The organism is Streptomyces sp. NPDC024017 (assembly GCF_040638895.1).
Taxonomy (GTDB): domain Bacteria; phylum Actinomycetota; class Actinomycetes; order Streptomycetales; family Streptomycetaceae; genus Streptomyces.
Genome location: NZ_JBEZYZ010000004.1, coordinates 56,102 through 286,787 on the forward strand (window position 1 = coordinate 56,102; position 230,686 = coordinate 286,787).

Below are 230,686 nucleotides of genomic sequence, written 5' to 3' on the forward strand. Positions count from 1 at the left end.
GGTGATCGCCGGCCCGTGCTCCTTCAGATAGGCGCGTGCCCCCCGGTCCCCGGTCGCAGTCGCGGCGATGCCCGCCCAGTGGGCGGCACCGAAGAGCACCGGATGGCCGCGCACACCGTCGTACGCGGCCGAGGCGAGCGACTCCTCGCCCTCGTGCGCCGCGAGGACCCGGGCCACCGCCTCGGGTCCGATGCCGGGCTGGTCGACGAGTGACACCAGGGCGGCCCGGGCGCCCGTGCCGGCGAGTGAGTCGAGCCCGGCGCGCAGGGAGGTCCCCATGCCCTGCTCCCAGTCCGGGTTGTCGACCAGGACGCAGCCCGGCAGCGAGGCGCGTGCGCGCACCTCGTCGGCCTGCGCGCCCAGAACCACGTGGACCCTCGCGCAGCCGCCCTCCCGCAGCACCCGCACCGCGTGCTCCACAAGGGGCCGTCCCCGGTGGGGGAGCAGTGCTTTGGGCCGCCCGCCCAGCCGCCGCCCGCCACCGGCGGCGAGCAGCAGCCCCGCAACCGCTGGTGCTCCGCCCGTCGTCTCCCGTGTCGTCATGGCTCCTGCATACCGCACGCCCCGTACGGGGGTACGACGGCGCGGGGCGCGCGTCGGACAGACGTGCGCCTCGGGCCAGAAAGTCACTCAGTGAGACAAGTCGATGACGCAATGGACTGGCGCCCGGCGGCCCGCGTCGTTTACTGTCGCCCGCACCGACCGGCCGGGCGCCCGATCGCTGCCCGGTGTGGGGGACTTCGCGTCGGAAGGGCACGCGCACGACGAGGTGCGAGGGGGAGGACTGTGTTGCGGAGCGTGGAGCAGAAGCGGCAGGGGCCTGTGACCGGCGGCGAGGACCCGCGCGTGACGGAGCTGCGCTCCGCCGTGTCCCGGTTGCGCCGCCGACTGGCCGCCCATCCCGGCGAGTTCGCCGACCGGACCATCGCCGAGGAGGAACTGGCCGCCGTGGCCGCCATGGCCGCCGACGGCATCCCGGAGATCTCCCGCCTGCGCCGCTCCCTCCTGCTGCTCGCGGGCGCGATCGGCTCGGTGAGCGCGCTGTCCGCGGAGCTGACGGAGGTCCGGCGGGCGGTGGACCTCTTCGGGGGGCCGGTGCGGGGCCAGGGGTAGGAGGCCCCGGTCCGGCACGGTGAGGGTTCGTCAGGGACCGTACGTCGGGCAGGGGTTGCCTGCCCGACGCCGTCCTGTGTCCGTCATGCCGGGCTCTGGCTGGCGAGCGCCTCGGACAGCTCCCCGGCGACCTGCTGGAGCACCGGCACGATCTTCTCCGTCAACGCCTCCGTGACCCGGCCGGCCGGACCGGAGATGGAGATGGCCGCGGCGGTGGGGGAGTCGGGCACCGGAACCGCGAGGCAACGGACCCCGATCTCCTGCTCGTTGTCGTCGATGGCGTAGCCCTGCCGGCGTACGTCCTCCAGGGCCGCGAGGAACCCGTCGGCCGTCGTGATCGTCTTCTCCGTCGCGGCGGGCATGCCCGTCCGGGCGAGCAGCGCCCGCACCTCCTCCGGCGGGAAACCGGCGAGCAGGGCCTTGCCCACGCCCGTGGAGTGCGGCAGCACCCGCCGGCCGACCTCCGTGAACATGCGCATCGAGTGCTTCGAGGGCACCTGCGCCACGTAGACGATCTCGTCCCCGTCCAGCAGTGCCATGTTCGCCGTCTCGCCGGTCTCCTCGACCAGTCGCGCCAGGTACGGCCGCGCCCAGGTGCCCAGCAGCCGGGAGGCCGACTCGCCGAGGCGGATCAGGCGCGGGCCGAGTGCGTACCGCCGGTTGGGCTGCTGACGTACGTACCCGCAGGCCACCAGCGTGCGCATCAGGCGGTGGATGGTCGGCAGGGGCAGGCCGCTGCTCGCGGACAGCTCGCTCAGGCCGACCTCGCCGCCCGCGTCCGCCATCCGTTCGAGCAGGTCGAAGGCGCGCTCCAGGGACTGGACGCCGCCGTTGGCGGAGGACCGGGCGGAGTCGGTGGTGCTGGCGCTGGACGTCGGCACGGCGCGTTCCTTTCGGGGCGGGCGGGAAGGGCAGAAGCCTACCCGGCAGTCGGTTGACTCCCCGCTTGTACGTAGCTACGTTCTGCTTGCTGGAAGTTTAATTCCGCTTTGTGGAAACGTCCAGGGGTGTCCGCCTGAAGGGCGCCGCAGCCAAGTGTGCCCTTGACGGCGCGGAAGAGGGGGTGAAGACTCCTTCAACAGAAAGTTGAATTCCGTTAAGCGGAAGTAAGGGGTTCGGGTGTCCGACGCTGAACTGGTGCTGCGCTCGACGCGCGTCATCACTCCCGAGGGAACGCGTGCCGCATCCGTCGCGGTGACCGACGGCACGATCACGGCCGTCCTCCCGCACGACGCGCCCGTACCGGAGAGCGCCCGACTTGAGGACCTGGGCGACCACGTCCTGCTGCCCGGCCTGGTCGACACGCACGTGCACGTCAACGACCCCGGCCGCACCGAGTGGGAGGGCTTCTGGACCGCCACCCGCGCCGCGGCGGCCGGTGGCATCACGACCCTCGTCGACATGCCCCTCAACTCCCTCCCACCGACCACGACCGTCCCGCACCTGCGCACCAAGCAGCACGTCGCCGCCGACAAGGCGCACATCGACGTCGGCTTCTGGGGCGGCGCCCTGCCCGACAACACCAAGGAGCTCCGCCCGCTGCACGAGGCCGGCGTGTTCGGCTTCAAGGCGTTCCTGTCGCCGTCCGGCGTCGACGAGTTCCCGCACCTGGAGCGGGACTCCCTCTCCCGCACCATGGCCGAGATCGCCGCCTTCGACGGACTGCTCATCGTGCACGCCGAGGACCCCCACCTCCTCGCCTCCGCCCCGCAGCAGGCGGGCCCCCGGTACGCCGACTTCCTCGCCTCCCGCCCCCGGGACGCCGAGGACACCGCCATCGCCCAGCTCATCCGCGAGGCGAAGGCCCTCCACGCGCGCGTGCACGTCCTGCACCTCTCCTCCAGCGACGCCCTGCCGATGATCGCCGAGGCGCGGGCGGAGGGTGTCCGCATCACCGTGGAGACCTGCCCCCACTACCTGACCCTCACCGCCGAGGAAGTCCCCGACGGCGCCAGCGAGTTCAAGTGCTGCCCGCCCATCCGCGAGGCCGCCAACCAGGACCTCCTCTGGCAGGCGCTCGCCGACAGCACCATCGACTGCATCGTCACCGACCACTCCCCGTCCACGGCCGACCTGAAGACCGACGACTTCGCCACCGCCTGGGGCGGCATCTCCGGACTCCAGCTCAGCCTGGCCGCGGTGTGGACCGAGGCCCGCAAGCGCGGACACGGCCTGGAGGACGTGGTCCGCTGGATGTCCGCGCGCACCTCCGAACTGGTCGGGCTCGACGACCGCAAGGGCGCCATCGCGGTGGGCCGCGACGCCGACTTCGCCGTCCTCGCACCCGACGAGACCTTCACCGTCGACCCGGTGGCCCTCCAGCACCGCAACCGCGTCACGGCGTACGCGGGCAAGACCCTGCACGGTGTCGTGAAGTCCACCTGGCTGCGCGGGCAGCGCATCGTCGCGGACGGCGAGTTCACCGAACCGAAGGGGCAGCTCCTCACCCGCACCCACTGAAAACCATCCCGGACCTCGAAAGGCAGACCTGATCACCGTGACGGCGATTCCCAGTTTCACCGGCGACGCGAACCCCTACGGAGGCGGTGACCCGTACGCGGACTACCGCACCGCCGACTTCCCCTTCACCCAGTACGCCGACCTCGCCGACCGGCGTCTGGGGGCCGGTGTCATCGCCGCCAACGACGAGTTCTTCGCCCAGCGCGAGAACCTGCTGGTGCCCGAGCCCGCCGAGTTCGACCCCGAGCACTTCGGCCACAAGGGCAAGATCATGGACGGCTGGGAGACGCGCCGCCGCCGGGGCGCCTCCGCCGACCACCCCTGGCCGACCGCCGAGGACCACGACTGGGCGCTGGTCCGCCTCGGCGCCCCGGGCGTGATCCGCGGGATCGTCGTCGACACCGCCCACTTCCGCGGCAACTACCCGCAGGCCGTCTCCGTCGAGGGCACCCGCGTACCGGGCTCCCCGTCACCGGAGGAGCTCCTCGGGGACGACGTGAAGTGGACGACCCTCGTGCCGCGCACCGCGGTCGGCGGCCACGCGGCGAACGGTTTCGCCGTCGACGTCGAGCAGTGCTTCACCCACCTGCGGGTCAACCAGCACCCCGACGGCGGCATCGCCCGCCTGCGCGTCCACGGCGAGGTCGTCCCCGACCCCGCGTGGCTGGAGGCGCTGGGCACCTTCGACGTCGTCGCCCTGGAGAACGGCGGCCGGGCCGAGGACGCCTCCAACCTCTTCTACTCGCCCGCCTCCAACACCATCCAGCCGGGCCGCTCCCGCAAGATGGACGACGGCTGGGAGACCCGCCGCCGCCGCGACCAGGGCCACGACTGGATCCGCTACCGGCTGGCCGCCCAGGCCAGGATCCGCGCCCTGGAGATCGACACCGCCTACCTCAAGGGCAACAGCGCCGGCTGGGCGTCGGTCTCGGTCAGGGACGGCGAGGACGGCGACTGGCAGGAGATCCTGCCGCGCACCCGCCTCCAGCCCGACACCAACCACCGCTTCGTCCTCCCGGCCCCGGCCGTCGGCACGCACGCGCGCGTGGACATCTTCCCGGACGGCGGCATCTCCCGGCTCCGCCTGTTCGGCTCGCTGACCCCGGAGGGCACGAGCCGGCTGGCGGCACGCCACCAGGAGCTGGGTGGCTGAACCACCCCGTGACCGTGGGGCGCACCGGCCGGACAGCACCGGTGCGCCCCACGTGTCTCACGCCGCGTGGCCGCCGTCCACCGAGAACTCCGCCCCGGTCACATACGTCGCCCCCGCCAGGTAGGCGACCATCGACGCCACCTCGTCGGCCGTCCCGAAGCGTCCCAGCGCCGTCATCGCCGCCTGGCCGGCCGCGTACGGCCCGTCCGCCGGGTTCATGTCGGTGTCGATCGGGCCGGGAAGCACCAGGTTCGCAGTGATCCCGCGCCCGCCCAGCTCCCTGGCCAGCGCCTTCGTCAGACCGGCCAGGGCCGCCTTGCTCGTCGCGTAGAGCGTCCCGCCGGGTCCCGGCACCCGCTGGGCCATGCAACTGCCGATCGTGATGATCCGCCCGCCCTCGGGCATCCGCGCGGCGGCCGCCTGAGAGGCCAGGAAGACGCCCCGTACGTTGACGTCGAGCACCCGGTCCACGTCCGCGGGCGACAGGGTGTCCAGCGGCCCGAGCACCCCCACGCCGGCGTTGTTGACCAGGATGTCGAGCCCGCCCAGCGCCTCGGCCGCCGCGTCCACCACCCCGCCCGCCTCCGCGGCCTCCGCCGCGTCCGCGCGCAGCGCCACCGCCCGGCGCCCCAGCGCCTCCACGGCCCGCACGACGTCCTCGGCCGCCTCCTTGCCGTTCACATAGCCGACGGCCACGTCCGCGCCCTCCCGGGCCAGCCGCACAGCCGTCGCCGCGCCGATGCCACGGCTCCCGCCGGTCACGAGAGCCACCTTGCCGTCCAGAGTTCCTTGAGAAGTCATGGGTCCATCCCAGCGGCCGGGCGACGCCGGTGCTGGCGGTGAACGGACGTCGAGGTGTCCCCGGCCCGGAGCGGTGTTCCCGGGCCCGGAGCGGTGTTCGGCCCGGAGTACATCCGGAACCTTTCCCTCCGCCTCTTCCGTTCTCCCGTCGTGACACTTCAGCAAGAGATCGTCGGCAACGCCATGCAGATGGCGGTCGTCAGCCTGCAGCCCGGTCAGACGGTGTACTGCGAGGCCGGAAAGTTCCTGTTCAAGACCACGAACGTGACCATGGAGACCCGCATGGGCGGTCCGTCCGGCGGCGGTCGGCAACCGCAGAACCCGGGCGACACCGGCGGCATGGGCGGGCTGCTGCGCCAGGCCATGGGCACGGCCATGCAGGCCGGCCAGCGGGCCCTCGCGGGCGAGTCGCTGGCCTTCCAGTACTTCACCCCTCAGGGCGGCGAGGGCACCGTCGGCTTCGCGGGCGTGCTGCCGGGGGAGATGCGCGCGCTGGAGCTGGACGGCACGCGCGCGTGGTTCGCGGAGAAGGACGCCTTCGTGGCCGCCGAGTCCACCGTCGACTTCGGCATCGCCTTCCAGGGCGGCCGTACCGGCAGGAGCGGAGGCGAGGGCTTCGTGCTGGAGAAGTTCACCGGGCACGGCACCGTGATCATCGCCGGCGCCGGGAACTTCATCGACCTCAACCCGGCCGACTTCGGCGGCCGTGTCGAGGTCGACACCGGCTGTGTCGTCGCCTTCGAGGAGGGCATCCAGTACGGCATCCAGCGTGTCGGCGGCCTCAACCGCCAGGGCGTGATGAACGCCGTCTTCGGCGGCGAGGGCCTGTCCCTGGCCACCCTGGAGGGCAACGGCCGCGTCATCCTGCAGTCGCTCACGATCGAGAGCCTCGCGAACGCCCTGAAGAAGGCCCAGGGCGGCGACAAGCAGGGCCCGACGGGAGGGCTGTTCTCCACGAACGCCCAGTGAGCGGGCGTACGTCCCAGCGATGAGTTGCGGGTGCCGACGGGGTCTGAAGTGATGGCATCAGACCCCACACCAGGAAGCAGGCACCCGCCATGGGCAAGCTCGTCTCCACCCTCTTCGTCACCCTCGACGGCGTCTACCAGGCCCCCGGCGGGCCGCAGGAGGACACCCGCGGGGACTTCACCCACGGCGGCTGGAGCTTCCCGTACGCCGACGAGGACTTCGGCCGGTTCATGGGCGAGGTCTTCACCCGCCCGGGCGCCTTCCTGCTCGGCCGCCGTACGTACGACATCTTCGCCACCTACTGGCCCAAGGTGACCGACCCCGGCGACCCGGTCGCCTCCAGGCTCAACTCCCTGCCGAAGTACGTGCCTTCCTCGACCCTGACGGATCCGGGCTGGGCGGGCACCACGGTGCTCTCCGGCGACCTCGCCGAGGAGGTCACCGCCGTCAAGGAGCGCACCGAGGGCGAGGTCCAGGTGCACGGCAGCGGCGCCCTCGTGGGGTCCCTGCTGGCGCTGGACCTCGTCGACACCCTGCACCTGCTGACCTTCCCGGTCGTACTCGGCTCAGGGTTCCGGCTGTTCCGGGAGGGCGCCGTACCGACCGCGTTCGAGCACGCCGGCGGGAGCGTCACCGGGGCGGGCGTCTCGATCCAGACGTACGACCTGAAGGGCCGCCCGGAGTACGGCGAGTTCGGACTGCCCGAGGACGCGTAGGGCGCCGGAGGACGGGTTAACTTCCCGCGAACTCAGGGGACTTCACAGTAAATTCTCCGAGCTTGTCATTGACATGCCAGCATCTACGCGCGTCATCATGAGCGTCATGAATTTCCCCCCACGCGCCTCGCGGCTCGGCGCAGCAGCCGCCCTTCTGTCCGCCCTCCTCGTCGGCGGAACCGTCTCCGCGACCACGGCCGACGCGGCCCCCACCGCCGTCGGCGACATCTGCTACAGCGACCTGCCGTCCCAGGCCCACGACACGCTCGACCTGATCGAGCAGGGCGGCCCGTACCCGTACGACCAGGACGGCACCGTCTTCCAGAACCGGGAAGGCATCCTGCCCGGCAAGTCGTCCGGCTACTACCACGAGTACACGGTCATCACCCCGGGCTCCTCCACCCGCGGTGCCCGGCGCATCGTCACCGGTGAGCAGAACCAGGAGGACTACTACACGGCCGACCACTACGAGTCGTTCGACCTGGTCGACTACGGCTGCTGACCTGCCGGGACCGCGGGCCGGAAGTCCGTCCGCTGCTCAGACGGACTTCCGGCTCCCGGCCGCCGCGAACAGGGCGACGCCCAGCACGAGCAGCGCGCCGCTCGCGTAGATCTCGTAGCCGTCGAGGAACCCCAGGCGCTGCACCAGGCCCCAGTTCCAGTCGGTGAACTCGTGCACCAGGCCCGCCACGCCCTGGACCAGGGCGAGGAAGCCGAGAATCTCCAGTACCTGCTTCATGGCGGCAGCCTCGTCCCGTGGACCCCCCACGCACATCGGCCGCGGGACGGGCGCCCGGGGACGGAAGTCCCCGCTCCGGCGCCGCGGCGGCATCGAAAGTCTGCGACGTGGCGACTTTGGTCGACGATCCCGCCGGAGGGCGCGTGGAACGGGCCCCGGCTGCGTAGATTTGGCGCTCGTGAGTGGTGACGACGTGGGGCACGCCTTCCCGGTACCGGTGGGAGAGACACCCGCGCTGTTCACCGGGCGCAGATGGTTCTTTCCGTCCGCCCTCCTGCACGAACTCGACCCCGACGCCGTACGGGCGGGGCGGCGGCCCCGGCGCACCGCCCGCGACTGGGTCGTCGACTTCTCCTGCTTCCTGCTGGCCGTGGCGGTGGGCGCCCTGGCCGTCGACGCGCTCGTCGACAACCCCCATGTGCCGCACGCACTGGCCGTCGTCGACCAGGTGACCGGCGCGCTGGCCTGCGCGGCGGTCTGGCTGCGCCGTCGCTGGCCGCTGGGGCTGGCCGTGGCGATGACCGCCGTCACCTTCGTCTCGGACACCGCGGGCGGCGCGGGCCTCATCGCCCTGTTCACCCTGGCCGTGCACCGGCCCTTCCGGTACGTGGCCTGGGTGGGCGGCGTCAACGTGGCGCTGGTGCCCCTCTACTACTGGGTGCGCCCCGACGCGGAGATCCCCTACCTGGTGAGCGTCCCCTTCGTCGTGGTGCTCACCGTGGCGATCGTCGGCTGGGGCATGTTCGTACGGGCCAAGCGGCAGCTCATGGTGAGCCTCAGGGACCGTGCCCGGCGCGCCGAGACCGAGGCGCGGCTGCGGGCCGAGCAGGCGCAGCGGCTCGCCCGGGAGTCCATCGCACGGGAGATGCACGACGTGCTCGCCCACCGGCTGACGCTGCTGAGCGTGCACGCGGGCGCCCTGGAGTTCCGGCCCGACGCGCCCCCGGCACAGACGGCGCGGGCGGCGGGCGTGATCCGGGAGAGCGCGCACGAGGCGCTCCAGGACCTGCGGGAGATCATCGGGGTGCTGCGGGCGGGCGAGCCCGACGACACGGGCCGGCCGCAGCCGACGCTCGCGGCGCTGGACACACTGGTCGCCGAGTCCCGCGAGGCCGGCATGAAGGTCTCCCTCGACCAGCGGGTCGAGGATCCCGCCGCCGTGCCGTCCATCGTCGGACGCACCGCCTACCGGATCGCCCAGGAGGGCCTGACCAACGCGCGCAAGCACGCCCCCGGCGCGGAGGTCACGGTGACCGTCACCGGCGCGGCCGGCACCGGCCTCACCGTCCGCGTGCACAACCCGCCGCCCGAGGGCGAGGTGCCGCACGTACCCGGCTCCGGGCAGGGCCTGATCGGCCTGACGGAGCGCGCGACCCTCGCGGGCGGCCGGCTGGAGCACGGGCACACACCGGAGGGCGGGTTCGAGGTGCGGGCGTGGCTGCCGTGGGGGTGAGCACCCGCCGCCCGGCCGTCAACCTCGGGCTCCGGGACGGGCGTTGGCCCGGAGCATCGCCCGTCCGGGCCCGCCGCCCGGCCCGGCCGTGATTACGTAAGGCCCATGACTGCGATCAGACTGCTCCTCGTCGACGACGACCCGCTGGTGCGGGCCGGGCTGTCCTTCATGATGGGCGGCGCCGACGACATCGAGATCGTCGGCGAGGCCGCCGACGGCGCCGAGGTGGAGGCCCTCGTCGACCGCACCCGCCCGGACGTCGTGCTCATGGACATCCGGATGCCGACGGTGGACGGCCTCACGGCCACGGAGCGGCTGCGCGCCCGCAAGGACGCCCCGCAGGTGGTGGTGCTCACCACCTTCCACGCCGACGAGCAGGTGCTGCGCGCGCTGCGCGTGGGCGCCGCCGGGTTCGTCCTCAAGGACACCCCGCCCGCCGAGATCCTCGCGGCGGTGCGCCGGGTCGCGGCCGGCGACCCGGTCCTGTCTCCCGCGGTCACCCGCCAGCTCATGCGGCACGCCGTCGGCACCCCCGCCGACACGCGCCGCACCCGCGCGCGGGAACGCATGGCCGTCCTCAACGACCGCGAACGCGAGGTCGCCGTCGCGGTCGGCCGGGGCCTGGCCAACGCCGAGATCGCCACCGGCCTCTTCATGAGCGTCGCCACCGTGAAGACGCACGTCTCGCGCATCCTGGCCAAACTCGACCTCAACAACCGGGTGCAGATCGCGCTGCTCGCCTACGACGCGGGGTTCCTGGAGGAGGAACAGGAAGAGCACTGACCGCCGGGGCTCGCCGTCACGCGAGCGCGTGCGAGGCACCACCGGCGATCTCCGCGAGGTGCACCGGCCTGCGCTCCCGACGCGACAGCTCGCACGCCTCGGCGACCCGCAGCGCCTGCAGCGCCTCACGCCCGTCACAGGGGTTCGCCCGCTCGCCCCGGACGACCTCGACGAACGCGTTCAGCTCCGCCTCGTAGGCGGGGCCGAACCGTTCCAGGAAGCCCGTCCAGGGCTTGTCCGCAGCCGGCGGCCCGGTCGGCTCGGTGGACGCGATCGGCGTACGGTCGTCCAGGCCGACCACGATCTGGTCGCGCTCCCCGGCGAGCTCCATGCGCACGTCGTAGCCCGCCCCGTTCATCCGGGTCGCGGTGAGGGTGGCGAGCGTGCCGCCGTCCAGGGTGAGGAGCGCGGCGGCCGTGTCGACGTCGCCCGCCTCGCGGAACATCCGGGGGCCGGCGTCGGACCCGGCGGCGTAGACGTCCGCCACCTCCCGGTCGGTCACCCAGCGCAGCACGTCGAAGTCGTGGATCAGCGTGTCCCGGTACAGCCCGCCGGACAGCGGCAGCCATGCGGCGTCCGGCGGCGCCTGGTCGCTGGTCAGGGCCCGCACGGTGTGCAGCCGCCCCAGCCGGCCGGACCGCACCGCCTCGCGTGCACCCGTGTAGCCCGCGTCGAAGCGACGCTGGAAGCCCATCTGGAGAACCGTCCCGGCCGTCTCGACCTCGGCGATCGCGCTCAGGGTCCCCGGCAGGTCCAGCGCGATCGGCTTCTCGCAGAACACCGGCAGACCCGAGCGTGCTGCCCGACCGATCAGTTCGGCGTGGGCCGACGTCGCCGTCGTGATCACCACGGCGTCGACGCCCCAGCGGAAGATCTCCTCGACGCCGGGCGCAGCCGTCTCACCCAGCCGGTGCGCCAGTTCCTGGGCCCTGGCGGCGTCCGCGTCCGTGAGGATCAGGGAGCCGACGTCGCGATGCCGACTGAGCGTGTTCGCGTGGATGGTGCCGATGCGGCCCGTACCGATGACGCCGATGCGCATGGAAACAAAGTGCGTGCACAGCCCGCCGCTGTCAATTCGTATGTCCGGACAATCTGACTACACGACTTCCCGTCAACAACGCACAGAGCTACGCTCGGCCCGTGCCGAAACCAGAAGTGGACCCGACCGTGCAGCTCGAGCTGAGTGTGGACCGCAGCTCTCCCGTGCCGTTGTACTTCCAGTTGTCCCAGCAGCTGGAGGCCGCCATCGAGCACGGCACGCTGACCCCCGGCAGCCTGCTGGGCAACGAGATCGAGCTCGCCGCCCGGCTCGGCCTGTCCCGGCCGACCGTCCGCCAGGCGATCCAGTCGCTCGTCGACAAGGGCCTCCTCGTACGCCGCCGCGGCGTGGGCACCCAGGTCGTACACAGCCAGGTCAAACGCCCGCTGGAGCTCAGCAGCCTCTACGACGACCTGGAATCGGCGGGCCAGCGCCCGGCCACCAGGGTCCTCGTCAACAAGCTCGTCCCCGCCTCCGCGGAGGTCGCCGCCGCACTCGGCGTCGCCGAGGACAGCGACGTCCACCGCGTCGAACGCCTGCGCCTCGCCCACGGCGAGCCCATGGCCTATCTCTGCAACTTCCTGCCCCCCGGCCTCATCGACCTCGACACGGACCAGCTGGAGACGACCGGCCTCTACCGCCTGATGCGGGCGGCCGGCATCACCTTGCACAGCGCCCGCCAGTCGATCGGTGCCCGAGCCGCCACGACGGAGGAGGCGGACCGCCTGACGGAGGAGACGGGCGCGCCGCTGCTGACGATGCAACGCGTCACGTTCGACGACACGGGCCGAGCGGTGGAATACGGCACACACACGTACCGCCCGACGCGCTACAGCTTCGAATTCCAGTTGCTGGTGCGTTCTTGAGGGGCGCGGGGAACTGCGCGATCAGCCCCCACCGGCCCGCACTCGACGATGATCCGCACCACCCCGCTGCTCCGCACCCCGCCTCCCGGTGAGGCAGAATCGGCGGCGATGAGCACCTACCGCGACTTCACCGCCCCCATCGGCTCCCGCCGTGCCACCGTGCTCCGCACCGTCGGCACCCGGGAGCGCCGCTCGCACCTGACGGCCCCCCGCGTGCCCACGGTCGGCATCGACATCGGCGGTACGAAGGTGATGGCGGGTGTCGTCGACGCCGACGGCAACATCCTGGAGATGCTCCGCACGGAGACCCCGGACAAGTCCAAGAGCCCGAAGGTCGTCGAGGACACCATCGCCGAGCTGGTCCTCGATCTCTCCGACCGGCACGACGTGCACGCCGTCGGCATCGGTGCGGCCGGCTGGGTGGACGCCGACCGCAACCGCGTGCTGTTCGCCCCCCACCTGTCCTGGCGCAACGAACCGCTCCGCGACCGCCTCTCGGGCCGGCTCTCCGTCCCCGTCCTCGTGGACAACGACGCCAACACCGCCGCCTGGGCCGAGTGGCGCTTCGGCGCCGGCCGCGGCGAGGACCACCTCGTCATGATCACCCTCGGCACCGGCATCGGCGGCGCGATCCTGGAGGACGGCCAGGTCAAGCGCGGCAAGTACGGCGTAGCCGGTGAGTTCGGCCATATGCAGGTCGTGCCCGGCGGCCACCGCTGCCCGTGCGGCAACCGCGGCTGCTGGGAGCAGTACAGCTCCGGGAACGCCCTGGTCCGCGAGGCCCGCGAGCTGGCCGCCGCCGACTCGCCCGTCGCGTACGGGATCATCGAGCACGTCAAGGGCAACATCGGCGACATCACCGGCCCGATGATCACCGAGCTGGCCCGCGACGGCGACGCCATGTGCATCGAGCTGCTCCAGGACATCGGCCAGTGGCTCGGCGTCGGCATCGCCAACCTCGCCGCCGCGCTCGACCCCTCCTGCTTCGTGATCGGCGGCGGTGTCTCGGCCGCCGACGACCTGCTGATCGGCCCGGCCCGGGACGCCTTCAAGCGGCACCTCACCGGCCGCGGCTACCGTCCCGAGGCCCGCATCGTCCGTGCCCAGCTCGGCCCCGAGGCCGGCATGGTCGGAGCCGCCGACCTCGCCCGGCTGGTCGCCCGCCGCTTCCGCCGCGCCAAGCGCCGCCGCGTGGAGCGCTACGAGCGCTACGAGCGGTACACGCAGTCGCTCCGCAGCACCCAGGAGACGCTGTGACCGCATCCCTGCCCCACCAGGGACCCTGGCCCGACGAGCCGGACCGCCCGGTCGAGGACCGCCGCCACATGATCCGCCGCAGGGCGCTCACCCTGCTGATCATCGTGCTGCTCATCGGCATCCCGGCCGGCTACCTCGTCATCTCCGCGAACCAGAGCCGCGACAGCGGCAAGGACAAAGAGGCGAAGTACTCGGCGACCGGCCTGACCGCGGGCTGGCCCTCCAAGCTCCAGCGCAGGATCTACCAGGTGCCCGTCCCGCACCCGGCCTGGCACGTGGCGTACTACGAGACGAACAACTGGAAGACCAGCCGTCTCTACACGCAGTTCGAGACCAACGCGGCCGGCCTGGACGCCTACCTGACCGGCCTGGGCGTGACCCGCAAGGACTTGGAGAAGGGCCACATCACCATCGGCGCCCGCGACCGGAAGGTCACCGGCTGGAAGTTCGCCACGACCGACTCCTGGTACGGCTTCGTCCACCGGCAGAAGAACCCGGCCCCCACCCACGACGTGGTCGTGGACCTGTCCAACCCGGCGTACCCCTGGGTGTACGTCGTGTCCCGGACCGTGCCCTGAGCCGCCGCCGGAGCCGATTGTCAGACCCCGCCCGTAGAGTCGGAGACAACTGATCCGACACGCGGGGCGGGAGGTGGCAGGACGTATGGGAGAGGTGGCTCCGGTGGCCGAGCGGGCGGGGGACGCGACGGTCCCGGTCCGGCTCCCGGCCGTCTTCCTGCCCGCGCCCCTGCCGCGCGAGGGGCGCATCGCCTTCTGGGACCCCGAGGGCGAGCCCCTGCCCGCCGAGGACACCGAGCTGACCGTCGTACGACGGCACGGCGCCGGAGTCCGGCGGCGCACCACCCCCGCGCTGACCCTCCCGCTCGACGCGGCCCTGCCGCTCCTCGTGCGCGCCCGGCACGACCCCGCGGCCCACCCCGCCACGGCCTGCTGGGGCGCTGCCGCCCTGCACGCCCTGCGGCTGACCGCCCGCGGCCGGCTGCTGCCCGGCCTCACCGCCACGGGCCACGACGCCTGGCGCGCCGGCCCCCTCGACCCGGACGACATCGCGCACCTGCGCGCGGTGGCCGCCGCCCTGCCCCACGAGGGCCACGCCGTGCCGCTGCCCGGCCCCGGCCCGATCCTGCTGCCCGAACCGGAAGCGCTGGTGCGCGCCTTCCTCGACGCGGTCGCCGACACCCTGCCCCGCACCCCGGCCGCGCCCCACACCTCCGGCCGTCCCTTCGCGGCCCGCGAGGCCCAGCACCTGCCCACCGCCCACGACTGGGCCGCCGAGGTCGCCGCCGGCATGGACGCCGGCGTGCGGATCTCGCTCCGCCTGGACCTGTCGGCGTACGACCTCTTCGACGACGCCTCCGACGGCGGCGCCCGCAGCGCCGGCGCCGCGATCGTCCAGGTGCACAGCCTCGCCGACCCCACCCTCGTGGCCGACGCGGCGGCCCTGTGGGCGGGCGGGGCCGACGACGCGTTCGGTCCCCGCGCGCGCGTGGACGCGGCCCTCGCCGTCCGCCGCGCGGCCCGCGTCTGGCCCCCGCTCGACCGGCTCGCCGACCAGGACGTGCCCGACGTGCTGGCCCTGACCGAGGACGAGCTGAGCGACCTGCTCGGGGTCGCGGCGACCCGGCTCGCCGCGGCCGGGGTCGCCGTGCACTGGCCGCGGGACCTCGCGCAGGACCTGTCCGCCGCGGCGGTGGTCCGTCCGGCCCCCGGCTCGGCGACCGACGGCACCGGCTTCTTCGAGAGCGAGGACCTCCTCCAGTTCCGCTGGCAGCTGGCGCTCGGCGGCGACCCGCTCACGGACACCGAGATGGACGCCCTCGCCGAGGCCCACCGCCCGGTCGTCCGGCTGCGCGACCAGTGGGTGCTGGTCGACCCGGCGATCGTCCGCAAGGCCCGCAAACGGGACCTGGGCCTGCTCGACCCGGTCGACGCGCTGTCCGTCGCCCTCACCGGCACGGCCGACGTGGACGGAGAGACGGTCGAGGCCGTCCCCGTCGGTGCGCTGGCCGCCCTGCGCGACCGCCTGACCGCGGGGATCCGCCCGGCCGAACCGCCCCCGGGCCTGCAGGCCACCCTCCGGGACTACCAGCTCCGTGGCCTGGCGTGGCTCGACCTGATGACCACCCTCGGCCTCGGCGGCTGCCTCGCCGACGACATGGGCCTCGGCAAGACCGTCACCCTCATCGCCCTGCACCTGAAGCGGGCCCGCCGCGAACCGACCCTCGTCGTCTGCCCGGCCTCCCTGCTGGGCAACTGGCAGCGGGAGATCACCCGCTTCGCCCCCGGCGTCCCCGTCCGCCGCTTCCACGGCCCGGACCGCAGCCTCGACGGTCTGGACGGAGGTTTCGTCCTCACCACGTACGGCACCATGCGCTCGGCGGCCCCCGCCCTGGCCGAGCGCACCTGGGGCATGGTCGTCGCCGACGAGGCGCAGCACGTCAAGAACCCCTACTCGGCCACCGCCAAGGCGCTGCGCACGATCCCCGCCCCCGCGCGCGTGGCCCTGACGGGCACCCCCGTCGAGAACAACCTCTCGGAGCTGTGGGCCCTGCTCGACTGGACCACCCCGGGCCTCCTCGGCCCGCTGAAGTCCTTCCGCGCCCGGCACGCGCGTGCCGTGGAGAACGGCGAGGACGAGGAGGCGGTGGAGCGCCTCGCCCGCCTGGTCCGGCCCTTCCTGCTGCGCCGCAAGAAGTCCGACCCGGGCATCGTGCCCGAGCTGCCGCCCAAGACGGAGACCGACCACCCCGTCCCGCTCACCCGCGAACAGGCCGCGCTGTACGAGGCGGTGGTCCGCGAGTCGATGCTCGCCATCGAGACGGCCGAGGGCATGCCCCGCCGCGGCCTGGTGCTGAAGCTCCTCACCTCGCTGAAGCAGATCTGCAACCACCCCGCGCTGTTCCTGAAGGAGGAGCACGCCCGGGCCGCGGGCGACCGGCTCGCCGCCCGCTCCGGCAAACTCGCCCTGCTGGACGAGCTGCTGGACACCCTGCTGGCCGAGGACGGGTCCGCCCTCGTGTTCACCCAGTACGTCGGGATGGCCCGCCTGATCACCTCCCACCTGGCCACCCGAGCGGTCCCGGTCGACCTCCTCCACGGCGGCACCCCGGTCCCCGAGCGGGAGCGCATGGTGGACCGCTTCCAGGCCGGTTCGACGCCGGTCCTGGTGCTGTCGCTCAAGGCGGCCGGCACCGGCCTGAACCTCACCCGGGCGGGCCACGTCGTGCACTTCGACCGCTGGTGGAACCCGGCCGTCGAGGAGCAGGCCACCGACCGCGCCTACCGCATCGGCCAGACCCAGCCGGTGCAGGTCCACCGCCTCATCACCGAGGGCACCATCGAGGACCGCATCGCCGAGATGCTTCAGTCCAAGCGCGCCCTGGCCGACGCGATCCTCGGCTCCGGCGAGTCCTCCCTCACGGAACTGACGGACCGGGAGCTGTCCGACCTGGTGTCCCTGCGGAGGTCGTCATGACACCCAGCCCGGCCGACGAGGCCCGCCGGGCCCTGCGCGAGGCCCGGGAGCGGGCGGCCCAGGACCACCCCGACCCGCCACCGTCCGCCCGGCCGGAGCCGACCCCGGCCGGGGAAGCGGCCGACCAGGAGGCACCCAGGCCGGCCGACGTGGCCCGCGAGGCACTGACGAGTGCGGCGGCGGCCACCCCGGCTCGTGCGACCCCCGCGGGGCCCTCCGCCAAGACGGGTGCCGAGCCGCGCGCGGCGGACGTCGCGCGCGAAGCACTGCGCGCGGCTCGGGACGACGCGCGGCGGGCCCGGGAGGAGACCGAGCGGGAAGGCGCACGCCGCAGGCGCCGAGCTCGGCAGAGCGCCGTGGACGACAGGGCAGCCGCTGCGCGACGGGCGGGCGCAGACGTCCCCGCCAGGGGCGTGAGTGACGTACGGCAGTTGCTGTCCGACGCTTTCCGGATGCCGAGCACGCCGGACACGACCTCGGACGACCATGAGCGAACGACCGGGCAGGGGGGCCAGTCCGCTCGTATGACCGACCTGCTGCACGGTCCCGCCGGCCGAAGCCCGGAGACGCCGGACAGCGGGCACGGCCCGGCCGCGCCGGGCTCGGAGACGCGGGGCAGGGCCGAAAGCCCGGAGCCCTGGTCCGGGCCCTCGGCCGCCTCGACCGGGACCGGCGACCCGGCACCCCGGGAACCGGACCCCGCCCCGCACGCCGACGACCCGGCGACGCCTGCCCCGACCTCGGCCCCGACCCACGCCCGGCCCCGCCACCCCGCGCCGCCGAGCTCCACGACCGACGACCCCGCGCCGCCCCCGGCCACGGCGTCCCGCACCCCACGGTCCCCCCGCTCCATGGCCGCCCCCGCCCGCGACCACGAACTCCGCCGCACCTTCCCGCCCTTCCCACCCCGGGACGGCGACCGCTTCGCCGAGAGCTGGTGGGGAAACGCCTGGGTCGGCGCGCTGGAGCAGGGCGCGCTGGACGTGAAGCGGCTGGAGCGCGGGCGGGGATACGCAGGGCAGGGGAACGTCGACGCCATCACCGTGACACCCGGACTGGTGCTGGCCTACGTCCAGGGCAGCCGCCCCCGCCCGTACCGCGTCCAGGTACGCCTGCGCACGCTCGACGACACCGACTGGGACCGGTTCCTGGACGCGGCCGCCGACCGCCCCGGGCACATCGCTGCGCTGCTCGACAAGGAGATGCCCCAGTCCCTCGCGGAGTGCGGCGTGCCGCTGCTGCCCGGCCCCGGTGAGCTGGAGCCCCGGTGCAGCTGCCCCGACCGCGGCCACCCCTGCAAGCACGCGGCCGCCCTCTGCTACCAGACCGCCCGGCTGCTCGACGCCGATCCCTTCGTCCTGCTCCTGCTGCGCGGCCGGGGCGAGCGTGAAGTGCTCGACGCGCTGTCCCGGCTGAGTGCCACCCGTGCGGCGCGCGCAGCACGGGACAGGGGCCCGGCTCCCCTGCCCGGCGTCCGCGCCGCGGAGGTCCTCGCGTCGCGGACCCTGCCGCCTCTCCCCGCCCCCCTGCCCGCGCCTCCGCACCCCGAGCAGCCCCCGGCCTACCCGGCGGCCCCCGGCGGCCCGGACCCCTTCGCGCTGGACCAGCTGGCCACGGACGCCGCCGCCCGCGCCCACGCCCTGCTCAGCACCGGCCGAGACCCGGTCGGCCGGCTGACCTTCTGGCAGGACGCGGTCCGCCTGGCCGCAGCCCGCCCCGGGGCGGGACTCACCGCCGGCACCCGGGCGCTCTACTCGTCGCTCGCCTCCGCGGCGGACCGCACCCCGTCCGAGCTGGCCCGCGCGGTCGCCGCCTGGCGTCAGGGCGGGCTGGAGGGCCTCGCCGTACTGGAGGAGCCGTGGGATCCGCCGGCCGGGCGGTTCGACCGGGCCCGCCCCCTCCTGCTCGCAGCCGACCTGCCCGCCTTCCGCCCCTGGCGCAACCACCTCACCCACCCGCAGGGCCACGTCCAGCTCCGCCTCGGCCGCGACGGCCTCTGGTACGCCTACGAGTCCGAGCCGGGCCACGACGACTGGTGGCCCAGAGGCACCCCCGACCTGGACCCGGTCGGCGCCCTCACCGGCCTCGGCCTGCCGATCGACCTCTGAGGGCGCCCCGCGCCCCCCGGGGCAGGTGCGTGCAGGCGGCGTGAAACAACCTCACCCGACGAGGCAGCTCACCTCACGCGGCCTTCGTCCGGTCCGGTCTCCTCCTCGTCGCCGGGAAGGTGGACGTCGCCGACGGCGATGTTCACCTCGACGACCTCCAGGCCCGTCATCCGCTCCACCGCACTGATCACGTGGGAACGCGCGTCAGCGGCCACGTCGACGATGGGCACGCCGTACTCGACGACGATGTCCAGGTCCACGGCGGCCTGCCGCTCCCCGACCTCGACCTTCACGCCTCGGGTGACCCCGCCGCCTCCGCCCGCGACCCGGCCGCGCATGGCTCCCACGGCACGGGCCATGCCCGCGCCCAGGCTGTGGATGCCCGGCACCTCGCGGGCGGCCATGCCCGCGATCTTGGCCACCACGCCGTCGGCGATGCTGGTCTTCCCCCGGGTCTCCGCCGGGGCGGCGGCCCCGGTGCGTTCCTTCAGCGCGGTCACGCTCTGCGTCATGGCGATCACCTCGATCGGTCGGCGGACACCTGCGATGCCCGCCGAAGGACTCACGTCCTACTGCTGATTTTGCTGTTCGTCCTCCTCCTCCATCAGCCGGAGGCCCTCGTGCGTCAGGGAGACGGTGGCCGGGGTCCGGTGCGAGGTCCAGTCCACGCTGATCAGACCGTCGTCGGCCAGGTAGACGCAGGCCGCGGAGAGATCCTCGTCCGGCAGGTCCAGCTCGTCGTGGAGCGCCGATCCGCTCACCTCGGGGCGATTGCGTTCGACGGCCCCGTACAGGACTCGCAGGACCGCCTTCCGGTTGTTCTTGCGTTCACGGAGTTTCGTCATGGCGGTCGTTCTCCGGTCACGAACCGGTCGCAAGAGGCCGGTCCGTGGCGGTGTCGAGCAGGATCTGCCGGGCCTGCTTGGGGTTGTCGGTGTGGACCGCTTCGGCCATCGCGGACCGTGCCGCCGCCACGGGCGTCTCCGGCGGCACCACGAGCAGAGTGAAGAGGTCCTGGTCCCCGCGGGTCACGAGCGCGGTGTCGTCACCCGTGGAGAAGGAATCGATGCGTACCACCTGGTCGTTGACGGTGATCCGCGTCGGCAGCTCGTTCCAGGCCGTGCTGTCCAGGCCGATCCGGGTGATCGGTCCGAGGCGCTCGGTCAGTGCGGTGATCAGGCCGGGCAGTTCGGCGGCGACGTCCCTGGAGCGGGGCCACCATGCGCCGTCGAGGATGCCCTGGCGCTCGTGGGTGGTGGTGAGCCGCAGCAGCGCGGTTCCGGGGCGGATCGATTCGTGCAGGCCGTCCGGCAGCAGTCCTGCCCCGGTCGGGGGATGGGGGTCGGGCATCGCGCTCACCTGCCTGTTCGGACGGCGGCAGGCCGCTGGCCAAGGGTGGTGCCGGTGGGGTGGAGCAGCTGCCGCGGAGGGCGCCGCGACACCGCGCTCTCTTCGCCCTCCACGCTACTCCTGACTCCGCCGACGCGGCCGCCGCTGCCCGGCGCCCGAGCCGCCCCCCGGGTTCAGGGCGCCGGAACGCGCAGGGCGAGGAGGGCCACGTCGTCGGCGCTGCCGGGAGGCACGTGCGCGAGCACCTGATCGCACAGGAAGTCCAGGGGTTCGCGTACGAGCGTCAGGGCCTGACGGCGCAGCCGGCGCAGGCCGGTCTCCAGGTCGCTGCCGGGGGTCTCGATCAGGCCGTCGGTGTACAGCAGCAGCGTGGATCCGGGTGGCAGCGGCCGCGTGGCGTTCGGGCGGCTCCCGGCGGGGAGGGGACCCGCACCGAGGAGGAGTCCCTGCCCGTCTTCGAGGTACTGGGCCTGTCCGTCCTGGGTGAGGAGCAGAGGCGGCGGATGCCCGGCGCTGGTCCACTGCAGCGTCCAGGGGCCGGTGTGCGGGTCGCCCGTGACCCGGGCGAGCACGAGCGTGGCGAGCGGGACGGTGGTGATGACGGGCATGGCGTCGTCGAGACGGTCGGCGATGGCGCCTGGCGGTCCGGTGTGGTCCCAGGTCAGTGAGCGCAGGATGCCGTGCAGCTGGGCCATGCCGGCCGCCGCCGTCAGGTCGTGGCCCACGACATCGCCGATGACCAGCGCGAGCGTGCCGTCCTTCAGCGTGAAGGCGTCGTACCAGTCCCCGCCGACCTGGGAGCCGGCCGGGGCGGGCTGGTAGCGGGCGGCCAGCCGCAGCCGGCCGGGCTCGGGGAGCGGGGCGAGCAGGTTGTGCTGCATGGCCTCGGCGACGGCGCGCTGGCGGCCGAACCGGCGGGCGTTGTCGATGACGAGGCCGACCCGGCGGCCGATGTCGCCCACGACTTTCAGGTCGCCGGTGTCGAAGGGGTGGGCGGGGTCGGTGCGCACCACCGTCAGGGCCCCGGTGATCTGATGCTCGGCGCCGAGCGGCACCGTGATGACGGAGGTCGCGCCGACCGCGCGCAGGAAGCCGCGGTGGACGGCGGTCAGGGCGGAGTGGTCCTCGGCCGGGGCGGCCGTCTCCGCCTCGGCCTGGAGTACGGGATCCCCGCCGTTCAGCACCTGGACCAGAGGTGAGAGGGCGGCCTCACCGGCCTCGGGAAGGCGTTCGCGCCAGTCCTCCAGCCGCATGTCCCGGCCGATCGGTCCGGTCACGGCCACGCGGTGGATCTCGCCGGAGGCGAGCCGTAGATCCACCGCCGTCCAGTCGGCGAGGCGGGGGACCAGCAGATGGCCCAGGCGGGCGAGGGCGTCGTCGGTCTCCAGGGTCTGACCGAGTACGTCGGTGATCTCCGCGACCAGGGTCAGCCGCTCGTTCAGGTCTTCCAGGGCGCGTGTGCGGACGGCACGCTCCCGTCGCGCGCCGCGATCCACGGTGGCGTCCGCGAACAGCACGGCCGTGCCCGTGACGTGGCCGTCGTCCATCAGGGGAGAGGTCGACCAGGAGATCGCGACCCGGCGTCCGTCACCCCGCAGGTAGGTGTCTCCCTCCCCGTGTGCCGGGGTCCCCCCGGTCAGCGAACGCAGCAGCGGGCACTGGTCCCGCGGGATCCGTCCGCCGTCCGCCGGCCGGTGCAGCAGATCGTGGGCGTCCTCCCCGCGCATCGCCGCGGCGGTACGGCCCAGCAGCCGCTCGGCCGCCGCATTGACCGCGAGGATCTGCCCGGTCGGGTCCACCACCATCAGGGCTGTGCTCAGCTGCTCGACGACCTGCTGCCAGAAGTCCGGCTCGGCCGCGGACCACCGCAGCCCCTCACCACCCGCACTCAGCACCGCACCGCCCTCCTGTCGGGCAAACCCCAGGCAACCCTCGCCGACGACGGTGGACCTGTCGATGGACCGACGCACCAGCAGACCCATGGTCCCTCCGCGAAAGCGAAACCGCCCCCACGGCGCGGATCGGACGTGAGCTCGAGGCCCGCCGGGCGGCTGTGCGCTGCCCGGTCGAGGCGCAGCAGCGGCGGAGTACGGTGGACGCACCGGAGGTTCTTCGCGCACCGGCTCCGCTGCGGGTGCCGTTTCCGGGTGATCGGCAGCGCCGGGGACGCCCGCACGAGCCCCGGGGACAGGTCCGCGCCATGACCGTGAGCATCGACCGCACGACATCGGGCGGACGCGCCCCGTCGCCTCCGGCCCGCTTGTCCGTGATGTCCGCGCCGGGCGGACTCGACGGCCTGTGGTGGCCACGCTCTCGTGCCCTCGCGCGCGAGCTGCCGGACCTGACAGCCGCACTGGGCGACCTCTGGGGCCGCATCACGGGTGTCACGGTGAACCCGGCGTACTGGCCCGTCATTCCGCACGGGGTGTCCTTCGCCGGACGCACCGTGCCGGTGCACTCGACCACCGGGGAGCAGGATCCGCACCGGGTGACCCTCGTGTGCGCCGGTGGGAGCCGGGACGTGCTGGTGATTCCGCCGGAGACCGGCGCGACGGCAGCCGCACGGCTGATGTCGGACGACGGCAGGCGGGCCCCGGACGTTCCGACCGGCGAAGGACCGGCAAACGCATCACCGTCCGCATAGCCCTACCGGCGAGGTCGATGGCGCCGAAGATCAGCATGCGGGAGCTTCAGCGGCGTGACCTTCATGGACTCCAGCGGGTCAGGTCCATCGCGGGAGCCGACACCGGCAGGCCGTGCTCCGCCTTGATACGGGTGAGGAAGTCCACCGCACGGCCGGCAACTCTCCTGAGACGTCAAACTCAGAGTGAATCAATATCTGTTCCCGAGGGATCAGATTTTGGGGGGCGGCGCGGCGGGAGTTTTTGCCGCGAAGGGAAGAGTGCAATTATCCAACGCACACGGGCCGCTCCGGCGTGCTACTGTCTATCTCAGTTGCAGTTGTGGTTCCCAAAACTTCAAGTGCCCCCACCAGGATTCTGTCGGGCGGGAGCACTTTTGTATTTCCGGTCATTTCCGGGCGGGGTAATCATCGCGGCGACACGGCGTCCGCGTGGTGCGGACGCCGATGCACTGCCCCAAGGAGATATGACATGGCTGCTGGTACCGTGAAGTGGTTCAACGCGGAAAAGGGCTTCGGCTTCATCGAGCAGGACGGTGGCGGCGCCGACGTGTTCGCCCACTACTCGAACATTGCCGCGCAGGGCTTCCGTGAGCTTCTCGAAGGCCAGAAGGTGAACTTCGACATCGCGCAGGGCCAGAAGGGCCCGACGGCCGAGAACATCGTTCCGGCCTGACGCTCACGCGCAATCCGCAGCTGGGGCCCGCATCCTTCGGGGTGCGGGCCCCAGCTGCACGCGTATCCCGCAGCGGCTTTCACCCGCGGGACGCCCCGGAGGAATCCGCAGTACCACCACAAGCGGTTCCTCCCTCAGGACGCACACACATCCTGAAGTGCTGCACCGCAGCCGGCGCCCGGATCGCAAGGTCCCCATCGCGTCACCCCTTTCAGCACCTGTGCCCACGGATGTTTCCGCCGGTCAGATCTGCTTTCTTTTGTCACCGGTCCATACTTGTAATTCTCCGTGCCATTCGTCGCAGCGGGAATTCCTTGATATGTGCCACATCGAGGAAGGTTCCGCATGAACCGCACGTACACGAACGACCGTCCCGCCCGCTCCCGTGACGGCCGTGCCGACGCCGGAAGGGGCGGCGGCTACGGCTCGCAGGCGCCGCGTCGTACCGGCGGGCCCGTCCGCTCCGGCGGTTACGGCCGTCGGCCCGCCGCAGTGCAGGGTGAGTTCGCGCTGCCCAGGACGATCACCCCCGCACTGCCGGCAGTTGAGGGCTTCGCCGATCTCAACATGCCCGAGCAACTGCTGGCCGAACTCGGCAGGCAGGGTGTGACCGCACCGTTCCCGATCCAGGGCGCGACGCTGCCGAACTCCCTGGCGGGCCGTGACGTGCTGGGCCGCGGGCGCACCGGGTCCGGCAAGACCCTGGCCTTCGGCCTCGCCCTGCTCGCCCGCACCGCCGGACAGCGTGCCGAGCCCCGCCAGCCGCTGGGGCTGATCCTCGTACCCACGCGTGAGCTGGCACAGCAGGTAACCGACGCGCTGACCCCGTACGCCCGCTCCGTGCGGCTGCGGCTGGCCACCGTGGTGGGCGGTATGTCGATCGGCCGGCAGGCCAGTGCGCTGCGCGGCGGAGCCGAGGTCGTCGTCGCGACCCCGGGCCGGCTCAAGGACCTCATCGACCGCGGCGAATGCCGGCTGAACCACGTCGGCATCACCGTGCTGGACGAGGCCGACCAGATGGCCGACATGGGCTTCATGCCCCAGGTCACCGCGCTGCTCGACCAGGTGCGCCCCGAGGGACAGCGGATGCTGTTCTCCGCCACCCTGGACCGCAACGTCGACCTTCTGGTGCGCCGCTATCTGACCGACCCTGTCGTGCACTCCGTCGACCCGTCGGCCGGTGCGGTCACGACGATGGAGCACCACGTCCTGCACGTCCACGGCGCCGACAAGCACGCCGCCACGACCGAGATCGCCGCCCGCGACGGCCGCGTGATCATGTTCCTGGACACCAAGCACGCCGTCGACCGGCTGACCCAGGACCTGCTCAACAGCGGGGTGCGGGCCGCCGCGCTGCACGGCGGCAAGTCGCAGCCCCAGCGCACTCGCACGCTGGCGCAGTTCAAGACGGGGCACGTCACCGTACTGGTGGCGACCAACGTCGCGGCGCGCGGCATCCACGTCGACAACCTCGACCTGGTCGTCAACGTCGATCCGCCGACCGACCACAAGGACTACCTCCACCGCGGTGGCCGTACCGCCCGCGCCGGCGAGTCCGGCAGGGTCGTCACCCTGGTCACGCCGAACCAGCGCCGCGGCATGGTCCGTCTGATGTCGGACGCCGGAATCCGACCGCAGACCACCCAGATCCGCTCGGGCGACGAGGCCCTGAACCGGATCACCGGCGCCCAGGCCCCGTCCGGCATCCCGGTCGTCATCACCGCACCGGTGGTCGAACGCCCCAAGCGCAGTGCCGGCACCTCCCGAGGCCGACGCCGCCCCGGATCGGCGACCAGGCGCACCCCCGTACGCCAGTCCGGCCTCGGCGCCGTGGCCTAGAACCTTCGTGATCAGGAAGCCGGCCCATCTCTGCAGGAGGCACCCTTTGACGCTGGTCCAGACGCAGCCCCACCCGGCGGACACCGACCCCGCGCACAGGACGGCGGTGGAGGTCATGGACCCGGCCGGACCGCAGGTCTGTGACGACATGAGCGTCGAGGTGGCGCTGGCCGTCATGGCCGCCGCCCGCACGGTCCGACTGGTCGTCTGCGACCAGGACGGCCAGTGCACCGGCCTGGTCACCCGTACCGAACTCGCCGCCGTCCGTGACAGCTCCGACTACACGGACCGTGTCCGCCTGCGCGACATCCTCGGCGACCACGGTTCGTTCGCCTCACCCGTGACCACGATGGCCGAAGCCGAGCACGCGATGCGCGCCCGTCGGCTCGGTGTCCTGCCGGTGGTCGACGAGCAAGGCAGCGCCGTGGGCATCCTCGCCCTCTCCCGTTGAAGCACCTCGCCCCTGGGCGGACCGTTCTTCCCTTCTCTCTGTGAGGCCACATGCGCTGCGTCATCGCCCGCTTCCCCTTCGAGCTCACCAAAGGCGGGGTGCTGGAATCGATGAAGGGCATCAAGCCCGAACCGGTCACCGGCGAATCGGTGATCATCGGCCGCCGCCACTACCCCGTCAAGCAGGTCGGCCAGGTCATCACGCGACAGGACCGTCGGGACTTCAGCGCCGCCGAAGTCCTGCGGGCCATGGCTCAGCTCGGCTTCACCTGCCGCACCGTTCCCAAGACAGCGCCCCTGGGCATTCTCAGCCCGATGCAGCACGCCTCCGCGATGCTCGGCACCCCCGTCACGCTCTGACCGGGTAACCAGACACGAGCCGACATCTGACCAGCAGTGTGGGCCCGACCGGTACGCCGGTCGGGCCCACACCGCGTGCAGCGGGTTCCCGTCGCCGTCGCTCAGTGGCCGGAACAGCTGAAGTCGCCCACGGTCCAGGCGCTGACGGCCTCGATCGCAACCCGGTACCTCCATCCGTCTCCGGATCCTCAGGGTGCCCTGCGGGATCTGGGCGACATGGACGTGCAGACGCGTGGGCGGCCCGTCCTTCTTCGCGGGGTGCCGACGTCGGGCCGCGGAACCGGGGACAGTGCCGCCCTGCTGTGGCTCAGGCGTCGATGATGACGGGGATGATGAGGGGCTTGCGGCGGTGGGTGCGGAACGCCCAGTTCGCCACGGCGCGGGCGACGAGTTGTTCGAGTTGGTGCGCGTCCCCGACGCCTTCCTCGGCCGCGGTGGCCAGGGTCTTCTCGATGACGGGGATGACCGGCTCGAAGGTGGTGTCGTCGTGGACGAAGCCCCGGGCCAGGAAGTCGGGGGCCTCGGCGAGGGCGCCGGTGTCCGCGTCGACGATCGCCACGACCGTGACCACGCCTTCGGCGGCGAGGGTGAGGCGGTCCTTGAGGGACGCTTCGGTGGCGCCGCCGACCTCCATGCCGTCCACGTAGACGTTCCCGGCGGGGACCTTGCCGGTGATGGACGCGCGCCCGTCGACGAGGTCGACGACGACGCCGTCCTCGGCGATGACGACCCGGTCGGGGTCGACGCCGGTACGGATGGCGAGGTCGCCGTTGGCCCGCAGGTGGCGCCATTCGCCGTGCACCGGCATGACATTGCGGGGTTTGACGATGTTGTAGCAGTAGACGAGTTCGCCGGCGCTGGCGTGCCCGGAGACGTGCACCTTGGCGTTGCCCTTGTGGACCACGTGGGCGCCCCACCGGGTGAGTCCGTTGATCACCCGGTAGATGGCGTTCTCGTTGCCGGGGATGAGGGAGCTGGCGAGCAGGACGGTGTCGCCCTTGCCGATGCGGATCATGTGGTCGCGGTTGGCCATCCGCGACAGCGCGGCCATCGGTTCGCCCTGGGATCCGGTGCACACCAGAGTGATCTTGTGGTCGGGGAGCTTCTCCAGCTCCTTCGTGCTCACGACCAGACCGGAGGGGACCTTCAGATAGCCCAGGTCGCGGGCGATGCCCATGTTGCGCACCATCGACCGGCCGACGAAGGCGACCTTGCGGCCGTGCTGGTGAGCGGCGTCCAGGACCTGCTGGATGCGGTGCACATGGCTGGCGAAGCTGGAGACGATGACCCGGCGCGGCGCGGTGCGCATCACCTGCTCGATCGCCGGGTTCAGCTCACGCTCAGAAGTGGTGAAACCGGGTACTTCGGCGTTCGTGGAGTCGGTGAGGAACAGGTCGACGCCTTCCTCACCGAGGCGGGCGAAGGCGCGCAGGTCGGTGATGCGGTCGTCGAGGGGGAACTGGTCCATCTTGAAGTCGCCGGTGTGCAGCACCATCCCGGCTCCGGTGCGGATCGCGACCGCGAGGCTGTCCGGGATGGAGTGGTTGACCGCCACGAACTCGCAGTCGAAGGGCCCGAAGCCGCGCCGGTCGCCCTCCCGCACCCGCACCGTGCGCGGCCGGATGCCGTGTTCCTTGAGCTTGGCCTCCAGGAACGCCAGTGTCAGCTTGGAGCCGACGACGGGAATGTCGGACCGCTCGCGCAGCAGGTACGGCACGCCGCCGATGTGGTCCTCGTGGCCGTGGGTGAGGACGACGGCCACGATGTCGTCCAGCCGGTCCCGGATCGAGGTGAAGTCCGGCAGGATCACGTCCACGCCGGGCTGGGTCTCCTCGGGGAACAGCACGCCGCAGTCGACGATGAGCAGCTTGCCCTCGTGCTCGAAGACGGTCATGTTGCGGCCGATCTCACCCAGGCCGCCCAGGGCGGTGACCCGCAGCCCTCCTTCGGGAAGGGGTGGGGCGGCTTTCAGTTCGGGGTGCGGATGACTCATACCTCGACGGTACCGGAGAGCGGGACGGCATGATCCATTGCCTGTGTGATCTCTTCTTCCCGACGGAGCGGGGTCGTCCAGCAGCTGAACCGTGGAGGGGACTGGTTCCTTCCGGGCGGCCCTGTCTCGCTATCTGTGGGCTCGGGCGCGCGCTCTGGCCAACTCGCGTGATGGGCCGGTGGAGGTCGCCCGGATGTACGAAGGCACTGAGGCGTCCTTCGCCGCGCTGTGCGGGGTCAGCCCTGTCGAGCGTTCCTCGGGCACTCGGCAGTACCGGCGTCTCAACCGTGGCGGCGACCGGCAGGCCACGCCGCCCTGCACCGGAATGTGCAGACCCGCTTGCGCGTCGACCCGCGCACCCAGGACTATTCCTAGCGTTCGTTGCCTCAAACGCATGCGGCCCGAGAGGTCTTCCACCTGGTAAAACAGCTACAGCCAGCCCCCCGCTCATAGGGGCTGTCGTGACAGATGAGAGGCTCAGACGGGTGAGCGAGACACCACCGAACACCCTGCAATACCGCTTTGACGGGCCAGAAGACGCTCCCGTCCTGATCCTGGGTCCCTCACTGGGTACCACATGGCACATGTGGGACCGCCAGATCCCCGAGCTGACCAAGCAGTGGCGCGTGTTCCGGTTCGACCTGCCGGGCCACGGCGGTGCCCCCGCGTACCCGGCGGGCTCGGTGGGTGACCTCACGACACGGCTGCTGGCCACCCTCGAAGGGCTCGGCGTGCAGCGCTTCGGCTACGCGGGCTGCGCGCTCGGCGGTGCCGTCGGCATCGAGCTGGCCCTGCGCCACCCGGAGCGGCTCGCCTCACTCGCGCTGATCGCCGCCTCGCCCCGCTTCGGCACGGCCGACGAGTTCCGGCAGCGGGGCGTGATCGTCCGCACGAACGGCCTCGATCCCATCGCCCGTACCGCGCCCGAGCGCTGGTTCACCGGCGGGTTCGCCGCCGCGCAGCCCGCGATCACCGAGTGGGCCGTGCAGATGGTGCGCACCACCGACCCCGGCTGCTACATCGCCTCCTGCGAGGCGCTCGCCTCCTTCGACGTCCGCCCGGAGCTCGGGCGGGTCGGCGTCCCGACCCTGGTCCTGGTCGGCTCGGACGACCAGGTCACCGGCCCGGCGGAGGCCCGCACGCTGGTCGCCGGCATCCCGGACGCGCGCCTCGCCGTCGTCCCCGGCGCCTCCCACCTGGTCCCGGTGGAGCAGCCCGCGGCGGTCACCGACCTGCTGGTGCGGCACTTCTCCACCGCCTGGCAGCCCGTCTTCGAGACGTCCACCGGCCAGACGGCCCTGCCCGCCGCCGCCCTCAGGCCGGTCCTGTCTCCCGCCTCGCCGCAGCCCCTGCAGACCGGGCCCGTCGCCGAGATCGCCCCGGTCGCCGTACCGCCGCAGGTCCAGGGGCGGCCCGACCCGTACGACGCCGGGATCAAGGTCCGCCGCGAGGTGCTGGGCGACGCGCACGTGGACCGGGCGCTGGCCCAGGCCGACGAGTTCTCCGGGGACTTCCAGGAGTTCATCACCCGCTACGCCTGGGGCGAGATCTGGGACCGCCCCGGCCTCGACCGGCGCACCCGCAGCTGCGTCACCCTCACCGCCCTGGTCGCCGGCGGCCACCTGGACGAGCTGGCCTTCCACACCAGAGCCGCCCTGCGCAACGGCCTCACCCCGGGCGAGATCAAGGAAGTGCTGCTCCAGGCGGCCGTCTACTGCGGTGTCCCGGCCGCGAACAGCGCGTTCAAGGTGGCTCAGCAGGTCATCCGCGAGGAGACCACGCCCCAGGAGTGAGTCCGCGGGAGAGCGCGGAGGCAGGATGGAGCCATGAAGCTCACGAAGAAGTCGCACGCCTGCGTCCGCCTCGAGAAGGACGGCCGGACCCTCGTCCTCGACCCCGGCGGGTTCAGCGAGGAGGACGCCGCGCTCGGCGCGGACGCGATCCTCGTCACCCACGAGCACCCCGACCACTTCGACGAGTTCCGGCTGCGCGCCGCGATGGAGAACAACCCGGCGGCCGAGATCTGGACCCTGAAGGCGGTCGCGGAGAAGATCTCGTCCGCCTTCCCCGGCCGCGTCCACACCGTCGGCCACGGCGACACCTTCACGGCCGCCGGTTTCGACGTCCAGGTCCACGGCGAACTCCACGCGGTGATCCACCCGGACATCCCGCGGATCACCAACGTCGGCTACCTCGTGGACGGCGGCAGGGTCTTCCACCCCGGCGACGCCCTCACCGTCCCCGACCACCCGGTGGAGACGCTGATGCTCCCCGTCATGGCCCCCTGGAGCAAGATCTCCGAGGTCATCGACTACGTGCGCGAACTGAAGCCGCAGCGCGCCTACGACATCCACGACGCCCTCCTCACCGACCTGGCCCGTCCGATCTACGACCGGCAGATCGGGCAGCTCGGCGGCTCGGAGCACCTGCGGCTGACGCCGGGGGACTCCGCCGAGGTCTGAGCCCCCGACGGGGACCGGGCCGCGTTGTCAGACCCGCCGGGTAGGTTGTGGGGCATGCGCATCGCGACCTGGAACGTGAACTCGATCACCGCCCGCCTGCCGAGGCTCCTGGCCTGGCTGGAGAGCAGCGGCACGGACGTGCTGTGCCTCCAGGAGGCCAAGGTCAGCGAGGAGCAGTTCCCCGCGGAGCAGCTGCGCGAGCTGGGCTACGAGTCGGCGGTCCACGCGACCGGCCGGTGGAACGGCGTGGCGGTGCTCTCCCGCGTCGGCATCGAGGACGTCGTCAAGGGAGTCCCCGGCGACCCCGGGTTCGACGGCTCGGTGGAGCCCCGCGCCATCTCCGCGACCTGCGGCCCGCTCCGCGTCTGGTCGGTCTACGTGCCGAACGGCCGTGAGGTGGACCACCCGCACTACGCCTACAAGCTCCAGTGGTTCGAGGCGCTCAAGGCGGCCGTCGCCGGTGACGCGGCGGGCAGCCGCCCCTTCGCGGTGATGGGCGACTACAACGTGGCGCCGACGGACGACGACGTCTTCGACCCCGCCTTCTTCGAGGGCGCCACCCACGTCACCCCCGCCGAGCGCGCCGCCCTGGCCTCCCTGCGCGAGGCCGGCCTGTCCGACGTGGTCCCGAGGCCCCTCAAGTACGAGCACCCGTTCACGTACTGGGACTACCGCCAGCTGTCCTTCCCGAAGAACCGCGGCATGCGCATCGACCTGGTGTACGCCAACGCACCCTTCGCGAAGGCGGTCAGTGACGCGTATGTGGACCGCGAGGAGCGCAAGGGCAAGGGCGCCTCGGACCACGCACCGGTCGTGGTGGACCTCGACGTCTAGGGCCTGTCGCCCCAGGACCGGGGCGGCTGCGACGTGAGCAGCCGCAGGTCGACCGAGTCCGCCAGGGCCGCCAGTCCCGCGTCGCCGGGATGCAGATGGTCCCCGCTGTCGTACGCGGGGAGCATCCGGGAAGGCCGCTCGGGATCACGGACCGCCGCGTCGAAGTCGAGCACGCCGTCGAAGACCCCGCCGTCGCGGATCCACTCGTTCACCGCGACCCGCTCGGCGTCGACGGCGGCCGTGCACCGCGCCTCGCCCTCGCAGGGCAGGATCGTCGCCGCGAGCATCCTCAGCCCCCGGCCGTGCCCGCGTGCCGCGAGCTCGCGCAGCCCTGCGATCAGCTGCTCCGCCGACGTGCCCCACCGCAGGTCGTTGATCCCCTCGAAGACGACGGCCGTACGCGCCGACGGCTGGGCGAGGACGTCCCGGTCGAAGCGGTGCAGGGCGCTCACTCCGGCCGTGTCCGTGGAGACCCCGTCGCCGGGGTACCGGTCGGTGACCACGCGATTGCCCGAGACGCCCAGGTTCAGCACGCCGTAGCGCGGGACGGTGGTCTGCTCCAGGAGCCGGCCGGCCAGGACGTTCGGCCAGCGCCGGTTCGCGTCCACCGTGGACTTGTCTCCGTCGGTGATCGAGTCCCCGAGCAGCACCACGGACCCGGGACCGCCGCTCACGTCGACTCCCGCGAGCAGCGGCCAGCGGGTGATCACCGAGGTGTACGCCCCGGCGGCGCCGTCCGCCGCGTGATCTCCGGGCTCGCTGACGTAGGAGCGCTGCTGGGCCAGCCCGTGCACGGGTGCCGCAGCCACCGTCCCGGGCAGATGGAAGCTCACCAGCAGATTCGTGTCCGCCGGGACGGGGAAGCCGAGCGGATCGCTGTACGCCTGGCCCCCGGCCGGGACCGTCACGCCCGCCGTACCGCCGAAGGCCAGCGCCACCGGGGTGCCCCGCGAGGCCGCGCCCGACGCCTGCACCGCGACCGTCGCGCTCCCGATCCGTACCGGAGCCGCCGCGAAGGTGTTGTCGAACCGCACCCGCACCCGGGGCCCGCCGGCCGACGTGTGCACGACCAGCCGCAGCGTCCGGTCCGTCCAGGGGCCCACCGCAGCGTAACCGCCCGTGGCCGTCGTCCAGCTGCCCGTCCAGCCCTGCGTGGCGGTCCGTACCGACACCGCGAAGACGTGCAGCCCGGCCGCGCTCGGCAGCCGGACCGAGGTCACCGGACGACCCGGGACCAGCGGCACCGTCACGACGTACAGGCGGGCCGACTGGGCGAGTTGGCCGCCGGGCGTGTTGATGTGCGGCAGGGCCACCGCCTTGGTCGCGAGCGGCCCGGTGCGCCAGTCGGGCGCGGTCAGCCGGTACCCGGAGCGGGTGCCGTTCGCGTAGGTGACCGTGCCCCGGCCGCCCACCTGTGAGCCGGCGGTGCCCGCCACCAGGAAGGCCAGGGCGTCCCCGCGCCCCGTGACCCGGACGTCCTGGCCGGCGGCGCGGACGTTGTCCGGCTCGCCCGGCTGCCGCTTCGGCCAGGTCAGCCGGGCGCCCTGCACGGTGAGGGTCCGGCCGGGCGTCCAGCCCGCGGCGGTGAGGTCCCGCGCGGACAGCGAGGCGCCGGAGCCGTCGAAGTCGGCCTTCCCGGGCGATGCGTCGTCGCTGACGGCCACGTTGTCGAAGAGCCGCTCCAGTGGCACCGGCGCGGCCCGTCTCTCCTCGACGGCCCGCGCCGACGCCACCGAGACCAGCGACCCGCACAGGGTCAGGACGACCAGGATCCCCCGGACACATCGGCGCACGGCCGACTCCTCCCGCTCATCGACACACGACGCAACAGACGAAAACGCAGGGACGGAACAGAAGAGGTAACGACGGCCGAGACGCAAGACGCACGGTGAAAGTAGGGAGACATGTCAGACCCGTCAACGCGCGATGCGTGAACTCGGCCTGAACTCGACCGGGATCGGCGGGCCCGCGCGCCCTGTGGTGCGTATGGCCGTACGAATGACACGCTGGACGTATGAACATCCCTTTCCTGGGCAACCGGCGCCAGAAGGTCGGGGTCCCCGATCCGGCAGGCATCGCGGAACTCCTCGCCGAGTGCGAACTGCTCCGCTCCCAGGCGTCCCGCGAGGGGTTCCTGCTGGACGACTCGGCGGCCTCCCTGGAGGCGCTGGACCAGCTCGTTCCACGCTGGCGGGACGACGAGGAGACCCTGGCCTGGCTGGGCAACGACGCCGGGCTCTACCTGGGCACCGTCATCGTGCGCACCGTGCCGGGAGCCGCCTGGGAGATCCGCTCCGACGGACAACCGGTCGTGCGGCTGGCGTCCGGCCGGGAGTTCGACGTCGTGGACTCCGGGCACGAGTGGGCCGCGAACGGGGTGCCCGAGCTGTCGCAGTTGTACGCCGAAGTCGCGGAGTCGTGAGACCCATGGCCGCAACCTTTGGCCCAAAGTCCGACGTAAATACGGCTAATGATCGAAAAGTGCGTGTCGCCCGACAAGTCCGATCTTGCCTGGATACGTTGCGGCAACCACCACACAGCTGAGAGTGAGTAGGGCTGAGTATGGCCGTCGAGCCGCTGATCGAGCTGCGTGACGTCAACAAGCACTTCGGGGAGCTGCATGTCCTGCAGGACATCAACCTCACCGTCGGCCGGGGGGAGGTGGTCGTGGTCATCGGCCCGTCGGGGTCGGGAAAGTCCACCCTGTGCCGGGCGATCAACCGCCTGGAGACCATCGAGTCCGGGACGATCATCCTCGACGGGCAGCCGCTGCCGGAGGAGGGCAAGTCCCTCGCGCGGGTGCGCGCGGATGTCGGGATGGTCTTCCAGGCCTTCAACCTCTTCGCCCACAAGACCGTCCTGCAGAACCTCTCCCTGGGGCAGGTCAAGGTGCGCGGGCGCAAGAAGGAGGACGCCGACAAGCGCTCCCGTGAACTCCTCGACCGGGTCGGCGTCGCCGACCAGGCGGACAAGTACCCGGCGCAGCTCTCGGGCGGTCAGCAGCAGCGCGTGGCCATCGCCCGCGCCCTGGCCATGGAGCCGAAGGCGATGCTCTTCGACGAGCCGACCTCGGCCCTCGACCCGGAGATGATCAACGAGGTGCTGGAGGTCATGAGGCAACTCGCCCGCGAGGGCATGACCATGATCGTCGTCACGCACGAGATGGGCTTCGCCCGCTCGGCCGCCAACCGTGTCGTCTTCATGTCCGACGGCCGGATCGTCGAGGACCGCACCCCCGACGAGTTCTTCACCAACCCGAGCAGTGACCGCGCCAAGGACTTCCTCTCCAAGATCCTCAAGCACTGAACGAGCAGGCACCGGACGGCTCATCGCATCGGACCTCGACTACGATGTGCCCTTCATCCCTGTCGGAGAGGGGGACTTCGCCGAAGGCCGCCGCTCCCACCAGGGGTGAGCTGACCGCCCGCCCGGTCCGCGGGGCATTCCCACCGGGTGCGGCCCCCATGGCCCGAAGGCCACGGGGGCGGCGGATCACATCGGCCAGGCCCGTCCGGCAGCAGCCGGAGATCACTGCTCGCGCAGCGGAACCGACACGTACGACGGGTCGTTCGCCGGCGAGGAGAAGGTCAGCTGCGCGCCGGACGGGTTGTGCTCGATGTAGAGCGGGTCGACCGTGTCGACGACCAGGGCGAGGCGATGCCCGGCCGGGACGTCGTAGGCCGTGGAGTACAGCTCCAGGTCGACGTCGAACGGCTTTCCGGGGGTGCGCCCGTGGAAGGTGTACGGCGCGTGGGTGACCAGCTTGCCGAGGCCGAGCGGCCCCACGTCGTACAGGTAGGCGACGAGGGTGCCGCTCTCCTTGGTCGGGGTGAGGGTCGTGTGCAACGCCGTCGTCCCGCGCACCCGTTGGGCCATGGCGTACTTCTCCGACTGCCAGACGGCGGCCCAGCGGCGGGGGAGCAGCGGGATCGAGGCCATGGGCGGCAGCTTGGCCACCTGGTCGAGGATGCTGGACAGGAAGACGACGCCGCCGTCCGCCCCCGAGTTCACGTTCGCGCGGATCGTGGTCGTGCCCCCGAGGGCGATCTTCCGTTCGGTCGCGCCGGCGGACTTCCAGTCCGGGTATCCCTCGTAGCCGCCAAAGGAGCGGGACTTGAGCTGGACGGGCTGCTCACGGTCGATGCCGTTGTCCTCGCCCCTGAGGTGGTGGTCGAACCAGCGCCGGGTGTCCTTCCACACGTCGTTGGGCAGCCCGAACAGGCCGGTCAGCTCCGCGGTGGCGTGGTCTCCGGGCCGCATCTCCAGCCGCTTCGGACCGGTCAGCTTCTCGTAGAAGTCGGCGTACTGGTTGGGCGGGAAGACGCTGTCGCCCCAGGCGTTGGCGAGCATGATCGCCGCGCCGTTCTCGTTGATCCGGTCGACGTAGGTCGCAGCGGAACGTTTCTTCCCCCAGGCGATGAGCTCCGGCTCCTTCGCCAGGTTGGAGCTGTAGAAGTCGTCGAAGGTCTGGCGGAGTTCCGCGCTCTGGCGGCCCGTCACCACGCTCGCGCCGTCCAGCAGGGCGGCGGCCTGGAGGTGCTGGGTGCGCCCGGCGTAGATCGAGCCGGTCAGGTCGGCCCAGCCGCTGAGCGAGGCGACCGCCTTGATCCGCTTGTCGTGCGCGGCGGTGAGCAGGCTGATGCCCGCGCCGTAGGAGACACCCGCCATGCCGATGTGCCCGGCGTCCGCGGGGGTGTGGGCGAGCGCCCAGTCGATCACCTTCGAGGCGTCGGCGACGTCGGGTGGTCCCGCCACTTCTATCTCGCCGCCGGACTGCCAGAAGCCGCGCACGTTGTAGGTGACCACGACGTACCCGGAGTCGGCGAGCTTCTGCGCCTGGGCCAGGTACTCGACTTGGGGCAGACCCCAGCTCGTGGGCATGACGAGCAGCGGGAAGCGGTCGGTGCCGCGGGCACCGGCCGGGGTGACGACGTTGGCCTTGAGGACGGTGCCGCCGTCGCCGGCGATGTCGACGAAGCGGATGGGGTTCGGCGCCGCCTGGGCGGTGGGGGCGAATCCGAGGGCGGTGCCGGCGACCAGGGTCGCCGAGACGGCGCCTACGGCGGTGGTGCGCAGGGCCTTGCGGTGGGGCCCGCCCGTCTCCCGCCACCACCCTATTCGAAGGCGCTTCGCGCCCTTTGGATCCACGGGTCACTCCTCACTCGTGTAAGTGCAAAGTGACCGAACGGTAACCTCGACCCCTTACCGGAGGTAACCCGTCGGTAAGTTACGTGCCAGTAACGATTGTTGAGCAGTGGAGGAACTCAGGAGGCCCGGTGGGAATTGCGAGGAGCGGCCGGTGTCGCGGCGGGCAGCGGGGTCTGCGCCGCCCGCGTCACGTCCTCCACCAGCTCGACGACGTCCGGGCCGTACGCCTGAGAGTTGATCACCTTGAGCAGCAGCACGAAGGAACCGCTGCCGTACTTGCGGGCCAGCCGCTCCTCGTTGCGGGCGAGGTAGCGGGTGGCCGCCTGGTTGGTGATCGACGTCTGGCCGCAGAACAGGAAGACCGGACGGGTGTTCTGGCTGCGCTCGGCGGTGAGACGGGCGAGCAGGGCGTACTCCTCCTTGCCGTTGTCCACGCGGAGGCGCTCCGTGCCCACCAGGAACGAGCCGCGGTCCGGGCCCGGTTCGGCATCCACGTTCACCCGCACACCGGGGAGCAGGGAGGACAGATGGGCCGCCATGCGGCGGTTAGACGCCGGGCCACCCACACAGAACTCGGTGCGCTCGCCGAAGCCCTGACGCGCGGTGTCGTGCGGGAGGATCTGGGCGTGGGCGTTGCAGTCCTTGATCAGCGCGGCGAGTTCGAGGAGTGCGAAGACGTCGTAACGCATCACCGAGAACTCGGGTCCCGCGGCGCCCCGGTTCACCACCAGCAGGGACTCGGAGTTGTCGGGCAGCCCGAAGAAGGCCTGCTTGCGGCGGAGCTTGCGCCGGTACAGATAGGTGCGGGTCACCCAGCCCAGTGCGGCACTGATGCCCGCCGCTATCACGCCCAGGACGATGTTGCGCACGTCGTCGTTCATGGGCGCGCATGGTAGCGGGCCCGACGCACCGGTGTTCGACGCTTGCCTGACGCGGCCATGGCGATGAATTAAGCTGCGCGAACGGCCTTTGACTGGAGGTGCGGATGCGTCGCCCTGTCGCACGGAATCTGACGGTCCTGGCGGTTTCGGCCGCTGTGGTGGTGTCGGTAGGAGCGGCGGCGCCGCCACCCGTCGAGCAGAGCCCCGGCGGTGAGAAAACCCCGCTGGCCGTCGGCTACGGCGGCGCCGTCTCGAGCGTCGACCCCGACGCTTCCGCCGCCGGGATCGAGGTTCTGCGAAAGGGCGGCAACGCCGTCGACGCGGCCGTCGCCACGGCCGCCGCGCTCGGTGTCACCGAGCCCTACTCCGCCGGCATCGGCGGAGGCGGCTACTTCGTCTACTACGACGCCGAGTCCCGCACGGTGCGCACCATCGACGGCCGCGAGACCGCCCCCCTGAGCGCCGACAAGAACCTGTTCGTCGAGAACGGCAAGCCCCTCGCCTTCGCCGACGCCGTCAGCAGCGGCCTGAGCGTCGGCACCCCGGGCACGCCCGCCACCTGGCAGACGGCGCTGGACCGGTGGGGCAGCAAGAGGCTCTCCAGCGTGCTGAAGCCGGCCGAGCGGATCGCCCGCGAGGGCTTCACGGTCGACGAGACCTTCCGCTCGCAGACGGCGTCCAACGAGGCCCGCTTCCGCTACTTCCCGGACACCGCCGACCTGTTCCTGCCGGGCGGGCAGCTCCCGGTCGTCGGCTCCACCTTCAAGAACCCCGATCTCGCCCGTACGTACGCGGAGTTGGGGCGCAAGGGCGTCGACGCGATCTACCACGGCAGGCTCGGCCGGGACATCGTCGACACGGTCAACAAGCCGCCGGTGGATCCCGGCTCCGGCTGGAACGCCCGGCCCGGCGACCTGACCGCGAAGGATCTGGCCGCCTACCGCACCAAGCTCCAGGCGCCCACCAGGACCTCCTACCGCGGCCTCGGTGTCTACTCGATGGCACCGTCCTCCTCCGGAGGCACGACGGTCGGTGAGGCGCTCAACATCCTGGAGCGGACCGACCTGTCCAAGGCGAGCAAGGCGCGCTATCTGCACCGCTTCATCGAGGCCAGCCGGATCGCCTTCGCCGACCGGGGGCGGTGGGTGGGCGACCCCGCCTTCGAGGACGTGCCGACGAAGGAACTGCTGTCGCAGAAGTTCGCCGACTCGCGCGAGTGCCTCATCAAGGACGACGCGGTGCTGACCAGTCCCGTGGCGCCCGGAGATCCGCGTCATCCGCGGCGCTGCGACTCCGGCGGCACGGCGGCTCCCACGACGTACGAGGGGGACAGCACCACGCATCTGACGGTGGCCGACAAGTGGGGCAACGTCGTCGCCTACACCCTCACCATCGAGCAGACCGGCGGCAGCGGGATCACCGTCCCCGGGCGGGGTTTCATCCTCAACAACGAGCTGACGGACTTCTCCTTCACTCCGGCGAACCCGGCCGTGCACGACCCGAACCTGCCCGGGCCGGGCAAGCGGCCGCGGTCGTCGATGTCGCCGACGATCGTGCTGGACCAGCACGACAAGCCCGTGGTGGCGCTGGGCTCGCCGGGCGGTGCGACGATCATTACGACCGTTCTGCAGACGCTCACCGGCTTCGTCGACCGGGGGCTGCCGCTGGTCGACGCGATCGCCGCTCCGCGAGCCAGCCAGCGGAATGCCGCGCAGACCGAGCTGGAACCGGGTTTCGACAGTGACGTCAGGAAGCAGCTCGAAGCGATCGGGCACTCCTTCAAGGCGAACCCGGAGATCGGTGCGGCCACGGGCGTTCAACGGCTGCCGGGTGGAAAGTGGCTGGCAGCCGCTGAGACCGTGCGGCGGGGCGGTGGGTCGGCAATGGTGGTGCGGCCCGTGCGCTGAGTGCCGGGTGCGGGTGCGCGGGGGCTGGTCGCGCCCACGCGGCGGAGCCGCGTGCCAGGCCCCGCGTCTGCGGCCTGATGCAAACGACAGGCCCTAGCGGGGCGCTGCCGAACTCTGCGCTTCGAAGGTCAGGTGGCCGTCCTGCACGTCCACCGTCACCCGGCCGCCCTCGTCGACCCTGCCGTCCAGCAACAGCCGTGACAGCTCGTTGTCCACCTCGCGCTGGATCGTGCGGCGCAGCGGGCGGGCGCCGTACTCCGGCTGGTAGCCGCGGTCGGCCAGCCATTCCACCGCCCGGTCGGTGAAGGTCACCGTGACGCCCTTGCCCCGCACCAGGGAGCGGGTGCGGTCCAGCAGGAGGTTGGTGATCGTGCGCAGCTGCTCCGTGGTGAGCTGGCGGAAGACGACGATCTCGTCGATGCGGTTGAGGAACTCCGGGCGGAAGTGCTCACGCAGCGGGCGCAGGATCTGCTCGCGGCGGGCCTCCTCGTCCGCGTCGGCGCCGCCCGCGGCGAAGCCCGTCGTGGCGCCCCGGCGGGTGATCGCCTCGGAGCCGAGGTTGCTCGTCATCACGATGACCGTGTTGCTGAAGTCCACCGTGCGGCCCTGGGAGTCGGTCAGTCGGCCGTCGTCGAGGACCTGGAGCAGGATGTTGAAGACGTCCGGGTGGGCCTTCTCCACCTCGTCCAGCAGGAGCAGCGAGTACGGGTGCCGGCGCACGACCTCGGTGAGCTGGCCCGCCTCCTCGTGGCCGACATAGCCGGGCGGGGCGCCGATCAGGCGGCTGACGGTGTGGCGCTCCTGGTACTCGCTCATGTCGAGCCGGACCATGCGGTCCTCGCTGCCGAACAGGGCCTCGGCTAGCGCGCGGGCCAGTTCGGTCTTGCCGACACCCGTCGGGCCGAGGAACAGGAAGCTGCCAATCGGGCGGTCGGGGGCGGCGAGCCCGGCGCGGGAGCGCAGCACCGCGTCCGAGACGACCCGCACGGCCTCGTCCTGGCCGACCACCCGCTGGTGCAGATGCTCCTCCAGGCCCAGCAGACGGTCCTTCTCCTCCTGGGTGAGGCTGCTGACCGGGATGCCGGTCTGCCGGGACACCACCTCGGCGATCGCCTCGGCCCCGACCACCAGGTCCTGGCCCTCGTCGATCTCGCTGTCGCCGCCGGCCTCGGTGATCCGCTGCTTCACGTCCACGATGCGGTCGCGCAACTGGGTGGCCTGCTCGTACTGCTCGTCCGCGACGGCCTGGTCCTTGTCCCGGGTCAGCTGCTCCAGCTCCCGCTCCAGGGCCCGTACGTCCGTGCCCTTGGTCCGGGCCCGCAGGCGCACCCGGGCGCCGGCCTGGTCGATGAGGTCGATCGCCTTGTCGGGCAGGCGGCGGTCGGTGAGGTAGCGGTCCGACAGCTCCACGGCGCTCACCAGCGCCTCGTCGGTGTAGCGGACCTGGTGGTGGGCCTCGTAGCGGTCCTGGAGGCCGCGCAGGATCTCGATCGCGTCCGCGGGCGTCGGCTCCGGCACCATGATCGGCTGGAAGCGGCGGGCCAGCGCCGCGTCCTTCTCGATCCGGCGGTACTCCTCCAGCGTGGTGGCGCCCACGATGTGCAGCTCGCCGCGGGCGAGGGCCGGCTTGAGGATGTTGCCCGCGTCCATCGAACTGCCGTCGCCGCCGCCGGATCCGGCGCCCACGACCGTGTGCAGCTCGTCGATGAAGATGATCAGCTGGTCGGAGTGGGCGCGGATCTCGCCCACGATGTTGTTCATCCGCTCCTCGAAGTCACCCCGGTAGCGGGTGCCCGCGACCACGCCCGTGAGGTCCAGGGCGACCACCCGCCGCCCGATCAGGACATCGGGCACGTCCGCCTCGGAGATGCGCTGCGCGAGCCCCTCCACGATGGCCGTCTTGCCGACCCCCGCGTCACCGATCAGGACCGGGTTGTTCTTGCCGCGCCGGGAGAGGACCTCGACGGTCTGTTCGATCTCCTGGTCCCGGCCGATCACCGGGTCGATCCGGCCCTGCCGGGCCAGCTCGGTGAGGTCACGGCCGTACTTGTCGAGGGTGGGCGTGTTCGTCGGCCGGGGGCGCTCGGACTGGGGGACCTCCGGCGCCTCGGGCGGTTCGGAGGGGGCGAAGCGGGCCGCGTTCAGGATGTGCCCGGCGGCCGAGTCGGGGTTCGACGCCAGGGCGCTCAGCACGTGCTCCGGGCCGATGTAGCCGTAGCCGCGGGCCCGGGCCATGTCGTGCGCGTCCAGCAGGGCCCGCTTGGCGGCCGGGGTGAGGGAGAGCGCGGTCGGCGGCGGCGCGTCGTCCGGCGTGTGCTGGGCCGGGCCCGACCGGTCGTCGATCTGCGACGCCAGGGAGTCGGGATTCGCGCCCGCCTTGCTGAGCAGGGTGCGGGTGGGCTCGGTGGCGAGCGCCGCCCGCAGCAGATGCTCCGTATCGAGGTCCCGGCTGCCGTGCTCGGCGGCGTACTGGGCGGCGCCGCGGACGAGCTCCCGGGCCGGCTGGCTGAGCAGCCGCCCGAGATCGATCTGCCGGGGACCGGGACGCGGTCCGCCGAAGAAGCGTGCGAGGAATTCTCCGAAGGGATCCGAGCCGTAGCCCTCCGGGCTGGTGAAGCCGCTGCTCATGGGCCTTCCGTTCCCGGCGTCCCCGGCGCGCGGGCGGGGGACGCCCTCGCTGGTCGACGTGCCGGGGTCGGGTAACCCGGGTGGCAGCCGGTTACACCTGGGGCGCGTTCGTAGAACACCTTCGCACGATCGTCGGCGAGGGGCACCTTTGAGGCATACCAGGAGGTAAAGGGTGACCGGTGGGATTCAGCGGGCCGTCAGGATCCTCGGTCCGGACTTCGTGATCGCCACCGTGTGCTCCGCGTGAGCGGCGCGGGAGCCGTCGTTCGTCCGCAGGGTCCAGCCGTCGGCGGCCGCGTGGTACCCGTCCGTGCCGCCCCTGATGACCATGGGCTCGATCGCCAGCACCATGCCGTGCCGGAGTCGCATGCCGCGCCCCGGGCGGCCCTCGTTCGGCACCCCGGGGTCCTCGTGCATGCGGCGGCCGATGCCGTGGCCGCCGAAGCCGTCCGGGATGCCGTAACCGGCGCCCCGGCACACCGTGCCGATGGCGTGGGCGATGTCGCCGATGCGGTTGCCCACGACGGCGGCCTCGATGCCGGCCGCCAGGGCCCGCTCGACGGTCTCGATCAGGCGGAGGTCCGCCTCGCGCGGGGTGCCCACGACGAAGCTGAGCGCCGAGTCGCCGACCCAGCCGCCCAGTTCGGCGCCGAAGTCGATGGAGACGAGGTCGCCGTCGCGCAGGCGGTGGCGGTCAGGGATGCCGTGCACGATCGCGTCGTTGACCGAGACGCAGAGGACGGCGGGGAAGGGGGCCGGCGCGAAGGAGGGGTGGTACCCCAGGAAGGGTGAGGTCGCGCCCGCCTCGCGCAGCACGTCGTGCGCCACCTCGTCCAGTTCCAGCAGGGAAACGCCCACGTCGGCGGCCTTCTGTACGGCCGTCAGGGCCCGGGCGACGACCTGGCCCGCCTCGTACATCGCGTCGATAGAAGTGTCTGTCTTCAGCTCCACCATGCCAATTACTATACCGGTATTAGAATGGGGGCATGGTGCGCACCCCTCTCACTCCAGAAGAACGCGAACGCGGCGAGCGGCTCGGCCGGCTGCTGCGTGAGGCGCGTGGTGGCCGGAGCATGACGCAGGTCGCGGCGAGCGCCGGCATCTCCGCGGAGACCCTCCGGAAGATCGAGACCGGCCGGGCCCCGACCCCGGCCTTCTTCACGGTGGCCGCGCTGGCCGGGGCCCTCGGGCTGTCCATGGACGAACTGGCCGGGCAGTGCGTGCTGGTGCCCGTCTGAGGCTCCTGCGCCGCGCGTGAAAACTCCCCGTAGCACGTCCGTAACACGACTGGTGTTGCCTACGGGGCGGAGTGCTCCGGTCTCAGGGAGTTGAGCGATGGCGGCGGATCAACTCCCGGCTCAAGTCGGGGAGTTCGCGACCTACCTGGACGGGCTGCTGGCACGCCTCGATCCGTCCGGCGGCTGGTTCGCCGTGTTCTGGCAGCGCGACCCGGAGGGCATGCGGGCCTGTCTCGACGGGCGCGAGATGCCGCCCTGGGACGTGGTCGAGGCGCTGCTCCAGGACCTCGCAGGGCAGTACGGCCCGGCGGGAGCCGGCCCGGAGACGGAGCGCGCCCGCACCCTGCACGCCGCCGCGCTCGCCGCGTACGACACCCGGCCCGGGGGCCGTGACGCCCTCGGCGACCGCCTCGACGCCATGCTCCGCGAACAGAAGTACGCCGCCGAACGCCAGGCTGCCCTGGCCCGCCACCTCACCTCGGCCACGACCCGCGAACAGGCGGACGCACTGCGCCTGGACCTGGCCTGGGCGCGCGACGACCACGAACGGGCCGGCGCGCGATGCGCGGAACTCCGGGCACGGCTGGCCCACCTGGACCGGCGCGACCAGGAAGCCTTTCCGAGGGCGTGGAGTGATGGTGAGGCACCGCGCGGCGCCGGGGCGGGGTCGTCACCGGCCGACGATCTGTACGGGCCCGGGACGCCCTTGGCCGCGACCGGCGCCGCCGACCGGGAGGCCGGGCGTCGTGCTCCGCAGCATCCGGAGGGCCGGACCGTCCCCGGGGAGGCCGCCGCGGGCGTGGCGCCTGACGGGCTCCCCGCCTCGGCCGTGACCGGTGCCGCCGGTCGGTACGACACCCGGTACGGCGCCGCCGTCCCGGAGGCCGGGCGTCGTGCTCCGCAGCATCGGGAGGGCCGGACCGTCCCCGGGCAAGCCGCCGCGGGCGTAGCGCCTGACGGGCACCCCGCCCCGGCCCTGACCGGTGCCGCCGGTCGGTACGGTACCCGGTACGACGCCGCCGAACCGGAGGCCGGGCGTCATGCCCCGCAGCATCCGGAGGGCCGGACCGCTGCCGATGAAGCCGCCCCACGTGTCCCCGACGCGTTCACCGCTCCAGCCCCGTCGCCCGCCTCCCAGCCCCTCACCCCCAAGCAGCGCAAACGCCGTCGCGGGAGCGCCCGCTTCGCGGGGATGGCGGACGAGGAGGTCACCGCCGCCACCGCCGTGCCGCCCGCTGTCGTGCCGACCCTGCCCGCCCCCGCCCCCACGGCGACCCGCCGTACTCTCCGCGGCGCGCGGTTCGCCGGGGCCGCCGAGGAGGCGGGGGCGGAGCGCCGGGCACCGGAGGCCCACGTGCCCGGGACCGAGGACCGGGCCGAGGTCGGACGCACCGTGGAGGTGCTGGCCCGGTTGCGGAGCGAGGGGCGCAGCGGGGAGGCCCACGCGCTGCTGGCCGAGGTCGTCTCCTGGGAGCCCGGCCGGTTCCCGCTGCTCGCGGAGCGGCTGCACCTCGCCGGGCTGGACGCCGACTGGCAGACCCTGCTGTGGGAGGCCGCCTCGCTGCCCGCCGGGCGGCTGGTCGCCGCCGCAGACGCGCTGGCCGCGGCCGGACGGGCGGGGGACGGGCAGCAGATGCTGCGGCAGGGGGTCGCACGGCCGCCGGGAGAGATCGGGGAGGCCGTCCTCGGCCTGGCCGCCGAGGGACGCCACCGCGAGGTGCGCGTGCTGCTCGACGCGTACGTCAGGGTCCGCACCCCCGAGGAGGCCGCACGCAGCGCCGAACCCGATCCGCAGCGCCTCGTACCGCTCCTGCTGGAGGCCGCCCGGGACGTGTCGGAGGAACGCCGCTGGGATGTCGTCTACGCCCTGCGGGTCGCCGGATTCCCCGCCTGACCGGCGATGTCGCGCCCCGGGCGACTCACCCACAGGAGTGTGAATCGCGCAATGCCCCGCGGGTTGGTGACGATGGTCTTGGCAACCCCGTGCCAGAGGCTTACGTTCGTGGCTCTACGGCCCGCTTCTACGGGCGTAGAGGCGCAGACGTCGCGTCGAAGGAGCAGCTCATGGCCAACGTCGTACGTGCCGCCCTGGTCCAGGCCACCTGGACCGGCGACACCGAGTCCATGGTGGCGAAACACGAGGAGCACGCCCGCGAGGCGGCCCGCCGGGGCGCGAAGATCATCGGGTTCCAGGAAGTCTTCAACAGCCCCTACTTCTGTCAGGTCCAGGAGCCCGAGCACTACCGCTGGGCCGAGGCCGTCCCCGACGGCCCGACCGTGCGCCGGATGCAGGACCTCGCCCGCGAGACCGGCATGGTGATCGTCGTGCCGGTGTTCGAGGTCGAGCAGTCCGGCTTCTACTACAACACCGCGGCCGTGATCGACTCCGACGGCAGCTACCTCGGCAAGTACCGCAAGCACCACATCCCGCAGGTCAAGGGCTTCTGGGAGAAGTACTACTTCAAACCGGGCAACCTCGGCTGGCCCGTCTTCGACACGTCCGTCGGCCGCGTCGGGGTCTACATCTGCTACGACCGCCACTTCCCGGAGGGCTGGCGGCAGCTCGGCCTGGCCGGTGCCCAGCTGGTCTACAACCCCTCCGCCACCCATCGCGGCCTCTCCTCCCACCTGTGGCGGCTGGAGCAGCCCGCCGCGGCCGTCGCCAACGAGTACTTCGTCGCCGCGATCAACCGCGTCGGCCAGGAGGAGTACGGCGACAACGACTTCTACGGGACGTCGTACTTCGTCGACCCGCGCGGGCAGTTCGTCGGCGACGTCGCCAGCGACAGCACCGAGGAACTGGTCATCCGGGACCTCGACCTCGACCTCATCGAAGAAGTGCGGCAGCAGTGGGCGTTCTACCGCGACCGCCGCCCCGACGCCTACGAAGGGCTGGTGCAGCCGTGACCCACGACCTCCTGGGCCGCCACCGGGCCGTGCTCCCGGACTGGCTCGCCCTCTACTACGAGGAGCCCCTCGAGATCACCCACGGCGAGGGCCGCCACGTCTGGGACGCCCAGGGCAACCGGTACCTCGACTTCTTCGGCGGCATCCTCACCACCATGACGGCGCACGCGCTGCCCGAGGTGACGAAGGCGGTGAGCGAGCAGGCCGGCCGGATCATCCACTCCTCGACCTTGTACCTCAACCGCCCGATGGTCGAACTCGCCGAGCGCATCGCCCAGTTGAGCGGCATCCCGGACGCCCGCGTCTTCTTCACCACGTCCGGCACCGAGGCCAACGACACCGCCCTGCTGCTGGCCACGGCGTACCGGCGCAGCAACACCATCCTGGCGATGCGCAACAGCTACCACGGCCGTTCCTTCAGCGCCGTCGGCATCACCGGCAACAGCGGCTGGTCCCCGACCTCGCTCTCCCCGCTCCAGACGCTGTACGTCCACGGCGGCGTGCGCACCCGCGGACCGTTCGCCTCCCTCAGCGACGACGACTACATCGCGGCCTGCGTCGACGACCTGAGGGACCTGCTCGGCCACACCCGCCCGCCGGCCGCGCTGATCGCCGAACCCGTCCAGGGCGTCGGCGGCTTCACGGCGCCGCCGGACGGGCTGTACGCCGCCTTCCGCGAGGTGCTGCACGAACGCGGCATCCTGTGGATCGCCGACGAGGTGCAGACCGGCTGGGGCCGCACCGGCGAGCACTTCTGGGGCTGGCAGGCTCACGGCCGCAACGGGCCGCCCGACATCATGACCTTCGCCAAGGGCATCGGCAACGGCATGTCCATCGGCGGCGTCGTCGCCCGCTCCGAGATCATGAACTGCCTGGACTCCAACAGCATCTCCACCTTCGGCGGCACCCAGATCACCATGGCCGCCGGCCTCGCCAACCTCAACTACCTGCTGGAGCACGACCTCCAGGGCAACGCCCGGCGCGTCGGCGGCCTGCTCATCGAGCGGCTGCGGGCCGTCGCCGCGCACGTTCCGGCCGTACGGGAGGTACGCGGCCGCGGCCTGATGATCGGTATCGAGATCACGAAACCGGGGACCGACGAGGCCGATCCGCAGACCGCGGCGGCCGTCCTGGAGGCGGCCCGGGAGGGTGGCCTGCTGATCGGCAAGGGCGGCGGCCACAACACCAGTTCGCTGCGCGTCGCCCCGCCGCTGTCCCTCAACGTCGCGGAGGCCGAGGAGGGCGCCGCGATCCTCGAGAACGCTCTGAGGAGCATCCGGTAGCAATGCACTGAGCAAGGGACCCGCCACCATGACCATCACCCTGGATTCCCTGGAACCGGCCCTGTCCGTCCGGCAGGTCCTCACCCTGGAGCGGGTGCTCGCCGGGGAGCCCGAGGTGGTGGCCGGCGCGAGCCACCTCGACCGCCCGGTGCGCTGGGTGCACGTCGCCGAGGCCGCCGACGTCGGTGTGATGCTCAGCGGTGGCGAGATGGTCCTCACCACCGGTGTGCTGCTCGCCGGCGACGAGGACAAGCAGGCCGAGTACGTCCGGTCGCTGCACCGCGCGGAGGCCGCCGCCGTCGTCCTCGGACTCGGCCGCGCCTTCCCCGCGGCGCCGGACGTGATGCGCCGGGCCGCCGAGCGGTGCGGCCTGCCGATGGTCGTCCTGCACCGGCCCTTCCCCTTCGCCGAACTGACCGAGGAGGTCCAGTCCCGGCTCGTGCGGCGCAAGTTCGCCGCCGTCAGCCTCTCCGAGGCCGTCCGCACCGAACTCACCGCCCTCATCACCGCCGGCGCCCCGCTGCAACGCCTGCTCGACGAGGTCGCCCGGCACAGCGCCTGCCCGGTCGTCGTCACCAACCTCGCCCACCGCGTCCTCGGCACGGCGGGGGAGCGGCCCGCGGTGGACGACGTGCTGCGCGACTGGGAGCGCATCGCCCGGCAGGCAGGCGGCACCGAGGGCGACGGCTGGATCCGGGCCGAACTGGGCGGGCGCGGGGAACGGTGGGGCCGGATCGTGCTGTGCGGATACCGGGGCGACACCGCCACCGGACGGCTGCTGGCCGACCGCGCCGCCGAGGCCCTCGTCCTGCACCGCATGCTCGGCGGCGGCGCCGCGTGCTCCTGGGAGGAGCAGTCCGCGCAGAGCCTGCTGACCGACCTGGTCAGCGGCGTCGTACCGGCACGGCAACTGCTGCCCCGGGCCCGTGCGGCCGGGCTGCCGGTCAACCGGCGCACCTTCGTGCCGCTGGTGGTCCGCGACGGCGACCCCGCCCGGCTCGAACGCCTCCTGCGGCTGCTGGGCCTGCCCGGGCTGGTCGCCGAACTCGCCGACGGGGCCACCGCCGTGCTGCTCAGCCTCCCCCGGGACCAGGACGCGGGTGCCCTCGCCGCGCACTTCGCGACCCGGCTGCGCACCGAGTCCGGCCCGGACCACACGGTCGTGGCCGCGGCCGAACCGCGCGCCGCCTGGGACGACGTACCCACCGGACTGCGCGAGGCCCAGCACGTCGCGGACGCCGTGGCCGACTCCTCCGCCGTCCTCGACCTCCCGCCGGTCGTGCGCCTCAAGGACGTCCACCTGCGGGGCCTGATCCGCCTGCTGCGCGACGACCCGCATGTGCAGTCCTTCGCGGAGCGGGAGCTGGACGGGCTGCTGTGCGAGACCGAGGAGGACCTGCTGTCGGTGCTGCGCACCTACCTGGCCACCGGCCGCAACAAGTCCCGCACCGCACAGCTCCACCACGTCTCCCGGCCGGCCCTCTATCGCCGTCTGGAGGCCATACAGGTGCGCCTCGGGGTGGACCTCGACGACTTCGAGCAGGCCGCCTCGGTGCACATCGCACTCCTCGCGCACGACGCGCAACAGCAGTGAAACATGCGACCACCTGGGAAAACGGCGGTGAAACATGGGTCCCCAGCAGAGTGACACGGTGGCACGCCGCACGCCCTCAGACGTGACACGGTGCAACTCAAAGACCACGACGCGACTTCCTAGGCTCACGGCACACCGAGCGACCGGAGGTCCCGATGAGCCCAGTGATCCGTGCCGCCGTCTTCCAGACCGCCTGGACGGGCGACAAGGAATCGATGATCCAGGTCCACGAGCAGGCGGCCCGCGACGCGGCCGCGCAGGGCGCCCAAGTCCTGTGCTTCCAGGAGTTGTTCTACGGACCGTACTTCTGCCAGGTCCAGGACCCGGCCTTCTACGAGTACGCCGAGCAGATCCCCGAGGGCCCGATCGTCCGCCGCTTCCAGGCCCTCGCGAAGGAACTCGGCATCGTCCTGGTGCTGCCGATGTACGAGGAGGAGCAGCCCGGCGTCCTCTACAACACCGCCGCCGTGATCGACGCGGACGGCTCCTACCTCGGCAAGTACCGCAAGACACACATCCCCCAGGTCAGGGGCTTCTGGGAGAAGTTCTACTTCCGCCCGGGCAACAGCGGCTGGCCCGTCTTCGACACGAAGGTCGGCCGTGTCGGCGTGTACATCTGCTACGACCGTCACTTCCCGGAGGGCTGGCGCGCCCTCGGCCTCGCGGGTGCCGAGATCGTCTTCAACCCGTCGGCCACCTCCCGCGGGCTCTCCGCCTACCTCTGGCAGCTGGAGCAGCCGGCGGCGGCCGTCGCCAACGAGTACTTCGTCGGCGCGATCAACCGGGTCGGGGTCGAGGAGTACGGCGACAACGACTTCTACGGCACGTCGTACTTCGTGGACCCCGAGGCCCAGTTCGTCGGCGAGGTGGCGAGCGACAAGGAGCCCGAACTGGTCGTCCGCGACCTGGACATGGCCAAACTCCGAGAGGTCCGCGACCGCTGGCAGTTCTACCGGGACCGGGCTCCGGGCGCGTACGGGCCACTGACGGCACCGTAGAACGCCGTCGAGGGGCACGCCCTCAGGGGCGCGGGGAACTGCGCGAGCAACCACTGACAACCGGCACCTACCGACCGCGAGGAGCGATCACGACATGAGCAGCCGTACAGTCATCCGCGGCGGCCTCGTCATCACCGCGTCCGACGAGATCCACGCCGACGTCCTGATCGAGGACGGCCGCATCGCCGCCCTCGCCGCCTCCGGCACACCCGCCGCCGAATCCTTCACCGCCGACCGCGTCATCGACGCCACCGGAAAGTACGTCATCCCCGGCGGCGTCGACGCCCACACCCACATGGAGCTCCCCTTCGGCGGCACCTTCGCCTCCGACACCTTCGAGACCGGCACCCGCGCCGCCGCCTGGGGCGGCACGACGACGATCATCGACTTCGCCGTGCAGAGCGTCGGGCACAGCCTGCGCGAGGGCCTCGACGCCTGGCACGCCAAGGCCGACGGCAACTGCGCCATCGACTACGGCTTCCACATGATCGTCTCCGACGTCAACGAGCACACCCTCAAGGAGATGGACCACCTGGTCGAGGAGGGCATCACCTCCTTCAAGCAGTTCATGGCCTACCCGGGCGTCTTCTACAGCGACGACGGCCAGATCCTGCGCGCCATGCAGCGCTCCGCCGAGAACGGCGGCCTGATCATGATGCACGCCGAGAACGGCATCGCCATCGACGTCCTGGTCGAGCAGGCGCTGGCCCGGGGCGAGACCGACCCGCGCTACCACGGCGAGGTCCGCAAGGCCCTGCTGGAGGCCGAGGCCACCCATCGCGCCATCAAGCTCGCGCAGGTGGCCGGCGCGCCCCTGTACGTCGTGCACGTCTCGGCGACGGAGGCGGTCGCCGAGCTGGCCCGGGCCCGCGACGAGGGGCTGAACGTCTTCGGCGAGACCTGCCCGCAGTACCTGTTCCTGTCCACCGACAACCTCGCCGAGCCGGACTTCGAGGGCGCCAAGTACGTGTGCAGCACGCCGCTCAGGCCGAAGGAGCACCAGGCCGCACTGTGGCGGGGACTGCGCACGAACGACCTCCAGGTCGTCTCCACCGACCACTGCCCCTTCTGCTTCGTGGGCCAGAAGGAACTCGGCCGCGGCGACTTCTCCAAGATCCCCAACGGCCTGCCGGGCGTGGAGAACCGTATGGACCTGCTCCACCAGGCGGTCATCGACGGGCACATCTCGCGCCGCCGCTGGATCGAGATCGCCTGCGCGACCCCGGCCCGGATGTTCGGCCTCTACCCGAAGAAGGGCACCATCGCGCCGGGTGCCGACGCCGACGTCGTCATCTACGACCCGCACGCCGAGCAGGTCATGTCGGTGGAGACGCACCACATGAACGTCGACTACTCGGCGTACGAGGGCAAACGCACCACCGGCCGGGTCGAGACGGTCCTCTCGCGCGGCGAACCCGTCATCACCGAGCGGGAGTACACCGGGCACGCCGGGCACGGCGTGTTCACCCCGCGATCCACCTGTCAGTACCTCAACTAGGAGTGGCGCAGATGGACTTCGGACTCGTCCTGCAGGCCGACCCGCCGGCGTCGCGGGTGATCAGCCTGATGAAGCGGGCGGAACGGAACGGCTTCACCTACGGCTGGACCTTCGACTCCACCGTGCTGTGGCAGGAACCGTTCGTGATCTACAGCCAGATCCTGGCCAACACCACGACGCTGAAGGTCGGGCCGATGGTGACCAACCCGGGCACCCGCACCTGGGAGGTCACCGCCTCCACCTTCGCCACCCTCAACGACATGTTCGGCAACCGCACGGTCTGCGGCATCGGCCGCGGTGACTCCGCGATGCGCGTGGCCGGCCGCAAGCCCAACACCCTCGCCCGGATCAGCGAGGCCATGAAGGTCATCCGGGACCTCGGCAGCGGACGGGAGGCGGACCTCGGCGGCACCGTGGTCCGGTTCCCGTGGATCACAGAGGGCGCCGAACTGCCCGTGTGGATGGCCGCGTACGGTCCCAAGGCCCTGAAGATGGCCGGTGAGGAGGCGGACGGGTTCATCCTCCAGCTGGCCGACCTCTACCTCACCGAGTACATGGTGAAGGCCGTGAAGGACGCGGCCGTCGCCGCCGGCCGGGACCCCGCCGGGGTGACCATCTGCGTGGCCGCCCCCGCGTACGTCACCGAGGACGACTCGCCCGAGGCGCTCGCCCACGCGCGCGAGCAGTGCCGCTGGTTCGGCGGCATGGTCGGCAACCACGTCGCCGACCTCGTCTCCAAGTACGGCGAGCACTCCTCCCAGGTGCCCGACGACCTCACCGAGTACATCAAGGCCCGCGAGGGCTACGACTACTCCCACCACGGGCGCAGCGGGAACCCCGACGCCCAGTTCGTGCCCGACGAGATCGTCGACCGGTTCTGCCTGATCGGCCCGGTCGAGAAGCACATCGAGAAGCTGGAAGCGCTGCGCGCCCTCGGCGTGGACCAGTTCGCCGTCTACGACATGCACGACGCGCAGGAGGCCGTGATCGAGGCCTACGGATCGCGGGTGATCCCGGCCGTCAACGGCTGACCTCCTCCGCCGCACCACCCCCCTGTGAACTCCCCCTTCCCAGCGGCTCGGGAAGGGGGCCCAGGACGCTCCCCGCCGCACCCGGAGCGCACCCCCCATCGGCGTCACCGCACGGCCTTTCCCGTCCCACCTCCCCTGATTGGCCCGGCCCATGACCGATACCGCTCCCACGGCCCCACCGCCCACCACCCAAGTCACCCGCGACGACGGCCGGGTGGAGATCGCCCCGGGCGCCCCCGCACCCACCGGCCCGTACGCCAACGAGGACCTGCTGCCGGTCCCCGTCGAGAAGCGCACCTGGACCACGTACAACTTCTCCGCGCTGTGGGTCGGCATGGCCCACAACACGGCCTCCTGGACCCTGGCCTCCGGGCTCATCGCCGTCGGCATGGACTGGAAGCAGGCGGTGCTCACCATCGCCCTGGCCAACGTCATCGTGCTGATACCGATGCTGCTCACCGGGCACGCCGGGCCGAAGTACGGCATACCCTTCCCGGTCTTCGCCCGGGCCTCCTTCGGTATCCGCGGCGCCAACCTGCCCGCCGTCGTGCGGGCGTTGGTGGCGTGCGGCTGGTTCGGCATCCAGACCTGGATCGGCGGCGAGGCCATCTACTTCCTGGCCGGCAAGCTCATCGGCACCGGCTGGACGGACGCGGCGAAGGTCGGCGGCTACGCCTGGACGATGTGGCTGTCGTTCGCGATCTTCTGGGCGCTGCAGGTCGTCATCATCTACCGGGGCATGGAGACGATCCGCCGCTTCGAGAACTGGGCGGCGCCCTTCGTGCTCGTCGGCGCGTTCGTGATGCTGTGGTGGATGAGCGACAAGGCGGGCGGCTTCGGCCCGCTCTTCGACCAGCCCTCCAAGCTCGGCTGGGGCCCGGACTTCTGGAAGCTGTTCGCCCCCGCCCTCATGGGCATGATCGGTTTCTGGTCCACGCTGTCGCTGAACATCCCCGACTTCACCCGCTACGGCAAGAGCCAGAAGGCACAGACGTGGGGCCAGGCGCTCGGCCTGCCGACCACCATGACCCTCTTCGCGTTCCTGTCGGTGATGGTCACCTCTGGCTCCCAGGCCGTCTACGGCGAGGCCATCTGGGACCCGGTACAGCTCGCAGCCAAGACCGACAACACGGTGGGCCTGCTCTTCGCGCTGGTCACCGTCCTGGTGGCAACGCTCTCCGTCAACGTCGCGGCCAACCTGGTCTCACCGGCGTTCGACTTCTCCAACATCGCGCCCCGCAGGATCAGTTTCCGGGCCGGCGCCCTCGCCACCTGCGTCCTCGGTGTGCTGATCTTCCCGTGGAAGCTGTACTCCGACCCGCAGGGCTACATCTTCACCTGGCTGGGCCTGGTCGGCGGCCTGCTCGGCACCGTCGCGGGCATCCTCATCGCCGACTACTGGATCCTGCGCCGCGCCCGGCTCGACCTCGCCGACCTGTACCGGCCGGGCGGCCGCTACTGGTACGAGGGCGGCTGGAACTGGCGGGCCGTCGTCGCCTTCGCGGTCGGCGGTGTCCTCGCCGTCGGCGGCGCGAGCTTCAAGCCGCTGATCGACGGCCGTCCCATTCCCGCCCTGGCCGATCTGGCCGACTACGGCTGGGCGGTGGGCCTCGGCACGTCGATGGTGGTGTACCTGGTCCTGATGGCCACGCGGGGCCGGAGCACGGTCTGAGGAAGGCAGGCGCGCTGGAGGGCGCTCAGTCCTTGTCGCTCTCCAGCGCGGCCACCGCTTCCTTCGCGGCCTTGATGGCGCCCTTGTTGATCGTGTCCATGCTGGGCGCCTTCTTCGACTCGAAGTCACTGCCGTTGTAGGTGATCATCACCAGTGCGTTGGACGCGCGGGCGATCACGACGCCCTCGCGGGTCTCCTGCTTGTCCTCGGTGGTGAGGTTCACGACGGAGTACGCGCTGTCACCCAGACCGGGGACGGCCCCGCCGCCGCTCTTCTTCTCGGTGTGCGCCTCGTACGACTTCTGCGCCGCCTCGTCCGACTCCAGGACCTCGTAGGACACGTCGAGCCAGCGGTAGTCGTACCCCTTGAGCGCGTTCCAGGAGCAGGTGCGGCGCAGCTTCGTGTCGGTGGACGGGATCTCCTTGCCGGCCGACTTGGCGCCCGGCACCAGCGACTCGATCGTCTTCTTGGCGACACTCTCGCACGGGGCGGGCGCGGCCGAGTACGCCTTCGGCACCGTCGACGTCGACGGGGCGGACGCGGACTGGGTCTCGGTCTTCTCTTCGGCCTGCTTGTGCTCGGCGGCCTGCGGCGCGGCGAGCGGACCGGACGACAGCGCCCAGCCCGCCGCGGCGAGCACCACCACCGGGGACAGCCGGGCGGTCAGGGCGAGGGGCAGAGGTAGGGAACGCACGGCGCCCTTCTCGTGGGGGACGGCGGTGCGGAACGGGTCCGCACGGCGGACGGGACGACAGTGTCACACGAGTCCCTGTGGCGCGGAAGTGCGGTCCCGGCACACAAGCTGCGGGAATACCGTTTGCACCGGCATGGTCGCGCTGCGCAGCCTTGATCCATGACTTCGCCCACTTCATCCAGTGCAAGTCGGGACATACCCCAACTCTCCACCGTTCGCGACGACATCCTCGCCTACTACGCCCTCGGCAAGGAGGACGCCCGTCTCAGGCAGGGTTCGGGTCGGCTCGAACTCTGGCGGACGCGGGACGTGCTCCGGAGGCTCCTGCCCGCAGCCCCGGCGCGCGTGCTGGACGTCGGCGGCGGCAGCGGTGTGCACGCCGAGTGGCTGGCGCGGGACGGCTACCGGGTCGAACTCGTGGACCCCGTGCCGCTGCACCTGGAGCAGGCCGCGCGGCTGCCCGGTGTCACCGCCCGCGCAGGGGACGCCCGGGCCCTGCCCGCCGAGGACGCCGCGTACGACGTGGTACTGCTGCTCGGCCCCCTGTACCACCTGCCGGAACGGGCCGACCGGATCCGGGCATTGGCCGAGGCGCGCCGGACGGTGCGGCCCGGGGGACTGGTCGTCGCGGCCACCATCAACCGGTACGCGGCCCTGCACGACCTGCTGCGCGAGGAACGCTACTTCGACCCCGCCCACCGGGCCCGCACCGACTCCGTCTCCGAGCACGGCCGGCACCCCTCCCAGGACGAGGGCAGCCTCTTCACCACCGCCTACCTCGCCCGACCGGACGAACCTCCGGCGGAGTTCGCCGAGGCGGGCCTCACCGTCGGCGGCCAGTACGGCATCGAGGGCGTCGCCTGGCTCATGGACGGCGTCGAGGAGTGGCTGGACGACCCCGAGCGGCGCGAGGCCGTCCTCGCGGCGACCCGGCGTATCGAGTCCGAGCCGGCCCTGCTGGGCGCGAGCGGGCATCTGCTGACCGCCGGCAGGCGCCCCTGGCCGGGGCCGGTGAGCCCCTGACAGGTTTTGACGGGACCGCGACAGGGGGAGGGGACGGCGTACGACGACGAGAGATGAGAAGCCCGTATGTTCACGTCCCGCCCGACCCTCCAGGGCACCTTCGGCATGGTGTCCTCCACCCACTGGCTCGCCTCGCAGTCGGCGATGGCCGTCCTGGAGAACGGTGGCAACGCCTACGACGCGGCCGTGGCGGGCGCCTTCGTGCTGCACGTCGTCGAGCCGCACCTCAACGGCCCGGCCGGCGAGGTGCCGATCCTGCTCGCCCCGGCCGGCGGCGAGGTGCGGGTGCTGTGCGGGCAGGGCGTCGCACCGGCCGGGGCGACCGTCGCGCACTACCAGGGCGTCGGCCTGGACCTCGTCCCCGGCACCGGGCCGCTCGCCGCCGCCGTACCGGGCGCGTTCGACGCCTGGATGCTGCTGCTGCGCGACCACGGCACCAAGACCCTCGACGACGTCCTGACGTACGCCATCGGCTACGCCGAGCACGGGCACGCGCCCGTGGAGAGCGTCGGCGAGACCGTCGAGACCGTGCGCGAGCTGTTCGAGACGGAGTGGACCTCGTCGGCGGACGTCTACCTCCCCGGCGGCAAGGCGCCGCGCCCCGGTGAGCTCTTCGCCAACCCCGCACTCGCCGCCACCTGGAAACGCCTGCTCGCCGAGACCGCCGGCGCGGGTGGCAGGGAGGCGCGGATCGAGGCCGCCCGGCAGGTGTGGCGCACCGGGTTCATCGCCGACGCCCTCGTCCGCCAGGCGGGGCGCCCCACGAGGGACACCAGCGGGGAACGCCACACCGGCACCCTCACAGCCGCCGACCTCGCCGCCTGGTCCGCGACCTACGAGACACCGGCGACCTACGACTGGAACGGCTGGACCGTGTGCAAGCCGGGCCCCTGGAGCCAGGGCCCGGTCCTCCTCCAGCAGCTCGCCCTGCTCCCGCCCGAACTGCCCCCCTATGGTTCGGCCGACTACGTCCATCTCCTGGTCGAGAACTGCAAGCTCGCCATGGCCGACCGGGAGGCCTGGTACGGGGACGCCGCCGACGTGCCCCTCGACGACCTGCTGTCCGACGGGTACAACACGGCCCGCCGCGCCCTCGTCGGCGAGCGGGCCGACCACGACCTGCGGCCCGGCAGCCCCGGCGGGCGCACACCGCGGCTGTGTGCGCACGCGCGCGTGGCGGCGGCCGCCCAGGAGGGCTTCGACGCCCTGGGCGTCGGCGAACCGACCGTCGCCAAGAGCCCGGCGTCCCCCGTGCCGGGCGAACCGGAGATCCTCGCCGACGGGACCACCCGCGGCGACACCTGCCACCTCGACGTCGTCGACCGCTGGGGCAACATGGTCTCGGCCACGCCCAGCGGCGGCTGGCTCCAGTCCAACCCCGTCGTGCCCGAACTCGGCTTCCCGCTCGGCACCCGGCTCCAGATGACCTGGCTGGAGGAGGGACTGCCCAACTCCCTCACCCCCGGCCGCCGCCCCCGCACCACCCTCACGCCCTCGATCGCCCTGCGCGACGGCCTGCCCGTCATGGCGTTCGGCACGCCCGGCGGGGACCAGCAGGACCAGTGGCAGCTGCACTTCTTCCTCGCGGTCGCCCTGCGCGCCCAGGTGCGCGGCGGCCCCGACCTCCAGGGCGCGATCGACGCCCCGAACTGGCACAACGACAGTTTCCCCGGCTCCTTCTACCCGCGCGGCATGCGGCCGGGCAGCGTGACCGTGGAGTCCCGCACCGACTCCGCCGTCGTCGAGGAGCTGCGCCGCCGCGGCCACGACGTGACCGTGGGCGGCCCCTGGTCGGAGGGCCGGCTGTGCGCGGTCGCACGGGACCCGGAGACGGGCGTCCTGTCGGCGGCGGCGAACCCGCGCGGGATGCAGGGGTACGCGGTGGGCCGGTGAACCGGCGGGGACCCGCCGGCGTGCGAGCCTGCGGGACGCAGCGCCGTCCCGCGCGCCCGGACGCCCCGCTGTTCATCACGATGCCACCCTCATTCCACCGGGCGGGCGGGCCGTGTCAGTGGCACGTGTTGTCATGGAGGGGTGAACGACAGCAACGAAACCATCGAAGAGTTTCTCGCAGAGCAGGCCTCCGACGTCGAAGAGGCGATCCGCAAGGCGGCCGCCACCGAGATCATGCCGCGCTGGCGCCAGCTCGCCGCGCACGAGGTCGAGCAGAAGAGCGGCCCGCACGACCTGGTGACCGACGCCGACCGCATGGCCGAGCTGTACCTGACCGAGGCGCTGGCCGCCCTGCTGCCCGGCTCGGTCGTGGTCGGCGAGGAGGCCGTCCACGCCAACCCGGCGTCGTACGACGCGATACGCGGCGACGCCCCGGTCTGGATCGTCGACCCGGTCGACGGGACGCGCCAGTTCGTGCGCGGTGAAGCAGGGTTCTGCACCCTGGTCGCGCTGGCCCACCGCGGCACCCTGCTCGCGTCCTGGACGTACGCGCCGGCCCGCGACCGGCTCGCCACCGCCCAGCGGGGCAAGGGCGCCCACCTCGACGGGGAGCGGCTGTTCGCCGGAGTGCCGGAGCCCGGCCGGGACCTGCGCGTGGCCGCCTCCCACCCCGACTACACGACGGACGAGGAGAAGCACGCCCTGCTCGGCCTGCGTGCCGACGGGGTGGCACCGCGCCCGTGCGGCTCGGCCGGGCTGGAGTATCTCGCCATCGCCCGCGGCGAGTTGGACGCGGTGGCGTTCTCCTGGGAGGCCGCCTGGGATCACGCGGCCGGTCTGCTCCTGGTCGAGGAGGCGGGCGGCGCCCACCTGACCCTCGCGGGCGAGCCGTTCCGCATCTCCGGCGGCAACGCCCTGCCCTTCACCGCGGCCCGCGACGCGGCCACGGCCCGCCGGGTGCTGGGCCTGCTGTCGGGCGGGGCCTGAGCGGCGGAACCGTTGCATGCCGCACACAGCTGATGACCCAGCGTGCGCGTGTGCAGGTTCCAGCCACCGCAAAGCGGCCTTCCGCACCGGAAATCACCACCGGCCGGTGACTGTCAGTCTCCGGGCATATCCTGATCCCCAGTGGCCGTCGGCTGACGAAGGGGTCCGAGGTGCCGTCGATGCTCGATGCCGTCGTAGTGGGTGCGGGGCCGAACGGACTGACCGCGGCCGTGGAGCTGGCCCGCCGCGGTTTCTCCGTCGCCGTTTTCGAGGCCCGGAGCACCGTGGGCGGCGGAGCCCGCACCGAGGAGCTCACCCTCCCCGGCTTCCGGCACGACCCGTGCTCCGCGGCCCACCCGCTCGCCATCAACTCACCGGCGTTCCGCGCCCTGCCGCTCGAGCGGTACGGCCTGGAGTGGCTGCACGCCGAGCTGCCCATGGCGCATCCCTTCCTCGACGGCACAGCGGCCGTCCTGGCCCGGACGGTCGGCGAGACGGCCGCCTCCTTCGGCCCGCGCGACGCCGGGGCGTACCGCAGGCTCATCGAGCCCTTCCTGCCCAAGTGGGACACCCTCGCCCGGGACTTCATGTCCCTGCCGCTGACCGCGCTGCCCCGCGACCCGGTGACCCTCGCCCGCTTCGGCCTGGCCGGGCTGCCCCCGTCGACGCTGCTGATGCGCCGCTTCCGGGACGAACCGGCCAAGGCCCTGTTCTCCGGGCTCGTCGCCCACGTCATGGCACCGCTCGGCGGCTTCGCCACCGGAGCCATCGGCATGGTCTTCGCCCTCGCGGCGCACGCCCGCGGCTGGCCCGTCGCCCGCGGCGGCTCCCAGTCCCTCTCCGACGCCCTCACCGCCTACCTGCGGGACCTCGGCGGCAGCGTCCACACCGACTACGAGGTCAAACGCCTCGACGACCTGCCGCCGGCCCGGGCCTACGTCTTCGACACCTCGCCCACCGCCCTGGCCCGCATCGCCGGCTTCGGCGACCACTACGCCGGCTACCGCTACGGGCCGGGCGTCTTCAAGGTCGACTACGCGCTGGACGGCCCCGTGCCCTGGACCGCGAAGGAGGCCCGCGCCGCCGGCACGGTGCAGGTCGGCGCGAGCAGCGCGGAGATCGGCGCGGCCCTGCGCGCGGTGTCCCGGGAGGGCCGGGCCCCCGACAAGCCGTTCCTCATCACGGTCCAGCCGAGCGTCGTCGACCCCACCCGGGCCCCGGCGGGCAAGCACGTCTTCTGGGCCTACGGCCACGTCCCGAACGGCTGGACAGGCGACCTCACCGACACCATCGAGCGCCAGCTGGAGCGCTTCGCCCCGGGGTTCCGCGACCGCGTCCTGGCCCGCGCCACGGCCGGCCCGCCCGAACTCGCCGCCCGCAACGCCAACTACGTCGGCGGGGACATCGCCTCCGGCGCGGCATCCGGCCTCCAGCTCCTGCTGCGCCCCAAGCTCACCCTGTTCCCGTACCACACCCCGCATCCGGCCGTGTTCATCTGCTCGTCGGCGACCCCGCCGGGCCCCGGAGTGCACGGCATGTCGGGGCACAACGCGGCGAAGGCCGTCTGGAAGCGGCTGAGGCAGACATGACGGCCATCGAACTGGTCCAGGGCGACATCACCCGCGAGAGCGTCGACGCGATCGTCAACGCGGCCAACTCCTCACTGCTGGGCGGGGGAGGGGTCGACGGAGCGATCCACCGCCGCGGCGGCCCCGCGATCCTGGAGGACTGCCGCCGGCTCCGCGCGGCGCACCTGGGCAAGGGCCTGCCCACCGGCCAGGCCGTCGCCACCACCGCGGGCGACCTGGACGCCCGCTGGGTGATCCACACGGTCGGCCCGGTGTTCAGCGCGAGCGAGGACCGCTCCGGCCTCCTCGCCTCCTGCTACCGCGAGTCGCTGCGCGTCGCCGACGGTCTCGGCGCCCGTACCGTCGCGTTCCCCGCGATCTCCACAGGCGTCTACGGCTGGCCGCTGGACGACGGCGCCCGCATCGCGGTCGAGACCGTACGGGCGGCGGGCACGACGGTCGAGGAGGTCAGGTTCGTCCTCTTCGACGAGCGGGCGTACGAGGCGTTCGCCGCCCGGCTCGGCTGACGCGGCGGCCGGCTCAGACGGGCTCCGGCTCGAAATGCTGCAGCAGGTCCCGGCCGGGCTGGACGACGCCGTAGCTGCTCTCCGGTACGGCGTTCCACACGCCGGGGAGATCGCCCAGCGGCTCCGACACGACCAGCCGCGTCTCGTCCGAGACGTGGTTCAGGAACCCCAGGTCGGGGTGGAGGGCACGCACGTCCTCCACCCTGCTGCTGAAGTACAACGAGCGTGATTTTCCCGCGCTGGAGTAGCGGAAGAACCACACCCGCTCCCCGTCGGTCACCGCGACCGTCATCTGCAGCGGCTGCGGCACTCCGTGCTCGCGGCCCAGCCGTTCGATGAGCCCCGTCATCCGGGCCACCGCACCGGGCGGATCGCCGTCCAGCCCGAGGGTGAGCGCCACGTGGAACATCACCTCGGAGTCCGTCGTGCCCTCCATCGACGGGAACAGCCCCGGGTCCACGGCCAGCATGAGATCCCGGCGCAGTTCGCGGAACCCGTCGATCGCGCCGTTGTGCATCCACATCCACCGCCCGTGGCGGAACGGATGGCAGTTCGTCTGCTGCACGGCCGAGCCGGTGGAGGCGCGTACATGCGCGAAGAACAGCGGCGAGCGGACGTGGTCGGCGATCTCCCGCAGATTGCGGTTGCTCCAGGCCGGGCCGGTGTCGCGGATGACGGCCGGGGTGCGCAGGTGCCACGCGTACCAGCCGACGCCGAAGCCGTCGCCGTTGGTGGTCTCGACCCCCATCCGCGCGTGCAGGCTCTGGTCGATCAGCGAGTGCTCGGGGCGGTAGAGGACATCGTCGAGCAGCACGGGAGTGCCCGAGTAGGCGAGCCAGCGGCACATGGCCGATACCCCTGTTCCGAGCCGCCCGGGCCGGGCCCGCGCGGCTCCGTAGGTGGTGTGCGTGGACCTCAGGGAACCCCGTTCGCGCCGGGGACGCATCGCCCGCCGCGGGTGGTTGCGGGGCCCATGGCCGGGCGTGCGCGGGTGAGGGAACGCCGAGATCCTGATCGCGGCCCGGCACCCTCGTGCGCCGGGTGCGGGCCCTTTCGGCGCCGCTGACGATGGTCAACGGGTCGGCCGACGCCCCGCCGCTCAGCACCGCCCGGCTGCGGCACCGGGCCGGCGGCCGGCCCGCCCCCGGCCCCCGCCCGTTCCGTCGAGGCGCGCCCGCCGCGCGGGCCAGCCCCCCCGGGTCCTCACCGTGGAGGCGTTGAGCGCGCGAGCGGGACGTCTGGCCGGCTCGCCCCGGGCCCCCGCCCGTCCCGTCGACGGCGCGTCTGCCGCGCAGGCTGGCCCTCCGGTCCTCACCGTCGAGGCGCTGAGCGCGCGCGAGCGGGACGTCTGGCCGGCTCGCCCCGGCCCCCGCCCGCCCCGTCGACGGTGCGCCTGCCGCGCGGGCCAGCCCCCCGGTCCTCACCGTGGAGGCGCTGAGCGCGTGAGCGGGACGTCCGGCGGCGTCGTCCCCGGCCCTCGCCCGTTCCGTCGACGGTGCGCCTGCCGTGCAGGCCACCCCCCGGGTCCTCACCGTCGAGGCGCTGAGCGCGCGCGAGCGGGACATCCGGCGCGGCGGCGCGGTCCGGCGAGTCCGCGCGCTGAGGCTCCTGTGAGCCGCGCGGCGAGGTTCACCTGCGCCGGGTGAGGGCGGACGCCCCGCCGGAGCGGACCATGGCAGGACGAGGGCGCACCCCGCCCGCCCCAGGCCGCCCGGGGGAGCAGCACATGCGCTACGAGATCCGCGTCGCCGGACAGATGTCGGAGACACTGGCCAAGGTCTTCCCGGAGCTGGAGCACGTGGTGATGGCCGGTCAGACGGTCCTGTTCGGCCCGGTCACCGACGAGGCCCACCTGTACGGGCTGCTGACCCGGTTCCAGTCGCTGGGACTCAGGGTCGTGGAGATGCGCCGGCTGCCGGAGTGACCCGGGGACGCCCGCACCCAGCGGACAGGACCGGGCGGTCACTCCGTCGCCGCGTGGAGGCGGCCCGAGCGGACCGCAGCGCCCAGCGCCTCGAAGTCCCGCTCGTTCTGGTCGGCGTAGGCCTGGGCGAACACGGTGAGCGCGCGGTCGAAGCGGTCGCCGCCGCCCAGATAGGCCGCGATGGCGATGGGGTCGCCGGAGCGGGCGTGGGCCCGTGCCAGGCTCGCCCCGCACAGCCGCCCGAACAGCCGGAGCAGCCCGGGGTCCATGGTCTCCGGCCGGGCGATGCCCTTCCAGTCCCGCAACTGCCGTACGTAGAAGTCCCGCTCCTGCCCGTCGAGGCCCAGGGCGTGCGTCCAGCCCAGCAGGATGTCGCTGGTCGTCTGGATCAGCCGTTGTCCCGCCACCACGCGCCGGCCCTGGTTGTCGTAGCGGTCGCCGCCGGAGTGGGCGGCGAGCACCGACTCCTGTGCCTCCTTGGCCTGGAGCAGCAGCGGATCGTCGTCGTCCCGGCCGAGCAGCAGCACGATCCAGCAGCGGGTGCCGACACTGCCGACCCCCACCACCTTGCGTGCGATGTCCACCAGGCGGTAGCGGCGCAGCAGATGCCGGCGCTCGGACGACAGGGTCCGGGCGTACCCCTCCAGGACGGCGGCCAGCTCCCTCTCCCGCCCCTGCCGCGAGGAGTGGTCCATCAGGTCCCGCAGGGGGGTGATCAGCGGCGGGTCCGGTGTGATCCGCCGGCCCTCGGCCGTGGCCCGGGTGAGCTTCGTGTAGGCCTGCATGTGGGTACGGGTCCGGGCGCTCGCCGTGGCCTTCGCGGTGCGGCGCCGGGCCTCCTTGGACATCGACGCGGCCATCAGCTCCCGCAGGTGGTCGGCGTCGTCCTGGGCGTACCAGATGTCCAGGTTGCGCATCCCGGCGAACTCCCGCATCCGCCGCCGGTAGGCCCGGAGACACGTCTCCACCGCGCTGTTCTGCTCCGCCGCCGAGAAGTCGTTGGCGCGGCCCGCGATGGCGAAGCTGGCCGCGAGCCGCTTGACGTCCCACTCGAACGGCCCGGCCAGCGTCTCGTCGAAGTCGTTGATGTCGAAGACCAGATGGCGCTCCGGCGAGGCCAGCAGCCGGAAGTTCAGCAGATGGGCGTCCCCGCACAGCTGCACCCGCAGCCCGGTGTCCATGGTCGCCCCGAGGTCCGCCGCCATGATCGCCGCCGCGCCGCGGTAGAAGCGGAACGGGGACTCGAGCATGCGGCCGTAGCGCAGCGGCACCAACTCCGGTACGCGGGTGGCCGACTGGTGCTCCACCACCTCGACCGGGTCGAACCGGTCCGGTCCCGCCTCGAATCCGGCCTGGGACGACCGCGGCACCCGCCGCCGCGCGTCCCGGCCCGCGGCCGCCCGCTCGGCGGGTGACATGAAGGTCATGAAGGGGCTCGGTACGGTCATGGCTCAGCCCTCCGGCCGCGAGGAGAAGTCGTCCGAGGGCTCCCGGCCCTGCCGCCGCAGTCCCGCCTGCACCGCGCCGGTGAGGATCCGTGCCGCCACGCCCACCAGCAGCAGCCCGCCCGCCATCTGAAGCATCGTCAGCACCCGCCCGGTCTGGGAACGGGCCGTGATGTCGCCGTAGCCGACGGTGGTGAACGTCGTGAGCGTGAAGTACAGGGAGTCCGTCTTGGTGAGTGGCTCGCTGAACGAGCCCGGGGTCGTGTGCTCCAGCAGGAAGTAGGCGCCCGCGAAGAGCAGCAGGAACAGCGCAAGCGTCGTGGCCAGGGCCTCGACGGCCTTCAGCCGGGGGAAGGGCGAGGCCACGATGGCCCGCACCTCCCACCAGAAGACCACGACCACCAGCAGCAGACCGCAGGCCAGCAGCACCGAATCGCCGCTCGTGCCGCGTCCGTCGAGGGGCAGCACGTAGTAGACCGTGACGAGCCCGGCCGCGATGAGCGCGGCACGCGCGAGGGCCGCGACCGCCGCACGCCGGCGTCCCGGCCGCCGCCGGTACGGCACCTCCGCTGGATGGTCCATCGCGCGTCTCTCGGTCTCGGTCCTGCCTCCGGCACCGGGGCGCCCCACAAGGCTTGCCCTACCACCTCAGCGTCCCGGCGCCGCACGGGGATCACCCGCCACGGGTGAGGCAGCCCGGCTCGGCCCCCGGGCAGGCTGGGGTCGACGGGGACCGGGAGACGGAGCGGACCGGCAGCGCCCCGGCCTCCGGTCGCTGACCGCCCCGGACGCAGCAGAATCGAGGAGCAGGATGACCGCCACACACCCTACGCACGGGCACTCGCACTCGACGGCGAAGCGCGGCTGGGCCACCGGCATGATGGTCTTCGCGGCAGTCATGCTCATGATCACCGGGATCCTGGCCGTCATGCGCGGTATCGCGGCGATCGCCGAGGACGACGTCTTCGTCACGACCCGCAACTACGTCTTCGCGTTCGACCTCACCGGCTGGGGCTGGATCCACCTCATCCTGGGCGTGGTCGCCGTGCTCGTCAGCATGGGGCTGTTCCAGGGGTCGGGCTGGGCGCGCGTCGTCGGCGTGGGCGTCGCCGGGCTCGTCATCATCGCCAACTTCGCCTCCCTGCCTGCCTACCCGGTCTGGTCCGTGGTGATGATCGCGATGTCCGCGTTCATCATCTGGGCCCTGTGCACCCCACGCAAGGGTGACGCCTGAGCCGTCCGGCCGTGCTCGCCCTCGGGGCGTGCACGGCCGAGCCGTGCCCTCTTCCGCCGCAACTCGCCAGAAAAGGCCGGGAGTTGCGAATCGGGCACTCAGGCGCGTGTGCGGACCAGCAACAGGGCCACGTCGTCGTCGGGCTCGGGGCTGAGCGCGCTCAGGAGGCTGTCGCTGGCGCGTTGCAGGCTGGGCCCCGCGTTCTGGAGCAGGCGGGTCAGCGTGCTGAGGCCGGTGTCGATCGGCTCGGCGCGGTTCTCGACCAGCCCGTCCGTGTACAGGGCGAGCAGGGAGCCCGGGGTGAATTCCACCTCCACCGTGCCGAAGTCCACGCCGCCGACCCCGAGCGGGACACCGCCCGGCACGTCGACGAGCTTCGCGCCGCCGTCCGCCGTGGCGAGCACCGGCGGCAGATGCCCGGCGCTGGACAGCTCGCAGGTGCCGCGCCGCAGGTCGCACACCGCGTACACGCACGTGGCGATCGCGTCGCCGAGCGAGCCGGCGATGTCGTCGAGGTGCCGCAGCAGCTCGGCGGGCGGCAGGTCCAGCCGGGCCAGCGCCCGCGTGGCCGTGCTCAGCTGCCCCATGATCGCCGCGGCCTGGACGCCCTTGCCCATGACGTCCCCGACGACCAGCCCGGTGCGCCCCGGGCCCAGCGGCAGGACGTCGTACCAGTCGCCGCCGACCTCGCTGAGGGCCGGGCGGTAGCGGGCGGCGATGTCCAGCCCCTCCCGCTCGGCGGGCGTGCTCGGCAGCAGGCTGCGCTGCAGGGTCAGGGCGGTGCCGCGTTCACGGCCGTAGAGGCGGGCGTTGTCTATGCAGATGGCGGCTCGGGCGGCGAGTTCCGAGGCCAGCACCCGGTCCTGGTCGTCGAAGGGGCGCTCGTTGACCGTGCGGTACAGCGAGAGCGTGCCGAGCACCTTGCCCCGGGCCATCAGCGGCAGCGCCAGGTAGGAGTGGGCGCCGGCCTCGTGCAGGGCCTGGGCGGCCCGTGAGTCCCGGGCCAGACGCCGCATCATCTTGCCGTCCACGCGCTCGACCAGGACCGGGCGGGCGCTGCGCACGCACTGCGTGATGATCCGCGACGAGCCGTACGTGGCCAGTTCGCCCACCGGGTCGGCGGCGTGGATGGCGTCGGTGGGGTAGCCGGAAGCGACGGCCAGCGCCCGGAACTCGGCCGGGGCGCCGCCCGACACGGGCGCGATGGTGCCGCTGGCCACGACCGACTCCAGGACGTCCACGGCGGCCAGGTCCGCGAGATGCGGCACGACCACGTCGGCCAGCTCCCGGGCGGTCTGCTGGAGGTCCAGCGTGGTGCCGATCTTCATCCCCGCGTCGGCGATCACCGACAGGTGCTGGCGCGCCTGCGCCACCTCGGCCGCGGCCTGCTGGCGCTCGGTGACGTCCAGTACGGCCATCGCGAGCCCGAGCACCCGGCCGTCGGTGTCCTCGATGCGGTGGTACGACTCCGAGTAGGCGCGGTCGTGTGCGTCCGCCGCCGTACGCCCGACGGTCTGCTGGTCGAGCAGGGGTCTGCCGGTCTCCAGCACGTGCCGCATCCGGGCCTCGATGGCCTCCACGTCCAGGTCCGGCAGCACCTCCCCGACCCGGCGTCCCAGCACGGCCTCCTCGGGCACGCCGTTGATCCGCTCCAGTGCGGGGTTGACCCCGACCCAGCGCAGGTCGTTGTCGAAGATCGCGATGCCCAGCGGGGTCTGGTTGACGAGGCTGTGCGAGAGGGCGAGGTCGCGCTCCACCTTCCGTACGGTCGTCGCGTCCGTGGCGAGCCCCAGCAGGTGGGGCTGCCCCTCCGGGTCGAGGAGACGCATCGTACGGAACTCCACGGCCCGTTCCGTGCCGTCGCGGTGCCGCAGCGGGAAGACACCGGCCCAGCGGGCGCCCGTGCTGACCTGGGCGAACAGCTCCCTGCCGCGGGGCCGGTTCTCGGGGGAGACCAGGAGGGTGTCGGCACGCTGCCGCAGGGCCTCCTCCGCGGTCCAGCCGAGCAACTGCTCGATCTCGGGGCTCCACAGCGCGATGTGCCCGCCCGCGTCCAGGACCACGGCCGCGACCTTCAGCAGATCGAGCAGCCCACCGGGCGCGGCCGTGATGGCCTCGCGGTCCGAGGTCGCATACCCGTTCATGCGAGCCGCTCCTTCCGGCGCGGCAAAGGTACCGCCATGATCTGTTGCGCGGGCTGTCCGATGAGGTCACATTACGGTCGGAGCAGCGGCACTGTCGCGCCGAAATGACAAAAAATCGCGGGTCGGCGCCCGCGGTGGAAGGGAAGTGGCTTCGTGGGGGACTGGATACTGCGGGAGAGCCTGGCCACCGCGTCGGGGACCGTGCGCTGGGACCGGTTCGGAGACCCCGGCGGCGAGCCGGTCGTACTGCTGCACGGGACACCCTTCTCGTCGTACGTGTGGCACGAGATCGCACCCGCCCTCGCCGACGTCGGGCACCACGTGCACGTCTGGGACATGGCGGGCTACGGCACCTCTTCCATGCACCCCGACCAGGACGTCTCGCTGGGCGCCCAGGGGCGGATCCTCACCGAGCTGCTCGCGCACTGGGGGCTTCGGGAGCCGTCCGTGATCGCCCACGACTTCGGCGGGTGCGTGGCACTGCGCGCCCACCTCCTGCACGAGGCCCGCTACCGGCGCCTCGCGCTGGTCGACCCGGTGGCCCTGAAGCCCTGGGGGTCCCCCTTCTTCCGGCTGGTCGGCGAGCACAGCCAGGTCTTCGAGCAGCTCCCGGCCGCGCTGCACGAGGCCCTGGTGCGCGAGTACGTCTCCTCCGCCAGCCACCTCGGCCTGCGCCCCGCCACGCTCGACGCGCTGGTCGGGCCCTGGACGGGGGACGCGGGCCAGTCCGCCTTCTACCGGCAGATCGCTCAGGCCGACCAGCGCTACACCGACGAGATCCAGCCGCTCTACCCGACGATCGACCTGCCCGTCACGGTCTGCTGGGGCACCGAGGACACCTGGATCCCCTTCGCCAGGGGTCAGGAACTCGCCGCCCTGATCCCGGGCGCGCGGCTGGTGCCGGTCCCGGAGGCCGGTCATCTCGTCCCGCTGGACGCGCCGGCCCGGCTGACGAGCGCGTTGCTCGCCTTCCTCACGGCCTGAGCGCCGTCTGCACGGCCTGAACGCCGTCTGGCACCGGGGAACCATCAGGACCGCACAAAGTCCGACGGGGTCATTGCTTCGTTTGTGTTCGAGTCCTAGGGTGTGCCTGCTCAGCAGTTGCTCCGTCACCGTCAGTTGCGGGCGTCCCAACAGAAACACCCATCACAGATGGGCAGTTGGGCGTCCCATCTGACATGCCCTCAGTCCGTGCAGCACCCTGTCGAACCGAGGAAGGCCACGGTCATGCCGCACCCCCACTCACACCCTTCTCCCGCCGACCGGCCGGTCGTCAGCCGTCGCCGACTGCTGGAGGGAGGAGCCGCCGTGCTCGGCGCGCTCGCCCTGTCCGCGTCGCCCGCCGCGGCGCACGCGGCCGGCCGGCGTCCGGCGGCGGACGGACCTCCGGAGTGGAACGACGGCCTGAGCGTGTACCGGGTGGGCACCGAGCCACCGCACACCACCCTCATGCCCTACGCCGACCTCGGGCAGGCCCTGAAGGGCGACCGCGAGCGCTCGCCGTACCGCCTGAGCCTGGACGGCACCTGGAAGTTCGCCTACGTGGACCGCCCCGACGACCGGGACAAGGACTTCTACGGCACCGACGTCGACGACTCCGGCTGGGACACCATCCCCGTGCCCTCGGCCTGGCAGCTGCACGGCTACGACTTCCCGATCTACGTCAACATCACCTACCCCTGGTGGGGCCCCAACGGCCGCGGCGAGGAAGCCCAGCCGCCGGCCGCCCCGACCCGCTACAACCCCGTCGGCCAGTACCGCCGCACGTTCACCCTGCCCCGCAACTGGTCCGGCCGCCGCACCTTCCTGCACTTCGAGGGCGTCAAGTCCGCCCACTACGTGTGGATCAACGGCGAGCTGGTGGGCTACCACGAGGACTCCTACACCTCCGCCGAGTACGACATCACCCGCCACCTCAAGCCGGGCACCAACCAGATCGCCGTCGAGGTGTACCGCTACTCCGACGCGGAGTGGCTGGAGGACCAGGACATGATCCGGCTGAGCGGCATCTTCCGCTCGGTCCACCTGTACTCCACGCCGAACGTGCACCTGCGCGACTTCCGCCTGGACACCCCGCTCGGCGACGGCTACACCTCCGCCGAGCTCAAGGTCACCGCGCACGTCCGCGACTACGGCGGCAAGGGCGCGGGCCGCTACACCGTCGAGACCCAGCTCTACGACGCCCGCGGCCACGCGGTCTGGTCCCGGCCCCTGAACCGGTCCGTCGACGTCCCCGACGGCGACGAGGCCACGGCCGAGGCGTCCAGAGCCGTCCCCGCGCCGAAGCTGTGGTCGGCCGAGCACCCGAACCTCTACACCGCCGTGCTCCGCCTGCGCGATCCGGCCGGCAAGGTGGTCGAGACCCTCTCGCACCGGGTCGGCTTCCGCGAGTTCGCGCTGAAGGACGGCCTGATGCGCATCAACGGCAAGCCGGTCTCCTTCCGCGGCACCAACCGCCACGAGATGCACCCCGTCACCGGCTCGGCGCTCACCCGCGCGCAGATGGTCGAGGACATCGAGATCATCAAGCGGCTCAACATCAACAGCGTCCGCACCTCGCACTACCCCAACAACCCGCTGTGGCTCGAACTCGCCGACGAGTACGGCCTGTACCTCGTGGACGAGACCAACCTCGAGACCCACGGCATCCGCGACAAGTTCCCCGGCAGCGGCCACCCCGAGTGGACCGAGGCGTGCGTGGTCCGCGCCCAGAACATGGTCCACCGCGACAAGAACCACGCCTCGGTGGTCCTCTGGTCCCTCGGCAACGAGGCCGGCGGCGGCACCACCTTCAACGCCATGTACGACTGGATCCGCTCCTACGACCCCACCCGCGTCATCCAGTACGAGGGCGACGACCGCCCGGGCATCAGCGACATCCGCTCCGAGATGTACGACAGCCCGCAGCGGGTCGAGCAGCGCGCCAAGGACACGAGCGACACCCGGCCGTATGTGATGATCGAGTACTCCCACGGCATGGGCAACTCCAACGGCAACTTCAAGAAGTACTGGGACATCGTCCGCCGCTACGACGTCCTCCAGGGCGGCTGGATCTGGGACTTCGTCGACCAGGCCCTGAGCTGGCCCACCCCGACCCGCAAGCTGCTGACCGAGTCAGGGCCGGGCTCGCTGCGCGGCGAGGTCATCGCGCCCGCCGGCACCTTCGACCGCGCCAAGGGCATCTCCGGCGGCACCGTCTTCCCCCGCGACTCCCGCCTCGACCTCACCGGTTCACTGACCCTGGAGGCCTGGGTCACCCCGGACATCACCGGCGGTCATCAGCCCATCATCGCCAAGGGCGACACCCAGTACGCCCTCAAACAGAGCGACAAGAACCTGGAGTTCTTCATCCACGGCGGCGGCCAGTGGGTCACCGCGAGCTGGACCCTGCCCGACGGCTGGACCGGCAAGGAGCACCACATCGCCGGCGTCTTCGACGCGGACGCGGGCACGCTCACCCTGTACGTCGACGGCCAGATGCGCGGCACCCGGACCACCACCCGGCGCCCCGCCGACAACACCGCCTCCCTGTCGCTCGCCACCGACATCGACAACCCGACCCGGGAGTTCAGCGGCACCATCCGCCGGGCCCGCGTGTACGCCCGCGCCCTGAGCGCCGCGGAGCTGGCCTCGGACACCCGCAAGCCGGACGACGAGGGCGTGCGCTTCTGGTTCGACGCCGCCACCGCCGGCTTCACCGAGAAGCGCCCGCGCGACAAGACGTTCTACGCCTACGGCGGCGACTGGGGCGACAACCCCAACGACGGCGCCTTCGCCGGTGACGGCATCGTCCTGCCCGACCGCACCCTCACCGGCAAGTCCGCCGAGGTCAAGCAGATCTACCAGGCCGTCAACGCCACCCCGGCCTCCGGCGGCCCCGGCGCGGTCACGCTCACCAACGAGCACCTGTTCACCAACCTCCGTGAGTTCGACGGCCGTTGGTCCCTCGTCGCCGACGGCAAGGTCGTCCAGCGCGGCCGGCTGACCCGCGACCAGCTGAACGTCGCACCGCTGAGCAGCAAGGACATCAAGGTCCCGGTGCGGCTGCCCGCCAGGCCCGAACCCGGCACGGAGTACTTCCTCCAGCTCTCCTTCACCACCAGGGAACCCACCCGGTGGGCCGAGGCCGGCTTCGAGGTGGCCAAGCAGCAGCTCGCCCTCGACGCGGGCAGCCCGGCCGTGCAGCCCGCGCCGCTGCGAACCGTGCCCACCCTCAGCCACACCGACGGGGACAAGACCGTCACCGTGAAGGGCAAGGGCTTCGCGGTCACCGTCGACAAGGGCACCGGAACCATCACGTCCTACGAGGCGGGCGGCACCCGGCTCCTCACCTCCGGCCCGGTCCCGAACTTCTGGCGGGCGCCCACCGACAACGACCGGGGCAACGGCCACCACACCCGCAACCAGATCTGGCGCGACGCCGGAGCGAAGCGGAAGGTGGCGGACGTCCGGGTACGGCCCCTGGACGACCGGGCCGTCGAGATCACCTGCACCGGCACGCTGCCCACCGGCACCGAGTCCACGTACAGCACCACGTACACGGTCTTCGGCAACGGCGAGATCAAGGTCGACAACACCCTGCACCCGGGGGCGGCGAACCTGCCCTACATCCCCGAGGTCGGCACCCTGCTGTTCCTGCCGCGGAGCCTGGACCGGCTGCACTACTACGGCCGGGGCCCCGAGGAGAACATGTGGGACCGCAACAACGCCACCGACGTGGGCCTGTACTCCGGCACCGTCTCCGGGCAGTGGACCTCCTACCTGCGCCCCCAGGAGAACGGCAACAAGACCGACGTCCGGTGGGCCGCGCTGACCGACGGCAGGGGGCGTGGACTGCTCGTCTGCGGTGAGCCGCTGCTGGAGGTCAACGCCTCGCACTTCACCCCCGAGGACCTGTCCGTCGGGGCCCGCCACGACTACCAGCTCACCCCCCGGGACGCGGTGGTCCTGCGGCTCAACCACCGCCAGATGGGCGTGGGCGGCGACAACAGCTGGGGCGCGCACACGCACGACGAGTTCAAGCTGCTCGCCAACCGCGACTACGCGTACACCTACCGGCTGCGTCCGCTGACGCGCGTGAGCGAGGCGATGGACGCCTCGCGACGGCCCACGGCCACCGACTAGGACCCGTGGTGTGACAGCGGCGCCGCCTCAGTCGGCGGCGTCGCTGATGCCCAGGCGCAGATGCTCCACGTGGTACACGGCCTGGTCGAGCAGTTCGGCGACATGGTGGTCGTGCAGCGCGTAGACCACCGAACGGCCCCGCCGCTCACCCACGACCAGGCCCAGATTGCGCAGCAGCCGCAGCTGGTGCGAGCAGGCCGACTGCTCCATGCCCACCTCGGCGGCCAACTCCGTGGCCGGCAGTGGACCTTCGCGCAGCCGCGCCAGGATCAGCAGCCGGGAGGGCGTGGACAGGGCCTGGAGCGTGGTGGCGACCTTCGCGACGTTGTCGGCGTCCAGGCGTACGCGCTCGCCGGCGTCCTGCACGGGGGTGACGGCTCCATGACCCATGACGTCATCGTACCGGCCCCGCACGAACACATGAATGAATCTTCATCTGTCCCGGTGGGGCGACGGGACGCGGACACGTCGATGTCGGATTCTCGCCAGCCCCGCACCGCCCGGTGCCCGATCCTGGACGCATGCAGACGGGAATGCACACCGACACCGAGCGCTGCGTGCGCGCCGTCCGGTCCAAGGACGCACGGTTCGACGGCTGGTTCTTCACGGCCGTCCTGACCACCGGCATCTACTGCCGCCCCAGCTGCCCGGTGGTGCCGCCCAAGCCGGAGAACATGGTCTTCCACCCCAGCGCCGCGGCCTGTCAGCAGGCGGGGTTCCGGGCCTGCAAGCGCTGCCGGCCCGACACCAGCCCCGGCTCTCCGGAGTGGAACCAGCGCGCCGACCTCGTGGCCCGCGCCATGCGGCTGATCGCCGACGGCGTCGTGGACCGCGAGGGCGTCCCGGGCCTCGCCGGCCGGCTCGGCTACAGCACCCGGCAGGTCGAACGGCAGCTCCTCGCCGAACTGGGGGCGGGCCCCCTGGCGCTCGCCCGCGCCCAGCGCGCCCAGACGGCCCGGCTGCTCATCGAGACGACCACCCTGCCCATGGCGCAGATCGCCTTCGCCGCCGGCTTCGCCTCGATCCGCACCTTCAACGACACGGTCCGCGAAGTCTTCGCCCTGCCCCCGAGCGAGCTGCGCGCCCGTGCCCCGAAACGGCAGGGCGCGAGCACCCCCGGCGCCCTGACGCTGCGGCTGCCGTTCCGCGTTCCGCTCAACCCCGACAACCTCTTCGGCCACCTCGCCGCGACGGCCGTACCCGGCGTGGAGGAGTGGCGCGACGGTTCCTACCGCCGCACCCTGCGCCTGCCGTACGGCCACGGCATCGTGGCCCTCACCCCGAAACCGGACCACATCGCCTGCCGCCTCACCCTCAGCGACCTGCGCGATCTGACCGTCGCCATCAGCCGCTGCCGCCGCCTGCTCGACCTGGACGCCGACCCCGTCGCGATCGACGACCAGCTCCGCACGGACCCGGTCCTGGCGCCGCTGGTCGACAAGGCACCCGGCCGGCGTGTGCCACGCACGGTCGACGAGGCCGAGTTCGCCGTCCGGGCGGTGCTCGGCCAGCAGGTCTCCACCGCCGCCGCCCGCACCCACGCGGCCCGCCTGGTCACCGCGTACGGCGAACCGGTCGAGGACCCCGAGGGCGGCCTCACCCACCTCTTCCCGGCCCCCGGGGCCCTCGCGGCGCTCGACCCCGAGACGCTCGCGATGCCGCGCACCCGCCGCACGACCTTCACCACCCTGGTCCGCCGGCTCGCCGACGGCGACCTCCACCTGGGCGTGGAGAGCGACTGGCCCCAGGCCCGCGCCCAGCTCCTCGCCCTGCCCGGCTTCGGCCCCTGGACGGTGGACGTCATCGCCATGCGCGCCCTCGGCGACCCCGACGCCTTCCTCCCCACCGACCTCGGCATCCGCCGCGCCGCCCGGGAACTGGGCCTGCCGTCCACCCCCGCCGCGCTCACCGCGCGCGCCACGGCCTGGCGCCCCTGGCGGGCCTACGCGGTCCAGTACCTCTGGGCGACCGACAGCCACCCGATCAACTTCCTTCCGGTATAGGGACGTTCGATGAAGCAGCACACCGTGACCGACAGCCCGTACGGCCCCCTCACCCTCGTCGCCGACGACGGTGTCCTGTGCGGCCTCTACATGACCGAGCAGCGTCACCGCCCGCCGGAGGAGAGCTTCGGCCTCCGCGACGACACCCTCTTCGGGGAGGCACAGGAGCAGCTGAAGGCCTACTTCGCGGGCGAGCTCAAGGAGTTCACCGTCGCACTGCGCCTGACCGGCACCCCGTTCCAGCGCACCGTCTGGGACCAACTGCGCCGCATCCCCTACGGCGAGACCCGCACCTACGGCCAACTCGCCGGCATCCTCGGCGCCCCCGCCGCCTCCCGCGCGGTCGGCCTCGCCAACGGCCGCAACCCCATCGGCATCATCATCCCCTGCCATCGCGTCATCGGCGCGAACGGCGGCCTCACGGGCTACGGGGGCGGGCTGGAGCGCAAGCGGCGCCTGCTGGACTTCGAACGAGGAGCCTCCCTCTTCTGACTCCGCAACTCGTCAAATTTGACTAGACTCGGGTCATGCCGGAGAAGACGATCCCGATCCTGCCGTGCCGGACCCTCCAGCCCGTCCTCGACTTCTACACCGCCCTCGGATTCGAGGTGACGTACCAGCAGCGCAGCCCCAACCCCTACGCGGTCGTGGAACGCGGCGCCATCGAGCTGCAGTTCTTCGCGATGAAGCAGTACGAGCCGACCGTGTCGGTCAGCACCTGTTACGTCCTGACCGACGACGTCGACGGCCTCTACCAGGCGTTCCGGGCCGGGCTCAAGGAAACGTACGGCAGGATCCCCACCCGGGGGCTGCCGCGGGTCGGGCCGCTCAAGGACATGTCGTACGGAGTGCGGCAGTTCCTCATGACCGACCCCGGAGGCAACTGCGTCCGCATCGGGCAGCGCACCGGCGCGGAGCGGCACCACGGGCCCGCCCCCGAGGAGACGTTCGCACGGGCCCTGCACTTCGCGTCCCTCCTGGCGGACTCCAAGGGAGACACCGCGGGCGCCGCCAAGGTCATCGACCGGGTGCTGCGCCTGACGGACGAGACGCCGACGCCCGTCCAGCTGCTTCAGCTCCTCGTCCTGCGCGCGGACGTCGCGGGGCGGCTCGGCGACGAGGAGGAGAGCGCGACCGCCCTCGCCCGGGCGGCCGCGCTCGACCTCACCGAAGCCGAGCGCCACCAGGGCCGGGACGCGCTCACGCGCCTGGCGGACCTGCGGGGCTCGCCTCGGCAGTGAGGCCGCGCAGCAGCTGCGGCAGCGCCGTGCCGATGGGATCGCGGACGATCTCGTCGGCACGGTCGTCGTACGGGGTCGGCTCGGCGTTGACGATGATCAGGCGGGCGCCGTGGTCGGCGGCGACACCGGCGAGGCCGGCGGCGGGCTGGACCTGAAGGCTCGTGCCGACGGCGACGAAGATCTGGCAGCCCTTGCTGATGGCGACCGCCTCGCCGAGGACGACGGGGTCGAGCCGCTCGCCGAACATCACGGTCGCCGACTTCAGGATCCCGCCGCACTCCCGGCACGGCGGGTCCTCCTCACCGGCCTCGACCCGCGCGAGCGCGTCCGTCATCGGGCCGCGGGCGTGGCAGCCGGTGCACACGACACTCCGGGCCGTGCCGTGCAGTTCGAGCACCTTGCGGTCGGGCATCCCGGCGAGCTGGTGCAGACCGTCCACGTTCTGCGTGATCACCCGCACCGGCACCCCGGACCGTTCCAGCTCGGCCACCGCCCGGTGCGCGGCGTTGGGCTCCGCCTCCAGCGTCCGGTTCTCGCGCCGCATCTGCCAGGAGCGGCGGCGGATCTCCGCATCGCCCATGTAGTACTCGTACGTGACGAGCTTCTCGGCCTCGGGATCCCGCCGCCACAGACCGTTCGGCCCGCGGTAGTCCGGGATCCCGGAATCCGTGCTGATGCCGGCACCGGTGAGCAGGGCGACGAGGGGCTTGGCCATGCCACCGAGCGTAGGCCGGGCCGCGGCGCGGCGGCGAGCGGATATCGAACGGGGCGCCGAGGGGTGAGCGGCCGAACGGGTCAGTACACCCGGCGGCCGTTCTCCAGCTCCGCCGTGCCCGAACCGTCCGCCAGGACGTCGAGGGCGGCCAGGACGCGACCCCCGAGGGCGCCCGGCAGATACTCGGTCAGCTCCTCGCGCGGGACCAGCCGCCAGGACAGCAGCTCCTCCTCCTGGAGGCGGATCGCCTTGAACTCGTCCTCGCTCAGCACCCCGCCGTCGTAGAGGTACGCCACCAGCGGCGGACGGCCCGTGCCGTGCACCCAGTCCACCGCCAGCAGCCGGCCGAGTTCCCGGTCCAGGCCGATCTCCTCGGCCGTCTCGCGCCGCGCGCCCTGCCGCGGCGTCTCGCCGTCGTCGGACTCGACGGTGCCGCCGGGCAGCGCCCAGCCCTCCCGGTAGTTGGGTTCGACGAGCAGCACACGGCCCTCACCGTCCCGGAACAGCGCGGCGGCGCCGGCCAGGACGCGGGGCAGGGACGCGATGTAGGCGGCGAAGTCAGAAGAGGAGGTCATCGGTGCAGGGTAGCCAGCGGATCCCGGCTCATCCATCGGCGGTCAGGCTGCCGCCGGCTCCGCCAGCCGCACAGTCCGTTCCGCCAGCTCGCTGATCCGCACCCCGTCGTAGCCGAACACCGCGCTGCGGACCGTGTCCTCCAGCGGGGCCGTCCACTGGTCGGGGATGGCCGCCGCCCCGCCGAACACGCCGGCCACCGAGCCCGCGGTCGCGCCGTTGGAGTCGGTGTCCAGGCCGCCGCGCACGGTCAGGGTGATGGTGCGGGTGAAATCGCCGTCGCCGTAGAGCAGACCGGCGGTGAGTACGGCCGCGTTCGGGACGGTGTGGATCCAGCCCATCCCGGTGGTCTCCTCGGCGACCGTGGTGAGCGTGTCCTCCCAGGACATCCGGGTGTCGTGCAGGGAGACCACCCGGCGCACCGTGCGGGCGAGGCGGCTGCTCGCAGGGATCACGGCCAGCGCCTCGTCGACGGCGTGCCGCACGGTGGGCGCCGTGAACGCCGCCGCGATCAGCGCCGCCGCCCACATCGCCCCGTAGACCCCGTTGCCGGTGTGCGACAGCACCGCGTCCCGCCGGGCGAGCGAGGCGGCGCGGCTCGGGGCGCCCGGGCAGGTCCAGCCGAAGATGTCGGCGCGGATGAGGGCGCCGATCCACTCCTGGTACGGGTTGTCGTACGTCGCCGTCAGCGGCGGCTTCAGCCCGTTGGCGAGATTGCGGTACGCGGCCCGCTCGGCGGTGAACGTCTGGAGGAACGGCAGCCGCAGCAGCCACAGGTCGCCGACCTGCTCGGTGCTGAAGCCGAAGCCGTGGGTCTCCAGCAGGTCCAGGCCGAGGATCGCGTAGTCGACGTCGTCGTCACGGCAGCTGCCGTGGATGCGGCCGCGGACGCACTGGGGCCACTCGGGGCGCAGCGCGATCTCGAGGTCGCCGGTGGGCTCGGGCAGGTAGTCGGTCAGGGGCAGGGCGGCGGCTTGTCTGAGGTAGCGGTCGATGCGGTCGCGCGTCCACAGTTCGCCCTGTTCGACCGGCTTGCCGAGCATGTTTCCCGCGATGCGGCCCGTCCAGCCGCCGAGGATGCGGCCGGCCAGGTCTGTCTCGGTGTGCGCAGGGGCCATGGTTACGGTCTACCCACATCGGCGGCAGCGTGCCCTCGGGGCGACGGTCCAGGGGGTGGGCACGGGCTGACGGCGGCGGCGTCCTCCGGTTAAGGTCACAGCGGCGCGACTGGCCTTGACATGCGTGAGGGCCCGGAGAGCAAGGGGAGTGCAAGTGGCGGACGCTGCAGTGAGCGACACCCGGAAGGCACAGCGGGTGCTCGTCGCCGCGGACAAGTTCAAGGGGTCGCTGACGGCCGTGGAGGTCGCCGAGCGGGTCACGGCCGGGCTGCGCCGGGCCGTACCGGACCTCGAGGTCGAGGCACTGCCCGTGGCCGACGGCGGCGACGGGACCGTGGCCGCGGCGGTCGCGGCCGGCTTCGAGCGCCGGGAGGTACGGGTCGCCGGTCCCCTCGGCGACGAGGTGACGGCGGCGTTCGCGCTGCGCGACGGCACCGCGGTCGTGGAGATGGCCGAGGCGAGCGGGCTGCAGCGGCTGCCCGCCGGGGTCTTCGCCCCGCTCACGGCGTCCACGTACGGCTCCGGCGAGCTGCTGCGGGCCGCGCTGGACGCGGGCGCCCGCACGATCGTCTTCGGGGTCGGCGGCAGCGCCACCACCGACGGCGGCGCCGGGATGCTGTCGGCGCTGGGCGCCCGGTTCCTGGACGCCGACGGGGAGCCGGTGCCTCCGGGCGGCGGCGGACTCGCCGCGCTGGCCACCGCCGACCTGTCGGGACTCGACCCGCGCCTCGCCGGGGTCGAGCTGGTCCTCGCGAGCGACGTCGACAACCCGCTGACCGGCCCGAAGGGCGCCCCCGCGGTCTACGGCCCGCAGAAGGGCGCCGCACCCGACGACGTGGAGGCCCTGGACACCGCCCTCGCGCACTTCGCGAAGGTGCTGGAGGGCCCGGTGGGCCCGAAGGCCGCCGAGTACGCGGCATCGCCGGGTGCGGGCGCCGCGGGCGGCATCGGCTACGGCGCCCTGCTGCTGGGCGCCCGGTTCCGCCCCGGCATCGAGGTCATGCTCGACGTCCTGGGCTTCGCCCCCGCCCTGGACCGTGCCGACCTGGTCATCACCGGCGAGGGCTCCCTCGACGAGCAGACCCTCCACGGCAAGGCCCCGGCGGGCGTCGCCGCGGCGGCCCGTGCCGCGGACAAGGACGTCGTGGCGGTCTGCGGCCGCCTCGCCCTGCCGCCGCAGATCCTGGGCCGCGCCGGGATCCGCCGGGCCTACCCCCTGACGGACGCGGAACCGGACGTGGCGAAGTGCATCGCCGAGGCGGGCCCGATCCTGGAACGGGTCGCGGAACGCATCGCCAGGGACTTCCTGACCTGAGCCTCTTCAGGTGACCTGAGCTTCTACAGGTGACCTGAGCCTGCTCAGGACGTCTTCGGGACGTCTTCAGGACAAGCGAAGGGCCCCGGACCGAAATCGGTCCGGGGCCCCAGCCATGTCAGCGCCTCGGCGTCACGGCAGCTGCGCCGCCCGCGCCTCGCGCCGGTTGTCACGGAAGGTGTTCACCCGGCGGGCCGTGGCGAACAGCGGGATCGTCGCCGCCATCACGATCTGCAGCGCGCAGCCCATCTGCAGCAGCACTTGGCCGCCCGGCGCGTCGAACGCCCACGCCGCCAGCATGCCCATGGCCGACACGATCCAGCAGAGCATGGCCACCGCGAGGACGCCCCGCGGCTTCGGGTACTGGACCCGGCTCACCATCAGCCAGGCGGTACCGACGACCGCCAGCAGGGTCGCCTCGAACGGCAGCTCGAGCAGCACGATCGAGACGACCGTGAGTGCACCGAACGGCGAGGGCATGCCCTGGAACGTGCCGTCCTTCACCGTCACGCACGAGAACCGCGCGAGCCGCAGGACCACCGCCAGCAGTACGACGATCGCTCCGACCGCGGCCACTCGCTGGTGCGCGTCGTTCGCGACCATGCCGTACACGAGCACGAAGTACGCCGGCGCCAGACCGAAGCTGATCAGGTCGGAGAGGTTGTCCAGCTCGGCGCCCATGGGGGAGGAGCGCAGCTTGCGCGCCACCAGGCCGTCGAAGAGGTCGAAGACCGCCGCGCAGAGCATGAGGATGACCGCCGTCGCCGCGCTGTGGCGGGCCATGCCGGTCTCCTGGCTGCCCGTGAGGTGCGGGATCAGGATGCCGGTGGTGGTGAAGTACACCGCCATGAAGCCGCACGTGGCGTTGCCGAGGGTCAGGGTGTCCGCTATCGACAGGCGAAGAGAGAGGGGCATCTCCTCTTCTTCGTCCACCTCGTCGGCCTCCGGGACCCAGCCGGCCTTGGTATCAGGATCAATCACGGTCAATGCGAGTCACCCCAGCCACCGTCTTCTGACCGACCTCGACCGCGACCTCCACGCCTTCGGGCAGGTAGAGGTCGACACGCGAGCCGAAGCGGATCAGGCCGATCCGCTCGCCCTGCTCCACCTTCGTGCCCTGGGGCAGGTAGGGGACGATGCGGCGGGCGACCGCCCCGGCGATCTGGATCATCTCGATGTCGCCGAGCTCGGTGTCGAAGTGCCAGACGACCCGCTCGTTGTTCTCGCTCTCCTTGTTGAAGGCGGGAACGAAGCCACCGGGCACGTGCTCCACCGACGTCACCGTGCCGGCCAGCGGCGCGCGGTTGACGTGGACGTTGAGCGGGCTCATGAAGATCGCGACGCGCGTGCGGCCGTCCTTCCACGGCATGATGCTCTGCACCACACCGTCGGCGGGCGAGATGACCCGGCCCTGGGTGATCTCGCGCTCGGGGTCGCGGAAGAACCACAGCATTCCCGCTGCGAGCGCGGTGGCGGGAACGGCGACGGCCTTGGCGGCGCCGGAGCGGCGCGCCCGGGCCAGGCTGAGGGCTGCGGTGGCGACGGTCGGAAGGAGCCACGGCGATGCTCCGCGCGCGAGGCGTACGCCGGCCCGGCTGTCGCGAGATGCAGAGGTTTGGCTGTGGGGCATGGATGACCTTCGTAGCGGAGATGATGCCGCACTCTGACGGGGGACGGCGGCTTTCCGGCGATCGTAGCGGCTCGGGGCCGTAACTGGGTAAGCCAGGCAGCCGAGTCGGCGGCAGAAGAGTGCTGACGGGGTGTGATCTTCTTCTCCAAGAAAACACCCCGTATCCGGACATCTAGCCCTGGAATCGATACTCTTCGAGCAGCCGCCTGCCGATGATCATTTTCTGGATCTCGGCGGTACCTTCACCGATGAGCAGCATCGGAGCCTCACGGTAGAGGCGCTCGATCTCGTACTCCTTGGAGAAGCCGTAGCCGCCGTGGATCCGGAAGGCGTCCTCGACGACCTCCTTGCAGTACTCGGAGGCGAGGTATTTCGCCATCCCAGCCTCGAGGTCGTTTCGCTCCCCGGAGTCCTTTTTGCGTGCTGCGTTCACCATCATCGCATGAGCGGCCTCGACCTTGGTAGCCATCTCCGCCAGCTTGAACTGGATCGCCTGGTGCTGGGCGATCGGCTTCCCGAAGGTGTGACGCTGCTGCGCGTACGAGACGCCCAGTTCGAACGCACGCTGAGCGACGCCGCAGCCACGCGCCGCCACGTTGACGCGGCCGACCTCCACGCCGTCCATCATCTGGTAGAAACCACGGCCGGTGACCCCGCCGAGCACTCGATTCGCAGGAATCCGCAGGCCATCCATGATGAGCTCGGTGGTGTCGACCCCCTTGTAGCCCATCTTGTCGATCTTGCCGGGGATCGTGAGGCCGGGACGCACCTCGCCGAAACCGGGCTCCTTCTCGACCAGGAAGGTCGTCATCGACTTGTGGGGCGCGGTGCCCTCGGGGTGACCTTCGTCACTTTTTACCAGGACGGCCACCAGAGACGACGTTCCACCGTTCGTCAGCCACATCTTCTGGCCGTTCAGGACGTACTCCTCGCCGTCCTTCACCGCCTTCGACGTGATCGCCGACACGTCCGAGCCGAGGGCCGGCTCCGACATCGAGAACGCGCCCCGGATGTCACCGGCCGCCATCCTCGGCAGGAAGTGGTCCTTCTGCTCCTGCGTGCCGTGCTGCTTGAGCATGTACGCCACGATGAAGTGCGTGTTAATGATGCCGGACACCGACATCCACCCGCGGGCGATCTCCTCCACGCACAGCGCGTAGGTCAGGAGCGACTCGCCCAGACCCCCGTACTCCTCGGGGATCATCAGGCCGAACAGGCCCAACTCCTTCAGCCCGTCGACGATCTGCTGCGGGTACTCGTCGCGGTGCTCCAGCTCCGTGGCGACCGGAATGATCTCCTTGTCCACGAAGTCCCGGACGGTGGACAGGATCTCCTGCTGGATGTCCGTCAGACCGGCGGTCTGGGCGAGTCGCGCCATGGCTACTTCTCCTGCTCCTTGAGCTCGGGGCGGCCGGGCTGCTCGCCGCCGCGCTCCTTGATGTACGTCTCGGTCGGCACCATCACCTTGCGGCGGAACACGCAGACGAGCGTGCCGTCCTGCTTGTAGCCCTTGGTCTCGACGTACACGATGCCGCGGTCGTTCTTCGACTTCGACGGCCACTTGTCGAGCACGGTCGTCTGGCCGTAGATGGTGTCGCCGTGGAAGGTCGGCGCCACGTGCTTGAGCGACTCGATCTCCAGGTTGGCGATCGCCTTGCCGGAGATGTCCGGCACGGACATGCCGAGCAGCAGCGAGTAGATGTAGTTCCCGACGACGACGTTCTTGCCGAAGTCCGTCGTCTTCTCCGCATAGTTCGTGTCCATGTGGAGCGGGTGGTGGTTCATGGTGAGGAGGCAGAACAGGTGGTCGTCGTACTCCGTGACCGTCTTGCCCGGCCAGTGCTTGTACGTCGCCCCGACCTCGAACTCCTCGTAGGTGCGCCCGAACTGCATCGCGCTCAGCCCTCCGGAATCTCGAACTTGCTGGTGCGCTGCATACCGGCCGCGCGGCCCTTGCCGGAGATGACGAGCGCCATCTTGCGGCTGGCCTCGTCGATCATCTCGTCGCCGAGCATCGCGGAGCCCTTCTTGCCGCCGGCCTCGGACGTGTAGTAGTCGTACGCGTCCAGGATCAGCTCGGCGTGGTCGTAGTCCTCCTGCGACGGCGAGAAGATCTCGTTCGACGCCTCGACCTGGCCCGGGTGCAGTACCCACTTGCCGTCGAAACCGAGGGCCGCGGCACGCTGGGCGACCTCGCGGTAGCCGTCGATGTTGCGGATCTGCAGGTACGGGCCGTCGATCGCCTGGAGGTTGTTGGCGCGGGCGGCCATCAGGATCTTCATCAGGATGTAGTGGTAGGCGTCCGCCGGGTAGCCGGGCGGCTGCTCGCCCACGACCAGCGACTTCATGTTGATCGACGCCATGAAGTCGGCCGGGCCGAAGATGATCGTCTCGACGCGCTGGGAGGCCGTCGCGATCTCGTTGACGTTGTTCAGGCCCTGCGCGTTCTCGATCTGCGCCTCGATGCCGATCTTGCCGACCTCGAAGCCCATCGTCTTCTCGATCTGCGTCAGCAGCAGGTCCAGGGCGACGACCTGCTGGGCCGTCTGGACCTTCGGCAGCATGATGCAGTCGAGGTTCTGGCCGGCGCCCTCGACGACCGTGACGACGTCGCGGTACGTCCACTCGGTCGTCCAGTCGTTGACGCGCACGACCCGCGTCTTGCCCGTCCAGTCGCCCTCGTTGAGGAACTTGACGATGGTGTGCCGCGCCTCGGGCTTGGCGAGCGGGGCGCACGCGTCCTCCAGGTCGAGGAAGACCTGGTCGGCCGGGAGGCCCTGGGCCTTCTCCAGGAAGCGCGGGTTCGAGCCCGGTACCGCCAGGCAGGAACGCCGGGGGCGAAGGCGGTTGACCGTGGTCATGCGGGGACCTCCAGGGGGTCGAGCTTGTTCGCTTTCCGGATCTCGTCGACGATGCGGCCGATGATTCCGGTGATGTCGAAGTCCTTCGGGGTGAAGACCGCGGCCACTCCGGCTTCCCTGAGCTGCTCGGCATCACCGTTCGGGATGATGCCACCGGCGATCACCGGTATATCTGTGGCACCCGCCACACGGAGCCGTTCGAGCACGTCCGGCACGAGCTGGGCGTGCGAGCCGGACAGGATCGACAGGCCCACCGCGTGCACGTCCTCGGCGATGGCCGCGTCCACGATCTGCTCCGGCGTCAGCCGGATGCCCTGGTAGACCACCTCGAAGCCGGCGTCCCGCGCGCGCACGGCGATCTGCTCGGCGCCGTTGGAGTGGCCGTCCAGGCCCGGCTTGCCGACCAGGAAGCGGAGCTTGCCCACGTTCAGGTCCTTGGCCGTCAGCTCCACCTTGCGGCGGACCAGGGCGAGCGTGCTGCCCTCCTCGACGGGGACGGCCACCGGTGCCGAGGAGACGCCCGTCGGCGCCCGGAACTCGCCGAACACCTCGCGCAGGGCCCCGGCCCACTCGCCGGTCGTCGCCCCGGCGCGCGCGCACTCCAGGGTGGCCTCCATGAGGTTCTCGTTGCCGCGCGCGGCCTCCTTCAGCCGCTCCAGCGCCTTGCAGGGCCGCGGGTGGTTGAAGGGAGGCTGGTAGCGGCTGTCGCGCCACTGCTGGAGCGAGGCGATGACCCGGGCCTCGACCGCCGGGTCCACCGTCTGGATCGCGGTGTCCAGATCGGCGGTCAGCGGGTTCGGCTCGGTGCCCTCGAAGATGTTCACACCGATGATCTTCTCCTGGCCGGACTCGATCCGGCCCCGGCGCTCGGCGTGCGAGGCGACCAGCTGCGACTTGAGGTAGCCGGACTCGACGGCCGCCATCGCGCCGCCCATCTCCTGGATGCGGTCGATCTCGGCGAACGACGCCTCGACCAGCTGCTCCACCTTCGCCTCGATCACCTTCGAGCCCTCGAAGATGTCCTCGTACTCCAGCAGATCGCTCTCGTACGCCAGCACCTGCTGGATGCGCAGCGACCACTGCTGGTCCCAGGGACGGGGCAGGCCGAGGGCCTCGTTCCAGGCGGGGAGCTGCACGGCACGCGCGCGTGCGTCCTTGGAGAGGGTCACGGCCAGCATCTCCAGGACGATCCGCTGGACGTTGTTCTCCGGCTGCGCCTCCGTCAGGCCCAGGGAGTTGACCTGGACGCCGTAGCGGAAACGGCGCTGCTTGGGGTTCTCGATGCCGTACCGCTCACGGGTGACGCGGTCCCAGATGCGGCCGAACGCCCGCATCTTGCACATCTCCTCGACGAAGCGGACGCCCGCGTTCACGAAGAAGGAGATGCGGGCCACGACATCGCCCATGCGCTCCTGCGGCACCTGGCCGGAGTCGCGCACGGCGTCGAGGACGGCGATCGCGGTGGACATCGCGTACGCGATCTCCTGGACCGGCGTGGCGCCCGCCTCCTGCAGGTGGTAGCTGCAGATGTTGATCGGGTTCCACTTCGGGATGTGGGAGACCGTGTACGCGATCATGTCCGTCGTCAGACGGAGGCTCGGCCCCGGCGGGAAGACGTGCGTGCCCCGGGACAGGTACTCCTTGACGATGTCGTTCTGGGTCGTGCCCTGGAGCTTGGTGATGTCCGCGCCCTGCTCCTCGGCGACGACCTGGTAGAGCGCCAGCAGCCACATGGCGGTGGCGTTGATCGTCATCGAGGTGTTCATCTGCTCCAGGGGGATGTCCTGGAACAGCCGGCGCATGTCACCCACGTGCGCGATCGGCACGCCGACCCGGCCGACCTCGCCGCGGGCGAGGATGTGGTCGGAGTCGTAGCCGGTCTGCGTCGGCAGGTCGAACGCCACCGACAGACCTGTCTGGCCCTTGGCGAGGTTGCGCCGGTACAGCTCGTTGGACGCCTCGGCCGTGGAGTGACCGGCGTAGGTCCGCATGAGCCACGGCCGGTCCTTCTCCCGCTTGCCTTCGGCGGGCTGACGCTCAGTCATGCAGCGCTCCTCAGATGTTGCGGAAGCGGTTGATGGCGTCCACGTGCTTGGCCCGCTTCTCCTGGTCGCGCACGCCCAGGCCCTCCTCGGGGGCCATGCACAGCACGCCGACCTTGCCCTGGTGGAGGTTGCGGTGCACGTCGAAGGCGGCCTGGCCGGTGTCCTCCAGGGAGTACACCTTCGACAGGGTGGGGTGGATCTTGCCCTTCGCGATGAGCCGGTTGGCCTCCCAGGCCTCGCGGTAGTTGGCGAAGTGCGAGCCGATGATCCGCTTCAGCGACATCCACAGGTAGCGGTTGTCGTACTCGTGCATGTAGCCCGAGGTCGAGGCGCAGGTGGTGATGGTGCCGCCCTTGCGGGTGACGAACACCGAGGCGCCGAAGGTCTCGCGGCCGGGGTGCTCGAAGACGATGTCGATGTCCTCGCCGCCGGTGAGTTCGCGGATGCGCTTGCCGAAGCGCTTCCACTCCTTGGGGTCCTGGGTGTTCTCGTCCTTCCAGAACTTGTAGCCCTCGGCGTTGCGGTCGATGATCGCGTCGGCGCCCATCGAGCGGCAGATGTCCGCCTTCTGCTCACTGGAGACGACACAGATCGGGTTGGCACCGCCGGCCAGCGCGAACTGGGTGGCGTAGCTGCCGAGTCCGCCGCTCGCGCCCCAGATGAGGACGTTGTCGCCCTGCTTCATGCCGGCGCCGTTGCGGGAGACCAGCTGCCGGTAGGCGGTGGAGTTGACCAGACCGGGGGCGGCGGCCTCCTCCCACGACAGGTGGTCGGGCTTCGGCATCAGCTGGTTGGACTTGACCAGGGCGATCTCGGCGAGGCCGCCGAAGTTGGTCTCGAAGCCCCAGATGCGCTGCTCGGGGTCGAGCATCGTGTCGTTGTGGCCGTCGCTGGACTCCAGCTCGACGGACAGGCAGTGCGCGACGACCTCGTCACCGGGGCGCCAGGCGTTGACGCCGGGGCCGGTGCGCAGGACGACGCCCGCGAGGTCGGAGCCGATGATGTGGTACGGCAGGTCGTGGCGCTTGGCCAGCTCGTTGGTGCGGCCGTAGCGCTCCAGGAAGCCGAAGGTGGACAGCGGCTCGAAGATCGACGTCCACACCGAGTTGTAGTTGACCGACGAGGCCATGACGGCCACCAGGGCCTCGCCCGGGCCGAGCTCGGGCAGCGGCACCTCGTCCAGGTGGATCGACTTGCGGGGGTCCTTGTCGCGGGTCTCGAGGCCCGCGAACATCTCCGTCTCGTCCTTGTGCACGGTGATCGCGCGGTACGACTCGGGGAGCGGGAGGGCGGCGAAGTCCTCCGACGTGGAGTCGGGCGACTGGATCGCGGCCAGGATGTCCTTAACGGTCACGGTGTTGCCTCCGGCGGTGAGCGCCCTGAGGGAGGGGCGCCGATGGTTTCGTCGGTGCTGCTGAGGGTTGAGGGTGTGCCGTCGGTTCGGCGGTGGTGCTGTTCGGCAGCGCTGGGTGGCGCGGGAGGTTGCCTGTGACGCAGGCGCCCGGGCGAGCAGGCGGGTGAGCTTGCTGGGACGTCGCCCGGACCTCTTCAACGTATGACACCGCGTGTCACCCCGCAAGGCACTGAGTGCCAGAAGTTCGCCTCAGATGAAATCTTTACGTAACAAATGAGCGATGATCGATCGAATGGCGTTTCCAAGGGCCTGCAAAACGGCCTCTGACATGCCAAAACGGCCACCCCGCAGGGTGGCCGTCATCACAGCGGCGTGAGCCGCTCGGCGCCTCTCAGCGCTTCTCGGAGGCCCGCTCAACGCTCCTTGAGCGCCTGTTCGATCGTCCGCATGACCTCGTCCAGCGGGGCGTCGGTGCGGGCGACGGTCACCAGCACCTCGCCCTGCGCCGAAGCCGTGGCCACGGCCGGCTGCGGTTCCGTGGAGCGCCCGGCCCCGATGCCCGTGCCGAAGGTCTTGCGCACGATCGCGAAGGCGTGGTCCAGCTGCGCCTCCACGTCCCCCTGGCCGCCCGCTCGCAGCCAGCGCCGCAGCACGTGGTTGTGGGCGGTGACGACCGCGGACGCGGCGACCTCCGCCAGCAGCGGGTCGTCGTTGGCGTCGTCGGCGTGCGCGCGCTCGTCGAAGTGGCCGAGGAGGTAACGGGTGAAGAGGCGCTCGTAGCGGGCCACCGACGCGATCTCCGCCTCGCGCAGGGTGGGCACCTCGCGCGTCAGTTTGTAGCGGGCGACCGAGATCTCCGGCCGGGCCGCGTACATCCTCATGACTTCCTTGATGCCGCGGCACACCGTGTCGAGCGGATGCTCGTGCGCGGGCGCGGCGTTGAGCACCGCCTCGGCGCGGATCAGGGTGTCGTCGTGGTCGGGGAAGATCGCCTCTTCCTTGGAGCGGAAGTGGCGGAAGAAGGTGCGGCGGGCGACGCCGGCCTGGGCCGCGATCTCGTCGACGGTGGTCGCCTCGTACCCCTTGGTCGCGAACAGCTCCATCGCGGCTGCCGCCAGTTCCCGGCGCATCTTGAGCCGCTGGGCGGCGGCGCGAGAGCCGGCGGCACTCTCCGGCGCGTCGGCCGTAGCTGAGGTACGTGAGGACTTGGCGGGCTGGGGCATGCCCTGAACGTACTGCATGTGCGCAGCTCGGTGCGCATGACCTGGTTCTCCACCGGAGCCCGGGGGCGGGGGAGGGGCGGGCCGGTCGGCCGGGTGGAACCGGTCCGGGCCGAGCAGGCCACCCCACTCCGCGCCGGACCGGAACCAGTCGCCGGGACGCTCAGCGCTTGGCATATTCGCGGAAGCCACGGCCGGTCTTGCGGCCGAGGCAGCCCGCGGCCACCAGGTGCTCCAGCAGCGGCGCCGGAGCGAGCCCCGGGTCGCGGAACTCGCGGTGCAGGACCTTCTCGATGGCGAGCGAGACGTCCAGCCCGACGACGTCCAGCAGTTCGAACGGGCCCATCGGGTAACCGCCGCCCAGCTTCATCGCCGCGTCGATGTCGTCGAGCGTCGCGTAGTGCTCCTCCACCATCTTGATCGCGTTGTTGAGGTACGGGAACAGCAGTGCGTTCACGATGAAGCCCGCGCGGTCACCGCAGTCGACCGGGTGCTTCCTGATCCGGCCGCACACCTCGCGCACCGTCGCGTGGACGTCGTCGGCGGTCAGCACCGTACGGACGACCTCGACCAGCTTCATGGCCGGTGCCGGGTTGAAGAAGTGCATGCCGATCACGTCCTGCGGGCGCGAGGTGGCCCGGGCGCAGGCGACGACCGGCAGCGACGAGGTCGTGGTGGCCAGGATGGCGCCCGGCTTGCAGACCTTGTCCAGGGCCGCGAACAACTGCCGCTTGACCTCCAGGTCCTCGGCGATGGCCTCCACGGCCAGGTCGACGTCGGCGAAGTCGTCGTAGGTGCCCGTGGCGGTGATGCGGTCCAGGGTCGCGGCGGCGGCCTCGGCGGTCATCCGGCCCTTGTCGACCGAGCGGGTCAGGGACTTGCCGATCCGGGCCTTCGCGGTCTGCGCCTTCTCCGCGCTGCGGGCGGCGATGACCACGTCGTACCCGGCCTTGGCGAAGACCTCGGCGATACCGGAGGCCATGGTGCCCGACCCCGCGACACCGACCGAGCGCACCTCACGCCCGGGAACCAGTTCGCCGCCCTCCAGCGGGGTCAGCGCGTCCCGCACGACGACCGGGCTGCCCGGCTCCTCGTACGTGTAGAAGCCGCGCCCCGCCTTGCGGCCGGTCAGGCCCGCCTCGCTGAGCTGCTTGAGGATCGGGGCCGGGGCGTGCAGCCGGTCGCGGGAGGCGGCGTACATGGCCTCCAGGACCGTGCGCGCGGTGTCGACGCCGATCAGGTCGAGCAGCGCCAGCGGGCCCATGGGCAGCCCGCAGCCCAGCCGCATCGCGGCGTCGATGTCCTCGCGCGAGGCGTACTTCGCCTCGTACATCGCGGCCGCCTGGTTGAGGTAGCCGAACAGCAGGCCGTCCGCGACGAATCCGGGGCGGTCGCCGACCGCGACGGGCTCCTTGCCCAGGTCGAGCGTGAGGTCGGTGACCGCGGTGACGGCCGCCGGCGAGGTCAGCACCGAGGAGACGACCTCGACCAGCCGCATCGCCGGGGCCGGGTTGAAGAAGTGCAGGCCCAGCACCCGCTCGGGGCGGGACGAGTCGGCCGCCAGGCGGGTCACGGACAGGGCGTTGGTGCCCGTCGCCAGGATCGTCTCGGGGCGCACGATCCCGTCCAGCTCCCGGAAGATCTGCTGCTTGATCTCGTACGACTCCGGGGCCACCTCGATGACCAGGTCGGCGTCGGCCGCGGTGCGCAGGTCGGCGGAGGTGCGGACCCGGCCGAGGATCTCGGCGCGCTCCTGCTCGGTCAGCCGCCCGCGCTCGACGCCACGGGCGGTGGAGGCCTCCAGCGCGGCGACGCACTTCGCGGCCTGGGACTCGCTGATGTCGATGCCGACGACCGTGCGGCCGGCCTTGGCGAGGACCTCGGCGATGCCGGTGCCCATCGTGCCGAGGCCGACGACGGCGATGGTCTGCAGCGGGGACTGGGACGGGTCGGAAAGGGGAGTGGCCATCGCGGGACTCCAGGATGAGGGTGACGACGGGGAACGCGCTCCGGGTGCGCCGGATGCGGCCCGGCAGGGGCCGGACCACGGGCGCACCGGGTGCGTGATGAAGTGCGGGTGTTGGCCGGGCTGCGAAGCGCACACGCCCGGTGCCGCGCCGCGGGCGTGCACACGCCCGGGGTGAACGGCGGGTCCGACCGGCCCTGTCCCGGGGCCGAGCCGTACTGCGGTACCTGAGGCACCGAACCGACTGCTCTCGCGACAGCCGCGTCACCAGACCGCCGCGAGGAATGCGAGTGGGTAACTCGCTCGTCTGAGCTTAACTGGCGGGTAACGAGCGCGCCAGCCCTCGGGTTTGTGATGTACGTCCCGCGCAGCTCGCGCCGCCCCTAACCTCTGAGTCATGGACGAAGAGTTGCGATCACTCACGGAGCGCTTACGGCAGGAGTCGGGGGCGCCGCCCGCGTTCGAGCGGCTCGTGGCGACCGACGACCTCGACGCCCTGGCGGCGGTGCTGACCGAACCCGGGCAGCACCTGTGGGCGAGGGAGCTGGCCGCGTTCCGGCTGGGACTCGCGCGGGACCGGCGGGCCTTCGAGGCGCTGGTGCTGCTGCTCAACCACCGTGACCCGCCGCGCTGCGCCTCCGCCGCCCACGCCCTCGCCCGGCTCGGCGACCCGCGTACCGCCCGCGCGGCCGCCGCCCTCGCCACCAACGAACTGCGCGTCGCCTACGCCCTGCACCCGGTGCGGCTCCTGGTCGAGCTGCGCGCCCCGGAGGCGGTGCCCGCGCTGATCACCACGCTCCAGCGGCGCCTGCGCCCGCACGACCCGTACCGCCGGGTGGCCCTCGCCTGCGTGGACGGACTCGGCACGATGGGCGACGTCCGGGCCAGACCCGTCCTCAACGAGGCACTCGCGCATCCGGCCCTGGCCGAGGCGGCGGTGCGGGCGCTGGGGCGGATTCCGAAGCAGAGGTGACGTCAGCGGGGGAGCGTCCTGGCGTACCGCACCTCGGGGACCGCGACCCCGTCCACCTCGAAGGGCTCCTCGGCGCCGTCCGCCCGGAACCCTGCCCGTTCGTAGAAGCGGCGGGCCCGGTCGTTCTCCTTGAGCACCCACAGCAGGAGACGGCCGTGGCCCGCGGCGGTGCAGCGTGTGACGGACTCCGTGAGCAGCGCCCGCCCGACGCCTTGCCCCACCTGGTCCGGATGGACGTAGATGGCGTACAACTCGGCGTCCGCGGTGAGGACTTCGTCGTCCCGGTACGGTCCGTGACACGCCCAGCCGACGAGCTCGCCGCCGGCGTCCTCGGCGACCAGGTTCACCACACTCCCGTCGCCCTGCGAGAGGTACGTACGACGGCGCTCGGCGTCCTCCTCGACGCTGAGCCCGTCCAGGTACGACTGCGGGATCAGGCCCCGGTAGGCGCTCTGCCATCCGCGGGTGCGGATCTCCGCGACGCGGTCGCAGTCCGCGAGCGTCATCTCCCGGACGCGCAGGCCGCTCATTCCGGCACCACCGCGAACGCCTCGACCTCCAGCAGGAACTCCGGCCGGACCAGCGCGGCGACCTGCACCGCCGAGGCGGCCGGCAGCCGGTCGTCGGGTATGTGCTCGGCGCGGGCCGCGCGGATGGCCGGCATATGGGCCATGTCCGTGACGAAGTAGGTGAGCTTGACGACGTCGTCGAACGTCGCGCCGGCGGCCGCCAGGCAGCGGCGGAGATTCTCGAAGACCTGGCGCGCCTGCGTGGCGGGGTCGCCCTCGCCGGCCGGCCGCCCGCGCTCGTCGAGCGCGAGCTGGCCGGAGATCGCCACGAAACGGCCCGTGCCGATGACGACATGGCTGTACTGGGCCGCGGCGGCGACGCCGTCGGGGGCGGGGATCCTCGTCAGCTCACTCATGGGTCCATGGTGGACGATGGGACTGACAGCGCCCGCCCCCGACGGATCGTCAGCCGCTCAGTGACGGAAGCCGAGCAGGCCGTGCAGCGCCGAACCGTTCGAGGAGGCCGACGCCCCCCGTGTCGAAGCCGAAGCCGTGGCCGCCGCGGGCTTCGGGTCGGGCAGCGCCTCGCACACCGCGTCCGCCGTGCCGTAGCCGCGCGGCACCGTGCCGTCCGTCAGGTACGCCGCAAGGTGCTTGTCCAGGCAGGCGTTGCCGCTCAGCGTGATGCCGTGGTTGCCGCCGCCCTCCTCGACCACCAGGCTGGAACGGGCCAGCAGACGGTGCACGGTGACACCGCCCTCGTACGGGGTGGCCGCGTCACCGGTCGCCTGGAACAGCAGGGCCGGCGGCAGTTTGCCGTTGGCCACGTTCACCGGGCGCAGCGAGTCCGTCGGCCAGAACGCGCACGGCGCGTTGTACCAGGCGTTGTTCCAGGTCATGAACGGCGCCTTCTCGTACACCGCCCAGTTGTCCTTGCGCCACTGCCGCCAGTCGCGCGGCCAGTCGGCGTCCCGGCACTGCACCGAGGTGTAGACGCTGTAGCCGTTGTCGCCGGAGGCGTCGACCGCGCCGAAGTTCTCGTACGCCTCGACCAGCGGCTCGGGGTCCTTGTCGTTCACGTACGCCGCGAACGCCTCCGCCAAGCTGGGCCAGTAGCCGTTGTAGTAGCCGCCCGGGATGAAGGTGTCCTCCAGCTCCGAGGCGCCGACCGTGCCGTCCGCCGGCTTCTTGGCGAGGGCCGCGCGCATCGCGTACCACTTGGCCTCGATCTTCTCCGGATCGGTGCCGAGCTTGTAGGTCGCGTCGTAGCGGGCGACCCAGGCGAGGAAGGCGCGGTGGCGGTCGTTGAAGGCCACGTCCTGGTTGAGGTTGGCCTCGTACCAGACGTCCGTCGGGTCGACCACGGAGTCCAGGACCAGGCGCCGGACCCGCTCCGGGAAGAACCTGGCGTAGACCGCGCCCAGGTAGGTGCCGTACGAGTAGCCGAAGTAGTTGATCTTCTTCGCGCCCAGGGCCTGCCGGATCGCGTCCATGTCGCGTACGGCGCTGGTGGTGTTGATGTACGGCAGGAGATGCGCGTACTTCTTGCCGCACGCGGCGGCGAAGGACCTGGCGCGGTCGAGGTTGGCCTTCTCGATCGCGGGCGTAGCCGGCAGGGAGTTCGGGCGGACCGGGTCGAAGTGGCCCGGCTTGCAGTCCAGGGCGGGCTTGCTCGCTCCCACACCGCGCGGGTCGAAGCCGATGACGTCGTACTGGGCCGCGACCTTCGCGGGCAGCGAGGACGCGACGAACCCGGCGAGCGTGAGCCCGCTGCCGCCGGGGCCGCCGGGGTTGACCAGCAGCGGGCCCTGGTAGGTCCGGGCGGTGTGCGGGACGCGGGACAGGGCGAGGGTGATCTTCTCCCCGTGCGGCCTGCGGTGGTCGAGCGGCACCTTCAGGGAGGCGCACTGGAGCGTCGGATAGTCCTCGGTGGCGCAGCTCTTCCAGGTGAGCTTCGCGGTCTGCGTGGTGGTCGCGGTGCTGGGTGCGCTCGCCTCGGCGGGGACGGCCGTGAAGGTCCCGGCCATGACGACGGCGGCGCCGCACAGTGCGGCTGCGCGTTTTCTCATGGAGTCCTCCCAGGACGGCGGGATGTCGGACCGCGAGGGTCACCGTCCTCGCCGCATCGTCCCGGAAACCGGTCCTGGAAGAACTCATTCCGTCAAACTCATGACCCAATTGGATCTTCGGATGCGCTCGAATGCTCGCAAAGGAGCGTTGGTCTCGAATTCTCCTAGAGGAGCGAGAGTTGGGTCGGCCCCTCCACCGGGGGCTCCTCGGCCGGCTCGGCGGGCCGGATCCGCCGCGGCGTCTGCGCGCGCGTGGGCCCGATGCCGTACTCCTCGGCCAGTTCGTGCACCTGACGGGTGATCCGCCGCTGGTACCACTTCGGGGCGTAGGAGCCCTCCGCGTACAACCGCTCGTAGCGGGACACCAGGTACGGATGGTGCTGCCCCAGCCAGGCCATGAACCACTCGCGGGCGCCGGGCCGCAGATGCAGCACCAGCGGTGTCACGGACGTGGCACCACAGGCCGCGATCGCCCGCACGGTGGCGCGGAGTTGGGCGGGCGTGTCGCTGAGGAACGGGATCACCGGCGCCATCAGCACCCCGCAGCCGATGCCGTGCTCGCCCAGGGTGCGGACCACCTCCAGGCGCCGCTCCGGCGCGGGCGTGCCCGGCTCGACGGTGCGCCACAGCTCCTGCTCGGTGAAGCCGACCGACACGGAGATGCCGACGTCGGTCACCTGTGCCGCCTGCTTGATCAGCTCCAGGTCGCGCAGGATGAGCGTGCCCTTGGTGAGGATCGAGAAGGGGTTCGCGTGGTCGCGCAGCGCCGCGATGATGCCCGGCATCAGGCGGTAGCGGCCCTCGGCGCGCTGGTAGCAGTCGACGTTCGTGCCCATGGCGATGTGCTCGCCCTGCCAGCGGCGCGAGCCGAGCTGCCGGCGCAGCAGCTCCGGCGCGTTGATCTTGACGACGATCTGGCTGTCGAAGCCCAGGCCCGTGTCGAGGTCCAGATAACTGTGCGTCTTGCGTGCGAAGCAGTACACGCACGCGTGCGAGCAGCCTCGATAGGGGTTGACCGTCCACTGGAACGACATCCGCGAGACCGCCGGAACCCGGTTGATGATCGAGCGGGCACGGATCTCGTGGAAGGTGATCCCGCGGAACTCCGGCGTGTCGAAGGTCCGCGTGGTCACCGCGTCCGCGCCGAACAGCGCGGCATCGGCCCGGCTGTGTTCGGAGTCCACTGTGAGGTTCTCCCAGCGCATGACGCCTCCTCGGTAGCACTGGCCACAGAATAGAACACATGTTCCCTTGATCGTGCGAGGGTGTTTTCCGAACGTGTTCGACCGGGTTGTGCCACCCCGATTTGGGGGGCCGGGCGGCGGGGTGGTTGGCTTGCCCCGACCCCCGAGCAACCAGGTCCTGGAGGAAAGCGATGGCGCAGGTCGAGGCCACTACGGAGCGGATCGTCGCGGCGGACGCGGAGACGGTGTTCGACGCCCTCGCCGACTACAGCGGCACGCGCGCGAAGCTGCTGCCCGAGCAGTTCAGCGAGTACGAGGTCCGGGAGGGCGGCGACGGCGAGGGCACCCTCGTCCACTGGAAGCTCCAGGCCACCAGCAAGCGGGTGCGCGACTGCCTCCTGGAGGTCAGCGAGCCCACCGACGGCGAACTGGTCGAGAAGGACCGCAACTCCTCCATGGTCACCACCTGGCGGGTCACCCCGGCAGGCGAGGGCAAGTCCCGGGTCGTCGTGACCACCACCTGGACCGGCGCCGGCGGCATCGGCGGCTTCTTCGAGAAGACCTTCGCGCCCAAGGGTCTCGGCCGGATCTACGACGCGATGCTCGCCAAGCTCGCCGCCGAGGTCGAGAAGTAGCCGCCCCAAAACGCAGACCACCAGGGGGCGTTGCGCCCCTCACCGGTTCGAGTGATCTCCGTACGGCTCGCTCCTGTGCCGTAACTCGTCGCGCTTGCTCGTAGTTGTCGCTTTTACGCGGGAATTGTGCGGCAGCGCGACGAGGGGAGCGGTGAGTGGGCGGGATCACTCTGGCGCAGGACGAACCGGCGGTGGCGCCTCCCGACACCCCCGCACCACCGCCGGATCCGGACACCGGACCGAGCCCGCGCCGGGTGCGGCTGGTCTTCCTCGCTCTCATGCCGGCCCTGCTCCTGGCCGCCCTGGAGCAGATGATCGTCGCCACCGCGCTGCCGAAGATCGTCGGTGAACTGCACGGCCTGGACCGGATGTCCTGGGCGATCACCGCCTACCTGCTCACCGCCACCGTCGGACTGCCGATCTACGGCAAGCTCGGTGATCTGCTGGGCCGCAAGAGCGTCTTCCAGTTCGCGATCGTCGTCTTCGTCGTCGGCTCCGCGCTCGCGGGCCGGGCTCAGACCATGGACCAGCTGATCGCCTTCCGCGCCCTGCAGGGCGTCGGCGCGGGCGGCCTGATGATCGGCGTCCAGGCGATCATCGCGGACATCGTGCCGCCCCGGCAGCGCGGCCGCTACATGGGACTGATCGGCGCCGCCTTCGGCCTCGCCTCCGTGGCCGGACCGCTGCTCGGCGGCTACTTCACGGACCACCTCTCCTGGCGCTGGTGCTTCTACATCAACGTCCCCTTCGGCCTGGTCACCCTGGCCGTCGTCGCCGTCACGCTGAAGCTGCCCAAGCCGGCCGTCAGGGCCCGGCTGGACATCCTCGGGGCGCTGCTGCTGACCGCCGCCTCCACCTGCCTGGTCCTGCTGACCAGCTGGGGCGGCACCGAGTACGCCTGGGGCTCGCGCATGATCCTCGGCCTCGCCGCCGGAGCGGCGGCGGCGACCGTCCTCTTCCTCGTCACCGAGCACTTCGCCGCCGAACCCCTCATCCCGCTGCGGCTGTTCAGGGACTCCGTCTTCAACATCACCGGCCTGGCCGGCCTGGTGACCGGGGTCGGCCTGTTCGGCGCCGCCAGCTATCTGCCGACGTATCTGCAGATGGTCGACGGGGCCTCCGCCACCGAGTCGGGCCTGCTCATGCTGCCGATGATGGCCGGCATCGTCGGCGCCTCGATCATCGTCGGCCAGCTCATCAGCCACACCGGCCGCTACAAGGCCTACCCGATCCTCGGCGGCGCCCTCTCCGTCGCCGGCATGTGGCTGCTGTCGCGGCTGGAGGTCGGCACGCCCCGGCTGCACTACAGCATCTGGATGGCCGTCCTCGGCGCCGGCATCGGCATGGTGATGCCGGTGCTGATCCTCGCCGTGCAGAACTCCGTGCGCCCCGCCGACCTCGGCACTGCCACCAGCGCCAACAACTACTTCCGGCAGATCGGCGGCAGCGTCGGAGCCGCCGTCTTCGGCACCCTCCTCGCCGACCGGCTCACCGACGCCCTCGCCGAGCGCCTGCCCGCCCGTGCGGGCACCGGGCTGCCGGCCCCCGAGTCCATCACCCCGCAGCTGGTGCACTCACTGCCCCCGGCCCTGCGCGACGGCTACATCCGGGCGTACGCCGACGCCATGCCGCGGATCTTCCTCTACCTGGTGCCGGTGCTCGTCCTCGGACTGGTCATCGCCCTCTTCCTCAAGGAGAAACCCCTGGTGTCCCACAACGCCTCCGTCACCGACCCGGACACGGCGCCGGGGAACGCCCCGATCCCGCAGGCCCGCGCCGGGTACGCCGCCGGCGTACCCGTGTGCGGCTCGGTGCAGCACCACGACGGGACCGTCGTGCCCCGCGCGGCGATCACGCTCATCGATGTCACCGGGCAGCAGACCGGGCGCGGCGCGAGCGGCGAGGACGGGCGCTATGCGCTGGCCACCCCGGGCCCGGGCGCGTACGTGCTGATCGCCGCGGCCGGCGGCCACCAGCCGCAGGCGGTGTCGGTGACCGTCGGCGAACGCCCCGTCGAACTCGACATCGTCCTCGGCGGCGCCGGAAACCTGATCGGCACCGTGCTCACCGCCGACGGCACGCCCGTACGGGACGCCACCGTCACGCTCACCAACGTGCACGGCGAGGTCGTGGCCACCACCCGCAGCGGCCGGGAGGGCGGCTACGTCATCACCGAGCTGGTCGCCGGCGAGTACACGCTCGCCGCCAGTGCGCCCGCCTTCCGCCCGGCCGCGCTCCCCGTCACCGTCCAGGCCGCCCGCGAGACCCGCCGGGACATCGAACTGGCGGGCGGCGCCGTGCTGCGCGGCACCGTCCGGGCGGGTGGCGGCCGGCCTGTCGAGGACGCGCGCGTGACGCTGCTCGACGTGGGGGGCAATGTCGTCGACACCCTCACCACCGGCGCCGACGGCACCTTCCGCTTCGTCGACCTGTCCTCCGGCGAATACACCGTCATCGCCGCCGGATACCCGCCCGTCGCCACCGTGCTCCAGGTCGCCGGAGGAGGCCGTACCGAGCGGGATCTCCAGCTGAGCCACGAGGACTGAACGGGCGGCGGCGCGCGGGTCGCACGCCGGTGCGAACCTCGCGCGGGCAATTCCCGCATTGGCTCACATCGCCACCGGCGGGAGCCGTACGGTGGTGACGCCGGCACAGATCTTGCGTCCGTGGGGAGAGAGGGCCTGGGCCATGGACCGTGGCACCGACAGGGCTGGGCAGGGCACGGCGACGGAACCCGCCGAACCCGGCCGCGTTCCCCTGGCCGTCGTCGTGGTCGACCGCGACGGCCTCGTGTCCCACTGGAGCCGCGGCGCACGGCGCCTGTTCGGCGTCCCCAAGGAAGAGGCGATCGGCCGCACGGCCCTCGACCTGTTGCCCGTCTCCGGTGCCCTGCCCGAAGAGCAGGGCACCACCCCGTACGCCGCCGGCGACGGTCTCGGCCCCGGCCTCGAATCCTCCCTCGACGGAGGGCTCGCCTACCCGGCGGCGGGCCGCGCCCGGCTCACCGCGTCCGGGGACGGCCGCGTCGACGTCCTGTGGTGGGCCTACCCGCTGGTGGGCCCCGGGCCCGAGCGGCTGCTCGTGCTGGCCGCCGACGCGGAGGGGCTGCGTGCGGGCGACGGGGCGTTCGAGCGGATCGCGCCCGGCTTCGCGCTGCACACCGAGCTCCCCGGGTCCGAGGACCTCGCCCGCCGGCTCCCCGAGATCCTGCCCAGCATGAGCGTCGGCGAGAGCGCCCGGATCGTCGCGCAGGTCCTCGAACTCGGCTACCCGGTCCTGGAGTTCAGCCAGAGCGACCGGGTGCCCGTCACACCCGACTGGGGCGTGGCCCGGCGCGCCGAGCGCAAGGCACGCCGGGAACGGGCCGCACGCGCCCTGGCCGCCGGCGAACCCGTGCCGGAGGAACTGCGGGACGAGGTCGAGGACCTCGAGTACGCCGCCGTCCGTGAGCGCCTGGAGTTCCTCAACGAGGTCAGCGGCCGCATCGGCACCTCCCTCGACCTGTCCCGCACGATCATCGAGGTCAGCAGGGCCGTCGTGCCCCGCTTCACCGATGTCGCCGGGACGTATCTGCGTGAACAGGTCGTCGCCGGCGAGGCGTTCGAGGACGGAGTGCCCGACACGACCACGATGTGGCACCGCGTCGCCGTCGAGCACACCGACGAACCGGGCCGCTGGGACGACGTCGTGCCGGTCGGCGAGGCCATGCCGTTCCCGGCGCACACGCCGTTCTTCCAGTGCATGACGAGCGGCGAACCCGTCCTCGTGCCGCGTATCAGCGAGGAGATGGGGCACGCCATCGCCGCGCAGTTCGAGAAGCGCGACATCCGGCCCCTCATCACCGGCCGCTCGATGCTGGTCGTGCCCCTCAAGGCGCGCAACGTCGTCCTCGGGTTCATGATCCTGCTGCGGCACCCGGAGCGGCCCGTCTTCAACGACATGGACCGCGTCACCGGCGCCGAACTCGCCGCCCGCGCGGGCCTCGTGCTCGACAACGCGCGCATGTACACCTTCCAGGAGAACGTCGCCGAGACGCTCCAGGACAGCATGCTTCCGCACATCCCGCCCCGCATGGCGGGCTGCGACATCGCCACCCGCTATCTGCCGGGCACCCTGCTCGGGCGGGTCGGCGGCGACTGGTTCGACGCGGTGAAACTGCACGGCGGGCGCACGGCGTTCGTCGTCGGCGACGTCATGGGCCACGGCCTGAACTCGGCCGCGATGATGGGCCAGTTGCGGACGGCCGTGCAGACCATGGCGGGACTCGACCTGCCGCCCGCCCAGCTGCTGCGCAACCTCGACGACCTCGCCCAGCGCCTCGGTGACGGCTACCTCGCGACCTGCCTCTACGCCGTCTACGACCCGATCGCGAGCGAGCTCCACCTCGCCAACGCCGGTCACATCCCGCCCGTCCTGGTCCGTGCCGATGACGGCCGCAGCGAACTGCTGGACCTGCCCACGGGCGCGCCCATCGGCGTCGGGGGAGTGCCCTTCGAAGCGGTACGCGTGCGCGTCGAGCCCGGCGACCGGCTGGTGATGTGCACCGACGGGCTGGTCGAGGTGCGCGGCGAGGACCTCGGGGTGGGTCTCGCGACGCTCTGCGAGTCGGCCGCGCACCCGGCCGCGTCCATGGACGACGCCTGCGACACCATCATCCGCGCCCTGGCTGTGACATTTTCAGAAGCGGGCCGCGGCGGCCGCAAGGACGACGTGGCGCTGCTGATGGCCCGCCTCAACGGCATCGAGCCGGACGACGTGGCGGAATGGCGCCTCGCCCTCGACCCGGCCGAGGTGGGCCGGGCCCGCGCGGTGGTCCGCGAGCAACTGCACGAGTGGGGGCTGGCGAAGCTCGTCGCGCCCGCCGAGCTGCTGGCCGGCGAACTCGTCACCAACGCCGTACGGCACTCCCACGCCCGGCCCGTCGCACTGCGCCTGGTCCGCGGCGACACCCTGCTGTGCGAGGTGGACGACGACGACCACGAGCTGCCGACGCTGATCGACGCGGGCCCGCTCGACGACGCCGGACGCGGCCTGCGTGTCGTCAGCACGCTGTCCCGGGAGTGGGGGACCAGCAGGACCAAGGCCGGCAAGACGGTCTGGTTCGAGCTGACGCTGCCGCGCCGCTGAACACCCCCGGGTCGAACGCGCAGTGAAGGTACGTGCCCGCGTCCTTGTGGCCGCGACCGAGGCGCGATACACCGTACTCGCCCGCCGCACGGCGGGATTCGTTCGCACCCTGGGGAGTGGGCCATGAGCGTGACGAGTCGGTACCGGGAGGCCTGGGAGGGGTTCTGGCGCGAGGCGTCGGGCGAAGCCGGGGCGGTGTTCTGGGACGCGGAGCCGGTCCTGACCGTGGGCCCGCATCTCGCCCTGTTCGAACCGTATCTGGCCGATCCCGCACTGCCGCTGGTGGACCTCGGCTGCGGCAACGGCACCCAGACCCGCTACCTCGCCGACCGCTTCCCGCGGGTGCTGGGCGTCGACCTGTCCGCCGCGGCCCTCGATCACGCCCGGCGCAGCGACCCGGCGGGGCAGGCCGCCTACCGGCAGCTGGACGCCGCCGAGAAGGACGAGACCCAGGCCCTGCACGCGGAGCTCGGCGACACCAACGTCTACATGCGGGGCGTCCTGCACCAGTGCGAGCCGGACGACCGGCAGTCCCTGGTCGACGGGATCGCCACGCTCGTCGGCGACCGCGGCCGCGCCTGCCTGGTGGAGCTCTCGGGCGCCGCCAAGCCGGTGCTGATGGGCCTCGCGGGCGGCCCGGACGGTCCGCCGCCCAAGCTCGCGCCGGTGTTCCGGCACGGCCTCGCGCCCGGCGAGGTCCCGGACGAGGCGGTGCCCGAGTATCTGCGCTCGGCCGGTCTCACCGTGCTGGCGAGCGGTCGACTGCCCCTGAGGAGCACGGAGTACCGACCCGACGGCACGCGCATCGAGCTGCCCTCCACCTGGCTGGTGGCGGGGCGTACGGCCTGAGGTCCTGAGGCGTCGGTCAGAGGCCCGGACCCGGGGACGTGGTCTGGCGGGCGACGGATTTGTCGGTGTACGGTCACTCCGCCCGGTCCGTGCACCTGCCTCGCCCCCGCGGAGGACAGCCATGCCGATGCCCTGGTTACGGATGCTGGTCGCGTCGGCGGTGTCGACGGTGCTGGTCGGCACGTCCGCCGTCACGGCCGTCGCCGCACCGGACCCTCGCGCTCTACGGGACAGCGTGCACACCGCAGGGCGGGTCAAGGACGCCGGCGACGTGCTCCAGTACAGCTGGCCCGGCGTCTACTTCGAGGGCCGGATCCGGGGCACCGGCGTGGGCGTCGTGCTCGACGATCCAGCCGCCGACTACGACGTCCAGGTCGACGGAGCCACCGTCGCGACCCTCGTCACGCCGGGGAAGACCACGCACTGGGTCAGGGGCCTGCGCGACGGCGTGCACAGCGTCCGGCTCGTCAAGCGCAACGACACCCCGTGGAGCACCAGCTCCTTCGGCGGCTTCGTCGCCGCACCCGGCGGTGCCGTCCTGGCCCGGCCGGCCGCGCGCAGCCGCCAGATCGAGTTCATCGGCGACTCCCTCACTGCAGGCTACGGAAACCTCTCCACCTCCCGTGACTGCGACGGCGAGCAGCTGCGGCGCACCACCAACGCCGACGTGAGCTACGGCGCCCTCACCGCACGGGGGCTGCGCGCCGACTACCAGGTCAACGCCTACTCGGGCCAGGGCATGGTGCGCAACTACAACGGAAGCTCCCCGGAGGTGAACTACCGCAGCTTCTACGACCGCGCGCTGCTGAACGTGCCGGGCGACGTCTGGCGGAACCCAGGCACCTGGCGGCCGCAGCTCGTGGTGATCCACCTCGGCACGAACGACTTCTCGACCCCCCTCAACCCGGGCGAGCCATGGACGGACGAGAGCCTCGCCGCCTCCTACCGCAGCGCCTACAGCGGCTTCCTCGACAAGCTGCGGGGGCGCTACGGGGCCGCGACCACCATCCTGGCCGTGGGCAGTGGCCCGTTCGCCGGCCATGTCGAACACGTCGTGCGGGAACGCACCGGCGCGGGCGACCGCCGGGTCCGCTACTGGTCCCTCGACACCACCGGCCTGGACCACGCCGGCTGCCACTGGCACTACTCGGCCCGCGACCACCGCCTCCTGGCCGACCGCCTCACCGCGCTCCTCGCCGACCTGCCGATCCGTTGGTGACCACCTCGTAGCCGGTTCAGCCCGCAGCGCGTAACGTGACGAACCATGAAGATCTCCGCCCTGGACGGCTCGTCATGAGAATCCTCATCAGCGCCGACATGGAGGGCGCCACCGGCGTCACCTGGCCCGACGACGTGATGCCGGGCGCGTCCCAGTGGGAGCGCTGCCGCTCGCTGTTCACCTCCGACGTGAACGCCGCCGTACTCGGTTTCCACGACGGCGGCGCCGACGAGGTGATCATCAACGAGGCGCACTCCACGATGCGCAACCTGCTGCTGGAGCAACTCGACGAACGTGCCCAGATGCTCACCGGCCGGCACAAGGCGCTGTCCATGGTGGAGGGCGTGCAGCACGGCGACGTCGACGGCATCGCGTTCGTCGGCTACCACGCCGGCGCCGGCATGGAGGGCGTCCTCGCGCACACCTACCTCGCCAACTCGATCACGGGCGTGTGGCTGAACGACGTACGGGCGAGCGAGGGGCTGCTCAACGCCCATGTCGTCGCCGAGTACGGCGTGCCGGTCGTGCTGGTCACCGGGGACGACGTCGCCTGCGAGGACGCGCTGGGGTACGCGCCCGAGGCTCTCAAGGTCGCGGTGAAGGACCATGTGTCGCGCTACGCGGCGGTGTGCCGTACACCCGCCCGCACCGCGGCCGACATCCGGGCGGCGGCCAAGGAGGCGGCCGCGCTGGCGGTGCGCCACGAACCCGTGCACGGCGGCCCGTTCACCGTGGCCGTGGAGTTCGACGCGGAGCACCTGGCGATGGTCGCCACCGTCGTCCCGGGGGTGGACCGGATCGGGGAGCGGAAGGTGGCGTACACGAGCGAGACCATGTACGAGGGCATCCGCGCCTTCAAGGCGGTCACCACGATCGTCTCGGCCGCGGTGGAGGAGCAGTATGGCTGAGCAGGTGGACGGGACCGCGCTGGACGAGGTCGTGACGTTCACGTCCGACCTCATCCGGATCGACACCACCAACCGGGGCGGGGGCGACTGCCAGGAGCGGCCCGCCGCCGAGTACGCCGCCGCGCGGCTCGCCGGCGCCGGGATCGAGCCCACCCTGCTGGAGCGCACCAAGGGGCGGACCAACGTCGTCGCCCGTATCGAGGGCACCGACCCCGGAGCCGGCGCGCTGCTGCTCCACGGCCATCTGGACGTCGTGCCCGCCGCGGCCGCCGACTGGAGCGTGCACCCGTTCTCCGGGGAGATCCGCGACGGGGTCGTCTGGGGACGCGGCGCCGTCGACATGAAGAACATGGACGCGATGATCCTGGCCGTCGTGCGCGGCTGGGCACGGCAGGGCGTCAGGCCCCGCCGGGACATCGTCATCGCGTTCACCGCGGACGAGGAGGCCAGCGCCGAGGACGGCTCCGGATTCCTCGCCGACGAGCACCCCGCACTGTTCGAGGGCTGCACCGAAGGCATCAGCGAGGCGGGCGCCTTCACCTTCCACGACGGCAACGGGCGGCAGATCTACCCGATCGCGGCCGGGGAGCGCGGCACCGCCTGGCTGAAGCTCACCGCCCGCGGACGCGCCGGACACGGCTCCAGGGTCCACCGGGACAACGCGGTGACCCGCCTAGCGGGCGCGATCGCGCGGATCGGCGCGCACGAGTGGCCCCTGCGGCTGACCCCGACCGTACGGGCCGCACTCACCGAACTCGCTTCGCTCTACGGCATCGAGGCCGACCTCACCGACGTGGACGCACTGCTGGAGAAGCTCGGCCCGGCCGCCGGGCTCGTCGAGCCGACCCTCCGCAACAGTGCCAACCCGACCATGCTGGACGCCGGTTACAAGATCAATGTCATTCCCGGTGAGGCCGTGGCGTACGTGGACGGCCGGTACATGCCCGGCGGCGAGGAGGAGTTCCGCAGCACCCTCGACCGGCTCTCCGGGCCGGACGTGGACTGGGAGTTCCACCACCGCGAGGTCGCCCTGGAGTCGCCGGTGGACTCGGCGACGTTCGCGGGGATGCGGGCCGCCATCGAGGAGTTCGCACCCGAGGGGAAGGTGGTGCCGTTCTGCATGTCCGGCGGCACCGACGCCAAGCAGTTCTCCCGCCTGGGCATCACCGGTTACGGCTTCACCCCGCTGAAGCTGCCGGACGGCTACGACTACGCCGCCATGTTCCACGGCGTCGACGAGCGGGTACCGGTCGAGGCGCTGCACTTCGGCGTCCGCGTACTCGACCGGTTCCTGCGCACGGCCTAGGAGAGTGGGGGAGACGGTGCGGACGCTGGCCTACGGGGCGTGGCCCTCGCCCATCGACGCGGCCCTGACCGCCGCGCACGACGGGCATCCGGAGTATGTGGGCTTCGTCGGCGACGAGGTGTGGTGGACCGAGCCGCGCCCCGAAGAGGGCGGCCGGCGCACCCTCGTGCGGCGGCACGCCGACGGCCGGGAGGAGTCGCTGCTGCCCGCGCCGTGGAACGTGCGCAGCCGGGTCATCGAGTACGGCGGGCACCCGTGGGCCGCCCTCCCGGGCGACGCCGGACCGCTGGTGGTGTTCGTGAACTTCGCCGACCAGCGGCTGTACCGCTGCGCGCCGGGCGGCGAACCCCAGCCGCTCACCCCCGTGTCCCCCGTAGGCGCGGGCCTGCGCTGGGCCGAGCCGCTGCTGCGGCCCGAACGGGGGGAAGTGTGGTGCGTGCTGGAGGAGTTCACCGGCGACGGACCCACCGACCTGCGCCGCGTCCTGGCCGCCGTCCCGCTGGACGGATCCGCGGCCCGGGACCGGGACGCCGTACGCGAACTCGCCGACGGGCGGCACCGGTTCGTGACCGGCCCGAAGCTCTCGCCCGACGGGGAGCGGGCCGCCTGGCTCGCCTGGGACCATCCGCGCATGCCGTGGGACGGCACCGAACTGCTCCTCGCCGACGTCGCCCCTGACGGCACCCTGCGCGGCGCCCGGGCCGTGGCCGGCGGACCCGGCGAGTCGATCGCCCAGGCCGACTGGACCCACGACGGCCGCCTGCTGTACGCGAGCGACCGCACCGGCTGGTGGAACCTCTACCTCGACGGGGAGCCGCTGTGCCCGCGCGAGGAGGAGTTCGGCGGGGCGCTGTGGAAGCTGGGTTCGAGATGGTTCACGCCGCTGGACAGCGGTCTGATCGCCGTCGTGCACGGCCGGGGCGCCACCGCCCTCGGCATACTGGACCCCGAGACCGGCGAGGTCGTCGACGCGGCCGGACCCTGGACCGAGTTCGCCCCCACCCTCGCCGCCCACGGCGAACGGGTCGTCGCGGTCGGGGCCAGCCCGCGCAGCGCCTACGAGGTCGTCGAGCTGGACGCCCGCACCGGCCGGGCCCGTGTCATCGGTGCCGAGCACGACGACGCCGTGGATCCCGCGTACTACCCCGAGCCGCAGATCCGCACCTTCACCGGCCCCGACGGACGCGACATCCACGCCCACCTCTACCCGCCGCACCACCCCGGCTGCGTCGCGCCCGGCGACGAACTGCCGCCCTACGTCCTCTGGGCGCACGGCGGACCCACCGGCCGCGCGCCGCTCGTGCTCGACCTGGAGATCGCCTACTTCACCTCGCGCGGCATCGGCGTCGCCGAGGTCAACTACGGCGGCTCCACGGGATACGGCCGCCCGTACCGCGAGCGGCTGCGCGAGCAGTGGGGCGTGGTGGACGTCGAGGACTGCGCCGCCGTCGCCCTGGCCCTCGCCGACGAGGGCACCGCCGACCGCGGCCGGCTCGCCGTCCGGGGCGGCAGCGCGGGCGGCTGGACCGCCGCCGCCTCGCTCACCACCACCGACGTCTACGCCTGCGGCACCATCAAGTACCCGATCCTGGACCTGGCCGGCTGGGGCGCGGGGGAGACCCACGACTTCGAGTCGCAGTACCTGGAGAGCCTGATCGGGCCGCTCGCCGACGTGCCCGCCCGGTACGCGGAGCGCTCGCCCGCCGCCCACGCCGACCGCCTCGCCGTGCCGTTCCTGCTGCTCCAGGGCCTGGACGACGTGATCTGCCCGCCCGTGCAGTGCGAGCGGTTCCTGGCCCGGCTGGAGGGCCGGAAGGTGCCGCACGCGTATCTCGCCTTCGAGGGGGAGGGGCACGGGTTCCGGAGGGCGGAGACCATGGTGCGTGCCCTGGAGGCGGAACTCTCCCTCTACGCCCAGGTGTTCCGCCTGAACCCGCCCGGTATCCCCCTTCTGGAGCTCGCCAAGTGAATCCGTCGGTACGACCGCCCCGGCTCGCCCCCGGCGCCCGCGTCGCCGTCGTCGCGCCCAGCGGGCCGGTGCCCGAGGAGCGGCTCCAGGCCGGGCTCGACATCCTGCGCGGCTGGGACCTCGACCCCGTGGTGATGCCCCATGTGCTCGGCCGCCACGGGCAGTTGGACTACCTGGCCGGCACGGACGAGCAGCGGGCCGCCGACCTCCAGAACGCCTGGTGCGATCCGTCCGTCGCGGCCGTGCTGTGCGCCCGGGGCGGGTACGGGGCGCAACGCATGGTCGACCTGCTCGACTGGGAGGCGATGCGGGCGGCGGGCCCGAAGGTGTTCGCCGGGTTCAGCGACGTCACCGTCCTGCACCAGGCCTTCGCCACCCGCCTGGGCCTGGTCACCCTGTACGGGCCCGCGGCCGCCGGCGTCGACTTCCTCAAGAACGCCCGGGCCCAGCAGCACCTGCGGGCCACCCTCTTCGAGCCGGAGTCCGTACGAACCGTCACGGCCGTGCGCCCGGGCGGCACCGCACTGGTCCCGGGCCGCGCCCGGGGTGTCACCCTGGGCGGCTGCCTGAGCCTGCTCGCGAGCGACCTCGGCACTCCGCACGCCCACCCCGGGGCGCGGGGCGGGCTGTTGCTGATGGAGGACGTCGGCGAGAGCCCGTACCGCCTGGACCGGTACCTGACCCAACTCCTGCGCACCGGCTGGCTCGACGGGGTCGCCGGGATCGTCCTCGGGTCCTGGGCGGCGTGCGGCCCGTACGGGGAGCTGCGCGCGGTCCTCGTCGACCGGCTCGGCGGCCTGGGCGTCCCGGTCGTGGAGGAGTTCGGGTTCGGGCACGGCGAGGGCGCGCTCACCATGCCCCTCGGGGTCCGTGCCGAACTGGATGCCGTGGCAGGCACGTTGACGCTGGACGAACCGGCACTGGGCTGAGGGCGACCCCTGCTGAATTCCTGTCAAGAAACCCTCGTTTCGGTGATTGACGGCTCCTGACACGTGTCACACCATGACAACCGGCCAGTACCTACTGGTCGGTACCCCGGTTGCCCTCACCGTGGAGGTCCGTGTGTTCCGACGCGTGCCCAGATCCCGCGCGCCCCTCGCTCTCGCTCTGGGCGCCGCCCTGGCCGTGCCCCTCGCCCTCACACCGCCCGCGACCGCCGCCGACGCCTACACCGTCACGCCGCTGAAGTTCACCGTCCGGGCGGGCGGCCGCGCCTGCACGGTCGACGCCGACCTGTACCGTCCCGCGGGCGTGGACCACGACCACCCGGCGCCCGCCGTGCTCGCCACGAACGGCTTCGGCGGCAGCAAGACCGACGGCTCCACGGACACCATCGGCAAGGCCTTCGCCCAGCGCGGCTACGTCTCGCTCGTCTACTCCGGGCTCGGATTCGGCCGCAGCGGCTGCCTCATCTCCCTCGACGACCCGGACATCGACGGCGCCGCCGCCTCGCGGCTGGTCGACTTCCTGGGCGGCACCCGCGCCGCCGACGACGGCACCACCGCCGACTACGTCACCCGTGACGCACCGGGCGACCCGCGCGTCGGCATGATCGGCGGCTCCTACGGCGGCGCCGTCCAGCTCGCGACGGCCGCCGTCGACCACCGCCTCGACGCGCTCGTCCCGATGATCACCTGGAACGACCTGGCGTACTCACTCGATCCCAACAACGCCGTCGGCAGCGGAGGCGTCCCCGGGGCCTTCAAATGGCAGTGGACGAACGGCTTCTACCTCAGCGGCGAGGGTCAGCCGCTGCTCCAGCCGAGCCTCGACCCGTCCCGCATCAACTCCCTGGCCTGCCTGCACTTCGTCACCGAGGCCTGCCGGACCGTCCACACCCTCAACTCCGGGAGCTACCCGGCCGACCGGACCGCCGAGCTGCTCGCCTTCGCGCACCGCGTCTCGCCGGTGTCGTACCTCCACCGCGTCGACACACCGACCCTGCTGGTCCAGGGCCAGGCCGACACCCTGTTCAACCTCAACGAGGCCACGGCGACGTACCGGACGCTCAAGGCCCAGGGCACGCCGGTCAAGATGATCTGGCAGTCCTGGGGCCACAGCGGCGGCCTCACCGGCCCGGCCTCCGGTGAACTCGACCTGTCCAAGGGCAACCTGGAGACCAGCTACGTCGGCCGGCGCGTCCTTGCCTGGTTCGACCGCCATCTGCGCGAGCAGACCCACGTCGACACGGGCCCGGCCTTCGCCTACTACCGCGACTGGATCACCGACCCCGACCGCACCTACGCCACCGCCGGCGACCTTCCCGCCCTCAGCCGCACCCTGTACCTCTCCGGTGACGGCACACTCGTCGACCATCGCGGCCAGGTGGTCCGCGGCAGCCGCGGCTACACCAACTGGCTGATCCCCACGAGCCATTCGGAGAGCTCGCTCTCCGGCCTCATCGGACTGCGGGACTCACCGCCGCGCGACACCGAGGGCACCTACGTCGACTGGACGAGCGCGCCGCTGGAACGCCCCCTCGACGTCGTCGGCGCACCCCGGGCCACGCTCAAGGTCGTCTCCCCGAAGGCCGAGCGCACCCAGAACTCCGCCGACGCGGCCGACAAGCTCGTGCTGTTCGCCAAGCTCTACGACGTCGCCCCCGACGGCACCCGCACCCTGGTGCGCCGCCTGGTCGCGCCGGTGCGTGTCCCGGACGTCACCAAGAGCTTCACCGTCACCCTGCCCGGCATCGTGCACCGGTACGAGACCGGGCACCGGCTGCGGTTCGTGATCGCCGCGAGCGACGACGCCTACTTCGGCAACCGGGGGATCAAACCGGTGACCGTGGTCAGCGGGGAGCGCGACACCGGGGTGCTCCGGCTGCCGGTCGCCGGCTCCTGACGCCACGACTGGGGACACACAGGCAGCGCGGTTACTGTGGCGGGGTGCCGCACCACGCATCCCGCCACCTCGCCGAAGGCCCCCGGGTGGGCATTCGCCACTTCACCTACGAGGACGGTGCCGAGTTCACCGCCCGCGCCCGGGAGAGCAAGGACCTGCACCACCCGTGGCTCTTCCCGCCCACCACGACACAGGCGTACACCGCCTACGCGGGGCGGCTGATCGAGGACCCGTCCAAGGCCGGGTTCCTGGTCTGCGAGAAGAGCGACGGGGCCATCGGCGGGTTCATCAACATCAACAACATCGTCGAGGGCGGCTTCCAGTCCGGGGCGCTCGGCTACGGCGCCTTCGCGCACGCCGCCGGGCGGGGGCTGATGCGCGAAGGGCTGGACCTCGTCGTGCGGTACGCGTTCGGCCCGATGCGGCTGCACCGGCTGGAGATCAACGTCCAGCCGGGGAACGCCGCGTCGATCGCCCTGGCCCGCGGCTGCGGGTTCCGCCTGGAGGGCTTCTCGCCGAAGATGCTCTTCGTCGACGGGGCCTGGCGCGACCACGAACGCTGGGCGATCACCACCGAGATGATCACCCCGCCGACGCGGCACTGAGCCCCGGCGCCGCTCACGCGTGGCGGTCCACGTACTCGTAGACCGACCCGTCCGGATGCAGGGCGATCAGATTGCGGCCCGCCGGTGAGGCGATGGGGCCCGCGACGATGTGGGCGCCCAGCCCGGTCAGCACCTTGTGGGTCTCCTCGACGTCCGTCACGGCGATCGTCGCGGCGACCTTGCGCAGCACCTCCAGTTCGGCCGGAGGACCGCTCATCAGCAGGAAGCAGCCGATCGCCGCCACCTGGACACCTCCCCGCTCGAAGCGCTGGGCTCTGCCGCCCGCCAGCTGCTCGTAGAAGGGGATCGCGGTCTCGAGGTCGTCGACGCAGACGCGCAGTGTGGCACCCAGAATCTCCATGCTGCTGAGCCTAGTTACGCACCGGGGGGCGAGGGTACCCGGCCGGGCATGAAGCCGTTGGATCACCTGGAGCATCTGGACAAGCACCTGGTCGACGAACTGGCACAGGTGGCGCGCGAGACCGTACGGGAGGAACTGCGCGAGCAGACGCGCAAGCAGCGCCGCAAGGCCGCGCTGTACGCCGCGTCCGGCGCCCTCGCCCTGTACGCGGGCGCGGCCCTCGCACTCGCCGTGGGGCTGGCCCTCGCCCTCGGCCTGCCCGACTGGGCCGCCGCGCTGATCACCGCAGTGATCCTCGGAGCCCTGGCCTATGTGCTGCGCGGCATGGCCCGGCCGTCCCGGCCGGGCCCGGAGCACGCGGCCGGCATGGCGCCGGGCGGGGACAGCGCCCGCCAGACCGCCGCCGGGGCGGTCGGCGGCATGCCGTATCCGCCCGTTCCGCCGGCCCCGCCCGCCGGGACTGCCGCCCCGGGCACCGTGCCCCCGCGGCCGGCCGACGGCCCGGACGTACCCCACCGCGGGGCGTGATGCCGGGTGCGCAAGGCGGGAACATCGCACCAGCGCGGCCGCGTGGTCGTGGTGACCGGTGCCAGCGGCGGTGTCGGACGGGCGACGGTCCGGGCCTTCGCCGCCCGCGGCGACAAGGTCGCCCTGCTCGCCCGGGGGCGTGAGGGACTCGCCGCCGCGGCGGACGAGGTGGAGCGCGCCGGGGGCGAGGCGCTCGTCGTCGGCGTGGACGTCTCCGACGCCAAGGCCGTCGACGACGCCGCCCAGCAGGTCGTCGACGCGTACGGGCACATCGACGTCTGGGTCAACAACGCCTTCACCGGGGTGTTCGCGCCGTTCACGGAGGTCGCCCCGGACGAGTTCAGGCGCGTGACCGAAGTGACGTACCTGGGCTATGTGTTCGGCACGCGGGCCGCCCTGCGTCACATGCTGCCGCGCGACCGCGGCACGATCGTGCAGGTCGGCTCCGCGCTCGCCTACCGGGGCATCCCCCTGCAGTCGGCGTACTGCGGGGCCAAGCACGCGATCCAGGGGTTCAACGAGTCTTTGCGCTGCGAGCTGCTGCACGCGCGCAGCGGGGTGCGCACGACGATGGTGCAGCTGCCGGGCCTCAACACCCCGCAGTTCGACTGGGTGCTGAACCGGATGCCGGGCCGGGCCCGGCCCGTCGCGCCCGTGTACCAGCCGGAGGTCGCGGCCCGGGCGATCGTCCACGCGTCGTCGCACGCGCGGCGCCGGGAGTACTGGGTGGGCGGCTCCACGGCCGCCACGCTCCTCGCCAACGCGGTCGTCCCCGGGCTGCTGGAACGCTATCTGGCCCGCACCAACATCGACGCGCAGCAGGAGGAGGGCCGGCCCGAGGGGCCGGCGAACCTGTGGTCCCCGGCGGACGGCCCGCACGGACGGGACTTCGGCGCGCACGGACGCTTCGACGACGAAGCCACCGGCGGCGGCCCGCAGCAGTGGCTGTCGCGCAACCGCGGGTGGATGGGCGCGGCCCTCACCGCGGGAGCGGGCGCCCTGGCGGCCCGCAAGCTGGCCGGGATGGCGCGCCGGTAGGGACGGTCGTCCGCGTGCCGCCCGGCCGTCGAGGCCGTCCGGGCCGGGCGGGCGACGATGCGGGCGAGCTGCTCCACGTGCCGCGGGGCCGCGGGGCAGGTCCCTGACTGAGGTCCCGAGGGCGTCTTCCTCAGGTCCCGAGGGCGCCTTCGCCCGTTTCTCCGTCGAGGAACCGGAGCAGCACCGCCGCCTCCGCCCGGAGCCGCGCGGCCCGGTCGGCGTGTGCGGGCGCGGTCAACCCGTCCGCCGCCGCCAGTCGTTCCTCGGCCTCGGCGCGTACGACGTGCAGGACGTCCCGCTCGCTGAGCTCGCGCCGGGCCACCTCGGTGGCGCCGGCGCCGACCGGGGAGGCTTCCAGCGCCCCGGCGCGGGGCGCCGTGCCGGCCATGGGCACCGCCTCGGCGTTGTCCAGCGCGGCCAGGGTGCTGCGCAGGGCACTCACCGCGGCCTTGTCCCGGGCCCGCATCGCTTCCGGCAGGGCGTCACGCAGACGAAGACGTACAGACATGCGGGCGACTCTAGGCGACCAGGCATTCCTCCACCTCTTGATTTGTGCGCGCTCGGCCCCCGTCAGACGGCCTGCTGGAGCTGCGGCAGCACCTTCGTGCGGTAGAAGTCGAAGAAGCCGCGCAGGTCCGGGCCGATCTGGTTCACATAGACCCGGTCGAAGCCCGCGTCGGCGAACTGCTTCAGCTCCGCCACGTGCTCGTCCACGTCGTCGCCGCACACCCGGTTCCCGCGCACCATGTCCTCGGTGACGAGCTGCTGCGCCTGCTCGAAATGCTTGGGGGAGGGCAGCACCTGGCCCAGCTCGCCCGGCAGCTGCTCGTTCGCCCAGAGCCGGTGCACGGTCCGTACGGCCTCCTCCTTGTCGGTGTCGTAGCAGACCTTGGTGCCGCCGCTCACCAGCTTTCCGCCGCCTCCGCCCTTGCGGTACTGCTCCACCATCGCCTCGTCCGGCGTGACCGTGATGTAGCCGTCGCCGACGCGGGAGGCGAGCTGGGTCGCGGCGGGGCCGAAGCCGGAGATGTCGATCGGGATCGGCTCGTCCGGGACGGTGTACAGGCGGGCGTTCTCGACCGTGTAGTGCGGCCCGTGGTGGTTCACCTCCTCGCCGGTGAACAGCCGGCGCATCACCTGGATGGCCTCCTCCAGCATGTCGAGGCGGACGTGGGCCGGCGGCCAGTGGTCGCCCAGGATGTGCTCGTTGAGCGCCTCGCCGGAGCCGACACCGAGCCGGAAACCGTTGTTCGTCATCACCGCGCTGGTCGCCGCGGCGTGCGCCACCACCGCCGGGTGCATGCGCACCGTCGGGCAGGTCACCGCCGTCTCGACCGGCAGGGACACCGCCTCGGACAGCGCGCCGATCACCGACCACACGAACGGGCTCTGGCCCTGCTCGTCGTTCCACGGGTGGTAGTGGTCCGAGATCCACAGCGCCTGGAATCCGGCCTGCTCGGCCATCCGTGCCTGCTCGATCAGCTCGGCGGGTCCGTACTGCTCGCACGAGAGGAAGTAGCCGTACTCGGGCATGAGGGGAGCCTCCGCGACGTCGGCGGTCCGTATCCCGCACCGGGTACCCGGGCGCGGGGCCGGAAACCGGCGGCGTCCGGGCGAGCGGGACCCGGCCGACGTTTGGGTGCCCTGGCCAGGGGGACGCGGAAGGCTCCCGAGCTACGCGACAGCGCCGGAGGCGAGCGACCGTGAGTCGACCCCGCATCGTGATCGTCGGTGCCGGCTTCGCCGGGTACCGCACGGCCCGCACCCTGTCCCGGCTCACCCGGGGCCGGGCGCACATCACCCTGCTGAACCCCACCGATTACTTCCTGTACCTTCCCCTGCTGCCCCAGGTCGCCGCCGGCATCCTGGAGCCGCGCCGGGTCACGGTCTCCCTCTCGGACTCGCTGCCGGACGTACGGCTGGTGCTGGGCGAGGCCGACCGCATCGACCTCGACGACCGCACGCTGCACTACACCGGCCCCGAGGGCGAGGGCGGCACCCTCGCCTACGACCGGCTGGTGCTCGCCGCGGGCAGCGTCAACAAGCTGCTGCCCATCCCCGGTGTCGCCGAGCACGCGCACGGTTTCCGGGGGCTGCCCGAGGCGCTGTACCTGCGTGATCACGTGACCCGGCAGGTGGAGCTCGCGGCCTCCGCGGACGATCCCGAGACCTGTGCCGCGCGGTGCACCTTCGTGGTGGTCGGCGCCGGGTACACGGGCACCGAGGTCGCCGCGCACGGGCAGATGTTCACCGACGCGCAGGTGCGCAAGCATCCGCTGCGGCAGGGCATGCGACCGCGCTGGATGCTGCTGGACGTGGCGCCGCGGGTGCTGCCGGAGATGGACGAGAAGCTGTCCACCACCGCCGACCGGGTGCTGCGGCAGCGGGGCGTGGACGTGCGGATGGGGACCTCCGTGAAGGAGGCCACGCATGACGGCGTCGTGCTGACCGACGGCGAGTTCGTCGAGACCCGGACGCTGGTGTGGTGCGTGGGCGTACGTCCGGACCCGCTGGTCGAGTCCCTCGGGCTGCCGATGGAGAAGGGGCGGCTGCTCGTCGACCCGCACCTGCAGGTGCCGGGCAGGCCGGAGCTGTTCGCGTGCGGGGACGTGGCCGCGGTACCCGATCTGGAGAACCCGGGGAGCTATACGCCGATGACCGCGCAGCACGCCTGGCGGCACGGCAAGGTCGCGGCGGAGAACGTCGCCGCGTCGCTCGGTCTCGGCGGTGCGCGCAAGCCCTACCGCCATCGCGACCTGGGTTTCGTCGTCGACCTGGGCGGGGCGAAGGCCGCCGCCAACCCGCTCGGCGTGCCCCTGTCCGGCGTACCGGCGGGCGTGGTGACGCGGGGCTACCACCTCGCCGCGATGCCCGGCAACCGCGTCCGGGTCGCCGCCGACTGGCTGCTGGACGCCGTACTGCCGCGCCAGGCCGTGCAGTTGGGGCTCGTGCGGTCCTGGTCGGTGCCGCTGGACACGTCGTCGCCCGAGGTGGCCCGGGTGCCGGGTGGCCCCGGGCAGCGGCAGGAGGCGAGCGCCCGGTCCGGGCCGGGGGCGGCGCTCGCGGCCGACACGGACGACGGAGGCCCCGGCACCGGAGGGCAGGGCCCGGCCCGGCCCCACGAAGAGCCCGCGAAGGGGCAGCCCGGATCCGGGGCGACGCAGGTACGGCCCGGATCCGGGGCCGCGGTACCGCGGTCCGAGTCAGAGACGGCGAAGGGCCGCCCGGTCGAGGGCCGGCCCCCCTCCGGGCACGGGGAGCTGCGGTCCGAGTCCGAGACGGCGAAGGGGCGCCCGGCTGCGGGAGCTGCCGCGGAACCGGACAGAAACCAGCCGGGTGGCGAGCCTGCCCGGAGTCAGCCGGGCGGTGAAGCGGCGAGGAACCAGCCGGGTGGCGAGCCCGCCAGCGGTCAGCCGGGTGGCGAACCGGCCAGCGGTCAGCCGGGTGGCGAGCCTGCGCGGAGTCAGCCGGGCGGTGAAGCGGCGAGGAATCAGCCGAGTGGTGAGCCCGCCAGGAACCAGCCCGGTGGTGAGCCCGCCAGGAACCAGCCCGGTGGCGAGCCCGCCAGGAATCAGCCCGGTGGCGAGCCCGCGAAGAACCAGCCCGGTGGCGAGCCCGCGAAGAACCAGCCGGGCGGTGAACCCGCGAAGAACCAGCCCGCGTCCCGGCCCGGCCAATCACCCCCGACCCCTCATCCCGCCCCCGGCCCCGTCAAGCGAACCGACCTCCCGGACGACTCCGCGAAAGGAGACTCATGAACACCGGTGAACTCACCGACCTCGGACAGCAGCTGCGGGTGGACAGTGTCCGCGCCGCCGCCGCGGCGGGCTCCGGGCACCCGACGTCCTCGATGTCCGCGGCCGACCTGATGGCCGTCCTGCTGGCGAACCACCTCCACTACGACTTCGACCGCCCCGCCCACCCGGCCAACGACCGCTTCGTCCTCTCCAAGGGCCATGCCTCCCCGCTGCTGTACTCGGCGTACAAGGCGGCCGGCGCCATCGACGACGAGGAACTGCTCACCTTCCGCAAGCTGGGCAGCCGCCTCGAAGGGCACCCCACCCCGCAGCGCCTGCCGTGGGTCGAGACGGCCACCGGCTCGCTCGGGCAGGGCCTGCCCGTCGGGGTCGGCATCGCGCTGGCCGGCAAGCGGCTCGACCGCAGCGGCTACCGCACCTGGGTGCTGTGCGGTGACAGCGAGCTGGCCGAGGGATCCGTGTGGGAGGCCGCCGAGCACGCCGGGTACGAGCACCTGGACAACCTCACCGTGATCGTCGACGTCAACCGGCTCGGCCAGCGCGGCCCCACCCGGCACGGCCACGACCTGGACGCCTACGCCCGCCGTTTCCAGGCCTTCGACTGGCACACCATCGAGGTCGACGGCCACGACGTGGACGCCGTCGACCGCGCCTACGGAGAGGCCGCGTCCACCAAGGGCCAGCCCACCGCGATCCTCGCCCGCACCCTCAAGGGCAAGGGCGTCGAGGGCGTCCAGGACCGCGAGGGCCTGCACGGCAAGCCGCTGCCGGAGGCCGAGGAGGCGATCGCCGAACTCGGCGGCCCGCGTGACATCCGCGTCCGGGTGCAGGAGCCGCCCGCCGCCCGCATGCTGCACTCCGTCCACACCGGGAACTTCGAACTCCCCAGGTGGGACAAGGGCGAAGAGGTCGCCACCCGCAACGCCTTCGGTGAGGCGCTCGCCGCCCTCGGCACCGGCCGCGGCGACATCGTCGCCCTGGACGGCGAGGTCGGCGACTCCACCCGCGCCGAGTTCTTCGCCAAGGAGCACCCCGACCGCTACTTCGAGTGCTACATCGCCGAGCAGCAGCTGGTCGCCTCGGCCGTCGGCCTCGCGTCCCGCGGCTGGGTGCCGTACGCCGCCACGTTCGCGGCGTTCCTGACCCGGGCCTACGACTTCGTCCGGATGGCGTCCGTCAGCGGCTCCGGCATCAACCTCGTCGGCTCGCACGCGGGTGTCGCCATCGGCCAGGACGGGCCCAGCCAGATGGGTCTGGAGGACCTGGCGATGATGCGGGCGGTGCACGGCTCGACCGTGCTGTACCCGTGCGACGCCAACCAGACCGCTCGGCTCGTCGGCGCGATGGCCGGCCTGGAGGGCGTCCGCTACCTGCGCACCTCGCGCGGCGAGAGCCCGGTGATCTACGGCCCCGACGAGGAGTTCCCGGTCGGCGGCAGCAAGGTCCTGCGCTCCTCCGGCCAGGACCGGCTGACCCTCGTCGCGGCGGGAGTCACCGTGCACGAGGCGCTGGCCGCCGCCGAGGCCCTGGAGCAGGAGGGCATCCCGGTGCGGGTGATCGACCTGTACTCCGTGAAGCCCGTCGACCGGGCCACCCTGCACCGGGCCGCCGAGGAGACCGGCTGCCTGGTGACCGTGGAGGACCACCACCCCGAGGGCGGTATCGGGGACGCGGTCCTCGACGCCTTCACCGACGGGCGCCCCGTACCGCGTCTGGTGCGGCTCGGCGTACGGAGCATGCCGGGCTCCGCGTCCCCGGAGGAGCAGCTGCGCGCCTCGGGCATCGACGCGGAGTCCATCGCGGCGGCCGGGCGGCTGCTGGTAGAGGAGGCGGTCGTGCGGTGAGCGGCGGCGACGGCACGCGCAGGGTGCGGGCGGGCCGCCGCACGGTGGAGGTGCACCGGCCGGACAAGGTGCTCTTCCCCGGCGGCGGCGACGCCAAGGAGTACACCAAGGCCGATCTGGTGGACTTCTACCGGGCCGTCGCGCCCTTCATGCTGCCGCACCTGCGCGGCCGCCCGCTGATGCTGGAGCGGCACCCCGACGGCATCGACGGGCCGACGTTCATGCAGAAGAACACCCCGGACCACTACCCGGAGTGGATCAGGCGCGTCGAGCTGGCCAAGGAGGGCGGCACCGTCTGCCACGCCGTCTGTGACGACACGGCGACCCTCCTCTACCTGGCCGACCAGGCGAGCATCACCCTGCACCGCTGGCTGTCCCGTGCCGACAGCGTCGACCACCCCGACCGGCTGGTCTTCGACCTCGACCCGTCGGGAGACGACTTCGGGGCCGTGCGCGAGGCCGCCCGGCTGCTCGGGGAGCTGCTCGACGAACTGGAGCTGCCGTCGGCGCTGATGACCACCGGCTCGCGCGGGCTGCATGTGATCGTGCCGCTGAACGGCCGGCACGACTTCGACGAGGTACGTGCCTTCGCCCGGGACGTCGCCGACACCCTCGCCGAGGCGCACCCCGACCGTCTCACCACTGCCGCCCGCAAGAAGGAGCGCGGCGAGCGGCTCTACCTCGACATCCAGCGCAACGCCTACGCCCAGACCGCCGTCGCGCCCTACACGGTCCGGCCTCGCCCGGGTGCGCCGGTGGCCACCCCCATCACCTGGGCCCAGCTGGACGACCCGGAGCTCGGCGCCCGCCGCTGGACCATCGCCGACGCCGTCGAGCAGGCCCGCACGAACCCCTGGTCAGGCCTGCTGAACCGCGGCCGGGCGCTGGGTCCGGCGCGGCGGCGGCTGATCGCCCTGCGCGGCTGAAGCGGCCCGCCTTCGCCTGTCCGAGTGGCAGATGCATGCATCCGTAGAGGTTTGGCGAACACGCTTGCGGCCACACGGAGGGGGAGGTGGCCATGTCGAACACAAAAAACACGCAAGAGTCACAGAGTTCACAGAAGTCACAGGACTCTCAGAATTCGAGCAAATCGAACGACGACCGGACGGCCCGGAAGCGGCCGAGCCCGATGGAGGTGCTGCGTCAGGCGCGCGGACAGCTCGCGGAGCTCACCGGCATGGAAGCCGAGTCCGTGTCGTCCTTCGAGCAGACGGAGGAGGGCTGGGCGCTGGAGGTCGAAGTCCTCGAACTCGAGCGCGTACCCGACACGATGAGCCTGATGGCGAGCTACCAGGTGGAGCTCGACCCCGACGGGCAACTCACGGGATACCGGCGCGTCCGCCGCTATGAACGCGGTCGGTCCGACGCCCGCAGGGGCGGCCGCTGAGGCCCCCGGACCCGACCCGCACCCACACACGAGGAGGAACACCCGGCATGACAGTCGTACCGGCACAGCAGTCCGGCGGCGGAGGCGGCAGCAGCGGTCTCTACGACGTGCTTGAGCTCGTCCTGGACAGGGGGCTCGTCATCGACGCATTCGTGCGCGTCTCCCTGGTCGGCATCGAGATCCTCAAGATCGACGTACGCGTCGTCGTCGCCAGCGTCGACACCTATCTGCGCTTCGCCGAGGCGTGCAACCGGCTCGACCTGGAGGCCGGTCCGCGCAAGGACCCGGGCCTGCCCGACCTGGTCGGGGAGATGACCGAGTCCGGCGCCCGCGGCAAGTCGAAGGGGGCGCTGTCCGGCGCCGCCGAGACCATTTCCGACGCCTTCAAGCAGGCGCGGACCGAAGGCTCCGAGCGTGAGACCGAGTCGCGTCCGCGAGCCCGCAAGAGCACGTCGTCCCGCCGTAAGGAGGAGCAGGAGTGAGCACTTACGTCTACGGCATCGCCTCGAGTTCGCACCCTGGCCTCCCCGAGGGCATGAGCGGCGTCGGCGACCCGCCCCGCCCGGTGCGCATCCTGCGTGAGGGTGACCTGGCGGCCGTCGTCAGCGAGGCGCCCGACGGGCTGCGGCCCAAGCGCAAGGAGCTGCTCGCCCACCAGAACGTGCTCAGCGAGGCGGGTGCGGCCGGCTGCGTGCTGCCCATGCGGTTCGGCAGCGTCGCCCCGGACGACGACTCCATCACCGGAGTGCTCGCCGAGCGCGCCGAGCACTACAAGGAGCGGCTGCGGGCCCTGGACAACCGGGTCGAGTACAACGTCAAGGCCAACCACGTCGAAGAGGCCGTGCTGCATCAGGTGATGGCCGAGAGCCCCGACATCCGGAGCCTCGCGGAGGCCAACCGGCAGGCGGGTGGCGGCAGTTACGACGACAAGATCCGGCTCGGCGAGATGGTCGCGGCCGCGGTCAAGGCCAAGGAGGCCGACGACGGCGCCGCCGTGCATCGCGCCCTGGAGTCGGCCGCCGACGACGTGAGCGTGGGCCCGGAGTCCACCGGCTGGCTGGCCAACGTGTCGTTCCTGGTGGACCGGGATGCGGCCGAGTCGTTCCTCGCCGCGGTCGAGCAGGTCCGCAAGGACATGCCGCACCTGGAGGTGCGGGTCAACGGCCCGCTGCCGCCGTACAGCTTCGTCGAGCCCGGCCCGGCCGAGCCCGCGGGCACCGTGGCGAGCGGAACGGACACCGGAGCGGGGTGACGACGTGGGCCTGATCTCTGAGGTGCTGCTGCTGCCGTTCGCACCGGTACGCGGCAGCGCCTGGGCCATCAGACAGGTGGTCCAGGAGGCCGAGCGGATCTACTACGACCCTGCCACGATCCGGGCCGAACTGGCCCGCCTTGAGGAGCAGATGGAGGCCGGAGAGATCACGGAGGAGGAGTTCGACCGTCTTGAGGACGACCTCCTCGACCGGTTGGAGATCGCTTCGCGCGGGAGCGCGGGAACAGGCAACGGGACAACACCATGAACCGAACGGGACTGGGTCTCGCCATAGGAGCCGGATACCTCCTGGGCCGGACCAAGAAGCTGAAGATGGCGATGGCCGTCGGCGGCCTGGTCGCCGGGAAGAAGCTGAACCTGAGCCCGCGCATGGTCGCGGACCTGCTCCAGCAGCAGCTGCGGAACAACCCGCAGTTCAAGGAGATCGGCGACCAGCTGCGGCAGGACCTGCGCGGTGTCGGCAAGGCCGCTTCCGGCGCCATGGTCGAGCGGCAGATCGACGCCCTCGCCGACCGGCTGCACGGCCGGACCGCCCAGGTGCGCGACCAGCTGAACGGCGTGGTGCCCGGCGGTCAGGACGACGAGGCCGAGGACGAGGACGAGGAGCCCGAGGACTCCGGACTCGACGAGGACGAGGAGCCCGAGGAGGACGAGGAGCCCGAGGACTCCGGTGCCGACGAGGAGGAGGACGAGGAAGAAGAGGACGAGGAGCCGGAGGCGAAGAAGGCCCCCGCCAAGAAGGCCCCCGCCAAGAAGGCCCCCGCCAAGAAGGCGCCGGCGAAGAAGGCGGCGAAGAAGGCTCCCGCCAAGAAGGCCCCCGCGAAGAAGGCTCCCGCGAAGAAGACGGCGGGCCGCAAGGCGGCGGCGAAGAAGACCACGTCCGCCAAGAAGGCGACCTCCGGGGGCCGGGGCGGCAGCGCTCGGTCCCGGCTGCAGAAGGGAGGCGGTGAGGGATGAGTGACACTCTCGGCTCGGCGAAGTCCGCCGCCAACGGAGCGACGAAGAACCCGCTCACGGACCTGGCCCACAGCGAGGCCGCCGACCGGCTGAAGGCCGAACTGCAGGAGTACCTCGCCGCTCAGGCCACCCGCATGCTGACCGGCGTGGGCCACAAGCTCGGCGAGACCACCGGAAAGCTGAACGACATCGCCGAGGGCAACAGCCCCGGCTTCGCCAAGCTCGCCCTCGAAGGCGGCCGCAAGATCGCCGAGGGCAAGGGGCCGCTGCGCTCCGCGCTGGAGATGGGCGGCTCGCGCCTCAAGGACAAGGTCACAGGTGCCTTCAAGGGCCTGGGCGGCAAGGGCAAGGGCAAGGGCCGTTCCGGCAACAAGCCCACCGTCATCATCGAGCACATCGATGTCGGCGTACCGCTGCGCACGGCGTACGACCAGTGGACGAAGTACCAGGATTTCAGCACCTTTGCCAAGGGCGTCAAGAGCGCGAGCCGCGACGACGACACCCACTCCGACTGGCAGGCGAAGATCTGGTGGTCCAACCGCAGCTGGAAGGCCAAGACCACCGAGCAGGTCCCCGACGACCGCATCGCCTGGACCTCCGAGGGCGCCAAGGGCACCACAAAGGGCGTCGTCTCCTTCCACGAACTCACCGAAGGCCTGACCCGCGTCCTGCTGGTCATCGAGTACTACCCCTCCGGCTTCTTCGAGAAGACCGGCAACATCTGGCGCGCCCAGGGCCGCCGGGCCCGGCTCGACCTGAAGAACTTCGTCCGCTTCATCACGATCAAGGGTGAGGCGGAGGACGGCTGGCGCGGCGAGATCCGCGACGGCGAGGTCGTCCGCAGCCACGAGGACGCCGTCGCCGAGGAGGAGTCGGAGTCCGAGGAGGAGAGCCCCGAGGGCGAGGAGCCCGAGGACGAGTACGACGAGGAGGAGACGGAAGAGGAGGGTGAAGAGGAGCCCGAGGGCGAGTACGAGGATGACTCCGAGGCCGAGTACGACGAGGAGGCCGAGGACGAGGAGCCCGAGGACGAGGAGGAGCCCGAGGCTGAGTACGAGGACGAGGAAGAGGAAGTCGAGGCGGGGAGCCGGCGATGACGACGCCCAGCAGGATGCCCGAACCCTACGGCCAGGGGAGCGGCGCCAACCTCGCCGACATCCTCGAACGAGTGCTGGACAAGGGCATCGTGATCGCGGGCGACATCCGCATCAACCTGCTCGACATAGAACTCCTCACCATCAAACTGCGGTTGATCGTCGCGTCGGTCGACAAGGCGAAGGAGATGGGCATCGACTGGTGGGAGACCGACCCGGCCCTGTCCTCGCGCGCCCGGCGCGACGAACTGACCCGTGAGAACGCCGAGTTGCGCGAGAGGCTGGCCCGGCTGGAGGAACTGGAGCCCGGCCGCGCGGAGAAGAAGGAGGCACCGTGACCGGACTGCGGTACGTCTACGCCGTCTGCCGCCCCTTCGGTACACCGCTCCAGGCCCAACTGTCGGGCGTGGCGGGTGACCCGCCCAGAACGCTGACCCACCACGGCCTGGTCGCCGTGGTGAGCCACGTACCGGAGCGGGACTTCGCGGAGGAACCGCTCCACGCCCATCTGGAGGACCTGGACTGGCTCGCCGAGACCGCCCGAGCCCACCAGGGCGTGATCGACGCGCTCACCACCGTCACGACCCCGCTGCCGCTGCGGCTCGGCACCGTCTTCCACGACGACAGCGGCGTGCGGACCATGATGGAGGCGCGCGAGGAGAGCTTCCGGCAGACCCTCGAGCGGCTGGAGGGCCGCGTCGAGTGGGGCGTCAAGGTGTACGCCGAGTCCGAACCGCAGGAGAGCCCCCGGCCCGCGCAGAAGCCCGCGTCGGGCCGGGACTACCTGCGGCAGCGGCGGATGCAGACCCGGTCGCACGAGGAGACGTGGCAGAAGGCGGAGAGTTTCTCGACCAGGCTGCACGAGGAGCTTTCCGCCTTCGCGGAGGATTCCCGGCTGCACCCGCCGCAGAATCCCGCGCTTTCCAAGGCGACGGGGCGGAACGTCCTGAACGCCGCCTATCTCGTACCGCGGGCGCATTCCGAGGAATTCGTGGAACTGGTGGACCGCACCAAGGATGAGCTGCCCGGAATGCGCGTGGAACTCACCGGCCCCTGGGCGGCCTATTCGTTCGCCGGGGAGGCCACATGAAGGACGGGGAGAATACGTGACCGTAGTGGAACGCCGTGAGATCGCTCTCGTGGACCTGCTCGACCGGCTGCTCGCCGGCGGAGTCGTGATCACGGGGGACATCACGCTGCGGATCGCCGACGTCGACCTCGTCCGTATCGACCTCAACGCGCTCATCAGCTCGGTGAACGCCCAGGTGCCCTCACCGTTCGAGGAGTTGCTGTGACCACCCCCGACAATTCCCGGCCGCACCGCAACCGGATGGATCTGGAGCCCGACACCGTCGAGCGCGACCTGGTCAAACTCGTGTTGACGGTGGTGGAGCTGCTGCGCCAGCTCATGGAGCGCCAGGCGCTGCGCCGGTTCGACGTGGGGGATCTGAGCGAGGACCAGGAGGAGCGGATCGGGCTCACGCTCATGCTGCTCGACGAGCGGATGACGGAACTGCGCGAGCGCTACGGACTGCGGCCCGAGGACCTCAATCTGGACCTCGGGCCGCTCGGACCGCTGCTTCCGCGGGACTGACTCTCATTCGTTTCCCCGGGCCCTGACCCAGGCCCGGGGAAACGCGTGCGTTTTTACCACCTGTACCAACGGCCCCTGCCGCCGGATGCCGACGTGCCGCGGACGAAGAATCCCAGCAGCCACAGGACGAGAACCGCGAGTGCGATCCACCAGAGAATCTCTACTGCAAATCCGGCGCCGAACAGAATCAACACCAGAAGCAGCACCAGCAGGATGGGAACCATAATTCGAACCTCCTGCTTTTATAGTGTCCCGTAAATGGTGTTTCAGGCGTCCTTGCGGCAGAGAATTTCGCCGTGCAGCACGCTGAACCACCCGTCCTCCCGCGTGCCCCATTCCCGCCAGGCCTCGGCCACGCCGCGCAGTCGCGCCTCGTCGGCGTGGCCGCCCTCCAGGGCCCGGTCCGCGTAGGCGGACGCCAGGGTGCGGTCGGCCCACAGTCCGCTCCACCAGGCCCGCTCCTGCGGCGTGGCGAAGGTCCAGGTGCCGGAGCTCGCCGTGATGTCCCTGAGCCCGGCCTCCAGCGCCCAGGCCTTGAGCCGGCGCCCCGCGTCCGGCTCACCGCCGTTGGCCCGGGCGACCCGGCGGTAGAGGTCCAGCCAGGTGTCGAGTCCCTCGGACACCGGATACCAGGTCATGGCCGCGTAGTCCGCGTCCCGCACGGCGACGATCCCGCCGGGCTTGACGACCCGCTTCATCTCGCGCAGCGCCCGCACCGGGTCGCCCACGTGCTGGAGCACCTGGTGGGCGTGGACCACGCAGAAGGTGTCGTCCGGGTAGTCCAGGGCGTGCACGTCGGCGACCGCGAAGTCGATGTTGGCCAGCCCCCTGGCGGCCGCCGTGGCGCGAGCCTGTTCCAGGATGTCCGGCACCCGGTCGACGCCGGTGACCTGCCCGTCGGGCACGAGCTCCGCCAGGTCGGCGGTGATCGTGCCAGGTCCGCAGCCGATGTCCAGGATCCTCATGTGGGGCTTGAGCGAAGGCAGCAGGTACGCGGCCGAGTTGGCGGCGGTCCTCCAGGTGTGCGAGCGCAGTACGGACTCGTGGTGCCCGTGGGTGTAGACGGCGGTCTCCCGGGGTTCCGGCATGGCGGATCCCACCCCTTCCGGTCGGGTCGGCGTGAGATCACCGTACGCAGCAGCGCCGCATATTGAGACCCGTATCCTGCCATGTGGACTGACGGAGTGTCAGTAGCCCGCGATCGGCCGGTACACGGTCAGCGCTTCGGGGAGATCGTCAGGCGGGGCGGGTTACCCGGAGGGGGTGGACACACCGGCGGTCCGGGGGCAGGCTCGTGTCTGATCATCATCACCGAAACAGGGGGAACCGAGAGATGAGCGGGCACGTGACGGCGGTCAGCAGCAACGGGGAGTACTCGTTCATCAAGCCGAACCGGGACAGCATCACGCTGCTCACCGGGCTCGGGGTGGAGGGCGACGTGCACGCCGGGGTGACGGTCAAGCACCGCTCTCGCGTCGCGCAGGACCCCACCCAGCCGAACCTGCGCCAGGTCCATCTCATCCACGAGGAGCTCTTCGCCGAGGTCGGCGAGGACGGGTTCGAGGTGGCGCCCGGCGAACTCGGCGAGAACATCACCACCCGGGGCATCGACCTGCTCGGACTGCCGACCGGCACGCTGCTGCGCATCGGCGACAGCGCGGTCCTGGAGGTCACCGGGCTGCGCAACCCCTGCCTGCAGATCGACCTCTTCCAGGACGGGCTGCTGAAGCAGGTCGTCGGACGCGACGAGGCGGGGAACATCGTGCGCAAGGCCGGGATCATGAGCGTGGTGCGCGAGGGCGGCGTGGTGCGGCCCGGCGACGCGATCGAGGCGGAGCTCCCCAGCGAGCCCCACCGGCCGCTGGAACGGGTCTGACCGGCACCCGCAGATCCGAAACCCGTTTGCCCCGGACCCCCGCGCCCCCACAGAATCGCGCACATGGGACACCTCGAAGCCGCGCATCTGGAGTACTACCTGCCCGATGGAAGGGCGCTGCTGGGTGACGTCTCGTTCCGGGTGGGGGAGGGGGCCGTGGTGGCCCTCGTGGGGCCCAACGGCGCCGGGAAGACCACCCTGCTCCGGATGCTCGCCGGTGAGGTCAAGCCGCACGGCGGGTCCGTCGTCGTCGGTGGCGGGCTCGGGGTCATGCGGCAGTTCGTGGGATCCGTACGCGACGAGACGACCGTCCGGGACCTGCTCGTGTCCGTCGCGACGCCCCGCATCCGCGAGGCGGCCTGCGCGGTGGACGCCGCCGAGCACGCGATCATGACCGTCGACGACGAGGCCGCCCAGCTGGCGTACGCGCAGGCCCTCGCCGACTGGGCCGAGGCCCGCGGCTACGAGTCCGAGACGCTGTGGGACATGTGCACGACGGCCGCGCTCGGGGTGCCGTACGACAAGGCGCAGTTCCGGGAGGTCCGCACCCTCTCCGGCGGCGAGCAGAAGCGTCTCGTCCTGGAGGCCCTGCTGCGCGGCACCGACGAGGTGCTGCTTCTCGACGAGCCCGACAACTACCTCGACGTCCCCGGCAAACGCTGGCTGGAGGAACGGCTCAAGGAGACCCGCAAGACGGTCCTGTTCGTCTCCCACGACCGCGAACTCCTCGCCCGCGCCGCCGAGAAGATCGTCTCCCTGGAGCCCGGGCCCGCCGGTGCCGACGCCTGGGTGCACGGCGGCGGCTTCGCCACCTTCCACGACGCCCGGCGTGAACGCTTCGCCCGCTTCGAGGAGTTGCGCAAGCGGTGGGACGAGAAGCACGCGCAGCTGAAGAAGCTCGTCCTGAACCTGCGTCAGGCCGCGGCGGTCAGCCATGAGATGGCCTCCCGCTACCAGGCCGCCCAGACCCGCCTGCGCAAGTTCGAGGAGGTCGGCCCGCCCCCGGAGCCGCCGCGCGAGCAGGACATCAAGATGCGGATCAAGGGCGGCCGCACCGGCGTCCGGGCGGTCACCTGCGCGAACCTGGAGCTCACCGGTCTGATGAAGCCCTTCGACCTGGAGGTCTTCTACGGCGAGCGCGTCGCCGTCCTCGGCTCCAACGGCTCCGGCAAGTCCCACTTCCTGCGCCTCCTCGCCGGCGACGGCGTCGCGCACACGGGGGACTGGAAGCTGGGCGCCCGGGTCGTGCCCGGTCACTTCGCGCAGACGCACGCGCATCCGGAGCTGGAGGGCCGCACGCTCCTCGACATCCTGTGGAAGGAGCACGCACAGGACCGCGGCGCCGCGATGTCACGCCTGCGCCGCTACGAGCTGACCCAGCAGGCGGAGCAGACCTTCGAGCGTCTCTCCGGCGGCCAGCAGGCCCGCTTCCAGATCCTCCTGCTGGAGCTCCAAGGCGTGACGGCGCTGCTGCTGGACGAGCCGACCGACAACCTGGACCTGGAGTCCGCCGAGGCGCTCCAGGAGGGTCTGGAGGCCTTCGACGGGACCGTACTCGCGGTCACCCACGACCGCTGGTTCGCCCGCTCCTTCGACCGTTTCCTGGTCTTCGGCAGCGACGGCCGGGTCCGGGAGACCCCGGACCCGGTCTGGGACGAACGAAGGGTGGAGCGGGCCCGCTAGGGCCCGCTCCCGGTCACTTCCAGCGCAGCAGCGCCCCCAGGCCGCCGACGGGAACCTCCCGCTCGGAAACCGACAGCGCCGGCGCGTCCGTGGCCACCGCGGAACGGATGAGCGCGTCATCCGCCCGGGCCGGCCACGAGTGCTGCTCGCCCAGGACCTTCAGGTCCGTCCGGCGCACCGCGAGCTGGTCGGGGTCCTCCCCGATCCACACCTCACGGTGCGAGTCGGGCCCGTCCACCCTGATCAGCAGCTCGTCGATGCGGTGCTCCCGCGCCGCCTCGACCAGCGCGGGCACGCCTTCGACGGCCCCGGCCCGGCCCTCGTCGTCCGCGGTCCGGGCGGCACGGAACCGCTCCAGCTCCGCCTCGGCCTGCCGCCCCACGTGCTCGGCCCGGGCCCGCTCGACGTCCTCGTCGAGCAGCCGGCTGCCGGTGCCGTGCGGCGCCTCGACCACCATGCCGTGCAGCCGCTTGGGCAGCCGCTCGTGCACGGACCGCCGCTCCCGGTCGTCGCCGACGAGAATCAGCAGGTCCGCCTTGGTCTCCTCCTGGCACACGGCGAGCGCGTCGGCGATCTCCGCGGCGTTGTGCTCCCAGGTGTTCTCCACCCGCAGCTGGAAATGCCGCTCGGACCAGTCCGCGGAACTCGTCCGGTGCACCGGCCACTGCCGCCCGGTGACGCTCCCGGCGTCCTCCCGGCCCAGCGCGTTGCGCAGCTCGAAGTCCGCGCCCTTGCGGTCGACGTACGCCACCACGCACACCGGGTCCTCCCCGGCCAGCTCCAGCAGCGGCGCGACCCGCGGCAGCGGCGCCCATTCGGCCCAGTCACCGCCCTGCGGGGGACGGACCAGCGGCGGGTCGAGAACGACTTCGCCGGCCCGCGCGAACAGGGCCCGGCCGTGCGGCTCGGAGGAGTGCCGCAACTCCTCGATCGCGCTCTGCACGGCCCGGCAGGTCGCCTCGTCCGCCCCCTGCGCGGCCAGCTCCCTGGCCATCGCCTGGGCCGTCAGCTCCCGCTCGTGGGGAGTGCCCTCCGAGTGCCGTGAGGTGTCGACGTACACGGAGGCCCAAGGCCCGGGGTGTTCGTACAGTGGGTGCAGAAAGGCGAGATCCATGATTCCTCCCGGATGCCGCTCGGGGGTAGTGCTCAGTTGCTCCGGGGGCGGGTACCCGGACCGCATGAACGAACACGACGAGCGGGGCGACACGATGACCGGAGTGGACCCTGACCGGCTGGACGACCAGCAGCTCATGAAAGAGCTGGAGACCATCCACCGCACGCGCCACGACACGCTGCTCTACGGCTCGAACGACGCGCTGCGCGCCCACAACGAGCGCATGGCGCAGCTCGAGGGCGAGTACCTGCGCCGCAACCCGGGCCGCCTGGTGTCCGCGGGCCGCACACGCGAAGGGGCCCGGGAGCGGGGGAGCGGGGAGTCGGCGACTCCCACGGCCCCCGGCACCTGAGCCCCTCGAAGGACGCGACCCGAACAGCACCGACGCGCACCCGCGCCGCACGGACCGGACCGGCAGCGACCGGCCCGGCCCCGCAGCTCAGCGCCGTACCGCCGGCCGCCCCCAGTGGCGATGCCCGGCGACGGCCGTCACGAACGCGTCCAGAAACTCCTCGCTCGCCGGCCCCGGCGACGTGTCCGTCACGACGCCCTGGTCCGCGACCACCCGATGGAACTCCGTCGACAGCCCGAGCCCCTCGGGCTCCAGCGCCGCCAGGATCCCCACGCCCGAGCCGAGCGCGCCGACCGGCTTGCCGTGCCGGTAGGCGTCCCGCACGAACCGCAGCATGTCCGGGTCGGCCGCCGCCGGCGGGGTGCCGACGGGCCCGCCGGGCAGCAGCACGGCGTCGTACAGCACGGACGCCACGGTCGGCAGCGCACGGTCGACCGCGTAGGTCTCACCGTCGGCACCGGTGATCGTGCCGTCCGTCGCGGCCAGCGCCTCGACGATCGCCCCCTCGGCGGCCAGCCGCTCCCGCACGGAGGTGACCTGCCCGGCGTCCACCCCGTCGCTGACGAGCACCGCGATCTGCCGGGTCCGGATCGAACCGTCCCCGCGCAGCGACTCGAGACTGAGGGCGGGGGAGGCCTGCTTGTACGGGGCCCCAGCACCGGACGGCTCGGGGATCCCGATGCCCCGCGCCACCCGCGCGGCCAGCTCCCCGTCGACCTTGGCCAGGTGCTCCACCGTACGGGCCCGCACGGTCATCGCGCCGACCTTGCCGAGCTCGAACCGGAACGCCTCCACGATGTGCTGCCGCTCCCAGTCCGTCATGCTGTTCCAGAACATCGCGGTCTGGCTGTAGTGGTCCTGGAAGCTGGGGCTGCGGCGCCGGATCTTGTGCCCGTCCACCCGTTCGGCGTAATGGGTGTAGGCGCTGCCGCCGGCCCCGGCGTGGGCCGGGCAGCCGCCGCCGAGCGAGTTCGGGGAGTAGTTCGTCCCGGAGTGGATCGCGCTCTGGTGGTAGCCGTCCCGCTGGTTGTTGCGCACCGGCGCCACCGGCCGGTTCACCGGCAGCTGCGAGAAGTTGGGCCCGCCGAGCCGGATCAGCTGGGTGTCCAGGTAGGAGAAGTTCCGGGCCTGGAGCAGCGGGTCGTTGGTGAAGTCGATGCCGGGCACCACATTGGCCGTGTGGAAGGCGACCTGCTCGGTCTCCGCGAAGAAGTTCTCCGGGTTGCGGTCCAGCACCATCCGGCCGATCGGCCGCACCGGCACCTGCTCCTCCGGGATGATCTTCGTCGGGTCGAGCAGATCGAAGTCGAAGGCGAACTCGTCCTCCTCCGGCACGAGTTGCACACCCAGCTCCCACTCCGGGTACTCGCCCGCCTCGATCGCGTCCCACAGGTCACGCCGGTTGAAGTCCGGATCCCGGCCCTGGCACTCCTGGGCCTCGTCCCACACCAGCGAGTGCACGCCCAGCTTCGGCTTCCAGTGGAACTTCACGAACGTGCCGCGGCCCTCGGCGTTCACGAACCGGAAGGTGTGCACGCCGAAGCCCTGCATCATGCGGTAGCTGCGCGGGATCGCCCGGTCCGACATCAGCCACATGATCGCGTGCAGCGTCTCGGGCTGGAGCGACACGAAGTCCCACAGGCTGTCGTGCGCGGACGCGCCCGTCGGGATGTCGTTGTGCGGCTCGGGCTTCACCGCGTGCACGAAGTCCGGGAACTTGATGCCGTCCTGGATGAAGAAGACCGGGAAGTTGTTCCCGACCAGGTCGTAGTTGCCCTCCGACGTGTAGAACTTGGTCGCGAAGCCGCGCACGTCCCGCACGGTGTCCGCCGAACCCTTCGGGCCCTGCACGGTCGAGAACCGCACGAACACGGGTGTCCGCACGGACGGATCCTGGAGGAACGCCGCGCGGGTGAACTCCGCGCAGGACTCGTACGGTTCGAAATACCCGTACGCGCCCGCGCCCCGCGCGTGCACCACCCGCTCCGGGATCCGCTCGTGGTCGAAGCGGGTGAGCTTCTCCCGGAAGTGGAAGTCCTCCATCAGGGTCGGACCGCGCTCGCCCGCCGCCAGGGAGTCGTCGGTGTGGTCCACCTCGACGCCCTGGTCGGTGGTGAGCGGCCCGCCGGCCGGATCGTCCGCCTTGGACGCCTCGCGCTGTTCCTGCTTGCGGTCGGCGGGAGAGGCCATCAGGCGGCCTCCTCGGCGAAGACGTCGAGGAAGGTCTCGCAGAACGCCTTCAGGTCGTCCGGCTTGCGGCTGGTGATCAGCTTGTTCGCCCCGTGGTCGCAGACCTTGACCTGCTTGTCGACCCAGGTGCCGCCCGCGTTGCGGATGTCCGTCTGCAGGCTCGGCCAGGACGTGAGCTCCCGGCCGCGTACGACGTCCGCCTCGACCAGCGTCCACGGCGCGTGGCAGATCGCCGCCACGGGCCGGCCGTGCTCGAAGAAGTCCCGGACGAACGCGACGGCCTTGTCGTCCATCCGCAGGAAGTCCGGGTTGGCGACGCCGCCCGGCAGCACGAGAGCACCGAACGAGTCCGGCGAGGTGTCGCCCACGACCTCGTCCACGGGGAACGTGTCCGCCTTGTCGAGGTGGTTGAAGGCCTGGATCTCGCCCTGCTGCGTCGACACCAGCACGGGCTCATGGCCCGCGTCCTTCGCGGCCTGCCACGGATCGGTCAGCTCGACCTGCTCGACGCCCTCGGGAGCGACCAGAAACGCGATACGCATGATGTTCAACGTCCTTTCCCGGAGCGGGCGGCGCTCCAGTGCGCCGCGTCGCTCCTCGCGTCGTTCTCGTACTTCTCGTTCTTCTCGTTCTTCTCGTTCTTCCTGCGCCTGCGGCTCGCGCGTACGCACCGCAGCAGTTCCTCGCCGTACGGAAGCAGCACGCATGTGCCGATCGCGGCGGCGATGCCCGCCAGGTAGCCGCGCGACAGGGGCCGCCGGCGCGGCACCAGGCGCCACGCGTCGGGATCGCCCCCGCCGCCGCGCAGCAGCGACTTCACCTGGTCGGCGTGCAGGCACATCAGGGCGGCCAGCGCCCCGAACGGCAGCGATTCGAGAAAGCTGTGGATGTGCTGCTCGATCGGCTTGACGTCGCGCTCGCTGTCGACGGCCGTACGGACGTCCCACAGCGCCGTCGCCTCGTGCACCGCGGCTCCGCCCAGCTGCACGCTCAGCAGCAGCGGATTGACCTCGTAGCGCAGTGTCAGCGCGATCGGGATGCCGACCTCGGCCATCATCAACGAGTGGATCAAGGACTCCTTGGTGCCCGCGGTGTCCTCGATGCGGGTCCGCCGGTGCATCACCCAGTCGGCCACGCCGGGCACGAACCAGCTGGGCAGCAGCCCGTAGAGCAGGTACCGGGTCGTGGCGTCACCGACGTCCACGGTGGCGCCGGTGGCGCTGATCCGCTTCGCCTGGTCCGTGCTCATGCACCACCCCGGGCGTCGGGCTCGGCCCGGCTGATGTCGGCGAGCGCCGACGCGGGGTCCTCGGCCTCGGCCACGTCACCGAGGCTCACGACCCCGACCGGCAGTCCGTTCTCCACCACCGGCAGCCGGCGCACCGCGTGCTCGCGCATCAGCGTCACCGCGGTCGCCACCCGGTCGTCCGGCGTCACCGTCACCGGATTGCGGGTGCACACCGTCTGCGCGCTGACCGTCATCGGGTCGGCGCCGTCGGCGACGGCCCGCACGGTGATGTCACGGTCGGTGAGCACACCGATCACGTCCTGCCCCTCGGCCACCACCACATCGCCGATGTTCTGCGTACGCATCAACTGCGCCGCCTCGACGAGCGAGGCGTCCGGGCGCACGGCGACCACACCCGCTGTCATCACGTCCTTGACGTACTCGGCCACCACGGGAGCCTTCCCTCCGTTCCCAGGTCGGCGGGGGCACCGCGGTCTGCCGCGATGCCCCCGACGCGGTTCCTACGCGTACTCCTCCGGCCCGGTCTCTCGGGTCCGGGTCAGGGTCTCGGCCAGCTCCTGGACGGTGCCGTAGCGCTCCTGGCGCGGCCGTCCCTCCAGGGCCTCGACGAGTGCGTCGGGCGCCTGGTGGCCGCGCAGCTCGCGGGCCAGCTCACGCGCGGTCGCGGGGAACGCCCTGCGGCCCAGGATCCGGGCCAGCTCCAGTCGCACCGACTCCAGGGACGTCGGCGCACGGCTCGGCGTCACCGGCCCGTGAGCGACCTCGGGGTCGTCCTCGGCGGCCGGCTCCGGGTCGTGCCACTCCTCACTGCGCGTGGGGTGCCCTGACCTGAGCAGACCCTGCAGTTCGTGCTTCATCTCGTCGTCCCGGTGGACGCTCAGCCGGTTGCTGCCTCGCTGCATGTCTCCCTCCAGACGTTCGGGGGCCCGCACCGCGTACCCGAACACCGGAAGGCGACACAGGTTCCGCGAGCCCGATCGCCGCCGTCCCTACTGGTTTGCGCCATGCCCTGCGGGAGACCCGCACTGCACCCCCCCACACACTTCTGGGGAAGGACCCGTCATGGCGATGCTCGCTGTGCTCATCCCGCTGCTCATGCTCGGAGTGGTGCTGGTGCTTGGCCGCTACGAGGAACTGCTGCTGCCGCAGGAGGACGCCGACCGGCGCGAACCGGCCGGCGCACCCCCCGCTTCCGCGGCGGTCACTTCTTCTCCCGCCCCGGCAGGAACTCCTGCACCTTCGCCTTGAAGCCCCGCTTGACCATCGATCCCCGGTCCGCGTCGCCCTTCAGGATCGACGCGGCGGTCGCCTCCATCTGGTCCCAGGTCGCGTGCGGCGGGATCGGCGGGACGGCCGGATCGGTCAGGAACTCGACCACCGCCGGGCCGTCCGCCTCCAGCGCGGCCCGCCAGGCCGCCTCGACGTCCTCCGGCTTCTCCACCCGGATGCCGGTCAGACCGAGGGAACGGGCGAACGCGGCGTACTGCACGTCCGGAAGCTCCTGCGAGGGCAGGAACGACGGCGCGCCCTCCATGGCCCGCATCTCCCACGTGACCTGATTCAGATCGTGGTTGTTGAACACCGCGATCACCAGCCGCGGGTCCTCCCACAGATGCCGGTACTTGGCCGCCGTGATCAGCTCCGCCATTCCGTTCATCTGCATCGCCCCGTCCCCGACCAGCGCGATCGCGGGCCGGTCCGGGTGCGCGAACTTCGCGCCGATCACATACGGCACCCCGCAGCCCATCGTCGCCAGCGTGCCGGAGAGCGAGCCGCGCATGCCGGGCTTCATGGTCAGGTGCCGCGCGTACCAGTTCGCCGCGGAGCCCGAGTCGGACGTGACGATCGCGTCGTCCGGCAACACCCGGTCCAGCGCGTGGGCCACGTACTCCGGGTTGATCGGATCGGCGTCGAGCCCCGCCCGGCGCTCCATGACCTCACGCCAGCGCGTCACGTTGTCGCACACGGTGTCGTACCACTCGCGCCCGCGCCCCTCCTCGATCAGCGGGATCAGCCGCTCCAGGGTGGCCCTCGCGTCACCGACCAGGTTCACCTCGTACGGGTAGCGCATCCCGACCATGTGCGGATCGATGTCGATCTGCACACCCCGCGCCTTGCCGAACTCCGGCAGGAACTGGCTGTACGGGAACGACGACCCGATGGTCAGCAGCGTGTCGCAGTCCCGCATCAGCTCGTACGACGGGCGGGTGCCCAGCAGGCCGATCGAGCCGGTGACGTACGGCAGTTCGTCACTGAGGACGTCCTTGCCGAGCAGCGCCTTGGCGACGCCCGCGCCGAGCAGCTCGGCGATCCGCTCCACCTCGGCCCGCGCGCCGGCCGCGCCCTGGCCGACCAGGATCGCCACCTTGTCACCGGAGTTGAGGATCTCGGCGGCCCGCCGCACCGAGTCGTCGGACGGCACCGCCGTCCACGAGCTGCGGTCCAGGCTGGAGGGCACCATCTTGAACTCGTGCGTCGGCGGCGCGTAGTCGAGCTCCTGCACATCGCCGGGGATGATGACCGCGGTCGGGCAGCGGCGCGCGTACGCGGTGCGGATCGCCCGGTCCAGCACGTTCGGCAGCTGCTCCGGCACCGTCACCGTCTCCACGAACTCGGAGGCGACGTCCTTGTACAGCGTGTGCAGGTCGACTTCCTGCTGATAGGAGCCGCCCATCGCGGTGCGGTCCGTCTGGCCGACGATCGCCAGCACCGGCACATGGTCCAGCTTGGCGTCGTACAGGCCGTTCAGCAGATGGATCGCGCCCGGACCCGACGTCGCGGCGCACACCCCGATACGGCCGCTGAACTTTGCGTAGCCGACCGCTTGGAACGCGGACATCTCCTCATGCCGCGACTGCACGAAACGCGGCTCGTTCCCGGCCCTGCCCCACGCGGCGAGCAGGCCGTTGATGCCGTCGCCGGGATAGCCGAAGACCTGCTCCACTCCCCACTCGCGCAGCCTCTGCAGGACATGGTCGGCGACCTTGGTGCTCATGTACGACCTCCCGGACGTATGGGGACAGACCCAGCGGTACGAGTCACCCTGCGCGACGGCGGAAAACCTCTCCGGGTTTGCGGGTGGGGGCCCGGGGCAGGCGCACCTCAGTGCTTCGGACAGGAGGCACGTCCGTGGGAGCGGCCCAGCGAGCCGCCACCGGCGCCCTGTCCCGCAGCGGATGCGCTCCCGCGGAGACCCGTCCAACCCAAAGCACTTTCAAGGGAATTGCGACGCATCATGCAGACCCGATCCAGCACGAAACGGCACCCCCACGACGACGCCCCCGACACCGCCGAGGCCTTCCGCGGGCTCACCTCGATGCCCGCCGGTCCGGAGCGCGACGCGCTCCGCGACGAGATCGTCGAGGCCTGGCTGCCCATGGCGGACCGCCTCGCCGGACGCTTCCGCAGCCGCGGCGAGAGCTTCGACGACCTGCGCCAGGTCGCGGCCCTCGGCCTGGTCAAGGCCGTCGACCGGTACGACCCCGAGCGCGGCAACGCCTTCGAGAGCTACGCCGTGCCCACCATCACCGGCGAGATCAAGCGCCACTTCCGGGACCACATGTGGACCCTTCACGTACCCCGCCGCGTCCAGGACCTGCGCAACCGTGTGCGTTTCGCCAGCCAGGACCTGTCCCAGACCATCTCCGGGCGCCGGCCCACCGTGGCCGAGATCGCCGAGCACGCGAACATGAGCGAGGAGGACGTCCGGGCCGGCCTGGAGGCGCTGGAGAGCTTCACGGCGCTGTCCCTGGACGCGGAGCTGCCCGGCAGCGAGGACGGGTACTCCCTGAGCGACGCGCTGGGGTCCTACGACCCGGCGCTGGACGCGGTCGTCGACCGTGAGTCCGTGAAGGCCCGGCTGGCGGCGCTGCCCGAGCGGGAGCGGGCGATTCTGTACATGCGGTTCTTCGGGGACATGACGCAGAGCCGGATCGCCGAGGAGCTGGGGATCTCGCAGATGCACGTGTCCCGGCTGATCAGCAGGTGCTGCGGGCGGGTGCGGGAGCAGGTGATGCGGGACGTGGCCTGAGGCGGGCCGGCTCCGCCGTCACCCGGTTGGCGGGCGCTGTCCCGCTAATGGGGTCCGGTTTCGCGCGGGGCTGCCGGGGGCGGGCTGTCATGGCAGAGGGGTATGACTACCGAAGGAGTCCCCTCGATGCGCCGCAGCCTGCACGCCTTGTCCGTCGCCGTCCTGGCCGGCTCAGCCCTGGTGGGCTTCGCGCCGGCCGTCTTCGCCGAACCGGCCGCCGAGGTCAGTCCCGCCAGCGTCCAGCCCGGAGGCACGCTCACCGTCTCGGTCAGCTGTGATCCGACCGGCGGGTCGCCGCCCGACACCGTCGACGCCACCTCGCAGGCCTTCGACGAGGGCACGGTGCCGCTGCAACGGGTCACCGGCAACGACGACGAGGTGTCCGGACCCGCCTACCGCGGCACGGCCCTCATCGCCTCCGCGGAGAACTTCGAGGGCGATCCGGACGCCTCGGGGGAGGACTCGGCGTGGACCGTCGACGGCACCTGTCCGGCCGCACCCGGCGGCGAGGGCAAGCCGTGGAGCGCGACGTTCACCGTGACCCACGGCTCCGGGCCCCACAAGCCGTCGCACCAGCCCACGCACCAACCCACCCACAAGCCCACCCACAAGCCCTGCCCCGAGCCCTCGCACCACCGCGAACCGCACCACTCCGAGTGCGGCACGGCGACGGTCCAGCGCGGGGTGCGGGCCGGTGACGGCGGCGCCTTCACCGACTCCGTGCCGGCCCTGGTCGCGGGCGGGCTGCTGATCGCGGGCGCGTTCGGTGCCGCCGTGCACCGGCTGCGCAACCGGGAGAGCGACCCCTACCGCTGACCCGCCCCACCGACCCGGAAGGACCCGGTTTCCCCGGCCCGGCCCCGCTCATGCTGTGACCGTCACAACCCGGCCGGGCGCCCATGGGGCGGTGGCCCCCTGGGTACTCAGTGGCGTGGGTGGCACAGCACGGCGGCACCAGGCACTGGCACTGCGGAGGTACGGATGCGGCGGACGGCCCCGGAAGGTCACGGCCCCGTCCGGTTCGGGCCGCCGCTCCCCGAGGACGGGCTGCCCGTCCTGCCGGAGCTGTCCGCGGTGCTCGCCGCCGCGGCGTCCCGGGGCGACCACGAGCCGGTCGGCGGCGGCCGGGCACTGCGCGAAGCCGCCTGCGGCTACTGGGACCGGCGCGGACTGCACTGCGACCCGGACCGGGTGGCCGCCGCCCCCGGCTCACCCGCCCTGCTCCTGGCACTGACCGCCGCCCTCGGCGGCGACGTCCTCGTGCCGAGGCCCTGCGCCGCCTGGTGGGCGCCGTACGCACGCCTGCTGGGACGCCCCGCCTTCCATGTGCCCACCCCGCCGGAGAGCGGCGGTGTTCCCGACCCGTACGCCCTGCTGGAGACCGTGCGCCGGGTGCGTGCCGAGGGCGGCGACCCGCGCCTGCTCGTGCTGTCCGTCGCCGACGACCCCACGGCGACCGTCGCCCCTCCCGAACTGCTGCACGAGACCATCGAGGCCGCGCAGGGGGAGGGCCTGCAGCTGGTCAGCGATGAGACCTGGCGCGACACCCTGCACGAACCGCGTGACACCGTGCTGCTCAGCCCCGCCGAGATGGTGCCCGACCGGGTCACCGTCGTCACCGACCTGGCCGGGGCCCTGCTCCCGCCCGGCTGGCCGGCCGCCGTGGCCCGCTTCCCGGCCGGGGAGGACGGCGAGGACCTCCACGCGCGCGTGCTCGACGTCCTCACCGCCCTCGACGCCCGCGTCGCCGCTCCCATCGCCGCGGCGGCCGCGTACGCCCTGGGCGAGCCGGAAGCCGTCACGACGCGCACGGCGGCCGCCGTGCGCCTGCACGCGCTCCTGGCCGCCGAGGCGCACTCCGCCGTCATCGCCGCGGGCGCCCTCGCCCGGCCCCCACGGTCCGGCCGCCACCTGTACGTGGACCTGGCCCCGCTGGGCCCCGCGCTGGCCGCGCACGGAGTCGGCGACGCACAGGAACTGGAGGACTACCTCACCGCACGCCTCGGCATGCCCGCCCCGGGCGGGCACCGCTTCGGCGACGACCTCGAAGCCCCGCGCGTGCGGCTTTCCACCGGCGCACTGGTGGCCGGCTCCGACACGGAACGCGCGGAATGCCTCACCTCACCCACGCCGTTGGAACTGCCGCAGGTGCAACGCGCGTTGATCCGACTGAAGTCGGTCTTCGACGATCTCCGCGACGACGCTCAGCGATGGGAGCCTCCTCGATGACGCAGCAGTCCGAGTCGACCACCAGCACGACCACCCGGGACTCCGACGAGCCCGCGCTCCCGTCACCCCTCGCACCCCCGTATCCGCCCCTGGCCGAACCCCGGCCGCTGGCCGAGCGGCGGGTGTGGCCGCGCACCTTCCACGACCGGCTGACCGCGCCGCTCCCGGGCCTGAAGGCCATGGCCCGCTTCGCCCGCGAGGGGGCGGTGAGACCGGGCCCGGAAGGCCTCGCGGACATCTCCCGGCTGCCCTACGCCCCGGCCCCGCTGCCCCGCGTCGACGCCCGCACCGTCGCGGTCACGTGGGCGGGACACGCCAGTTGGGTGCTGCGCATCGGCGGACTGACCGTCCTCACCGACCCGGTGTGGTCCCGCCGCATCCTCGGCACCCCGGCCCGCATCACCCCCGTGGGCGTCCCCTGGGAGGACCTGCCGCGCGTCGACGCCGTCGTCATCAGCCACAACCACTACGACCACCTGGACGCGCCCACGCTCCGCCGCCTCCCGCGCGACACCCCGGTGTTCGTCCCGGCCGGGCTCGCCCGCTGGTTCCACCGCCGCCGCTTCACGCGCGTGACGGAACTCGACTGGTGGGAGGCGGCCGAACTGGACGGCGTCCGCTTCGACTTCGTCCCGTCCCACCACTGGTCCAAGCGCAGCCTCACCGACACCTGCCACAGCCTGTGGGGCGGCTGGGTCCTCACCGACCAGGACGGCCAACGCGTCTACTTCGCCGGCGACACGGGCTACGGCCACTGGTTCTCCCGCATCGGCCGTCGCTACCCCGGCATCGACCTGGCCCTGCTGCCCATCGGCGCCTACGACCCGCGCTGGTGGCTCCGTGACGTCCACTGCGACCCGGAGGAAGCGGTCCGTGCGGCCCAGGACCTGGGCGCGAGCCGGATGGCCCCCATGCACTGGGCGACGTTCGTCCTGTCGGCGGAACCGGTCATGGAGCCCCTGACGCGCGTGCGAGCGGCATGGCAGAAGGCGGGCCTGCCCCGCGAGAACCTCTGGGACATGCCGGTGGGCGCCTCACGCGTGCTGTCCGGGGACTGACCTCAGGAGCGCGCGGAGCGCGCGGAACTGCGCACCCGGCGCACCACGGCCGGCACCGCGCTGATCAGCACGGTCAGCGCGATCGCCGCCACCACGCCCTCCCACGGCTCGGCGAACAGCGACCCCCCGAGGATGCCGATCAACTGATACGTCACGGCCCAGGCCAGACACGCCGGCAGGTTCCCCCGGGAGAACCTCCGCATCGGCCATTCCGCCAGCAGACAGGCCAGCATCACCGGAATGCGCCCCGCCGGCACCAGCCGGGACAGCACCAGCACCGCGACTCCGTGTGCGGCGAGCTTCTCCTGCGCCTGTTCCAGCCGGTCCTCCGGTGCCCGCGACCGGAGCGCCTCCAGCCACCGCGACCCGTTCTTCGACTTCAGCCCGCGCCGCCCGAGCCAGTACAGCGCCGCATCGCCCAGGAACGCCGCCAGTGACGCCGTCACGAACACCATCGCCAGCGCGAACGGCGCCGTCTGGTGCACGGCGACCACCGCCGCCGAACTCACCAGCGCCCCCGTCGGAATCACCGGCACCAGCGCCCCGGCCAGCACCAGCAGAAAGAGCGTCGGATACCCGATCGCCTGCTGCGTGGACTCCGGAACCAGCGACACCGGCGTGACGGCCGACGCCGCGAGCAGGTGCACACCGTTCGGCGCCACGAGCGCGGACCAGCTCACCGAGCCACCTCCAGGCGCACGCTCTCCCCGTGCCCGAGCCGGTGCACCGTCACGGCCGGAGCGTGCCGGGCCGCCAGTCGGGCGAACTCGTCCCCCGGCGCGTGGAACTCGTGGGGGCGCACGGCGTCCATGCCGATCGGCCAGTACGTGCCGTAGTGCACCGGCACCGCACTGCGCGGCGCCAGCCGTGCCAGCGCCTGCGCCGCCCGGCCCGCGTCCAGGTGCCCCTCGCCCAGGTACGGCCCCCAGCCGCCCACCGGCAGCAGCGCCACCTCGACCGGCCCGACCTCCTCGGCCATGTCGTCGAACAGCCCCGTGTCCCCGGCGAAGTACGTCCGGGCCTCGCCGGCTATGACGTAGCCGAGAGCGGGGGAGCGGTGCGGTCCGAACGGCATCCGCCGCCCGTCGTGCCGCGCGGGCACGGCCCGTACGACGATGTCGCCGACCGGGATCTCGTCCCCGGGGGCCACCTCGCTCACCCGCAGGTGCGCGAGCCGGCGCAGACTCGGCACGGCCCGGCGCGCGCCCCGGGGCACGAGCAGGCGCGTGCCCGGAGCGAGCCGCATCAGCGACGGCACGTGCAGATGGTCGGCGTGCAGATGCGACACCAGGGCCACGTCCGCGTGCGGGGCGCCCGGGGGCGGCAGCGCTCCGCGCCGGCGCCGCAGGTGCGCGAGCCGGCGTGCGAACAGGGGATCCGTGAGCACGCGCACGTTCGAGTCCTCGACGGTGCAAGTGGCGTGACCCCACCAGGTGATCTCCACCGGCACTTCTTTGCCTCCTTCGCGCGACTCCCCCGAAGCCTACGTGCAGGAGTAGGGTCGGCGGCGAAACCGGAGGTGAGGGGGGACGCCATGGTGCCGGTGCGGGTCACGGCGATCGCGAGTCTGACGCCGCTCGAGGAACTGGACGACGACCCGTTCCTGGTCGATTCCCGCAGTCAGCACGCGATGTGCGCCCGCTGGGCCGCCGAGCGGGGCTACGTGGTCAGCCGCGAGTTACTGGTCCGGGGGCTGCGGCCGGACCACGGCGCGCTGTGGGACGGCGTCCGGCCCGGACTCGACCTGTTCGTCGCGCCCAGCCGGCGGGTCCTGGAGAGCGCGCTCGCCTCCGTCGAGGAGTTCACCGCCGAGTGCGCCCGGCGCGGTGTACGCGTCGAGACGGCGGGGCATGCGGAGCCTGCGTACGACGCGGCGATGAAGGCCTGCGTACACCGGCGGCTGTCGATGCCGACGGCCGGCTACGACGGTCGCTGACAGTCGTCGCTCACGGGTGTGACCTGGGGACGAACACGGGTGTGACCTGGGGACGAAAAGGCCCGACCGGGCGTTGAGACACTGTGGGGGAGGGCCCGCGACGGCTGCGGGCCAGGGACGTGAGGTGGCGGGGCGTGCGGGGCGTGCGGTGGCGGCGGGTCGCCAGTCAGGTGGGACGGAGCGTCGCCGTGTGGGCGGTCTCCACCGTCACCATGCTCGTGCTCGCCGGGATCCTCCCGGACTTCCGGCTCCGCTCGGAGAACGGCGACAGCGCGACCGACATCGCCGTCACGGCCGCCTTCGGTGCCGGCGCCTTCGGTCTGCTGTCGGCCGTGGTGTGGCCGCTGCTCGTCCGGCTGCTGCTCCTCGTCCCGGCGCTCGTGCTGGGGCTGCTGGTGTTCTTCCTCAACGGCGCCCTGCTGCTGCTCGCCCTGCACCTCAACCCGGCCGAGCGCGGCACCGCCGCGCCGGAGACCGCCGTCGTGGTCGCCGCCGTGATGTCCGCCGTGGCGTCCGCGACCGGCGCCGCCCTGGCCGTGCGGGACGACGACGCCTACCGCCGCAGGCTGTACCGCCTCTCCGACCGCCGCCGCCGCCGGTCCGGACCGTCCTGCCCCGCCGCCCCCGGCACGGTCTTCGTGCAGCTCGACGGCGTCGGCCACGACACCCTGCTCGACGCGGTCGGCAAGGGCCTGATGCCCACCGTCGCCCGCTGGCTCGACATAGGCGACGGCGGCCGCCCCAGTCACCGGCTCACCCCCTGGCGCACCGACTGGTCCAGCCAGACCGGCGCCAGCCAGCTCGGCATCCTGCACGGCAGCAACCACGACGTCCCCGCCTTCCGCTGGTACGAGAAGGACACCGGCGAGGTGGTCGTCTGCAACCGCCCCACCAGCGCTGTCGAACTCCAGCGCCGCGCCGTCGAGTACGCGGGGCACGGCGGGCTGCTCACCGTCGACGGCGCCAGCCGCGGCAACCTGTTCAGCGGCGGCGCCGACCAGCAGGCCCTCGTGCTGTCCATCGCCGCCCGCCGCCGCAGCCGCGAGAACCGCTCCCGCGACGGCTACTTCGCCTACTTCTCCGACCCGGCCAACGCCGTACGGACCGCGCTCTCCTTCATCGCCGAGGTGGGCCGGGAGATCGGCCAGTCCACCCGGGCGCGCCTGCGCAAGCAACGCCCCCGTGTCGCCCGCGGCGGCCTCTATCCCCTCATCCGGGCCTTCGCGACGGTCGTCGAGCGGGACGTCGTCGTCGCCGCGGTGACGGGCGACATGCTCGTCGGCCGCACGGCCGTCTTCGCCGACCTGGTGGCCTACGACGAGGTCGCCCACCACTCCGGCCCGGCGAGCCGCGACGCGCAGAAGGTCCTCGAACGCCTCGACCGCTCGCTCGCCCTGATCGAGAACGTCGCCGAGCACGCCCCGCGCCCGTACCGGATCGTCGTGCTGTCCGACCACGGCCAGAGCCCGGGCGAGACCTTCCGCTCCCGCTACGGCCTCACCCTCGAAGACCTGGTGCGGGCCGGCTGCGGCATGCCCGTACCGCGCAGGGCGGAGCGCACCCGCAGCGGGGCGGAGGCCCGCGCCGCCGTGCGCGCCGCGCTGCGCTTCCCGGTCGAGGAGGGCGGCGAGCAGCACCGCCCCGCGCGTGACTCGGAACCGATCGTGCTGGCCTCCGGCAACCTCGGTCTGGTCTCCTTCCCCCACATCACGCACCGGATGAGCAAGGAGGAGATCGACGCCAGCCACCCCGCGCTGCTGCCGACCCTCGCCAACCACCCCGGCATAGGCTTCCTGCTGGTCCGCAGCGACGAGCACGGCGGTGTCGTCCTCGGCGCGTACGGCGCCGAGATCCCACTGGCCGACCTCGACGACAACCCGGGCCCGCTCGCCCCGTTCGGGCCGGGCGCCGCCGACGCGGTACGCCGTACGCACTCCTTCCCGCACACCGCCGACATCATGGTCAACTCCTTCCACGACCCGGCCGACGGCGAAGTCCTCGCCTTCGAGGAGCAGATCGGCTCCCACGGGGGCCTCGGCGGTGCCCAGGGCAGACCCTTCCTGCTGTCCCCGCTCGGCGTCTCCGCACCGGTCGGCGAGGGCGAGGAACTCGTCGGCGCCGAGCACGTGCACCGGGTGCTGCGGCGCTGGCTGCGCGAGTCGAACGGACCGCAGGTGCCGCTGGAGGCCACCGAGGAGGAGCGCGCCGCCTGAAAATCGGCTGCGCCCGCAGGGCCGTACGCCCACACTGTTCGTGCCGGACACCGCACACCTGCGCGTCCCTCTCGAACACCCCTTGAGGAGTTGCTGCTTTGCAGGCAGCCGTCACCGTCACGCCCGCCCGCATTCCCGACCTGCTGCTCGGCCTGGCCACCGTCCGGCCGGTCTTCATCTGGGGCGCTCCCGGCATCGGAAAGTCCTCCCTGGTACGGAACTTCGCCGAGTCGCTGGGCCTGGAGTGCGTGAGCCTGCTGGGCACCCAGCTCGCCCCCGAGGACCTCATCGGCGTCCCGCAGATCCGCGACGGCCGCTCGGTGTTCTGCCCGCCGGAGACGATCGCCCGGGACGAGCCGTACTGCCTCTTCCTGGACGAGCTCAACGCGGCCACACCGGATGTGCAGAAGGCGTTCTACTCGCTGATCCTGGACCGCCGGATCGGCAACTACGAGCTGCCGAAGGGCTCGATCGTCATCGGCGCCGGGAACCGCGCCACCGACAACGCCCTCGCCCGGCCCATCGCCTCCGCGCTCGTCAACCGCCTCGCGCACGTGCACCTGGAGGCCTCCGCGAAGGACTGGCTGACCTGGGCCGGGAGCAACGGCATCCACCCCTGGATCGTGGACCACCTCACCGACCGGCCCGACCACCTGTGGTCCAAGCCGCCGAAGAGCGAGGAGCCGTTCTCCACGCCCCGCTCCTGGCACATGCTCTCCGACGCCCTGCACTCCTTCGGCCGGGACCTCGACGAGGAGACCCTGAAGGTCCTCGCGCACGGCACGCTGACCCCGGCTCACGCGACCGCCTTCTGCGGCTACGTCAAGGTCGTCCGCAGCCGGTACGGCATCGAGGCCATCGTCAGGGGCGACGCCCGCTGGCCGAACCGGCCGGAGGACCGCGACCTGCTCTACTACCTCGCCGAGTCCTTCCGCGGCCGCCTGGTCAAGGAACTGCCCGTGAGCAAGGACCACATGTCCGCGAACGGCCGGCAGACCGCCTACCGCGCCAAGTCCCTGCTGGTGCAGCTCGCCGAGATCTCCGTCGAGGTCGCCCAGACCGTCATCGCCTCCGACAGCGACGGCAACCCCGTGCTGCCCTCCTGGTTCCTCGTCGAGGCGGCGCGGGACATGCCCCGGCTGGTGGAGGCCCGCCGGTGAGCCGGAGCCCCGCCAAGAAGAAGAAGCGGGACCTCGCGGGCGAGGCCTTCGCCGAGGGGATGCGGCTGATGAGGGCCAACCCCGCCCTCGCAGCGGTGGAGTTCGACGTCTGCCGCCACGAGGAGTGCCGCTTCGCGCCCCGCGACGGGCTCGTGACCGTCGACTCCGACGGCGATCTGCACGTCCACCCCCTGCGCCTCGCCGAGCCCGCCGCCTGGGCCTGGGCGCTCGCCCACGCCGTCCTCCACCTCGGTTTCGGGCACGTCCCGGCGGTCAAGGGCGAACGCGTCCAGCCCGACCGCTACGACCTCGCCGCCCGCTGCGTCGTCGTCAACCGCTTCCTGCTCGGATTCAGCATCGGCGAGACCCCCGAGCATCTGCCCGCCTCCTACCCGGACGGCGACGAGGAGCAGCTCGCCGCCCGCTGGCGCCGCGACGGACTGCCCGCCGTGTACGGGCGCTGCGGCACGGCCGGTGACGAGCCCGACCAGCTGCTGGTGAGCTGGGTGGGCTGGTCCCAGCCGCCCGACTGGCAGCTGGCCTTCGCCACCGCCCTGACCCGGACCGTGTCCGCCGCGATGGACATGGCGGGCGGCCGCCGCGACAGCCTGGACGGCGAGGCGCCCCGGCTGCGCCCCTGGCAGCGGGCCCTGAGCTGGTTCATCTCCTCCTACCCGCTGCTCGGCGGCATCGCGTCCGGCATCAAGCTCGTCGCCGACGCCGAACTCGCCCGCGCCCACGGCATCGCCATCGCGGCGGTCGATGCCGCGGCGGCCGAGATCTACATCAACCCGCTGCGCGGGTTCGACGACGAGGAGTGGCGGTTCGTCCTCGCCCACGAGATGCTGCACGCCGCCCTGCGCCACGGCGACCGCTGCGGCACCCGCGATCCGTACCTCTTCAACGTGGCCTGCGACTACGTCATCAATGGCTGGCTGAGGGAGATGCAGGTCGGCGCCATGCCCGACGGGCTGCTGTACGACCCTGAGCTCGCGGGCCTGTCCGCCGAGGAGGTCTACGACCGCATCGCCGGCGACCTGCGCCGCAAACGCCGGCTGGCCACCCTGCGCGGCAAGGGGGTCGGGGACATCCTCGGCGGCCCGCTGGGCTCGCCCCGCGACTACGTCGACCTCGACGCCTTCTACCGCCGCGGCCTCGCCCAGGGCCTCGACCTGCACCAGCGGCAGGAGCGCGGTTTCCTGCCCGGCGGTCTGGTCGAGGAGATCCGCGCGCTCAGCCATCCGCCGCTGCCCTGGGACGCCCGACTGGCCCGCTGGTTCGACGAGTTCGTGCCCCGCCCCGAGCCCGTCCGCTCCTACGCCCGCCCCTCGCGGCGCCAGGCGGCCACCCCCGATATTCCGCGTGCCGGACGGTACTTCCCGCCCGAGGAGATCGCCCGCTGCACCTTCGGAGTCGTCCTGGACACCTCCGGTTCCATGAACCGCGTCCTGCTCGGCAAGGCCCTGGGCGCCATCGCCTCCTACGCCGGGGCGCGGGACGTGCCGGCGGCCCGGGTCGTGTTCTGCGACGCCGCCCCGCACGACGCCGGCTACCTGCCCGTGACCGAGATCGCCGACCGGGTCCGCGTCCACGGCCGCGGCGGCACCGTCCTGCAACCCGGCATCGACCTGCTGCACCGCGCCGACGACTTCCCGCCCGGCGCGCCCGTCCTGATCATCACCGACGGCTGGTGCGACGTCCTGCGCGTGCGGCGCGAGCACGCGTACCTGATTCCGCAGGGAGCGCGGCTGCCGTTCACCGCGAGAGGGGAGGTCTTTCGCGTGAGTTGAGCCGTAGTGTGATCGGATGGGGGACACGGGGCCCGGCGACGGGCCCGCACGCGAGTCCGTACGCGAAAGGAAGAACTCGTGGCTACCACGCGCTCCGCACACACCGTCTGGGAAGGCAACCTGCTCGAGGGCAACGGTGTCGTCACCTTCGACTCCTCCGGTGCCATCGGCGAGCAGCCGGTCACGTGGGCCTCGCGCGCCCAGGAGGCGAACGGCAAGACCAGCCCCGAGGAGCTGATCGCGGCCGCCCACTCCAGCTGCTTCTCCATGGCCTTCTCCAACATCCTGAACAAGGCCGGGACGCCGCCCACCAAGCTCATCACCTCGGCCGACGTCACCTTCCAGCCCGGCGAGGGCATCACCGGCATCCACCTCACCGTCGAGGGCACCGTCCCCGGCATCGACGAGGAGGCCTTCCAGGCCGCCGCCGACGAGGCCAAGGTCGGCTGCCCGGTCAGCCAGGCCCTCAAGGCCACGCCCATCACGCTGACCGCCAAGCTCGCCTGACCTGCCGCATCACCCCGTCGCGCGGGCCCGCCCACCACGGGCGGCCCGCGCGTCGTCGTCGGTTCACCACCCCCGGCCGGGGTAGGAACCAGACGCCTCGAACCGCCGGGCCGGAGGGAACGCGATGCTGCCGGGAACGTCCCCGAACGCGACGGTGCTCGACTCCGCCACCCGTGACCGGACCCGCGTCCTGTTGCTGTCCAGCCTCTCCGGACGGCTCCGCCCCCGGAACACCGCCCTCGGCGCCCTCGTCGACCGCCGCTCCATCCTCGACGTGCGCGCCTACGGCACGGCCTGCGCGCCGGCCTGGCTGCCCTTCGTCCTCCTCGTGGCGATCAACTGGTTCCTGCTCAGACGGGTCAGCACCCGCTCCGGCTCGCCGTTGCCCGCGTCCGACGACGACTTCGTACCCGTCCCGCCTCCCCGCTCGCCCTCAGGGAACCGACGACCATGACGCCACACCCCGCCGTCTCCGCGCACCGGGGCGGCTCCGAGCGCGCCGGCCCCGCCACCTGGGAGGCGTACGAGGACGCGATCGAGTCCGGCGCGGAGTACGTCGAGTTCGACATCCGCCGCACCGGGGACGGGGTGCTCGTCGTCTACCACGACCCCCGGGTCGGCCCCGCCGGGCCGCCGCTGTCGGCGCTCACGCATGCCGAGCTGTGCGAGCGGGCCGGATACGCCGTGCCCGTGGTGGACGAGGTCATGGCGCTGATCGCCGGGAAACTCGTGGCGCACCTCGACCTCAAGGAGGGCGGCTACGAGCAGGAGGTGATCGATCGGGCGGTCGCCCTGCTCGGCGCGGACGGGCTCGTGGTGACCACACTGGAGGACTGTTCCGTCGCCGCGGTCACCCGGGGCTTTCCCGGCGTGCGCACCGCCTTGTCCCTCGGGCGCGACCGCAGGGAGCTGGCCCTGGCCCGGCTGCCCGGGACCCGGCTGAGCGAGCTGTTCCCGGCCCGCCGGATCCGGGCCTGCGGGGCGCACGGCGTCGCCGTGCACCAGCGGCTGGCCAGGACCAACGTGCTGCGCGAGGCGACCCGGCACGGCCTGTTCACCATGGTCTGGACCGTCAACAACGACACCCTCATGCGGGCCTTCCTCGCCCACCCGCGCGTCGACGTGCTCGTCACCGACCGGCCCCGGCGCGCCGTGGCGCTGCGCGGGCCGATCACCCCATCGCGGCATTGACAACGGCGCACTCAAGTTTTGTGCTGGATTGTGGAGAGTCGTCGCCCTGGCGGAAGGGGACAGCGATGGGACGTGCGGTCGGAATCGACCTCGGAACCACGAACTCGGTGGTCGCCGTACTGGAAGGCGGTGAGCCCACCGTCATCGCCAACGCCGAGGGGGCCAGAACCACCCCCTCGGTCGTGGCGTTCGCCAAGAACGGCGAGGTGCTGGTCGGGGAGGTGGCCAAACGGCAGGCCGTGACGAACGTGGAGCGCACCGCCCGCTCGGTCAAGCGGTACATGGGCGACGCGCACTGGCGCTTCCCCGGCGAGGGCGACGTGGACGGCACCCGCTACCGGGCGCAGGAGCTGTCCGCGCGGGTGCTGCAGAAGCTGAAGCGGGACGCGGAGTCCTACCTCGGCGAGGACGTCACCGACGCGGTGATCACCGTCCCCGCCTATTTCGACGACTCCCAGCGCCAGGCGACCAAGGAGGCCGGTGAGGTCGCGGGCCTGAAGGTCCTGCGGATCATCAACGAGCCGACGGCCGCGGCCCTCGCCTACGGCCTGGACAAGGAGAACGACCAGACGGTGCTCGTCTTCGACCTCGGCGGCGGCACCTTCGACGTGTCGCTGCTGGAGATGGGCGAGGGCGTCATCGAGGTGAAGGCCACCAACGGCGACACGCACCTCGGCGGCGACGACTGGGACCAGCGGATCGTCGAGTACCTGATCAAGCGCTTCAAGGGCCAGAACGGCGTCGACCTCGGCACCGACAAGATGGCGGTGCAGCGGCTGCGCGAGGGCGCCGAGAGGGCCAAGATCGAGCTGTCCAGCTCGACCGAGACGACGATCAACCTGCCCTACATCACGGCCTCCGCCGAAGGGCCCCTGCATCTCGACGAGAAGCTGACCCGGGCCCAGTTCCAGGAGCTCACCGCCGATCTGCTGGACCGCTGCAAGGCGCCCTTCCACCAGGCGGTCCAGGACGCCGGTGTGCAGCTCTCGGTGATCGACCACGTGATCCTCGTCGGCGGCTCGACCCGGATGCCCGCCGTGACCGACCTGGTCAAGGAGCTCACCGGCAAGGAGCCGCACAAGGGCGTCAACCCCGACGAGGTCGTGGCCGTGGGCGCGGCGCTCCAGGCGGGCGTCATCCGCGGCGACGTCAAGGACGTGCTGCTGCTCGACGTCACCCCGCTGTCCCTGGGCATCGAGACCAAGGGCGGCATCATGACGAAGCTCATCGAGCGCAACACCACCATCCCGACCCGGCGTTCGGAGATCTTCACGACGGCGGCCGACAATCAGCCCTCGGTCGGCATCCAGGTCTACCAGGGAGAACGGGAGATCGCCGCGTACAACAAGAAGCTCGGCGTCTTCGACCTGACGGGCCTGCCGCCGGCGCCGCGCGGTGTGCCGCAGATCGAGGTGGCGTTCGACATCGACGCCAACGGCATCATGCACGTCTCCGCCAAGGACATGGCGACCGGCCGCGAGCAGAAGATGACCGTCACCGGCGGCTCCGCCCTGCCCAAGGACGACATCGACCGCATGATGCGCGAGGCCGAGCAGTACGCCGAGGAGGACCGGGGCCGCCGCGAGGCCGCCGAGACCCGCAACCAGGCCGAACAACTCGTCTACCAGACCGAGAACTTCCTCCGCGAGAACGGCGACCGGATCCCGGCCGACACGAAGACCGAGGTCGAGTCGGCCGCCGCCGAGGTGAAGGAGCAACTGCAACAGCAGGCGGACACCGCCGCCCTGCGCGCCGGCGTCGAGAAACTCGCCTCCGTCAGCCAGAAGATGGGCCAGGCGATGTACGCCCAGGCCCAGCAGACCCCCACCGAGGAACCCTCCGGCACCCCCCAGGACGAGGAGGGCGTGGTCGACGCGGAGATCGTGGACGAGGAGAAGAACGGGCGGGACGAGAAGGGCGGCGCCGCCTAGCCCAACTCCCCGCGAGGGAAAGGGAAAACCCTTACTGCGAAGTCAGTGCCCCCTGTTAACCTCCAGCGGCTCGTGTGACCAGCGGGCCGAGGGAAGTTCACAGGGGAGGGACAGTTGGACGCACTGAAGAGATCCGGCGGACACAGACTGCTGGCGGTGGGGTGTGCGGTGGCGGCCGTGATGACGACCGGCACCGGCGTGGCACAGGCCGCGGACAACCTGCCGCCGAAGCAGCCGCTCGTCCAGGATCTGGAGACGGGGCACAAGGAGTGCGCGGCGGGCGACGAGAGGACGTACGTCTCGGGGCCGCCCGTCCTGAGCGCGGTCCTGTACGACCCGGAGGAGGACAACCACCCTGCCGAGGCCAACCTGGTCAAGGGCGAGTTCGAGGCGTGGTGGACGGACCCCGACGGGGTGGAACAGCGCCTCACGCGCACGACGCTCGAAGGACACTCCGGCGATCCGCAGCGGTGGCACATGCCGGAGGGCTCCGTCCCGCCGAACACCGTCGTCTCCTGGCGGGTCCGCGCGAACGACGGCAAGGCGACCTCCCCCTGGAGCTCCGAGGGGGACGGCTCCGTCTGCGAGTTCGTCTACGACGACGAGAACCCGGAGAAGGCGGCCATCTCCTCGCCCGAGTACCCGGAGAACGTCTTCTGGGTCGACGGAGTGGGCGTCTACGGCCACTTCACCATGGACTCGCCCTCCGACGACGTAGTGTCCTACACCTACGGCTTCATCGGCGGCCCCTACGGAACCGTCCGCCCCGAGCGGCCCGGCGGGCCGGTGACCATCCCGTTCCTGCCCCTCGACTCGGGCCCCGAGAGCCTGACCGTCCGGGCCATCGACCGTGCCGGACGCAGCAGCGGCCAGTCGTCGTACGACTTCATGGTGAAGTCCGGCCGCGCGCCCGTGGCCCACTGGCCCCTGGCCGACGCGAAGGGGGCCACGTCCGCCGACGCCGAGGCGGGCACCGACGCGGCCGCCGGCTCCGGCGTCACCTTCGGCGCCCCCGCCCCCGCGCGCACGAAGCTCACCGCGACGGCGACACTGGACGGCAGCAGCCACGGCTACCTCACCCCGGACGCCCCGGCCGTCGCCGACCCCCGCAAGAGCTTCGCGGTCAGCGCCTGGGCACGCCCGGCCGAGACCGACCGGAACATGACCGTCACCGGCCAGGACGCGGGGGAGTCGGCCGCGTTCGCCCTCGGTCTGAACGCCCGGGGCGAGACTCCGCACTGGTCGTTCACCGTCGGCGGCGCAACCGTGTCGGGCGGTGCTCCGGAGACCGGCGAATGGGCCCACCTGCTGGGCGTGTACGACGCCGAGACGGGCGAGGCGCAGCTGTACGTCAACGGCCATGAGGTCGGCACCAGGGCCGAGGCCACGCCCACCGCCACCGCCGGCGCCTTCCAGATCGGCCGGGTCCGCGACGGAAACGGCTACCACGACCGCTGGCACGGCGAACTGGGCGGCGTCAGGGTCCACGACCGGGTGGTCGTGCCCGACGAGGCTGCCGAACTGGCGCACCGCGAGCCGTCCATGCGCGGGCACTGGTCCCTGGAGACGGCCCCGGACGGCGCCAGCCCCGACCTGAACGGTGGCGCGCCCCTGAAGCTGGGACCCGGTGCGACGATCTACCGCGTCCCGGACGGCTCGTGCGAGTGGTGGCTGGACCCGGACTGCACGCCCGCGCCGCAGCCTCTTGTCGGCGACGGCCACCTGGCACTCGACGGCAAGACCGGTCACGCGATCGCCGAGGGGCCCGTGGTCGACACCTCGGACAGCTTCACCGTCGGCGTGGTCGTGCAACTGGCGGACAGGGAGCCCGAGCTCCCCATGACCGTGCTGTCGCTGCCCGGCGAGCACACCGACGCCTTCAAGGTGCGGTACCAGCCCGAGCAGCACGCCTGGCAGCTGGTGATGCCGCACAAGGACGAGCGGGGCGCCCCCGAGACCGTGGTGGCCCGGTTCGCGAGGTCGGACGGCCGCGACGGCATCGGCCACCGCGTCGCCGTGGTCTACGACGACGCGACCGACAAGGTGAAGCTCTACGTCGACGGCCAGACCGGCGCCGACGCGACAGCGGACCTCCCGAACGGCTGGCGCGCCTCCGGCCCCCTCCAGATCGGCCGGGCCCGGACGGGCGACGGCTGGGGCGAGCACCTGCACGGCGACGTGGACGAGGTGCGCGCCTTCGCCGGCGCTCTGCCCGACGGCCGCATCCCGTAACCGGGCCAGGTCAGGAACCGGTGTGCGCGGGCGGCAGCGTCGCGCACACCGCGTCCAGAACCGTCGCGTACGGGGTGCCGAAGTCGGTGAGCTTGGACCGTAGCTGGTCCAGGCCGTCCCGGTGCTCCGCCAGCAGCCCGTCGCTGCCGGTGCGGGACGCGAACTCCAGGACCGCGGGCAGGAAGTCCGGAGGCTCCTCGCCGGTGGTCTCCAGGCCGTGCGCGCGGTAGAGCTCCTCGGAGGGCGCCGGGGCGGCCTCGCGCCAGGCGCTCAGATACAGGCTGTGCTCCGGCCCGGCCTCGAACACCTCGACGTAGTGCGCGGCCAGCTCCATCGGCGGGGTGACGGCCGCGTGGTCGGCGAACTCCCGTAGCTGCGGGGCGGCTTCGCGCAGCAGCGGCAGCCGGGCGCGGAAGTCGTCGTCGGGGTACATCAGGCAGAGCGCGGCCGCCTGGTACAGCACCTCGAATCCGGGCATCGGACCTCCTTCGCGTGCGCTCCCTTGCCTGCCCCGTCATCCCGACGCTAGGGGCGCGCCGGGGAGCACACCTGCCGACGGGGCCCGTACGGGTCAGAACCCGTGCCATGACGTCAGGGCGGGGCGAGGGGCTCAGTACCGCTCCCGGTACTCCCGCAGCAGCTCGTCCGTGCGCTGCGCGGAGCCCGCCCCGGCCGTCATGTGGTCCAGCACCTCCAGATGCGTCGAGACCTCCTTGCGGGAGTCCAGGTACAGCGCTCCGGTCAGATACTCGGTGAAGACCATGTCGGGCAGTTCCGGCTCGGCGAAGCGGAACAGCGAGAACGGCGCGTACGTCCCCGGATGGGGGCCGTCCGCGAACTCGGCGATCTGGAGTGTGACCCGGTCGCGTGCGGCGTACTCCAGCAGCTTGTCCAGCTGGTCGCGCATCACCCGGCCGTCGACGCTCACCGGGCGGCGCAGCACCGTCTCGTCCATGATCACCCACAGGTGCGGCGGGTTCGGGCGGTCCAGGAGGCGCTGCCGCTCCATGCGCAGCGACACATGCCGGTCCACGGCCTTGGGCCCGGCGTTCGCGATGGTGCCGGCCTGCAGCACGGCCCGCGCGTACCCCTCGGTCTGCAGCAGCCCCGGCACGAAGTGCGGCTCGTACGACCGGATGATACGGGCGGCGCCCTCCAGGCTCACGTACAGGCTGAACCACTCCGGCAGCACGTCGTGGAACCGCTGCCACCAGCCCGGCCGGTTCGCCTCCTCGGCCAGGTCGACGAACGTGGTCACCTCGTCCTCGGCCACCCCGTACGCCGTCAGCAGGAGCTGCACATAGGGGATCTTCAGCGCGACGTCGGCGGTCTCCATCCGCCGGACCGTCGCGGGGGCGACGCGCAGCACCTTGGCGGCCTCGTCACGACTGAGGCCCGCGGCCTCGCGCAGCTCCTGCAACCGCTTGCCCAGGACCACCTGGCCCACGGTGGGTGCGGCCCGCCGTTCACTCACGCCACGCCTCCCCAACGCGCCCAAGCCTGCGATCAGTCTGTCACGTCCGGTCGGCGGCATCACAGGGTTCGCACCGAGAAGATCGCCGGAAACGGAGGAGCGGCTCCGGCATTACCCCGCGGGTAATCGACCGGACGCCGCCGGAACGGGATCGTGAACGCACCGGGTCCCGGGCCGGCGCACTCCGGCCCGGGACCCGGCCCCAGCCGCCGCACCACGACCTGACGGAGGGTGATCCCCCATGTCCGCGATCCAGCTCGCCGCACTCGCCCGGACCTCCGAGCCGCAGTCGATGCTGCGCCGCTTCCTCGCCCTGGACGCCGTCGTGACCGGCGGCAACGCGCTCGCCTACCTGGCGTTCTCCGGCCCGCTCGGACGGTTCCTCGGCGTCGGTTCGACCCTGTTGCAGGCCCTGGGGGCGTTCCTCGCCGTCTACGCGGTCGGCGTGGGTCTGCTGGCCGCCCGCAGGCAGCCGCCCGCGCTCGGCGTGCGGGCCGTCGTCGAAGGCAACCTCGCCTGGGCGGCGGTGAGCCTCGCGGCCCTGGCGCTGTGGCTCACGCCGAGCGCGCCGGGCGCCGTGTGGACGGTGCTCCAGGCCCTGGTCGTGGCCGGGTTCGCCGTCCTCCAGCACACGGCCCTGAGGGCCCGTCAGGACATGAGCGTCTGAAGGTACTTGGCCGTCGCCGGGTCGGCCGGGAGCAGTGTCTCGATGGCCAGCTCGGCGACCGTCACGTCCATCGGCGTGTTGAACGTGGAGATCGACGAGATGAACGACAGGGTCCGCCCCTCGTGCTCGATCCGCAGCGGCAGCGCGAAGTACGGCACCGGCTCCGACGGCTCGTCCGCCGGATCCGCGTCGGGCGCCGGATAGGCCGCCACCTCCTCGTACAGCGCCCGCAGCGGCTCCGAGCGGTGCAGCGCGATCTGCCGCTCCATCTGCTCCAGCAGATGACCCCGCCAGGCGTGCAGATTGCGGATGCGGGGCGCGAGGCCCTGAGGGTGCAGGGCCAGCCGCATCGCGTTCAGCGGCGGTTCCAGCAGCGCCTCGGAGACGCCGTCGACCAGCGTCATGATCCCCCGGTTGGCCGCCACCACGTTGTACAGCGCGTCCACCACCAGCGCCGGATACGGCTCGTAACCGCTGATCAGCCGCTCGATGCCCTCCCGCAGCGCGCCCAGCGCCGGGTCGTCCAGCGGGGTCTCCGGGTAGCGGGGGGCGTATCCGGCCGCCAGCAGCAGCGCGTTGCGCTCCCGCACGGGGACGTCCAGGTGCTCGGCCAGCCGCAGCACCATCTCCTCGCTGGGCCGGGAGCGGCCGGTCTCGATGAAGCTGATGTGCCGGGATGAGGAGTCCGCGCGCAGGGCCAGCTCCAGCTGGCTGACCCGCCGCTGCTCCCGCCAGGCCCGCAGCAGCGGGCCTACGCCCCGCTCGGTGGTGGAGGGGTGAGTGGTCATGCCGGGACCGTAGTCGAGAACCGGCCGTGCCGGACAGACGCACCCTCCTGACCAGGGCCTCGGCCGCCCCGCTGTGGCAGGCTGGGAGGACACAGCAGCCAGGGAAGGAGCGCGGCCCATGCCCGTCGAACCGCTGTCGCAGAAGGAGGTCGAGGACCGGCTGGCCGAGCTGCCGGGCTGGTCGCTCGACAGGGACCGCCTCATCCGCTCCTACCGGCTCGGCTCGCACTTCGCGGCGACGGCGATGGTCGTGCACATCGCCCAGGTCCAGGAGGAACTGAACCACCACTCCGACCTGACACTCGGCTACAACACCGTCTCCCTGGCCGTGCACACGCACAGCGCGGGCGGCGCCGTCACCGAGAAGGACTTCGAGCTCGCCCGCAGGGTGGAGGACCTCGCCCCCGGGCACGGGGCACACTGACCGGGTGCTCGACTACGACAAGGAAGCGGAGCGGTACGACGCCTCGCGCGGCGGCGAGCCCCGGGCGGCCGCCGCCGCACAAGCCGTGCTGAGCCTCCTGCCGCCGGACCCGCGCAGTCTGCTCGACGTCGCGTGCGGCACCGGCATCGTGACCCGCCGGCTCGCGGCCGCGGTCGACGGCATGCGGGTGACCGGCGTCGACCTCGCCCCCGCGATGGCCCGGCAGGCCTCCACCCGGCTCCCCGGCGCCGTCGTGCGCGCCGACAGCCGCCGGCTGCCCTTCCGGGACGGACAGTTCGACGCCGTGTGCAGCGTGTGGCTGCTGCACCTGGCCGCCGGACCCGCCGAGGTGCGGACCATCGTCGGCGAGTGCGCCCGGGTGCTGCGGCCCGGCGGGGTCTACGTCACCACGGTCGACAAGGCCGCCTCCCACAACGTGGGAAGTGACATCGATGTCGTGCTGTCCTCCCGGCCGCCCAGCCCGGTCCGGGACGCGGCGGCGGACGTCGAGTCCTGCGCCGCCGCCCACGGCCTGGTCCGGACCGGGCAGGCCCGTTTCACCGGTCACGGCCAAGGCCGCAGCCCTCGCCGCACCATCGCCGACCTGCGCCGGGGCTGGTTCGTCACCCTGCCGCCGGGCCACCCGCTCGCCGACGGGTTCGCCACCCGGCTGGCGCGGCTCCCCGACCAGGACCGGCCGCGCCCCGACCCCGTGTTCAGCCTGCTGGCGTTCCGGAAGGCCGGGTGAACTCCATGATCCAGTTGGTCAGCCAGGTGTCCCCGCCGTCGACGGAGAACGCCTGCTCCCAGCGGGCCGACGTGGCGGAGATGCCCGACCAGACGAACCGGACCCGCACCTCCTTGCCGTCGTGCGTGTCGTCGCCGTAGAACGCGCCGCGTCCGTCCTCGAACCGGCCGAAGACCGGCGGGAACAGGGTGCCGCTGATGCTGGAGGCCCAGTTCAGTGACCACCGCTCGGTCGCCGGGTCGAAGAGCCGCAGGGTCGCGCCCTTGGCCGACAGCCGCGGCATGTCGACCTCGTCGAGGTTCGCGGTGCCGTCGAACAACGGCAGGCACCGGCTGGTCCCCGGGAACTCCGTCCAGTCGCTGTCAGGGTCGAGGAAGTCGGTGCGGCGCCGGTGGCGCACGTCCCACGCGCCGTGGAAGAAGTCGAAGTCGTGCGGGCTGCTCATGTGCGGTCTCCTGTGGTTCCTTCGGGCAGGGAGTCGGCCAAGTAGGCCTTCAGGTCCGGGACTTCGGGGGCGAGCAGGTGCCGTACCCAGGCGTCCCGCTCGTGCAGGATCGGCGGCAGCTCCCAGACACAGCCGATCCACGGCCGCTCGGGAGTGATGAAGTGGGCCGGGTCGCGGTCCGGGCAGCCCAGTACCGGCTGGCCCGCCGCCGCGCCCTTGAAGTGCAGGACGTTGTTCCACACCCAGCTGTACGCGTTCAGATAGGCCCCGTCGTCGCCTCCCCGGTGCAGGACGACGAAGGTCGCCGGGGGAGTGCCGTCCGGCTCCGGCAGCAGCTCCGGCAGGATCGCGTACGCCGCCTGCTCGACGCCGGGCTCGATGCCCGCCGGGTCGGTGGTGACGTGGTAGCGCTTGACGTGCCGCCCGGCCACCTCGACGGGCGGGAGCACGGTCAGCAGTTTCTCGGTGAAGCCCATGCCGGGACGCTAGGCCCGCTTCACTGACATCCTGTGTCAGTGAAGTCCAGCCGACTCGTCTCCATCCTCCTGCTGCTCCAGACCCGCGGCCGGATGACCGCCGCCCGGCTCGCCGAGGAGCTGGAGGTGTCGGTGCGCACGGTGTACCGTGACATCGAGGCCCTGAGCGCGGCCGGCGTCCCGCTGTACGGCGACGCGGGCCACGCCGGCGGCTACCGCCTGCTCGACGGCTACCGCACCCGCCTCACCGGCCTCACCGCCGACGAGGCCGAGGCCCTCTTCCTCGCCGGCGCCCCCGGTCCGGCCGCCCAACTGGGCCTCGGCTCCGTCCTCGCCGCCGCGCAGCTCAAGGTCCGGGCCGCCCTGCCGTCCGAACTGCGCCCGCACGCCGACCGGATCAGCGGCCGCTTCCACCTCGACGCGCCCGGCTGGTACGCCGACGCCGACGAGACGCCGCACCTCCCGGCAGTGGCCGACGCCGTCTGGAACTGCCGCGCCCTGCACGTCCGGTACCGCCGCTGGCGTGAGCCCACCGACGTGGAGCGCCGCCTGGAACCGTACGGACTCGTCCTCAAGGCGGGCCGCTGGTACGTCGTCGCCGGCCCGGGCCCCCGCACCTACCGGGTCGACCAGATCCTCCGACTCGCCGCCACCGACGAGGAGTTCACCCGACCCGACGACTTCGACCTGGCCGGGTACTGGGCGGCGTACCAGCGCGACTTCCACCACCGCCTGCGAGCCGACCGGGCCGTGGTCCGGCTGGCTCCGGGCGTGACACTCACCGGGTCGGCGCCGACCGACGCACACGTGGAGGAGGACGGCTGGACACGGGTCACCGTCTCCATCGAGTCCGTCGACCACGCCCACGCCGAGTTCCTGCGCATGGGCAGCGGTGTCGAGGTGCTGGAACCCCTCGAACTGCGCGACAGGATCGCCCGGACGGCGGCCGAACTGGTCGAGCGGTACGGCGACCCGCGCGCCTCCGGCTGAGCCCGAGGGCGCACACCGTTTCCGGTACACGCCCTCGAACCGCCCGGTCAGGCAGCCGTGCAGGTCTGCTCACCCAGCTTGAACACGGCCGGTTTCGTGTTCGTGTCCGACCGGTTCGCCGTGAAGCCGAAGCTCACCGACGAACCCGCCGCCACGTTCGCGTTCCAGCCGACGTTCTTCGCCGTCACCGCCGAACCCGACTGTGTCGCCTCGGCGTTCCACGCCTGGGTCAGCTTCTGGCCGTCGGGGAAGGTCCAGCCCAGTGACCAGCCGTTCCAGGCGGTCGTGCCGGTGTTGGTGAGCTGGACGTCCGCCTGGAAGCCGCCCGACCACTGGCTGGTCACCTTGTACGCCACCTTGCAGGCGCCCGTCGGCGACGGGTCGGGGCCCGGCCCCGGATCCGTGGTGCCGCCGCCGGAGCTGTCGCCGTAGATGACGCCGCGGCCGTTCGTGGAGACGTAGACACGGCCGTACACCCGCGGGTCGCCGGTGATCGCCGCGCCCGTCCAGCCCCACTGGTGTGTTCCGTCGTTGACGCGGGTCCAGTTCGCGCCCTTGTCCGTGGAGCGGAAGATGCCGCGGACGCCGCCGATCTTCGCACTGGTGTAGAGGGTCTGGTAGGAGGAGCCGGGTGCCGCCTTGCCGAAGCCGATGGTGTCGGCCTGCTCCACGTTCGGGAGTTTGGTGAAGCTCGCCCCGCCGTCCGTGGAGTGCCACAGCCCGTACGCGCCGTCCGACGCGCCGCCCGCCAGCCACACATCGCCCTTCCCGCCGGGCAGCGCCTTGAAGCGGACGCTGTCACCGCTCGGCAGTTCGCCGGCCGGGGACTTGGCGAAGGTCGCCCCGCCGTCCGTACTGACGTAGAACGCGCCGGACTTGAAGCCGTAGAAGGTCTTCGGGTCGACCCGGTCCGACTCGACGATCGCCCCCGCGGGAATCCCGGAGGAGGCCTGCCACGACGTGCCGAAGCCGGTCGCGTGGTGCACGCCCGCCCCCTCGGGGCTCCACACGAACCGGCTGCCGTCGGCCGCCGACGCGACCGTGCCGCCGCCGCTCACACCCGAGGGGTCGGTCCCGGCGAACCAGTTGGCGCCGTTGTCCGTCGAGAACGCGATGTGCGGCCCCGAGTCGAGGTTGCCCACCCGTACCACCGTGTTCGGGTTCGACTCGGCGAAGTCCAGGCTCGTGGTCGTCGTGAAGTTCGGCTGGGTGAACATCATCGACGGCACCTTCGTCAGGTCCGTGTGCCGGAAGCCGCCGATGTCACCGAGCGCGCTCAGCAGCGGGGCGCCGGACGGGGGAGAGGCGAGGTCGTTGACCGCCGTCTCCTCCAGGCCCTGCACCATCGGTTTGATGGCGAACTTGCTTCCGCTGTCCCAGTTCGTGAGGTTCTCGGTGCCGTAGATCGTCGCACCCGTCCCGTACATCATGCGGTTGGAGTTGAACGGGTCGATCTCCAGGGCTTCCGTCATCCACCCCAGCTTCGGCGTCTGCTCGGGCGGCCGCGGGTTGGCGCCCCAGGTCAGCCACGGCGAGGACGAGACGTCCATCGTGTAGCGGTTCTCGCGGTTGGGGTACGACGTGGAGTCCCACGCCCTGGTCCAGGTCCCACCGCTGTCCGTGGAGCGGAAGATCTGCGTGTCCGGCCACCAGGCGCTGTACGCGGTCGCCATGACCGTGCCCGGCTTCTGCCGGTCCACCGTCAGCCCGCTGAAGCCGTAGAAGGTGTCCGCCTCCGCCACCGGGCTGATGTTCGTCCACGCCCCGGTCCCGGTCGCGTACCGCCACAACTGGCCCTTCCCGCCGTCGTACGGGCCGCCCTTGTCGCTGTAGGCGAGGTAGAGGTAGCCGTTCTTCGCGTCCAGGACGCCCTTGTGGGCCAGGTAGCCGGTGGGCTGCCCGGCCAGCCGCTGCCAGGTCGCGCCCGCGTCCGTCGACCGGTACACCGCGTTGTCCTTGTCGGCGACCCCGACGTAGATCGTCTTCGTGGCGTTGCCGGCCGCACCCGTGGACTCGTCGAAGGTCACCCAGACGATGCCCTGGTTGTCGCTCGAGTAGCCGGACGTGTCGCTCGGATCCGCCACGTAGTTGCCCACGTTGGGGAAGTTCGCGACCTGCGACCAGGTCACGCCCGAGTCCGTCGACCGCCACAGCCCCTTGCCGCTGGGCGCGCCCAGGTACAGCACGCTGTTCCGGTTCGGGTCGACGGCCAGCCGCTCGCCCATGCCCCGCCCCGGCATGTTCCCGCCCAGCTTGAACGGCAGGTCGGCCTTCCGCCAGCTCGCGCCCCGGTCGGAGGAGCGCATGACCGCACCGTTCTTCGGATCCCAGCTGTTCGTGTACGTCCCGACCGCCGCGTACACCCGGTTCGGATCGACGGAGTCGGACGCCATGCTGACCACGCCCGTGTGCCCCCAGTCCTCCCACCCGACCGAGTCCAGCAGCGGCGTCCAGGTCTTGGAGGACTCCTGCCAGCGGTAGGCACCGCCGATGTCCGTGCGGGCGTAGGCCAGGTTCTTCTCGGAGCGGTTGAAGACGATGCCGGGTACGAACCCGCCCCCGTCGATCCGGGCGTTCTTCCAGGTGTACGTGTCCGCGGCGAGCTTCGTCCCCGCGGGATCGGCGGCCAGGGCGGTGGGGGCGCCCGACAGCAGGCCGGCCGCGAGCGCCAGCACGGCCGTGAGGATACGGGTTCTTCGCACGGTGGGGTCCTTCCGTGAGGGGAACGTGCGAGGGCCGGGCGGCTCCCGTGCGGGTGGAGCCGCCCGACCGTGGCCCCGCGTCAGGTGCAGGGCCGGGTACGCGGAGCTTCGGACGCACCTACTTCTCGGCGGAGCGCCCGGCGGGGGCTATTCGAGAAGCTCCGCGTACGAGCCCATGGCCAAGGCGATGTCCGCCTGAGCCCAGAACCGGTGGTACGTGAAGGACGGCACCGCACCGCCCGCGAGGTAACTCTCGATCTTCGACCAGGCGGGATCGTCCTCGTAGAAGGACCGGATCGAGTCGAACGTCGACGACGAGTTGATCGCGTCACCGTTCGGCATCGTGCCCGTCCAGCCACTCGGGATCGACACGGGGTCGTCGAACCGGTTGTAGTCCGCGCGGTTCTCCGGGACGGAAACCCCGATGTCGTCCTGGTGGTTCGCCCACATACCGTCCAGCAGCTTCTTCGCCGCCGCCGCGGCCTCCGTGTCACCGGAGCGGTCGGCGTAGTACGTCAGGGTCTTGGCGTACGCGGCCGCCACACCGACGTCGTTGGTGTAGTCGGCGACGGTGACGTGCAGCCCGCTGTTGGAGCCGGGGCTGGAGGCGTTCCAGGTGTCGGGCTGGCCCGACCACTGGAGCGTCGACGGGATGCGGTACGTGCCGTCCGGGTTGAACGTGGTCTTGGACAGCGCCCAGTCGACCCACTTGTCGAGGACCGTCTTGGCCTGCGCGTTCCCCGTCTGCTGGTACAGCTCGGCGACCCGCTCCATGGACCACGCCTGGAAGCCGAACCACTGGTTGGACGGCGGGTCGTGGTAGACCGGCTTCTCGTCGTAGTACATGCCGTAGAACGTCGACTTCCCGGCGGGCGGGGTCGCGTACCGGCCCGCCCAGCTGTTGGTCGCGCCGCCGGCGATGGCACCCTCGTCGGACTGCAGCCAGCGGTAGAACTCCAGCTGCCGGTCCATGGACTTGGCCCAGTCCGCCGCGCCCGTCGCCGACTTGGGCTTCAGCGGGGCGTAGCTGCTCAGCGCGTAAGCGGCGAGCGGGTTCTGGTAGCCGCCGTGGGCGTGGCTGGAGCCGATGCGCCAGGACCAGCCGGCCGAGGTGTCGGTGGCGCCGCCCCAGGCGTAGTACCAGGACATCAGGTAGAACGAGGCGTCCTTGCCGGTGCCCGCGGGGCAGGTCGAGGGCCCGACGCAGTTGCCGACCTTCTTGAAGTACTTGTCGAACATCGAGTAGCGCAGGTAGTCGCCCATCTTGGCGGCCTTGCCGACCGTCGCGGAGACGTCGGAGCCCTTGCCCTGCTCCTTCGCCCACAGATCCGCCCAGTAGGCGGCCTGCACGGCCCGTGCGTCGGCGTCCGGCGCGTTGGTGAACTTCCACTGCTTGGCGTAGGAGGCGTCACCGGTGAACAGGTCCAGATAGCCGTTCTTGCCGCCGTACTTGAAGGCGTCGCAGGTCGGCTGCGGCACCGTCTCCCACACCGACTCCTGCGGGCCGCGCTGGAAGGTGTTGATGTACGACGGGCCGGTGTCCGACGGTCCCGCCTCGCACTTGCCGGGCGAGTTGCCGTAGCCGTAGACGTTGTCGACGTCCTGGAGCCAGTGCATGCCGTAGACGTCGTCCGTGCCGTACGCGCTCTTCAGCTCGGCCGCGATCGGGTCCCGGCCGACCGAGACACCGGTGTCGAGCTTGGCCGGGTACTCGCCGGGTGTGTCCAGCTCGGGCGCGTAGGTCGCCGGCTTGGAGGCGTTGTAGAAGGAGTTGGTCGGCTGGTCGGCCTTGGTGGGGATCATGTACTTCTCCATGAGATCCCACGCGCCGTTGAACTTGGACCAGTCACCGGTCACCTTGCCGTACATGGCCTGGAGCCACAGGAGGTAGCTGTACGCCTCCGAGGTGGTCTCGTGACCGTGGTCCGGCGCCTCGACGATCAGCGTCTCGACCGAGTGGTAGGGAATGCCCTCGGGGGAGAAGTAGCCGTTCGCCGGGTTGGTGATCTTCCCGTAGAGCTCCAGGAAGCGGGCGTCGTACACCTTCGCCGCCGCCAGCTGGGTGACGGTGACCGAGGCCTTCGCGTGGCCCGCGGCCGTCGACTCGAACACGGCGGAACCGGTACCGGAGCCCGCGGCCGTGACGGTCACCTTCTGTGCGGTGTTCCAGTTCTGCGGGGTGAAGGTCAGCGAGGCGCCGGCCGAGACCGACAGCCCCGAGTTGCCGCTCGCGCGGGCCGAGGTCACCGTCACGTTCGCGGACGGCTGCTTGGACAGCTTCACCTCGTAGGTGCCCGACTTGCCCGACTGGACGCCCAGTTGGAGCGGCGAGGCGACGACGGTGGGACCGGAGGCGACGGTGATGCCGACCGGGGTGGAGTCGGCGGAGGCGCCCATGCTGTCGTGCGCCTTCGCCACCAGCGAATGACTGCCCACGGCCAAGTCGGAGCCGGAGAGCGTGTAGGGCGCGCTCGTGTCCGTGCCCAGCAGCTTGGTGTCGTCGTAGAACTCCACCTTGCTGATCGTGGCGTTGTCCGCGGCGGCGGCGGTGGCCGCCAGCGGCACCGCCTGGCCCTGGGTGTAGACGGCGCCGGCGGTCGGGCTGGTCAGCACGGTGATCGGCGGCTGGTGCGCGCCGGTGCACGGTGTGCCGTTGACCGAGAAGGACGTCGGTGCGGTGTTGCCGCCGCTGTAGGAGAACTGGGCGCCGGTGGAGACGGCGGCCCCCGCGGCGACCCGTGCGTTGTGGGCGGCGTTCTTCACGGTGATGTTCTGGCCGGACTGCGACCAGGTGCCGTTCCAGCCGTTGCCCAGCTTCTGGTTGCCGGAGTAGGCGTAGGTCAGCGTCCAGCCGTCGATGGCGTCCGTGCCGCGGTTGGTGAGGGTCAGGTCCACCGTGAAACCGGAGCCCCAGTCGTTCGTCTTGTAGTCGACACTGCACTGAAGTGGCGCTGCCTGCGCGGGAGTCGACCCCGAGGAGAGCATCGTCAACGGAAGCGCGAGAGCTGCGAGGGCGGCGGTCCACAACCGCCGTACCGCTCCGCGTCTCCGGGGTGGGGGATGCATGGTGCTGGTTCCTCCTTGCGGCTCGGAGAAGTCAAGGCTTGAACCAGTGGGAGCGCTCCCATAGTGCGGACACGTCAGGTACCGGTCAAGGTCCTTGAAGAGTCGAAAAGATTCGACGCCCCGCGTTGAGCAAAAGTCAGCAACTCCCCTGTTCTTTACCGTCACTTGGCGCTACCTTCCTTGACACCAGTGGGAGCGGTTCCATCAGTCGACGCGTCCGTCACGGCACGCCCGACCTGCAAGGAGTCGCTCATGCGACACCCCCCGCGTTCAGTACTTTGAGCCGCCGCCGGCGCGAGACGCCGCGTGCGGCGGACGGTTGCTGCCCCGCGTCGGCCCCGTACGGCGCCGCACCGGCTCCGGCATGCCCGCGAAAGCCTCACGGCACCCGAAGAACCCCCCACGCTCCGCGGAAATCGCAAGGAACCCAACGGAAGAGGGACCCCCACTCATGAGCCGTACGAGAACCGCGTTACTGGCCGCCATGGCCCTGGTAGCCGGCGCGACCGGCACCGCGTTCGCCGTCGACCCGGGCGGCGCCGGCATCGCCGCCGTCCCCTGCACCGTCGACTACAAGATCCAGAACGAGTGGAGCACCGGCTTCACCGCCGCCGTGACCGTCACCAACAACAGCGCCGCCAAGTCGTCGTGGTCGCTGAAGTGGTCGTACGCCGGGAACCAGAAGGTCACCAGCGGCTGGAACGCCAAGCTGAGCCAGAGCGGTGCCGCCGTCACCGCGGCCAACGAGAGCTACAACGCCCAGCTGGCGACCGGCGGTTCGGTCAGCTTCGGCTTCCAGGGCAGCTACAGCGGCAGCAACGCGATCCCGGCCACCTTCACCCTCGACGGCGTGACCTGCAACGTCGACGGCGGCGGCCCCGGCGGCCCCACGGATCCGCCGGACCCGGGCGGCCCGTCCAACCGGGTGAACAACCCCTACGAGGGCGCGAAGGTGTACGTGAACCCGGAGTGGTCCGCCAAGGCCGCCGCCGAGCCGGGCGGCAGCCGCGTCGCCAACCAGCCCACGGGTGTCTGGCTGGACCGGACCGCGGCCATCAACGGCGCGGGCGGCAAGATGGGCCTGCGTGCCCACCTCGACGAGGCACTGCGCCAGAAGGGCTCCGGCGAACTCGTCGTCCAGCTCGTCATCTACAACCTGCCCGGCCGGGACTGCTCCGCCCTCGCCTCCAACGGCGAGCTCGGCCCGACGGAGATCGACCGGTACAAGACGGAGTACATCGACCCGATCAAGGCGATCCTCGCCGATTCGAAGTACTCCTCGCTGCGGATCGTCACCACGGTCGAGATCGACTCGCTGCCGAATCTCGTCACCAACACCGGCAGCCGCCCGACGGCCGTCCCGCAGTGCGACGTGATGAAGGCCAACGGCAACTACGTCAAGGGTGTCGGCTACGCGCTGAACAAGCTCGGCGACGTGCCCAACGTCTACAACTACGTCGACGCCGGGCACCACGGCTGGATCGGCTGGGACGACAACTTCGGCCCCACCGCCACCATCATGAAGGAGGCGGCGACCGCCGAGGGCGCCACGGTGAACGACGTCCACGGCTTCATCACCAACACGGCGAACTACAGCGCCCTGAAGGAGAACAACTTCACCATCAACGACACCGTGGCCGGGAAGTCCGTCCGCGAGTCGAAGTGGGTCGACTGGAACCGCTACGTCGACGAGCTGTCCTATGCCCAGGCCTTCCGCAACCAGCTGGTCTCGACGGGCTTCAACTCGGGCATCGGCATGCTGATCGACACCTCCCGCAATGGTTGGGGCGGCACCGCACGGCCCACCGGACCGGGCGCGACGACCAGCGTCGACACATACGTCGACGGCGGGCGCTACGACCGCCGTTTCAACACCGGCAACTGGTGCAACCAGTCCGGAGCCGGTCTCGGCGAGCGCCCGCAGGCCGCCCCGGCGGCGGGGATCGACGCGTACGTGTGGATGAAGCCGCCGGGCGAGTCCGACGGGGCGAGCAAGGCCATCCCGAACGACGAGGGCAAGGGCTTCGACCGCATGTGCGACCCGACCTACACGGGCAACCCGCGCAACAACAACAACATGTCCGGTGCCCTGCCGGACGCGCCGCTGTCCGGTCACTGGTTCTCCGCCCAGTTCCGGCAGCTGATGCAGAACGCGTACCCGCCGCTGTCGTGACCCGCTCCTGCTGAACCGCTGATCCGCCGGGGCCCCGGGCCCCGGCGGATTTTGCGGGACCGGCAACAGCAGTGGCCTCCGCCCGGTGCGTCGGCGCACGCTGACCGCATCCGAGCGAGAGGCTGACCACCATGGCGCACGACCACGACCACGACCCCGTTCACCGGCAGGGCCACGCCCACCACGACCACACCGACATCGACTGGGCGGCGATGGCCCCGATGCTGGAGTCCGAGGCGGAGCTGTTCACGTCGCTGTACGAGCGGGCCCTGGCCTGGCTGGCGAAGGAGGTGACCGAACCGGGCCTGATCGTCGACGCGGGCAGCGGACCCGGCGTCGTGTCGTGCCTGTTCGCCGAGACGTTCCCGGGCGCGCGGATCGTCGCCGTGGACGGCTCCGAGCCGCTGCTGGAACGGGCCCGGGCACGGGCACAGCGGCAGGGGGTGGCCGACCGTTTCGGCACGATCGCCGGTGAACTCCCGGACGTCCTGAGCGAGTTGGACTACCCGGCCGATCTGCTGTGGGCGAGCCGCACCCTGCATCACCTCGGCGACCAGCGGGCCGGGCTCGCCGCGTTCGCGGACCGGCTGGCGCCCGGCGGCACCCTGGCCCTCATGGAGGGCGGGCTGCCCGCACGGTTCCTGCCCCGCGACATCGGCATCGGCCGCCCCGGGCTCCAGGCGCGCATGGACGCGCTGCAGGAGGAGTGGTTCACGAAGATGCGGCAGGACCTCCAGGGCCATGTCGCAGAGCCGGAGAACTGGCCCGCCCTGCTGTCCGCCGCGGGCCTGAAGCACACCCGGACGCACAGCTTCCTCCTGGACCTTCCCGCCCCGGCCCCGGACCGCGCCCGTGCCCACGTCGTCGACTCCCTCACCCGCTTCCGCGACACCCTCGCGGAGGGCCTCGACCACGACGACCGCACCACTCTCGACCGCCTCCTCGACCCCGGCGACCGGGCGAGCGTGCACCACCGCCAGGACGTGTTCGTGCTGGCGGCCCACACCGTGCACACGGCGGTCCGGCCCGCCTAGCTCCAAGCCCCTTGACTTCGAGAGCGCTTCAACTGATGGACTCCCCGGCATCGCACACCGGCCCACATCACAGGGGGAATCCATGTCCGACTCTCAGGTCGCGCTCATCACCGGCGGGGGCAGCGGGATCGGCGCCGCGGTCGCCCGGCAACTGCTGGACGCCGGGCACCGGGTGGCCGTTACCGGGCGGGGGGAGGAGCGGCTGCGCGCCTTCGCCGAGGAACTCGGACGTCCCGAAGGGCTGCTGACGCTCGTCGGTGACACCGCCGTGTACGACGACGTCCGCTCGGCGGTGGACAGCACCCTCAAGGCGTTCGGACGGCTGGACACCGTCGTGGCCAACGCCGGTTCCGCCACCCACGACACGGTCGCCGAGGGGGACCCGGACGGCTGGCGGGACATGGTGCTGACCAACGTCCTCGGGCCCGCACTGCTGATCCGGGCGTCCATCGACGCGCTGAAGGAGACCCGCGGCCGGATCGTGCTGGTCGGCAGCGTCGCCGGGTTCGTGCACGGACCGGGCAACCTCTATGGGGCGACGAAGTGGGCCGTGACCGGGCTCGCCGAGAACACCCGGCGGCAGGTGACCGAGTGGGGCGTGGGCGTCACCCTGGTCGCGCCGGGCCGGACGGAGACCCCCTTCTGGGACTCCTACGGCAGCCTGCCGCCCGGCCATCTCCTCACGGCCGGGCAGATCGCCGACTCGGTGGTCTGGGCGATTCGCCAGCCGGCCGGTGTCGATGTCAACACCGTCGTCATACGGCCGGTGGGCCAGCCGGTCTGAGACGGCGGAAACGACAGCGCCCCGGCCCGGGCCCCACGAAGGGGCTCCGGGCCGGGGCGCTGTCGGTGCTCCGGCCCTGTGAGGGAGTCCGGACCCGGGCGCCGCCGGTACGGCTCAGGCTCCGTTGAACTCCGCCGGGTCCGGGCCGAGGCGCCGGTCCTCGTTCAGGGCGCTGATCGCCGCGAGGTCCTCGTCGTCGAGGCTGAAGTCGAACACCTCGATGTTCTCCTTGATCCGCGACGGCGTCACGGACTTCGGGATCACCACGTTGCCCAGCTGGAGGTGCCAGCGCAGCACGACCTGGGCCGGGGTGCGGTCGTGCTTCCGGGCGATGGCCACGATCGCCGGGACCTCCAGCAGACCCTTGCCCTGGCCGAGCGGCGACCAGGCCTCCGTGGCGATGCCCTGCTCCGCGTGGTACTCGCGGGCGGCGCTCTGCTGGAGGTGCGGGTGCAACTCGATCTGGTTCACCGCCGGGACGACCGACGTCTCACCGATCAGCTTCTGAAGGTGCTCGGGAAGGAAGTTGGAGACACCGATGGCCCGGATCCGGCCGTCGGCGTGCAGCTTCTCGAACGCCTTGTAGGTGTCGACGTACAGACCCCGCTCCGGCGTCGGCCAGTGGATCAGGTACAGGTCGACGTAGTCCAGGCCGAGCTTCTCCAGCGACGTGTCGAAGGCGCGCAGCGTGGAGTCGTACCCCTGGTCGGCGTTCCAGAGCTTCGTGGTGACGAAGAGCTCCTCGCGGGGCAGACCGGCGGCGGCGATGGCCTTGCCGGTGCCCTCCTCGTTGCCGTAGATCGCCGCTGTGTCGATGCTGCGGTACCCGGCCTCCAGCGCCGCCGCGACGGCCGTCTCGGCCTCGTCGTCCGGCACCTGCCAGACGCCGAAGCCCAGCTGGGGCATCTCGACGCCGTTGTTCAGGATGATCGGGGGGACCTTGCTCACGAGCTCTCGATCCTTCGGTAAGTGGTCAGGTGTACTCCCATCGTCAACGATCACGGGCGGTGATGCATTCCTGACGGGAGAATTCCGAAGCCACACCTGCCCCGTGAGGCGCACGTCACGCCCGGTAGAGCGCCTCGACCTCGTTCTCGTAGGCCTTCTCGATGGCCTTCCGCTTCAGCTTCAGCGACGGGGTCAGCAACCCGTGCTCCTCCGTGAACGGCTGGGCCAGTATGCGGAAGGTGCGGATCGACTCGGCCTGCGATACGAGGGTGTTGGCGGCGACCACCGCGCGGCGCACCTCCGTCTCCAGATCCGCGTCGCGCACCAGCTCCGCCGGGGTCATCTGCGGCTTGGCCCGCATGGCCAGCCAGTGCTCCACGGCCTCCTGGTCGAGGGTGACCAGGGCGGCGATGTACGGGCGGTCGTTGCCCACGAGGATGCACTGGTTGACCAGCGGATGGTCCCGGACGCGTTCCTCCAGTACCCCGGGCGAAACGCTCTTGCCGCCCGAAGTGACCAGGATCTCCTTCTTGCGGCCGGTGATGGTGAGGAAGCCGTCCTCGTCCAGCGCGCCGAGGTCGCCGGTGGCGAGCCAGCCGTCGTGCAGGGTCGCGTCGGTGGCCTTCTGGTTGTTGAGGTACCCCTGGAACACGTTCTCGCCGTGCAGCCAGATCTCGCCGTCGTCCGCGATGTGCACGGTCATGCCGGGGATGGGCTGCCCGACCGTGCCGAACCGGGTGCGCCCGGGCGGGTTGGCGGTCGCGGCGGCCGTGGACTCCGTCAGGCCGTAGCCCTCGTAGATGTGCACGCCCGCCCCGGCGAAGAACAGCCCGAGCCGGCGGTCCATCGCCGAGCCGCCGGACATGGCGTGCTTGATGCGGCCGCCCATCGCGGCGCGGATCTTGCCGTAGACGAGTTTGTCGAACAGCTGGTGCTGCATGCGCAGGCCCGCCGACGGGCCGGGGCCGATGCCCCAGGCCTTGGCCTCCATCGCGTCCGCGTACTTGATCGCGATGTCGACGGCCTTCTCGAAGGGGCCGGAGCGGCCCTCCTTCTCGGCCTTGCGGCGGGCCGCGTTGAACACCTTCTCGAAGATGTACGGCACGGCCAGGAAGAACGTCGGCTTGAACGCGGCCAGATCCGGCAGCAGGGCCGCCGCGTTCAGCTGCGGCTGATGGCCGAACTTCACCTTGCCGCGGATCCCGGCGACCTGGACCATGCGCCCGAACACGTGCGCGAGCGGCAGGAACAGCAGGGTCGCCGCCTCGTCGCCGCGCTTGGAGTGGAACACCGGCTCCCAGCGCTCGATGACGGTGTCCGCCTCGTACATGAAGTTGCCGTGCGTGAGGACACAGCCCTTGGGGCGGCCGGTGGTGCCCGAGGTGTAGATGATCGTGGCGACCGAGTCGGGTGTGACGGCCTGCCGGTGGCGGTGCACCATCTCGTCGTCGAGGTGCGCGCCCGCGTCGTACAGCTCGTGCACGGCGCCGGAGTCGAGCTGCCACAGCCGGCGCAGCTGGGGCAGCCGGTCGATGACGGTGGCGATCGTCATCGCGTGGTCCTCGTGCTCCACGACCGCGGCCGTCACCTCGGCGTCGTACAGCATCCAGAAGCACTGCTCGGCCGAGGACGTCGGATAGACCGGAACGACCTGGGCGCCGATCGTCCACAGCGCGTAGTCGAACAGGGTCCACTCGTAGCGCGTACGGGACATGATCGCGACCCGGTCGCCGAACCGGATGCCGCTCGCCAGCAGGCCTTTGGCCAGGGCGAGCACCTCGTCACGGAACTCGGCGCTGGTGACGTCCCGCCACTGGCCGGACTCGTCCTTGCGGCCCAGCGCGATGTGCAGCGGGTCTTCCTGGGCATGCTCGAAGACCACGTCGGCCAGACCGCCCACCGGAGGTGCCAACGCCAACGGAGGGTTGGTGAACTCGCGCAAACCCCGCTCCCCGCTCCTCAGCGCTCCTGTCGAGTGACGCCCCGCACAGCGCCGTGAAAGCTACCCCACCCGGCCAGGGGGCGGGAGGGGGTACGAAGGCGAGCACCGCTCTTGTATGCGCTGGTCAGCGAGGGAAAAAGCGCTCACATGGGGAAGGGTCGGACACAATCCTGACGGTTGAGTAAGTTTCGGTGCCGTAATCTCCACCGAATCTGTACGAGTCCAGCTGCGGTGCGATGCGCCTTCGAACGGGGTCACTTCTGTCAGCGGGGCGGCGGCGGATTCTGTCACTCCGCTTCCGTCGAACGCGACCGATCGGGCAGGTCACAGCCCCTTGCGCGCGCTGCGGTGCAGCCGGTCCCCGCCCGCCAGGATCGCTGCCGCCAGGGCGTCCGCCGCGCCCTGGGCGGACGGCCGGCGCCGGCCGTGCACCAGGACGAAGTCGACCTGCCCCAGTTCCGGCAGCCCCGCCCGGTCCGGGACCCGGACCAGTCCCGGCGGGATGAGGCCGCGGGAGTGGGCCATCACGCCGAGGCCGGCCCGGGCCGCCGCGACGAGGCCGTTGAGACTGCCGCTGGTGCACACCACGCGCCACTCGCGGCCCTGCCGCTCCAGGGCCTCCAGGGCGAGCGCGCGGGTGATGCCCGGCGGCGGGTAGACGATGAGCGGCACCGGTCGGTCCGGGTCGAGCCGCAGGCGTTCCGCGCCGATCCACACCAGCCGGTCGTGCCGGACCAGCTCGCCCCGCGGGTCCTCGGGCCGGCGCTTGGCCAGGACGAGGTCCAGCTTCCCGGCGGCCAGCTGCTCGTGCAGCGTGCCCGACAGCTCGACCGTCAGCTCCAGGTCGACCTCCGGGTGCTCGTGCCGGAAGCCCTCGAGGATCTCGGGCAGCCGGGTCAGCACGAAGTCCTCCGAGGCGCCGAAGCGCAGCCGGCCGCGCAACCGCGTGCCCGCGAAGAAGGCCGCCGCCTGCTCGTGCACCTCCAGGATCCGGCGCGCGAAGCCGAGCATGGCCTCGCCGTCCTCGGTCAGCTCCACCGAGTGCGTGTCCCGGGTGAACAGCGTCCGCCCGGCGGCGTCCTCCAGTCGTCGCACGTGCTGGCTGACCGTCGACTGCCGCAGCCCGAGCCGCCGCGCGGCCTGCGTGAAGCTCAGCGTCTGCGCCACCGACAGGAACGTGCGCAGATGGGACGGGTCGTACATGGCTCCACGTTATCGCGGATCGCGATGACAGTGAGAGCCGTATACGGGATTCCCGATCGCCGAGCCGGGGAGCAGGATGGAAGGGGGCCGTTGCGGCCCCGGACCGACCGAAGTACAAGCAAGTGGAGCACCGTGAAACGCCTGCACTGGCCGAGTTGGATGCCGATCGACCCCTACATCCTGCTGCTTCTCGGGACGGTGGGCCTCGCCGCACTGTTCCCGGCGCGCGGGTCGGCCGCCGATGTCGCCTCCGGTGCCTCCACGGCCGCGGTCGCTCTCCTCTTCTTCCTGTACGGCGCCAGGCTGTCCACCCGTGAGGCGCTCGACGGCCTGCGGCACTGGAGGCTCCACGTCACGGTCCTGGCCTGCACCTTCCTCGTCTTCCCGCTGCTCGGGCTCGCGGCCCGCGGGCTGGTGCCGGTGATCCTGACGCACCCGCTCTACCAGGGCCTGCTCTTCCTCACGCTCGTCCCGTCGACCGTCCAGTCGTCGATCGCCTTCACCTCGATGGCCCGCGGCAACGTGCCCGCCGCGATCTGCGCGGGCTCCTTCTCCTCCCTCGTCGGCATCATCGCCACCCCGCTGCTCGCGGCCTCGCTGCTCGGCAGCAGCGGCGGCTTCTCCGCCGACTCGCTGCTGAAGATCGTGCTGCAACTGCTCGTGCCGTTCCTCGCCGGGCAGTTGCTGCGCCGCTGGATCGGCGGCTTCGTCGCACGCCACAAGAAGGTCCTCGGACTCGTGGACCGCGGGTCGATCCTGCTCGTCGTCTACACCGCGTTCAGCGCGGGCATGGTGCAGGGCATCTGGCACCAGGTCAGCCCCGCCCGGCTGGGCGGGCTGTTCGCCGTGGAGGCGGTGATCCTCGCCGTGATGCTCCTGCTGACCTGGTACGGCGGCAAGGCGCTTCGCTTCGGCCGCGCGGACCGGATCGCGATCCAGTTCGCGGGCTCGAAGAAGTCCCTGGCCGCCGGGCTGCCCATGGCCAGTGTCCTGTTCGGCGCGCAGGCGGCGCTCGCCGTGCTGCCGCTGATGCTCTTCCACCAGATGCAGCTGATCGTGTGCGCCGTGATCGCCAAGCGGCGCGCGCAGGACCCGGCGCCGGAGGTCAGCGCGCCGGAGCGAGCCGCAGCGTCACGAACCGCGGTCGGTACAGGGACACGTTCCGGCTGAGCTGGGCGGCGGCGCCCGTGGTCTCCAGCCAGTTGACGTCGTAGCTCAGGACGAGCCGCCCGTCGCCGCTCAGCACCGGATGCGCCTGCGGGTTGTAGGCGGCCACCTGCCCCTGCGGCAGCGGCGGGCTGAACTCCTTGGCCGGCCCGTGCCACGGCCCGGCGGGTGAGCAGGCCCAGTAGGACGCCACGGTGGTCAGCCCCTTCGGGCCGGCGGCCATCGTGAACAGCGCGTACGTGCCGCCGGTCCGGACGACCGAGAACGCGCTGCCCACGCCCTTGCGCCGCCCGTCCCCGAGCACCGGCCGGGGACGGGCCCCGGGCACCCATGCCGAGCCGCTCCAGTACTGCCAGGCCGCCGGATCCGCGAGCCTGCCCTCCGGTACGCGGGCCGCGTACGCGTGCGAGGCGGGGCGGGAGGCCGCCCGGCCGTCGTCGCCGCCGTACACATAGGTCCAGCCGTCCTCCTCGACCAGCGTCGTGCCGAACAGCACACGCCGGGACGGGTCGGGGACCAACTGCTGGTCGAGCACCTTGACGATCGACTCCAGGCGCAGGCCGGGCAGCGACAGGGTGGCGACCTCGGTGGCGGTGGGCACGCCGTAGATCCAGGGGGCCTGCCCCGCCGTGCGCACCCACAGCAGGACCCGGACGACCTGCTCCGAGGAGCCGGGGGAGCGGGGTTCGACGCGGGCGGCGACCGGCCAGCGCCACTGGTTCGGTGCCGGGTCGGCGAACAGCGGGGCGGGCAGGGTGGTGTCGAGCCGGCCGTCGCGCATCAGCACGGCCGAGTTGCGCACCAGCGGCGTGGTGGCGTCCCGCCAGGCGTAGGACTCGCCGTGCGGATTGGGCGGACCGTACACCCGGCCCAGGTAGGTGTCCGAGAACAGCCACAGCACCCGGCCGTCCGGCAGCCGCACCGAGTGGGTGCCGTCGCCGCCGGTCCAGTCGTCCGTGCGGCTCGCGTCGTCGCCGTAGCGGGCGAACTCGGCGGTGAGGCCCTCGTCCGCCTTCCAGGAGCCGACCGTGAGCGCCTGACAGGTCCGGTCGTCGTCCGAACCGTCGTCGTCCGGCAGGGCGATGAGCAGCGCGGCGCCGAGAACCAGGGCCAGCAGCAGGCCGATCCCGGTTCCCGTGCGCTGTCGTGCTCGTGCTGCTCCTGAGTCGTCGGGCACGTTCCGTGACGTTAGTTGCTGCCGCGCACCTGGTCCATGGGCAGCCACAGCACCGTGCCCCGGGAGGCCGCGCCCGAGGCGCCGGAGGTCAACTCCTCGTCGCTCAGGGCCCGGTTCCACACGCGGACGTCGTCGATCGCGCCGGTGAGGAACGCCCGGCTGTCCATGCGCTGGCCGATGTGCACGCCGAACGGGGAGTTGCGGCTGACCGAGCCCGGCACATCGTCGGTGCTGAGCGCCTTGCCGTCGAGGAAGAGCGTCAGCTGCCCGCCGCCGCGGCGCAGGGCCAAGTGGTGCCAGCGGCCGTCGTTGTGGGCACCGTCGGTCCAGACCGAGGCCGACCTGACGGTCGTCGCGCCCGACCTGGTGGTGATCAGTCCCCGGACCCGGTCGCTCGCCGGTTCCCCGCGCAGCCAGATCTGCGGCTGGGTGCTGCCGATGCCGCCCATCCACAGCAAGGGCTGCTCGCCGGTCGTGGCCGTGTAGCGGAAGTGCAGCGAGGCCGTGAAGTCCCCTTCGCCGAGCGGCAGCCGGGACCGGTAGGGCAGCCGTACGGCGTCGTCGGTGCCGTCGAAGGACAGCGCGCCGCCGCGGACACCGGCCGTCCGCACGGCGCCGCCGAGCACGGCCGCCGGCCTGGCGCCCACCGCCGCGTCGCGAGTGGTCGGGTCGGCGCCCCGGCGCGGCTTCAGCCAGTCCTCGGTGAAGCGGGCGAAGCGGATCTCGTCGCGCGCGTCGACCGCGCCGCCCTCGTACAGCAGGCCCACCGTCGTGCCGTTGACGGCCACCATGTCGGAGTAGCCGGACCAGTCCGTGGTGACGACCGTGCCCCGGTCCACGCTCTCCCAGGTGTGCCCGCCGTCGTAGGAGGAGCGGACCATCATCGTCCGGCGGCGGTCGGGGTCGGCCGGAGCGGACAGCAGCATCCGGCCGCCGAGGCGCAGGGTCGCGCCCTGGACCTGCGGGGTGTACAGGTCCGGCAGGTCGCGGAAGGGCGTGGCGAAGCTGTCGCCGCCGTCCCGGCTGAGGGTCTGGGAGCGGTGGCCCAGGTCGGTGCCGTCCTGCTCACGGCCGCTGACGAGGAGGGCGCCGTCCGCGCGTTCGGTGAGCGTCACCTCGGAGGGCTTCTGCCGGAACGTGCCGTCCTGCGCTATGGGCCAGGTGTCCGTGGCGCCGACCCGCCAGGAGTCGCCGCCGTCGTCGCTGACGACGAGCGCGGCGTGGTTGGCGGAGACCCGGCTGCCGTTCCACGTCTCGGTGTTGACGCCGAACACGAGCCGCCCGGCGTGCTTGCCGCGGGTCAGCTGGATGCCGTGCACGGGGCCGGTCGCGTACCAGGAGTTCCAGTGCTCGGGCAGGATCTCGTCGCTCAGATCGCGCGGCTTCGACCAGGTGCGGCCGTCGTCGTCGCTGTACTGCAGGTGCGGGGTGCGGTCGCAGGGGACGGTGCAGTTGCCGGCGTCCGTACGACCGGTGTTGTACGTCTCGGCCAGCAGGATCCGGCCGGTCCTGCGGTCGACGACGGGCGCCGGGTTGCCGTGCGTGTCGCCGGCGCCCTCGGTGACGACCTGGAGCGGCCCCCAGGTGCGGCCGCCGTCGGTGGAGCGCTTGAGGACGATGTCGATGTCGGCCGCGTCACCGCAGTTGAGGACGCGGCCCTCGGCGAAGGCGAGCAGTGTGCCGCCGGCGGTGCGCACGATCGCCGGGATCCGGAAGCAGGCGTAGCCCGGGTCCTGGGACGCCTTGAAGAGCACCTGCTGTTCGAACTCCGGTAAGGCCGTGCCGGGTTGGCTGTACGCCGCGGCGGTGGGCGCGAGCAGCGCCCCGGCGGCGGCAGCGGCTGTCAGGGTGGATCTCAGACGTGCGCGAAGACTTGACGGCATGGTGCGACCTGCCCTTCATGCGTCTGTCGGCTGGACCACCGGGGCGTGGAGCGGACATCCGGTCATTCGGACATTCCACGTCCAATGTGTGGGCCACAGACGGTACTTGGGTTTTCAGACCCCCCACAAGAAGCGTGCGTCAGGGGATCAGTACGACCTTGCCCAGGTTGGACCGCCCCTCGATCTCCCCGTGCGCCTTGGCCGCGTCCTCCAGGGCGAACTCCCCGTGGACGACGGGCCTGAGCTCGCCCGCCGCGAACAGCCGCCACAGTTCCTCGCGCCACTGCTCGTACAACTCCGGCTTCCCGCGGGCGATACGGGCCATCTGGAACCCGATCACCGACTTGGCGCCCACGAGCAGGTCGTACGCCTGGACGGTGCCGCCGCCCGAGCTGTACGCCACCAGCCGTCCCCCCGGGGCGAGTGCGGCGAGGGCCGGGGTGAGCAGTTCGCCGCCGACCGCGTCCAGGGCGTAGTCGACCGGGGTGCCCCAGCTGTCGTCGCCGTAGGTGATGACGTGGTGGTCGGCGCCGAGGCCCCGGACGAAATCGGCTTTGGCCGGGTCGGAGACGGCTCCCACGACCCGTCCGGCGCCGCGCGTCCTGGCCAGCTGCACGGCCAGATGGCCGACCCCGCTCGCGGCCGCGGTCACCAGGGCCGACTCGCCCGGCTCGGGACGGGCCGCCTCCAGGGCGCCGAGGGCGACCAGGCCGCTGCGGACCAGGGCGACCGCGTCGACGGCGCTCGCGTCCGCCGGGACCGGGGAGGCCATGGCCTCGTGCAGCAGCGCGAAGTCGGCGTAGCCGTGGCCGAAGCAGAGTCCGGTCACCCGGTCGCCGGAGCCGAAGCGGGTGACGCCCTCGCCGACCGCCACGACCTCACCGGCGATCTCACCACCGAGCGGGCCGGGCTCGGCCGCCTCGGTGACCTTGCGCACGGCCGGGAGCGTGACGCCGATCGCCTCCGCGCGCACGAGCAGCTCTCCCGGGCCGGGCTCGGGGAGCGGTGTCTCCTCCACGAACAGGGGGCCGCCTCGGGATTCGTAGCGGACGCGGCGCATCGCACCTCCGGGGTCGTTGGTGATCCCAACGAACTCGTTGGGGAGCCCAACGGTATAGGAGGATCATAGGAAGGACCAATGATTTCTTGGTTAGGCTGCGGCCATGTCGGAAGCCCCCCTCCCCGCGATCCGCTCCCTGCCCAGCTGGCTGCTCGGCCGCGCCGCCGCCCGTGGCCGGGCCCTGGTGGCCGAGGCGCTGGCCGAGGAGGACATGCGGATGTGGCATCACGTGGTGCTGTCCGCCGTCCGCGACCTCGGTCCCGTCGCCCAGGCCGACCTCGGCCGCGGGGTCGGCCTGGACCCGAAGGACCTGGTCGGCGTCCTCAACGACCTCCAGTCGGCCGGCCTGGTGGTACGCGAGCCGGACCCGAGGGACCGCCGCAAGAACGCGGTGTCCCTCACCGAGCGGGGAGCCCGGCTGCTGAAGCGCTGCGAGAAGGCGGCCCGCGCGGCCAACGACGAACTGCTCGCGCCGCTCTCGGCGGCCGAGCGGGAACAGTTCACCGGGATGCTGCGACGGATATCCGGCACGGCCGGCTGAACCCGCCGAGTATCCGGCACGGCCGGCTGAAGCCGCGGAAGAGGGCCGAGACGGGGCCCCGGCGGCGCAGGGGGCGCTCCCCGCCGGTCGGGGCCCCGCCGCCGTGTCGCGGAGGAACCTGCTCAGCCCTGGGCGGCCGCGGCCCGCAGGGCGATGCGGTCCTCACCCGCGTACACGTTCATGGAGCTGCCCCGCAGGAAGCCCACCAGCGTCAGGCCCGTCTCGGCGGCCAGGTCCACCGCCAGCGAGGACGGCGCCGACACGGCCGCCAGGACGGGGATGCCGGCCATCACGGCCTTCTGCGCCAGCTCGAAGGAGGCCCGGCCCGAGACGAGCAGGATCGCCCGGGACAGCGGCAGCTCCCCGTTCTGCAGGGCGCGGCCGACCAGCTTGTCGACCGCGTTGTGCCGGCCCACGTCCTCCCGGACGTCCAGCAGCTCGCCGCCTTCCGAGAACAGGGCCGCCGCGTGCAGGCCCCCGGTCCGGTCGAAGACCCGCTGGGCCGCGCGCAGCCGGTCGGGCAGGCTCGCGAGCAGCTCGGGGCCGATCCGGACCGGGGGAGTGTCGGCGATGGGCCACCGGGCCGTGGTGCGCACCGCGTCCAGCGACGCCTTGCCGCACAGGCCGCAGGAGGACGTGGTGTAGACGTTGCGCTCCAGCGTGATGTCGGGGATCACCACGCCCGGGGCCGTCTTCACGTCGACCACGTTGTACGTGTTCGAGCCGTCGGCCGTCGCCCCGGCGCAGTAGACGATGTTCTGCAGGTCCTGCTGCCCGGCCAGCACCCCCTCGCTCACCAGGAAGCCCGCCGCCAGCGCGAAGTCGTCGCCCGGGGTGCGCATGGTGATCGCCAGGGGCTTGCCGTTGAGCCGGATCTCCAGGGGTTCCTCCGCGACGAGCGTGTCCGGGCGGCTGGAGACCACCCCGTCCCGGATGCGGATCACCTTGCGTCGTTCCGTGACTCGTCCCATGTCCTGATCAGTCCCGGTTCTGTACGTGCTGGTAGCCGAAACGGCCCTTGATGCAGAGGTTGCCGTGGGTCACCGGGTTGTCGTGCGGCGAGGTGACCTTCACGATCTCATTGTCCTGCACGTGCAGCGTCAGGTTGCAGCCCACTCCGCAGTACGCGCACACCGTGGTCGTCTCCGTCTGCCGCTCCTCGTCCCACGTACCGGCCGCGCGCATGTCGAACTCGGACTTGAAGGACAGCGCGCCCGTGGGGCACACCTCGATGCAGTTCCCGCAGTACACGCACGCCGAGTCGGTCAGCGGCGCGTCGTGCTCCACGGCGATCCGGGCGTCGAAGCCGCGCCCGGCGACCGAGATCGCGAAGGTGTTCTGCCACTGGTCGCCGCAGGCGTCGACGCACTTGTAGCAGAGGATGCACTTGTCGTAGTCGCGCACGTACAGGTCGTTGTCGACCCTCGGCTCCTCGTTCAGCCGCGCCGCGTCCGGGCCGAAGCGGTCCGGCTTCGCCTCGTACTCCTTCAGCCACCCGGCGACCTTCGGCGTCGTCGACAGGTCGACCGAGGAGGTGAGCAGTTCGAGGACGACCTTGCGGCTGTGCCGGGCGCGCTCGGTGTCCGTGCGGACCTCCATGCCCGGCTCGGCCTTGCGGGAGCAGGCCGGGACGAGCGTCCTGGCCCCCTCGACCTCGACGACACAGACCCGGCAGGCGTTCTTGGGGCGCAGGGTGTCGCCCTCGCACAGGGTCGGGATGTCCTTCCCGGCCGCCCGGCAGGCGTCGAGGATCGTCGAGCCCTCGGGGACCCGGGCCTCCTCGCCGTCGATGGTGAACTCCAGCATGCGGCGCGGGATCCCCAGCGGTGTGACGGTCATTCGTACGCCCCCAGACGGTCGATGGCGGATTCCACGGCGTTCCACGCGGTCTGCCCGAGACCGCAGATCGAGGCGTCCCGCATGGCCCGGCCGACCTCCCGCAGCAGCGCGATGTCGCCGGCGGCGTCGGCACCGGTGCGCTCCACGATCCGGTGCAGCGCCTCCTCCTGCCGCACCGTCCCGACGCGGCAGGGCACGCACTGCCCGCACGACTCGTCCCGGAAGAACTCCGCGATGCGCAGCAGCAGCCGGGGCAGGGGCACGCTGTGGTCGAAGGCCATGACGACCCCCGAGCCGAGTGTCGTGCCCGCCTCCCGCGTCCCCTCGAAGGTGAGCGGCACGTCCAGCTCGTCGGCCCGTACGAAACCGCCTGCCGCCCCGCCGAGCAGCACCGCCCGCAGTCCTTCGCGCACCCCGGCCAGCGTGAGCACGTCGCCCAGCGTCGCGCCGAACGGCACCTCGTAGACGCCGGGCCGCTCCACACTCCCGGACACGCAGAACAGTTTCGGCCCGGTGGAGCGCCCGGTGCCGATCGCCGCGTACGCCGGGGCGCCCATGGTCAGGATCGGCAGGACGTTGACCAGCGTCTCGACGTTGTTCTCGACCGTCGGCTTGCCGAACAGGCCCTTCTCCACGGGGAACGGCGGCTTCGAGCGGGGCTCGCCGCGGTAGCCCTCGATGGAGTTGAACAGGGCCGTCTCCTCACCGCAGATGTAGGCACCCGCGCCGCGCCGGATCTCGATGTCGAAGGCGTAGCCCTGCCCGAGGACGTCGTCGCCGAGCAGTCCGCGCGCACGGGCCTGCGCGATCGCCTGCTCCAGCAGGCGCAGGGCGCGCGGGTACTCGCCGCGCAGGTACAGGTAACCCTTGTGGGCGCCGGTCGCGTACCCGGCGATCGTCATGGCCTCGATCAGCGCGTACGGGTCGCCCTCCATGAGCACCCGGTCCTTGAAGGTGCCCGGCTCCGACTCGTCGGCGTTGCAGACGAGGTAGTGCGGCTGGTCGGGCTGGGACGCCGTGGCCTGCCACTTGCGGCCGGTGGGGAAGGCGGCGCCGCCGCGCCCGACCAGGCCCGAGTCGGTGACCTCGCGGATCACCCCGGCGGGACCCAGCTCGAAGGCCCGGCGCAGGGCGGTGTAGCCCCCGTGGGCGCGGTAGTCGTCGAGGGACGACGGGTCGACCACGCCGACGCGGTGCAGCAGCATCAGCCCGTCCTGCCCCGCCTGGGGCACCGCCAGCGCGGCCGGTGGCTCCTCGGGCGCGGAGCCGGGCGAGCTCGCCGCGAGCACGGCGCCCTGGACGGTCGCCGGCGCCGAGATCGCCGTACGGACGGGATCCCCGGCCTTGATCGCGAGCGCGGCCGGGGCCCGTTCGCACAGGCCCAGGCACGGGCTGCGCTCGACGCTCACGCCGCTGCCGAGGCCCAGCCGCTCCTCGATCCCGGCGCACAGCTGAGGCGCCCCGGCCGCCGCGCACGCCAGGTCCGTGCACACGTGGAGCACGGTCGCCGGCCGCGGCTCGACCGAGAACATGGCGTAGAAGGTGGCGACCCCGTACGCCTCCGCCGGCGGCACCGTCAGCCGCCGGCACAGGTAGTCGAGGGCGCCGTCGCTGATCCAGCCGACCCGGTCGTTGATCGCGTGCAGCCCCGGCAGCAGCAGGTCGCGGCGGTCCCTGGCCTCGCGCCCGCCACGCGCCCACCGCAGATCCGCATCGGAGCGGTCGGCGCCCTCCCAGGAGGACTCGGGAGGCCCGAGGAGGGCGTCGACGGCCGCCCGTTCCTCGTCCGTCGGTTTGCTGTCACCGAAGTGCAGGTCCACTTGCGTTCACCCCACGATGGTCGCGATGGGCAGCTTCTCGACCCGGATCGCCGACGCCTTGAACTCCGCCGTCCCCGCGATCGGGCAGTTCGCCTCGATCGTCAGCTGGTTGGTGTCCACCTCGTCCGGGAAGTGCATGGTCATGAAGGCGAGCCCCGGCCGCAGCGCGGTGTCCACCCACACGGGCGCGGTCACCGACCCGCGCCGCGAGGTCACCTGGACGTGCTCGCCGACCACGACCCCGTAGCGCTCGGCGTCCTCCGGGCTCAGCTCGATGAACTCCCCGCGCCGCAGCGGCGAGGCGTAACTGCCGCTCTGTACGCCGGTGTTGTACGAGTCGAGCCGCCGACCGGTGGTGAGCCGGATCGGGTACCGCTCGTCGGTGAGGTCCACGGGCGGGTCGTGCTGCACGATCCCGAACGGAGCGAGCGGGCCGCGCCTTTCGGGGTCGGTCTCCCACAACCGGCCGTGCAGATAGGTGGGTTCGATCCCGTCCGCGCTCGGGCAGGGCCACTGGATGCCCTGGTGCTCCTCCAGGCGCTCGTACGTCATGCCGTAGTGGTCGGGCGAGACGGAACGGAGCTCGTTCCAGACGGTCTCGGCGTCGGCGTACTTCCAGTCGTGGCCGAGGCGGGCCGCGAGGTCGCAGATGATGTCGATGTCCTCGCGGGCCTCGCCGGGCGGGGTGACGGCCTTGCGGACGCGCTGGACCCGCCGCTCGCTGTTCGTGGTCGTGCCGTCGGTCTCCGCCCAGCCGGCCGTGGCGGGCAGGACGACGTCCGCGAGTTCGGCGGTCTTCGTGAGGAAGATGTCCTGCACGACCAGGAAGTCCAGGGCCTTCAGCCGCCGTACGGCCTGCTCGCTGTCGGCCTCGGACTGCGCGGGGTTCTCGCCGATGCAGTAGACGGCCTTGAGCGAGCCGTCCTCCATGGCCTCGAACATCTCCGTGAGGTTCAGGCCATAGTGCGGCTGGATCACGGTGTCCCAGGCCGACTCGAACTTCAGCCGGGTGTCCGGGTCGAGGATGTCCTGAAACCCGGGCAGCCGGTTGGGGATCGCGCCCATGTCGCCGCCGCCCTGCACGTTGTTCTGCCCGCGCAGGGGTTGCAGGCCGGAGCCGTAGCGGCCGACGTGCCCGGTGAGCAGGGACAGGTTGATCAGGGCGCGGACGTTGTCGGTGCCGTTGTGGTGCTCGGTGATGCCCAGCGTCCAGCACAACTGGGCCCGCTCGGCACGGGCGTAGGCGTGCGCCAGCTCGCGGATCGCCGCCGCCGGTACGCCCGTCACCTTCTCGGCGAGCGACAGCGTCCACGGCTCGACCAGGGCCTTGTACTCCTCGAAGCCGCTGGTCGCCCGCTCGATGAACGCCTCGTTCGCGAGCCCCGCGTGGATGATCTCGCGGCCGATCGCGTGCGCCATCGGGATGTCCGTGCCGACGTTCAGCCCCATCCAGCTCTCCGCCCACTCGGCGGTCGAGGTCCGGCGCGGATCGACCGCGTACATCCGGGCGCCGTTCCTGATCCCCTTCAGCACGTGCTGGAAGAAGATCGGGTGCGCGAACCGGGCGTTGGAGCCCCACATCACGATGACGTCGGTGTGCTCGATCTCCTCGTACGACGACGTCCCGCCACCCGAGCCGAACGCCGCCGACAGGCCCGCCACGCTCGGGGCGTGACAGGTGCGGTTGCAGGAGTCGACGTTGTTGGTGCCCATGACGACCCGGGCGAACTTCTGGGCCACGTAGTTCATCTCGTTGGTGGCGCGGGCGCAGCTGAACATGCCGAAGGCGTCGCGGTTGCGCCCGAGGCCCCGGGCGGCCCGGTCCAGGGCCTCCTCCCAGGTGGCCTGCCGGAACGGCTCGTCGCGGGAGTCACGGACGAACGGGTGGGTGAGCCGGGTGTAGGTCTTGGGGGTCCGGTCGCGTTTCCTCATGCGGCGCTCCTCAGCGCGAGCAGGTCCGAGATGGCGTGCACGGTGCGCAGGGTGGGCACCTCCACGCCGGTGATCTCCGCCAGCTCGACCACGGCCGCGAGCAGCACGTCGAGTTCGAGCGGCTTGCCGCGCTCCAGATCCTGGAGCGTGGAGGTGCGGTGGTCGCCGACCCGCTCGGCACCGGCGAGCCGGCGCTCGATGGAGACGCCGACCTCGCAGCCGAGGGCCTCGGCGACCGCCAGCGTCTCGGTCATCATGATCTCGATGACCTTGCGGGTGCCGCCGTGCAGGCACATCTGCCGCATGGTCGCGCGGGCCAGCGCGCTGATCGGGTTGAAGGAGATGTTGCCGAGCAGCTTGACCCAGATGTCGCTGCGCAGGTCCGGTTCGACCGGGCACTTCAGACCGCCGGCCTGCATGGCCTCGCTGAAGTCGAGACAGCGGGCGGAGCGGCTGCGGTCGGGCTCGCCGATGGAGAACCTCGTGCCCTCCAAGTGCCTTACGACTCCCGGACCTTCGAGTTCGGTCGCCGCGTAGACGACACAGCCGATGGCCCGTTCGGGCGCGAGCACCGCACTGACCGCGCCGTCCGGGTCGACACTCTCGACGCGATGGCCGTCGTACGGGCCGCCGTGCCGGTGGAAGTACCACCAGGGGATGCCGTTCTGGGCCGCGACGACCGAGGTCGTCCCGTGCAGCAGGGGCGCGATGAGCGGCCCGCACGCCGCGTACGCGTTGGCCTTCAGGCCCAGGAAGACATGGTCGACCGGGCCCACTTCGGCCGGGTCGTCGGTGGCGTGGGGGTGCGCGGTGAAGTCGCCGCGGGGGCTGCGCACCCGTACTCCGTGCTGCCTCATGGCCGCCAGATGCGGTCCACGGGCGATGAGATGCACCTCGGCGCCCGCGCGGTGGAGCGCGGCGCCGACGTAGGCGCCGATGGCACCGGCGCCGAGAACTGCGACTTTCACGGGAACACTCCGTTCGGTTTGAGGGATACCGCGGAGGTGGCTGCCGTCCGGCCGCCCACGGGTCGCGTATGGCTCGCGGGCGGCTTGTGTCGACGAAATATTGTCTACAGTATGGAGGTTGGGGCGGCAAGGGTCCGTGCGCCGACCGTTCGGCGCATGCCGGATACCGTTCACCGCATACGGTCGACGCGCCGCCTTCTCAACTCCCGTGCGGATCCCTACCGTCCGGGGTTCATGAGTCCCCCAGTCGCGCCCCCGGGCTGGAGCCGCTGGCTCGTTCCGCCCGCCGCTCTCTCCGTACATCTCTCCATCGGCCAGGCCTACGCCTGGAGCGTGTTCAAGCCGCCCCTGGAGTCCGCGCTCGGACTCAGTGGCACGCAGAGCGCGCTGCCCTTCCAGCTGGGCATCGTCATGCTGGGCCTGTCCGCCGCGTTCGGCGGCACGCTCGTGGAACGCAACGGCCCGCGCTGGGCGATGACCGTCGCCCTGATCTGCTTCTCCTCCGGCTTCCTGCTCTCCGCGCTGGGCGCGTCCCTGGAGCAGTACTGGCTGATCGTGTTCGGCTACGGCTTCGTCGGCGGCATCGGCCTCGGCATCGGCTACATCTCGCCCGTCTCCACGCTGATCAAGTGGTTCCCGGACCGGCCCGGCATGGCCACCGGAATCGCCATCATGGGCTTCGGCGGTGGCGCGCTCATCGCCTCGCCGTGGTCGGCCCAGATGCTGGAGTCGTTCGGCGGCGACAGCTCCGGCATCGCCCTCGCCTTCCTCGTGCACGGCCTGTCGTACGCCGTCTTCATGCTGCTGGGTGTGCTGCTGGTCCGGGTTCCGCGTCATGCCTCAGGGGCGCCGGGAACTGCGCGACAAGCCCCCACCGGCCCGCAGGTCTCCGCGAACCAGGCCGTCCGCACCCCGCAGTTCTGGCTCCTGTGGGTCGTGCTCTGCATGAACGTCACCGCCGGCATCGGCATCCTGGAGAAGGCCGCGCCGATGATCACGGACTTCTTCGCCGACACCTCCACCCCGGTGTCGGTGACGGCCGCCGCGGGCTTCGTCGCGCTGCTGTCGGCGGCGAACATGGCCGGGCGCATCGGCTGGTCGTCGACGTCCGACCTCATCGGCCGCAAGAACATCTACCGCGTCTACCTGGGTGCAGGCGCGCTGATGTACGCGCTCATCGCCCTGTTCGGAGACTCCTCCAAACCGCTGTTCATCCTGTGCGCGCTGGTCATCCTCTCCTTCTACGGCGGCGGTTTCGCCACGGTTCCGGCCTATTTGAAGGATTTGTTCGGTACGTACCAGGTCGGCGCCATCCATGGACGGCTGCTCACCGCCTGGTCCACCGCCGGGGTGCTCGGCCCGCTGATCGTGAACTGGATCGCCGACCGGCAGGAGGAGGCGGGCCGGCACGGCGCGTCCCTGTACGGGCTGTCGTTCGTCATCATGATCGGGCTGCTCGTCGTCGGGTTCGTCGCCAACGAACTGGTCCGGCCCGTCGACCCCCGCCACCACATCCCCGCACCGAAGGAGGCCGCCCATGGCCGGCGACAGCAGTCAGAGTCCGCCTAGCCCGGACCGGCGGTGGCTGATCGCCCTCGCCTGGGTATGGGTGGGCGTACCGCTCGCCTACGGGCTGTACGAGCTCGTCCGGAAGGCGACGCAGCTGTTCACCGGGTAGGGCCGCCCGCGCGCCGGGGGTGGGCGTTCGACAGGTGCCCGGGCGTCCAGGCTGCTGACCGAAGCTGACAACCCCGGCGCCGGTTTCCTGTCGCCTTGGCTGCCGTCGTACCCGTGAGTCACTGATCAGACTGGTGGATCCGCTACCCAAGGCAACGAGGGGGACCCACCCAATGAACGGCTCGCGCATCGCCGCCGTCGGCCACTACCAGCCCGCCAAGGTACTCACCAACGAGGACCTGGCGGGCCTGGTGGACACCAGTGACGAGTGGATCAGGAGCCGGGTGGGCATCCGCACGCGCCACATCGCCGGGCCCGACGAGCCGGTCGACGAGCTGGCCGCCCACGCCGCCGCCAAGGCCCTCGCGGCGGCCGGGCTGACCCCGGCGGACATCGATCTGGTGCTGGTCGCCACCTCCACCGCGGTCGACCGCTCGCCCAACACGGCCGCTCGGGTCGCGGCCCGCCTGGGCATCCCGCAGGCCGCCACCATGGACCTCAACGTCGTGTGCGCCGGCTTCACCCACGCCCTGGCCACCGCCGACCACGCCGTCCGCGCGGGGGGCGCGAGCCGGGTGCTGGTCATCGGGGCCGACAAGATGTCCGAGGTGACCGACTGGAGCGACCGCAGCACCTGCGTGCTCGTCGGTGACGGGGCGGGGGCCGCGGTGGTGGAGGCCGCGGGCGAGCCGGCCATCGGGCCGGTGCTGTGGGGCTCGGTGCCCGAGATGGGCAACGCGGTGCGCATCGAGGGCACCCCGCCGCGCTTCGCCCAGGAGGGGCAGAGCGTCTACCGCTGGGCCACCACGCAGCTGCCGCCCATCGCGCGCCGGGCCTGCGAGCGGGCCGGTCTCGAGCCCGCCGATCTCGCCGGAGTCGTGCTGCACCAGGCGAACCTGCGCATCATCGAACCCCTCGCGGAGAAGATCGGCGCCGTCAACGCGGTCGTCGCGCGCGATGTCACCGAGTCCGGCAACACCTCGGCCGCGAGCATCCCGCTGGCCTTCTCGAAGCTGGTCGAGAAGGGGGCGGTCGTCACGGGCGACCCGGTGCTGCTGTTCGGCTTCGGCGGGAACCTGTCGTACGCGGGGCAGGTCGTGCGCTGCCCGTGAGCGGCAGGGCGGTGTGACGCGGTCAACTCCCCGAAAGCCTGGCTCTTGTGCGCCGTAGACTGTAGACGAAAGACAATCAATACTGACTCTGCGGCGATACCGGCTCGCGCCGCGCTCTGCACGGCCCTGCCGAGGAGGGGGACCGCGATGCTGTCGACAGGCCTGCCCCAAGGGGCGGTACCCAAGCTGGAACGCCCGGGTCCGCTGCGCGACCGTGTCTACGAGGCGCTGCTCGAACTCATCACCACCCGTGCGCTGCAGCCCGGCCAGCATCTCGTCGAGAGCGAACTCGCCGGGCATCTCGGGGTCTCCCGGCAGCCCGTGCGCGAGGCGTTGCAGCGGCTCAACACCGAGGGGTGGGTCGATCTGCGGCCCGCCCAGGGCGCGTTCGTGCACGAGCCGACGGAGGAGGAGGCCGACCAGCTCCTCACGGTCCGCACGCTCCTGGAGGCCGAGGCGGCCCGGCTCGCGGCGGCCAACGCGAACAGCGCGGGCATCGCCGACCTGGAAGCGCTGTGCGCGGAGGGCGAGAAGGCCGTCGAGGCCGACGACGTGGACGGGGCCGTCGCCATGAACGCCCGGTTCCACGCCAAGATCATGGAGCTCGCCGGCAACGCGGTCCTCGCCGAACTCGCCGCCCAGGTCGACCGGCGCGTGCGCTGGTACTACACGCCCGTGGCCCGCCGGCGCGGCCACCAGTCCTGGATCGAGCACCGCGAACTGATCGCCGCGGTCGCCGACCGGGACGAACAGCGCGCCACGCAGCTGATGCGCGCACACACGGAGCACACGCGCCGCTCGTACCACGCGCGGGCGCGTTCCTAGGTCCGGACACGACCCACGGCCTCAGTCGGCCGTCAGTACCGCCTGGGTCTGCGTCGTCCGGCCCACCAGGATGCCGGCCTCGTCGCGCGGGTCCGTGGGCGCGGCGGCTATGCGCGCAGGTCTGTGGGCGCGGCGATGTGCGCAGGTCCGTGGGCGCGGCGTTGAGGGAGCGGCCCGGGGTTCGTCGAAGATGCTCGTCTTCGACTCGATCGTCGAAGTGCTCGCGCTGGGTGGCAGGTTGAGGAACGCGCAGACCGCGCCCGGCCGTGTCGCCGTGGACTGAGGCCAGCCTGCCTCAGCCCCTTCCCGCAGTCGATCACCTGTCAGGTAGGGCCGGGCCCTCGCCTTTGTCCTGTGAGTGGAAAAAGTCGAGGGCAATTCCTGCGCGACTTCTTCCCACTCCCGGCAGCCGCTGCTACGTTCCCTCCGAAAGCAAGCCACCGAGGTGGCGGAAAACCGGCGCGCACAGGCCGATCGAGGCGGGGAGGGGCTCGTGAGACGCATGACCGCACGACCCGGAAACGCCCACCAGGCCCGACTGCTCAAGCTGTTGCGCGACGGCGGACCCAACTCCCGTGCCCAGCTGGGCGACCAGGTCGACCTCTCGCGGTCCAAGCTCGCCGTGGAGGTGGACCGGCTGCTGGAGACGGGGCTGGTCGTGGCCGACGGACTCGCCGCCTCGCGCGGTGGCCGCCGCTCCCACAACATCCGGCTCAACCCCGAGCTGCGCTTCCTCGGCGTCGACATCGGCGCGACCTCGGTCGACGTCGCCGTCACGAACGCCGAGCTGGAGACCCTCGGGCACCTCAACCAGCCCATGGACGTGCGCGAAGGCCCGGTCGCGGTCTTCGAGCAGGTCCTCGCCATGGCCGCGAAACTGAGGGCCTCCGGGCTCGCGGAAGGGTTCGACGGTGCCGGCATCGGCGTCCCGGGCCCGGTCCGCTTCCCCGAGGGCATCCCGGTGGCACCGCCGATCATGCCCGGCTGGGACGGCTTCCCCGTGCGGGAGGCGCTCAGCCAGGAACTCGGCTGCCCGGTCATGGTCGACAACGACGTGAACCTCATGGCGATGGGGGAGCAGCACGCGGGCGTCGCCCGCACCGTCGCCGACTTCCTCTGCGTCAAGATCGGCACCGGCATCGGCTGCGGCATCGTCGTCGGCGGTGAGGTCTACCGCGGTACGACGGGCAGCGCCGGCGACATCGGGCACATCCAGGCCGTCCCCGACGGTCGCCCCTGCGCCTGCGGCAATCGGGGCTGCCTGGAGGCCCACTTCAGCGGGGCGGCCCTCGCCCGCGACGCCGTGGAAGCCGCCCAGCAGGGGCTTTCCGTCGAACTGGCCTCGCGGCTGGAGACGAACGGCGGCCTCACCGCCGTCGACGTCGCCGCCGCGGCCTCCGCGGGTGACGCCACCGCCCTCGATCTGATCCGCGAGGGCGGCAACCGCACCGGCCAGGTCATCGCCGGCCTGGTCAGCTTCTTCAATCCGGGCCTGGTGGTGATCGGCGGCGGGGTGACCGGCCTCGGCCACACCCTGCTCGCCGCGATCCGCACCCAGGTCTACCGTCAGTCGCTGCCGCTGGCGACCGGCAATCTGCCGATCGTCCTCGGGGAGTTGGGACCCACCGCCGGAGTCATCGGCGCGGCCCGGCTCATCAGCGACCACCTGTTCTCACCCGCGTAAGCGCACTTCAGCCCTTCGCCACTCCAGCACGTCAGCACGTCAGCGCCACGCTCCGCGTACCGAGCCCTGCTCTGCCCTGCCCTGAACACGCCTGCCCGACAAGCGCCCTGACACCGGCCCGCCCGCCAAGGGGAATCGCATGGCACCAGAACCACCGCTGCTCAGCATGTCCGGCATCACCAAGTCCTTCCCCGGAGTCCGGGCCCTCGACGGCGTGGACCTCGACGTCCAGGCCGGTGAGGTGCACTGCCTGCTCGGCCAGAACGGGGCCGGCAAGTCCACCCTCATCAAGGTGCTGGCCGGCGCCCACCAGCCCGACACCGGCCGCCTCCGCTGGCGTGGCGAGGAAGTGACGCTCCGCTCGCCGATCGCCGCCATGCGCCTCGGCATCGCCACCATCTACCAGGAACTCGACCTGGTGGAGCACCTGTCGGTCGCCGAGAACGTCCACCTGGGGCATGAGCCGACCGCCGCCGGGTTCGTCGTACGCGGAAAGGCGGCCAAGGCGTCAACAGCCGCTCTGCTCAAGCGACTTGGGCATGCAGAGGTCGATCCGGCCCGGCTCGTGGGGGAGCTGTCGGCGGCGCAGCAGCAGATCGTGTCCATGGCGCGGGCGCTCTCCCACGACGTGCGGCTCATCGTGATGGACGAGCCGTCCGCCGCCCTCGACCCGGACGAGGTCGACAACCTCTTCCGTATCGTCGGCGACCTCACCGCCGCCGGAGTCGCCGTCGTCTACATCTCGCACCGCCTGGAGGAGATCCGCCGCATCGGCGACCGGGTGACGGTGCTGAAGGACGGACGCGCCGTGGCGAACGGGCTCCCGGCGAAGTCGACGCCGACCCGCGAGGTCGTCGCCCTGATGACGGGCCGCAACGTCGAGTACGTCTTCCCCGACCGGCCTCTCTCCCCTCCGCCCGGCGAACCCGTCCTGAAGGTCCAAGGCCTCTCCCGGCAAGGCGAGTTCGAGCCCTTCGATCTGGAGGTCGGGCCGGGCGAGATCGTCGGCCTCGCGGGTCTCGTCGGCTCGGGCCGCTCCGAGATCCTGGAAACCGTCTACGGGGCACGCAAACCGACGACCGGTCAGGTGCTGGTCGAGGGGCGGGCCTTGAAGCCGGGAAGTGTCCGGGCGGCCGTCCGGGCCGGGCTCGGGCTCGCCCCCGAGGAACGCAAGGCGCAGGCCCTGTTGATGCTGGAGTCCGTCACCCGCAATGTGTCGGTCTCCTCCATGTCCCGCTTCTCGCGCGGCGGCTGGATCGACCGGCGCGCCGAACTCGGTGCCGCCCGGGCCGCGACCCGCGAACTGTCACTCCGGCCGGACAACCCGTCCGTGCCTGTGCGCACCCTGTCCGGCGGCAACCAGCAGAAGGCCGTCCTCGCCCGCTGGCTGCTGCGCGGCTGCCGGGTGCTGCTGCTCGACGAACCCACCCGCGGCGTCGACGTCGGCGCCCGCGCCGAGCTCTACGCGGTCATCCGCCGGCTGGCGGACGAGGGCCTCGCCGTCCTGCTGGTCTCCAGCGAGGTGCCCGAGGTGCTCGGCCTCGCCGACCGCGTGCTGGTGCTGCGCGAGGGCCGTGTCGTCCACACGGCACCCGCGCGCGAGCTCGACGAACACCGCGTACTCGACCTGGTCATGGAAGGAAGCCCGGCGTCATGACGCAGCCCGTCTCCCCGCCGCGGGACAGCAGCACCGACAAGGTGCCCCAGGCCCAGCCCCCCGCCTGGCGCGGCCTGCTGTTCCGCGCCGACGTCCGCACCCTGTCCCTGCTCGGCGTGCTCGCCGTGCTGATCCTCATCGGCGGCGTCACCAAGCCCGACGAGTTCCTCGACACCCGCAACCTGCAACTCGTCCTCACCCAGGCGTCCGTGATCGGTGTCGTCACCGTGGGGATGACCTTCGTCATCGTCTCGGGCGGCATCGACCTGTCGGTCGGCGCGATCGTCGCCCTCGCCTCCGTGTGGGCCACCACCGTCGCCACCCAGGAGTACGGCTTCGCCGGCATCCTCTTCACGGCGGTCCTCGTCGGAGTCGGCTGCGGCCTGGTCAACGGGGTGCTCATCGCCTACGGCGCCATGGTGCCGTTCATCGCCACCCTCGCCATGCTGGCCTCCGCCCGCGGCCTCGCCCTGCAGATCACCGACGGCCGGACACAGATCGTCACCGTGCCCTCCGTCCTGGACCTGGGTGAGCGCGACGCCTACGTCCTCGGCATCCCGCCCCTGGTCATGGTGTTCGCCGTCGTCACGGTCATCGGCTGGCTGGTGCTCAACCGCACCACCTTCGGACGCCGCACGGTCGCCGTCGGCGGCAACCCGGAGGCCGCCCGGCTCGCCGGCATCGACGTCCGCCGCCAGCGGCTCTACCTCTACCTGCTGTCCGGGCTGTGCTGCGGCATCGCCGCCTTCCTGCTGATCGTCCTGGCCGGCTCCGGCCAGAACACCAACGGCAACCTCTACGAACTCGACGCCATCGCCGCCGCGATCATCGGCGGCACCCTCCTCACCGGCGGCCGCGGCACCATCACCGGCTCCGTCCTCGGCGTCCTGATCTTCACCACGATCACCAACATCTTCGCCCTGAACAACCTGCAGAGCGACGTCCAGCAGATCGCCAAGGGCGCGATCATCGTCGCCGCCGTGCTGGTCCAGCGCCGTACCGCGAGCACGACCTGAGGAAAGGGTTCACCCGCCATGACCGAGATCACGAGCCGCAGAGGACTGCTCTTCGGGGCCGCCGCCGTCTCCGCCGGTGCCCTCCTCACGGGGTGCACGAGCAACGAGCCGTCCGACTCCAAGGACGAACCGGCCGGCAACGACCAGCCGGCCGCCGACGACAAGCCCGGCAAGCAGGTCACCATCGGCTTCGCCGGACCGCAGGCCGACCACGGCTGGCTCAACGCCATCAACGACAACGCCAAGAGCCGCGCCGAGAAGTACTCCGACGTCACCCTGGAGATCACCGAGGGCTCCAACGACACCGCCCAGCAGATCGGCCAGATCGAGACCCTCATCAACAAGAAGGTCGACGTCCTGGTCGTGCTGCCCGCCGACGGCAAGGCCCTCACCCAGGTCGGCCTGAAGGCGATGCGCGCCGGCATCCCGGTCGTCAACCTCGACCGGATCTTCAACACACCGCAGGCCTACCGCTGCTGGATCGGCGGTGACAACTACGGCATGGGCCTCAACGCCGGGCACTACATCGGCGAGAAGCTCAAGGGCAAGTCCGGCGCCCGCGTCATCGAACTGGCGGGCCTGGACAACCTGGAGCTCACCAAGCAGCGCACCCAGGGCTTCGACGACGCCCTGAAGAACTACCCCAACATCAAGAAGGTCGCCCGGCAGGCCGCCGAGTTCACCGTCGAGTCCGGGCAGGCCAAGATGGCCCAACTGCTCCAGGCCCAGTCGAAGTTCGACGCCCTGTGGAACCACGACGACGACCAGGGCGTGGGCGCGCTGCGCGCCATTGAGCAGGCCGGACGCGACGACTTCCTGATGGTCGGCGGGGCCGGCGCGCTCTCCGCGTTCCAGGCCATCAAGCAGGACGACGGCGTACTCAAGGCGACCGTGCTGTACCCGCCGACCATGGCCGCCTCCGCGATCGACCTCGCCCGCGCCCTCGGCCAGAGCAAGGGCATCGGCGGCCTGGCCGAGTTCGAGATCCCGTCGTCGCTCACGCTCTACTCGGCCGTCGTCGACAAGACCAACGTCGACCAGTACATGTCCACCGGCTTCAAGTGATCCACCCCGCACCCCCCACGTGCGCCACCCCGACCAGGACGAGGAGGACACCCGAATGGGACAGCCGCAGCAGCCGTCGGAAGGGACCGAGAAAGGCAAGCCACCCCTGCGCGTGGGGATGGTGGGCTACGCCTTCATGGGCGCCGCCCACTCCCAGGGCTGGCGCACCGCGGGCCGCGTCTTCGACCTGCCGCTGAACCCCGTGCAGGCCGTGATCTGCGGCCGGAACGCCGCCGCCGCCCGCGCGGCGGCCGACCGGCACGGCTGGGCCGACACCGAGACCGACTGGCGGGCCCTCGTCGAACGGGACGACGTCGACCTCGTCGACATCTGCACCCCCGGCGACAGCCACGCCGAGATCGCCCTGGCCGCCCTGGCCGCCGGCAAGCACGTCCTGTGCGAGAAACCCCTCGCCAACACCGTCGAGGAAGCCACCTCGATGGCGCTGGCGGCCGAAGAGGCCCACGCACGGGGCCAGGTGGCGATGGTCGGCTTCAACTACCGCCGGGTGCCCGCCACCGCCCTGGCCCGCCGCATGGTCGCCGAGGGCCGCCTGGGCAGGCTGCGGCACGTGCGCGTGACGTACCTCCAGGACTGGCTGGTCGACCCCCAGTTCCCGCTGACCTGGCGGCTGCGCAGGGAGCAGGCCGGCTCGGGCTCGCTCGGCGACCTGGGCGCGCACATAGTCGACCTCGCGCAGTACCTGGTGGGGGAGACGCTGGCGGGCGTCTCCGCGCTGACGGAGACCTTCGTACGGGAACGGCCCCTGCCCACCGGCGCGACGAGCGGACTGTCCGCCGTCACGTCCGCCGGCTCCGGCCAGGTCACCGTCGACGACGCCGCCCTGTTCACGGCCCGCTTCCCCTCCGGCGCCCTCGCCTCCTTCGAGGCGACCCGCTACGCCACCGGCCGCAAGAACGCCCTGCGCATCGAACTCAACGGGGAGCGCGGCTCCCTCGCCTTCGACCTGGAACGGCTCAACGAGCTGTCCTTCCACGACGGTACGGAGCCCGGCGCCGAAGCGGGCTTCCGCCGCATCCTCGTCACCGAACCCGACCACCCCTACCTGGACGCCTGGTGGCCGCCGGGCCACGGCCTCGGCTACGAGCACACCTTCGTCCACCAGGCCCGCGACCTCGTCCACGCCATCGCCGAGGGCCGCCGCCCCGAACCCTCCTTCGCCGACGGGCTGCAGGTGCAGCGCGTGCTCGCGGCGGTCGAGGAGAGCGCCGAGAAGAACTCCGTCTACACGCCGATCGCGGTCTGAGGAGGCCACGAGGATGCCGCGCACCTTCACCCTGTTCACCGGCCAGTGGGCGGACCTGCCCCTGGAGGAGGTCTGCCGCCTGGCCCGCGACTTCGGCTACGACGGCCTGGAACTCGCCTGCTGGGGCGACCACTTCGAAGTCGACAAGGCGCTCTCCGACCCCGGGTACCTCGACGGCCGCCGGGCGCTGCTCGACAAGTACGGCCTGAAGTGCTGGGCCATCTCCAACCACCTGGCCGGCCAGGCCGTCTGCGACGCCATCATCGACGAACGCCACCAGGCGATCCTGCCCGACCGGATCTGGGGCGACGGCGACGCGGAAGGCGTACGGCAGCGGGCCGCCGCCGAGATCAAGGACACCGCGCGGGCCGCGGCCGCCTTCGGCGTCGACACCGTCATCGGGTTCACCGGCTCCGCCATCTGGCACCTGGTCGCCATGTTCCCGCCCGTCCCCGACGCGATGATCGAGCGCGGCTACCAGGACTTCGCCGACCGCTGGAACCCGATCCTGGACGTCTTCGACGCCGAGGGCGTGCGGTTCGCGCACGAGGTCCACCCCAGCGAGATCGCCTACGACTACTGGACCACCCAGAGGGCCCTCGACGCCGTCGGCAGGCGCCCCGCCTTCGGCCTCAACTTCGACCCCAGCCACTTCGTGTGGCAGGACCTCGACCCGGTCGGCTTCCTCTGGGACTTCCGCGACAGGATCTACCACGTCGACTGCAAGGAGGCCCGCAAGCGCCTCGACGGACGCAACGGCCGGCTCGGCTCCCATCTGCCCTGGGGCGACCCGCGGCGCGGCTGGGACTTCGTCTCCGCCGGGCACGGCGACGTCCCCTGGGAGGACGTCTTCCGGATGCTGCGCTCCATCGACTACCAGGGGCCGATCTCGGTCGAGTGGGAGGACGCCGGCATGGACCGGCTCCAGGGGGCCCCCGAGGCCCTGACCCGGCTGAAGGCCTTCGATTTCGAGCCGCCCAGCGCGTCCTTCGACGCCGCGTTCAACAGCTGAATCACGTACCCGGCGCAGGTCGGGGACGGGGACCGGCACCACCGCCGGTCCCCCCTCCGACCTGCTCGGATCCTGCTTTGTCCTGAAGTAGGAGAAAGCCCTGCCGATCCTGACGCAAGGGGTGTTCGCCCCGCACGGACACGGTTACCGTCCTTGATGTGTTCAGGACACATGCACCTCCGGGGTGACGGCGCACCCCGGCGCCCGCACCGCACGCTTCGCACCCACCCCGTACGGCCCACCCCGTTCCCGGAGGGACTTCGTGCACAGAACCAGACTCAGAAGCATTCGCACCCCCAGGCGGCCCAGGCTTCGCACCACCGTCGCCCTGTTCACCGGCCTGCTCCTCGCCGTCGGCACCCCGGCCACCGTCGCCGGAGCCCACCCCGGCCACCCGGAGCACGACGAACCGGCAGCCGCCGAGGGCCAGTTCCAGCAGGTGCCGCTCGCCAAGGGAGAGCCCGAGACGGGCGAGCCGATGTCGCTCGCCGTGCTCCCGGACCGCAGCGTCCTGCACACCGCGCGCGACGGCACGCTGCGCCTCACCGACCAAGGCGGCGTCACCAAGGTCGCCGGCAAGATCCCCGTCTACACCCACGACGAGGAAGGCCTCCAGGGCGTCGGTATCGACCCGGACTTCAAGAACAACCGGGCGATCTACCTCTACTACGCCCCGCCGCTCGACACCCCCGCGGGCGACGCCCCGGAGACCGGGACCGCCGAGGACTTCAAGAAGTTCGACGGCGTCAACCGCCTCTCCCGCTTCGTGCTGAACGCCAACGGCACGCTGAACATGTCCAGTGAGAAGAAGGTCCTGGACGTCGCGGCCTCCCGGGGCATCTGCTGCCACGTCGGCGGCGACATCGACTTCGACGCGGACGGCAACCTCTACCTGTCGACCGGGGACGACACCAACCCCTTCGCCTCCGACGGCTACACCCCGATCGACGAACGCGAGGGCCGCAACCCGGCCTTCGACGCCCGCCGCAGCGCCGGCAACACCAACGACCTGCGCGGCAAGATCCTGCGCATCAAGGTCGCCGAGGACGGCTCGTACACCGTCCCGCAGGGCAACCTCTTCGCCCCGGGCACCGAGAAGACCCGCCCCGAGATCTACGCGATGGGCTTCCGCAACCCGTTCCGGATGAGCGTCGACGACAAGACCGGCACCGTCTACGTCGGCGACTACGGCCCCGACGCCGGCGCCGCCGACCCCAAGCGCGGCCCGGGCGGACAGGTCGAGTTCGCCAAGGTGACCAAGCCGGCCAACTTCGGCTGGCCCTTCTGCACCGGCGACAACGACGCCTACGTCGACTACGACTTCGCCACCAAGGAGTCCGGCGAGCCCTTCGACTGCAACGCCCCGAAGAACACCTCGCCGTACAACACGGGCCTGGTCGACCTGCCGCCCGCGCAGGCCGCCTGGATCCCGTACGACAACGGCTCCGTCCCCGAGTTCGGCTACGGCTCCGAGTCCCCGATGGCCGGCCCGGTCTACCGCTACGACCCCGAGCTCGACTCCAGCGTGAAGTTCCCCGAGGCGTACGACGGAGACTTCTTCGCCGGTGAGTTCGGCCGCCGCTGGATCAAGCGCATCGAGCAGAACGCGGACGGCTCCGTAGCGAAGATCAACGACTTCCCGTGGACCGGCACCCAGATCATGGACATGGAGTTCGGCCCCGACGGAGCGCTGTACGTCCTCGACTACGGCGTGTCCTGGTTCCAGGGCGACGAGAACTCCGCGCTGTACCGGATCGAGAACGCCGAGGACGGCTTCTCGCCGATCGCCGAGGTGAGCGCCGACAAGACGTCCGGCGCGGCCGGCCTGAAGGTCACGTTCACCGGCTCCGCCAAGGACGCCGACTCCCCGAACCTCACCTACAGCTGGGACTTCGGCGACGGCACCAAGGGCGAGGGCCTCAACCCCACCCACCGGTACAAGAAGATCGGCACCTACAGCGCCACCCTCACCGCCAAGGACCCCGAGGGCAACACCGGCAACGCCAGCGTCCGGATCGTGGTCGGCAACACCGAGCCCAAGGTGAAGATCGACATCCCGGGCAACGGCGCCCTGGCCGAATTCGGCAAGCCCGTCCCGTTCAAGGTGACCGTCACGGACCCCGAGGAGACGGTCGACTGCTCCAAGGTCAAGGTCGTCTACAGCCTCGGCCACGACTCCCACGCCCACGAGCTGACCAGCGAGATGGGCTGCGAGGGCACCCTGACACCGCCCCCCGGCGACGGCGGCCACGACCCCAACGCCAACATCTACGGCGTCGTCGGCGCCGGCTACACCGACGGCGGCGCCAACGGTCAGGAGGCCCTGACCGGCACCGCCCGCACCGTGCTCCAGCCGCTGCACCGCCAGGGCGAGCACTTCACCACCCAGTCGGGCGTGGCGGTCATCGACAAGACCGGCGCCAACGGCGGCAAGACCGTCGGTGACATCAACGACGGCGACTGGATCTCCTTCACCCCCTACCGGTTCGACGGGCAGAAGAAGATGACCGTGCGGGCCTCCTCCGGCGGCGCCGGCGGCTTCATCGAGCTGCGCACCGGCTCGCCCGACGGACCGCTGCACGGCTCCGCCTACATCCCGCCGACCGGCAGCTGGGAGACGTTCCAGAACGTCGACGTGCCCCTGCGGTCACTGCCGAAGAAGACCACGGACATCTACCTGGTCTTCAAGGGCGGCGAGGGCGCGCTGTTCGACGCGGACGACTTCGAGTTCTCCAAGGAGCCGTTCAAGGGCGGCAAGAAGGTCCTGGTCTTCTCCAAGACCGCCGGCTTCCGGCACGACTCCATCCCGGCGGGCATCACCGCCCTGAAGGAGCTCGGCGGCCCGGCCGGCATCACCGTCGACGCGACCGAGGAGACCAAGCAGTTCACCACGGCCAACCTCGCCAAGTACGACGCGGTGGCCTTCCTGTCCACCACGGGTGACGTCCTCAACGCCGAGCAGCAGAAGGCGTTCGAGAACTACGTGGCGGGCGGCGGTGGATACATGGGCATCCACGCGGCTGCCGACACCGAGTACGACTGGGCGTTCTACGGCGGCCTCGTCGGCGCGTACTTCGACTCGCACCCGGCCATCCAGAAGGCCACCGTCCGCGTCGAGGACCACGACCACCCGTCGACCGCGCACCTGGACGACGCCTGGGAGCGCACCGACGAGTGGTACAACTACCGCACCAACCCGCGCGAGCAGGCCAAGGTCCTCGCCACCCTGGACGAGACCACCTACCAGGGCGGCACCATGAAGGGCGACCACCCGATCGCCTGGTGCCAGAGCTACGGCGGCGGCCGCTCCTTCTACACCGGCGGCGGCCACACCAAGGAGTCCTACGCCGACGAGGCCTTCCGCGCCCATCTGCTCGGCGGCCTGCAGTACGCCACCGGCCAGGTGAAGGCGGACTGCAAGCCGAGCAAGGACTACCGGAAGATCTTCAACGGCCAGACCCTGGACGGCTGGAAGCAGGCCGGCCCCGGCAAGTTCGCCGTCAAGGACGGCGTGATGGAGTCCGAGGGCGGCATGGGCCTGCTCTGGTACCAGGCCAAGGAGCTGAAGTCGTACTCCCTCAAGCTCGACTGGAAGATGCAGGGCGACGACAACTCCGGGATCTTCGTGGGCTTCCCCGCCTCCGACGACCCCTGGTCCGCGGTGAACAAGGGCTACGAGATCCAGATCGACGCCACGGACGCACCCGACCGCACCACGGGCTCCGTCTACTCGTTCAAGTCGGCCGACATCAAGGCCCGTGACCAGGTTCTGCGGCCGCCCGGCCAGTGGAACTCCTACGAGATCAAGGTCCAGGGCGAACGCCTCCAGGTGTTCCTCAACGGAGTCAAGATCAACGACTTCACCAACAAGGACCCCCAGCGGAGCCTGACCGACGGCTACATCGGCCTCCAGAACCATGGCGCCGACGACCAGGTCTCCTTCCGCAACATCCAGTTGAAGGAACTGCCCGTCAAGGGCGACTGAACGGCGGCGGGCGGGGGACGCCGGACCCCCGCCCGCCGTCTCCGTACCCCCCCAGGGCTCGCGCACGATCAGGAGGCTGCCCATGTCCGCGTCCCTCTCCCGACCGCGTGTGGGGGTGTGGCTGATCGGAGCCCGAGGCTCCGTCGCCACCACCGTCGTCACGGGGTGCGCCGCCGTCACCGCGGGACTGCACCCGCCCACCGGCATGGTGTCCGAAACGCCGGCGTTCACCGACAGCGGCCTGCCCGCCCTGTCCGACCTCGTCTTCGGCGGCCACGACACCCTCGACTGCCCCCTGCCCAAACGCGCCGAGACCCTGACCGCCGGCGGGGTCCTCCCACCCGGCGTCGCCCCCGCCGTCGCCGCCGAACTCGCCGCCGCGGACCGTGAGATCAGGCCCGGCGGCCCCGCTCCCGGGGACACCAGAAGCGAGGCCGAGCTGATCACGGCCTTCGCCGACGACATACGCGACTTCGTCCGACGCCACGAACTGGAGCGAGCCGTAGTGGTGAACGTCGCCTCCACCGAGCCCGCCTCCCAGGGCCCCGGCGCCCCGCTGCCGGCCAGCACCCTGTACGCACTGGCGGCCCTGCGCGCGGGCTGCCCCTACGTCAACTTCACCCCGTCCGAGGGCATGCACCACCCCGTCGCCGCCCGCGAGGCCGAACGGAGCGGCCTGCCCCACGCCGGCCGGGACGGCAAGACCGGACAGACCCTGCTGCGTGCCGTGCTGGGCCCGATGTTCGCGCAGCGGGCGCTGAGGGTCCGGGCCTGGTCCGGCACGAACCTGCTGGGCGGCGGCGACGGCGCGGCCCTCGCCGACCCGGCCGCAGCGGCGGCGAAGAACGCCGGCAAGGAACGCGTCCTCGCCGACACCCTCGGCACCGTCCCCGAGGGCGAGGTGCACATCGACGACGTCCCGGCCCTCGGCGACTGGAAGACCGCCTGGGACCACATCGCCTTCGACGGTTTCCTCGGCACCCGCATGATCCTCCAGACCATCTGGCAGGGCTGCGACTCGGCGCTCGCGGCACCCCTCGTGCTGGACCTGGCCCGGCTGACCGCCCGCGCCCACGAGGCAGGGCTGTCCGGCCCGCTCGGCGCACTCGGCTTCTACTTCAAGGATCCGGTGGGGGACGGGCCCCCGGGGCTGTCCGAGCAGTACGAGGAACTGGTCCGGTTCGGGCGGAGCCTTGCGCGGGCCGACGGAACGGGCCGTGGCCCGCGGCCGGTGAGGGACTCCGAGGAGACGGGGGAAGCCCCGTGACGCTGCGCAACAGCCCTTGCGGAGGCCCCGGCGGCACGCCCGCAGCCGACGCGGACACCGCCGGCGACCCGGTCCCCGGCCCCTGCACCGACCGCCCTCACCGGAGCCGCGCCTGGGCCGAACTCCTGCGCCTGCCCGCCCTGTTCAGTGTCCCGGGGGACGCCCTGGCCGGTACTGCCGCGACCGGCTCGTCACCCAACTCCCGCACCCTGCTCGCCATCGGCTCCTCCCTCTGCCTGTACGAGGCCGGCATGGCCCTCAACGACTGGGCGGACCGCGACGTGGACGCCGTCGAACGCCCGCACCGCCCCCTGCCCTCCGGCCGCATCCGGCCGGCCGCCGCACTCACGGCGGCCTGCGCCCTCACCGGCGCCGGACTGGCCCTGGCCGTGGGTGCGGGCCGCCCGGCCCTGGCCGTCGCCGCACCCCTGGCGGCCACCGTCTGGGCGTACGACCTCGGCCTGAAGCGCACGCCCGCCGGACCCGTGGCCATGGGCGCGGCCCGGGGCCTCGACCTGCTCCTGGGAGCCGCTGCCACCACCGGCCGTATGCGCGAGGCCCTGCCCTCCGCCGCCCTCCTCGGCACCCACACCCTGGCCGTCACGACGGTCTCCCGCCAGGAGGCCCAGGGCGGCTCACCCCTGCCACCCCTGGCGGCCCTCGCGACGACGGCCCTGCTGGCCCGACTGGTGACGCGCCCCTCCGCGGGGCCGATGAGAGGCCACCGGCAGACGACCGCCCTCGGGCGGACGGTCCCCCGAGCTGCCCGGCGCCCCGAGCAGGAGTCCGGCGCCCTGCTCACCACCGCCCTCGCGGCCGCCTACGCCGTGACGACCACCCGCCCCTACTTCCACGCCACCCTGAACCCCTCACCCCCTCTCACCCAACGTGCCGTCGGCGCCGGCATCCGCGCCACCATCCCCCTCCAGGCCACCCTCGCCGCCCGCTCCCGGGGCACGGCCACCGCACTCCTCATCGCCGCCCTCGCGCCGCTCGGAGCCCGGTCCGCGAAGAAGGTGAGCGTCACATGAGCCCCGAAGCCCGGACCCCCGAGAACGGTGCGGCGGCGTCACGAACACCTGGCACCCAGGTGGCTGCCTCGCCGGACGGCACCGGCGCCCGGCCCGCGAGCGGTGCGGCGGTCTCACGAGCGCCCGGTGCTCGGGTGGCCACCGCGTCTGCCGGCACCGGTGCCCGGCCTGCGAGCGGTGCGGCGGTCTCACGAGCGCCTGGTGCCCGGGTGGCCACCGCGTCTGCCGGCACCGGTGCCCGGCCTGCGAGCGGTGCGGCGGTCTCACGAGCGCCCGGTGCCCGGGTGGCCACCGCGTCTGCCGGCACCGGCGCCCGGCCCGCGAGCGGTGCCGTGGTCTCACGAGTCCCCGGCTCCCAGGTCGCCGCCTCGCCCCACCCCAACAGGGCCCAGCCCGGCGCCCTCCCTTCCCTCCGCTTCGGCTACGGCACCAACGGTCTCGCCGATCTCCGGCTCGACGACGCCCTCTCCCTCCTCACCGACCTCGGCTACGACGGCGTCGGACTGACCCTCGACCACATGCATCTCGACCCGCTCGCCCCCGACCTCGCCGCCCGCACCCGCCGGGTCGCGCACCGGCTGGACGCGCTCGGGCTGGGCGTCACCATCGAGACAGGGGCCCGCTATGTGCTCGACCCGCGCCGCAAGCACGGCCCGTCCCTGCTGGACCCCGACCCCGACGACCGAGCCCGCCGCGCCGACCTCCTCGTCCGGGCCGTCCGGGTGGCCGCCGACCTCGGCGCCCACGCGGTCCACTGCTTCAGCGGTGTCGTCCCGGAGGGCACCGACACGGACACCGCGTGGAAACGCCTCGCCGAGACCCTGGCCCCCGTCCTGGAGGCCGCTGACTCCGCGGGCATCCCGCTCGCCGTCGAGCCCGAGCCGGGGCATCTCCTCGCCACCCTGGCCGACTTCCACCGCCTCCGCAGCGCCCTCGGCGACCCCGAACCCCTCGGCCTCACCCTGGACATCGGCCACTGCCAGTGCCTCGAACCCCTTTCTCCGGCCGACTGCGTACGGGCCGCCGCCCCCTGGCTGCGGCACGTCCAGATCGAGGACATGCGGCGCGGCGTCCACGAGCACCTCCCCTTCGGGGACGGGGAGATCGACTTCCCGCCGGTCCTGGCGGCCCTCGCCGCCACCGGCTACCAGGGCCTGACCGTCGTCGAACTGCCCCGCCACTCCCACGCCGGCCCTCACTTCGCCGCGCACTCCCTCCCGTTCCTCCGCCACGCCGAGCGGACCGCGGCCACCATGCCGCCCGGCCCCGCTCCGGCCCTCCAGCAGGCCGCGCCACCCCACGGCGCTCCCTCCGCCACCCCTGAAGGGAGCAGCAGATGACCCACCCCCGCGCCACGCCCGCGGCGAGAACCGAGAGCGCCCAGGACGCCCCGAGCACCAGAACCCACACCGGCCGACCCACCCCGGGCACCGCCACCACCACCCACCCCTCCCTCACAGACCTGCGCCACCACCTCTCCACCCACCTCGAACCAGCCGCCCGCACCTGGCTCGACCACGCCCTCGACGAGGCCGCCGCCCACCCCGGCCTCCACGGGCCGATCTCCGTATGGGAGCTGCGCCTCGCCGAAGCCGGCCGACGCTGCGGTCCCGCGCACGCCGACGCCGCACGTGTCCTCATCCTCGACGCGGCCCGCGCCGGCATCGACGCCCTCACCCGGGTGTACTTCCAGGGCACGGCCGACGAGCGCCGAGCCGTTCTGCACGCCCTGCCCCACCTCGTGTCCGGCCCGGGCGCCCTCCCGCTGATCGAGGACGCCCTGCGCACCAACGACACCCGGCTCCTCAGCGCCGCCGTCGGCCCCTACGCCGCCCGGCACCTGACCGCCCACCACTGGCGCCACGCCGTGCTGAAGTGCCTGTTCACCGGCGTCCCCGTCGACCACGTGGCGGACCTGCCCCGGCGCGCAGCCGGCGACGGCGAACTCGCCCGGATGCTGGGCGACTACGCCGCCGAACGCACCGCCGCCGGCCGCGCCGTCCCCGAGGACCTGTACCGCGTCCTGGACCTGACCGAGTCCGTCACCCCGGCCCCCGGCACGGACCACCCCCACGGCAAGGAGTCCTGATGCGCATCTTCGATCCCCACATCCACATGACGTCCCGGACCACCGACGACTACGAGGCCATGTATGCCGCCGGTGTCCGCGCCGTCGTCGAGCCGTCCTTCTGGCTCGGCCAGCCGCGCACCTCGCCCGCCTCCTTCCGTGACTACTTCGACTCCCTCCTCGGCTGGGAGCCCTTCCGCGCCGCCCAGTACGGCATCGCCCACCACTGCACGATCGCCCTCAACCCCAAGGAGGCGAACGACCCGCGCTGCCTGCCCGTCCTCGACGAGCTGCCGCGGTATCTCGTCAAGGACAACGTCGTGGCGGTCGGGGAGATCGGCTACGACTCGATGACCCCCGCCGAGGACACCGCCCTCGCCGCGCAGCTCCAGCTGGCCGCCGACCACGGCCTGCCCGCCCTCGTGCACACCCCGCACCGCGACAAGCTCGCCGGGCTGCACCGCACCCTCGACGTCGTCCGGGAGTCCGCACTGGCCCCGGACCGGGTCCTGGTCGACCACCTCAACGAGACCACCGTCAAGGAGGCCAGGGACAGCGGCTGCTGGCTGGGCTTCTCCGTCTATCCGGACACCAAGATGGACGAGGAGCGCATGATCGCGATCCTGCGCGCCTACGGGACCGAGCAGGTCCTGGTGAACTCCGCCGCGGACTGGGGAAAGAGCGACCCCCTCAAGACCCGCAAGGTCGGCGACCTGATGCTGGCCGAGGGCTTCGACGCGGACGACGTCGACCAGGTGCTGTGGCGCAACCCCGTCGCCTTCTACGGGCTCAGCGGCCGCCTGAACCTCGACGTCACCGGCACGGAGACCACTCACGAGGGCAACTCCATCCTCCGCGGCGCCCCGAAGGACCCGCACGAGCCGGACAACGGCCCCGGCAGGCCGGCCCGCGTCCCCGCCGCGGAGGCGTGAACCATGCGCTTCCGCCACCCCGACGGCTCCACCGTCCACCTCGCCTACTGCACCAACGTCCACCCCGCCGAAACCCTCGACGGCGTCCTCGCCCAGCTCCGCGACCACTGCGAACCCGTCCGACGCCGCCTGGGCCGCGACCGCCTCGGCATCGGGCTGTGGCTGGCCAAGGACGCCGCCCACGCCCTCGTCACCGACCCCTCCGCGCTGCGCAAGCTGCGCACCGAGCTCGACCGGCGCGGCCTCGAGGTCGTCACCCTCAACGGCTTCCCCTATGAGGGCTTCGGCGCCGAGGAGGTCAAGTACCGCGTATACAAGCCGGACTGGGCCGACCCGGAGCGTCTCGACCACACCACCGCCCTGGCCCGCGTCCTCGCCGGGCTCCTCCCCGACGACGTCACCGGCGGGACCATCTCCACCCTGCCCCTCGCCTGGCGCACCGCCTACGACGACGAACGCGCGGAGACCGCACGCACCGCGCTGCGCGCCCTCGCCGAACGCCTCGACGCCCTCGAGGAACTGACCGGCCGCTCCATCCGCATCGGACTGGAACCTGAACCCGGCTGCGTCGTCGAGACCACCCGCGACGCCATCGCCCCGCTCACCGCGATCGGCCACGACCGCATCGGCATCTGCGTCGACACCTGCCATCTCGCCACCTCCTTCGAAGATCCGCACACCGCCCTGGACGCGCTCGCCGCGGCCCGCGTCCCCGTCGTCAAATCGCAGCTCTCCGCCGCCCTGCATGCCGAGCACCCCCATCTCCCCGAGGTACGCGAAGCCCTCGCCGCCTTCGCCGAACCCCGCTTCCTGCACCAGACCCGTACGGCGACCGCCGCCGGCCTGCGCGCCACCGACGACCTCGACGAGGCCCTCGCCGGACACGCCCTGCCGGACGCCTCACCCTGGCGCGCCCACTTCCACGTCCCCCTGCACGCGGCCCCCGCCGCACCCCTCACCTCCACCCTCCCGGTCCTGCAATCCGCACTGACCCGGCTCGTCGGCGGCCCGGCCCCGCTCACCCGCCACCTGGAGGTCGAGACCTACACCTGGCAGGCCCTCCCGCCCGACCTGCGCCCCAAGGGCCGCACCCAGCTCGCCGAGGGCATCGCCGCCGAACTCACCCTCGCCCGCGACCTGCTGACGGACCTCGGCCTGAAGGAGCTGCCATGAGCACCGGCACCCCCGAGCACCCCGACCCGGCCGCCACGGACCGCCCCACCCCGCTCCTCGTCCTCGACGTCGTCGGCCTCACCCCCCGTCTCCTCGACCACATGCCCCACCTCAAGGCGCTCGGCCAGTCCGGCTCCCGCGCACCGCTGGGCACCGTGCTGCCCGCCGTCACCTGCGCCGCCCAGTCCACGTTCCTCACCGGCACCATGCCCTCGGAGCACGGCATCGTCGGCAACGGCTGGTACTTCCGTGAACTCGGCGACGTCCTCCTGTGGCGCCAGCACAACGGGCTCGTGGCCGGTGACAAGCTCTGGGACGCCGCCCGCCGCGCCCACCCCGGCTACACCGTCGCGAACATCTGCTGGTGGTACGCCATGGGCGCCGACACCGACATCACCGTCACCCCCCGCCCGGTCTACTACGCCGACGGCCGCAAGGAACCCGACTGCTACACCCGGCCGGCCGCCCTGCACGACGAACTCACCGACAGACTCGGCACGTTCCCCCTGTTCCACTTCTGGGGCCCCGGAGCCGACCTCGTCTCCAGCCGGTGGATCATCGACGCGACCCGCCACATCATCCGCACCCGGCACCCCGACCTGACGCTCTGCTACCTCCCCCATCTCGACTACGACCTGCAGCGCTTCGGCCCCGACGACCCGCGCTCCCTCAAGGCGGCCGCCGACCTGGACACCGCCCTCGCCCCGCTGCTGGACGACGCCCGCGCCGAGGGCCGTACCGTCGTCGCCCTGTCCGAGTACGGCATCACCCGGGTGAACCGGCATGTCGACATCAACCGCGCCCTGCGCCGGGCCGGCCTGCTGGAGGTGCACACACAGGACGGCATGGAGTACCTCGACCCGATGGCGTCCCGTGCCTTCGCGGTGGCCGACCACCAGATCGCCCACGTCTATGTGCGCCGCCCCGAGGACCTCGATGCCACCCGGGCCGCCCTCGACGGCCTGCCCGGCATCGCCCAACTCCTGGACGACGAGGGCAAGAAGACCCACCATCTCGACCATCCGCGCGCGGGCGAACTCGTCGCCGTGGCGGAACCGGACGCCTGGTTCACGTACTACTACTGGCTCGACGACGACCGCGCGCCCGACTTCGCGCAACTCGTCGAGATCCACCGCAAACCCGGCTACGACCCGGTCGAACTCTTCATGGATCCCCTCGACCCGTACGTCAAGGTCAAGGCGGCCACCGCACTGGCGCGCAAGAAACTCGGCATGCGCTACCGCATGGCGGTCGTGCCCCTGGACCCCTCGCCTATTCGCGGCAGCCACGGCCGCCTTCCGGCGAGCGACGACGACGGTCCGCTCCTCATCTGCTCCACCCCCCGCGCTGTCGGCGACCGCGTCGCGGCCACCGATGTGAAGTCACTGCTGCTCCGACTCGCCGGTCTCACCTGAGGTCATGACCCTCAGTACCCGACTGGTCACAAGTGAAGCACTCACCACTGACAACGCCCCGCGATCACGAGGAGTTCCACGCATGAGCCGCTTCTCCCAGCCCGACCCCGAACTCACCCACCGCCTCAGCAGACGAGGCATGCTGGGCGTGGCCGCCGGTGCCACCGCAGCCGCCCTGCTCGGCGCCGCGGCCCCCGCCACCGCCGCCACCGGCAACGCCGCGGCCGCCACCGCGTCCGGCGCCAAGGGCCGCGGCCGCCCCGTCCTGCCGCCCGGCCGCCTCGGCATCCAGCTCTACAGCCTGCGCGACAAGGTCTCCACCCTCGGCTTCGGCCCCGTCTTCGCCGAGCTGGAGAGGTACGGCTACGACGAGGTCGAGTTCGCCGGATACACCCAGGGCTCGGCCGGCCCCATCACGCTCGCCCAGCTCAAGCGGCTGGCCCGCAACCACGGCCTCAACCCGATCGGCAGCCACGTCGGCTACTACTCCGACGACCCGAACGCCTACACCTTCGCCCAGAACCTCACCAAGGTCCTCGACGACGCCCAGGCCCTCGGCCTCAAGCACATCGGCACGGCCGCCGGCCCGTTCCGCTACGGCTCGACCGTCGACGCCTGGAAACGCGCCGCCGAGGACTTCAACACATACGGAGCGGCGGCGAAGGCCCGGGGCATGAAGTTCTACCAGCACAACCACTCCGAGGAGTTCTCCTTCGCCACCGACAACCCCAAGGTCCGCCTCTACGACATCCTGCTCAAGGAGACCGACCCCGACCTCGTGTACCTGGAGATGGACATCTACTGGGCGTACGTCGGCCAGTTCCGCTTCTCCAAGCGGCCCGACGGCACGCCCGCGCCGTTCGAGCCGCTGAACTACGTCCTGCGGCAGCCCGACCGGTACCCGCTCTTCCACGTGAAGGACGGCGAGAGCGACCCGTCGAACCCGTACGGCTACCGCATGACCGACGTCGGCGACGGCGACATCGACTACCAGCGGTTCATCTCCGCGGTGACCCGGCTGCGCGGCCACCGCATGGCCCACCACTGGCAGGCCGAGCACGACAACCCCGCCGAGTCCTTCACGTTCGCGCGCCGCTCCAGCGCGCACCTGCACTCCTTGCGGGAGAAGTGCTGACGATCCCGGAAACGTGAGGAGGCCCTTCCCCAGTTGGGGGAAGGGCCTCCTCACGTGGGGACGGTCAGCCCACGGGCCGCGTCCGGCCCGGGACGTCCCAGCCCGTCCCGCCGAGGCGGTGGACGCGGGGGTGGCGGTCGGTCGTTCGACGATGGGGACGGTGCACGGCGGACGGTGCTAACGGTCCGCGTGCCGCGGTCGGATCCGACGTCATGTCAGGTCGTGTCCTCGCCGAGCGGTTGCGGGTTGGGGGAGATGCGGCCCGTCTTCCTGTCACGTCCCGGCGGGGTCAGGAACACCGCCACGCAGCCGGCGAAGAGGGAGATGGAGCCGGCCAGGATGAAGGCACCGGAGTGCCCCCAGGCACCGACGACCACGGCACCCATGCCGGCGCCCAGGCCGGAGACGAGCTTGGCGCTATAGACCATGCCGTAGTTGGACGCGTTGTTGTTCTCACCGAAGTAGTCGGCGGTGAGTGCCGCGAACATCGGGAAGATGGCGCCGCCGCCGAAGCCGGAGATCGAGGAGAAGACCAGGAACAGCGGAAGGTTCTCGGCGTTCGCCGACCAGAGGATGCCGTACTGGGACAGGCCGAGGATCACGCACACGACGAGCAGGCACCGCTTGCGGCCGTACAGGTCGGAGAGCCAGCCGATGACACCGCGGCCGGTGCCGTTGACGATGGCCTTCAGCGACATGGCCGTGGCGACGATCCCGCCCGCGAATCCGGCCTCCTCGCCGATCTCCACCTGGAAGGCGATACCGAAGATGTTCACGCCGGACGTACAGGCCAGGCAGAACCACATCACGGCCACCCGGCCGGTCTTCCACGCCTCCTTGGGGGAGTACTGGCGCACCGCCGGCGGGTTCATCCGCAGCGAGCGGGCCGCGCGCGGGTCGTCCGGCGGGTTCAGCGGGTCGATCGTGGAGGGCCACCAGTTCTTCGGCGGGTCTTTGAAGAAGTAGCCGGAGCAGGCGACCATTCCGGCCAGGAACACACCCACCGAGACCAGCACCCAGCGGAAGTTCGTCAGGTCCATGTAGCCGTTGAAGAGGAAGACGAAGGGCACCGATCCGTAGGCGAAACCGCCGTTGACGAAGCCGGTCTTGCCGCCCTTGCGCTCCGGGTACCACTTGCCGACCATGTTGACGCAAGTGGCGTACACCATGCCCGCGCCCATGCCGCTGAACATGCTGAAGCCGATGTAGGCGAAGACCACGTGCGGCGCGAAGGCGAGGGACAGGTAGCCCAGCAGCGTGCCGGTGGCGCCGAGCATCATGGCCCAGCGGGCCGGCAGTTTCCCGCTCTCACGCAGCTTGCCCGCGGGGAAGGCCACCGCGGCCTGGAAGAAGACCCAGACGGTCATCATCCAGAAGATGTGCATGCTGTTCCAGCTGTGTGCCGTGTGCAGGGTGTCCTCGGCGGACGCGAACGCGTACTCGGCGGAGGAGATGCCCATCATGCCGATCCAGGGCAGGATCACCATCCATTTGCGCTTGCGCCCCATGATGTCGATGTCGGTCTCACCGAGGCGGTAGACGCGACCGTTCGCGTCGGTGACCTCCCGGTAGGGAACCGTGGTGGGCAGATCGGTCGTTGTCATGTCGTGTCGCACCCCTTGCGTCGAAAGATCTGGCCAGCGCCCCCTGTCCCATGCCTTTCGTGCGCGTGCGGGTCCCGGGGCCGGCCGACGCGCACCGTCGGCCGACCCCCCGCTCACTCACCTCATGTCCCGCCCCCCAGCCGTCCCGCCTCCCGTGCCCAGCGGTACTTCGCGCCGAGCACGGCCACCGGCTTCTCGGTCGTGTACGGGTACGCCACGACCCCGCGCTCGAAGAGGTACTGGCAGGCCTCCTCGACCTCCACGTCCCCCGCGAGCGACGCCACCACGGGCTTCTCGATCCCGCGCTCCCGGAACTCGGCCACCACACGCGCGGTGAGCTCCGCGAAGACCATGGGAGGAGTGACGATGGTGTGCCAGTAGCCGAGGACCAGCGCGTGGATGCGCTCGTCCTCCAGACCCAGCCGGATCGTCGCCTCGTACGTCGACGGCGGCTCGCCCCCTGTGATGTCCACCGGGTTGCCCGCGGCCCCGAAGGGCGGGATGAACTTCCGGAACGCCTCGTCCAGGTCCGGCGGGATCTCCATCAGCGACAGGCCGTTGTCCGTCACCGCGTCGGAGAGCAGCACACCACTGCCGCCGGCGCCCGTGATGATCACGACGTTGTCGCCCTTGGGTGCGGGCAGCACCGGCAACGCGCGCGCGTACTCCAGCATGTCGTTCAGTCCCGGCGCCCGGATCACCCCGGCCTGCCGCAGGATGTCGTCGTACACGGCGTCGTCACCGGCCAGGGCACCGGTGTGCGAACCGGCCGCCTTGGCACCCGCCGCCGTCCGCCCGGCCTTCAGCACGACCACCGGCTTCTTCGGCACGGTCGCCCGCGCCGCCTCCACGAAGGCGCGGCCGTCCTTGAGGTCCTCCAGGTGCATCGCGATGCAGTCGGTGTGCGGGTCCTCACCGAACCAGGTCAGCAGGTCGTCCTCGTCCAGGTCCGACTTGTTGCCGAGTCCGACGATCGCCGACACACCCGTCTTGGTGGTGCGCGCGAAGCCCAGGATGGCCATCCCGATGCCGCCCGACTGCGAGGTCAGCGCCACCCCGCCCTTGACGTCGTACGGCGTGCAGAACGTGGCACACAGGTCCTGCCAGGTCGAGTAGTAGCCGTAGATGTTCGGCCCCAGCAGCCGTACGCCGTGGCGTTCGGCGATCGCCACGATCTCCGCCTGGAGTTCGTGCTCGCCGGTCTCCGCGAACCCGGAGGGGATCAGCACGGCGTTGGGGATCTTCTTGCGTCCCACCTCCTCCAGGGCCGAGGCCACGAACTTTGCGGGGATCGCGAAGACCGCCACATCCACCTCACCGGGAACGTCCGTGACACTCTTGTACGCCTTGCGGCCCAGAATGTCATCGGCCTTGGGATTCACCGGATGGATCTCCCCGGCGAACCCTCCGTCGACGAGGTTGCGCATCACCGAATTGCCGATCTTGCCCTGCTCGTTGGAGGCGCCGATCACGGCGACCGAGCTCGGCTGCATCAGCCGGCGCATCGAGGTGAGGATCTCGTCGCGCGAGTACTTCCGGCGCGGCGCCGGTTGCGACTCGGCGAGGATCACCCGGATGTCGGCCGCGACGGCCCCCTCCGCCGTCGCGATCACCGGGTTGAGGTCCACCTCGGCGATCTCGGGGAAGTCCGCGACGAGTTGGGACACCCGGCGGATCTGCTCGGCGACGGCCCACCGGTCCACGCCCGCCTGGCCGCGCACCCCGCGCAGGATCTCCGCCGAGCGGATCGAGTCCAGCATCGACAGCGCCTCGTCGGCGTCCACCGGCGCGAGCCGGAAGGTGACGTCCTTCAGGACCTCGACCAGCACCCCGCCGAGACCGAAGGCGACCACCTTCCCGAACGTCGGGTCCGTGACCGCGCCGACGATGACCTCCTGCCCCTTGGGCAGCAGCTCCTGCACCTGCACGCCCGAGATGCGGGCATCGGCGTCGTACGCACGCGCGTTGTCGATGATGGTGTGGAACGCGGCCCGCACGTCGGTCGCGCCCTCGACCCCGACGATCACTCCGCCGGCGTCGGTCTTGTGCAGGATGTCGGGCGAGACGATCTTCATCACGACGGGCCCGCCGAAACGCGCCGCGAACGCCACGGCCTCGTCGACGTCCGTCGCCAGTTCCTCGCCCGGTACGGCGATCCCGTACGCGTCGGCGATCACCTTGCCCTCGGGCGCGGTCAGCGCGGTCCGTCCCTCGGCCCGCACGGACTCCAGGAGGGACCGCACCCGCAGGACCCGGTCTTCCGCCATCACGTCAGATCACTCCGTTCGACTTGAGCAGGCGCACTTCCTCGTCGCCGAGGCCGAGTTCGCCGACGTAGACCTCTTCGTTGTGCTGGCCGAGCAGGGGTGAACTGGTCACCTCGACGGGGGAGTCGGACAGCTTGAGGGGGCTGCCGACGGTCACGAAGTCGCCGCGCTCGGGGTGCGGGACGGTGACGACCATCTCGTTGGCGACGAGCGAACGGTCCTCGATGATCTCCCGGGTGGACAGGATCGGCCCGCACGGGATGTTGTGCGCGTTGAGCCGCTCCAGCACCTCCCACTTGGGCAGCGTCGAGGACCACTCCTCGATCAGCTGGAACATCTTGCCGAGCTTGGGCAGCCGCGCCTCGGGCGTCGCCCACTCGGGGTCGGCGGCCAGCTCGGGCCGGCCGATGAGCTCGCTGATGGGCTGCCAGCCGACGGGCTGCACGATGACGTACACGTAGTCGTTCGGGCCGCCCGGCGCGCACTTGACCGCCCATCCGGGCTGGCCGCCGCCGGACGCGTTCCCGGACCTGGGAACCTCGTCGCCGAAGTCGTCGTTGGGATATTCAGCGAGCGGCCCGTGTGCCAGACGCTGCTGATCCCGCAGCTTCACCCGGCACAGGTTGAGTACGGCGTGCTGCATGGCCACGTTGACCCGCTGCCCGCGCCCGGTGCGCTCCCGTTGGTAGAGCGCGGCGAGGATGCCCGCCACGGCGTGCACACCCGTCCCCGAGTCCCCGATCTGGGCCCCCGTCGCCAGCGGCGGCCCGTCCTCGAAGCCGGTGGTCGACATCGACCCGCCCATGGCCTGCGCGACGACCTCGTACGCCTTGAAGTTGGTGTACGGGCCCTCGCCGAACCCCTTGATGGAGGCATAGACGATCCGTGGATTGATCTCCTGGATGCGGTCCCAGGTGAAGCCCATCCGGTCCACCGCGCCCGGGCCGAAGTTCTCGACCATGACGTCGGAGCGCCGGATCAGCTCGGTGAGGATCTCCTTGCCGCGCTCGGTCTTGGTGTTGAGGGTGATGCTCCGCTTGTTGCAGTTGAGCATCGTGAAGTAAAGGGAGTCGACGTCCGGCAGGTCACGCAGCTGCTTGCGCGTGATGTCGCCGGTCGGCGCCTCCAGCTTGACGACGTCCGCGCCGAGCCAGGCGAGCAACTGGGTCGCCGACGGCCCGGACTGGACGTGGGTCATGTCCAGGACGCGGATGCCTTCGAGGGCCTTGGTGGAGGTAGCTGTCATCGGGGGGCACCTCACTTGTACATGGTCTGGTTCATGGTTCCGGGGGCGTATGCGTCGGGGTCGACCCAGACGTTGATCAGCGACGGCTTGCCGGACTCGCGGGCTCGCCTGAGGGCCGGGCCGATGTCGGCGGGGTCGCGGACCTCCTCGCCGTAACCGCCCAGCATCTGGGCGAACTTGTCGTAGTGGACGTCGCCGAGGGTGTTGCCGACCCGGTCCCGGTCCTTGCCGTACTTGGCGGCCTGGCCGTAGCGGATCTGGTTCATGGAGGAGTTGTTGCCGACGATGCCGACGAAGGGGAGGTCGTAGCGGACGAGCGTCTCGAAGTCCCAGCCGGTGAGGGAGAACGCGCCGTCGCCGAAGAGCGCGACGACCTCCTTGTCGGGCCGCGCCTGCTTGGCCGCGAGCACGAAGGGGACGCCGACGCCGAGCGTGCCGAGCGGGCCCGGGTCCATCCAGTGCCCGGGTGACTTGGGCTGTACGACCTGCCCGGAGAAGGTGACGATGTCGCCGCCGTCGCCGATGTAGACGGAGTCCTCGGTGAGGAAGTCGTTGATCTCGCTGACCAGGCGGTAGGGGTGGATGGGTGAGGCGTCGGACCTCAGGTTGGGCAGCCGCTTCTCCAGAGCGGTCTGCTCGGCCGCCCGCAGCTCGTCCAGCCACTCCTTGCGCCTGGACGCACCGCCGTTGCTGTATCCATTAGAAGCGTGCCCGGAGGCCGCCTCCGTCACCGACTTCAGCACCAGGCCGGCGTCGCCCACGATGCCGAGGTCGATGTCGCGGTTCTTGCCGACGGTGCGGTAGTCGAGGTCGATCTGCACGACGGTCGCGTCCGGAGACAGCCGCTTGCCGTAGCCCATGCGGAAGTCGAAGGGCGTCCCGACGATGACGATGACGTCGGCGTTGGAGAAGGCGTACCGCCGGGAGAGCTGGAAGTGGTGTGGGTCGCCGGGCGGGAGGGTGCCGCGGCCGGCGCCGTTCATGTACGCCGGGATGTTCAGCGTGCGCACCAGCTCGATGGCCGATTCCGTGCCCCGGGTCGTCCACACCTGACTGCCGAGCAGGATCGCCGGCTTCTCGGCGTGCACCAGCAGGTCGGCGAGCTTCTCGATGGCCTCCGGGTCTCCGGCCGAGCGGGTCGAGGCGCGGTAGGCGCCTTCCTGCGGCACACGTGCCTTGTCCGCAGGCACCTTGGCGTCCAGCACGTCGCGCGGGATCTCCAGGAAGGAGGGGCCGGGGGCGCCGTGGAAGCACTCGCGGAACGCCATCGACACCATGTCCGCGGCGCGGCCCGTGTCGGGCACGGTCGCCGCGAATTTGGTGATGGGGTTCATCATGTCGACGTGCGGAAGGTCCTGGAGGGACCCCATCTTGTGCTGGGTGAGGGCTCCCTGACCGCCGATCAGCAGCATCGGGGACTCCGCGCGGAAGGCGTTGGCGACACCGGTGACGGCGTCGGTCGTCCCCGGTCCCGCGGTGACCACCGCGCAGCCGGGTTTGCCGGTGATGCGCGCGTAACCGTCGGCGGCGTGGGCGGCGACCTGCTCGTGGCGTACGTCGACGACCTCGATGCCCTCGTCGACGCAGCCGTCGTAGATGTCGATGATGTGGCCGCCGCACAACGTGTAGATGCGGTCGACCCCCTCGGCCTTCAGCGCCTTGGCTACGAGATGACCACCGGAGATCAAGTCCTGGGTGTCGTCGGGCATGGCGAAGTCCTGTCCCTTCGTAGGGGGTTGGAGCGGCTCGCAGTACATTGCATACAGTCGACGAATACTGTATGAAGCTTGTTATCCCGCATCCGGTGGGTGGTGTCCAGGGGGCGTGCGGCACTTTCGGGGGACTGGGGGTCGCTCCCCAGAAGACACGGCAGTCAGGAGCCGAAATGGACCTGTACGAACACCAGGCAAGGGAACTCTTCGAAGAACACGGCATCTTGGTGCCGCGGGCCGAGGTGACGGACTCACCCAAGGAGGCCCGTGAAATCGCACGCCGGCTCGGTGGCCGTGTCGTGGTGAAGGCCCAGGTGAAGACCGGTGGCCGCGGCAAGGCAGGCGGGGTGAAGCTCGCCGCCGACCCGGCCGCGGCCGAGCTCACCGCCCGTCAGATCCTGGGCATGGACATCAAGGGCCACCGGGTCGGCAAGGTGATGCTGGCCCAGCCCGTGGACATCGACACGGAGTTCTACGTGTCCTACGTGCTCGACCGCGCGGCGGGCCGCTTCCTCGCGATCGCCTCGGCCGAAGGCGGCATGGAGATCGAGGAAGTCGCCGCCACCCGTCCCGAGGCCGTGGCCCGCATCCCGATCGATCCCGCCGAAGGCGTCACCTCGGCGAAGGCCGGCGAGATCGCCGAGGCGGCCGGGCTGCCGCCGCAGACCGTCGACGTCCTCGTACGGCTGTGGGAGGTCCTGGTCCGCGAGGACGCCCTCCTCGTCGAGGTGAATCCGCTCGTCCGCACCGGGCAGGGGCGGATCCTCGCCCTCGACGGCAAGGTCACCCTCGACGACAACGCCCGCTTCCGGCAGGCGCGGTGGGGCGCGGACGACACGGAACACGACGACCCGCTGGAGGCGGCGGCTGCCGCCAAGGGCCTCAACTACGTCAAGCTCGACGGCGAGGTCGGCATCATCGGCAACGGCGCCGGCCTCGTCATGTCGACGCTCGACGTGGTCGCGGGATGCGGCGCGCGACCGGCCAACTTCCTCGACATCGGCGGCGGTGCGAGCGCCCAGGTGATGGCGGACGGACTGTCGGTCATCCTCTCCGACCCGGCCGTGACATCCGTCTTCGTCAACGTCTTCGGCGGCATCACCGCCTGCGACGCGGTCGCCGACGGCATCGTGCAGGCCCTGGAGGCCGTCCGGTTGACCAAGCCGCTCGTCGTGCGCCTGGACGGCAACAACGCGGCCCGGGGCCGAGCCATCCTCGACGAGCACGCGCATCCGCTGGTCCAGCAGGTCACCACCATGGACGGCGCCGCCGCCCGTGCCGCCGAACTCGCCACCACGGCCTGAGGAGAGGGAACGCCATGGCCATCTACCTCACCAAGGAGAGCAAGGTCCTCGTCCAGGGCATGACCGGCGGCGAGGGCATGAAGCACACGCGGCGGATGCTCGCGGCCGGCACGAACGTCGTCGGCGGCGTCAACCCGCGCAAGGCCGGCCGCACCGTCGACTTCGACGTCCCCCAGTGCCTCAAGGGCCTGGGAGGTGCCCCCATGGCCGTGCCCGTCTTCGGCTCGGTCGCCGACGGGATGCGCGCCACCGGAGCGGACGTCACCGTCGTCTTCGTGCCGCCCGCCTTCGCCAAGGCGGCCGTCGTCGAGGCCGCCGACGCCGGCATCGGCCTCGCCGTCGTCATCACCGAGGGCATCCCCGTCCACGACTCCGTCGCCTTCACCGCGTACGCCCAGGACAAGGGCACCCGCGTCGTCGGCCCCAACTGCCCGGGCCTCATCACCCCCGGCCAGTCCAACGCGGGCATCATCCCGGCCGACATCACCAAGCCGGGCCGCATCGGCCTGGTCTCCAAGTCCGGCACGCTGACGTACCAGCTCATGTACGAGCTGCGCGACATCGGCTTCTCGACCTGTGTCGGCATCGGCGGCGACCCCGTCGTCGGCACCACGCACATCGACTGCCTCGCCGCCTTCCAGGACGACCCCGACACCGAACTGATCGTCCTCATCGGCGAGATCGGCGGCGACGCGGAGGAACGCGCGGCGGCGTACGTCCGCGAGCACGTCACCAAGCCGGTCGTCGGCTACATCGCCGGATTCACCGCACCCGAGGGCAAGACCATGGGGCACGCCGGCGCGATCGTGTCCGGCTCCTCCGGAACGGCCGCCGCGAAGAAGGAGGCCCTGGAAGCGGCCGGGGTGAGCGTGGGCAGCACACCGACCGAGACGGCCAGGCTGGTGCTCGCGCGACTCGAAGGCCGATAGCCGGCCACTCACGCCGATCACCGGGCCGACTGCCGGGCCGTCGACGCCGACTACCCGGCTGGGCCGACCGCCGGGCCACCCCACGCTGCATTTCCCCGCCCCCGACTGTGCACCGAGAGCGGAGCAACCCCATGGCACCCACCCTCACCCTCAAGACCGGCACGTCCTGGCCCGATGCGTGGCAGCGCTGTCTCGCCGTCGCCCCCGAGGCCTTCCGCGACGACCGGGTCCTCAACCTCTGGAACGGCGCCTGGCAGGAGGACGGCCGGGTCCTGCCCGCCGTCAGCCCGGTCGACGGCAGCCCGATCGCCGGCCCGCCCCGCCTGGACGGGGCCACCGCCCACCGGGCCGTGTGCGCCGCACTCGACCGGCACCGCGCCTGGCGGCACCTTCCCCTGGAGGAGCGCCGGGCCCGGATCGCGGCCACCCTCGACGCCCTCACCGAACACCGCAGCCTGCTCGCACTCCTGCTCGTCTGGGAGATCGGCAAGCCCTGGCGGCTCGCCCTGGCGGACGTCGACCGGGCCATCGACGGGGTCCGCTGGTACGTCGACGGCATCGAACCGATGCTCGCCGGCCGGACCCCGCTGGACGGCCCCGTGTCCAACATCGCCAGCTGGAACTACCCGATGAGCGTGCTCGTTCACGCATTGCTGGTCCAGGCACTGGCAGGCAACGCGGTCATCGCCAAGACCCCGACCGACGGCGGTGTCGCCTGCCTGACCCTGGCCTGTGCCCTCGCCGCCCGCGAGGGAGTTCCCGTGACCCTCGTCAGCGGCAGCGGAGGCGAGCTGTCCGAGGCGCTGGTGCGGGCGCCCGAGATCGGCTGCGTCTCCTTCGTCGGCGGCCGCGACACCGGCGCCGCCGTGGCCACGGCCGTCGCCGACCTCGGCAAACGACACGTCCTCGAACAGGAAGGACTCAACACCTGGGGCATCTGGAACCACTCGGACTGGGACACGCTCACCGCGGTGATCCCCAAGCTCTTCGACTACGGCAAGCAGCGCTGCACGGCGTACCCGCGCTTCGTCGTCCAGCGGCACCTGTTCGACGCGTTCCTGGCGGCGTACCTCCCGGCGGTGCGCACGCTCAGGGTCGGGCATCCGCTCGCCGTGGAGCAGCGGGACGACCCGTACCCGGAGCTGGACTTCGGGCCGGTGATCAACGCGGCCAAGGCGAAGGAGCTGCAGGACCAGGTCGCCGAGGCGATCGAGCGCGGCGCCGTACCACTGCACCGCGGCAGGCCCGACGAGGCCCGCTTCCTGCCCGGCCAGGACACCTCCGCCTACGTCCAGCCGGTCACGCTCCTCAATCCGCCCCCGTCCTCTCCGCTGCACCACGCGGAGCCGTTCGGCCCGGTCGACACGATCGTCCTGGTCGACACGGAGGCGGAGCTGCTGGCCGCGATGAACGCCTCCAACGGCGCACTGGTCGCCACGCTGTCCACGGACGACCGGGCGACGTACGACCGGCTCGCCCCGCACATCCGCGCGTTCAAGGTCGGTCACGGCACCCCACGCTCCCGGGGCGACCGCCACGAGCTGTTCGGCGGGCTCGGCGCGTCCTGGCGCGGCGCGTTCGTCGGCGGCGACCTGCTGGTGCGTTCGGTGACGCGGGGACCACAGGGGGAGCGGCTGCCGGGCAACTTCCCGGAGTACCAGCTGCTGCCCTGACGAGGGGGGCGCGTCCGACGCCGGTTCGCCACGCGGTCCCGCCCGTGGGTGCCGGCGTCGGACGCCTACGTTGTCCGCCCGCCCGGTAGGGCGGGCCGGGCGCTCCCCGGACCGGCCCCGGGCGCGGCAAGACATCGCTCAGCCGATGCCCTGCCGGTCCGGGCGCAGGGCGAACTCCCGGTCCGCCGAGGTCGGCGCGGCCAGGCCGACAGCCTGCCGGAGCAGTTCGCGATGGCGCAGCAGCGGCTCGCGGCGTTCCGGCGGCGCGAGCAGGAGGAGGTCGTCCAGGCCGGCCAGCATGCGCCGGGAGACCTGCGGGCTCCCGGCGGCGCATCCCCGTGTCTCGGCGAACCCGAGGTCCACCAGCTCGGTCCAGCCGGGCACGGGCTGCACCAACCGCACCGCACCGGCCCGGTCCCGGTGCAGGGCGGCGTCCAGCGGCCGACGGCTCATCGCGGCCAGGAACTGGACGACACGGTCCAGCGCCTGCACGGCGGTCGTCGGATCGTTGATCGCGGACGACAGGGCGCGCAACGCGATGTCGGACAACTGCCGCAGCCCGAAACCGAGATCCTGGTGGTAGGTCCGCTCCACCCCCACCGAGATCGCGTAGCGCAGCACCCGGCGCGGCGGGACCGGACCACCGTGCACCGCCAGCACGGGCATCCCGGGTACGACGAAGTCCCCGATCCGAGGGATCAGCCGCAGCACGACCCCGTGCGCGCGCGCCACCCGCACCAGCCGCGCGATGTGCACGTCCCGCAGTACCCCCGCCCGGCCCTCGTGCGGCACCCACGCCGTCTCGGTGCCGAGGACGGGAGCCTCCTGCCCGCCCGCCGGTACGGGCATCGAGGCGGCGACCCGGAACGACTCCGTGGCGATCCGCGCGATCACATGACTGATCCGCATCAGCCGCAGGGTGGCGTTCACGTACAGCACGAAGAGGAGCAGGCTCAGCGCGACCATGCAGAGGGTGAGGACCGACTGCACCAGAGGCACCGAGGTGACGGCCCGGGGGTCGTCGACACTGTCGAAGCTCGTCAGGACCAGCAGGGTCAGCACGAAGGTCGCCAGGAAGACCGCGAAGGTCGCCTTGGTGATCCGGCTCCGGACGAAGAGCCGCACCACGCGCGGGGTGAACTGCCCGCTCGCCATCTGCACGGCCACCAGCGAGATGCTGAAGACCACACCGATGAAGGTCATCATCGCCGAGCCGACCGCGCTCACCACCGCCTTGGCGTCCTCCGCGAACCGCAGCAGCTCGTCGAGCGTCTCGTAGTCCCGGTCCTTCTGGAGCGCGTCGACGATGGCCGCGTCGAGCAGCTGCGCCCCCACCCAGACCACGAAGACACTCACCATCGCGGCCATGGGGGCGAACCAGAACGTGTCCCGCAGATGCTCCCTGAGCGGCGACAGCGCACGCGGGCGACGCCTCGCCGAGGAGCTCTGCGTAACCATCCAGTCACTCATGGTGCGACCCTAGAGGTATCGGGGCGCGAGGTCCCGGACCCCCGCCAGGCGGACGGAAACGCAGGTGAAAGGCACTCCGAAAGCTTGGTATTGTTGTCCGTGTCGCCGCGGGGAGCACCCCTGGCACGGCGGCAGACACCTGGTCCGGGTGGCGGAATGGCAGACGCGCTAGCTTGAGGTGCTAGTGCCCTTTATCGGGCGTGGGGGTTCAAGTCCCCCCTCGGACACAGACCAGCTCGGGCGGGTCGAGATCTTCTCGACCCGCCCGAGCTGCTGTGCGTTCCCGGGGTTCATGACCGGGGTTCATCACCGGGGCTCAGTGCCGGTAGCCCCGCAGCTTGCGGTACAGCGTCGCCCGGCCGATCCCCAGCGCGGCCGCCGCGCGTGCCTTGTTGCCGCCGTGGCGGCGCAGCGCCTCCAGGATCGCGGCGCGCTCGGCACGCTCCATCGGGCTGAGCGGGCGCGCGGCCGGTCCTTCCCGGACGGCGTCCGGCAGTTCCGCCCGGCGGACCGGCCCGGACACCCGCCGGTGCTCCGCGAGGGCCCGGACGACATGGGCCAGCTCGGTGACGTTCCCGGGCCACGGGTACAGCTCGAGCGCGCGCAGGGCGTCCAGGGTCCAGGTCAGCGGCGGCTGCCCGGGCGCAGGGCGGGGGGTGAGGGCCGGCAGGAGGTCCCGGATGTCGTCGGTGCGTTCCCGCAGCGGCGGCAGGGTCACCGAGCGGGCGGACAGTTTGTCCAGCAGGCGCTGGAGGCAGGGGCCGGCCGGCGCGCCGGGCGTGTAGGTGACCAGCAGCCGGGCGTCCGGGTGCCGGTCGAGCAGGGAGTTGAGCGCGGCCACGCCGGGCTGCGCGAGGCGCTCGGCGTGGCGGAGCAGGAGCGGACGGTCGGGCTGCCACGCGGGCAGGGCATCGTCGAGCCCGGCGTCCTGGGCCGCGTCCGCGACCTGGACGGGGCCCGTGCCGGACAACTCCCGTGCCAGCGCGGACTTGCCCGTGCCGCGCTCACCGGTGAGCAGCAGGGGCTCCCGGGAGCGGGCCAGTTCGACGGCCCGCCCGACGGCGTGCCGCCAGGGGACCGAGGAGCCGGTCAGAGCGACCGGCGGGGACGGGGCCGGCACCGGGAGCGCGGAAGCGTCGAGGGCTTCCAGGGTGGCCACGATCCCGATGGCCCTGCCGTCCAGACGCACCGGTGTGATGCGCGCGGTGCACCCGGCTCCCTCCGGCAGCTCCGCGAAGCCCGTTTCCCGCGCGCCGGCCGCCGTGCGCTCCAGCGCCCCGAGCACCTCGGGCGTCAGCAACCGCTGTGCCGCGTCGCTGACCAGCCGGTTGCGGCCGTCGAGTGCCGCCACGGCCCGGTCCGGCCCCTGCGCCGCCCGCACGTAGGCATCCAGCAACACCCGCTCACCCCGCCCGGCCCGCGCCCGCAGCTCCGTCTCGACCGCCGCGGCGGTCGCCTCGGCGAAGGCCGCCTGCGGATGCGGCGGTCCGGCGGCGCACAGCCGGGACGCGACCGTCAGGGTGCCCAGCACCTGCCCGCTCTCCGGCCCGAGCACCGGGACACTGACCGCGGACACGTCCTGCCACCGGTCGAGGAAGTGCTCGGGCCCGTGCACCTCGGCCCGGCTCCGGGTGCGCAGGGCGAGGGCCGCGCTGTTGTGGCCGACCTCCTGCTCCGACAGGACGGTGCACGCGCCGAACCCGGGTACGTTCCCCGCCGACCACACCACGCGCAGCCGCTCGTCGGTCAGGAGGAGCAGCGACCGGCCCACGCCCAGCGCGGGGACGATCCGGTCGAGGACCGGCCGGGCGGCACCGAGCAGCGTCGACTCCCGGGAGATCGGGGGGCCCGCCGGCGACTCCTCCAGGTCGTGCGGCACGCCGTAGAACCGTGCCCGCCGCCATGCCGCGACGACCTCCTCCGGCACGCCCTGCGGCAGCGGGCACCCCGACAGGAACCGCTCGCGGGCGACACGCAGCGAGGGCCGGGCGGTGGCTGCGGGGGAGGGGTCTGTGGTGGTCACGGCACCGCCCACCGTAACGGGTTCGGTTGAACGGCAAACAACTGCGGGTGCCGGTGCCGCCCTTCGCCCGGCACTCCGGTGTCTCGTAATGAGACACCCGCGCCCGTCCGAAGCCCCCCATGATCATGCACGTCCCGCATCCCGCCGCCCCAACCCCTTCCGCAGGAGCGCCCCGTGTCCACCGTCGTCGAGACCGACGTCCTGATCGTGGGCAGCGGCCCGGCCGGTGCCTCGGCCGCGCTCGCCCTGAGCACCTACGGCGTGCCCAACATCGTGGTGACCCGCTACGCGAGCCTCGCCGACACGCCCCGCGCGCACATCACCAACCAGCGCACCATGGAGGTGCTGCGCGACCTCGGCGTGGAAGTGGACGTCGTCGCCCAGGCCACCCCGCAGCACCTGATGGGCAACACGACCTTCTGCACCAGCCTGGCGGGCGAGGAACTGGGCCGGGTGCGCTCCTGGGGCAACGACCCGCTGGTGCAGGCCGAGCACGAACTCGCCAGCCCCACCCGCATGTGCGACATGCCGCAGCACCTCATGGAACCGGTCCTCGTGAACGCCGCCGTCGCCCGCGGCACCCGGCTCCGCTTCCAGAACGAGTACCTCTCCCACACCCAGGACGCCGACGGCGTCACCGCGACCGTCCGCGACCGGCTGCGCGGGGACACCTACGAGATCCGCGCCAGGTACCTGATCGGCGCCGACGGCGGACGGTCGAAGGTCGCCGCGGACGCCGGGCTGCCGATGGGCGGCCAGATGGGCGTGGCCGGCAGCATCAACATCGTCTTCGAGGCGGACCTGAGCAAGTACACCGCCCACCGCCCGTCCACCCTCTACTGGGTGCTCGCCCCGGGCGCGACGGTCGGCGGCATCGGCGCGGGCCTGGTGCGTTGCGTGCGCCCCTGGAACGAGTGGCTCATCGTCTGGGGCTACGACGTGAACGCCGGCGCGCCCGACCTGACCACCGAGTACGCCGAGTCGGTCGTCCGGCAGCTCGTCGGCGACGACGACATCCCCGTGACCGTCAAGTCGTCCTCGGCGTGGACCGTCAACGAGATGTACGCGGAGTCGTACGCGAACGGCCGTGTCCTCTGCGCCGGCGACGCCGTGCACCGGCACCCGCCGTCCAACGGCCTCGGCTCCAACACCTCGATCCAGGACGCCTACAACCTCGCCTGGAAGCTCAAGCTGGTCCTCGACGGCACCGCCCACCCCAGGCTGCTCGACAGTTACACCGCCGAACGCGCCCCGGTGGGGCGGCAGATCGTCACCCGCGCCAACCGGTCCATCCGCGAGACCGCCCCGGTCTTCGAGGCCCTCGACGGGCTCTCCCCGCAGACCCCCGAGCAACTGTGGGCCAACATCGCCGCCCGCAAGGACGCCACCGAGGCCGCCGAGAAGCAGCGGGCCAGGCTGCGCGAGGCGATCGCCTTCAAGGTCTACGAGTTCAACGCGCACGGCGTCGACCTCAACCAGCGCTACACCTCCGGTGCCATCGTCCCGGACGGCACGCCCGACCCCGGCTTCGCCCGCGACCCCGAGCTGCACCACCAGCCGTCCTCCCGCCCCGGCGCCCGGCTCCCGCACGCCTGGATCACCTCCGGCACCCGCACGCTCTCCACCCTCGACACGATCGGCCGGGGCCGCTTCACCCTGCTGACCGGCATCGGGGGAGAGGACTGGGTGCGGGCCGCCTCGGCTCAGGACATCCCGGTCGCCACCGTGGTGATCGGCCCCGGCCAGGAGTACGAGGACCCCTACGGCGACTGGGCGCGCCTGCGCGAGATCTCCGACGCGGGCGCCCTCCTCGTCCGTCCGGACGGGTTCGTCGCCTTCCGGCACGCGTCCGCCGCACCGGACGCCGGAGAACTGCTGGCGGACGCGCTGCGGCGGATCCTCGGCCACGCCTGAGCGCGCCATCATGGAAGAAGCGGACGTCGACGACGAGGAGCCGGGATGACCACCGACGCGACCGGGACCAGCGTCACCGAGCAGGCCCTCGCCAGTCTGCGCGGGACCGCCGACCCGCGGCTGCGCGAACTGCTCACCGGCCTCGTCCGCCATCTGCACGACTTCGCGCGCGAGACCCGTCTCACCCAGGAGGAGTGGGAGCGGGCGATCGCCTTCCTGACGGCGACCGGCCAGTCCTGCACCGACACCCGGCAGGAGTTCATCCTGCTGTCGGACGTGCTGGGCCTGTCCATGCTGGTGGAGACGCTGAGCGGCGATCGCACGCCCGGGACCACCGAGTCGACCGTGCTCGGCCCCTTCCACATGACCGAGTCACCGGTCCGCGCGCTCGGCGACGACATCGACCTGGTGGGCGGCGGCGAGAGGTGCGTGGTCAGCGGCCGGGTGCGGTCCGCGGACGGGACCCCGCTGCCCGGCGCCGTCGTGGATGTCTGGCAGGCCGACGACAAGGGCTACTACGACGTCCAGCAGCCCGGACTCCAGCCCGCGGGCAACGGACGCGGGCTGTTCACCGCCGACGCCGAGGGCCGCTTCTGGTTCCGCACCTGCGTCCCGGCGGCGTATCCGATCCCCACCGACGGCCCCGTGGGCGGGTTGCTGCGGGCGACCGGACGGCACCCCTACCGCCCCGCGCACATCCACTTCATCGCAGCGGCCGAGGGCCACACCCCCGTCACCACGCACATCTTCGTGGCCGGCGGCGACTACCTCGACTCCGACGCGGTGTTCGCCGTGAAGCAGAGCCTGGTCCAGGACTTCGCGGACACGGACGACCCCTCGCTGGCCCGGGAGTTCGGCGTCGAGAACCCCTTCCGGCACGCCCGCTTCGACCTCGTCCTGGAGCGGACCGCATGACGTTCCAGGAGGAGTTCACGTACGAGACCCGGCCCGTGCGGGTCGTCTTCCGGCCCGGCGGGGCCGTCACCGCGACCCCGGACGAGGCCGCCCGCCTGGGCCTTCGGCGGCTGCTCGTGGTGTGCGGCAGCCGGGGCGGGCCCGTCGCCCGGGCGGTCGCGGACGCGCTCGGCGACCGCTGCGCCGGGCTGCACGCCGGGGCGCGGATGCACGTGCCCGTCGAGGACGCCGACCGGGCCGTCGAGGCGGTCCGGGCGGCCGGGGCGGACGGCTGCGTCGCGGTCGGCGGCGGTTCCGCGATCGGGCTCGGCAAGGCGATCGCCCTGCGCACCGGACTGCCGCTGATCGCCGTGCCGTCGACCTACTCGGGTTCCGAGATGACCCCGGTGTGGGGCCTGACCGAGCACGGCAGCAAGCGCACCGGCCGCGACCCGGCCGTGCAGCCCCGCAGCGTCGTCTACGACCCCCGGCTCACCCTCTCCCTGCCCCTACCGCTGACCGTCACCAGCGGGATCAACGCGCTCGCGCACGCCGTCGAGGCGCTGTACGCCCCGGACGCCTCCCCGCTGGTCTCGGTCATGGCCGAGGAGGGCGTCCGGGCGATGGCCGAGGCACTGCCGCTCCTCGCCGCCGACCCGGAGGACCTCGACGCGCGCAGCCGGGCGCTGTACGCGGCGTGGCTGTGCGGCGCGTGCCTCGGCGCGACCACGATGGGCCTGCACCACAAGCTGTGCCACGTCCTCGGCGGCACCTACGGCCTGCCCCACGCCGAGACCCACACCGTCGTCCTGCCCTACGTCCTCGCCCACAACGCCCCCGCCGCCCCGCAGGCGTTGACCGTCCTGCGCCGTGCCCTCGGGGCCGACGACGCGCCCCGCGCCCTGTGGGACCTGGCCGGCCGCCTCGGAGCACCGCGCTCCCTCGCCGAACTCGGCCTGACGGAGGCCGACGTGACGCCCGCGGCGACCCGGGCCGCGGGCGAGCCGTACGCCAACCCGCGCGAGGTGACGGCGGAGGGGGCCCGGGGCGTACTGCTCGCGGCGTACGAGGGAAGGCCGCCCTCGACGGCATAGGCGGCTACGTCAGCCGACCCGCCCGCACCTGCCGTGACCACGACCTCACGGCCCGTGCTGATGCGGTGTCAGCGCGCCGCCGGAGCCCCGCGCCAGTGGGTTCCTCAGGACGAGATCCGGAGGATTCGCTGGCGTCCTGGACGCGGTCGGACCGCAGGCGCCGGCACGGACCGGCCGTGCGGTTGCAGCGGCCGTGACCAGGGCGGATGATGAAGACAGGCCCTCCGGCCGCTGTCACCGTCTCCCACCGCCTTGCGCAGGGCCGCATGCACGCGCACCGGGAGTCCACATGGACCGAGCCGACCTCTCAGCGGTGTTCTACGGGGATGGCCCCGTCCCCGTCCTGTGGGCCACCCACTGCCCCGTTCACTTCGACGTGTGGCTGGCGTTCGCCCAGCCGCCGGCCTCGCGGCGTGACGCCCACGGTTCGGGGGCCGTGGCCCGGACGGGAGAGTGGGGACGGCAGGACCTGATTCTCGCGATCCGCGAGGAGTACGGCGTAGAGCAGGTGCTGGAGCGTTTCCAGAACCGCGGGCTGATGGAGAAGTGCCGTCCGATCGCCGCCGGCAGCTTCGTAGCGGCACAGCTGACCCTGAAGGAGCTCGTCGGCGACGTCCTGCCCCTGACCAGCCTGGCCGGCGCGGTGCGCGTCGCCCACGAACTCGCTCGGCACAGCGGGACCGAAGGCATCGAAGCAGCCCTCGCCGGACACGTCAGGACCCCGGCCACCAGCGAGATCCACGACAGCATGGAGCGCAGGCAGGAGCGCGGCCGCCACGTCACCTGGCTGTTGAGGCTGCTGCACCGCATCGTGCGGCACGCGAGGCCCGATCTGGGCCGGGGCGAGACGCGGGAACAGGCGGTGACCGGCGTGCTCGTCGACATGCTGGACGCCGTCGTCGTGGACAACGGCCCCGCGCGCCGGCCGCACGCACCCACCGGGCGGGTGGCCGACCGAAGGCAGAAGTATCCGGTCGTGTCCGTGACGACGAACCGGCCCGCGACGGGAGCGGTCGTACGGTCCCGCCGGACCATCAAAGCCGACGCGGCGGAGCAGGTCTTCTCGGTCGACACCGCCTCCATCGGCTGGGCCGTGGTCGACAGCGGCATCGATCCGCGGCACCCCGCCTTCCACGACTGGGACACCACCGGCTCGACGCCGCAGCAACTCGATTCGCGTATCGCCCGCTCCTTCGACTTCACCGGCGTACGGGAGAAGCTCTCCGCCGACGTGCTCGTGGGCGGCCTCGTCAACTGGGCGGCGGCCCTGCCGTCCGTCGAGACCACCCCGTCCCCGAAGCAGCCCACACGGCCGCCGCCCGGCGACCAGCACGGCACCCACATCGCCGGCATCATCGGCGGCTGGTGGCCGGAGCTGGACTTCCGCGGCGTCTGCCCACGCATCCGGCTCTACGACTTCCGGGTCCTCGACGACGACGGAGGGGGCGACGAGTTCTCCATCGTCACCGCGCTGCAGGCGATCCGTCACATCAATGAGAAGGCCGGGCGGTTCATCGTCGCCGGGGTCAACATCAGCTTGTCGGTCCCGCACGACGTCGCCAGCCACGCCACCGGGTGGACACCCGTGTGCGTCGAGTGCGACCGCCTGACACGGTCGGGCGTCGTGGTCGTCACCGCGGCCGGCAACGCGGGGTTCGCCGGCACCGCGCGGACCACGGGCGCCGACTACCGGGACATCAGCATCTCCGACCCCGGAAACGCGGAGTCCGTCATCACCGTCGGCTCCACCCACCGCAGCAACCCGCACCGCCACGGCGTCAGCTACTTCTCCAGCCGGGGGCCCACCGGCGACGGGCGGCCCAAGCCCGACCTGGTGGCGCCGGGGGAGGACATCGACGGCCCCATCCCCGGCGAGGGCATCGCCGCCATGCACGGCACCAGCCAGGCGGCGGCCCATGTCAGCGGAGCCGCGGCCATGCTGCTGGCCCGCAACCGGGAGTTGCTCGGCCGCCCGGAACGCGTGAAGGAGATCCTGTGCGCCACGGCGACCGACCTGGCACGCGAACGCCACTTCCAGGGCCATGGGCTGGTCGACGTGCTGCGTGCCATTCAGTCCGTCTGACGGAACGGTCCACCACCCAGGAGCCGACATGCTCACCTTCGATTTCCTCAACGCCCGCCACGGCGACTGCTTCCTGGTCCACTGGGGCTCACCTCACCGGCGGGTCATGCTCGTCGACGGCGGTCCCGGCGGCGTCTACCGGGCCACGCTCCGGGACCGGCTGCACCAACTCGGCGGACCGGA

The 230,686-nt window shown here is 71.8% G+C and carries 200 protein-coding genes, 1 tRNA gene and 1 pseudogene (2 of these 202 cut by a window edge); 127 read left to right on the plus strand and 75 right to left on the minus strand.

From position 1 onward, the window contains the following. Positions 1–543: the 5' portion of a nucleotidyltransferase family protein gene (locus AB0G20_RS11625; RefSeq protein WP_361299546.1), read on the minus strand. The gene continues 72 nt to the left of window position 1, outside the view; the window shows 543 of its 615 coding nt (coding positions 1–543); its start codon is at positions 541–543; its stop codon lies off the left edge, out of view. 243 nt (positions 544–786) lie between these two features. Here AB0G20_RS11625 and AB0G20_RS11630 point away from each other — a divergent pair, with 243 nt between their 5' ends. Next, positions 787–1,113, plus strand: coding sequence for a DUF5955 family protein (locus tag AB0G20_RS11630; protein WP_361299549.1), 327 nt, complete (start codon positions 787–789; stop codon positions 1,111–1,113). 83 nt (positions 1,114–1,196) lie between these two features. Here AB0G20_RS11630 and AB0G20_RS11635 read toward each other — a convergent pair whose 3' ends face one another. Then, positions 1,197–1,994 carry an IclR family transcriptional regulator gene (locus AB0G20_RS11635; RefSeq protein ID WP_361299552.1) on the minus strand — a complete coding sequence of 266 codons (798 nt, stop codon included), beginning with the start codon at positions 1,992–1,994 and terminating at the stop codon, positions 1,197–1,199. A 238-nt stretch (positions 1,995–2,232) separates the two neighbouring features. Between AB0G20_RS11635 and allB the strand changes: the two genes are divergently transcribed. Continuing rightward, the gene (gene allB, locus AB0G20_RS11640) at positions 2,233–3,573 is read left to right on the plus strand and encodes an allantoinase AllB (protein ID WP_361299555.1); all 1,341 of its coding nucleotides are present in this window, start codon (positions 2,233–2,235) and stop codon (positions 3,571–3,573) included. 37 nt (positions 3,574–3,610) lie between these two features. Then, positions 3,611–4,726 (plus strand): allantoicase, encoded by a 1,116-nt coding sequence (gene alc, locus AB0G20_RS11645; protein WP_361299558.1) that lies wholly within the window; start codon positions 3,611–3,613, stop codon positions 4,724–4,726. A gap of 57 nt (positions 4,727–4,783) precedes the next feature. Here the strand turns inward: alc and AB0G20_RS11650 are convergent, their stop codons facing one another. Beyond that, positions 4,784–5,527, minus strand: a complete 744-nt coding sequence (locus AB0G20_RS11650) for an SDR family oxidoreductase (RefSeq protein WP_361299561.1) — start codon at positions 5,525–5,527, stop codon at positions 4,784–4,786. Positions 5,528–5,677: 150 nt separating this feature from the next. On the opposite strand from AB0G20_RS11650, the gene AB0G20_RS11655 reads away from it, so the two are divergent. The 3 genes from AB0G20_RS11655 to AB0G20_RS11665 all read left to right on the plus strand — a co-directional run bounded on the left by AB0G20_RS11655 (position 5,678) and on the right by AB0G20_RS11665 (position 7,714). After that, positions 5,678–6,496, plus strand: coding sequence for an AIM24 family protein (locus tag AB0G20_RS11655; RefSeq protein ID WP_361299564.1), 819 nt, complete (start codon positions 5,678–5,680; stop codon positions 6,494–6,496). Positions 6,497–6,585: 89 nt separating this feature from the next. Beyond that, entirely contained in the window at positions 6,586–7,212 is a 627-nt protein-coding gene (locus AB0G20_RS11660; RefSeq protein WP_361299567.1) for a dihydrofolate reductase family protein, read from the plus strand. Between the two features lie 106 nt (positions 7,213–7,318). Then, positions 7,319–7,714 carry a ribonuclease gene (locus AB0G20_RS11665; RefSeq protein WP_361299570.1) on the plus strand — a complete coding sequence of 132 codons (396 nt, stop codon included), beginning with the start codon at positions 7,319–7,321 and terminating at the stop codon, positions 7,712–7,714. 36 nt (positions 7,715–7,750) lie between these two features. On the opposite strand, the gene AB0G20_RS11670 is transcribed toward AB0G20_RS11665, so the two are convergent. After that, positions 7,751–7,951: a hypothetical protein gene (locus AB0G20_RS11670; protein WP_361299573.1), complete on the minus strand. Its 201-nt coding sequence runs from the start codon at positions 7,949–7,951 to the stop codon at positions 7,751–7,753. A 235-nt stretch (positions 7,952–8,186) separates the two neighbouring features. Here AB0G20_RS11670 and AB0G20_RS11675 point away from each other — a divergent pair, with 235 nt between their 5' ends. Together AB0G20_RS11675 and AB0G20_RS11680 are read left to right on the plus strand one after the other, a co-directional pair. Further along, positions 8,187–9,404 carry a histidine kinase gene (locus AB0G20_RS11675; RefSeq protein WP_361300884.1) on the plus strand — a complete coding sequence of 406 codons (1,218 nt, stop codon included), beginning with the start codon at positions 8,187–8,189 and terminating at the stop codon, positions 9,402–9,404. Between the two features lie 105 nt (positions 9,405–9,509). Further along, entirely contained in the window at positions 9,510–10,187 is a 678-nt protein-coding gene (locus AB0G20_RS11680) for a response regulator transcription factor (RefSeq protein ID WP_361299576.1), read from the plus strand. Positions 10,188–10,203: 16 nt separating this feature from the next. Here AB0G20_RS11680 and AB0G20_RS11685 read toward each other — a convergent pair whose 3' ends face one another. Beyond that, positions 10,204–11,226, minus strand: coding sequence for a Gfo/Idh/MocA family oxidoreductase (locus AB0G20_RS11685; protein ID WP_361299579.1), 1,023 nt, complete (start codon positions 11,224–11,226; stop codon positions 10,204–10,206). A 128-nt stretch (positions 11,227–11,354) separates the two neighbouring features. Here AB0G20_RS11685 and AB0G20_RS11690 point away from each other — a divergent pair, with 128 nt between their 5' ends. The 5 genes from AB0G20_RS11690 (at position 11,355) to AB0G20_RS11710 (ending at position 18,952) form a co-directional block, all read left to right on the plus strand. Continuing rightward, positions 11,355–12,092, plus strand: a complete 738-nt coding sequence (locus AB0G20_RS11690) for a GntR family transcriptional regulator (RefSeq protein ID WP_361300887.1) — start codon at positions 11,355–11,357, stop codon at positions 12,090–12,092. 108 nt (positions 12,093–12,200) lie between these two features. Next, entirely contained in the window at positions 12,201–13,349 is a 1,149-nt protein-coding gene (locus AB0G20_RS11695) for an ROK family glucokinase (RefSeq protein ID WP_361299582.1), read from the plus strand. Then, the gene (locus AB0G20_RS11700) at positions 13,346–13,927 is read left to right on the plus strand and encodes a sugar kinase (protein ID WP_361299585.1); all 582 of its coding nucleotides are present in this window, start codon (positions 13,346–13,348) and stop codon (positions 13,925–13,927) included. Before AB0G20_RS11695 ends, AB0G20_RS11700 begins: the two co-directional genes overlap by 4 nt. 85 nt (positions 13,928–14,012) lie before the next feature. Next, the gene (locus AB0G20_RS11705; RefSeq protein ID WP_361299588.1) at positions 14,013–16,844 is read left to right on the plus strand and encodes a DEAD/DEAH box helicase; all 2,832 of its coding nucleotides are present in this window, start codon (positions 14,013–14,015) and stop codon (positions 16,842–16,844) included. Next, complete coding sequence (locus AB0G20_RS11710; protein ID WP_361299591.1) at positions 16,841–18,952, plus strand: SWIM zinc finger family protein; 2,112 nt, start codon at positions 16,841–16,843, stop codon at positions 18,950–18,952. Before AB0G20_RS11705 ends, AB0G20_RS11710 begins: the two co-directional genes overlap by 4 nt. Positions 18,953–19,020: 68 nt before the next feature. Here the strand turns inward: AB0G20_RS11710 and AB0G20_RS11715 are convergent, their stop codons facing one another. From AB0G20_RS11715 to AB0G20_RS11730, 4 genes are all read right to left on the minus strand, one after another. After that, the gene (locus tag AB0G20_RS11715) at positions 19,021–19,464 is read right to left on the minus strand and encodes an Asp23/Gls24 family envelope stress response protein (protein ID WP_361299594.1); all 444 of its coding nucleotides are present in this window, start codon (positions 19,462–19,464) and stop codon (positions 19,021–19,023) included. Between the two features lie 57 nt (positions 19,465–19,521). Continuing rightward, entirely contained in the window at positions 19,522–19,797 is a 276-nt protein-coding gene (locus tag AB0G20_RS11720; RefSeq protein ID WP_361299597.1) for a hypothetical protein, read from the minus strand. Between the two features lie 16 nt (positions 19,798–19,813). Then, a complete protein-coding gene (locus AB0G20_RS11725) occupies positions 19,814–20,302 on the minus strand; it encodes a DUF5994 family protein (RefSeq protein WP_361299600.1) in 489 nt (162 codons plus the stop codon). 173 nt (positions 20,303–20,475) lie between these two features. Continuing rightward, positions 20,476–22,284, minus strand: a complete 1,809-nt coding sequence (locus AB0G20_RS11730; protein WP_361299603.1) for a SpoIIE family protein phosphatase — start codon at positions 22,282–22,284, stop codon at positions 20,476–20,478. A gap of 218 nt (positions 22,285–22,502) precedes the next feature. Between AB0G20_RS11730 and AB0G20_RS11735 the strand changes: the two genes are divergently transcribed. The 5 genes from AB0G20_RS11735 (at position 22,503) to AB0G20_RS11755 (ending at position 26,268) form a co-directional block, all read left to right on the plus strand. Continuing rightward, a complete protein-coding gene (locus AB0G20_RS11735; RefSeq protein ID WP_361299606.1) occupies positions 22,503–22,946 on the plus strand; it encodes a DUF5994 family protein in 444 nt (147 codons plus the stop codon). Between the two features lie 469 nt (positions 22,947–23,415). Then, positions 23,416–23,619, plus strand: coding sequence for a cold-shock protein (locus AB0G20_RS11740; protein WP_003973099.1), 204 nt, complete (start codon positions 23,416–23,418; stop codon positions 23,617–23,619). Between the two features lie 345 nt (positions 23,620–23,964). After that, entirely contained in the window at positions 23,965–25,458 is a 1,494-nt protein-coding gene (locus AB0G20_RS11745) for a DEAD/DEAH box helicase (protein WP_361299609.1), read from the plus strand. A gap of 46 nt (positions 25,459–25,504) precedes the next feature. Beyond that, the gene (locus AB0G20_RS11750) at positions 25,505–25,909 is read left to right on the plus strand and encodes a CBS domain-containing protein (protein WP_361299612.1); all 405 of its coding nucleotides are present in this window, start codon (positions 25,505–25,507) and stop codon (positions 25,907–25,909) included. Positions 25,910–25,959: 50 nt separating this feature from the next. Then, the gene (locus AB0G20_RS11755; RefSeq protein ID WP_361299615.1) at positions 25,960–26,268 is read left to right on the plus strand and encodes an SCO5918 family protein; all 309 of its coding nucleotides are present in this window, start codon (positions 25,960–25,962) and stop codon (positions 26,266–26,268) included. Positions 26,269–26,575: 307 nt separating this feature from the next. On the opposite strand, the gene AB0G20_RS11760 is transcribed toward AB0G20_RS11755, so the two are convergent. Continuing rightward, the gene (locus tag AB0G20_RS11760) at positions 26,576–28,261 is read right to left on the minus strand and encodes a ribonuclease J (protein ID WP_361299618.1); all 1,686 of its coding nucleotides are present in this window, start codon (positions 28,259–28,261) and stop codon (positions 26,576–26,578) included. Between the two features lie 205 nt (positions 28,262–28,466). Here AB0G20_RS11760 and AB0G20_RS11765 point away from each other — a divergent pair. The 4 genes and pseudogenes from AB0G20_RS11765 to AB0G20_RS11780 form a co-directional block, all read left to right on the plus strand. Next, positions 28,467–28,633, plus strand: a pseudogene (locus tag AB0G20_RS11765) (transposase); the annotation flags it as partial. Positions 28,634–28,746: 113 nt separating this feature from the next. Further along, positions 28,747–30,054: a 4-carboxymuconolactone decarboxylase gene (gene pcaC / locus AB0G20_RS11770; protein ID WP_361299620.1), complete on the plus strand. Its 1,308-nt coding sequence runs from the start codon at positions 28,747–28,749 to the stop codon at positions 30,052–30,054. Positions 30,055–30,087: 33 nt separating this feature from the next. Beyond that, on the plus strand, positions 30,088–30,723 hold the full coding sequence (locus tag AB0G20_RS11775) for an MBL fold metallo-hydrolase (protein ID WP_361299623.1): 636 nt from the start codon (positions 30,088–30,090) through the stop codon (positions 30,721–30,723). A gap of 54 nt (positions 30,724–30,777) precedes the next feature. After that, positions 30,778–31,557 (plus strand): exodeoxyribonuclease III, encoded by a 780-nt coding sequence (locus AB0G20_RS11780; protein WP_361299626.1) that lies wholly within the window; start codon positions 30,778–30,780, stop codon positions 31,555–31,557. Here the strand turns inward: AB0G20_RS11780 and AB0G20_RS11785 are convergent. Then, positions 31,554–33,290 (minus strand): SGNH/GDSL hydrolase family protein, encoded by a 1,737-nt coding sequence (locus tag AB0G20_RS11785; RefSeq protein WP_361300890.1) that lies wholly within the window; start codon positions 33,288–33,290, stop codon positions 31,554–31,556. The genes AB0G20_RS11780 and AB0G20_RS11785 overlap by 4 nt on opposite strands. Before the next feature lie 281 nt (positions 33,291–33,571). Here AB0G20_RS11785 and AB0G20_RS11790 point away from each other — a divergent pair, with 281 nt between their 5' ends. Together AB0G20_RS11790 and AB0G20_RS11795 are read left to right on the plus strand one after the other, a co-directional pair. Next, the gene (locus tag AB0G20_RS11790; protein WP_361299628.1) at positions 33,572–33,979 is read left to right on the plus strand and encodes a DUF6278 family protein; all 408 of its coding nucleotides are present in this window, start codon (positions 33,572–33,574) and stop codon (positions 33,977–33,979) included. Between the two features lie 140 nt (positions 33,980–34,119). After that, positions 34,120–34,863: an amino acid ABC transporter ATP-binding protein gene (locus AB0G20_RS11795; protein ID WP_361299631.1), complete on the plus strand. Its 744-nt coding sequence runs from the start codon at positions 34,120–34,122 to the stop codon at positions 34,861–34,863. Positions 34,864–35,085: 222 nt separating this feature from the next. Here the strand turns inward: AB0G20_RS11795 and AB0G20_RS11800 are convergent, their stop codons facing one another. Then, a complete protein-coding gene (locus AB0G20_RS11800) occupies positions 35,086–36,675 on the minus strand; it encodes a CocE/NonD family hydrolase (RefSeq protein ID WP_361300893.1) in 1,590 nt (529 codons plus the stop codon). 146 nt (positions 36,676–36,821) lie between these two features. Then, the gene (locus tag AB0G20_RS11805) at positions 36,822–37,586 is read right to left on the minus strand and encodes a hypothetical protein (protein ID WP_361299634.1); all 765 of its coding nucleotides are present in this window, start codon (positions 37,584–37,586) and stop codon (positions 36,822–36,824) included. Between the two features lie 104 nt (positions 37,587–37,690). Here AB0G20_RS11805 and ggt point away from each other — a divergent pair, with 104 nt between their 5' ends. Continuing rightward, a complete protein-coding gene (gene ggt, locus AB0G20_RS11810; protein WP_361299637.1) occupies positions 37,691–39,493 on the plus strand; it encodes a gamma-glutamyltransferase in 1,803 nt (600 codons plus the stop codon). Positions 39,494–39,586: 93 nt separating this feature from the next. On the opposite strand, the gene AB0G20_RS11815 is transcribed toward ggt, so the two are convergent. Together AB0G20_RS11815 and map are read right to left on the minus strand one after the other, a co-directional pair. Beyond that, on the minus strand, positions 39,587–42,121 hold the full coding sequence (locus AB0G20_RS11815) for an ATP-dependent Clp protease ATP-binding subunit (RefSeq protein WP_361299640.1): 2,535 nt from the start codon (positions 42,119–42,121) through the stop codon (positions 39,587–39,589). Positions 42,122–42,307: 186 nt separating this feature from the next. Beyond that, on the minus strand, positions 42,308–43,075 hold the full coding sequence (gene map, locus AB0G20_RS11820) for a type I methionyl aminopeptidase (protein WP_361299643.1): 768 nt from the start codon (positions 43,073–43,075) through the stop codon (positions 42,308–42,310). 32 nt (positions 43,076–43,107) lie between these two features. Between map and AB0G20_RS11825 the strand changes: the two genes are divergently transcribed. From AB0G20_RS11825 to AB0G20_RS11865, 9 genes are all read left to right on the plus strand, one after another. Further along, complete coding sequence (locus AB0G20_RS11825; protein WP_361299646.1) at positions 43,108–43,359, plus strand: helix-turn-helix transcriptional regulator; 252 nt, start codon at positions 43,108–43,110, stop codon at positions 43,357–43,359. Positions 43,360–43,456: 97 nt separating this feature from the next. Continuing rightward, positions 43,457–45,253: a hypothetical protein gene (locus AB0G20_RS11830; RefSeq protein ID WP_361299649.1), complete on the plus strand. Its 1,797-nt coding sequence runs from the start codon at positions 43,457–43,459 to the stop codon at positions 45,251–45,253. Between the two features lie 170 nt (positions 45,254–45,423). Continuing rightward, on the plus strand, positions 45,424–46,266 hold the full coding sequence (locus tag AB0G20_RS11835; RefSeq protein ID WP_248509395.1) for a nitrilase-related carbon-nitrogen hydrolase: 843 nt from the start codon (positions 45,424–45,426) through the stop codon (positions 46,264–46,266). Next, the gene (locus AB0G20_RS11840; RefSeq protein ID WP_361299653.1) at positions 46,263–47,549 is read left to right on the plus strand and encodes an aspartate aminotransferase family protein; all 1,287 of its coding nucleotides are present in this window, start codon (positions 46,263–46,265) and stop codon (positions 47,547–47,549) included. The genes AB0G20_RS11835 and AB0G20_RS11840 overlap by 4 nt, the downstream gene beginning before the upstream one ends. A gap of 28 nt (positions 47,550–47,577) precedes the next feature. After that, positions 47,578–49,143 (plus strand): PucR family transcriptional regulator, encoded by a 1,566-nt coding sequence (locus tag AB0G20_RS11845; RefSeq protein ID WP_361299656.1) that lies wholly within the window; start codon positions 47,578–47,580, stop codon positions 49,141–49,143. 155 nt (positions 49,144–49,298) lie between these two features. Further along, the gene (locus tag AB0G20_RS11850) at positions 49,299–50,141 is read left to right on the plus strand and encodes a nitrilase-related carbon-nitrogen hydrolase (RefSeq protein WP_361299659.1); all 843 of its coding nucleotides are present in this window, start codon (positions 49,299–49,301) and stop codon (positions 50,139–50,141) included. A gap of 94 nt (positions 50,142–50,235) precedes the next feature. Beyond that, complete coding sequence (hydA, locus tag AB0G20_RS11855; RefSeq protein ID WP_361299662.1) at positions 50,236–51,639, plus strand: dihydropyrimidinase; 1,404 nt, start codon at positions 50,236–50,238, stop codon at positions 51,637–51,639. Positions 51,640–51,650: 11 nt separating this feature from the next. Continuing rightward, positions 51,651–52,670 (plus strand): TIGR03842 family LLM class F420-dependent oxidoreductase, encoded by a 1,020-nt coding sequence (locus AB0G20_RS11860; protein ID WP_361299665.1) that lies wholly within the window; start codon positions 51,651–51,653, stop codon positions 52,668–52,670. A gap of 151 nt (positions 52,671–52,821) precedes the next feature. Beyond that, positions 52,822–54,342 carry an NCS1 family nucleobase:cation symporter-1 gene (locus tag AB0G20_RS11865; protein WP_361299668.1) on the plus strand — a complete coding sequence of 507 codons (1,521 nt, stop codon included), beginning with the start codon at positions 52,822–52,824 and terminating at the stop codon, positions 54,340–54,342. A 25-nt stretch (positions 54,343–54,367) separates the two neighbouring features. Here AB0G20_RS11865 and AB0G20_RS11870 read toward each other — a convergent pair whose 3' ends face one another. Further along, a complete protein-coding gene (locus AB0G20_RS11870) occupies positions 54,368–55,036 on the minus strand; it encodes a hypothetical protein (RefSeq protein ID WP_361299671.1) in 669 nt (222 codons plus the stop codon). Positions 55,037–55,195: 159 nt separating this feature from the next. Between AB0G20_RS11870 and AB0G20_RS11875 the strand changes: the two genes are divergently transcribed. The 5 genes from AB0G20_RS11875 to AB0G20_RS11895 all read left to right on the plus strand — a co-directional run bounded on the left by AB0G20_RS11875 (position 55,196) and on the right by AB0G20_RS11895 (position 61,034). Continuing rightward, complete coding sequence (locus AB0G20_RS11875; RefSeq protein ID WP_361299674.1) at positions 55,196–56,059, plus strand: methyltransferase domain-containing protein; 864 nt, start codon at positions 55,196–55,198, stop codon at positions 56,057–56,059. Between the two features lie 66 nt (positions 56,060–56,125). Next, positions 56,126–57,952: a gamma-glutamyltransferase gene (locus AB0G20_RS11880; protein ID WP_361299677.1), complete on the plus strand. Its 1,827-nt coding sequence runs from the start codon at positions 56,126–56,128 to the stop codon at positions 57,950–57,952. 141 nt (positions 57,953–58,093) lie between these two features. Beyond that, entirely contained in the window at positions 58,094–58,939 is an 846-nt protein-coding gene (locus tag AB0G20_RS11885) for an inositol monophosphatase family protein (RefSeq protein WP_361299680.1), read from the plus strand. A 179-nt stretch (positions 58,940–59,118) separates the two neighbouring features. Further along, positions 59,119–60,528: an NAD(P)/FAD-dependent oxidoreductase gene (locus tag AB0G20_RS11890; RefSeq protein WP_361299683.1), complete on the plus strand. Its 1,410-nt coding sequence runs from the start codon at positions 59,119–59,121 to the stop codon at positions 60,526–60,528. After that, positions 60,525–61,034, plus strand: coding sequence for an O-acetyl-ADP-ribose deacetylase (locus tag AB0G20_RS11895; protein WP_361299686.1), 510 nt, complete (start codon positions 60,525–60,527; stop codon positions 61,032–61,034). The genes AB0G20_RS11890 and AB0G20_RS11895 overlap by 4 nt, the downstream gene beginning before the upstream one ends. 13 nt (positions 61,035–61,047) lie before the next feature. Here AB0G20_RS11895 and AB0G20_RS11900 read toward each other — a convergent pair whose 3' ends face one another. After that, complete coding sequence (locus AB0G20_RS11900) at positions 61,048–61,881, minus strand: class II glutamine amidotransferase (protein ID WP_361299689.1); 834 nt, start codon at positions 61,879–61,881, stop codon at positions 61,048–61,050. 879 nt (positions 61,882–62,760) lie between these two features. Between AB0G20_RS11900 and AB0G20_RS11905 the strand changes: the two genes are divergently transcribed. Continuing rightward, positions 62,761–62,958 (plus strand): hypothetical protein, encoded by a 198-nt coding sequence (locus AB0G20_RS11905; protein WP_361299692.1) that lies wholly within the window; start codon positions 62,761–62,763, stop codon positions 62,956–62,958. A 38-nt stretch (positions 62,959–62,996) separates the two neighbouring features. On the opposite strand, the gene AB0G20_RS11910 is transcribed toward AB0G20_RS11905, so the two are convergent. After that, positions 62,997–64,406 carry a DUF2252 domain-containing protein gene (locus tag AB0G20_RS11910; protein WP_361299695.1) on the minus strand — a complete coding sequence of 470 codons (1,410 nt, stop codon included), beginning with the start codon at positions 64,404–64,406 and terminating at the stop codon, positions 62,997–62,999. A gap of 3 nt (positions 64,407–64,409) precedes the next feature. Then, positions 64,410–64,985 carry a potassium channel family protein gene (locus tag AB0G20_RS11915; RefSeq protein WP_361299698.1) on the minus strand — a complete coding sequence of 192 codons (576 nt, stop codon included), beginning with the start codon at positions 64,983–64,985 and terminating at the stop codon, positions 64,410–64,412. A gap of 229 nt (positions 64,986–65,214) precedes the next feature. Between AB0G20_RS11915 and AB0G20_RS11920 the strand changes: the two genes are divergently transcribed. Continuing rightward, positions 65,215–65,637 carry a hypothetical protein gene (locus tag AB0G20_RS11920; RefSeq protein WP_361299701.1) on the plus strand — a complete coding sequence of 141 codons (423 nt, stop codon included), beginning with the start codon at positions 65,215–65,217 and terminating at the stop codon, positions 65,635–65,637. Positions 65,638–65,735: 98 nt separating this feature from the next. On the opposite strand, the gene AB0G20_RS11925 is transcribed toward AB0G20_RS11920, so the two are convergent. Then, positions 65,736–67,781 (minus strand): SpoIIE family protein phosphatase, encoded by a 2,046-nt coding sequence (locus tag AB0G20_RS11925; protein ID WP_361299704.1) that lies wholly within the window; start codon positions 67,779–67,781, stop codon positions 65,736–65,738. 153 nt (positions 67,782–67,934) lie between these two features. Here AB0G20_RS11925 and AB0G20_RS11930 point away from each other — a divergent pair, with 153 nt between their 5' ends. After that, positions 67,935–68,765, plus strand: coding sequence for an alpha/beta hydrolase (locus AB0G20_RS11930; RefSeq protein WP_361299707.1), 831 nt, complete (start codon positions 67,935–67,937; stop codon positions 68,763–68,765). A 243-nt stretch (positions 68,766–69,008) separates the two neighbouring features. Further along, the gene (locus AB0G20_RS11935) at positions 69,009–72,905 is read left to right on the plus strand and encodes a glycoside hydrolase family 2 TIM barrel-domain containing protein (protein WP_361299711.1); all 3,897 of its coding nucleotides are present in this window, start codon (positions 69,009–69,011) and stop codon (positions 72,903–72,905) included. 27 nt (positions 72,906–72,932) lie between these two features. Here AB0G20_RS11935 and AB0G20_RS11940 read toward each other — a convergent pair whose 3' ends face one another. Next, complete coding sequence (locus AB0G20_RS11940; RefSeq protein ID WP_033309205.1) at positions 72,933–73,295, minus strand: metalloregulator ArsR/SmtB family transcription factor; 363 nt, start codon at positions 73,293–73,295, stop codon at positions 72,933–72,935. 143 nt (positions 73,296–73,438) lie between these two features. Here AB0G20_RS11940 and AB0G20_RS11945 point away from each other — a divergent pair, with 143 nt between their 5' ends. Genes AB0G20_RS11945 through AB0G20_RS11955 form a run of 3 tightly spaced genes read left to right on the plus strand, consistent with a single transcriptional unit; the run spans position 73,439 to position 76,149 of the window. Beyond that, positions 73,439–74,908 carry an AlkA N-terminal domain-containing protein gene (locus AB0G20_RS11945; protein ID WP_361300896.1) on the plus strand — a complete coding sequence of 490 codons (1,470 nt, stop codon included), beginning with the start codon at positions 73,439–73,441 and terminating at the stop codon, positions 74,906–74,908. 9 nt (positions 74,909–74,917) lie between these two features. Continuing rightward, complete coding sequence (locus tag AB0G20_RS11950) at positions 74,918–75,400, plus strand: methylated-DNA--[protein]-cysteine S-methyltransferase (RefSeq protein ID WP_361299714.1); 483 nt, start codon at positions 74,918–74,920, stop codon at positions 75,398–75,400. A gap of 35 nt (positions 75,401–75,435) precedes the next feature. Continuing rightward, positions 75,436–76,149, plus strand: a complete 714-nt coding sequence (locus AB0G20_RS11955) for a VOC family protein (RefSeq protein ID WP_361299717.1) — start codon at positions 75,436–75,438, stop codon at positions 76,147–76,149. Here AB0G20_RS11955 and AB0G20_RS11960 read toward each other — a convergent pair. The 3 genes from AB0G20_RS11960 to AB0G20_RS11970 form a co-directional block, all read right to left on the minus strand. Then, on the minus strand, positions 76,109–76,864 hold the full coding sequence (locus tag AB0G20_RS11960; RefSeq protein WP_361299720.1) for a Sir2 family NAD-dependent protein deacetylase: 756 nt from the start codon (positions 76,862–76,864) through the stop codon (positions 76,109–76,111). The two genes, AB0G20_RS11955 and AB0G20_RS11960, sit on opposite strands and share 41 nt — an antisense overlap. An 80-nt stretch (positions 76,865–76,944) precedes the next feature. Beyond that, positions 76,945–77,439 (minus strand): NUDIX hydrolase, encoded by a 495-nt coding sequence (locus AB0G20_RS11965; protein ID WP_361299723.1) that lies wholly within the window; start codon positions 77,437–77,439, stop codon positions 76,945–76,947. 42 nt (positions 77,440–77,481) lie between these two features. Continuing rightward, positions 77,482–78,555, minus strand: coding sequence for an ADP-ribosylglycohydrolase family protein (locus tag AB0G20_RS11970; RefSeq protein ID WP_361299726.1), 1,074 nt, complete (start codon positions 78,553–78,555; stop codon positions 77,482–77,484). 196 nt (positions 78,556–78,751) lie between these two features. Here AB0G20_RS11970 and AB0G20_RS11975 point away from each other — a divergent pair, with 196 nt between their 5' ends. Beyond that, positions 78,752–79,870, plus strand: a complete 1,119-nt coding sequence (locus AB0G20_RS11975; RefSeq protein ID WP_361300899.1) for a glycerate kinase — start codon at positions 78,752–78,754, stop codon at positions 79,868–79,870. Between the two features lie 132 nt (positions 79,871–80,002). Here the strand turns inward: AB0G20_RS11975 and pssA are convergent, their stop codons facing one another. From pssA to AB0G20_RS12020, 9 genes are all read right to left on the minus strand, one after another. Beyond that, positions 80,003–80,857 carry a CDP-diacylglycerol--serine O-phosphatidyltransferase gene (gene pssA / locus AB0G20_RS11980; RefSeq protein WP_361299729.1) on the minus strand — a complete coding sequence of 285 codons (855 nt, stop codon included), beginning with the start codon at positions 80,855–80,857 and terminating at the stop codon, positions 80,003–80,005. Continuing rightward, positions 80,844–81,500: a phosphatidylserine decarboxylase gene (locus tag AB0G20_RS11985; RefSeq protein WP_355821213.1), complete on the minus strand. Its 657-nt coding sequence runs from the start codon at positions 81,498–81,500 to the stop codon at positions 80,844–80,846. Before AB0G20_RS11985 ends, pssA begins: the two co-directional genes overlap by 14 nt. 172 nt (positions 81,501–81,672) lie before the next feature. Further along, entirely contained in the window at positions 81,673–82,878 is a 1,206-nt protein-coding gene (locus AB0G20_RS11990; protein ID WP_361299732.1) for an acyl-CoA dehydrogenase family protein, read from the minus strand. Positions 82,879–82,880: 2 nt separating this feature from the next. After that, on the minus strand, positions 82,881–83,393 hold the full coding sequence (locus AB0G20_RS11995) for a MaoC family dehydratase (RefSeq protein WP_030948303.1): 513 nt from the start codon (positions 83,391–83,393) through the stop codon (positions 82,881–82,883). Between the two features lie 5 nt (positions 83,394–83,398). Then, positions 83,399–84,361 carry a CoA ester lyase gene (locus AB0G20_RS12000; protein WP_361299735.1) on the minus strand — a complete coding sequence of 321 codons (963 nt, stop codon included), beginning with the start codon at positions 84,359–84,361 and terminating at the stop codon, positions 83,399–83,401. Further along, on the minus strand, positions 84,358–86,406 hold the full coding sequence (locus tag AB0G20_RS12005; protein ID WP_361299738.1) for a protein meaA: 2,049 nt from the start codon (positions 86,404–86,406) through the stop codon (positions 84,358–84,360). The genes AB0G20_RS12000 and AB0G20_RS12005 overlap by 4 nt, the downstream gene beginning before the upstream one ends. Before the next feature lie 10 nt (positions 86,407–86,416). Beyond that, the gene (gene ccrA / locus AB0G20_RS12010; RefSeq protein WP_361299741.1) at positions 86,417–87,760 is read right to left on the minus strand and encodes a crotonyl-CoA carboxylase/reductase; all 1,344 of its coding nucleotides are present in this window, start codon (positions 87,758–87,760) and stop codon (positions 86,417–86,419) included. A 413-nt stretch (positions 87,761–88,173) separates the two neighbouring features. Continuing rightward, positions 88,174–88,983: a TetR family transcriptional regulator gene (locus tag AB0G20_RS12015; RefSeq protein ID WP_361299744.1), complete on the minus strand. Its 810-nt coding sequence runs from the start codon at positions 88,981–88,983 to the stop codon at positions 88,174–88,176. Positions 88,984–89,143: 160 nt separating this feature from the next. After that, complete coding sequence (locus tag AB0G20_RS12020) at positions 89,144–90,949, minus strand: 3-hydroxybutyryl-CoA dehydrogenase (RefSeq protein ID WP_361299747.1); 1,806 nt, start codon at positions 90,947–90,949, stop codon at positions 89,144–89,146. Between the two features lie 394 nt (positions 90,950–91,343). On the opposite strand from AB0G20_RS12020, the gene AB0G20_RS12025 reads away from it, so the two are divergent. Then, entirely contained in the window at positions 91,344–91,919 is a 576-nt protein-coding gene (locus tag AB0G20_RS12025; protein ID WP_361299750.1) for an adenylosuccinate lyase, read from the plus strand. Between the two features lie 2 nt (positions 91,920–91,921). Here the strand turns inward: AB0G20_RS12025 and AB0G20_RS12030 are convergent, their stop codons facing one another. From AB0G20_RS12030 to AB0G20_RS12045, 4 genes are all read right to left on the minus strand, one after another. After that, the gene (locus AB0G20_RS12030; protein ID WP_361299753.1) at positions 91,922–92,449 is read right to left on the minus strand and encodes a GNAT family N-acetyltransferase; all 528 of its coding nucleotides are present in this window, start codon (positions 92,447–92,449) and stop codon (positions 91,922–91,924) included. Then, positions 92,446–92,844: a RidA family protein gene (locus AB0G20_RS12035; RefSeq protein WP_361299756.1), complete on the minus strand. Its 399-nt coding sequence runs from the start codon at positions 92,842–92,844 to the stop codon at positions 92,446–92,448. Before AB0G20_RS12035 ends, AB0G20_RS12030 begins: the two co-directional genes overlap by 4 nt. 57 nt (positions 92,845–92,901) lie before the next feature. Then, complete coding sequence (locus AB0G20_RS12040) at positions 92,902–94,497, minus strand: alpha/beta hydrolase (protein WP_361299759.1); 1,596 nt, start codon at positions 94,495–94,497, stop codon at positions 92,902–92,904. A gap of 164 nt (positions 94,498–94,661) precedes the next feature. Further along, positions 94,662–95,702 (minus strand): Rv2578c family radical SAM protein, encoded by a 1,041-nt coding sequence (locus tag AB0G20_RS12045; protein WP_361299762.1) that lies wholly within the window; start codon positions 95,700–95,702, stop codon positions 94,662–94,664. Between the two features lie 170 nt (positions 95,703–95,872). Between AB0G20_RS12045 and AB0G20_RS12050 the strand changes: the two genes are divergently transcribed. From AB0G20_RS12050 to AB0G20_RS12100, 11 genes are all read left to right on the plus strand, one after another. After that, positions 95,873–96,316 carry an SRPBCC family protein gene (locus AB0G20_RS12050; RefSeq protein WP_097221814.1) on the plus strand — a complete coding sequence of 148 codons (444 nt, stop codon included), beginning with the start codon at positions 95,873–95,875 and terminating at the stop codon, positions 96,314–96,316. 155 nt (positions 96,317–96,471) lie between these two features. Next, the gene (locus AB0G20_RS12055) at positions 96,472–98,862 is read left to right on the plus strand and encodes an MFS transporter (RefSeq protein ID WP_361299766.1); all 2,391 of its coding nucleotides are present in this window, start codon (positions 96,472–96,474) and stop codon (positions 98,860–98,862) included. A 142-nt stretch (positions 98,863–99,004) separates the two neighbouring features. Further along, entirely contained in the window at positions 99,005–101,443 is a 2,439-nt protein-coding gene (locus tag AB0G20_RS12060) for a SpoIIE family protein phosphatase (RefSeq protein WP_361299768.1), read from the plus strand. A 123-nt stretch (positions 101,444–101,566) separates the two neighbouring features. Continuing rightward, on the plus strand, positions 101,567–102,292 hold the full coding sequence (locus AB0G20_RS12065) for a class I SAM-dependent methyltransferase (protein ID WP_361299771.1): 726 nt from the start codon (positions 101,567–101,569) through the stop codon (positions 102,290–102,292). Between the two features lie 127 nt (positions 102,293–102,419). Continuing rightward, a complete protein-coding gene (locus AB0G20_RS12070) occupies positions 102,420–103,511 on the plus strand; it encodes a GDSL-type esterase/lipase family protein (RefSeq protein WP_361299774.1) in 1,092 nt (363 codons plus the stop codon). Between the two features lie 74 nt (positions 103,512–103,585). Further along, a complete protein-coding gene (locus AB0G20_RS12075) occupies positions 103,586–104,419 on the plus strand; it encodes a M55 family metallopeptidase (RefSeq protein ID WP_361299777.1) in 834 nt (277 codons plus the stop codon). Beyond that, a complete protein-coding gene (locus AB0G20_RS12080) occupies positions 104,412–105,725 on the plus strand; it encodes a M20/M25/M40 family metallo-hydrolase (RefSeq protein ID WP_361299780.1) in 1,314 nt (437 codons plus the stop codon). Before AB0G20_RS12075 ends, AB0G20_RS12080 begins: the two co-directional genes overlap by 8 nt. A 4-nt stretch (positions 105,726–105,729) precedes the next feature. Further along, positions 105,730–107,694, plus strand: a complete 1,965-nt coding sequence (locus AB0G20_RS12085) for a prolyl oligopeptidase family serine peptidase (protein ID WP_361299783.1) — start codon at positions 105,730–105,732, stop codon at positions 107,692–107,694. Further along, on the plus strand, positions 107,691–108,623 hold the full coding sequence (locus tag AB0G20_RS12090; RefSeq protein ID WP_361299786.1) for an LD-carboxypeptidase: 933 nt from the start codon (positions 107,691–107,693) through the stop codon (positions 108,621–108,623). The genes AB0G20_RS12085 and AB0G20_RS12090 overlap by 4 nt, the downstream gene beginning before the upstream one ends. Positions 108,624–108,768: 145 nt before the next feature. Further along, a complete protein-coding gene (locus AB0G20_RS12095; protein ID WP_361299789.1) occupies positions 108,769–110,538 on the plus strand; it encodes a CocE/NonD family hydrolase in 1,770 nt (589 codons plus the stop codon). A gap of 44 nt (positions 110,539–110,582) precedes the next feature. Next, positions 110,583–111,143, plus strand: a complete 561-nt coding sequence (locus AB0G20_RS12100) for a GNAT family protein (RefSeq protein WP_361299792.1) — start codon at positions 110,583–110,585, stop codon at positions 111,141–111,143. 13 nt (positions 111,144–111,156) lie between these two features. Here the strand turns inward: AB0G20_RS12100 and AB0G20_RS12105 are convergent, their stop codons facing one another. Beyond that, the gene (locus AB0G20_RS12105; protein ID WP_361299795.1) at positions 111,157–111,504 is read right to left on the minus strand and encodes a VOC family protein; all 348 of its coding nucleotides are present in this window, start codon (positions 111,502–111,504) and stop codon (positions 111,157–111,159) included. 48 nt (positions 111,505–111,552) lie between these two features. On the opposite strand from AB0G20_RS12105, the gene AB0G20_RS12110 reads away from it, so the two are divergent. Together AB0G20_RS12110 and AB0G20_RS12115 are read left to right on the plus strand one after the other, a co-directional pair. After that, the gene (locus tag AB0G20_RS12110; protein ID WP_361299798.1) at positions 111,553–112,032 is read left to right on the plus strand and encodes a phage holin family protein; all 480 of its coding nucleotides are present in this window, start codon (positions 111,553–111,555) and stop codon (positions 112,030–112,032) included. Positions 112,033–112,038: 6 nt separating this feature from the next. After that, positions 112,039–113,070: an SDR family oxidoreductase gene (locus tag AB0G20_RS12115; RefSeq protein WP_361299801.1), complete on the plus strand. Its 1,032-nt coding sequence runs from the start codon at positions 112,039–112,041 to the stop codon at positions 113,068–113,070. Positions 113,071–113,200: 130 nt separating this feature from the next. Here AB0G20_RS12115 and AB0G20_RS12120 read toward each other — a convergent pair whose 3' ends face one another. Beyond that, positions 113,201–113,536: a hypothetical protein gene (locus AB0G20_RS12120; protein ID WP_361300902.1), complete on the minus strand. Its 336-nt coding sequence runs from the start codon at positions 113,534–113,536 to the stop codon at positions 113,201–113,203. Positions 113,537–113,640: 104 nt separating this feature from the next. Further along, positions 113,641–114,603 (minus strand): TIGR03557 family F420-dependent LLM class oxidoreductase, encoded by a 963-nt coding sequence (locus tag AB0G20_RS12125; RefSeq protein ID WP_361299804.1) that lies wholly within the window; start codon positions 114,601–114,603, stop codon positions 113,641–113,643. A 170-nt stretch (positions 114,604–114,773) separates the two neighbouring features. Between AB0G20_RS12125 and AB0G20_RS12130 the strand changes: the two genes are divergently transcribed. The 13 genes from AB0G20_RS12130 (at position 114,774) to AB0G20_RS12190 (ending at position 124,977) form a co-directional block, all read left to right on the plus strand. Further along, positions 114,774–116,828: an FAD-dependent oxidoreductase gene (locus AB0G20_RS12130; RefSeq protein ID WP_361299807.1), complete on the plus strand. Its 2,055-nt coding sequence runs from the start codon at positions 114,774–114,776 to the stop codon at positions 116,826–116,828. Further along, positions 116,825–118,672 carry a transketolase gene (locus AB0G20_RS12135; protein WP_361299810.1) on the plus strand — a complete coding sequence of 616 codons (1,848 nt, stop codon included), beginning with the start codon at positions 116,825–116,827 and terminating at the stop codon, positions 118,670–118,672. Before AB0G20_RS12130 ends, AB0G20_RS12135 begins: the two co-directional genes overlap by 4 nt. Further along, positions 118,669–119,598 carry a non-homologous end-joining DNA ligase gene (gene ligD, locus AB0G20_RS12140; protein ID WP_361299813.1) on the plus strand — a complete coding sequence of 310 codons (930 nt, stop codon included), beginning with the start codon at positions 118,669–118,671 and terminating at the stop codon, positions 119,596–119,598. Before AB0G20_RS12135 ends, ligD begins: the two co-directional genes overlap by 4 nt. 92 nt (positions 119,599–119,690) lie before the next feature. After that, positions 119,691–120,059: a gas vesicle protein gene (locus AB0G20_RS12145; RefSeq protein WP_361300905.1), complete on the plus strand. Its 369-nt coding sequence runs from the start codon at positions 119,691–119,693 to the stop codon at positions 120,057–120,059. 47 nt (positions 120,060–120,106) lie between these two features. Continuing rightward, positions 120,107–120,541, plus strand: coding sequence for a gas vesicle structural protein GvpA (locus AB0G20_RS12150; protein WP_030843829.1), 435 nt, complete (start codon positions 120,107–120,109; stop codon positions 120,539–120,541). Continuing rightward, complete coding sequence (locus tag AB0G20_RS12155) at positions 120,538–121,311, plus strand: GvpL/GvpF family gas vesicle protein (protein ID WP_361299817.1); 774 nt, start codon at positions 120,538–120,540, stop codon at positions 121,309–121,311. The genes AB0G20_RS12150 and AB0G20_RS12155 overlap by 4 nt, the downstream gene beginning before the upstream one ends. A gap of 4 nt (positions 121,312–121,315) precedes the next feature. Next, positions 121,316–121,579, plus strand: a complete 264-nt coding sequence (locus AB0G20_RS12160; RefSeq protein ID WP_189726221.1) for a gas vesicle protein GvpG — start codon at positions 121,316–121,318, stop codon at positions 121,577–121,579. After that, complete coding sequence (locus tag AB0G20_RS12165; protein WP_361299820.1) at positions 121,576–122,289, plus strand: DNA primase; 714 nt, start codon at positions 121,576–121,578, stop codon at positions 122,287–122,289. Before AB0G20_RS12160 ends, AB0G20_RS12165 begins: the two co-directional genes overlap by 4 nt. After that, positions 122,286–123,386, plus strand: coding sequence for an SRPBCC family protein (locus tag AB0G20_RS12170; protein WP_361299823.1), 1,101 nt, complete (start codon positions 122,286–122,288; stop codon positions 123,384–123,386). The genes AB0G20_RS12165 and AB0G20_RS12170 overlap by 4 nt, the downstream gene beginning before the upstream one ends. Next, a complete protein-coding gene (locus tag AB0G20_RS12175; RefSeq protein WP_031108661.1) occupies positions 123,383–123,721 on the plus strand; it encodes a gas vesicle protein in 339 nt (112 codons plus the stop codon). Before AB0G20_RS12170 ends, AB0G20_RS12175 begins: the two co-directional genes overlap by 4 nt. Continuing rightward, entirely contained in the window at positions 123,718–124,473 is a 756-nt protein-coding gene (locus AB0G20_RS12180; protein ID WP_361299826.1) for a GvpL/GvpF family gas vesicle protein, read from the plus strand. Before AB0G20_RS12175 ends, AB0G20_RS12180 begins: the two co-directional genes overlap by 4 nt. A gap of 16 nt (positions 124,474–124,489) precedes the next feature. Continuing rightward, positions 124,490–124,678: a gas vesicle protein gene (locus tag AB0G20_RS12185; RefSeq protein ID WP_103813386.1), complete on the plus strand. Its 189-nt coding sequence runs from the start codon at positions 124,490–124,492 to the stop codon at positions 124,676–124,678. Between the two features lie 35 nt (positions 124,679–124,713). Continuing rightward, positions 124,714–124,977 carry a gas vesicle protein K gene (locus AB0G20_RS12190; RefSeq protein WP_248509596.1) on the plus strand — a complete coding sequence of 88 codons (264 nt, stop codon included), beginning with the start codon at positions 124,714–124,716 and terminating at the stop codon, positions 124,975–124,977. Between the two features lie 53 nt (positions 124,978–125,030). Here AB0G20_RS12190 and AB0G20_RS12195 read toward each other — a convergent pair whose 3' ends face one another. Beyond that, positions 125,031–125,201 carry a hydrophobic protein gene (locus tag AB0G20_RS12195; protein WP_248509498.1) on the minus strand — a complete coding sequence of 57 codons (171 nt, stop codon included), beginning with the start codon at positions 125,199–125,201 and terminating at the stop codon, positions 125,031–125,033. Positions 125,202–125,243: 42 nt separating this feature from the next. Further along, positions 125,244–126,065 carry a class I SAM-dependent methyltransferase gene (locus tag AB0G20_RS12200; protein ID WP_361299830.1) on the minus strand — a complete coding sequence of 274 codons (822 nt, stop codon included), beginning with the start codon at positions 126,063–126,065 and terminating at the stop codon, positions 125,244–125,246. Positions 126,066–126,310: 245 nt separating this feature from the next. Here AB0G20_RS12200 and AB0G20_RS12205 point away from each other — a divergent pair, with 245 nt between their 5' ends. After that, positions 126,311–126,853, plus strand: a complete 543-nt coding sequence (locus tag AB0G20_RS12205) for an MOSC domain-containing protein (RefSeq protein WP_361299833.1) — start codon at positions 126,311–126,313, stop codon at positions 126,851–126,853. Between the two features lie 63 nt (positions 126,854–126,916). After that, positions 126,917–128,536, plus strand: a complete 1,620-nt coding sequence (locus tag AB0G20_RS12210; protein ID WP_361299836.1) for an ATP-binding cassette domain-containing protein — start codon at positions 126,917–126,919, stop codon at positions 128,534–128,536. Positions 128,537–128,549: 13 nt separating this feature from the next. On the opposite strand, the gene AB0G20_RS12215 is transcribed toward AB0G20_RS12210, so the two are convergent. Then, on the minus strand, positions 128,550–129,650 hold the full coding sequence (locus tag AB0G20_RS12215; RefSeq protein WP_361299839.1) for a Vms1/Ankzf1 family peptidyl-tRNA hydrolase: 1,101 nt from the start codon (positions 129,648–129,650) through the stop codon (positions 128,550–128,552). Between the two features lie 64 nt (positions 129,651–129,714). Here AB0G20_RS12215 and AB0G20_RS12220 point away from each other — a divergent pair, with 64 nt between their 5' ends. After that, entirely contained in the window at positions 129,715–130,002 is a 288-nt protein-coding gene (locus AB0G20_RS12220; RefSeq protein WP_361299842.1) for a DUF6158 family protein, read from the plus strand. Between the two features lie 87 nt (positions 130,003–130,089). Here AB0G20_RS12220 and AB0G20_RS12225 read toward each other — a convergent pair whose 3' ends face one another. From AB0G20_RS12225 to AB0G20_RS12250, 6 genes are all read right to left on the minus strand, one after another. Next, positions 130,090–132,192: a catalase gene (locus tag AB0G20_RS12225; RefSeq protein ID WP_361299845.1), complete on the minus strand. Its 2,103-nt coding sequence runs from the start codon at positions 132,190–132,192 to the stop codon at positions 130,090–130,092. Further along, on the minus strand, positions 132,192–132,734 hold the full coding sequence (locus AB0G20_RS12230) for a type 1 glutamine amidotransferase domain-containing protein (protein WP_361299848.1): 543 nt from the start codon (positions 132,732–132,734) through the stop codon (positions 132,192–132,194). Before AB0G20_RS12230 ends, AB0G20_RS12225 begins: the two co-directional genes overlap by 1 nt. A gap of 5 nt (positions 132,735–132,739) precedes the next feature. Continuing rightward, complete coding sequence (locus tag AB0G20_RS12235; protein WP_361299851.1) at positions 132,740–133,441, minus strand: diguanylate cyclase; 702 nt, start codon at positions 133,439–133,441, stop codon at positions 132,740–132,742. After that, entirely contained in the window at positions 133,438–133,869 is a 432-nt protein-coding gene (locus tag AB0G20_RS12240; protein ID WP_361300909.1) for a CBS domain-containing protein, read from the minus strand. The genes AB0G20_RS12235 and AB0G20_RS12240 overlap by 4 nt, the downstream gene beginning before the upstream one ends. Before the next feature lie 72 nt (positions 133,870–133,941). Further along, a complete protein-coding gene (locus AB0G20_RS12245) occupies positions 133,942–134,343 on the minus strand; it encodes a DUF2795 domain-containing protein (protein WP_361299854.1) in 402 nt (133 codons plus the stop codon). A 299-nt stretch (positions 134,344–134,642) separates the two neighbouring features. Then, positions 134,643–136,436 carry a thiamine pyrophosphate-requiring protein gene (locus AB0G20_RS12250; RefSeq protein WP_361299857.1) on the minus strand — a complete coding sequence of 598 codons (1,794 nt, stop codon included), beginning with the start codon at positions 136,434–136,436 and terminating at the stop codon, positions 134,643–134,645. Positions 136,437–136,676: 240 nt separating this feature from the next. Here AB0G20_RS12250 and AB0G20_RS12255 point away from each other — a divergent pair, with 240 nt between their 5' ends. The 4 genes from AB0G20_RS12255 to AB0G20_RS12270 all read left to right on the plus strand — a co-directional run bounded on the left by AB0G20_RS12255 (position 136,677) and on the right by AB0G20_RS12270 (position 140,758). Continuing rightward, positions 136,677–137,471, plus strand: coding sequence for an RNA polymerase sigma factor SigF (locus AB0G20_RS12255; RefSeq protein WP_361299861.1), 795 nt, complete (start codon positions 136,677–136,679; stop codon positions 137,469–137,471). Between the two features lie 126 nt (positions 137,472–137,597). Further along, complete coding sequence (locus AB0G20_RS12260) at positions 137,598–138,287, plus strand: hypothetical protein (protein WP_361299864.1); 690 nt, start codon at positions 137,598–137,600, stop codon at positions 138,285–138,287. A 165-nt stretch (positions 138,288–138,452) separates the two neighbouring features. Then, complete coding sequence (locus AB0G20_RS12265) at positions 138,453–139,700, plus strand: aminotransferase class I/II-fold pyridoxal phosphate-dependent enzyme (protein ID WP_361299867.1); 1,248 nt, start codon at positions 138,453–138,455, stop codon at positions 139,698–139,700. After that, entirely contained in the window at positions 139,697–140,758 is a 1,062-nt protein-coding gene (locus AB0G20_RS12270; protein WP_361299870.1) for an MBL fold metallo-hydrolase, read from the plus strand. Before AB0G20_RS12265 ends, AB0G20_RS12270 begins: the two co-directional genes overlap by 4 nt. Positions 140,759–140,760: 2 nt before the next feature. Here the strand turns inward: AB0G20_RS12270 and AB0G20_RS12275 are convergent, their stop codons facing one another. Further along, a complete protein-coding gene (locus tag AB0G20_RS12275; RefSeq protein ID WP_361300912.1) occupies positions 140,761–141,399 on the minus strand; it encodes a VTT domain-containing protein in 639 nt (212 codons plus the stop codon). A gap of 35 nt (positions 141,400–141,434) precedes the next feature. Then, entirely contained in the window at positions 141,435–142,208 is a 774-nt protein-coding gene (locus AB0G20_RS12280; RefSeq protein ID WP_361299873.1) for an MBL fold metallo-hydrolase, read from the minus strand. An 84-nt stretch (positions 142,209–142,292) separates the two neighbouring features. Here AB0G20_RS12280 and AB0G20_RS12285 point away from each other — a divergent pair, with 84 nt between their 5' ends. From AB0G20_RS12285 to AB0G20_RS12325, 9 genes are all read left to right on the plus strand, one after another. Continuing rightward, positions 142,293–142,694 (plus strand): hypothetical protein, encoded by a 402-nt coding sequence (locus AB0G20_RS12285; RefSeq protein ID WP_190903429.1) that lies wholly within the window; start codon positions 142,293–142,295, stop codon positions 142,692–142,694. A 134-nt stretch (positions 142,695–142,828) separates the two neighbouring features. Then, complete coding sequence (locus tag AB0G20_RS12290) at positions 142,829–144,907, plus strand: phage holin family protein (protein ID WP_361299876.1); 2,079 nt, start codon at positions 142,829–142,831, stop codon at positions 144,905–144,907. Between the two features lie 98 nt (positions 144,908–145,005). Beyond that, a complete protein-coding gene (locus AB0G20_RS12295) occupies positions 145,006–146,067 on the plus strand; it encodes a MoxR family ATPase (RefSeq protein ID WP_361299879.1) in 1,062 nt (353 codons plus the stop codon). Continuing rightward, on the plus strand, positions 146,064–147,857 hold the full coding sequence (locus AB0G20_RS12300) for a hypothetical protein (protein WP_361299882.1): 1,794 nt from the start codon (positions 146,064–146,066) through the stop codon (positions 147,855–147,857). The genes AB0G20_RS12295 and AB0G20_RS12300 overlap by 4 nt, the downstream gene beginning before the upstream one ends. A 78-nt stretch (positions 147,858–147,935) precedes the next feature. Continuing rightward, the gene (locus tag AB0G20_RS12305; RefSeq protein WP_175435806.1) at positions 147,936–148,364 is read left to right on the plus strand and encodes an OsmC family protein; all 429 of its coding nucleotides are present in this window, start codon (positions 147,936–147,938) and stop codon (positions 148,362–148,364) included. A 124-nt stretch (positions 148,365–148,488) separates the two neighbouring features. Next, on the plus strand, positions 148,489–148,818 hold the full coding sequence (locus tag AB0G20_RS12310) for a hypothetical protein (protein ID WP_361299885.1): 330 nt from the start codon (positions 148,489–148,491) through the stop codon (positions 148,816–148,818). Beyond that, the gene (locus AB0G20_RS12315) at positions 148,815–149,555 is read left to right on the plus strand and encodes a glycerophosphodiester phosphodiesterase family protein (RefSeq protein WP_361299888.1); all 741 of its coding nucleotides are present in this window, start codon (positions 148,815–148,817) and stop codon (positions 149,553–149,555) included. Before AB0G20_RS12310 ends, AB0G20_RS12315 begins: the two co-directional genes overlap by 4 nt. Positions 149,556–149,620: 65 nt before the next feature. Then, a complete protein-coding gene (gene dnaK, locus AB0G20_RS12320; protein ID WP_361299891.1) occupies positions 149,621–151,486 on the plus strand; it encodes a molecular chaperone DnaK in 1,866 nt (621 codons plus the stop codon). A 180-nt stretch (positions 151,487–151,666) separates the two neighbouring features. Further along, entirely contained in the window at positions 151,667–153,718 is a 2,052-nt protein-coding gene (locus AB0G20_RS12325) for a LamG domain-containing protein (RefSeq protein WP_361300915.1), read from the plus strand. Positions 153,719–153,728: 10 nt separating this feature from the next. Here AB0G20_RS12325 and AB0G20_RS12330 read toward each other — a convergent pair whose 3' ends face one another. Both AB0G20_RS12330 and AB0G20_RS12335 read right to left on the minus strand, forming a co-directional pair. Then, on the minus strand, positions 153,729–154,196 hold the full coding sequence (locus AB0G20_RS12330) for a molecular chaperone TorD family protein (protein ID WP_361299894.1): 468 nt from the start codon (positions 154,194–154,196) through the stop codon (positions 153,729–153,731). Positions 154,197–154,328: 132 nt separating this feature from the next. Beyond that, on the minus strand, positions 154,329–155,192 hold the full coding sequence (locus AB0G20_RS12335) for a helix-turn-helix transcriptional regulator (protein ID WP_361299897.1): 864 nt from the start codon (positions 155,190–155,192) through the stop codon (positions 154,329–154,331). Positions 155,193–155,433: 241 nt separating this feature from the next. Between AB0G20_RS12335 and AB0G20_RS12340 the strand changes: the two genes are divergently transcribed. Next, complete coding sequence (locus AB0G20_RS12340) at positions 155,434–155,859, plus strand: hypothetical protein (protein ID WP_361299900.1); 426 nt, start codon at positions 155,434–155,436, stop codon at positions 155,857–155,859. Here the strand turns inward: AB0G20_RS12340 and AB0G20_RS12345 are convergent. Beyond that, complete coding sequence (locus AB0G20_RS12345) at positions 155,841–156,647, minus strand: helix-turn-helix transcriptional regulator (protein ID WP_361299903.1); 807 nt, start codon at positions 156,645–156,647, stop codon at positions 155,841–155,843. The genes AB0G20_RS12340 and AB0G20_RS12345 overlap by 19 nt on opposite strands. A gap of 118 nt (positions 156,648–156,765) precedes the next feature. On the opposite strand from AB0G20_RS12345, the gene AB0G20_RS12350 reads away from it, so the two are divergent. Next, on the plus strand, positions 156,766–157,071 hold the full coding sequence (locus tag AB0G20_RS12350; RefSeq protein WP_033309142.1) for a 4a-hydroxytetrahydrobiopterin dehydratase: 306 nt from the start codon (positions 156,766–156,768) through the stop codon (positions 157,069–157,071). A 4-nt stretch (positions 157,072–157,075) separates the two neighbouring features. Next, positions 157,076–157,819, plus strand: coding sequence for a class I SAM-dependent methyltransferase (locus AB0G20_RS12355; RefSeq protein WP_361299906.1), 744 nt, complete (start codon positions 157,076–157,078; stop codon positions 157,817–157,819). On the opposite strand, the gene AB0G20_RS12360 is transcribed toward AB0G20_RS12355, so the two are convergent. Further along, a complete protein-coding gene (locus tag AB0G20_RS12360; protein ID WP_361299909.1) occupies positions 157,788–158,264 on the minus strand; it encodes a hypothetical protein in 477 nt (158 codons plus the stop codon). The genes AB0G20_RS12355 and AB0G20_RS12360 overlap by 32 nt on opposite strands. After that, entirely contained in the window at positions 158,261–158,740 is a 480-nt protein-coding gene (locus AB0G20_RS12365; RefSeq protein WP_361299912.1) for a hypothetical protein, read from the minus strand. The genes AB0G20_RS12360 and AB0G20_RS12365 overlap by 4 nt, the downstream gene beginning before the upstream one ends. A 39-nt stretch (positions 158,741–158,779) precedes the next feature. Here AB0G20_RS12365 and AB0G20_RS12370 point away from each other — a divergent pair, with 39 nt between their 5' ends. Further along, positions 158,780–159,730, plus strand: a complete 951-nt coding sequence (locus AB0G20_RS12370; protein ID WP_361299915.1) for a YafY family protein — start codon at positions 158,780–158,782, stop codon at positions 159,728–159,730. Between the two features lie 47 nt (positions 159,731–159,777). Here the strand turns inward: AB0G20_RS12370 and AB0G20_RS12375 are convergent, their stop codons facing one another. Together AB0G20_RS12375 and AB0G20_RS12380 are read right to left on the minus strand one after the other, a co-directional pair. After that, positions 159,778–162,432: a cellulose binding domain-containing protein gene (locus AB0G20_RS12375; RefSeq protein ID WP_361299918.1), complete on the minus strand. Its 2,655-nt coding sequence runs from the start codon at positions 162,430–162,432 to the stop codon at positions 159,778–159,780. A gap of 147 nt (positions 162,433–162,579) precedes the next feature. After that, a complete protein-coding gene (locus tag AB0G20_RS12380) occupies positions 162,580–165,498 on the minus strand; it encodes a glycoside hydrolase family 48 protein (RefSeq protein ID WP_361299921.1) in 2,919 nt (972 codons plus the stop codon). 451 nt (positions 165,499–165,949) lie between these two features. On the opposite strand from AB0G20_RS12380, the gene AB0G20_RS12385 reads away from it, so the two are divergent. The 3 genes from AB0G20_RS12385 (at position 165,950) to AB0G20_RS12395 (ending at position 169,489) form a co-directional block, all read left to right on the plus strand. Beyond that, positions 165,950–167,671: a glycoside hydrolase family 6 protein gene (locus AB0G20_RS12385; RefSeq protein WP_361299924.1), complete on the plus strand. Its 1,722-nt coding sequence runs from the start codon at positions 165,950–165,952 to the stop codon at positions 167,669–167,671. Between the two features lie 131 nt (positions 167,672–167,802). Further along, positions 167,803–168,705: a class I SAM-dependent methyltransferase gene (locus tag AB0G20_RS12390; RefSeq protein ID WP_361299927.1), complete on the plus strand. Its 903-nt coding sequence runs from the start codon at positions 167,803–167,805 to the stop codon at positions 168,703–168,705. Positions 168,706–168,787: 82 nt separating this feature from the next. Continuing rightward, entirely contained in the window at positions 168,788–169,489 is a 702-nt protein-coding gene (locus AB0G20_RS12395) for an SDR family oxidoreductase (RefSeq protein WP_142157392.1), read from the plus strand. Positions 169,490–169,603: 114 nt separating this feature from the next. Here AB0G20_RS12395 and AB0G20_RS12400 read toward each other — a convergent pair whose 3' ends face one another. From AB0G20_RS12400 to AB0G20_RS12410, 3 genes are all read right to left on the minus strand, one after another. Further along, entirely contained in the window at positions 169,604–170,395 is a 792-nt protein-coding gene (locus AB0G20_RS12400; protein WP_361300918.1) for an aldo/keto reductase, read from the minus strand. Between the two features lie 157 nt (positions 170,396–170,552). Next, the gene (locus AB0G20_RS12405) at positions 170,553–172,379 is read right to left on the minus strand and encodes an AMP-dependent synthetase/ligase (RefSeq protein ID WP_361299931.1); all 1,827 of its coding nucleotides are present in this window, start codon (positions 172,377–172,379) and stop codon (positions 170,553–170,555) included. Positions 172,380–172,703: 324 nt separating this feature from the next. Then, positions 172,704–173,582 (minus strand): LysR substrate-binding domain-containing protein, encoded by an 879-nt coding sequence (locus AB0G20_RS12410; RefSeq protein ID WP_361299934.1) that lies wholly within the window; start codon positions 173,580–173,582, stop codon positions 172,704–172,706. 159 nt (positions 173,583–173,741) lie between these two features. Here AB0G20_RS12410 and AB0G20_RS12415 point away from each other — a divergent pair, with 159 nt between their 5' ends. Next, entirely contained in the window at positions 173,742–174,752 is a 1,011-nt protein-coding gene (locus AB0G20_RS12415) for a bile acid:sodium symporter family protein (protein WP_361300921.1), read from the plus strand. Here AB0G20_RS12415 and AB0G20_RS12420 read toward each other — a convergent pair. The 3 genes from AB0G20_RS12420 to AB0G20_RS12430 form a co-directional block, all read right to left on the minus strand. Further along, positions 174,688–175,926, minus strand: coding sequence for a DUF4185 domain-containing protein (locus tag AB0G20_RS12420; protein ID WP_361299937.1), 1,239 nt, complete (start codon positions 175,924–175,926; stop codon positions 174,688–174,690). The two genes, AB0G20_RS12415 and AB0G20_RS12420, sit on opposite strands and share 65 nt — an antisense overlap. 11 nt (positions 175,927–175,937) lie before the next feature. Then, positions 175,938–177,809, minus strand: a complete 1,872-nt coding sequence (locus AB0G20_RS12425) for a sialidase family protein (RefSeq protein WP_361299939.1) — start codon at positions 177,807–177,809, stop codon at positions 175,938–175,940. 139 nt (positions 177,810–177,948) lie between these two features. Further along, a complete protein-coding gene (locus AB0G20_RS12430; RefSeq protein ID WP_361299942.1) occupies positions 177,949–178,869 on the minus strand; it encodes a zinc-binding dehydrogenase in 921 nt (306 codons plus the stop codon). Positions 178,870–178,972: 103 nt separating this feature from the next. Here AB0G20_RS12430 and AB0G20_RS12435 point away from each other — a divergent pair, with 103 nt between their 5' ends. Then, positions 178,973–179,410, plus strand: coding sequence for a MarR family transcriptional regulator (locus AB0G20_RS12435; protein ID WP_361299945.1), 438 nt, complete (start codon positions 178,973–178,975; stop codon positions 179,408–179,410). Between the two features lie 122 nt (positions 179,411–179,532). Here the strand turns inward: AB0G20_RS12435 and fdhD are convergent, their stop codons facing one another. Genes fdhD through AB0G20_RS12460 form a run of 5 tightly spaced genes read right to left on the minus strand, consistent with a single transcriptional unit; the run spans position 179,533 to position 185,969 of the window. Next, the gene (fdhD, locus tag AB0G20_RS12440; protein ID WP_361299948.1) at positions 179,533–180,381 is read right to left on the minus strand and encodes a formate dehydrogenase accessory sulfurtransferase FdhD; all 849 of its coding nucleotides are present in this window, start codon (positions 180,379–180,381) and stop codon (positions 179,533–179,535) included. A 7-nt stretch (positions 180,382–180,388) separates the two neighbouring features. Further along, positions 180,389–181,249, minus strand: coding sequence for a 2Fe-2S iron-sulfur cluster-binding protein (locus AB0G20_RS12445; RefSeq protein WP_361299951.1), 861 nt, complete (start codon positions 181,247–181,249; stop codon positions 180,389–180,391). Beyond that, entirely contained in the window at positions 181,246–183,069 is a 1,824-nt protein-coding gene (locus tag AB0G20_RS12450; RefSeq protein WP_361299954.1) for an NAD(P)H-dependent oxidoreductase subunit E, read from the minus strand. The genes AB0G20_RS12445 and AB0G20_RS12450 overlap by 4 nt, the downstream gene beginning before the upstream one ends. Before the next feature lie 6 nt (positions 183,070–183,075). Next, positions 183,076–185,001 (minus strand): molybdopterin-dependent oxidoreductase, encoded by a 1,926-nt coding sequence (locus tag AB0G20_RS12455; RefSeq protein ID WP_361299957.1) that lies wholly within the window; start codon positions 184,999–185,001, stop codon positions 183,076–183,078. Further along, positions 184,998–185,969: a 2-dehydropantoate 2-reductase gene (locus AB0G20_RS12460; RefSeq protein ID WP_361299960.1), complete on the minus strand. Its 972-nt coding sequence runs from the start codon at positions 185,967–185,969 to the stop codon at positions 184,998–185,000. The genes AB0G20_RS12455 and AB0G20_RS12460 overlap by 4 nt, the downstream gene beginning before the upstream one ends. A gap of 234 nt (positions 185,970–186,203) precedes the next feature. Here AB0G20_RS12460 and AB0G20_RS12465 point away from each other — a divergent pair, with 234 nt between their 5' ends. From AB0G20_RS12465 to AB0G20_RS12555, 19 genes are all read left to right on the plus strand, one after another. Then, positions 186,204–187,538, plus strand: coding sequence for an OFA family MFS transporter (locus AB0G20_RS12465; RefSeq protein ID WP_361299963.1), 1,335 nt, complete (start codon positions 186,204–186,206; stop codon positions 187,536–187,538). Continuing rightward, on the plus strand, positions 187,507–187,647 hold the full coding sequence (locus AB0G20_RS12470) for a hypothetical protein (RefSeq protein ID WP_306931767.1): 141 nt from the start codon (positions 187,507–187,509) through the stop codon (positions 187,645–187,647). Before AB0G20_RS12465 ends, AB0G20_RS12470 begins: the two co-directional genes overlap by 32 nt. A gap of 172 nt (positions 187,648–187,819) precedes the next feature. After that, positions 187,820–188,758, plus strand: coding sequence for a beta-ketoacyl-ACP synthase III (locus tag AB0G20_RS12475; protein WP_361299967.1), 939 nt, complete (start codon positions 187,820–187,822; stop codon positions 188,756–188,758). A gap of 147 nt (positions 188,759–188,905) precedes the next feature. Continuing rightward, complete coding sequence (locus AB0G20_RS12480; protein ID WP_248501635.1) at positions 188,906–189,583, plus strand: GntR family transcriptional regulator; 678 nt, start codon at positions 188,906–188,908, stop codon at positions 189,581–189,583. Positions 189,584–190,085: 502 nt separating this feature from the next. Next, positions 190,086–191,267 (plus strand): ROK family transcriptional regulator, encoded by a 1,182-nt coding sequence (locus AB0G20_RS12485; RefSeq protein ID WP_361299971.1) that lies wholly within the window; start codon positions 190,086–190,088, stop codon positions 191,265–191,267. Positions 191,268–191,406: 139 nt separating this feature from the next. Beyond that, entirely contained in the window at positions 191,407–192,924 is a 1,518-nt protein-coding gene (locus AB0G20_RS12490; RefSeq protein WP_361299974.1) for a sugar ABC transporter ATP-binding protein, read from the plus strand. Next, positions 192,921–193,940, plus strand: coding sequence for an ABC transporter permease (locus AB0G20_RS12495; protein ID WP_361299977.1), 1,020 nt, complete (start codon positions 192,921–192,923; stop codon positions 193,938–193,940). Before AB0G20_RS12490 ends, AB0G20_RS12495 begins: the two co-directional genes overlap by 4 nt. Positions 193,941–193,958: 18 nt before the next feature. Next, the gene (locus AB0G20_RS12500; protein ID WP_142157362.1) at positions 193,959–195,005 is read left to right on the plus strand and encodes a substrate-binding domain-containing protein; all 1,047 of its coding nucleotides are present in this window, start codon (positions 193,959–193,961) and stop codon (positions 195,003–195,005) included. Positions 195,006–195,060: 55 nt separating this feature from the next. Then, positions 195,061–196,272, plus strand: coding sequence for a Gfo/Idh/MocA family oxidoreductase (locus tag AB0G20_RS12505; RefSeq protein WP_361299979.1), 1,212 nt, complete (start codon positions 195,061–195,063; stop codon positions 196,270–196,272). A gap of 13 nt (positions 196,273–196,285) precedes the next feature. After that, positions 196,286–197,284: a sugar phosphate isomerase/epimerase family protein gene (locus AB0G20_RS12510; RefSeq protein ID WP_361299982.1), complete on the plus strand. Its 999-nt coding sequence runs from the start codon at positions 196,286–196,288 to the stop codon at positions 197,282–197,284. A gap of 262 nt (positions 197,285–197,546) precedes the next feature. After that, positions 197,547–201,269 (plus strand): ThuA domain-containing protein, encoded by a 3,723-nt coding sequence (locus tag AB0G20_RS12515; RefSeq protein ID WP_361299985.1) that lies wholly within the window; start codon positions 197,547–197,549, stop codon positions 201,267–201,269. A gap of 82 nt (positions 201,270–201,351) precedes the next feature. Continuing rightward, positions 201,352–202,536, plus strand: a complete 1,185-nt coding sequence (locus AB0G20_RS12520; RefSeq protein WP_361299988.1) for an inositol-3-phosphate synthase — start codon at positions 201,352–201,354, stop codon at positions 202,534–202,536. Next, positions 202,533–203,567: an SCO3242 family prenyltransferase gene (locus AB0G20_RS12525; protein WP_361299991.1), complete on the plus strand. Its 1,035-nt coding sequence runs from the start codon at positions 202,533–202,535 to the stop codon at positions 203,565–203,567. Before AB0G20_RS12520 ends, AB0G20_RS12525 begins: the two co-directional genes overlap by 4 nt. 332 nt (positions 203,568–203,899) lie before the next feature. Continuing rightward, the gene (locus AB0G20_RS12530; RefSeq protein WP_361300924.1) at positions 203,900–204,907 is read left to right on the plus strand and encodes a sugar phosphate isomerase/epimerase family protein; all 1,008 of its coding nucleotides are present in this window, start codon (positions 203,900–203,902) and stop codon (positions 204,905–204,907) included. Next, positions 204,904–205,656, plus strand: a complete 753-nt coding sequence (locus AB0G20_RS12535; protein ID WP_361299994.1) for an EboA domain-containing protein — start codon at positions 204,904–204,906, stop codon at positions 205,654–205,656. The genes AB0G20_RS12530 and AB0G20_RS12535 overlap by 4 nt, the downstream gene beginning before the upstream one ends. Beyond that, on the plus strand, positions 205,656–206,567 hold the full coding sequence (locus tag AB0G20_RS12540) for a TatD family hydrolase (RefSeq protein ID WP_361299997.1): 912 nt from the start codon (positions 205,656–205,658) through the stop codon (positions 206,565–206,567). Before AB0G20_RS12535 ends, AB0G20_RS12540 begins: the two co-directional genes overlap by 1 nt. Positions 206,568–206,570: 3 nt before the next feature. Beyond that, complete coding sequence (eboE, locus tag AB0G20_RS12545; RefSeq protein ID WP_361300000.1) at positions 206,571–207,740, plus strand: metabolite traffic protein EboE; 1,170 nt, start codon at positions 206,571–206,573, stop codon at positions 207,738–207,740. Further along, entirely contained in the window at positions 207,737–209,155 is a 1,419-nt protein-coding gene (locus tag AB0G20_RS12550) for a nucleotide pyrophosphatase/phosphodiesterase family protein (protein ID WP_361300003.1), read from the plus strand. Before eboE ends, AB0G20_RS12550 begins: the two co-directional genes overlap by 4 nt. Positions 209,156–209,237: 82 nt before the next feature. After that, positions 209,238–210,290, plus strand: a complete 1,053-nt coding sequence (locus AB0G20_RS12555) for a sugar phosphate isomerase/epimerase (RefSeq protein WP_361300006.1) — start codon at positions 209,238–209,240, stop codon at positions 210,288–210,290. Between the two features lie 215 nt (positions 210,291–210,505). On the opposite strand, the gene AB0G20_RS12560 is transcribed toward AB0G20_RS12555, so the two are convergent. The 4 genes from AB0G20_RS12560 to AB0G20_RS12575 all read right to left on the minus strand — a co-directional run bounded on the left by AB0G20_RS12560 (position 210,506) and on the right by AB0G20_RS12575 (position 217,116). Continuing rightward, complete coding sequence (locus AB0G20_RS12560) at positions 210,506–211,894, minus strand: OFA family MFS transporter (protein ID WP_361300009.1); 1,389 nt, start codon at positions 211,892–211,894, stop codon at positions 210,506–210,508. 122 nt (positions 211,895–212,016) lie between these two features. After that, the gene (locus AB0G20_RS12565; RefSeq protein ID WP_361300012.1) at positions 212,017–214,161 is read right to left on the minus strand and encodes an acetate--CoA ligase family protein; all 2,145 of its coding nucleotides are present in this window, start codon (positions 214,159–214,161) and stop codon (positions 212,017–212,019) included. A gap of 4 nt (positions 214,162–214,165) precedes the next feature. Then, on the minus strand, positions 214,166–215,407 hold the full coding sequence (gene frc, locus AB0G20_RS12570) for a formyl-CoA transferase (protein ID WP_361300015.1): 1,242 nt from the start codon (positions 215,405–215,407) through the stop codon (positions 214,166–214,168). A gap of 11 nt (positions 215,408–215,418) precedes the next feature. Continuing rightward, positions 215,419–217,116: a thiamine pyrophosphate-binding protein gene (locus AB0G20_RS12575; protein WP_361300018.1), complete on the minus strand. Its 1,698-nt coding sequence runs from the start codon at positions 217,114–217,116 to the stop codon at positions 215,419–215,421. 176 nt (positions 217,117–217,292) lie between these two features. Between AB0G20_RS12575 and sucC the strand changes: the two genes are divergently transcribed. The 3 genes from sucC to AB0G20_RS12590 all read left to right on the plus strand — a co-directional run bounded on the left by sucC (position 217,293) and on the right by AB0G20_RS12590 (position 221,025). Continuing rightward, complete coding sequence (gene sucC, locus AB0G20_RS12580) at positions 217,293–218,423, plus strand: ADP-forming succinate--CoA ligase subunit beta (RefSeq protein ID WP_361300021.1); 1,131 nt, start codon at positions 217,293–217,295, stop codon at positions 218,421–218,423. A gap of 14 nt (positions 218,424–218,437) precedes the next feature. Further along, the gene (gene sucD, locus AB0G20_RS12585; RefSeq protein ID WP_361300024.1) at positions 218,438–219,352 is read left to right on the plus strand and encodes a succinate--CoA ligase subunit alpha; all 915 of its coding nucleotides are present in this window, start codon (positions 218,438–218,440) and stop codon (positions 219,350–219,352) included. 131 nt (positions 219,353–219,483) lie between these two features. After that, a complete protein-coding gene (locus AB0G20_RS12590) occupies positions 219,484–221,025 on the plus strand; it encodes an aldehyde dehydrogenase family protein (protein WP_361300027.1) in 1,542 nt (513 codons plus the stop codon). 138 nt (positions 221,026–221,163) lie between these two features. On the opposite strand, the gene AB0G20_RS12595 is transcribed toward AB0G20_RS12590, so the two are convergent. Further along, positions 221,164–222,495 (minus strand): DUF2254 domain-containing protein, encoded by a 1,332-nt coding sequence (locus AB0G20_RS12595; RefSeq protein WP_361300030.1) that lies wholly within the window; start codon positions 222,493–222,495, stop codon positions 221,164–221,166. A 142-nt stretch (positions 222,496–222,637) separates the two neighbouring features. Here AB0G20_RS12595 and AB0G20_RS12600 point away from each other — a divergent pair. Further along, a tRNA-Leu gene (locus tag AB0G20_RS12600) sits at positions 222,638–222,722 on the plus strand. 89 nt (positions 222,723–222,811) lie between these two features. Here AB0G20_RS12600 and AB0G20_RS12605 read toward each other — a convergent pair. Continuing rightward, positions 222,812–224,518 (minus strand): helix-turn-helix domain-containing protein, encoded by a 1,707-nt coding sequence (locus tag AB0G20_RS12605; protein ID WP_361300033.1) that lies wholly within the window; start codon positions 224,516–224,518, stop codon positions 222,812–222,814. A gap of 174 nt (positions 224,519–224,692) precedes the next feature. On the opposite strand from AB0G20_RS12605, the gene AB0G20_RS12610 reads away from it, so the two are divergent. From AB0G20_RS12610 to AB0G20_RS12630, 5 genes are all read left to right on the plus strand, one after another. Beyond that, positions 224,693–226,432, plus strand: a complete 1,740-nt coding sequence (locus tag AB0G20_RS12610; RefSeq protein WP_361300036.1) for an FAD-dependent monooxygenase — start codon at positions 224,693–224,695, stop codon at positions 226,430–226,432. Between the two features lie 45 nt (positions 226,433–226,477). Further along, the gene (locus AB0G20_RS12615; protein WP_361300039.1) at positions 226,478–227,347 is read left to right on the plus strand and encodes an intradiol ring-cleavage dioxygenase; all 870 of its coding nucleotides are present in this window, start codon (positions 226,478–226,480) and stop codon (positions 227,345–227,347) included. After that, positions 227,344–228,420, plus strand: coding sequence for a maleylacetate reductase (locus AB0G20_RS12620; protein ID WP_361300042.1), 1,077 nt, complete (start codon positions 227,344–227,346; stop codon positions 228,418–228,420). The genes AB0G20_RS12615 and AB0G20_RS12620 overlap by 4 nt, the downstream gene beginning before the upstream one ends. 289 nt (positions 228,421–228,709) lie before the next feature. Further along, on the plus strand, positions 228,710–230,503 hold the full coding sequence (locus AB0G20_RS12625; protein WP_361300045.1) for a S8 family serine peptidase: 1,794 nt from the start codon (positions 228,710–228,712) through the stop codon (positions 230,501–230,503). Positions 230,504–230,531: 28 nt separating this feature from the next. Then, a protein-coding gene (locus tag AB0G20_RS12630; protein WP_361300048.1) for an MBL fold metallo-hydrolase crosses the window boundary here: on the plus strand, positions 230,532–230,686 show its 5' portion. The gene runs 925 nt beyond the window's last position; only the first 155 of its 1,080 coding nucleotides appear in the window; it begins with the start codon at positions 230,532–230,534; its stop codon lies beyond the right edge, outside the window.

Coding starts and splice junctions, on each gene's coding strand:
- AB0G20_RS11650 (WP_361299561.1), bottom strand. CDS start 5,527: ATGACTTCTCAAGGAACTCTGGACGGCAAGGTGGCTCTCGTGACCGGC.
- AB0G20_RS11660 (WP_361299567.1), top strand. CDS start 6,586: ATGGGCAAGCTCGTCTCCACCCTCTTCGTCACCCTCGACGGCGTCTAC.
- AB0G20_RS11665 (WP_361299570.1), top strand. CDS start 7,319: ATGAATTTCCCCCCACGCGCCTCGCGGCTCGGCGCAGCAGCCGCCCTT.
- AB0G20_RS11670 (WP_361299573.1), bottom strand. CDS start 7,951: ATGAAGCAGGTACTGGAGATTCTCGGCTTCCTCGCCCTGGTCCAGGGC.
- AB0G20_RS11680 (WP_361299576.1), top strand. CDS start 9,510: ATGACTGCGATCAGACTGCTCCTCGTCGACGACGACCCGCTGGTGCGG.
- AB0G20_RS11685 (WP_361299579.1), bottom strand. CDS start 11,226: ATGCGCATCGGCGTCATCGGTACGGGCCGCATCGGCACCATCCACGCG.
- AB0G20_RS11695 (WP_361299582.1), top strand. CDS start 12,201: ATGAGCACCTACCGCGACTTCACCGCCCCCATCGGCTCCCGCCGTGCC.
- AB0G20_RS11705 (WP_361299588.1), top strand. CDS start 14,013: ATGGGAGAGGTGGCTCCGGTGGCCGAGCGGGCGGGGGACGCGACGGTC.
- AB0G20_RS11710 (WP_361299591.1), top strand. CDS start 16,841: ATGACACCCAGCCCGGCCGACGAGGCCCGCCGGGCCCTGCGCGAGGCC.
- AB0G20_RS11715 (WP_361299594.1), bottom strand. CDS start 19,464: ATGACGCAGAGCGTGACCGCGCTGAAGGAACGCACCGGGGCCGCCGCC.
- AB0G20_RS11720 (WP_361299597.1), bottom strand. CDS start 19,797: ATGACGAAACTCCGTGAACGCAAGAACAACCGGAAGGCGGTCCTGCGA.
- AB0G20_RS11725 (WP_361299600.1), bottom strand. CDS start 20,302: ATGCCCGACCCCCATCCCCCGACCGGGGCAGGACTGCTGCCGGACGGC.
- AB0G20_RS11730 (WP_361299603.1), bottom strand. CDS start 22,284: ATGGGTCTGCTGGTGCGTCGGTCCATCGACAGGTCCACCGTCGTCGGC.
- AB0G20_RS11735 (WP_361299606.1), top strand. CDS start 22,503: ATGACCGTGAGCATCGACCGCACGACATCGGGCGGACGCGCCCCGTCG.
- AB0G20_RS11740 (WP_003973099.1), top strand. CDS start 23,416: ATGGCTGCTGGTACCGTGAAGTGGTTCAACGCGGAAAAGGGCTTCGGC.
- AB0G20_RS11745 (WP_361299609.1), top strand. CDS start 23,965: ATGAACCGCACGTACACGAACGACCGTCCCGCCCGCTCCCGTGACGGC.
- AB0G20_RS11755 (WP_361299615.1), top strand. CDS start 25,960: ATGCGCTGCGTCATCGCCCGCTTCCCCTTCGAGCTCACCAAAGGCGGG.
- AB0G20_RS11760 (WP_361299618.1), bottom strand. CDS start 28,261: ATGAGTCATCCGCACCCCGAACTGAAAGCCGCCCCACCCCTTCCCGAA.
- AB0G20_RS11775 (WP_361299623.1), top strand. CDS start 30,088: ATGAAGCTCACGAAGAAGTCGCACGCCTGCGTCCGCCTCGAGAAGGAC.
- AB0G20_RS11780 (WP_361299626.1), top strand. CDS start 30,778: ATGCGCATCGCGACCTGGAACGTGAACTCGATCACCGCCCGCCTGCCG.
- AB0G20_RS11790 (WP_361299628.1), top strand. CDS start 33,572: ATGAACATCCCTTTCCTGGGCAACCGGCGCCAGAAGGTCGGGGTCCCC.
- AB0G20_RS11795 (WP_361299631.1), top strand. CDS start 34,120: ATGGCCGTCGAGCCGCTGATCGAGCTGCGTGACGTCAACAAGCACTTC.
- AB0G20_RS11805 (WP_361299634.1), bottom strand. CDS start 37,586: ATGAACGACGACGTGCGCAACATCGTCCTGGGCGTGATAGCGGCGGGC.
- ggt (WP_361299637.1), top strand. CDS start 37,691: ATGCGTCGCCCTGTCGCACGGAATCTGACGGTCCTGGCGGTTTCGGCC.
- AB0G20_RS11815 (WP_361299640.1), bottom strand. CDS start 42,121: ATGAGCAGCGGCTTCACCAGCCCGGAGGGCTACGGCTCGGATCCCTTC.
- map (WP_361299643.1), bottom strand. CDS start 43,075: ATGGTGGAGCTGAAGACAGACACTTCTATCGACGCGATGTACGAGGCG.
- AB0G20_RS11825 (WP_361299646.1), top strand. CDS start 43,108: ATGGTGCGCACCCCTCTCACTCCAGAAGAACGCGAACGCGGCGAGCGG.
- AB0G20_RS11830 (WP_361299649.1), top strand. CDS start 43,457: ATGGCGGCGGATCAACTCCCGGCTCAAGTCGGGGAGTTCGCGACCTAC.
- AB0G20_RS11835 (WP_248509395.1), top strand. CDS start 45,424: ATGGCCAACGTCGTACGTGCCGCCCTGGTCCAGGCCACCTGGACCGGC.
- AB0G20_RS11845 (WP_361299656.1), top strand. CDS start 47,578: ATGACCATCACCCTGGATTCCCTGGAACCGGCCCTGTCCGTCCGGCAG.
- AB0G20_RS11850 (WP_361299659.1), top strand. CDS start 49,299: ATGAGCCCAGTGATCCGTGCCGCCGTCTTCCAGACCGCCTGGACGGGC.
- hydA (WP_361299662.1), top strand. CDS start 50,236: ATGAGCAGCCGTACAGTCATCCGCGGCGGCCTCGTCATCACCGCGTCC.
- AB0G20_RS11860 (WP_361299665.1), top strand. CDS start 51,651: ATGGACTTCGGACTCGTCCTGCAGGCCGACCCGCCGGCGTCGCGGGTG.
- AB0G20_RS11865 (WP_361299668.1), top strand. CDS start 52,822: ATGACCGATACCGCTCCCACGGCCCCACCGCCCACCACCCAAGTCACC.
- AB0G20_RS11875 (WP_361299674.1), top strand. CDS start 55,196: ATGACTTCGCCCACTTCATCCAGTGCAAGTCGGGACATACCCCAACTC.
- AB0G20_RS11880 (WP_361299677.1), top strand. CDS start 56,126: ATGTTCACGTCCCGCCCGACCCTCCAGGGCACCTTCGGCATGGTGTCC.
- AB0G20_RS11890 (WP_361299683.1), top strand. CDS start 59,119: ATGCTCGATGCCGTCGTAGTGGGTGCGGGGCCGAACGGACTGACCGCG.
- AB0G20_RS11895 (WP_361299686.1), top strand. CDS start 60,525: ATGACGGCCATCGAACTGGTCCAGGGCGACATCACCCGCGAGAGCGTC.
- AB0G20_RS11900 (WP_361299689.1), bottom strand. CDS start 61,881: ATGTGCCGCTGGCTCGCCTACTCGGGCACTCCCGTGCTGCTCGACGAT.
- AB0G20_RS11905 (WP_361299692.1), top strand. CDS start 62,761: ATGCGCTACGAGATCCGCGTCGCCGGACAGATGTCGGAGACACTGGCC.
- AB0G20_RS11910 (WP_361299695.1), bottom strand. CDS start 64,406: ATGACCGTACCGAGCCCCTTCATGACCTTCATGTCACCCGCCGAGCGG.
- AB0G20_RS11915 (WP_361299698.1), bottom strand. CDS start 64,985: ATGGACCATCCAGCGGAGGTGCCGTACCGGCGGCGGCCGGGACGCCGG.
- AB0G20_RS11920 (WP_361299701.1), top strand. CDS start 65,215: ATGACCGCCACACACCCTACGCACGGGCACTCGCACTCGACGGCGAAG.
- AB0G20_RS11925 (WP_361299704.1), bottom strand. CDS start 67,781: ATGAACGGGTATGCGACCTCGGACCGCGAGGCCATCACGGCCGCGCCC.
- AB0G20_RS11935 (WP_361299711.1), top strand. CDS start 69,009: ATGCCGCACCCCCACTCACACCCTTCTCCCGCCGACCGGCCGGTCGTC.
- AB0G20_RS11940 (WP_033309205.1), bottom strand. CDS start 73,295: ATGGGTCATGGAGCCGTCACCCCCGTGCAGGACGCCGGCGAGCGCGTA.
- AB0G20_RS11945 (WP_361300896.1), top strand. CDS start 73,439: ATGCACACCGACACCGAGCGCTGCGTGCGCGCCGTCCGGTCCAAGGAC.
- AB0G20_RS11950 (WP_361299714.1), top strand. CDS start 74,918: ATGAAGCAGCACACCGTGACCGACAGCCCGTACGGCCCCCTCACCCTC.
- AB0G20_RS11955 (WP_361299717.1), top strand. CDS start 75,436: ATGCCGGAGAAGACGATCCCGATCCTGCCGTGCCGGACCCTCCAGCCC.
- AB0G20_RS11960 (WP_361299720.1), bottom strand. CDS start 76,864: ATGGCCAAGCCCCTCGTCGCCCTGCTCACCGGTGCCGGCATCAGCACG.
- AB0G20_RS11965 (WP_361299723.1), bottom strand. CDS start 77,439: ATGACCTCCTCTTCTGACTTCGCCGCCTACATCGCGTCCCTGCCCCGC.
- AB0G20_RS11970 (WP_361299726.1), bottom strand. CDS start 78,555: ATGGCCCCTGCGCACACCGAGACAGACCTGGCCGGCCGCATCCTCGGC.
- AB0G20_RS11985 (WP_355821213.1), bottom strand. CDS start 81,500: ATGCCCCACAGCCAAACCTCTGCATCTCGCGACAGCCGGGCCGGCGTA.
- AB0G20_RS11990 (WP_361299732.1), bottom strand. CDS start 82,878: ATGGCGCGACTCGCCCAGACCGCCGGTCTGACGGACATCCAGCAGGAG.
- AB0G20_RS11995 (WP_030948303.1), bottom strand. CDS start 83,393: ATGCAGTTCGGGCGCACCTACGAGGAGTTCGAGGTCGGGGCGACGTAC.
- AB0G20_RS12000 (WP_361299735.1), bottom strand. CDS start 84,361: ATGACCACGGTCAACCGCCTTCGCCCCCGGCGTTCCTGCCTGGCGGTA.
- AB0G20_RS12005 (WP_361299738.1), bottom strand. CDS start 86,406: ATGACTGAGCGTCAGCCCGCCGAAGGCAAGCGGGAGAAGGACCGGCCG.
- AB0G20_RS12015 (WP_361299744.1), bottom strand. CDS start 88,983: ATGCCCCAGCCCGCCAAGTCCTCACGTACCTCAGCTACGGCCGACGCG.
- AB0G20_RS12020 (WP_361299747.1), bottom strand. CDS start 90,949: ATGGCCACTCCCCTTTCCGACCCGTCCCAGTCCCCGCTGCAGACCATC.
- AB0G20_RS12025 (WP_361299750.1), top strand. CDS start 91,344: ATGGACGAAGAGTTGCGATCACTCACGGAGCGCTTACGGCAGGAGTCG.
- AB0G20_RS12030 (WP_361299753.1), bottom strand. CDS start 92,449: ATGAGCGGCCTGCGCGTCCGGGAGATGACGCTCGCGGACTGCGACCGC.
- AB0G20_RS12035 (WP_361299756.1), bottom strand. CDS start 92,844: ATGAGTGAGCTGACGAGGATCCCCGCCCCCGACGGCGTCGCCGCCGCG.
- AB0G20_RS12040 (WP_361299759.1), bottom strand. CDS start 94,497: ATGAGAAAACGCGCAGCCGCACTGTGCGGCGCCGCCGTCGTCATGGCC.
- AB0G20_RS12045 (WP_361299762.1), bottom strand. CDS start 95,702: ATGCGCTGGGAGAACCTCACAGTGGACTCCGAACACAGCCGGGCCGAT.
- AB0G20_RS12050 (WP_097221814.1), top strand. CDS start 95,873: ATGGCGCAGGTCGAGGCCACTACGGAGCGGATCGTCGCGGCGGACGCG.
- AB0G20_RS12060 (WP_361299768.1), top strand. CDS start 99,005: ATGGACCGTGGCACCGACAGGGCTGGGCAGGGCACGGCGACGGAACCC.
- AB0G20_RS12065 (WP_361299771.1), top strand. CDS start 101,567: ATGAGCGTGACGAGTCGGTACCGGGAGGCCTGGGAGGGGTTCTGGCGC.
- AB0G20_RS12070 (WP_361299774.1), top strand. CDS start 102,420: ATGCCCTGGTTACGGATGCTGGTCGCGTCGGCGGTGTCGACGGTGCTG.
- AB0G20_RS12075 (WP_361299777.1), top strand. CDS start 103,586: ATGAGAATCCTCATCAGCGCCGACATGGAGGGCGCCACCGGCGTCACC.
- AB0G20_RS12080 (WP_361299780.1), top strand. CDS start 104,412: ATGGCTGAGCAGGTGGACGGGACCGCGCTGGACGAGGTCGTGACGTTC.
- AB0G20_RS12105 (WP_361299795.1), bottom strand. CDS start 111,504: ATGGAGATTCTGGGTGCCACACTGCGCGTCTGCGTCGACGACCTCGAG.
- AB0G20_RS12110 (WP_361299798.1), top strand. CDS start 111,553: ATGAAGCCGTTGGATCACCTGGAGCATCTGGACAAGCACCTGGTCGAC.
- AB0G20_RS12120 (WP_361300902.1), bottom strand. CDS start 113,536: ATGCGGGCCCGGGACAAGGCCGCGGTGAGTGCCCTGCGCAGCACCCTG.
- AB0G20_RS12125 (WP_361299804.1), bottom strand. CDS start 114,603: ATGCCCGAGTACGGCTACTTCCTCTCGTGCGAGCAGTACGGACCCGCC.
- AB0G20_RS12135 (WP_361299810.1), top strand. CDS start 116,825: ATGAACACCGGTGAACTCACCGACCTCGGACAGCAGCTGCGGGTGGAC.
- AB0G20_RS12145 (WP_361300905.1), top strand. CDS start 119,691: ATGTCGAACACAAAAAACACGCAAGAGTCACAGAGTTCACAGAAGTCA.
- AB0G20_RS12150 (WP_030843829.1), top strand. CDS start 120,107: ATGACAGTCGTACCGGCACAGCAGTCCGGCGGCGGAGGCGGCAGCAGC.
- AB0G20_RS12165 (WP_361299820.1), top strand. CDS start 121,576: ATGAACCGAACGGGACTGGGTCTCGCCATAGGAGCCGGATACCTCCTG.
- AB0G20_RS12170 (WP_361299823.1), top strand. CDS start 122,286: ATGAGTGACACTCTCGGCTCGGCGAAGTCCGCCGCCAACGGAGCGACG.
- AB0G20_RS12175 (WP_031108661.1), top strand. CDS start 123,383: ATGACGACGCCCAGCAGGATGCCCGAACCCTACGGCCAGGGGAGCGGC.
- AB0G20_RS12190 (WP_248509596.1), top strand. CDS start 124,714: ATGGATCTGGAGCCCGACACCGTCGAGCGCGACCTGGTCAAACTCGTG.
- AB0G20_RS12195 (WP_248509498.1), bottom strand. CDS start 125,201: ATGGTTCCCATCCTGCTGGTGCTGCTTCTGGTGTTGATTCTGTTCGGC.
- AB0G20_RS12200 (WP_361299830.1), bottom strand. CDS start 126,065: ATGCCGGAACCCCGGGAGACCGCCGTCTACACCCACGGGCACCACGAG.
- AB0G20_RS12205 (WP_361299833.1), top strand. CDS start 126,311: ATGAGCGGGCACGTGACGGCGGTCAGCAGCAACGGGGAGTACTCGTTC.
- AB0G20_RS12210 (WP_361299836.1), top strand. CDS start 126,917: ATGGGACACCTCGAAGCCGCGCATCTGGAGTACTACCTGCCCGATGGA.
- AB0G20_RS12215 (WP_361299839.1), bottom strand. CDS start 129,650: ATGGATCTCGCCTTTCTGCACCCACTGTACGAACACCCCGGGCCTTGG.
- AB0G20_RS12220 (WP_361299842.1), top strand. CDS start 129,715: ATGAACGAACACGACGAGCGGGGCGACACGATGACCGGAGTGGACCCT.
- AB0G20_RS12225 (WP_361299845.1), bottom strand. CDS start 132,192: ATGGCCTCTCCCGCCGACCGCAAGCAGGAACAGCGCGAGGCGTCCAAG.
- AB0G20_RS12230 (WP_361299848.1), bottom strand. CDS start 132,734: ATGCGTATCGCGTTTCTGGTCGCTCCCGAGGGCGTCGAGCAGGTCGAG.
- AB0G20_RS12235 (WP_361299851.1), bottom strand. CDS start 133,441: ATGAGCACGGACCAGGCGAAGCGGATCAGCGCCACCGGCGCCACCGTG.
- AB0G20_RS12245 (WP_361299854.1), bottom strand. CDS start 134,343: ATGCAGCGAGGCAGCAACCGGCTGAGCGTCCACCGGGACGACGAGATG.
- AB0G20_RS12250 (WP_361299857.1), bottom strand. CDS start 136,436: ATGAGCACCAAGGTCGCCGACCATGTCCTGCAGAGGCTGCGCGAGTGG.
- AB0G20_RS12255 (WP_361299861.1), top strand. CDS start 136,677: ATGCAGACCCGATCCAGCACGAAACGGCACCCCCACGACGACGCCCCC.
- AB0G20_RS12260 (WP_361299864.1), top strand. CDS start 137,598: ATGCGCCGCAGCCTGCACGCCTTGTCCGTCGCCGTCCTGGCCGGCTCA.
- AB0G20_RS12265 (WP_361299867.1), top strand. CDS start 138,453: ATGCGGCGGACGGCCCCGGAAGGTCACGGCCCCGTCCGGTTCGGGCCG.
- AB0G20_RS12270 (WP_361299870.1), top strand. CDS start 139,697: ATGACGCAGCAGTCCGAGTCGACCACCAGCACGACCACCCGGGACTCC.
- AB0G20_RS12285 (WP_190903429.1), top strand. CDS start 142,293: ATGGTGCCGGTGCGGGTCACGGCGATCGCGAGTCTGACGCCGCTCGAG.
- AB0G20_RS12310 (WP_361299885.1), top strand. CDS start 148,489: ATGCTGCCGGGAACGTCCCCGAACGCGACGGTGCTCGACTCCGCCACC.
- AB0G20_RS12315 (WP_361299888.1), top strand. CDS start 148,815: ATGACGCCACACCCCGCCGTCTCCGCGCACCGGGGCGGCTCCGAGCGC.
- dnaK (WP_361299891.1), top strand. CDS start 149,621: ATGGGACGTGCGGTCGGAATCGACCTCGGAACCACGAACTCGGTGGTC.
- AB0G20_RS12325 (WP_361300915.1), top strand. CDS start 151,667: ATGACGACCGGCACCGGCGTGGCACAGGCCGCGGACAACCTGCCGCCG.
- AB0G20_RS12330 (WP_361299894.1), bottom strand. CDS start 154,196: ATGCCCGGATTCGAGGTGCTGTACCAGGCGGCCGCGCTCTGCCTGATG.
- AB0G20_RS12340 (WP_361299900.1), top strand. CDS start 155,434: ATGTCCGCGATCCAGCTCGCCGCACTCGCCCGGACCTCCGAGCCGCAG.
- AB0G20_RS12345 (WP_361299903.1), bottom strand. CDS start 156,647: ATGACCACTCACCCCTCCACCACCGAGCGGGGCGTAGGCCCGCTGCTG.
- AB0G20_RS12350 (WP_033309142.1), top strand. CDS start 156,766: ATGCCCGTCGAACCGCTGTCGCAGAAGGAGGTCGAGGACCGGCTGGCC.
- AB0G20_RS12360 (WP_361299909.1), bottom strand. CDS start 158,264: ATGAGCAGCCCGCACGACTTCGACTTCTTCCACGGCGCGTGGGACGTG.
- AB0G20_RS12365 (WP_361299912.1), bottom strand. CDS start 158,740: ATGGGCTTCACCGAGAAACTGCTGACCGTGCTCCCGCCCGTCGAGGTG.
- AB0G20_RS12380 (WP_361299921.1), bottom strand. CDS start 165,498: ATGCATCCCCCACCCCGGAGACGCGGAGCGGTACGGCGGTTGTGGACC.
- AB0G20_RS12385 (WP_361299924.1), top strand. CDS start 165,950: ATGAGCCGTACGAGAACCGCGTTACTGGCCGCCATGGCCCTGGTAGCC.
- AB0G20_RS12390 (WP_361299927.1), top strand. CDS start 167,803: ATGGCGCACGACCACGACCACGACCCCGTTCACCGGCAGGGCCACGCC.
- AB0G20_RS12395 (WP_142157392.1), top strand. CDS start 168,788: ATGTCCGACTCTCAGGTCGCGCTCATCACCGGCGGGGGCAGCGGGATC.
- AB0G20_RS12400 (WP_361300918.1), bottom strand. CDS start 170,395: ATGCCCCAGCTGGGCTTCGGCGTCTGGCAGGTGCCGGACGACGAGGCC.
- AB0G20_RS12410 (WP_361299934.1), bottom strand. CDS start 173,582: ATGTACGACCCGTCCCATCTGCGCACGTTCCTGTCGGTGGCGCAGACG.
- AB0G20_RS12415 (WP_361300921.1), top strand. CDS start 173,742: ATGCCGATCGACCCCTACATCCTGCTGCTTCTCGGGACGGTGGGCCTC.
- AB0G20_RS12425 (WP_361299939.1), bottom strand. CDS start 177,809: ATGCCGTCAAGTCTTCGCGCACGTCTGAGATCCACCCTGACAGCCGCT.
- AB0G20_RS12430 (WP_361299942.1), bottom strand. CDS start 178,869: ATGCGCCGCGTCCGCTACGAATCCCGAGGCGGCCCCCTGTTCGTGGAG.
- AB0G20_RS12435 (WP_361299945.1), top strand. CDS start 178,973: ATGTCGGAAGCCCCCCTCCCCGCGATCCGCTCCCTGCCCAGCTGGCTG.
- fdhD (WP_361299948.1), bottom strand. CDS start 180,381: ATGGGACGAGTCACGGAACGACGCAAGGTGATCCGCATCCGGGACGGG.
- AB0G20_RS12445 (WP_361299951.1), bottom strand. CDS start 181,249: ATGACCGTCACACCGCTGGGGATCCCGCGCCGCATGCTGGAGTTCACC.
- AB0G20_RS12455 (WP_361299957.1), bottom strand. CDS start 185,001: ATGAGGAAACGCGACCGGACCCCCAAGACCTACACCCGGCTCACCCAC.
- AB0G20_RS12465 (WP_361299963.1), top strand. CDS start 186,204: ATGAGTCCCCCAGTCGCGCCCCCGGGCTGGAGCCGCTGGCTCGTTCCG.
- AB0G20_RS12470 (WP_306931767.1), top strand. CDS start 187,507: ATGGCCGGCGACAGCAGTCAGAGTCCGCCTAGCCCGGACCGGCGGTGG.
- AB0G20_RS12475 (WP_361299967.1), top strand. CDS start 187,820: ATGAACGGCTCGCGCATCGCCGCCGTCGGCCACTACCAGCCCGCCAAG.
- AB0G20_RS12480 (WP_248501635.1), top strand. CDS start 188,906: ATGCTGTCGACAGGCCTGCCCCAAGGGGCGGTACCCAAGCTGGAACGC.
- AB0G20_RS12485 (WP_361299971.1), top strand. CDS start 190,086: ATGACCGCACGACCCGGAAACGCCCACCAGGCCCGACTGCTCAAGCTG.
- AB0G20_RS12490 (WP_361299974.1), top strand. CDS start 191,407: ATGGCACCAGAACCACCGCTGCTCAGCATGTCCGGCATCACCAAGTCC.
- AB0G20_RS12495 (WP_361299977.1), top strand. CDS start 192,921: ATGACGCAGCCCGTCTCCCCGCCGCGGGACAGCAGCACCGACAAGGTG.
- AB0G20_RS12500 (WP_142157362.1), top strand. CDS start 193,959: ATGACCGAGATCACGAGCCGCAGAGGACTGCTCTTCGGGGCCGCCGCC.
- AB0G20_RS12505 (WP_361299979.1), top strand. CDS start 195,061: ATGGGACAGCCGCAGCAGCCGTCGGAAGGGACCGAGAAAGGCAAGCCA.
- AB0G20_RS12510 (WP_361299982.1), top strand. CDS start 196,286: ATGCCGCGCACCTTCACCCTGTTCACCGGCCAGTGGGCGGACCTGCCC.
- AB0G20_RS12520 (WP_361299988.1), top strand. CDS start 201,352: ATGTCCGCGTCCCTCTCCCGACCGCGTGTGGGGGTGTGGCTGATCGGA.
- AB0G20_RS12535 (WP_361299994.1), top strand. CDS start 204,904: ATGACCCACCCCCGCGCCACGCCCGCGGCGAGAACCGAGAGCGCCCAG.
- AB0G20_RS12540 (WP_361299997.1), top strand. CDS start 205,656: ATGCGCATCTTCGATCCCCACATCCACATGACGTCCCGGACCACCGAC.
- eboE (WP_361300000.1), top strand. CDS start 206,571: ATGCGCTTCCGCCACCCCGACGGCTCCACCGTCCACCTCGCCTACTGC.
- AB0G20_RS12550 (WP_361300003.1), top strand. CDS start 207,737: ATGAGCACCGGCACCCCCGAGCACCCCGACCCGGCCGCCACGGACCGC.
- AB0G20_RS12555 (WP_361300006.1), top strand. CDS start 209,238: ATGAGCCGCTTCTCCCAGCCCGACCCCGAACTCACCCACCGCCTCAGC.
- AB0G20_RS12560 (WP_361300009.1), bottom strand. CDS start 211,894: ATGACAACGACCGATCTGCCCACCACGGTTCCCTACCGGGAGGTCACC.
- AB0G20_RS12565 (WP_361300012.1), bottom strand. CDS start 214,161: ATGGCGGAAGACCGGGTCCTGCGGGTGCGGTCCCTCCTGGAGTCCGTG.
- frc (WP_361300015.1), bottom strand. CDS start 215,407: ATGACAGCTACCTCCACCAAGGCCCTCGAAGGCATCCGCGTCCTGGAC.
- AB0G20_RS12575 (WP_361300018.1), bottom strand. CDS start 217,116: ATGCCCGACGACACCCAGGACTTGATCTCCGGTGGTCATCTCGTAGCC.
- sucC (WP_361300021.1), top strand. CDS start 217,293: ATGGACCTGTACGAACACCAGGCAAGGGAACTCTTCGAAGAACACGGC.
- sucD (WP_361300024.1), top strand. CDS start 218,438: ATGGCCATCTACCTCACCAAGGAGAGCAAGGTCCTCGTCCAGGGCATG.
- AB0G20_RS12590 (WP_361300027.1), top strand. CDS start 219,484: ATGGCACCCACCCTCACCCTCAAGACCGGCACGTCCTGGCCCGATGCG.
- AB0G20_RS12595 (WP_361300030.1), bottom strand. CDS start 222,495: ATGAGTGACTGGATGGTTACGCAGAGCTCCTCGGCGAGGCGTCGCCCG.
- AB0G20_RS12615 (WP_361300039.1), top strand. CDS start 226,478: ATGACCACCGACGCGACCGGGACCAGCGTCACCGAGCAGGCCCTCGCC.
- AB0G20_RS12620 (WP_361300042.1), top strand. CDS start 227,344: ATGACGTTCCAGGAGGAGTTCACGTACGAGACCCGGCCCGTGCGGGTC.
- AB0G20_RS12625 (WP_361300045.1), top strand. CDS start 228,710: ATGGACCGAGCCGACCTCTCAGCGGTGTTCTACGGGGATGGCCCCGTC.